Here is a 223,981-nt window from a genome sequence, read left to right as displayed (position 1 = left end):
CGCACATTGTCATGCTGGTGTGCGCCCAATGCGGCGGCACCACCGAGTGCAGCGACCCGCGCGTGGCCCAGGCGCTGGACGAAGCCCTGCACGACACCGGCTTTGCCGCGCAAAGCGTGGAAGTCAAGGGCCAGTGCGCCGCCTGCCGCGCGAAAAGCGGCGCCCAGCCGCCCGCCTGACGCAACCGGCCCGGCGCGGCCGTCCGGTTCATCCGGCAAGCGCTTCAGAAGCGCCCCGCGCGCGAACGCCCAGGGAGCAAGGCGGCGCCAGAGGCGGAATCAGCCGGTTTTTAGCTCCTTCATTCATAGCATGAGGTCTTAGTGGAATCTGCGCAAAGCGCCATTTCAGCACCTTGGATTCGCTCCTGTTTCTGATGCAGCCCGGCAGCCCGGGCAAGCCCTGCGGCAGCCGTCAGCCGCACCGGCTCACGAACTGGCCGCAAGCGCGGGGTTCACGGCCAACACGAAAGCCGCGCATCAGCACACAAAAACAGGAGCGAATTCAGGGGCCATCAAAAAGGCTCCTGCGCTTTCTGCACCAGGACATCACGCTATCTTTTCAGAAGCGGAAAACGAGGCCGCTTCGCTCATGCGCCACGGCGGAAAATTTCCGGCTGCGGCATGGGTTTTTCCCGCGCGGGCGTTGGGTCTGGGTGAGAATGGCTCTGTTTTGGAGCCGGTTCAGCGTCTGGCCGTGAAAGGCTGCGGACCGGGGCAGGCCGCAAGGCGCGGACAGGTTTTGTGCGGTGTGGCTCGCCGGAGATAGGCAAGCCCCGCGAGCGCCCAAGGCCGCACTTGCGCGCCTGCGGAACGGACTTTGAGCTGGCTCTTGCGGCGGCATCGGCCCGTGGCCGGCCGCCGCCTGCTGCTGGAAGGAGACATGCAAGCAATGGAACCAAACCGAGCACCCATATCTGCGCCTTCATCTGCGCCTCTATCTGCGCCTTCAGCCCCGCCCGCCGCCGCGCGGGCGGCTGCGCCCAATTCCTCATCCGCTCCCCCGCCTGCCGCGCCGGACAACCCCTGGCGCATCATGGACCCCGTGCGCGGCCGCATCCGCTTTGCGATGGGGCTGGCTTGCGCCTCGGCGGCGCTGTCGGTGCTGTCGCTGGCGCTGCTGGCGCAGGTGCTGCATGCGCTGCTGGCCGCGCCGGGGCAGTGGCCCTGGCCGCCCATGCTGGCGCTGCTGGGCAGCACGGTGGCGGCCTATGTGCTGCGGCAGGCGGCGTTCAACCAGTCGCACTACGCCGCCTTCCGGCTGGAAGTGCTGCTGCGCTCGCAACTGGCCGCGCATGTGGCCCGTCTGCCGCTGGGGCGCGTGCAGGCGCTGGGCGCGGGGCCGCTGGCCAAGGTGATGTTTGACGACGTGAAGGCGCTGCATGTGTTCGTGGCCGATTCCACGCCGCTTTACGCGCGCGCCTACGCCGCGCCGCTCATCACGCTGGCGGCGCTGCTGTGGCTGGACTGGCGGCTGGCGCTGGCGGCGCTGGCCGTGCCCGCGCTGGGCTTTGCCGTCATGGGCCTGCTCATGCGCAAAAGCAGCGAGCTGAACATGAACGAGCGCTACAACGCCGCGCGCGAGCAGGTGGCCGCCAGCATTGTTGAATTCGTGCAGGCCATGCCTGTGGTGCGCACGTTTGACAGCGGCAGCGCCAGCTTCGGGCGCTACCAGGCCGCGCTGGCGGCGTATCTGGCCGTGCTCAAGGAGTGGTACGCGCGGCTGGGCTTTTCGGCGCGCTTTTCCATGACGGTGCTCTCGGCCCTGCCCACGCTGGCGGCGCTGCTGTGGCTGGGCGGCTGGTGGCTGGCAGCCGGCAAGCTGGCTTTCAGCGTGTGGGTGGCCGCGCTGCTCATTGGCGCGGGCATGGCCGAGGCCATGATGCCCTTCATGGTGCTCTACCACCTGATCGATGCCGCCAAGCTCAGCATCCACCGCATCCAGCAAGTGCTCGGCGAGCCGCCCCTGCCCGAGCCGCCCGCGCCTGGCGAGCAGCCGCAAGACGCCAGCGTGGCCTTTGAAAACGTCAGCTTCAGCTACGGCGCAAGCGAGGGCGATGCGGGCAGCACGGGCGGTGAAGGCAAAGACGCCGCCCCCGCCCTGCAAGGCGTCAGCTTCACCGCCCCGGCAGGCAGCGTCACGGCGCTGGTCGGCCCCTCCGGCGCGGGCAAAAGCACCGTCGCGCGGCTCATTCCGCGCTTTTGGGACGCATCGCAAGGCTGCGTGCGCGTGGGCGGGGCCGACGTGCGCCGCATCGCCAGCGACACCCTCATGCAGCAAGTGGCCTTCGTCTTTCAGGACACCTTCCTCTTTGCCGACACCATTGCCAACAACATCCGCCTGGGCTGCCCCGAAGCGACGCAGCAAGACGTGGAAAACGCCGCCCGCGCCGCACAAGCGCACGAATTCATCAGCGAACTGCCCCAGGGCTACGACACGCTGGCCGGTGAGCGCGGCGTGTTCCTCTCGGGCGGGCAGCGCCAGCGCATCACCATTGCCCGCGCCATCTTGCAAAACCGGCCCATCCTGGTGCTGGACGAAGCCACGGCCTTTGCCGACCCCGAAAACGAAGCCGCGCTGGTGGCTGCCCTCTCAGAGCTGATGAAAGGCAAAACCGTGCTGCTGGTGGCGCACCGGCTTTCCACCGTGGAAGATGCCGACCAAATCCTCGTGTTCGAGCAAGGCCGGCTGGCCGAACAAGGCCGACATGAGGCGCTGCTGGCGCAAGGCGGCGTCTATGCGCGCCTGTGGCAAAGCTGGCAGCAGGCCCGGCAATGGAGCCTGCCCGCGCATGAAAACGCCGCTCGCCCCGCGCCGCAGCCATGAACCACACGCCTGATTTGCTGAACCATCCCGTGCTGCGGCCCTACAAGGACAGCATCTGCGCCACGGCCCGGCCCTGCGCGGAAATCACCCTGCTGCCTGCTGCAAATTTGACGATTTGGCAAAGCAAGCTGGGCGGACAGCCCTATTGGCCGAAAGACATGGAATACCCGCGCAATGCGAAAGGCCGCCCGCTGCATTTGCTGGCGCAAATCAATTTTGCCGAAACGCCGCCCCTGCCGGATTTCCCGGAAAACGGGATTTTGCAGTTTTTCATCTCGCGCAATGACGGGATTGAAAAGATGTGGGGCATGAATGCGGAAAATCCGGCTGATCAGCAAGGCTTTCGCGTGGTGTATCACGCAGATATTGAGCATGAACAGGATAGGCTGTTGCAGGATTTCCGGTTTCTGGCGCAAGCGCGGCAAACGCCAAGATCAAACCATATTCTGCAAAGGCTGGCGGCTTTCTGGCATTCGCAACGGCCTGGATTGCCTTTTGAACACGCATGCGCCATGCGGTTTGAGCGGCAACAAAAATATGCTTCGCTTGAAGAAGCGAATGGCGTTTTTCTTGCGCCCGGATGGCTGCCAATGGACGCGGAAAATATCACTAGTGAATTTTTGGAAGCATTTTACCGTCTGGACTGGTCAGGCCATCGCCTGGGCGGGTATGCCAATATTCTGCAAGAAAAATGGCGCCTGGGCGGCCCGTATCAGGATCATGTTTTGCTGCTTCAGATAGATTGTGATGCGCCCAATGGCGTGATGCGGCATGGCAGCGGCATTTGCCATTTTTATATTCACCCGCATGATTTGCGCCAGCGCGATTTTTCAAAAGTGCTGTATGCGTGGGAATTTTTTTGAAACCATGAAAATAAACCACCACGGCCCGTTTTTACCGGATGGATGGTTTTGCCACGACGTACCCAGCCGCAGCCATGAACCACACGCCTGATTTGCTGAACCACCCCGCGCTGCGGCCCTACAAGGACAGCATTTGCGCCACGGCCCGGCCCTGCGCGGAAATCACTCTGCTGCCTGCCGCAAATTTGACTCTTTGGCAAAGCAAGCTGGGCGGACAGCCCTATTGGCCGAAAGACATGGAATACCCGCGCAATGCAAAAGGCCGCCCGTTGCATTTGCTGGCGCAAATCAATTTTGCCGAAACGCCGCCCCTGCCGGATTTTCCGGAAGAGGGAATTTTGCAGTTTTATATTGCCTGCAACACTGGAATACAGGATATGTGGGGCATGAACCTTGACGATCCGGCCCGGCCGGACGGGTTTCGCGTCATCTATCACCCGGCTCCTTTGCTGGAAGCCGCCGGGCTGAATCATGATTTCGGTTTTTTGAATGACCAACCCAAACCTGAATCGAAAAGCTGGTTCAGGAGATTGTTTGCGCCTTCTGAAATACAGTTTCAAATGCCATTCACAAGCCCTTGCGCCATGCGCTTTGATTTGCAGCAGAAATTTGCTTCGCTGGATGAACCCGGCCTGAAATTCACTGGACAGGGCGTGCCGGATATAGACAATTCGATTGGTCCGAATACTGCCATTGCCGTTTTGCGCGAAGAATTTTCCGAGACTTTTAACGAAACGCTGGATTGGAGCGGCCACCGGCTGGGCGGTTATTGTAATAGCGTGCAGGAAGACATGCGCGGAGACAAATATAGGGATTACGCGCTGCTTTTGCAAATCGACAGTGACAGGGAAAATGGCGTGATGTGGGGCGATTTGGGAGTCTGCCGTTTCTTCATTCGCCCGCATGATTTGCGCCGGCGCGATTTTTCAAAAGTGTTCTATGAATGGCAATGCGGTTGAATAAAGCCTGGAGCCAAAAAATATTTGATATGGGGAAAACGCCATGAACGTCACTGAATCCGTGGACACGGCCGCCGAATCCGTCACGCCCCTGCGCCAGACCTGGCAGCGGCTCATGCGCAGCGCCGGGCCGCATGCGGCGGCCTTGCGGCGCAGCATTGCCGGGCTGGGGCTGGCGGCTGCGCTTCAGGGGCTGGCGCTGGCGTGCATGGCGCCGCTGTTTGTGGCGCTGCTGCCGGAAGCGGGCGATATGCCAAGTAGTGTGGCCAGCAGCGCGGCAGGCAGTGCGGCAGATGCCCGCTGGCGGCAGGCGCTGCCCTGGCTGTGGGCGCTGACGGCGCTGGGGCTGGCCGCGCATGTGCTGCGCTGGCGCGCGCAAGGCTTTGACTACACGGGGCAAATGGCCGAAGTGGGCCACCGCCTGCGCCTGCGCCTGGGCGAGCAGCTGCGGCGCATGCCCCTGTTGCAGTTGCAGGACAAGCGCACGGGCGAAGTCAATGCCGTGGTGCTGGGCAATGTGGACGAGCACCTGAACCACGCGCTCATCGTGTTCAACCTGCTGGCGCAGGCCGTCATCACGCCGCTGGCGGCGGGGCTGGCGCTGCTGGCCTGGGACTGGCGGCTGGGGCTGGCCATGCTGCTGGTGTTTCCGGCGCTGGCGCCGCTGTACCGCTGGCGCAGGCGGGCCTACGCGCGCGGCATGCGGGCGCTGGCCCAGGCCAATGCCCGTTGCAGCGGCGACGTGCTGGAGTACACGCAGGGCCTGCCCGTGCTGCGCGCCGCGCGCAGCGCCGGTGCGCGCGCGGCGCATTTGCAGCAAAGCTTCGCGCGGCTGGAGCAATTGCAAGCCGAAAGCCAGCGCAAGGGCAGCCAGCCCAATGTGCTGATTGCCAGCGTGGTGGAAGTGGGCCTGCTGCTGGTCATGGCCGCTGGCGTGAGCTGGGCCGTGCAGGGCAGCCTGAACGTGGCCGTGCTGGCCGCCGTGGCCGTGATGCTGGCGCGCTTTGCCGAGCCGCTTTCCAGCTTCATCAGCTTCACGTCCACGCTGGACTTGATGGAAACCGCGCTGGAGCGCATCGAAGCCCTGCTGGCCGTGCCGCCGCTGCCCCAGCTTTCGCCCGGGCAAACGCCGTTGCGCTTTGACATCGCCCTTGAAGGCATTGACTTTGCCTACGCCAGCGGCGGCCCCAAGGTGCTTTCCGGCTTTAGCGCCACGCTGCCCGCGCACAGCATGACCGCCTTCGTCGGCCCCTCGGGCGGGGGCAAAACCACCGTCACCCGCCTGCTCATGCGCCACGCCGACGCGCAGGCGGGCAGCGTGCGCATTGGCGGCGTGGACGTGCGCCACATCGCGCCCGAAACGCTCAACCGCCTGATCTCCGTCGTCTTTCAGGACGTTTACCTGTTTGACGACACCGTGCTGGCCAACATCCGCATGGCCCGCCCCGAAGCCAGCGACGAAGAAGTCAGGCAGGCCGCCCGCGCCGCCCAGTGCCTGGACTTCATCGAACGCCTGCCGCAAGGCTGGCACACGCGCATCGGCGAAGCGGGCGGGCGCTTGTCGGGCGGCGAGCGCCAGCGCATCAGCATCGCACGCGCCCTGCTCAAAAACGCGCCCATCGTCGTGCTCGACGAGCCGACGGCGGCGCTGGACACCGAAAGCGAATGCGCCGTGCAGCGCGCCATTGAAACCCTGGTGCAAGAGCGCACCGTCATCGTCATCGCGCACCGCTTGTCCACCATCGTGGGCGCGCGGCAAATCATCGTGATCGACCAGGGCCGCGCGCTGGAGGCGGGCACGCACGAAGAGCTGCTGCAAAAAAACGGCCGCTACGCCGCCCTGTGGCGCGCCCAGCAGCAAGCCAAGCAGTGGCGGGCGTAGCCCTCTGGGCGGTCTATATTCGCTCCTGTATCCATAGCATGAGGTCCTAGTGGAATGTGCGCAAGACAGGTTTAAAGCCTGCCTGAATTCGCTCCTGTTCTTAATTAAAAACGCGCCATTGCAATCCGGCCCGCCCGGCAGGCTTGCAGGACTTTCTGGCTGGCGAAGTGCACGGCCTGACCGGGCAAGGCCTGCTGATTGGGCGCGGCGGCGGCGCACTCCAGCGCCAGCTGCCTTGCCGCCGGTGCTCCGGAAAATTTCGCTTTCCGCAGGCTTTCACCTCACGCCCGAGCGGGCACACGGCTTGGGGGCAACGGCACATGACCGCCGGGCAAACAAGGCCCGGGAGACTTTGGACAGACGCCGAGAGGGCAGAAAGCGCCCTGCCGGGTTCAGGCGGCGGCTTCGGGGCTGGCGATGTAGCCGCCCTGGCGCCAGAGGGTTTGGCCGCCGCTGGCTTTGTCGATGCCGGCGAGCATGTTGGCGTGGGCGGCGCGTTCGCTTTCGGTGGCGGCGATGACGGGCAGTTCGATGGCGGAGAGGTCTTCGCCGTCCAGCTCCAGGGTTTGGGCGGCGGCGCTTTCGTGGGCGTCGTCGGCCTGCATGAGCAGGGTTTCCTGGCCGCGCGTGAGGTTGATGTAGACGCTGGCGAGCAGTTCGGCGTCAAGCAGGGCGCCGTGCAGGGTGCGGCTGGAGCGGTCCACGTCGAGGCGGTCGCACAGGGCGTCGAGGCTGTTGCGCTTGCCGGGGTAGATCTGCTTGGCCAGAGCGAGGGTGTCGGTGATGTCGCCGGTGTGTTCGGACAAGGGCGGCAGGCCCAGGCGTTCGAGTTCCTTGTTGAGAAAGCCGACGTCAAAGGGCGCGTTGTGGATGATGATTTCCGCGCCTTGCACGTAGTCGAGGAACTGGCGGGCGATTTCGGCGAATTTGGGTTTGTCGCTCAAAAAGGCGGTGCTCAGGCCGTGCACGCGTTCGGCGTCGGGGTGGCTGTCGCGCTCGGGGTTGATGTACAGGTGCAGGTTGTGGCCGGTGAGTTTGCGGTCGATGAGTTCGACGCAGCCGATTTCCACGATGCGGTCGCCGCTGGCGGCGTCCAGCCCGGTGGTTTCGGTGTCCAGAACGATTTGGCGGGCCATCAGTGGTTTTCGCGGGCGTGGTTGATGGAGTAGCGCGGGATTTCGACGGTGAGGTCTTCTTGCCCGACGATGGCTTGGCATGACAGGCGCGATTGCGGGGTGAGGCCCCAGGCGCGGTCGAGCAGGTCTTCTTCGGTGTCGTCGGGTTCGTTGAGGCTGTCCAGCCCTTTGCGCACGATGCAGTGGCAGGTGGTGCAGGCGGCGCTCATTTCGCAGGCGTGTTCGATTTCCACGCCGTGGTCCAGCAGTTCTTCGCAGATGGATTTGCCGGGGGTGGCGTCAAATTCGGTGCCGTTGGGCGCGAGTTCGGGGTGGGGCAGGACGGTGATTTTGGGCATCGTGGGCTTGGTGTGTTTGTGTCAGATGGAGTCAAGCGATTGGCCGGCCAGCGCTTTTTGGATGCCCGCGTTCATGCGGGCGGCGGCAAAGGCTTCGGTGCCCTGGGAGAGGGCGTGGGCGGCGGCGTCGATGGCGGCGGCGTCTTCGCTGTTGGCGGCGATGGCGCGCAGCGAGAGGATGAGGGCGTCGATGTCGGCGCGCTCCTGGGGCCCCAGCAGGTGGCCGTCGGCTTGCAGGGCGCTTTCGGTGGCGAGGATGAGGCGGTCGGCTTCCAGCCGGGCTTCGGCCAGGGCGCGGGCCTGTTTGTCGGCCTGGGCGGTGGCGAAGCTGTCTTGCAGCATGCGGGCAATTTGCTCGTCAGAGAGGCCGTAGCTGGGCTTGACGTTGATTTGCGCCTGCACGCCGCTGGTTTGCTCGCGTGCGCTGACGGTGAGCAGCCCATCGGCATCCACGGTGAAGGTGACGCGGATGCGGGCCGCGCCCGCGCTCATGGGCGGTATGCCGCGCAGCTCGAAGCGGGCCAGGCTGCGGCAGTCTTGCACCAGGTCGCGCTCGCCTTGCACCACGTGCAGGGCCAGGGCTGTCTGGCCGTCTTTGTAGGTGGTGAAGTCTTGCGCCATGGCCGTGGGAATGGTCTGGTTGCGCGGGACGATGCGCTCGACCAGCCCGCCCATCGTTTCGATGCCCAGCGAAAGGGGGATGACGTCGAGCAGCAGCAAGTCTTGCCCGCCTTCGGCGCTGTGGTTGCCCACGAGCTGGTTGGCCTGCACGGCCGCGCCCAGGGCCACGACTTCGTCGGGGTTGAGGTTGGTGAGCGGCTCGCGGCCAAACAGGGCGGCCACGGCCTGGCGCACTTGCGGCATGCGCGTGGAGCCGCCGACCATGACGATGCCTTGCACGTCTTGCGGGGCCAGGTGTGCGTCGGCCAGCGCGCGGCGCACGGCGGCCAGGCTGCGGGCGGTGAGATCGGCGGTGGCGGCTTCAAAGTCGCTGCGGCGCACGGTGACTTCTGCCTTGGCATGGGCGGTGGCGAGCTTGATGGAGACGCTGTCTGCGCCAGAGAGTTTTTCTTTCACGGCGCGGGCGGCGTGCAGCACTTGCGCCTTGTCGGCGGGGCCGTCCAGCGTCAGGCCGGTTTGCGCGAGGATCCAATCGGCCAGGGCGCGGTCGTAGTCGTCGCCGCCCAGGGCCGAATCGCCGCCGGTGGCGATGACTTCAAACACGCCCTGCGCCAGACGCAATACGGAGATGTCGAATGTGCCGCCGCCCAGGTCATAGACGGCGTAGATGCCTTCGGCGGCGTTGTCCAGCCCGTAGGCGATGGCGGCGGCCGTGGGTTCGTTGATGAGGCGCAGCACGTGCAGGCCCGCCAGCTGGGCGGCGTCTTTGGTGGCCTGGCGCTGGGCGTCGTCAAAGTAGGCGGGCACAGTGATGACGGCGCCGTCCAGCGCGCCGCCGAGCGTGTCTTCCGCGCGCTGGCGCAAGGTGGCAAGGATTTCGGCGCTGACTTCCACGGGCGATTTGTCGCCTTGCGCCGTGGCCACGGCCACCATGCCGGGCTGCTGCCTGAGGGCGTAGGGCAGTTTGTCCTGGTGGTCAATGTCGGCCAGGCCCCGGCCCATGAGGCGCTTGGCGGAGGCCACGGTGTTGGCCGCATCCAGCACCGCGCCTTCTTGTGCGGCCCAGCCAATGCGGCGCTCGCCCTGCGCGGGGTAGTGCACCACGGAGGGCAGCAGCACGCGGCCTTGCGCGTCGGGCAGGCATTCCGGCACGCCGTGGCGCACGGCGGCCACGAGAGAGTGGGTAGTGCCCAGATCAATGCCCACGGCCAGGCGGCGCTGGTGGGGGTTGGGCGATTGGCCGGGTTCCGAAATTTGCATCAAAGCCATGAGGTGGACGTGGGAGAAGGAGGATGGAAGAAATGGGGAACGGGCCGGCAAAAGCGGGCGGGCGCTCAGGCCGAGAGGGCCTCGCGCTTGCGGGCCAAATCAAGATTGAAGCGGTCAAAGAACATGAGCGCGCGCACGGACTGCACGGCGGCGGGCCAGTCCTGCTGCTGGTCAATCTGGCGGGCCAGATCGGCCAGGATGCCCTGGCGCATCTGCGCGGCCTGCTGTTCCACGCCTTGCAGGCTGGCCAGGCTGCCGGCATCGTCGATTTGCTCGCGCAGCTCCATTTGCAGCATCAAGAAGGCGGGCGGCATGGCCGTGTTGTCTTCGGCGCGGATGGGCGCGCCGTGCAGCTCGCACAGGTAGGCGGCGCGCCGGTGCGGGTCTTTCAGGCGGCGGTAGGCTTCATTGACGCGGGCTGACCACTGCGCTGCCACGCGCTGGGCGGCTGCGCCCTGGGCGGCGAAGCGGTCGGGGTGAACTTGCCGCTGCAACTCTTTCCAGCGCTCTTCCAGCGCGGCGGCGTTTTGCTCAAAGCGCGCGGGCAGGCCAAACAGTTCAAAGTCGGTGGATTGCAGGTCCATGAAAAGCTCGACAAACAAGGCTTGACAAAGGACAACGGCCCGGATGCGGGCCGCTGCCAGAAGAAAGAGGCGTGAGAAGCGAGCGGGAAAGCAGAAGGCAGAACAGGCGCGTGGCGCCCGCATAGCCCGGATGTCTCAAAAATGATAGCTGCCCGCGCTGATTCCACTAGGACAAACGGCCGATTTGCCCCTGAAATCCGGCCTTGTATCCGGCCCCGGAGCCGGAAGCCGCAAATAGGGCGCGCAGGCCGCGCCTTGCCTTCTTCACACCCGGAAGCTTTCGCCGCAGCCGCAGCGGTCGCGTTCGTTGGGGTTCTTGAAGCGAAAGCCTTCGTTCAGCCCTTCGCGCACGTAGTCCAGCTCGGTGCCGTCCATGTAGGCCAGGCTTTTCGGATCGATCATGAGCTTGATGCCGTGGGCCTCGAACAAGGCGTCGCCGGGGGCGATTTCATCCACGTATTCAAGCTTGTAGGCCATGCCTGAGCAGCCCGTGGTTTTCACGCCCAGGCGCACGCCCACGCCCTTGCCGCGCCGGGCGAGGTAGCGCGCCACGTGCTGCGCGGCGGCTTCGGTGATGGTGATGGACATGAGTGTTTCCTTTTGGTGCCGGTCAATAACGAACCGCTTAACGAACCGCTGCCGGGCGGCTTACTGCGCTGCCGCAGCCTGTTTTTGGCGATAGTCGTTCACGGCGGCCTTGATGGCGTCTTCAGCCAGGATGGAGCAGTGAATCTTCACGGGCGGCAGGGCCAGCTCTTCGGCGATCTGGCTGTTTTTGAGCGCGGCGGCTTCGTCCAGCGTTTTGCCCTTGACCCATTCGGTCACGAGCGAGGAGGAGGCGATGGCCGAGCCGCAGCCGTAGGTTTTAAAGCGCGCGTCTTCAATCACGCCGGTGGCGGGATTGACCTTGATTTGCAGCTTCATCACGTCGCCGCAGGCGGGCGCGCCCACCATGCCGGTGCCCACGCTGGCGTCGCCTTTGTCGAAGCTGCCAACGTTGCGGGGGTTTTCGTAGTGGTCGATGACCTTGTCGCTGTATGCCATGTTTGTGGCTCCTGAAAAAAATGTGGGATGAAAAAAGCGGGCGTTTTCAGAACCCCGGACAGGTTCTCAGTGCGCGGCCCACTGCACGCTTTGCAGATCAATGCCTTCCTTGTGCATTTCCCACAGCGGGGAAAGCTCGCGCAGCTTGGCCACGTTTTCACGGATGGCCTCGATGGCGTAGTCCACCTCGGCCTCGGTGGTGAAGCGTCCGACGGTCAGGCGCAGCGAAGAGTGCGCCAGCTCGTCACTGCGGCCCAGGGCGCGCAGCACGTAGCTGGGCTCCAGCGTGGCGGAGGTGCAGGCCGAGCCGCTGGAGACGGCCACGCCCTTGATGCCCATCATGAGCGACTCGCCTTCCACGTAGTTGAAGCTGATGTTCAGGTTCTGCGGCACGCGGTGCTCCAGGCTGCCATTGACGAAAGATTCGTCGATGCTGGTCAGCCCGTCCAGCAGGCGTTTTTGCAGGCGCGCGGCGTGCTCGTTGTCTTTTTGCATTTCAGCCTTGGCGATGCGGTAGGCCTCGCCCATGCCCACGATCTGGTGCGTGGGCAGCGTGCCCGAGCGCAGGCCGCGCTCATGACCGCCGCCGTGCATTTGCGCTTCCAGCCGCACGCGGGGCTTGCGGCGCACATAGAGCGCGCCGATGCCTTTGGGGCCATAGGTTTTGTGCGCGGTCAGGCTCATCAGGTCGATGGGGAGCTTTTTCACGTCGATTTCCACGCGGCCCGTGGCCTGCGCGGCATCCACATGCAGCAGCACGCCGTGCTCGCGGCAGATGGCGCCGATGGCGGCGATGTCCTGAATCACGCCGATTTCGTTGTTCACGAACAGGATGCTGGCCAGGATGGTGTCGGGCCGGATGGCGGCCTTGAAGGCTTCCAAATCGAGCAGGCCGTCGGGCTTGACGTCCATGTAGGTCACTTCAAAGCCCTGGCGCTCCAGCTCGCGCATGGTGTCCAGCGTGGCCTTGTGCTCGGTTTTCAGGGTGATGAGGTGCTTGCCCTTGCTCTGGTAGAAGTGCGCCGCGCCTTTGAGGGCAAGGTTGGTGGACTCGGTGGCGCCGGAAGTCCAGATGATTTCGCGCGGATCGGCGCCAATGAGGTCGGCCACATGGCCGCGCGCCTTTTCAATGGCGGCCTCGGCTTCCCAGCCCCAGGCGTGGCTGCGGCTGGCGGCGTTGCCAAAGTGTTCGTAGAGCCAGGGCACCATGGCGTCCACCACGCGCGGGTCGCAAGGCGTGGTGGCGCCGTAGTCAAGGTAAATGGGGTTTTTCTGTGGGGCGTTGCTCATGGTGTTTCTGGCTTGTCGTTCGGAATGGAAATCAATGTCTCGATGATCGCGGGTTTGCCTGACATTGTGGGCGTTATGGATTTGGCTTTTGCCAATGACGCTGATTGACGCGCTCTATTTGGCAGCCGCTCCGCCCAGTGCAAAGACGGAATTGGGCGCCGTCACGCGGATGGGTTTGACAACCGGCATGGCGGAAATGGGCCGCTTGACGGCCTGCCGGTCATCGATGGCAATGCCGTTGGCATGCTGGTCTTCCACCAGCTTTTGCAGCGTGACGGAAGCCAGAAATTCAAGCACATGGGCGTTCAGCGCCGTCCACAAATCGTGCGTCATGCACTGCGTGCCATTGGCGCCGCAGTTGGCCTTGCCGCCGCAGTGGGTGGCGTCGATGGGTTCGTCCACGGAGGTGATGATGTCGGCCACCGTGATGTCCACCGCCTTGCGTCCCAGCGAATAGCCGCCGCCGGGGCCGCGCGTGGACTCGACCAGGTAATTGCGGCGCAGCTTGCCAAAGAGCTGCTCCAGGTAAGAGAGCGAAATGCCCTGGCGCTGGCTGATGGCGGCGAGCGTGACGGGGCCGGTGTCCTGGCGCAACGCCAGATCAATCATGGCGGTAACGGCAAAGCGTCCTTTGGTGGTCAGGCGCATGGTGTTTTCCTTGAAGAGGCGGGGGAAGAGATCGTGGGCGGCTCATTCCCGAGTAATTTCCTCAAGTATATCTCATTCCTGACTGAAATGAAGGGGCAATTGCCGCGCGGGCCACGTCATCCGGTGTATTCACATAGGTGCTCCTTCCGGGCGGGCTGGAGAGCGTGGTTTGCCCCGCTCGTTTGCAGGTAAATTGGCATCAAAAAAATGAGCGAATTGATGGCAATGAAACTGGCGCTTGCGCCTGTTCCACTAGGACGTCTTGCTATTGAACAAGGAGCGAATTCGAGGCCCGCTCCGGCACTCCGTCACACCCTGCTGCGCTGCTGGCGGGCGCGCGCCAGGGCGCGGGCGGCTTCGCGCGGGTGCAGGCCATACATCTGCGCAAAGTCTGTTTCGCTTTGGGCGCTGGCTTCAAAAGCGCGCAGCAGCGCTTCGTCTTTGGCCATTTGCGCGGCGGCTTCTTCCAGCGCGGCTTGCAGCACGGCGTTGGCCTGTTCGTTTTTCTTGCTGTGCATGGCTTGCGCGTAGTCGTCGCGCGTGAGGCCGCTGGCCTGCCACGCCTGCGCGATGCGGCGGCGCAGCTTGGGGCCGAGGTCTTCGGCGCTGCGCTGCTGGCGGCGGCGGAACACTTCCAGCAGCGCCTGGTAAATGTGTTCGGGCGCGGGCGCTTCCACGGCCTGGCCTTGCAGGTCGCGGCGCGGCAGCCCTTGCGCCACGGCGCTGAGGTAGCGGGTGGAGCGGGTGTGAATGGCCAGCGCCTGCCCCAGCTCTTCGGCTTTCAGTTCGGCGGCGTGCAGCGCCAGCAGGTCGTCGTAGATGCCGCGCTTGAGCGGCTGGGGCGTTTGGCCAAACAGTCCGGGGTGCCACTGGGCCAGCTGGGCCAGCAGCGGATGGGTGCGGCGCGCGGCGGTTTTGCCGCCGGTCTGCGCTGCTTGGCTTGTCTGGCTCGTTTGGCCGGTGGCAGGTGTTTCGTTGGTCATGGTTTGAAAAACAGAAAACGCCCAAGGCGGGCGTTGCGGAGTGAAGGGCGGCTCAGGCTTGCCGCGAGCGCAAAAAGATGCGCGAGAGGGTGTGGCTGGTTTGTTCGCGTTGCTGGCTGTCGGCGCTGTGCAGTTCGGCCAGAGCGCCGTGCAGCATTTTTTGTGTCAGCCCGCGCGAGAGGGCTTCGAGCACGGCGTCGATGTCTTCGCCTTTGGCCAGCCGCTTGCGGGCGCGGGCCAGTTCGGCGGCGCGCCAGGCGTCGGCTTGTGCGTTGATTTGCTGGATGAGGGGCACTACGCCGCTTGTTGGGCTGCGCTGGTCCAGCCAGTGCACGAAGCTGCGCACGCCCGCGTCGATGATGGCTTCGGCCTGCGCTACGGCGGCCTGGCGGCTGGCGTGGGCGGTTTGCACGACCTGGGCCAAGTCGTCCACGGTGTAGAGGTAAACGTCATCGAGCTGCCGCACTTCGGGTTCGATGTCGCGCGGCACGGCCAGATCGACCATGAACAGCGGGCGGTGGCGGCGTTTTTTCAGCGCCCGCTCCACTGCGCCCAGGCCAATGATGGGCAGCTGGCTGGCGGTGCAGCTGACCACGGCGTCGAATTCGTGCAGGCGCTCGGGCAGCTCGGCCAGGCGCAGCCCTTCGGCGCCAAAGCGCGCGGCCAGTTTTTCGCCGCGCTCCAGCGTGCGGTTGGCAATGGCCAGGCTTTTTGGGCTGTGCGCGGCAAAGTGCGTGGCGCAAAGCTCGATCATTTCGCCCGCGCCCACGAACAGTACGCGGATTTGCGCCAGGTCTTCAAAGAGCTGCCCGGCCAGGCGCACGGCGGCGGCGGCCATGCTGATGCTGTGCGCGCCGATTTCGGTGCTGCTGCGCACTTGCTTGGCGACGGCAAAGCTGCGCTGGAAAAGCTGGTTGAGCGTGACGCCCAGCGCGCCTGCGCTGTCGGCGGCGCGCACGGCGTTTTTCATCTGGCCCAGAATTTGCGCTTCGCCCAGCACCATGCTGTCCAGCCCGCTGGCTACGCGAAAGGCGTGGCGCGCGGCCTGGTCGTCTTGCAGCACGTAGGCGTGCTGGCGCAGGGCGTCGGCGGGCACGTCGCCCGCGCTGGCCAGCCAGGAGAGGGTGCGGTCGATTTGCGGCGCGTCGCTGGCGCAATAGACCTCGGTGCGGTTGCAGGTGGAGAGAATGGCGGCTTCGGGCTGGCGCGCGTGGAACTGGCGCAGCGCGTCCAGCGTGGGCGCCAGGCGGTCCACGGCAAAAGCAAACCGCCCGCGCAAATCCAGCGGGGCGGTGTGGTGGTTCAGTCCCAAAGCCCAGACAGCCATAAGGCTGCGGATTATAGAAATCGGGCCTTTTTCACGTGGCGCTGGCCCCGGCAGCCAGGGGCCGGCTTGAAGCGCATCAAAAACGGTCTGGCCGGGGCGGCGGCTGGATGTGGGCTACGCCGCCGCACAGCATCAAAAAGAAGAGCAGATTCAAGGTACCGCAAAAGCCGTTTGCCGCAATGAATACGGGGACCTCATGCTATCGAACAAGAAGCGCCATCAGGAAGTGGCGCCGCCTTGCGCCGCACCGGGTTGCGCATCTGCCAGCGCCTGGCCGCGCGCCGGGCAGAACAGGTCCACGGCATCGCTCACGATGCCATCCGTGCCCAGGCTGATGAGGCGGCGGGCCTCAGCCTCGTCATTGACGGTGTAGCTCAGGCAGCGCAGGCCGAGCGCCTTGGCTTCGGCCACCAGCGCGGGCGTCCAGAGCTGGTGATTGCACACCAGCGCCACGCATTGCAGCGCCTGCGCGGCGGCCTGCCAGCCGGGCGGCAGCGTGTCCAGCAGCAGGCCGCGCGGCAGGCGGGGCGCGGCGCGCTGGGCTGCCTGCAAGGCCGGCACGCTGAAAGACGTGAGCAGCGGCGGCACGGGCGCGTCAGCCCAGAGGGCGGCAGCGCAGGCGGCCACGGTCTGGCCGGTGATTTCGTCCTGCCCCGGCGTGGGCTTGATTTCCAGATCGAGCAGAACGCCATTGGCCAGACACCAGCGCGCCACGTTTTCCAGCGTGGGCAGCGGCTCGCCTGCGTACTGGCGCGAGTGCCAGCCGCCGGCATCAAGCTGCGCCAGCTGGCCCCAGGGCCGCTCGCCTGCCGCGCCGTGGCCGCTGGTCGTGCGCTTCAGCGTGGCGTCATGCATCAGGAAGGGCACGCCGTCTTGCGACAGCTTCACGTCGCACTCGGCCATGCGCCAGCCGTGCGCCGCGCCCAGCCGGAAGGCGGCCAGGGTGTTTTCCGGCGCCAGCTTGCCTGCGCCGCGATGGGCAATCCAGAAAGGGTAGGGCCACATGGAAGAACTCAAAAGGATGTTGCTTCAAAAAAAAGAGCGCCCCGCGCTGATTCCACGGGGACTTGCGGGCAATTCGGGCCTGAAGCTGAAGCGGCTCGCAAAGAGCCGCCCAAAGCGCCCTCACTCCTGCACGCGCTTGCCCGTGGCTGCATCAAACCAGTGCAGCCGGTCTTCCAGCGGCGCCAGGCGGATGGCGTCGCCCACGGCGGGCGGCGCGTCGGTTTCATTCATGCGCAGAATCGTCCACTCGCCGCCCAGATGGCCGTAGATCAGGCGCTCGGCGCCCAGCATTTCCACGGTTTCTACCTTCATTTCCCAGCCATCGGGATGCAGGCGCAGGTGCTCCGGGCGGATGCCGAGAATGCGGCCCTCCGGAATGCCCTCTGCACTCTTGAGCAGATTCATGGGCGGCGAGCCGATGAAGCTGGCCACGAAGGTGCTGGCCGGATGGTGATACACCTCTTCGGGCGTGCCGAACTGCTCCATGCGGCCCGCGTTCATCACGATCATGCGTTGCGCCAGCGTCATGGCTTCCACCTGGTCATGGGTGACGAACAGGCTGGTGATGCCCAGCTCGCGGTGCAGTTTTTCGATTTCCAGCCGCGTTTGCGCGCGCAGCTTGGCATCCAGGTTCGACAGCGGCTCGTCAAACAGAAACACCTTGGGCTGGCGCACGATGGCGCGGCCCATGGCCACGCGCTGGCGCTGCCCGCCCGAGAGCTGGCGCGGCGTGCGCTCCAGCAAGTGCCCCAATTCGAGAATGGCGGCGGCCTTGTCCACGCGGGCGCGTATTTCCTCTTTCGGCACTTTGGCGATTTTCAGGCCATAGGCCATATTCTCGAAAACGCTCATGTGCGGATAAAGCGCGTAATTCTGGAAAACCATCGCAATATCGCGCTGCGCAGGCTCCAATTGATTGACCACGCGCCCGCCAATGGAAATCGTGCCCCCGCTGATTTCTTCCAGCCCCGCCACCATGCGCAGCAGCGTGGATTTGCCGCAGCCCGAAGGGCCGACGATGACGATGAATTCGCCATCGGCAATATCGGCATTCACGCCATGAATCACCTGATTGGCCTTGGGGCCTGCGCCGTAGCGCTTGATGACGTTTTTGAATTCGATGGATGCCATTTTCTGTTTTGCTTCGGGGCAGAGGTGTGGGTATTGAGGGCCAATGGCTGATTCATTCGCGCGCCGGGAGCGCAAATCATTTTTCGGAATCCACCAGCCCCTTGACGAACCAGCGTTGCATCAGAATGACCACCAGCGCGGGCGGCAGCATGGCAAGCATGGCCGTGGCCATGACGGCATTCCATTCGGTATAGGCATCGCCGCCGGTAATCATGCTTTTGATGCCCATCACCACGGGATACATGTCGCTGCTGGTGGTGACCAGTAGGGGCCACAAATATTGATTCCAGCCGTAAATGAACTGAATGACGAACAGCGCGGCAATGCTGGTTTTGGAAAGGGGCAGCAAAATATCCTTGAAAAAACGCATGGGGCCTGCGCCGTCAATGCGGGCGGCCTCAATTAATTCATCGGGCACCGTGAGAAAAAACTGGCGAAACAAGAATGTGGCCGTGGCCGAGGCGATCAGCGGCACCGTCAGCCCCGCATAACTGTTGAGCAGGCCCAGATCGGAAACCACCTTGTAGGTGGGCAATATGCGCACTTCCACCGGCAGCATGAGCGTGATGAAAATCGCCCAGAAAACCAGCCCGCGCAGCGGAAAGCGGAAATAGACGATGGCAAAGGCCGACAGCAGCGAAATGATGATCTTGCCAATGGCAATGATGAGCGCGCTGACCAGGCTCACCCACATCATGGGCCAGACAGGCTCGATTTTTGTGCCGTAGCCGCTGACGCCGCCAAACAGCGCCAGGCGGTAGCTTTCCAGCATGTTGCCGCCCGGCGCGAGCGACATGGGCACGTTTTGCACGATGGCCTCTGCCGTCTGGGTGGAGGCCACGAAGGTGATATAGACCGGCAGGGCGATGATGAGCACGCCCAGCACCAGCACAAGGTGCGACAGCAGCGTGGCAGCGGGACGGTTTTCAACCATTTTCTTTTTTCAGTTTTCTTGATGGTGTCTGGCGGCGGTTCATGTGGGCGGCCATTACGTTTTATTGATATTGCACGCGCTTTTCGATAAAACGGAACTGGAAAATGGTCAGCGCCACGACCATGATCATCAATACCACCGATTGCGCTGCCGATCCGCCCAGATCAAGCGCCTTGAAGCCATCGTGATAAACCTTGTAAACCAGAATGGATGTGTCTTGCCCCGGCCCGCCTTGCGTGGCGGCATCGACAATGCCGAAAGTGTCGAAAAAGGCATAAACCACGTTCATGACCAGCAAAAAGAAAGTGGTGGGCGAAAGCAGCGGAAATTGCACCGACCAGAAACGCCGCCACGGCCCCGCGCCGTCAATGGCCGCCGCCTCGATCAGGGATTTGGGAATGGATTGCAGGCCGGCCAGAAAAAACAGGAAGTTGTAGGAAATCTGTTTCCACACCGCCGCCATCACGATCAGCGCCATGGCGTGGCCGCTGTTCATCAGGTGATTCCAGTCCAGCCCGGCGGCCCGCAGCCAATAGCTGACCATGCCGATGGACGGCGCGAACATGAAGAGCCACAAAACCCCGGCCACGGCGGGCGCCACCGCGTAAGGCCAGATGAGCAGGGTTTTGTAGATGGCCGCGCCCTTGACCACCCGGTCGGCCATCACGGCCAGCATGAGCGAGAGCGCCAGCCCCAGCGCCGCCACGAGCGCTGAAAACAGCAGGGTGATTTTGAAAGAGGCCAGGTACGAGGCGTCTTGCCAGAGGTGGCGGAAGTTTTCCAGGCCCACGAATTCGACGCTGGCGCCGAAAGCGTCTTCCTGCTGCACGCTTTGCAAAAGCGCCTGTCCGGCGGGCCAGAAAAAGAAAATGATGACGATGGCCAGCTGCGGCGCAACCAGCAGCCAGGGCAGCCAGGTGGAGCGGAAAACAACGCGCTTTTCCATGTAAATGAAGCAGGTTTTTTTGTTGCCTGTGTAACTGGCTGGCGGCCAGCCCAAACCGCGCATTCTATGCGGGGCATGCTTGGCACGGGGCCGCCGCGCGGCCCGCGCAAAGAAGGCCAGGAAGGCACAGCGGCAGGCGGCGCAATCCTGGCGGGGCCGCTCTGGAGAAACGCAAAAAACGGGCGGCCCTGCGTTCAGGGCGGCCCCGCGTTCACTCCCGCCGGGGCGGCGCGCGGGGCGCTTCAGGCCCTCACTTGTGCGCTTTCTGGAAGCGCTCCAGCTGCTCGTTGCCGCGCTTGACGACGGCGTCCAGCGCCTGCTTCGGGCTTTGCTTGCCGCTCCACACGCCTTCCAGCTCCTCATCGACGATGGTGCGAATCTGCACGAAGTTGCCCAGGCGGATGCCGCGCGACTTGTCGGTGGTCTGGCGAATCATCTGCTGCACGGCCACATCGGTGCCGGGGTTTTCCTTGTAAAAGCCCGATTTCTCCGTCAGTTCATAGGCGGCGATGGTCACGGGCAGGTAGCCCGTGCGCTGGTGGCTCTTGGCCGCCACTTCAGGCTGCGCGAGGAAGGCGAAGAACTTGCCCACGCCCTTGTATTCGTCAGCCTTCTTGCCGCCCATCACCCACAGGCTGGCGCCGCCGATCACGGTGTTCTGCGGCGCGCCTTGCACGTCGGGGTAGTAGGGCAGGGTGCTGATGCCGCTGGCGAATTTGGCGTTGCGCTTGACGTTGGCGTACAGGCCCGAGGAGCCGGTGGTCATGGCGCATTCGCCCGAGACGAAGGTGGCGTCGGCCAGATTGCCCCGGCCCTTGTAGATCAGCAGGCCGTCCTTGGCCATGCCGGCCAGGTTTTCAATGTGGCGCAGGTGCACCGGCGAGTCCACGGCCATGCGTGCGCCCGTGCCGCCAAAGCCGTTGTTTTCCGTGGCGAAGAGCACGTTGTGCCAGGCCGAAAAGCTCTCCAGCTGCGTCCAGCTCACCCAGCTGGTGGTCAGGGGGCACTTGTGGCCGGCGGCCTTGAGCTTTTGCGCGGCCTCCTTCACTTCGGGCCAGGTTTTGGGCGGCTTGTCAGCGTCCAGTCCGGCGGCCTTGAAGGCGTCCTTGTTGTAGAAGAAAACGGTGGTGGAGCTGTTGAAGGGAAAGCTCAGCATCTGCCCATTGGGCGCGGTGTAGTAGCCGGCCACGGCGGGCACGTAGGCTTTGGGGTCGAAGGCCAGGCCCGCTTCTTTCATGACCTCGGCCACGGGCTTGATGGCGCCCTTGCTGGCCATCATGGTGGCCGTGCCCACTTCAAACACCTGAAGAATGTGCGGCGCGTTGCCCGAGCGGAAGGCGGCAATGGCGGCCGTCATCGACTCGCCGTACTGCCCCTTGTAGGTGGGCGTCACGCGGTATTCCTGCTGGCTTTCGTTGAACTCCTTGGCCAGGTCATTGACCCACTCGCCCAAAGCGCCTGACATGGAATGCCACCACTGGATTTCCGTCTGCGCATGGGCGGGCAGCGCGCAGGCAGCGCCCAGCGCCAGGGCGACGGCATGGAATTTGGCGCGGAAATGCAAGGACATGAACAAAGTCTCCGGTTGAAGTGAAAAAGCGCAACAGGGCAGGCCAAGCTGCCCGGAAACGGGTTCCAAAGCGGAAATATGTCACAGCCCGTTGCAGCAAAAGCACGGATTGTCACGCAATGCGCGAAGGCGCGGCACGCGCCGCGCGCCATCTCTGCGCGCCATTCCCGCGCATCTCTGCCCGCGCGCATGTTCCAAGCGGCTTTGCCGCGCTCCCGGGCGGGCTGCTGGCGCGGCCGGCGCATGGGTTGGCGCTTTCTGGCCGTCCCATTCCGTCAGGCGGCATCATCAAAAACAGAAGCGAATTCAAGGGGCAGGAAATACCGTTCAGCGCAATATCAACTAGGACATCATGCTACGAATAGAGTAGCGAAATAGGCGGCTGAAATAGCGCATTGCGCCAGCAACCGGCTCATCGCGGCCGCGTTGTTCGCGCCTTGCTGCACGCGTGCAGGCCATGAACGGGCTTCAGCCCGCCAGACGCGCCAGGCTGTCAGCCAGCTGGCGGGCGGCGCGGGCGTAGCCAGCGGGGGTGAAATGCACGCCGTCGGGGGCCATCAGGCCCTCGGCCTGCCAGCGGCGCGCCGTGCAGGGGCCGCCCATTGCGTCTTGCCAGGGCCACCAGGCGGCCTGGGCGGCCTGCGCCTGGCGGCGCTGCATGCGCTGCGCCAGGCCCAGCCACAGGGGGCGGCCGCAGTCGCTCTCTGTCTCTGCCTCTGTCTGGAGCGCGCCGGGGCGCAGCGCGTCAGGCGCGCCCAGCAGGAGCAGACCCGCGCGGGGGAGGGCGCGGCGGGCGGCGTCCAGCACGCGCGCCCAAGCGGCTTCAGCGCGGGCCGGGTCGGGGCGCGGATCAAAAGCCTCATTCGTGCCAAAGGCGAAGATGAGCAAATCAGCCCGCATGGCCAGCAAATCTTGCGGCCAGCCGCTCCGCCAGCGTTCGGCGTGGGTGATTTGCGCGCCGTTCAAACCCAGCGCCGAGACGGTGACGCCCGCGCCGCCGTTTTCAAAACCCATAGGGCCGAGTTCCCACACATCGCCCGCCTGGGCCGTGATGCGCAGCGGCGGCTCAGCCCGAAAGGCCATGGCGCGCCAGCCCTGGCCATGCGGCGCTTCAGGCGCTTCAGGCGCTTCGGCATGCGCCAGGCCCTGCGCATCCTCAAACTGCAGCGGGCCGCTGGCGCGCGCGGGCCGCGCCAGCGCCGTCACGCGCTGCGGCCCTGCGTAGCCTGCTGCGGGCGTGAGCAGCAGACGCCCCCCGCCAGGCTCCGAGCGCGCCAGCACGCCGCCCAGAGGAAAGCCGCTGCCTTCCTGCCGCGCCGTCAGCACGCGCCAGCCGCTAGCGGCGTATTGCATGACGGCGGCCCGCTGCCCCGCCACGGCAACGGGCCAGACCCAGCCCGCCCCCGCGTTGCCCCACCGCTCTTGCAGCGCGGCGCGCAGCCCGCCCGTGAAAAAGTCGCCCGCCGTATGCGAATCGCCAATTTGCACAATGCGAAAAACCTCGGCGCGCCCTTGGCGCAGGCTGCGCAGCTTGTCGATCCACGGCTGGCGCGCGGGGCCAAAGTTTTCCAGCCAGTTGCGTCGATCAGGCGCGGCGGAAGCGGCAGGCTGTGCAGCCACGGGCGGCAGGCACGCAAACGCAGCCCAGCTGATGACATGGCGGCGGTTCATGACCCGGCCCGCATCTCGCCCGAAACTGGCTGCCCAAGTGGATGAAACGCTTGCAAACCCTGTGTCATGAGCGCTGCTTTTGAAGCGGCTGGCTTTTGGAAATCCGGTGACAGCGCTTCACCAAGTTGCTGCGGCCTGAAGATCGGGCGCTTTCGAACCAAGCCCTATACGCTCAAAATTCATGGCAAGGCCGGGCGGTTCATTCAGGCGTTGCCCGGGCAATGGGCCTATGCGTGTCGCTATCGCGCTTCAGGCCGTCGCACTGATGAGCTGGCGTCGTGGATGCAGCCCTGCAACTTCCAGCGCCCTCACGCAGCTACCAAACACAAGCCTTCCCCGGCCCCGCTAACGCGAGGCGTGGTCTTCCACGGCGATGCCGCGCTCGCGCAACCAGCCCCGCACCTTCTCGCGCTGGGCCTTGGCGCTGGCCATCAGCAGGTTTTCAGGCGTGTTGAAAAACGCATGTTGGAATGTGTAGCCCCAGCGATCTGTGGCGCGCGGATCCACGCCCAGTTCAAGAAACCGCAGCACATCGCCATAACTGTTGATAGAAGCGGCCTTGTGTACCAGCGTTTCATCATTTTTATTGCGCACATGAATATTCGCGCCCGCATCGAGCAAAAGGCGCACATTGGCTTCGGTATTGGGGCCTAAAGCAGCAAACAGCGGCGTTTCTCCCAATTTGTTTTTCCCTTCGGTGGAAGCGCCGCGTTTGAGCATGGTTTTGAGCCAGTAACTGTCTTCCAGTATGGCTGCCATATGCATGGGCGTATCACGCGCCTGCCCCAGATGGCTGGGGGAAGCGCCCAGCTCCAGCAAATTGTCAAAGGCCGTCCGGTTGCCTTCTTTCATGGCCACGCCCAGCAAAGACATTTCGCGTGCATTGAGGCTATCGGGATCGGCGCCATCGGCAATCAGCTCACGCGCGCGGGCCATATCGCCACCGGCCGCCGCCGCATAAAGAGCCGCAGCCTTGGGAGAGCCGAAATTTTCAGAGTTCATTTGAGTTCCTTGCTGGCCACAGGCGGCTGTCGCCAGGATGATTGAAAAAAACAATGCCAGTAATGCTGGCAAACGCCTGGAAAAATGGATGAAAGGGGTTTGCGGCATAGGGGTGCCCCGTCACGTCAGCATTGAAGCGGCCATGGAGAGTCAACGCTCCGATAAAGACAAAAACGCCCGGCGTTTCCGGCGGGCGTTGATGATGACACAGGTGATCAAAAAACCGGCTTTTCTCTTTGAACGGATTGCTTACCACCAGTTTGCGGGGTTGAGCTTGCTGTCTGCAAGCCATTTTGCGCCTTCAGCCACTTTGCCAGCCGCCCAATTTGCGCCGTCTGCCACTTTGCCGGCAGCCCATCGCGCTCCATCCACGGCTTTTCCGGCCGCCCATTTGGCTCCATCAACGGCTTTCCCAGCAGCCCATTTGGCTCCATCAACGGCTTTGCCAGCCGCCCATAGAGTCGCATCGCGGGCCAATTGAATGCCATCACCCAATTTTCCAGTGGCCCATTGAATGCCGTCGCCCAGCTTGTCCAGCCCACGGCCTGCCAGGTCGCCCGCTTTATCCATCAGCGTGTTGATGCCTTGGCCAGCCGTTTCAACAAAAGAGGCCACCTTGTTGAAGCCTGATTCCAGGCCCACTTGCTTGCCCGTATTGCGTATGAACTTGCCAACGAGGGTGGAGCCTTCCATGACGACATCACCGGCAAAGTCGGCTCCTTGCCTGACTGCGCTGCCGGTGATGTCCAGGGCGGCATCGGCGGCTTGCCCCGTCAAACGCACGCTGCCTTCAATCAGCTGGCCTTTCGCCAGATCGTTTTTGACAACTGCCGACATCTCGCCGCGCGTTTCGTGCAATGCGCCAACAGCTTCAGAACCAAAGTCAAATCCATTCTTGCCCGCAGAGGCCAAGAGATTAACCTTTGCCTCGGAAAGATTTTCAAAGACATTCAGGATAGGCAGCGGATTTGATTTCTCATATGCAGCGTTTTCACGCAGGGCCTCCACATAGGACGTGTTGTCCTGGCCGCCGCCGTGCAGATTGACTGGCCCCATAAGGCCCGATTTATCCGTCGTTTGGGAGGGTTTCACATGCAATTCATGCCCCACCGCATCAGGCAAGGAGCCGCCCAGAATGCTGGTAATTCCAAATTGCTGCCAGCCTTTTGTGGCTTCGCTTTTTTGCTGCGCCGTTGTCAGCAAATCGCCATCGACGACATAGCGGCGAATTTGCCCGTTGTCTGCCATCGCCGCGCGAACTTCATTGGGGTTGCCTTGCAGGGCGCGAATGGTGTTGTCGCTCAAACCCGCCGCATTGAAAGTAACGCCGGGCGCGCCCGTTGCCAGCATGGCGGCGGAAGCCAGGCCGCCTCCCAGCGAATGCCCCGTGAAAACCACATTGCCTTTGCCGAATATTTTTTCGGCATTCTGGGCCAAGGCAACCGCTTGCTGATATTGCTCGGTTTTCAGGCCGGCGCCCTGCCCGGCATTGGTGGTGAGATCGCCGCCTGCGCCCGGACTCCAGTTGTCAGTGCCGCGATAGGCCACCACATATTGGCCTTGTGCATTTTGATAAATGGCCGCGTCAAATCCGGTCGTGGGGTCATGCAGGTCAGCGGCAGAGATGGGGATGCGATTGCCTTGCGCATCCACCAGGTGATCGCCTTCGGGCCTCAAACGCCGCCATCCGGCTTGCTCCAGTTCGCGTTCAGACTGGGTGCCTGTTGCGCCTGGAGCGTCGGATTTGTAGGCATCGTTGGACATCATGGCCAGCTGCAAATCCCGTTCGCGCTGCGGAGCCGTGCCCCTGACGCTGCTGGCAAAGGTTCCGTCGCCTACGGGATAGCCACGGCTGTGATCGACCTGGCGGGCGGATGAAGCGGCAGCGTCCATCGGGCGCGTGCTGACTGCGTGAAAGTTTGGACTGCTCGGACTGATTCGCATGGTTTGCGCTCCCATTCACGATGAGTGGTTGAAACGGCAGACATGGTAAGGACAATGTGCATGGTTGCCTAGCTAGGGTGGTTACCGGGGGTAGGCGCCTTTCCAGGCAGGATTGTCTGCCGGGGTAGATTAAAAACAGGAGCAAATTAAATGGGGTTGAAATGACATTCTGCGCAGTTTTCACTAGGACCTCATGCTATTGATACAGGAGCGAAATTGAGTGCCCTCCTCGATATGGTCTTTTCGCCTCCTTTCAGGCGGACCGTAAACCGGTTTCCGGGGCTGGGTTGCGGGTTCACCCCAGACTTGAAGCGTGCAGAAAAAAGCCGCCGGAGCTTCGCGCTGCGGCGGCTTTGCGCATGGCATGAGGTGCGGCGCTTGGCCGAAGGGCCGCGCGCCGGGGCAGGTTTAGAACCGCCAGTTCACGCTCAGGCGCCAGTCGCGGCCCGGCTCCAGGATGGAGCTGCGCTGGGTGCGGTAGAGGCGGTTGGCCACGTTGTGCACGCTCAGGTTCACGTTGAAGCGGTCGTGGCCCAGCGGCTGCCAGTTGGCGTAGAGGCTGTGCAGGATGACCGAGCGCAGCGTTTGGCTGCCGGTTTGCACGCCCGCGCGGTTGACGACGGGCACGGTGAGGCTTTCGGTGAACTGGCCGCGCCAGCCGATTTCAAGGCGCGGCTGGGCGAAGCGGTAGCTCAGCTGCGTATGCCACTGGCGGCCTGTGGGCGTGTAGTTGAGCGTGGAGGACAAGCCGCCCAGGCTGCCTTCCAGACGGGGCTTGCTGTGCGTCATGGCCGCGCGCGCCTGCCAGGGGCCGTCGCGCCAGCCCGCTTCCAGCTCGTAGCCCCGGTTGATGAGCTTGCCCACGTTGTCTTGCTCGTTGCGGGCGTTGTTGCCCAGGTAGTCGTGCGTGACCTGGCGGAACACCGCGCCCGAGGCAGTGAAGGGGCCGCTTTGCCACTGCGCGCCGATTTCGGTATTGACGGCGCGCTCGGCCTTGACGCCGTCGGCCACGCCGCGCGAGAGGTTGAGGAGCATGGCCTCTTGCAGGCGCGGACTGCGGCTGGCTTGCGCCACGCCGGCATGCAGGCTCCATTGCGGGCTGATGTCCCAAATGGCGTTGATGCTGGGGTTGAGCTGGCCTTTGCTGGCGCTCTTGCCCCGGGCCGTGGTCAGGCTGAAGTGGTCATAGCGCAGGCCGGTGGTGATGGTGAACGGCTCGAAGGCCCAGATGCCTTCGCCATACAGGCCCCAGTCGGTTTTTTTCTCGCCAGTGCGGCTGACCAGGTTGTTGACTTCCTCGCGGCGCACGTTCACGCCGTATTTGATGCGGTGGTCTTGCCAAGCCGTGACAAAGCCCGCGTTGGCGCCCGTGCTCTTGACGTTGGAGTGGTTGTAGGGCGAAGTGGCGCGGCAGCCGCCCAAAGGCCCTAGCGCGCGCTTGGAGTCATCCATCTTGGTGTGATAGATGTTGGCGTCGGCCTTTTGCGCAAAGCCCAGGTTGCGGCCCTTGTATTCGAGGTTGGTGGTGTCGTATTTCAGGTCGCCGTCATACAGCGGGCAGCCCGCCAGGCCGGCCACGTTCAGGCGCAAGGTGCGGTTGCCGCTTTGGCCTTCATGGCGCTGGCTGATGGAGAGGCGGTGATCAGGCGCGAGATTCCAGCCCAGCTTGAGCAGGTACGAGCGCTGGTCCACGGCGGAGTGCTCAACCTTTTTGCCGTCGCCGTCTTTGTAGTCTTTCTGGTTCACGCCGTTGAGCATGAGCAGGCCGTCAAAGCGCTCGCCAAAGCGGCCATAGCCGGCAAGCGAAGCGCCTGCGCCCTTATTGCTTTGCGCGCTGGCGCTCACGCGCGCGCCGAAGTTCTGGCCGGGGGCGAGCAAATCGGGCGCATCCACGGTGGTCATGCGGATGGCGCCGGCTGTCACGCCGATGCCCGCGCTGGCCGCGCCCGCGCCTTTTTCCACTTCAATGCTCTTGAGCAGCGCAGGGTCGAACATGAAGCGGCCCTGGTGGTGAAAGACTTGCGAGCTTTGCCCGGCGTTGTCCACGGTGAAAGTGAGGTGGTTTTCACCCAGGCCGCGAATGCTGAACATCTGCGAAGCGCCGTTGCCGCCGCTGACGTGCACGCCGGGCTGCTGCGAGAGCACGTCTTTCATGTCCACCACGGTGTTTTTATCGACCGTCTGGCGGCCCTTGACGCCGCCAGCGGCGCTGCTGGCCGTGACCTGCACGGTATCGAGCGTGTAGCCGGTGGCGCTGTCGTCCGCATCGGCCTTGGCCTTGGCCTTGGCCTTGTGGGTTGTTTGCGCCGTGTGCGCGGTTTGGGCCGCCTGGCCTGCGCCCTGGGCCAGCGCCACGCTGACGGGCAGCGCCAGCAGGGCAAGGGAAATGGCGCTCAGGCGCGCCGGAATGCCAATGGACATGAAATTCACCTTTCAAAAGAACATGTTCAAGAAACAGTCGCATTCTATGTAAAAAGATATTTGTTTGCGTTAAGTTAAACATTGCGGCGTTTCTTTTCTGCCGCCACCTTGCATGCCGCTTGCTCACGCCGTTTGCTCATGCCGACCGCTTTCCGTTCACGTCCGTCCGGCCTCCGCACGGCCCGCCGCCAGCGCCAGCGGCTGGCCGCGAAGGCGCTGTGGGCCTGCGGTGCGGCGCTGGCGGCGGGTCATGCGGCGCTGGCTGTCTGGCGCATGGCTGAACTGGCGCAGGGGCCTCAGCCTTCATCGGCGCGGGTATGGGCCACGCTGGGCCTGACGCTGGCTTCCTGCTTCTGGCCGCTCTCCTGCTTTCACCGGGCGGTGCGCAAGGCGCGCTCCGTCAATGGCTGCCGGTGGACATCGGCCTCTACATTCAGGCGCGGCCAGACCAGCCCATCTGCCTGGCTTGGCATGCCGGGGCGCTGGGCGCACGCTGGCTCATGACTGCGCCCGCCAGCGCCTGCCAGCCGGGCATTACGGAGCAAGCAGAAGAAAACCCGCCGCCAGCCTATGGCCCTAACCGTGGCATGGGCGCGCCTTCCGGCGCGGCGCGCGGGCTACCATCAGCCGCTGCCCATGACTGAATCCATCTCTTCCGCACTTTCCCCTTCCCCGGCGCAGGCGCGGCGTTTGCCTGGCGATCAGTTCGTCTGGTACGTCGTCTTGCTGGAGGCGCTGACCTTTTGCGTGCTGTTTGGCGCTTTCGCTTTCGCGCGCGTGGCGCATCTGGAGCTGTTCAACGCTTCGCAACAGCGGCTGAATGTCAGCGCGGGAGCCATCAACACGGCGCTGCTGCTGACGGCCAGCTGGTGCGTAGCGCGCGCCGTGCTGGCCGTGCGCGAGGGCGGCAAAACCGCCGGGCTGCTATGGCTGGCGGCTGGCTGGGCCTTGGGCGCAGGCTTTGTCGTTTTCAAGCTGCATGAATACGCTGACAAGGCGGCCGAAGGCATCGGGCTGTCCACCAATCTGTTTTTCGACTTCTATTTCATCCTCACCGGCTTTCACCTGCTGCATGTGCTGGCAGGGCTGCTGGCACTGCTGCTGGTGGGGGCGGGTCTGGCGCGGCAGCCGAAAAACGCGCCCAGCGGCTACGCGCTGGAAACGGCGGCGGCCTTCTGGCACCTGGTTGATCTGCTGTGGCTGGTGCTGTTCCCGCTGGTTTACGTGATGCACTGAAAGGGCCTGGCCATGAAACTGCGCCTGATTGATCTCGTGTGGCTGCTGCTTCTGGCGGCCACGGCCACAACCTGGTGGCTGGACGCCAGCGGCAAGCTGGACACGCCAGCTCACACGCCCGTGGTGTGGCTCATCTTTGGCTTGGCCTGGCTCAAGGGGCTGGGGGTGATTCTGGAATTCATGGAACTGCGCCACGCCCCCGCCCTGTGGCGCAACGCGCTGCTGGCCCTGTTCACACTGATGGTGGCGCTGATTCTGCTGGCCTGGGCCGTAGCCTGAGAATCTGTTCACAATCTTTTAAGCAGCGCGCCTGGCTGGGCGGATAGCCGAAGTGGCGAGTGAAGGCCTGGCTGAAATTGCCTGGCTGGCCGTAGCCCACGCGCCAGGCGGTTTCAGTCACGCGGCAGCCGGCTTGCAGGTGGCGCAGGGCCAGCGCCATGCGCGCGCGGGTGTGAAAGTCTTGCGGACTGCCGCCCCAGGCTTGGCGGAAGCTGCGGCGCAGGCGGCTTTCGCTCATGTGCAGCTCGTCGGCCAGGTGGCGGATGGAAACGCTTTCATGCGCGTGCGCCAGCAGCCAGCGGCGGGCCTGCTCCATGCGGGCGGCCTCCTGCGGACGCAGCAAGCGAGGGCTTTCGGCTGGGGGCGCGGCGGACAGGGGCGTGGGGCCGCTGGCGGGCAGCAGGCGCAGTTGCTCGTGCAACAGGGCCAGCGCGCCAGCGTGCAGGGCCAGCAGCCTGCCCGGCGTGTCTGGCGCCGGATGGACGGCCTGCCAGGCCAGGGCGCGGGCATGGGCCAGGGCGGCGGCGCTGGCGGGGCGGCAGGCCAGCAGGCGCACGCCGCTGGCATGGCGCAAAAGCTGGCGGGCGGCGGCCTCGCCCAAGTAGGCGGTGAGCAGATCTTCGTCCAGTTGCAGGCGCAGTTGCTCGACGTGTTGCTCGGCGCTGCCGCTGTAGCGGCGCTCGCCCTGGGCGTCGATGAAGCTGGAGACGGTGACGCTGCCGCAGTCAAAGCGAAGCTGCTGGCCGCGCCGCTCTTCAAAAGACGAGTGGCCTTGCAGCCCGAAGGTCAGGCTCAGCAGCGGGCGCGGCAGGCAGCGGCGGCTTTCTTCCACCAGGTCGCGCTCGGGCCGGTAGCGGGTGGCAATCAGGGTCAGGCCCGGGGCCAGGCTCACACTGTCGCTGTGGCAGTCGCCCAGCGCGGGCGGCAGGCGGGTGCGGCTCCAGGGGCCGCGCCGCTCGGCGTGTGCGTCTGCTGGGGTGAGGCGGCATGTGGGCAGGGGCATGTCGGTTTTACATATGAATCTGGCTGGTTTGCATATTTTCATGAATGCGAACATTTCCCAGAATGCGGGCATCGTCTTGTCCTGGAATGTTGTATGCGTTTGGCCTGTTTTGCCTTGTCTTTTCTTGCAGCTTCTGCGCGCCTGGCGGCGCAGGCGCTGCCGGATTCGTCCGGTTTGCCTGACGCGCCCGAAGCTGACCCGACGCTGCCCGCTGTGACTGTGACGGTGAATAAGCAAAGTCAGTCGCTGGACGCGGTAGCGGCAAGCGTGACGGCCTTCGCAGGCGAGGAGCTGGCCAGCGAAGGCGTGCGCGATTTGCAGGGCGTGGCGCAGATGACGCCCGGTCTGACTTTTCAGCCTGTGGGGCAAAGCAGCATCACACCACCGGTGATGCGCGGCATGACGGCCAACATCGTCGGCTTTTCGTCCGCCGTTGCGCTGCTGGTGGATGGCGTGCCCACGCTGCGCGGGCAGGGTTTTGGCGACAGCCTGCTGGGCGCGCAAAGCGTGGAGGTGCTGCGCGGCCCGCAGTCCACTCTTTACGGGCGCAACGCGCAGGCGGGGGTGATCAGCGTCGTCACGCGCCAGCCGGGCGATGCGCCCTATGCCCTGCTGTCAGCTGAAGGCGGCAGCCGCCGGCGCGCCGTGCTGCGCGCCGATGCCAGCCGCGCTTTGAAGCCGGGCCGCGCGTATCTGGGCGTTGCGGGCGAATTCATGCGGCAAGACGGCTTCATTCGCAACCTGCACACGGGCCGCCGCGAAGACGGCCGCCAGCAGTACAACGGCCGCCTCACACTGCGCCTGACACCCTCGGCGCGCACTGAAATCAACCTGCGCGCCAGCGCCCGCCGCGATGACGATGGCGCCAGCGCCTGGGGCGCTGTGGCCGCGCCGCGCGCCACCGTGCGCTCGGGCTGGCTGGGCAGCAATACCTCGCGCGGGCATACGCTGTCGGCTGATGTGACGCACGACTTCGGCGGCGGGCTGCGCCTGCGCTCCATCACCGCCAGCAATGTGTTTGAAGACCGTTTGCAGCAAGACACCGACTTCATGCCCGCCGACTTGATGCACGTGCAGCGCCAGCACCGTTTCAACACACTCTCGCAGGAGTTGCGCCTGCAAGGGCGCAGCGGACGCGGCGGCGACTGGCTGCTGGGCCTGTATGCCGATCGCGACCGCGACCGCCTTGGCTTCGTGCAGAAAACGCCCCTGGCCCTTACGCCCACCCGCGCCTGGCAGCGCGGGCATACGCTGGCAGCCTTTACGCACTGGAACATTCCGCTGACGGGGCCGTGGACGCTCACGCTGGGCGCGCGCATCGAGCGAAGCCGCCTGCGCTTTGGTTTCGAGAACGCGCCTGCGGCGCAAACCCTGTCGCAAAGCGGCACGCGGATGTCGCCCAAAGTGGCCGTGCAATACGCCGCCCGCGACGCCTTGCTGTGGGCCAGCGTGGCGGACGGTCTCCGCGCCGCCGGTTTCAACGCCTTTGCTCCAGTCCGGTGGCGCAGCTACGGGCCTGAGCGCGCACGCTCCTTCGAGCTGGGCGTCAAGGGCCAGCCAGGGCGCCGCCTGCGCTACACCGCTGCCCTGTACTACACGCGGCTGCACAACATGCAGGTGCAGCAAATGGGCGCGCCGGGGCAGGTGTTCATCACCAATGCGGCCAGCGCCACCTCGCGCGGAGCCGAGCTGGAGGCCGAATGGCTGCCCGCCCGCTCCTGGCTGGTGCAGGCGGGCGTGGCGCTCAACCGCACGCGCTTCGGGCATTTTTCTGACGGGGCCAATCGTTATGACGGCCATCGCAACCCCATGACGCCCGCCGCCACCGCCCACCTGGGCCTGCGCTATGACCCCGGCCCTTGGTACGCGCAAATGCGCCTGAGCGCCAGCCGCCGCATCTGGCTGGATGCGGCCAACCTGCACTATCAGAGCGGCCATGCCCTGCTGGACCTGAGCGCGGGCTGGCGCATGGGCCGCACCGAAATCAGCGCCTGGGTGCGCAACGCAGGCAACCGGCGCTATGACGCGCGGGGCTTTCCCTTTGCCAACATCGTCATCTACAGCCCGCCGCGCGAGCTGGGGTTGCGGGTGATATGGCGGCTGTGAGGCGGCATCCAGGCTGCTGCAAAGCCCATGAAAACGTGCGCCGGCAGCCATCAAACCAATAGCAAAGCGCCTTCTGACCGCCCAGCCATGCCTTTGTCATCTTCACGCGTGCGAGCGTCCTTTTTCTGGCCGCAATTCGTCTTCGGCCTGCTGCACCTGGCTTTGAGCAGCCCCATGATCTATCTGGCGCTGGGTTTGCCGCTGCTCATGCGCCAGCACTGCTGGAGCGGGCTGGAAATCGGCCTGTTCCAGCTTGCGGGCGTGCCAGCGGTCTTCAAGCTGCTGCTGGCCGCGCCGATCGAGCGTGCGCCTGATGAGCGTGCAACGCCTGCTCATCAGGCGCGGCGCTACCGGGCCTGGAGCCTGGCGCTGGGCGCGGGCTACGGCGCGGCGCTGCTGGCGCTGGCCTTCGCGTCCATCCATAGCGCCCGCCCGGTGCTGTTCGCCTTGTTGCTGGCTTGCGTGCTGCTGGCGACTTGGGCTGATGTGCCCGTCAGCGCCTTGCAAATTCGCGTATTGCCGCCCGCCGAGCGCGCGCGGGCTGGCGGCGTGCGCTCGGCCGCCATGTTCGGCGCGGCCGTGCTGGGCGGCGGGGTGATGCTGGTGCTCTCGCAGCGCCTGGGCTGGAGCGCGCCGTTTTACGGCATGGCGGGCCTGCTCGCGCTGGCATTGGCGTTGCTGCCCACGTTGCGCATGGACGGGGCGGGCGAGGACGATGGCGGCGCGCGGCCTTCGGCAGTAACAGGGGTGCAGGCATCGCCCGCCACGTGGCCTGCGCTGCTGCGCGGCTTTCTGGCGCAGCCGGGCGCCTGGCGCTGGCTGGCGTTGCTGTCGGGGTGTTTTCCTCTTGTCGGTGCAGCTTGGGTTTACCTGAAGCCCATGCTGCTGGGCCAGGGCTTTGCTGCCGAACAGGTGGCCTGGATTGTGGGCGTGGGCGGCGGCGCGTTGGGTGCGGCGGCCAGCTTGCTCACCGGCTTGCTTGCGCCAGCGGCGCGGCTGCCCGCCTTGCTACCGCGCGCTACCTGGTTTGGCGCGGCTGCGCTGGCAGCGCTGGCCGCCTGCCTGGCCTGCCAGGCCAGTGCTGCGTGGCTCATTGCCGCCAGCGGCTGGCTGGCTTGCGCCACGGGCATTTCGGCCAGTGTGGCTTTCGGCTTGATGATGGAACGCGCGCGCCCCGCCTGCCAGGCGGCGGACTACGGCCTGCAAGCCAGCTTCTTCGCTTTGGGGCGCTTGGCGCTCATGCCGCTGGCCGGCTGGCTGCTTGACGGCGCGGGCAGCGCTGCGCTGGTGGCCGCGCTGGCTGTCGCTTCCGCTGGCATGGCTGCGCTGGCAGGGCGCTGGATGGATGCGCTCGCACGAGGGCTGGCGCATCGAAATAAGGAGCGAATTCAGGCCCTATGAAAACGGCCTTGGCGCACATTCATCTAGGACCTCATGCTATGGATAAAGGAGCTAAAAAAGGTCCACCCAGAACAACTCCTGTACCGCTTTCGGGCCGCCCGCTTTCGCGGGGCCGGGGCGAATTGCCAGCGGCTTTCCCAGCTTTTTTCTTTTCACACCCTTCCATTCCTTTGCCATGACACAGCCATTGCCCGATCCGCGCTCCAGCCTCTCGCACTTCACTGCGCAGGAAGTGCAGCATTACGACGGCCGCATTCCCTCTCTTGTGCCTGGCTATGCCGTGCTGCACCACGGCGGCGCGGCCCTGCTGGGGCAGTGGCTGCCTGATGGCGCGCGCGTGCTGGCCGTGGGCGCGGGCACCGGCGCGGACTTGCTGGCGCTGCACCAGATGGCGCGGCAGGTGGGCAAATCGTGGCGCTACACCGCCGTGGAGCCGATGCCCGAGATGCTGGCGCTGGCGCGGCAGAAGTGCCTGGCGGCGGGCGTGCCGCAGATCGACTGGCACGGCGGCTTTCTGGACAGCGCCCCGCAAGAGCCGCACGACGGCGCTGTCTGCCACCTGGTCATGCACTTCATTGAAGGCCTGGAGGGCAAGCGCCAGTTGCTCGAAGGCATTGCCCGGCGCCTGAAGCCCGGCGCGCCGCTGCTGCTCAGCGATTTGATTGCCGCCCAGCCTGATGAGCGCGAGGCGCTGATTGAGTGCGTGACGGCCCTGGGCCTGCCCGCCGAGAAGGCGCAAGTCATGCGTTCCCGCCTGCAACAAGACTTTTTTCCGCTCACGCCTGAAGCGTTCGCCGCACTGGCCGGGGGCTGCGGCTTCACGCCGCCCAGCCTGTTTTTCCGCGTGCCTGATTTCGCTGGCTGGGCGCTGCGGCGGGCGTGAAGGGGGGCTGCACAGGCTCTTGACGGCGGGCTGCCAGCGGGGCTTAGGCCTGCGGCTTTGCCTGCCGCTGCGCCCATTCGGCGGGCGTGAGGGTTTTCATGGAAAGGGCGTGCAGGGCTTCGCTTTTCAGGCTTTCGCCCAGGGCGGCATAAACCTGCTGGTGGCGCTGGATGGGGCGCTTGCCCTCAAAGGCGGGCGAGACGATGAGGGCGAACCAGTGCCGGCCATCGCCTTGCACTTGCAGGTGCTCGCAGGGCAAAGCGGCGGCAATCAGGGTTTGGATTTCTTCTGCGTCCATGTGGGCGTTCCTTTGTGAAAGTGGGAGCGGGAGGTGTGAAAGAAGGCGCTTCAGCTGCGCAGCTTGTAGCCGCTTTTGAGCAGGGCCAGCGCCAGCAGGGAGCAGGCGGCGCTGGCGGCGGCCGTCACGCCCAGGGCCAGCCAGGGCGAGACGTCGCTTATGCCGAAAAAGCCGTAGCGAAAGCCGTCAATCACGTAGAAAAACGGGTTCAGGCGGCTGGCGCTTTGCCAGAAAGCGGGCAGCGAGTGAACGGAATAGAACACGCCCGAGAGCATGGTCAGCGGCATGACGAGAAAGTTCTGGAAGGCGGCCATCTGGTCGAACTTTTCGGCCCACAGCCCGGCAATCAGCCCCAGCGCGCCCATCAGCGCCGCGCCGCACAGCGCAAAAGCCAGCGCCCACAGCGGCTGCGCAAGCGAAAAGCGCGCGAACAGCCAGGCCGCCGCGCCCACGCCCAGGCCCACGGCCAGCGCGCGCACGATGGACGAGCCGACGTAAGCGGCAAACCAGGCGCGGTGCGACAGCGGCGCAAGCTGCACAAAGACCAGGCTGCCCGTGATCTTGCTCTGGATGAGGCTGGAGGAGCTGTTGGCGAAGGCGTTTTGCAGCACGCTCATCATCACCAGCCCCGGCGCGAGAAAGGCGGTGTAGCTCACACCTTCATACACCTGCACGTGCGCGTCGAGCACGTGGCTGAAGATGAGCAGATACAGCAGCGCCGAGAAAACGGGCGCGCCAATGGTTTGCAGGCCCACTTTCCAAAAGCGCAGCACTTCTTTGTAGAACAGGGTTTGCCAGCCGGTCATCAGAGGGAACCTTTGGTTTTTTCAGCGCGCGGCCATCACGTTCAGGAACACGTCTTCCAGATCGGTGTGGCGCACTTCCACGTTTTCGGCCAGCAGGCCGGCCTGGCGCACGGCGGCCAGTGCCTGCTCCACGTCGTCGGCGCTTTGCACGTTCAGCTGTACCACGCGCCCTGTCACGCGCGCCTGCGGCAGCAAGGCGGCGGGCAGGCGCTCCAGAACGCCGGCCTGCCCCGCATCACCCGCCGCGCCCGCCACGGTGAAGCTGAGCTGGCTGGCGCGGGTGCTGGCCAGCAGTGCGGCGGTGTCGTCCAGCGCCACCAGGCGGCCCTTGCGCAGCATGGCAATGCGGCCCGCCAGCGCCTGGGCTTCTTCCAGATAGTGCGTGGTCAGCATGATGGTGTGGCCCTCGCGGTTCAGGCGCGCGATGAACTGCCACAGGCTCTGGCGCAAGTCCACATCCACGCCCGCCGTCGGCTCGTCCAGCACGATGACGGGCGGGCGGTGCACCAGCGCCTGCGCCACCATCAGCCGCCGCTTCATGCCGCCGGAAAGATGGCGCGGCTGGGCGTCGGCCTTGTCGGCCAGGCCCAGATGGGCCAGCAGCTCGTCAATCCACGCCTCATTGCGCCGGATGCCGAAATAGCCCGATTGCAGGCGCAGCGCCTCGCGCACGCTGAAAAAGGGGTCGCTCGCCAGCTCTTGCGGCACCACGCCCAGCAGGCGGCGCGCGCGCAGCGGCTCGCGCTGCGCGTCCACCCCCAGCACCAGCGCCCGCCCGCTGCTGGCGCGCGCCAGCCCGGCCAGAATGCTGATGAGCGTGGTTTTGCCCGCGCCGTTAGGCCCCAGCAGGCCCAGAATGCCGCCTTCGGCCACGTCAAACGACACCTCATCCAGCGCCATAAAGGCAGGCGCGCCGCCGCGCAGGGGCGCGTAACGCTTGCTGACGGACTGAAAGGAGAGGGCGGCGGGCATGGGGCGCGGGATTGTAGGAGCTGCCGCCCGCCCGCGCAGGAGCAGGAAATCAGGGCTGCTTCCGTCCGCCCGTGGGCGCAAAAAGCCCATCCCGATCAGGGCCTGAACAGGCGTTGAGAGCGGGTTTCAGGCCTTGGCTCCGTAAAATCACGCATTCTGCGCGGACGGTCCGCGCGCCCCACGTGACTCCACGTCAAAAACTCCAAAAAAGAAAGCGCCTGCGGCCTCTCCGGCGGGCGCGCGTTGCCGCCATGAATCGAAGCCAGACCATCGTCTTCATTGATCTGGTCGGGAGCGCCAGCGCATTTGAAACACTGGGCAATGAGCAGGTCGCCGGCGCCATGGCTAGGCTCACCCGCTGGATCAGCCGCGTGTGCGAGAGCTGCGGCGGAGAAATCATCAAACGGCTGGGCGATGGCGTGCTGGCCGCCTTTGACAGCCCGGCTGCCGCCATCCGCGCCAGCATGGCCGTGCAAAGCAGGCATGCCCGTCATCTGAACCGCTGGCCGCCGCCCATGCGCAGGGGCCTGCGCGTGGGCATGGCCGCTGGCGAAGTGGTGCGCCTGAGCGATGACGTCTACGGCGAGGCGCTGAACCTGGCCGCGCGCCTGTGCGAAATGGCCGGCGGCGGCCGCATTCTGGCTGCGCGCGAAGTCATGGAAGGCATTGGCCCGCAAGCGCGGCCGCCGCGCAGCCGCCCGCTGGGCAGCCTGGCCATACGCGGCCTCAGGCAGCCGCGCGCGGTGTTCCAGATTGAGTGGGACGACAGCGCCAGCACCGACTTTCTCACCATCTCCGGCGCCATCGACGCTGGCAGCGCAAGCGGCATGCCGCCGCTTCCCAAATACGCCATCACGCTTGTGAGGGAAGGCGCGTCGGCCACTTTCCGCTCCGGCGAAATGCCCGTTCTGCTGGGGCGCGCGCCGCAGTGCCACTTCGTCATCGCCGACCCGCGCGCCTCGCGCCAGCATGCCCGGCTGGAATACAGCAACGGCAATATTTCCCTGGCCGACACCAGCACCTACGGCACCTGGGTGTGCTTTGACGACGGCCAGCACACCGAGCTGGCCCTGCGCCGCAGCAGCTGCGTTCTGCACGCCAGGGGCCACATCTCGCTGGGCATGCCGTGCTTTGAAGCGGGCGCGCTTGTCATTGGCTATCAGCTCCGCCAGGAAGCGGCCTGAAATCCCGCAGGGGCCGGAGGCGGGAGTGTGTTTGAGTGGCATTTTTAGCTCCTTTTTACATAGCGTGATGTCCTAGTGGAATGTGCGCGAGGGCCGTTTTGGGCACCTTGAATCAGCTCCTGTTTTTGATGTTCCGGGCGCTTTTCCCTTGCGCGATCCGCCGGGCGGAGCAGGCCGCGCGCGTTGCCTCGCCCGGGTTTGCCGCGAAGCGCAGCCTTCCAGCCTGAAAATCCTGGCCCGCGCAACGCTATTTCAGGACGTTTCATGAGCTTTCCCCTTCCTCCCATCGTTTTTGTCGGCGGCGGCAACATGGCCAGCGCCATTGCGGGCGGGCTGCTGCGCCAGGGCGCGCCTGCGGCGGACATCACCGTGATTGAGCCGCAGGCGGCCCAGGCGCAAGCTCTGCGCGAGCGGCTGGGCGTGGCTGCGCTGCCAGACGCCGAAGCGGCGCGGGCCGCGCTGGCGCAGGCCGCGCTGGTGGTCTGGGCCGTCAAGCCCCAGGTGCTGGCGCAGGCGGCCGCGCCGGTGGCTCCGCATGCGCGGCAGGCGCTGCATCTTTCAGTGGCGGCGGGCATCGGCACGGACAGCCTGGCCCGCTGGCTGGGCACGCCGCGCGTGATTCGCGCCATGCCCAACACGCCCGCGCTGGCGGGGCGGGGCATGACGGGGCTGTATGCCCGGCCCGAAACCAGCGAGGCCGACCGCGCGCTGGCCTGCCGCGTGATCGACGCCACGGGCGAGCATTTGTGGGTGAGCGAGGAGCCGCTGCTGGACGCCGTGACGGCGCTGTCAGGCTCCGGCCCCGCCTACGTTTTCTACTTTCTGGAGGCCATGCAGCAAGCGGGCGGGCAGATGGGGCTGCCCGCCGCCGACGCGCTGCGCCTGGCCATTGCCACGTTCAGCGGCGCCAGCGCGCTGGCCGCCCATTCTGGCGAGCCGCCCGCCGCGCTGCGCGAGCGCGTGACGAGCAAGGGCGGCACCACTTTCGCCGCCCTTTCGGCCATGCAGGCGGCGAGCGTGGATGCGGCTTTCATCGCTGCCATGCACGCGGCGCGCCAGCGCGCGCAGGAGCTGGGGCGCGAGTTCGGCGGCTGAAAGACGGTTTTTTTGAAGGGCGCGCCGCCGCCCTTCGCTTTTTTGTGTTTTCGCCATGACTGCCTACGTTTTTCCTCCGCCTGCGCGGCCCGCCGTGGCCGTGCGCGGCGCTTCGTCGCTTTACGCCGTCTCGCGCATCTTCTGTGTGGGGCGCAATTACGCGGGGCATGCGCGCGAAATGGGGTCTGACCCCGCGCGCGAGCCGCCGTTTTACTTTTGCAAATCGCCCGCTGCGCTTGCGCCCAGCGGCGCGGCCGTGCCTTACCCGCCGGGCACGGACGAGCTGCACCACGAGGTGGAGCTGGTCGTGGCCATCGGGCAAAGCGCCTTGCGCATTGCGCCTGAGCAGGCGCTGGACTGCGTGTGGGGCTACGCCTGCGGGCTGGACATGACGCGGCGCGATTTGCAGGCTGCCGCCAAGGCGAAAGGCCGCCCCTGGAGCCTGGCGAAAGACTTTGAAAACGCCGCCGTCATCTCGCCGCTGGCGCCAGCCAGCGCCATCGGCCATCCGCAAGCGGGGCGCATTCATCTGAGCGTGAACGGCCAGCTGCGCCAGCAGGGCGATCTGGCCGACATGATCTGGAGCGTGCCCGAGGTGATTGCCAATCTCTCGCAGTACTACCGCTTGCAGCCGGGCGACCTGATCTACACCGGCACGCCCGAGGGCGTGGGCGCGGTGCGCGCGGGAGACGCGCTGGCCGGCGGCATCGAAGGCGTGGGCGAGGTGGCGCTGACCATCGCCTGACTGCGGGAGTCCGGCATAGAACAGGTTTCCGGCGCACATGCCCCTGCTGACGTGTCGCCTTTGGCCGCCGGGCCGGGGCGGCAGCCATGAGAATCGGCGGTTTTCATTTGCAAGGGTTTCGCAACATGCACACCGAAGACCTCTCGCGCTGGACGCATACGCACGACTTCAACCCACACGGCCAGGAGCAGAAAAAGGCCGAGCGCGGCACGCGCCTGGTGCTGGCGCTGACGGTGGCGGCCATGCTGCTGGAAATCGGCGCGGGCTGGTGGACTGGCTCGATGGCGCTGCTGGCCGATGGCTGGCACATGAGTTCGCACGTGCTGGCCATTGGCCTGTCGGCCTTTGCCTACGCGGCCGCGCGCCGTCTGGCCAAAGACACGCGCTTTGCCTTCGGCACCTGGAAGATTGAAGTGCTGGCGGGCTTTGCCAGCGCCATCTTGCTGGCGGGCGTGGCAGCGCTGATGGTGGCCGGCTCGCTGGAGCGGCTGCTGGCGCCGCAGCCCATCCGCTACGCGGAGGCCATCGCCGTGGCGCTGCTGGGGCTGGCGGTGAACGTGGCCAGCGCCTTCATTCTGGGCGGCGCGCACGATCACGGGCACGGCCATTCGCACGGGCACGGCCATCCACATTCACACGCGCACGGGCACGATCACGATCACGGCCATTCGCACGATCACGGCCATGAAGACCTGAACCTGAAGGCCGCCTACATCCACGTGATAGCCGATGCGGCCACGTCGGTGCTCGCCATTGCCGCGCTGGCCTGCGGCTGGGCCTGGGGCTGGAACTGGATGGACCCCGTGATGGGCATCGTGGGCGCAGTGCTGGTGGGCGTGTGGGCCAAGGGCCTGATCGTGGAAACGGGCAAGGTGCTGCTCGACCGCGAGATGGACGCGCCCGTGGTGGCCGAAATCCGCGAAGCCATTGAAAACCCGCCCGACGCGGGCTGCACCCGCGTGAGCGACTTGCACGTGTGGCGCGTGTCCAAAGACGTTTACGCCTGCGCGCTGACGGTGGTCACGCACGACCGCACGCTCACCGCCGACGCCTTGCGCCAGCGCATCGCCATTCACGAAGAAGTGGCGCACAGCACCATCGAGATTCAGCACTGCCCGGGCGGCGCGCGCTGCTGAACCGCTTTTCTTGCCGCCCGAATTGACGGGGCCGGCGCCGATGGTGAATTGCGCGCGCCCTGTCCGCTTGCAGGCGCTTCCCAATTGAAAAGCTTGCTCACATAATCGGGGCCTTTTTCCGTTTCGCCACGCCGCAAGCCGCCTTTCGCTTCTCCGGCGCGCGCCCAGTTCTGCCAAGGGCTACGCATGACACACGCACTGCGCCTTTATTTCCCTCCTGCCGCCGTGCAGCGCGGCAAGCGCATGGATTCCGCTTTTGCCGGGGCCTGGACGGGCGCTTTGCCCAAGGTGGTTTTGCAGTTCAGCTTTCCGGCTTTTGCGCCGCTGCCCATTTCCCCTTACGCCCCGCTTGCCTTGCCTGACGCGGCGCAGCGCTTCATGCAGAGCGTCTTGCGCGCCCTGCGCACGCAGCGCCTGCTTTGGCAGGCGTGGCATCTCTACTTCCGCCAGATCAGCCAGATTCAGGAGAACATCATGGCAACCGCCAAAACACCATCCAAAAAACCGGCCGCCAAGGCCGAGGCCGCCGATGCGCCAGCGCCCGCCTCCAAAGCCGTAGCAGCGCCCAAGGCTCCCGCCGCAAAAAAGAGTGTCGCCAGCGCCGCCGTCAAAGCGGAAAAGCCCGCCGTCAAGACCGCTGCGGCCAAGAAAGAAGCTGCGCCCAAGGCCCCGGCGGCGGAATCCGGCGTGAAAACGGCTGAAAAACCCGCTGTGAAAACAGCTGAAAAACCCGCTGTGAAAACAGCTGCAAAAACAACGGCCAAGCCCGCAACGGCCAAGCCCGCCGCGAGCGCGGCCGCTGAAGCGGAAAAGCCCGCAAAGAAAGCCGCTCCTGCCAAGCCCGCAGCGGCGGCCCAGCCTGCGCCCGAAGCCCAGGCCGCCGCTCCGGCTGCCAAGCCGGCAGCCAAGAAGCCTGCGTCCCGCTCCAAGGCTGGCAGCGCCAAGAAAGCCGCCCGGCCGGCTCCCAAGACCACGCTGGCGCCTCATGCGCCTTGGCCGCACCACTTTCCCACAGGGGCCAAGCCCTGAGAACCGGTTCAGTGACCGTGGGTGCGAAAAGCGCGGACTTGGGCGCAGCCCCGGCGTTTTGCGGTGTTGCAAGTCCTCGCCGGGTTGCAAGGCGCGGGAGGCGGGCAAGAAGGCGTTTTTCGCTCCTTAATCAATAGCAAGACCTCCCCGCTAAATAAGCGCAAGGCCCCTTTTCAGCTTCCTGAATTCGCTCCTTTTTTTGATGTGCCCAGCCGCCCGCCGCCTTTGCGCGGCGGGCGTTTCGTTTCTGGCTCCGGCCCGCTTTGCTTCCGCCCGCTTCAATCCGCCTGGCCCCGCTCTTTTTCTGCCCACCGTTCGCTTTCATGACCACCCCTGCGCGCCTTGAGCTGCAAGGCATCACCAAGCAATACCCCGGCGTTCTGGCCAATGACCGCGTCTCGCTCACCGTGCAGCCGGGCGAAATTCATGCCGTGCTGGGCGAAAACGGCGCGGGCAAAAGCACGCTGATGAAGATCATCTACGGCGCCGTCCAGCCCGATGCGGGCGAAATGCGCTTTGACGGCCAGCGCGTGCGCATTCACAGCCCGCAGCAGGCGCGCCAGCTGGGCGTGGCCATGGTGTTTCAGCACTTCAGCCTGTTTGACTCGCTCACCGTGGCCGAAAACGTGTGGCTGGGGCTGGACAAGGCCATGCCGCTGGCGCAAGTGCAGCACCGCATTGGCGAAGTGGCCGCCGCCTACGGCCTGCCGCTTGACGCGCGCCGCCCCGTGCACTCGCTCAGCGTGGGCGAAATGCAGCGCGTGGAAATCATCCGCGCCCTGCTGGCCAGCCCGCGCCTGCTCATCCTGGACGAACCCACTTCCGTGCTCACCCCGCAGGCCGTTGAAAAGCTCTTTGCCACGCTGCGCCAGCTGGCCGCGCAAGGGTGCAGCATCCTCTACATCAGCCACAAGCTGCACGAAATCCGTGCGCTGTGCAGCGCCTGCACCGTCATGCGCGGCGGCAAAGTGGCGGGCGTGTGCGACCCCCGGCAGGAAAGCAACGCCTCGCTGAGCCGCATGATGATTGGCGCCGAGCCGCCCGCGCTGGAGCAGCGCCCGCACGCCATTGGCCAGCCCGTGCTGCAAGTGCGCGGCCTGTCGCTGCCCGCCGCAGCGGCCTTTGGCGTTGATCTGCAAGACATCACGCTGGACGTGCATGCGGGCGAAGTCGTCGGCATCGCCGGCATTTCCGGCAACGGGCAAAGCGAGCTGCTGGCCGCTCTTTCCGGCGAAGACACGCGCGCGCCGCAGGCGGCCATCCGCATTGAGGGCCAGCCCGCCGGGCATCTGGCGCCTGGCAAGCGCCGCGCGCTGGGCCTGCACTTCGTGCCCGAAGAGCGGCTGGGGCGCGGCGCCGTGCCCGAGCTGGGCCTGGCGCACAACCTGCTGCTCACGCGCCGCGAAGCCGCCGGCCCGCTGGGCTGGCTGCGCATGGGCCAGCTGACGGCGCAGGCGCAAGCCATCATGAACCGCTTTGGCGTCAAGGCCGCCAGCCCGCACACGCCTGCGCGCGCCCTCTCGGGCGGCAACCTGCAAAAGTTCATCATGGGCCGCGAAATGGACGCCCGCCCCCGGCTCTTCATCGCCGCCCAGCCCACCTGGGGCGTAGACGTGGGCGCGGCCGCGCAAATTCACGACGCCCTGCTGACGCTGGCCGCCAGCGGCTGCGCCGTGCTCGTGTTCAGCGAAGAGCTGGACGAGCTGCTTGCCCTGTGCAACCGCCTGCACGTCATTGCCCGTGGCCGCCTCTCGCCCTCGCTGCCCCGCAGCCAGGCCAGCGTGGAACGCGTGGGCGCATGGATGAGCGGCCTGTGGGAGGCCGAAGCCAGCCCCGCAGCGGCCTGACTGCGCCCCTGGCCCCTCCAGCCACCCTCGCCTGCATCAGAAACAGGAGCAAATCCATGGGCATGAAAACGGCTTCTGCGCAGTATCCACTAGGACATCACGCTATGAATAAAGGAGCGAAAAAAGCGCCTGCGCATCCGCCTTGTCTCCGCGACCGCAGCCAGGCCAGGAGCAGCCCTGCCGCGCGCTACAGCGGCATGGGCGCGCTTTCCAGCGCCACGCGCTGGGTGTCTGACAGTTGCAGTAGCTCGTGCGTACGGTCGGCCAGGTACCAGCTGGCGCGCAGCAGGGCTTCTTGCGTGGCGCAGGCCATGTTGGGGGTGATGCGCAGGCGCGGCACGTTGCGCAAAGGGGAATCGGCGGCGATTTGATCGGGTTCGCTCAGGTCCAGCACGCAGGCGCCCAGGTGGTTGCTGCGCAGGGCCTGGGCCAGCGCGGGCAAATCGAACAGGGCGGGCGCGCTGATGCTGGTCCAGAACTGGCCGGTGCGGCAGACGGCCAGGGCGCTTTCGCTGACCATGCCGCGATGGCGCGAGGCAAAGGCCATTTGCACGGCCACCGCGTCGGCGGTGGCCAGCAGCTCGGTGAATGTGACGGGCTGCACGCCCAGGCGCTGCCACAAATCGGCCGTGCGGTGCAAGGCGGGGTCAAAGCCGATCACGCGCGCGCCCAGGGCGGTGAGCAGGGTGGCCAGCAGGTGCGCGGTGGGCGTCATGCCCAGCAGGCCGATGACGCTGTCATTGATTTCGCGGCCCCGCAGGGGCACGCCGTCCAGGGGCATGACGGGCTGGGGCGCGCCATTGCGCATCATCATCATCAGGTTGCCCAGCTGGAATTCGGCGTTGGCGCGCACGTTGGCGTTGATGGCGCGCAGCACGCGCACGCGGCGGCGGCGGCAGGCTTCGTCGTCTATGTTTTCGGTGTCGCCGTGCAGGCAGGCCACCACGGCCAGGCAGGGCGCGAAGTCCAGCAGCGCGCTATCCACCCGCACTTCGGGCGTGACGAAAAGGGCGCGCGTTTTGTACAGCCGCCGGTGCAGCTCGGCGCGGTCGTGCGCGAGCATGGGCTGGTAGCTGACCTGGTGCCTGTCAGATAGCCACAGCTGCGCATCGGGCGCCAATTCATCCAGCAGCAAAATCTCCATGTTTTGGCTCCTTGCCTTTTTCCGTCTGGTTACGTCCCTGTGTTGAAGACTGTAACTTTATCATTCACGATTTTTCCACGCACGCGCTTTTACTCATGCCTTTTTCTACTGTGCAAACCGCCGTTTTCCCTGTTGCCGGCCTGGGCACGCGCTTTCTGCCGGCCACCAAGGCCAGCCCCAAGGAAATGCTGCCCATCGTGGACAAGCCCCTAATCCAGTACGCCGTGGAAGAGGCCTGGGCGGCGGGCGTGCGGCACATGGTGTTCGTCACGGGCCGCAGCAAGCGCGCCATTGAAGACCACTTCGACACCGCCTACGAGCTGGAAAGCGAGCTGGAAGCGGCGGGCAAGGCCGAGCTGCTGGCGCTGGTGCGCGCCGTGCAGCCCGAAGGCATGCTGTGCAGCTACGTGCGCCAGCCGCGCTCGCTGGGCCTGGGGCACGCCGTGCTGTGCGCGGCGCACATCGTGGGCAACCATCCTTTCGCCGTGCTGCTGGCCGATGACCTGATGGTGGGGCCGCCCGGCGGCGCGCCCGTGCTGGCGCAAATGACGCAAGCCTTCACCCGGCTGGGCCGCTGCCTGCTGGCGGTGCAGGAGGTGCCGCCCGAGCAGGTGCGCCGCTACGGCATCGTGGCCGGGCAGCCGGCGGGCGAGCGCCTGCTGGCCATTGACCGCATCGTGGAAAAGCCCAGCCCCGAAGAGGCGCCCTCGCGCATGGGCGTGGCGGGCCGCTACATCCTCACCCCGCGCATCTTTGACGAAATCCGCAAGCAGCCGCGCGGCGTGGGCGGCGAAATCCAGCTCACCGACGCCATTGCCCGCCTCATGCAAAGCGAGCGCGTGTATGCCTACCAATACGAAGGCGCGCGCTACGACTGCGGCAGCAAGGAAGGTTTTTTGCAGGCCACCGTGGAGCTGGCCCTGCAACACCCGAAGATGGGCGAGGGCTTTCGCCGTTATCTGAAGGGCCTCACGCTCTGACGGGCCTTGCCTTGCGCCAAGGGCGGGCCAGACAATCGGAAAGAAGCTTTTCTTGCTCCTTGCGATTTGCTCTTCTTTTTGCTTCCTGGCAGCCTTGCCTGCCGTGCCCTGCCTGATTTCTTTCCAACCTTGCTGCCCGCTTTGGCGGGCATTTTTTGTTTCTGGAGCCAAGTCATGAAAGTCGGCATCCTCACTGGCGGCGGCGACTGCCCCGGGCTGAACGCCGTCATCCGCGCCACCGCCAAATCCCTGCTGCGCCACGGACGGGCTGAAGTCATCGGCATCGCCGACGGCTTTGCGGGCCTGATCGAAGGGCACACCCGGGCGCTGGACTGGGCCGCCGTCAGCGGCATCCTCTTTTCGGGCGGCACCATTTTGGGCACCAGCAACCGGGCCGATCCGCTGGCCTCGTCCGCCAGCGCCGCGCACGCCTGCGCCACGGCGCGCGCGCTGGGGCTGGATGCCATCGTCGCCATCGGCGGCAACGGCACCATGACCATTGCCAACGGGCTGGCCGCGCACGGGCTGAAATTCGTGGGCGTGCCCAAAACCATCGACAACGACATTGAAGGCTGCGCCCGGAGCTTTGGCTTTGACACCGCCGTGGCCACCGCCACCCGCGCGCTGGAGCAGGTGCAAACCACCGGCCAGAGCCACGGCCGCGTGATGATTGTGGAAACGATGGGCCGCTACGCAGGCTGGATTGCGCTGGAAGCGGGCATCGCCGGCGCGGCCGATGCCATCTTGCTGCCCGAAATCGACTTCAACCCCGCCGCCCTCGTGCGCCTGTGCCAGCGGCGCGAGCGCTGCCGCGCGCACACCGTCATCTGCATCGCCGAAGGCGCCAAGCCGGCGGGCGGCGCGCTCACCATCGAGCGCGTCATCCAGGGCAGCCCCGACCCCGTGCGCCTGGGCGGCGTGGCCCACACCCTGCGCGCCCTGCTGGAGCCGCACCTCAAAAGCGAAGTGCGCGCCACCGTTTTGGGCCACGTGCAGCGCGGCGGCCCGCCCACGCCGTATGACCGCATCCTGGCCACCCAATTCGGCCACCAGGCCGCCAGCCTGGTGCTGCAAGGGCGCTTCAACCGCATGGTCACGCTCGCCAGCGACACGCCCGGCAGCGCGCTGGGCGACATCGCCCTGTCGGAAGTGGCCGACCGCACCCGCTGCGTGCCGCTGAATCACCCGCTGGTCATCACCGCCCGCGAAATCGGCGTGAGCTTTGGCGACGAGGCAGACTGAAGCGGCGGGCGGAAAAACTGCGAACGGCCAGCGCAAGGCCACGCTCCTGACAGCGGCCAAGCCCGTCAAACCGTGCGGCAAAGGCGTTTTCTGGCCCCCTGAATTGGCTCCTGCTCCGTGGTGAAACCGGAAGCGCAGCCTGCCCCTACGAACCGGCTTTGAACAGGCTCTGAACATGCTTTTGCCGCCACCGCCCGCGCCCGTTTACGCCGATGAACACCTGCTGGCCTTTGACAAGCCCGCCGGCTTGCTGGCCGTGCCGGGCCGGGGGCCGGACAAGGCCGATTGCCTCAGCGCCCGCGTGCAGGCCGTCTGGCCCGGGGCGCTCATCGTCCACCGGCTAGACGAAACCACCAGCGGCCTCATCCTCATGGCCCGCAGCCCGCGCGTGCAGCGCCTGCTGGGCGAAGCCTTTGCGCAGCGCCGTGTGCGCAAGCGCTACGAAGCCGTGGTTGGCGCCAGCGCCGCCGCCGTGGCTGCCGCTTTTGCCGCCGCTTTCACCGCCAGCCAGCCTGGGGCAGACGAGCAGGCGGATGAATGGGCGGACGAATGGGCGCAAGAGCAGGAGGCGGAAAAAGACGAAACCGCCGCCTTGTCTGCCGCCCTGTCTGCCACTTTGTCAGCCGTTTCCGCCCCGCCCGGATGGGCCGCCATCGGCCTGCCCCTGCTGCCTGACTGGCCGCGCCGCCCGCGCAGCAAGGTCGATCACGCCCACGGCAAACCCAGCCTCACCCTCTGGCGCCCCGCAGGCGGCGGCCCGCTGCCTGGCACGGCGCGCGTGGCGCTGCGGCCCATCACGGGCCGCTCCCACCAGCTGCGCGTGCACCTGGCCGCCATCGGCCTGCCGATTGCGGGCGACGCGCTCTACGCCCCGCCCGCCGCGCAGGCGCTGGCTCCGCGCCTGCTGCTGCACGCCAGCGCCCTGCAACTGACGCACCCGGTCACCGGCAAGCCGCTGCGCCTGGCCAGCCGGACGCAGCATTTCGACGCCCTGTTTCCCCAGGCATGACGGTCCGCCAGCATCAAAAGCCATGAGCGCCGCTCCAGCGCCTCTGCGCAAAAACATCAGAAAAAGGAGCGAATAAAAAGGGCCGAAATGCCGCCCTGCGCAATATCCACTAGGACATCATGCTATGGATAAAGGAGCGAAATAAGGCCGGGTATTCAACATCCAGGCCTGCCCGCCCCAGCCTGCCCTCTGCCGCGCGCGGGTTTCCCCGCTTCACAGCGCCACAAAGCGCGGCGCGCCGCGCTCCAGGGCCAGATCGTGCTGGGCCAGCAGCGGCACGCGGGCCATGTTGGCAATGCTGCGCGAGCCGCCCAGGCTGGGGTGGAGCCTGAAGCCATACATCTCCTCCGCCTGCAAGGGGCCAAGCCGGTACGTCAGGCGGGCGAACAGGGGGCGCTGCGCGTCATCTTCCTGCTCGAAGGTTTCGGGGCGCAGCCCGCCCCAGAAGCGGCGCATCTGCGCATCGGCCTCCGCGCCGGGGGCCTGTGCGGGGGCGCGGTCGGCGCTGGCGTAGTGAAAGACGATGCCTTCCAGCGGGCTGATGAGCGCCACCTGCCCCTTGCCGCTGGCCCAAACCAGCAGCTCGCCAAAGGCCGTGCGGGCAATGACGGCCAGATCACGCCGCTGGCGCAGCAGCGTGCCTTGCAGCCAGCGCGCCAGCAGCAACTCGAACTCCTGCGGATTGGTCATCCACATCAGGCCATCGCCAAAACCGCAAACGCCCACCTCGCGCCAGTAAGTGAAAAGCTGCCGGGGCAGCAGGCCCGCGCAGGCGTCAAAAGCCGCCTCCGGCATTGGCTGGGCGTGCACGGGCGAGCCAAACAAGGCCAGAAAGCGCCCGAAGTCTTCATCCAGTGATTGCGGCGTCATGCGTCAGCTCCTTTGCAAAAAGGAAAAAATCAGGCGGCCAGCAGCACCTGCACGAGGCCGCCCGCGCCCACCAGCCACGCGAAAACCAGCAGCCCCAGCAGCAAAGGCCTGATTCCCGCTTGCCGTATGGCGGAAAAATGCGTGGAAAGCCCCAGCGCCGCCATCGCCATGGCCAGCAGCCAGGTATCGGCCTGCACCAGCGCCGCCACCCAGGCGGCAGGCAGCAGGTTCAGCGAATTGAACAGCATCACGCCAATGAAAACGAAGGCAAACCAGGGAATGACGATGCGGCCTTCCCCCTCCTTCCCGCCCTGGCCCGTTTGCCCTTGCGGCGCAGGCGCGCCGCGCCGCCCCAGCCACAGCGACAGCAGCAGCAAAAAAGGCGCCAGCATCATCACGCGGATCATCTTGGTCGTCACCGCAATATCGGCCACCGCCGCATTGATGGCCTTGCCCGCCGCCACCACCTGCGCCACCTCGTGCACGCTGGAGCCGATGTACACGCCAAACTGCCCGTCCGACAGCGGCCACCAGTGCCAGGCGTGCATCTGCGGATACAGAAAAATGCCCGCCGTGCCGTAAATCACCACCGTCGCCACCGCCACCGCCACGCGGTCAGCGCCCGCGCGCAGCACCGGCGCCGTGGCAATCACCGCCGCCGCGCCGCAAATGCTGCTGCCCGCGCCCATCAGCAGCACCGTCTGCCGCTCCATCTTCAGCCAGCGCAGGCCCAGCCAGCAAGTCAGCAAAAAAGTGGAAGCGAGCATCAGCGCATCCGCCGCGAAACTGGCCAGCCCCACATCCAGCACCTGCCCCAGCGTCAGCCGGAAGCCGTACAGCATGATCCCCAGCCGCAGCAACGGCCCCTTGCAAAACAGCATGCCCGCATGGCAGCGCACCGCCACGCGCGGATAAACCGTGTTGCCCGCCAGCATGCCGATGACGATGGCCAGCGTCAGCAGGCTGAACCCCGCCTGTGCCGCCCACGCGCTGCGCCCTGCCAGCCAAGCCGCCGCAACCACCGCGCCCACCGCCAGCAGCCCCGCCGCCTTGGCCAGCGGCCCCGTTCCTTCAGATCGCATCGCCCGTTTCTCCTGCCGCCATTATCTGGCGGGGGCGGCGGTGGCCTTCTTGCGCCAGGGCAAAACAAGGCGCGGCGGCGCGGCTGGCGGGCGGGCGAATAGGCGCTATCCGTTCATCCACACCCCTGCCAGCAGCAGGGCGCAAACCAGCAGAAAAGCCAGCCATTGGGGCTGCGCCTGGAAATAATCCGCCCAGCCAGCGCGCGAGAAAAAAAGCGTTCCCAGCCAAAAAAGCGCGTAAAACGCATGCAGCAGGGCGATGAACAAAATCAGCCAGAAATGAAAGCCCATGATTTTCGCCCCCATCAGCAGGCAGAAAACCGCGCCCAGCAGCAAATCGGCGCTGACCATGTGAAACACGCCATGCCCCGTCAGCCAGTAATCAAAAGCCTTGCCCGCATCCGCCCGCGCCGGGCCGGGGCGAAGCCGCCGAAACTCCGCGCCACCCGCGAAAAAATGAATGCCGCATAAAACAAGCTGAACCACGCCCGCTGAAAGAACCCAGTAATTCATGAAACCATCGCCATTTGCTATTGAAACCTGCGCAGAGCCTGGCTGGAAGAAACCGCAGGCCGCCCGAGTCCACGCTTTTCACACCCATTCTCCGAATTTGAACAAGCTCTCTGCGCAGCCCATTCTTCCGGAAACAACCCGTCCGGAATCAAAAGCGGCATTCTAAATACAGCAAGCTGGTGACCTGACGCTATTTCTTGATGCCCCGCAAAGTCATGACTCTGAACTTTTTGGGAGGGAACGGCTTATTCCATTTGCTTGATATTTCTGTTCCACAGGGCCATGGCGGTATCGATGCCTTTCTTGCGGTCGCCCGAATCGAAGGCGGCGAACATTTCCTCAATCTGGGCGTCGATGGCGGGAATGAGGGCGGTATCGCGCTTGAGCTGGCCTTTGGCTTCGGACCAGTAGCGCAGCAGGTTTGCCTTGTTTTGTTCGTAGCTCATTGGCATCAGGTAGCGGTCATGCGCGAACATGGCGCAAAAGGCGACTTCAGTGGAGAAATCGGCGAGGGTTTCTTTGAGAGACATAATGCAGATACGTCAGAGGGATTCAGGAGAATACTGCCATTGGCATCCACCCAAATGCGCCAGCTACTCGAAAATAGCAATGGCGGCATTTACCGGAATTTTTCAAACTAGCTGACCCATAGAGACATAGCAATGTCTATTCCTTTGTCTCTTCTGCCAGATTCAAAAGCAGCGAACGCCTCGCTGAGCATGGCTTCAATGGGTGCGATACGATCCGTGTCGCGTTTGAGCTTCAATTTGATTTCGGCCCAGTATCGCTGAATATTGGATTTCTGTTCCTCATAGGATCCGTAGTGCATTGATTTCGGATTCATAGAAGCTACACAGAGAAGCAGGCTGCCAAAAAAGCAATCCAGTAATTCTCTCAAATTCATGGTGCCGGTCATTTTGGAGAAAGAGGAAACTTGTTGATATATCGCCCAGGAATGGCATACGAGCCTCCCAGCGCGGCGGGGCGATGGGCGGACGGATTTGCGCGGCGGCTCATCTCATGGATAAAAAGACGCCAGAAATGGACGTTATTGCGTCGTCATTTGCATCATGGGCGCGGGCCGCCATGAAGGGCCAGGAGGCGCAGAGGCGGCGCGGCAGGCAGGCTTGCGCTGCCCGCGCCTGCGGGGCTGGCGGCATGGGCAGCCCAAAAAGAGGAGCGAATTCAAGGGGCTGAAAACAGCTTTCGCGCTCTTTTCACTAGGACGTCATGCTATGAAACAAGGAGCGAAATCAGGCTTTGCTGAAGCGGCTTTCCGTTCGCTTCGCATGCCATTCAGCCGGCCAGCGCGGCGGCGGCGGTGCGGTGTGTGGCGGCGTCCACAAGGATGAGCGCGCCCAGCGCGCGGCTGGTGGCAAAGGGCGCGGCGGGGATGGCTTCTTGCAAGGCCAGCTCGACTTGGCCGATGGCGTTGGCTTCCAGGCGGTCGGCGTTTTGGGGCTGGAGGGTGTGGATGTCCAGCCGGTGGAGCACGCGGCGGGCTTTGGCCTTGAGCCAGCGGTGGCCGTGCAGCGCCCAGTAAACGCGCCCCGGGGTGAGCGGCTCGTCGTCAAGCCAGCAGAGGGTGGCTTGCAGCTCGCGTGTGACGGGCCAGGCGGGCTGGGCGGCGGGGGTGTCGAATTCGTCGAATTCGCCGGCTTGGCTGCCGCCGGTGGGCTGGGCGGCGGCGGTGATCCAGTCGCCGCGCGAGAGGTCGAGTTCGCGGTCGAGCACGAGGCCGGCGCTGTGTCCGGCGTTGATGCCGGGCTGCGGCTGGCGCGCGTGGTCCAGCACCTGGGCGATGCGGGCCGTGTGGCCGCTGGGCAGCAGTTGAACGGTGTCGCCCGCGCGGGCTTGCCCCGCGGCCACGCGGCCCCAGAAGATGCGGCGGCCCTGGCGGGTGTCGCTGGAGGAGGCGTTTTTTTCCACCCATTGCACGGGAAAGGCCAGGGGCAGGGCGCTTTCGCTGGGCGTGGCGGGCAGTTTTTCAAGCAGCGGCAGCAGCGCGGGGCCTTGGTAGCCGCACCAGCCCGGTTCGTCAGGGTTGGGCGCGGCCACGTTCCAGCCCATGAGGGCGGAGATGGGCACGATGGCGGCGGGCTGTATGCCCGCTTCTTGCGCGAAGGCTTGCAGCGCATCGCGGATGTGGGCAAAGGCGGCGGCCGGTTGCGCCACGGCGTCGAGCTTGTTGATGGCAAAGACGATGGAGGGCACGCGCAGCAGGTGCGCGAGCAGGGCGTGGCGGCGCGTTTGCGGCAGCAGCGCGGGCAGGGGGGCTTGCCAGTCGATTTTGGTGGCGTCTACCAGCACCACGGCGGCGTCGGCCTGGCTGGCGGCGGTGACCATGTTGCGCGTGTATTGCTCGTGGCCGGGGGCGTCGCCGATGATGAATTTGCGCGCTTCGGTGGCGAAGTAGCGCCAGGCCACGTCGATGGTGATGCCTTGCTCGCGCTCGGCTTGCAGGCCGTCGGTGAGCAAGGCCAGGTCGGTCTGGCCGCTGCGGGTGACGCCGGCCAGGTGGTCTTGCAGCACGGCGCGGCTGTCCAGCAGCAGGCGGCCAATGAGGGTGCTTTTGCCGTCGTCCACGCTGCCGCAGGTGATAAAGCGCAGGGCAGGGCGGGTGGCGCTGGCGTCAGCGGGCGTGGGTGCGGCGGGGGCGGATTGCGGATGGGTTTGTGGAGCGGTTGGCAAGGCGGCGGTCATGGCGGGCAGGGTGGAAGAAGGCGGGAAGGTGCGGGAAGGCGCTGGCGGATGCGGGCCGGTTTTGCTTCAATAAAAGGAGCAAATTCAGCCCCCTAGAAAACGCCTCTATCGCACGGTTTCAGGTACTTGGCTGCTATCAATCAAGGAGCGGAATAAAGCGTGTGGCCGGAGCGCGGGGCGGTTCAGAAGTAGCCGTCGCGCTTGCGCTTTTCCATGCTGGCGTCGCTGGTCTGGTCGTCCATGCGGGTGGCGCCGCGTTCGCTGACGCTGGCGACCAGGGTTTCCACAATGATGTCGGCGGGCGTGGCGGCGGTGCTGGGCACGGGGCAGGTGCAGGTGATGTCGCCCACGGTGCGAAAGCGCACGCTGCGTTTTTGCACGGTTTCGCCCGGCCGGGGCGGCGTCAGGGGCGTGACGGGCACGAGCAGGCCCCGGCGTTCGATCACGTCGCGCTCGTGGGCGTAGTAGAGGCTGGGCAGCTCGATGTTTTCGCGGCCGATGTATTGCCACACGTCCAGCTCCGTCCAGTTGCTGATGGGAAAGACGCGGAAGTGCTCGCCGGGGGCCAGGCGGGTGTTGAACAGCGTCCAGAGTTCGGGCCGCTGGGCTTTGGGCTGCCATTGGCCGAAGCTGTCGCGGTGGCTGAAGATGCGCTCTTTGGCGCGGGCTTTTTCTTCGTCGCGCCGCGCGCCGCCCATGAGGGCGTCGAAGCGGAATTCTTCAATGGCTTCGAGCAGGGTGACGGACTGGTGGGCGTTGCGGCTTTCGTCGGGGCGGGCCAGGCGCACGGTGCCGCGCGCGATGCTGTCTTCCACGCTGCGCACGATGAGTTCGGCCCCCAGTTCGGCGGCGCGTTTGTCGCGCAAGGCGGTGACTTCGAGGAAGTTGTGGCCCGTGTCAATCATGAGCAGCGGGTAGGGGATGCGGCCCGCGCCAAAGGCTTTTTCGGCGCAGCGCAGCATGACGAGCGAGTCTTTGCCGCCGGAAAAAAGCAGCGCCGGGCGGTCAAAAGCGGCGGCGGCTTCGCGCAGGATGAAGATGGTTTCTTCTTCCAGCGCGTCCAGATGGGCGGCCGAGAGGTGGCGGGCAGGTGCGTTCATGGGCGTGGGAGGCGTGAGTGGCGGTGTTGGGGGAAGGCCGGGCGGCGGGCGTTTGGCGCGCGGGGTTCCGTGCGGGATTCAGTGCGCCAGGTGCAGGCCGCATTCGCGGCGCTCTTCGGCTTTGGTGGGGTCGAAGTAGTCAAAGTTGTTGGGCAGGCCGTGGGTCTGGCAGTAGGCGTGCAGGTCTTTGGCGCTCCAGTGCAGCAGGGGGGCGACTTTGATGAGGCCGTCGGGGTTGAGGCTGACGGGCTGCATGCGGGCGCGCTCGTCGCTGTCGCTGGCGCGCAAGGCGGTGAGCCAGATGCGGGGGGCCATTTCGCGCAGCGCGCGCGCAAAAGGCTCCAGCTTCACTTCTTCGGTGAAGGCGGCGTGGCGAGGGTCGTCCAGCGCGGGGGCGGGGCCTTCCAGCGCTTCGCGGTGGGCGCGGGTGCGGCGCGGCAGGTAGGCGTGCAAATTCAGGCCCAGCTGGCGCGTGAGCGCGTCGGCGAACTGGTAGGTGGCGGCGGTGTTGTAGCCGCTGTCCATCCACACCACGGGCACATCGGGCTGCACGCGGCAGGCCATGTGCAGGATGACGGCCTCGAAGGGCCGGAAGTTGGTGGTGACGATGGCGCGCAGCCCCAGGCGCTGGCCCAGGCCCAGCGCCCAGGCGGTGAGGGCAGGGGCGTCATGGCCCAGCTCTGCGCTCACGCGGGCCAGCTCTTCGGCATCGGGCATGGCTGTTGCGGCGGCGCGGTTCATTCGGCCTCCCGTGCGAAGTGGGGGCGGGGCTGCTGCGCGTCGCCCTGGTAGAACTCGTCAAACACCACGAACTGGCGCGGGGCGGCTTCGGCGTTCACGCCTGCGGCCAGCACGGCGCTGGTAAAGCCGCTGCGCTGCATGAGCAAAAGCTGGTCGATGAGCACGTCGCCCGTGGCGCGCAGCTCGCCGGTAAAGCCCAGGCGGCGGCGCAGCAGCACGGCCTGGCTGTAGGCGCGGCCATCGGTGAATTTGGGAAAGTTCAGCTCGATGCAGGTGACGCCCTGCAAAGCGCCTTCGGCGGCCAGCGCGAGCACGTCGGCGTCGTTGGCGATTTGCAAAACGCCGGGCGCGGGCGCGGCGCTGGCGGAAGCAGCGCTTTCAGAGGCGTTTTCAGCAGTGTTTTCTGCGGGGTTTTCAGCGGCGCTGCCCGCCGGGGCTTCGCTTTCGGCGGGGGCAACGATGCGGATGGTTTCTTTCATCGCGGCGCTTTCTTTGTTGTGCCGGGCCGCTCGCTCAGGCCACGGCGGCGGGCTGGGCCGCAGCGGGGGCGGCGGCAGGCTTGGCGGGCTTGTCTTCGGGCCGCGCGTGGCGGGCGGCGTTGGCGGCGGCCTTGAAAGGGTCATGGCCCAGGCGGCGCACGGTGTCGATGAAGTGCTCTTTGCCGTCGCGCAGTTCGCGGTAGGTGTTCAGGATGGCCTGCACCACGTCGGGCACTTCGGCGGCGGAGAAGGCCGGGCCGATGATCTTGCCCGGCCCCTCGCGGCCCGACAGGTGCGAGCCGTCGCTGCCGCCCAGGGTGATCTGGTACCACTCCTTGCCGTCTTTGTCCACGCCCAGAATGCCGATGTGGCCGCTGTGGTGGTGGCCGCAGGAGTTGATGCAGCCGCTCATGTTCAGGTCAATCGGCCCTAGGTCTTCGGCCTCGTCGATGTCTTCATACAGGGCCATGAGCGCGGCGGCAATGGGAATGGAGCGCGCATTGGCCAGGGCGCAGAAGTCGCCGCCGGGGCAGGAAATCATGTCGGTAATCAGCCCGATGTTGGGCTGCGCCAGCCGCAGCGCGCGCGCCGCTTCGTAAAGAGCGGGCAGATCGGCGCGGCGCACCCAGGGCAGCAGCAGGTTTTGCTCGTGCGTGAGGCGCACTTCGCCCGCCGAAAAGCGGTCGGCCAAATCGGCCACGGCGTCCATCGTGGCGGCGTCGGCGTCGCCCGGGGCCATGCCCAGGCGCTTGAAGGAAAGATGCACCACGGCCAGGCGCGGGTCGCGGTGGGCCTGCACATTGCGCGCCAGCCAGCGCTGGTAGGGCAGGGCGTTCACATCAACCGGCTGCTGCGGCGCCACGGCGGGCGCGTCTTCGCCCGCCAGCGCGGGCGGCGCAAAGCACGCGGACACGCGCTCCAGCTCGGCTTGCGGAATGGTGTGCGGCGCGCCGTCGTGCTCGACGATGGCGCGGTATTCGGCCTCCACCGCGTCAATGAAGCTCTGCCCTTCGGCCTTGACCAGTATCTTGATGCGCGCCTTCCACACGTTGTCGCGGCGGCCATAGCGGTTGTAGACGCGGATGATGGCTTCCAGGTAGTTCAGGATCTGATCCCAGGGCAAAAACTCGCGCAGCACCGCGCTGATGACCGGCGTGCGCCCCATGCCGCCGCCAGCGCGCACCTTGAAGCCCAGCGCGCCCGCATCGTCTTTCACCAGTTGCAGGCCCACGTCGTACCAGCCCAGCGCCGCGCGGTCCTCGGCCGCGCCGTTCAGGCTCACCTTGAACTTGCGCGGCAGAAAAGCGAATTCGGGATGCAGCGTGCTCCACTGCCGCAGGATTTCGGCGAAGGGGCGCGGATCGGCCAGCTCATCGGGCGCAATGCCCGCCAGCGCGTCGGTGCAGATATTGCGGATGCAGTTGCCGCTGGTCTGAATGCCGTGCAGCCCCACGGTGGCCAGCAAGTCCATCACGTCGGCGCTCTTGGCCAGCGGAATCCAGTTGTATTGCACGTTGGTGCGCGTGGTGAAGTGGCCGTAGCCGTAGCGCAGCGGCGGCGCATCCAGCGTCAGCCCCGGCTGGCGGGCCTGCAAGGCGTCTTGCTGGGCCTGCGCCTCGGCAAACAGGCCTGGCTCCGGCTGATCGAACTCGCGCGCCACCCGCGCCAGCACCCGCATCTGCGCGCTGCTGATTTCGCCATAAGGCACCGCCACGCGCAGCATGGGCGCGTAGCGCTGCACATACCAGCCGTTTTGCAGCCGCAGCGGCTTGAACTGGTCTTCCGACAGTTCCCCGCGCTGCCAGCGCGAGAGCTGATCGCGAAACTGCGCCGCCCGCTGGCGGATGAGTTGCAAATCGAATTCGGTTTTGACGTACATGGTGGGCTTTATGGGAAGCAAGCCCGCCCACGGCCTGGCCGCGAGCGGTTTTGCGAAAAAACAAGCCCCGCACTGTAGGCACGCGCCGCGCCAAAGGGAACGATTTTTTGGTTAGTGCCTTATGCGCCAAACGGCATAAAGCGCCGCCGCCAGCCAACACGGCCCCAGGGTTGGCGGACGTGGCCGCAGGCAAGGCCGGGCCGGGCGGCGGGTGCATGAGAGCCGGGCCTGAATCGCAGGCGCTGCCCGTCTGGAAGCACCAAAAAGAGGAGCTGATTCAGGGGGCAAAAAATGCCGGTTCCCGCAGTTTCCACCAGGACATCATGCTATGAATGAAGGAGCGAAAGTAGCGGCCAGCGTTCCGGTCATGCCTTGCCTGGTCAGTCTTCTTTCAGCCCGGTCAGCGGCTGGCGCTGGCGCCAGAGGACGGTGACGGGCGGATGGCGGCCCTGGCCGCGCTGCACGGCGGCGGTTTCCTGCAAGGCCACGTCATCCAGCCGCAGGCGGCCCTGCACTTCAAAGAAGCTGGAGCGCACGTCGCACCACTGGGCGGGGCATTCGCGCACGGGCTGCTGTGCGCTGCCGGCGGCCTGGGCGGCGTCGGCAATGCTTTTGAACGGCCTGGCGGCGCGCGCGGCGGCCATGCGCTGGGCGCTGGCCAGGTCGATGCCGGTGACGGCGTGGATGACTTCGGCGCTGGCGGTGTTCAGATTGACGGGCGTGCGCTGCGGCAGCAAGGTGATGTGCGGCAGCAGCGCCGCGAGCGTGGCGGGCGGCACGCCCAGCCAGCCGAGCTGATCGGCGCGCAAGGGCATGGGCGCGGCCAGCGCGGCCTGGCCTTGCTGGGCGGGCTGGGCCAGGGCGCTGGCGGCTTTGTTCAGGTGTTCGGCGAGGGCGTCCAGCTCATGCGCGGGCAGGCCCAGCAGGGCGAACAGGCGCTCGAAGCGCTGGCGGCTTTGCTGCGCCTCTTGCGGCGGGGCGCCGGCCTGGGGCACCAGGTGCAGCACGTTCATGCGGGCCTGCAAGTCGGCTATGCCGCCGGAGAGAAAGGCATCGCGCCCCAGGTCGCTGGTGTCGGCGCCTGCGGTGAGGAAGGTGGAGATGCGCGCTTCGGCCAGCGGCACGGCCCAAGGCTCGCCCAGGTGGTCGGCCTGGCGGTCGTCGTCCACGCGCAGGATGAGCCGCCCCCAGTCGAGCGCACCGCCCAGCAGCCAGGCCGATTGCACGCGTGCGCGCTCGGCCGCTTCCACTTCCACGCCGCGCCACTGTTGCCACATGGCGGCGGCGGCCAGCGTGGCCACCAGCGCGACGGTGAGCATGGCCGCCAGCAGCGCCGCGCCGCGCTGCGCCGCGCCTGGCCGGGAGACGGCGGCTTCGCTGGCTGTGAAAGGGCGTTTTTTCATGGGCGGACGGGTTTTTTTGCTGTTGATGGCAGGCGGGTTTCAGGATTTTTTCAAGGCGGGCGCTATTGGACTATTGGAAGCAGGGCGGGAAAACGGGGCGATTTGAAAAAAGCATTTTGAAAAGGGCGTTTTGCGCGAGGGTTGCCGCCTTTGTTGCGATTTTTCTTTCCGGGTGTTTCAAGGGGCTGGATTCAATATTCACATGCCCGCCGTGGGCGTGAAAGTGGGCGAAAGCCAGTCCAGCATCACGGGGCCGGTCAGCGCCTGCCCTTCGGCCAGGGTGAGATTCAGGCGGATGGCTTCGGGCACGCGCGCCAGCTGCGCTTCGCCCTGGGCGGAGCTGGACAGGGGGTTGAACCAGGCGTTGTCCAGAAAGTAGTAGAGCTGCCAGTCTTGCAGCGCGGCAATGGCCACGGCCTGCCCGGCGCTGACGGGGCGCTCGGGCGTCTGGCTCCAGCCTTGCGCGGCCTGCCAGGCGCTGGCCCATTCGTTCCAGGTGCGCACGGGGTGCGATTGCCAGCGCCACCACTGGCCGCTTGTGGCGCTGCGCGTCCAGGCCACCACGCGCAAGGCGCTGGGCGCGGGCGGGCGGGCCGTGGCGGGCGGGCCGCCGGGCGCGCCGGAAAGGGGAGCAGGCAGGGGCAGGGGGGCGCTGCGGGTGATGCGCAGCACGCGCCCGTCCCACGCCAGGCTGCGGGCGGCCAGCGGTTCGGCGTTGCCGGAGGGGTTGCCGGAAGGGCTGCCGGATGGGTTGCCGGAAGGGCTGCCGGATGGGTTGCCGGATGGGTTGCCGGATGGGTTGCCCGGGGGCGTTTGCGGGCTGGCCGGCGGGGCTGCGGCGGCGGCCAGTTGCTGGGGCCAGACCATCATGGCGTCCAGATCGGCGTGCCACTGCGCGAAGGCCGCTTGCAGTGCCAGCGTGCCGTCGGCATGCGCGCGCGCCCTTTCTTGCGCGCGCGTCATGCCGTCGATGGCCTGCCAGCTCATGACGGCCATGACGGCCATGATGGCCAGCGCCACCAGCACTTCGATCAGGGTGAACCCCCGGCAGGGTTGCATGCGGGCCGCCATCGCTTGCCTCAGTAACGCCCGATGAGCGTGGAAACCTGCACCACCGTGAGCTGCTGCTGGCGCACGATGGCCTCGACGCGGCGGAAGTTGGGGTTGGGCGTGGCGCGCACGGCCAGCGTGACTTCAAACGCCTGCCCGGCCTGCTCGCAAGCCAGCGTGCTGTCGCCCGCGCCGGGAAACTGGCGCGTGAGCTTGAGTTCGATCAGCGCGTTTTCGGCGCAGATTTGCCCCAGCATCACGCGGCTTTGCCGCGCCGCGTTGTCAGCGAGCGCGCCGGCGGCCTTCAGCCCCGCCACCAGCGCGATGGCGGTGATGGACAGGGCCACCATCACCTCCACCAGCGTGAAGCCGCCGCAGACCGCTCTTTTGCCGCGAGTGAGGGCGAATGCAGGCATGGCCGGGCCTTGGTTCAGGGCTGGCGCGCATCGGCCGGGTCGGCTGGGCCGCCCGGGGCGCTCACGGCAAAGGGGCGCAGCCCGTCGGTGGCCACTTGCAGCGTGGCCGGGCTGCCCGCGCGGTGCAGCGCCACGGCCTGCGGGCCGATGATGGGGTCAGGCCCCAGCAGCAGCGCCGCGTTGCCCTGCGCGGCGGTGGCGGCGTCCAGCCACTGTGTGGGCCAGGGGCTGCCGCCGGGCGGCACGCCTTCAAACACAAAGCCTTGCGCGGCGGGCCGCCAGGTCACCGCCACCCCCGTGGTGCGCGAGAGGGCGCGGGCCGATTCCAGCAGCGCCGCCAGCCGCGCTGCGTCGCGCTCCAGCGCCGAAGCCGCGCTGTCGCGCAGCGCAATGGCCGCCAGCGAAACGCCCAGCGCGATCACGGCGACGGTGACCACCAGCTCAATGAGGGTAAAGCCCCGGCTGCGGCAGTGCGCGTGTTCGGCGGGCATGCGGTTGGGCATCAAGATTGGGCGTCAAAAAGAGGAGCGAATTCAGGCCGCTGAAAAGGCCGCTTGCGCAGATTCCTCTAGGACATCATGCTATGGAACCAGGAGCAAAAATATGCCCTTCTCACTGCCAGCTGCCAATGTCGGCGTCGCGCCCCTCGCCGCCGCTTTTGCCGTCGGCGCCAAAGCTCATCACGTCCACCTCGCCCTTGACGCCCGGGTTCAGGTACTGATACGGGTTGCCCCACGGGTCATTGGGCAGCTTTTCCAGGTAAACGCGCCAGTTGCGCGGCTCGGGCGGCGCGCTGGGGCGGGCGATGAGCGCCTGCAAGCCCTGCTCGGCGGTGGGGTAGCGCAGGTTGTCCAGCTTGTAGAGCTTGAGCGCCTGCACGATGTTGTTCACGTCCGTGCGGGCGGCGGTGGCGCGCGCGTCGTCCGTGCGGTCCAGCAAATTGGGCACGATCAGCGCGCCCAGCACGCCAATGATGACCAGCACCACCATCAGCTCGATCAGGGTGAAGCCAGCCCCGCGCTGGCGGGCGCGGGAACGGGCGCTGAGATGGGCGCGGGAACAGGTGCGGGAAAGGGCGGAAAAGGCAGTATTCATAAGCGGAAAAGCGCCGCAGCGCACGCCTGGAGCAGGGCGGAAGTGCCCCCAAAGCGGGCCGGGAAGCAGCCGGAAACGGATCAGAAAAGAAGGCCGCGAACAGACGGCGGACGGGCCGCCATCAAGAGTGCGCTCAATGATAATCGGCGCATGTCTTTGCCCCTGTTCAGGAGCGCCGCCCGCCGGTCTCCGCATTTTTCCTGATGGCACGCCCGGCGCTGAACCGATTCGCCCCCGCCCTGGCCGCGCTGCTGCTGTGGGCGCTGGCCGCTGGCAGCGCGCTGTACTGGGCGCTGCACGCTGCCAGCAGCGCCCCGCCCGCTGCGGCCGCCACAGCCGCGCCCGGCCTGCCCCCGCTTGACGCGCAGGCCGTGGCCCGTGGCCTGGGCGCGGCAGATGACGCCCCGCCAACGGCTCAGGCCGCGCCGCCTGACGCCCGCTACGCGCTGGCGGGCGTGGTCGCTCACGGCAGCGAACGCGGCGCGGCGCTCATTGCCGAACAGGGCCAGCCCCCCAAGCCCTACCGCGTGGGCGCGAAGCTGCCCGGCGGCTGGACGCTGCAGGCCGTCTTGCGCCGCAGCGCGGTTCTGGACGCGGGCGATGGCCGCCAGATGCGCCTGCAAATGCCCGAACCCGCCCCGCCCGCGCGCCGCGCGCCCTGACGCCCCTCACGGTCGGATCATGAACAGGCGCCTGGCCCGCAGGCCCTGGTGAAATGGGCGCAGGCTGCTATTGATTCAAGAGCGAAACGCATCTGCCGGGCCGGGCGCAGGGGCGCGGCGGCCTGGGGGAAAGCGGCGGCCGGGCGCGCCTGATAATCCGCCGCCATGCGAGTGCGCTTTACCAAAATGCAAGGGGCGGGCAACGATTTCGTGGTGCTTGACGAAACGGCCGCGCCGCTGAACCTGACGGCGGATCAATACCGTTTTCTGGCCGACCGCCACTTTGGTGTGGGGGCCGACCAGATTCTGAGCGTGCGGCCCGCGCCCGCGCCGGATGTGGATTTTGAATACGTCATCCACAACGCCGATGGCGGCGAGGTGGAGCACTGCGGCAACGGCGCGCGCTGCTTTGTGCGCTACGTGCGCGGGCAGGGGCTGACGGCCCGCAACCCTGTGCGCGTGAAAGTGAAAAACGGCGTGATCGAACTGGCCGAGCAGCCTGATGGCCGCGTGCGCGTGAACATGGGCGCGCCGGTGTTTGATCTGCCCCGCGTGCCTTTCGATTCCGCAGGACTGACGCCGCTGGCCGAGGGCGGCTGGCAGGTGTGGCCGCTGGCGCTGGAGCAGGCGGGCGGGCGCGGCGCGGCGCGCATGGTTTCTGTCGCCGTGCTGTCCATGGGCAATCCGCACGCCGTGCAGGTGGTGGCGCAGGCAGATACCGCCCCCGTGGCCGAGCAAGGCCCGCTGATTGAAACGCACCCGGCCTTTCCGCGCCGCGTCAATGCAGGGTTCATGCAGGTGCTGGATCGCCGCCAGATCCGTCTGCGCGTGTGGGAGCGCGGCGCTGGCGAAACGCTGGCCTGCGGCACCGGCGCTTGCGCCGCCGTGGTGGCGGGCCGCCGCCTGGGCCTGCTGGATGAGCGGGTGGATGTGCACGCGCGCGGCGGCCTGCTGACCATTGAATGGGCAGGCGGCGAGCGCGATGCCGTGTTCTTGACCGGCCCGGCGCAAACCGTGTTTCACGGCGAAATCGATCTTCCCGGCGCGCCGCAGCCGCCCGCGCGCTGACGGGAAAAAAGGAAAACCCGAGATGACCGAAAACCACAACCCCCATCCTGAAGTGCATGACGGCGTGGACGAAAACGCCATCGCCCAGTACCTGCTGGCCGAACCCGGCTTCTTCGAGCGCCATGCCGAGCTGCTCACTCGCGTGCAGCTGGCCAGCCCCAACGGCGGGCGCACCATCAGCCTGCAAGAGCGCCAGGCCGAGGCCCTGCGCGAAAAAATCGCCCTGCTGGAGCGCCGCCTGATGGAGATGGTGCGCTACGGCAACGAAAACATGCTGATTGCCGACAAGCTCCAGCGCTGGGCGCGGCAGCTGTTTCTCGCGCACCGGCCCATTGATCTGCCCGCCGTCATGGTCAGCGAGCTTCAGGCGCAGTTCGGCGTGCCCCAGGTCGCCCTCAAGGCGTGGGAGGTGGCCAGCGTCTATGCGGGCGAGCCTTTCGCGCAGGGCGTCAGCGATGACGTGAAGAGCCTGGCCGCCTCGCTGGCCGCGCCTTATTGCGGCGTGAACACCGGCTTTGATGCCGTGCAGTGGCTGCCCGCGCCGCAGGAAGCGGCCTCGCTGGCGCTGCTGCCGTTGCGCAAGCCAGGCGCGAGCCAGGGCGCTTTTGGCTTGCTCATCCTCGCCTCGCCCGACAGCCACCGCTATGAAGCGGGCATGGCCACGGATTTTCTGGAGCGCATCAGCGAAATTGCCAGCGCAGCGCTCTCGCGGCTGCGCGATGAGGACTGACGGGCGCGTGCGCCAGGCAGCGGCCCGGCGCGTGAACCCGCCCGCCCGAAGGCCTGCCCGTGCGGCAGGCGGTCTCTGGGCGGCATCAGAAACAGGAGCGAATTTGTAGGGGTCAAAAGGCCACTCCGCGCTGCATCCACCAGGACATCTTGCTACGAATAGCGAAGCGGAAATGGCACGGCGCGTTCAGCTCCGCGCGCATGCCGCCTTGTTGTGAAGGGATGCGGGCCGGGGGCGCACTTTCGCGCCATGGACAAACTGTGAACAGGTTCTCAAGTCTTTGCTCCCAAATGTGACAATCGCCGCTTTTCACTGCAACCGATGAAAGGGAAATGCCTATGACGACTCTGACGTTCAACGCGTACTACACGCTGATTGCGGCAGTGCTGGTGCTGCTGCTGGGCAGCTGGCTGGTGCGCAAGATCAAGTTCTTGCAGGATTTCAACATTCCGGAGCCGGTGGCCGGCGGCCTGGTGGCCGCGCTGGTGCTGTTTGGCGTGCATACCGTGCAGGGCGTGAATTTCCAGTTTGAAAAGCCCTTGCAGGATGCCTTCATGCTGGTGTTTTTCTCGTCCATTGGCCTGTCCGCCGATTTCGCGCGGCTGCGCCAGGGCGGCAGGCCGCTGGTGATTTTCATCATCGTGGTGTCGGCTTTCATCATCGTGCAGAACGTGGTGGGAACGGTCATGGCTTCGATGCTGGGGCTGGATCCGCGCATCGGCCTGGTGGCCGGCTCCATCACGCTCACGGGCGGCCACGGCACGGCGGGCGCCTGGGGCAAAGACCTGGAAGCCGCTGGCGTGCAAGGCGCCATCACGCTGGGCATGGCCTGCGCCACGTTTGGCCTGGTGATGGGCGGCCTGCTGGGCGGCCCTGTGGCACGGCGTTTGATTCGCGGCAAGCCCACGCCGGGCCTGGCGGGCATTGATGACAGCAAGCCTGCCGTCGGCGATCAGGAAGTGGTGTTCGAGCGCCCGCACCAGCAGCGCCTCATCACGGCGGAGTCGGGCCTGCAAACGCTGGCCATGTTCGCCGCCTGCCTGGCGTTTTCCGACATCATGTTCAAAGTGGCGCAAGGCACGTCCTTCCAGCTGCCGCAATTCGTGTGGGCGCTGGCCGGCGGCGTGCTGGTGCGCAATGGCCTGGTGCTGATTTTTGGCGTGAACATGTTTGATCGCGCCATTGACGTGTTCGGCAACATCGCGCTGTCGCTGTTTCTGGCAATGGCCCTGCTTTCGCTAAAGCTTTGGGAGCTGGCCGGGCTGGCCGTGCCGGTGATGTTCATTTTGGCCGTGCAGACGGTGGTGATGGCGCTGTACGCCACGTATGTGACCTACCGCGCCATGGGCAGCGACTACGACGCCGCCGTGCTGGCTGCCGGCCACTGCGGCTTCGGCCTGGGCGCCACGCCCACGGCGGTGGCCAACATGCAGGCGCTGACCGACCGCTTCGGCCCCTCGCACAAAGCCTTCCTGATCGTGCCGATGGTGGGCGCGTTTTTTGTGGATATCGTCAATGCGCTGCTGCTGCAAGGCGCTCTCAAAGTCATTGCCTGGGTGAGCTGAACGCCCCGCAAGCGGCATCAGCCGCTGAAACAAAAACGGCGCGCCATCTGGCGCGCCGTTTTTGTTTGCCGTGGATGAGGCCGGGGCGCCTTCAGCCCGCCTTGCGGCGCAGCGCCAGCGCCAGCAGCAGCACTGTGCAGAAGGCAAACCACATGAAGGACCAATTGGCGATGCTGCCGCCCAGCAGCGTCCAGTCCACGGCGGCGCAGTCGCCGCTGCCTTTGAAGATGGATGGCAGCAGACGGCCAATGGGCATGGATTCGATCATGCCGTAGAGGTCGCCCCGCCCGCATGCGGAAAACGCGGGCGGATTCCATTGCAGCCAGCTTTGCCGTCCGCCCGTGAAAGCGCCCAGCACGGCAAACAGCAGCGCCAGCACGCCAAAGCCGCGCTGCCAGCCGCCCGGCTTGCAAGCCGCCGCCAGGGCGCTGAACACCGCCACGGCAATCAGCGCCTCGCGCTGCACGATGCACATGGGGCACGGTTGCAGGCCCACCATGCCCTGGAGGTAGAGCACGCCAAAGGCCAGCATGCCCAGGCAGGTGGCGCTGATGGCCAGGTAAAGGCGGCGCGGAGCGGCGAGGATTTGTCGGATGAGGTTCATGGTCATTCAAAGCAAGTGAGAGGCGTGGCGTTTGGAGCGGGGGCCTGGCAGCGGGTTCCGCCAGCCTGGCTGGTGCGGCGCTTGCGTTTGCCCATCGCAGCCTTCTGCTCGGCCCTCCGCCATCTCAAGCTTGCGCGCACCAGACAAGGCAAACCGAACTTGTCGAAAAGAGGCGTCTTTTTGCTCTTTTAATCACGCATAAAAGAACGGAATCAGGCGTGTAAACAGAACGGGAACGCAAGCTCAAGGAGCGCAGGAGGTTTTCTGAACAGGCGCTCACGCCCCTTCGCGGCTGGCGCGCTTGCGTTCGTGCTCTTTGAGGTGGCGCTTGCGCAGGCGGATGCTTTTGGGGGTGATTTCGACGAGTTCGTCGTCTTCGATGAATTCCACGCCGTATTCCAGCGTCAGCTCGATGGGGGGCGTGACTTTGATGGCGTCTTCCTTGCCGCTGACGCGGAAGTTTGTGAGCTGCTTGGTGCGCGTGGCGTTGACGACGATGTCGTTGTCGCGGTTGTGAATGCCCACGATCATGCCTTCATAGACCGGGTCGCCCGCTTTCACGAACATGCGGCCCCGGTCATCGAGCTTGCCCAGGGCGTAGGTGAAGATTTCGCCGTCGTCCATGCTGATGAGCACGCCGTTTTTGCGGCCGCCCACGTCGCCCTTGAAGGGTTCGTAGCCGTCGAAGATGTTGGAAATCAGCCCGCTGCCGCGCGTGAGGTTGAGAAATTCGTTGGAAAAGCCAATGAGGCCGCGCGCCGGTATGCGGTATTCCAGCCGCACGCGGCCGCGCCCGTCCGGCTCCATGTTCACCAGCTCGCCCTTGCGTTCGCCCAGCGCCTGCATCACGCCGCCCTGGTGGCCTTCTTCAATGTCGGCTGTTACCAATTCGATCGGTTCGCACTTCTGTCCATCAATCTCGCGAAAAACCACGCGCGGTTTGCTTACGGCCAGCTCGTAACCTTCGCGGCGCATGTTTTCCAGCAGGATGGTCAGGTGCAGCTCGCCCCGGCCCGAGACTTCAAACACGCCGTCTTCGGCCGTTTCCCGCACGCGCAGGGCCACGTTGCTTTGCAGCTCTTTTTGCAGGCGGTCCCAGATTTGGCGGCTGGTGACGTATTTGCCCTCGCGCCCGGCCAGCGGGCTGGTGTTGACGCAAAAGTTCATGGTCAGCGTCGGCTCGTCAATCTTGAGCATGGGCAGCGGCTGCGGGCTGGCCGGGTCGGTGACGGTGGCGCCAATGTTGATGTCTTCAATGCCGTTGATGAGCACGATGTCGCCCGGGTAGGCCTCTTTCACCTGCACGCGGTCCAGCCCCTCGAAGGTGAGCACCTGGTTCACGCGGCCCTTGGTTTGCCTGCCTTCCGGGCCTTCCATGACCAGCACGTCCATGCCCGCCCGGATGGTGCCCGCGTTCACGCGGCCCACGCCAATGCGGCCCACGAAGGTGGAATAGTCCAGCGCCGAAATTTGCAGTTGCAGCGGCGCATTGCGGTCGCCCTCGTGCGGGGGCACGTGCTTGAGAATGGTCTCGAACAGCGCCGTCATGTCCGGCCCCCACTGCTCGCCGGGCGCGCCTTCTTCCAGCGAAGACCAGCCGTTGATGCCGCTGGCATACACCACGGGAAAGTCCAGCTGCTCGTCCGTGGCGCCCAGCTTGTCGAACAGGTCGAATGCGGCGTTGATCACCTTGTCCGGGTCGGCTCCGGGCTTGTCCACCTTGTTGACCACCACGATGGGTTTCAGCCCCAGCGCCAGCGCCTTTTTGGTGACAAAGCGCGTTTGCGGCATGGGGCCTTCCTGCGCGTCGATGAGCAGCAGCACGCCATCGACCATGCTCAAGGCGCGCTCCACCTCGCCGCCAAAGTCCGCGTGGCCGGGCGTATCGACGATGTTGATGTGCGTGCCCCGCCAGGAAACGGCGCAGTTCTTGGCCAGGATGGTGATGCCCCGCTCGCGCTCGATGGCGTTGCTGTCCATCACGGTATCCACCACTTTTTCGTGGTCGGCAAAGGTGCCCGACTGGCGCAGCAATTGATCAACCATGGTGGTTTTGCCGTGGTCCACGTGGGCGATGATGGCGATATTGCGAATTTGGGAAGACATGAATCAGAACTCAATCAAAAGAAAATAAAGCGGCGATGGGACGCAAAAATGAATCAGAAATCAGGCGCGCCCCGCCGGAATGAAAAAAAACAGATCCATCATGCCCGCGCTTGCCGCGATCCACATGAAGAAAATAGGCGATATGGCGAATGATGCGAAGCATGAAAATCTCTTCAGAAAAATCAAATCAGCCGCTGGTAAATCGCCAAATCGGCCGGGCTGAAACAGCAGAACATGATTTCGTCCAATTGCTCCAGCGCCGGATGGACGCGGACGGCCTGAAGGGCGATTTCGGCGGCCGCTTCTTTTGGATAGCCATAAACGCCGGTGCTGATGCACGGAAAAGCCAGGGTTTTGAGGCCGTGCTGCGCGGCCAAATCAAGGCAGTGCGTGTAGCAGCTGCGCAGTTTTTGCGCCTCGCCCGCATGGCCGCCATGCCAGACCGGCCCCACGGTGTGAATGACGTGGCGGCACGGCAGGCCGTAAGCGCCGGTGATGCGGGCCTGCCCCGTGGGGCAGCCGCCCAGCTGGCGGCACTCTTGCAGCAATTCAGGCCCGGCGGCGCGGTGAATGGCCCCATCCACCCCGCCGCCGCCCAGCAGCGACGAATTGGCGGCATTCACAATGGCATCCACGGCCAGCGTGGTGATATCGGCCTGGAGGGCAAAAAGTCGGGTCATGGCTCAACCTTTAACACGACATGTCCGAAGCGTTACCAGCCACCACTGCACCATTGCGACTCGCAAGGAACGCCATCATTGTCACTGTCCATCTTTGTGCCCGGGCAATGATTGATAAAAAACTTGGCTTCTTCACACGAAGTCATCTGCGAACAATGTGTGCGGCCATCACACCGATAGACGGACGAAGTGGCTTGCACAGGGACTACGGGAGTGCTGCTCGACATCTGGCGCAGTTCTTGCCGATGCTGCCTTTCGCTCCATTCTCTCTTCATATACTGGTAAGCCACGGCAGTGCCAATCACCAGCAGCACAACCCAAAACACGCTTCCAGGCCAAGACGTTGATTCCCTGGCTTTCGAGTGTCTTCTTCGCGCATGAAGCTGCTTGTCCGCTTTGTCAGATCGAGCCTTGGGTCTATCCGGACAAAACAGGTTTTTGGCCTTCTTCTTGCCTTTTTCGCCAGTCACCACCTCAAACGACACACGCTCGCCCACCGTCGGCCGCCGCCCGTCCTTAGGGAACTCGGAGATATGCACAAAAACTTCTGCATCATCGTTGCCAAAAGCTTTGAGAAAGCCAAAGCCTCGATCATCGTTCCAGCGGGAAACAACACCTTCAAATCGCATCACGTTCTCCTTGTTGCGCCAGCATCTGCTTTACTTCCATCGGGCTGAGCAAACGCACCGCAATCAACTCCCCTGTCTTGACTTGTGCCGTGCCCAGCAGGGCGCGGGGTTGCTTGCCGAACACGGCCACTTGCGGCGCATCGGGCCAGGGGCCGCGGCGGCGCAGGCCGGTCAAGAAGCGGGCGGCGTCGTCATGGCCGAGGGTGATGGCGGCAAAGCCGGGCAGCAGGGCCTGCACGGGCAGCAGGGCAGCGAGGCGCTGGTCTTCGGGCAGGGCTTGCAGCGCTTCCAGCGTGATGCACTGCGCGAGCGTGAACGGGCCGGTGGCAGTGCGGCGCAGGGCCGTCAGGTGGCCGCCGCAGCCCAGGGCGGCGCCGATGTCTTCGCCCAGGGTGCGGATGTAGGCGCCTTTGCTGCATGTCACTTCCATTTCAATGGCGGCCCGGCCTTGTTCATCCAGCGACAGGGCCAGGTTCAAGGCATGCACTTGCACTTCGCGCGCGGCGCGCTCCACTTGCACGCCCGCGCGGGCGTATTCGTAAAGCGGCTTGCCGTCTTTTTTCAGCGCGCTGTGCATGGGGGGCACTTGGGCGATGCGGCCCAGAAAGCGCTGGCGCACGGCTTCGAGCTGCGCTGGCGTGATGGCGGGCACGGGGCGGCGGGCGGTGATTTCGCCTTCGGCGTCGCCCGTGGTGGTGGTGAGGCCCAGGCGCAGCGTGGCGGCGTAGGACTTGTCGGCGTCCAGGTGCCCGGCGCTGAATTTGGTGGCTGCGCCAAAGCACAGGGGCAGCACGCCGCTGGCCAGAGGATCCAGCGTGCCGGTGTGGCCGGCTTTTTCGGCGCGCAGCAGCCATTTGGCTTTTTGCAGCGCCTGGTTGCTGGACAGGCCCAGCGGTTTGTCAAGCAGCAGCACCCCGTGCACGGGACGCCGCTGCACCCGTGCGCGTGGGGCGGCGGTCATGGCGTGTCGTCTTCCTTGGAACGCGAGGCCACCGCCTTGGCGATGAGGGCGTTCAGGTCGGCCGCGTGTTCGGTGGTGCGGTCAAAAATGAAATGCAGCGTGGGCACGGTGTGGATGTGCAGGCGCTTGAAGAGCAGGTTGCGCAGGTGGCCGGCGGCGTGGTTGAGGGCGTCTTGCGTTTGCTGGGCGTCGCCGGTGAGCAGGCTGAAATAGACCTTGGCGTGGGCGTAGTCGGGCGTGATTTCGACGGCGTTGAGCGTGAGCATGCCAATGCGCGGGTCTTTGACTTCGCGCGCGATCAGCTCGGCCAAGTCGCGCTGAATCTGGTCGGCGATGCGAAAACTGCGGTTGGGTGTGGAGTGTTTCCGGTGCATGGCTGGATGCGCGTGGCGGGCGCGTTAAAAGTCAAAGGACAAGAAAGCAAGCGCCTCAGCCTGTTTGCGGCCTGGCTGCGGGTTGATTATTTGAGAGTGGGTGCCGTACGTTCTCTGATCGCTGCCGCCGTGCATTTTCAAAGGCTGGCGCCGGTTTCCAGCCTGCTTCAGGGCGGACAGATTCCGGCCTGGAATCCCTTCAGGGTCTGTCCGTGGGCGCAAAAGCGCAAACCGGATACGGCCTTGCGCGCAGCACTCTGTTTTTGAGAGCAAATTCAGGGCCTTGAAAATGCCTCCATCGCGCAGTTTTATAGGACTTGCCACTATCAAACTGGTAGCGAAATAAACGATGGTTTCCAGGGCAAGGGCAGCTGCAAGAACCGGTGCACGGACGGATTCTGAGCAGGTTCTTACAGCGTGCGCGCGATTTCCTTGATTTCAAAGAATTCGAGCTGGTCGCCTTCGCGGATGTCGTTGTAGTTCTTGAGCTTGATGCCGCACTCGAAGCCTTCCTTGACTTCGCGCACGTCGTCTTTCATGCGCTTGAGCGATTCAAGCTCGCCGGTGTAGATCACCACGTGGTCGCGCAGCAGGCGGAAGTGGGCGTCGCGCCGCACCACGCCGCTGGTGACGTAGGAGCCGGCCACGGTGCCGATCTTGGAGGCCACGAACACGGTGCGGATTTCGGCAGAGCCGATGACTTCTTCCTTCTGCTCGGGCGCGAGCATGCCGCTCATGGCGGCTTTCAGGTCGTCCACCGCGTCGTAGATGATGTTGTAGTAGCGGATTTCGACGTCGTTGGCCTCGGCCAGCTTGCGCGCGCCCGCTTCGGCGCGGACGTTGAAGCCCAGCACGATGGCATTGGAGGCAATGGCCAGGTTCACATCGCTTTCGCTGATGCCGCCCACGGCGGCATAGACCACCTGCACTTTGACTTCATCCGTGCTGAGCTTGAGCAGCGAGGCGGACAGCGCTTCCTGCGAGCCTTGCACGTCGGCCTTGATGATGATGGGCAGCTGCTTGACTTCATCAGCCGACATGTCGGCGAACACGTTTTCCAGCTTGGCCGCCTGCTGCCGCGCGAGCTTGGTGTTGCGGAACTTGCCGGCGCGGTAGGTAGCGATTTCACGGGCGCGGCGCTCATCGGCCAGCACCATGAATTCGTCGCCGGCCTGCGGCACGTCGGCCAGGCCCTGGATTTCGACCGGGATGGAGGGCCCCGCTTCTTTGACGGGCTTGCCGTCTTCATTCAGCATGGCGCGCACGCGGCCGGAGGTTTGGCCGGCCAGCACCACGTCGCCCACTTTCAGCGTGCCGGACTGCACGAGGACCGAGGCCACGGGGCCACGGCCTTTGTCAAGCCGCGCTTCGATCACCAGGCCCTTGGCGGCGGCTTCCACCGGGGCCTTGAGTTCCAGTACGTCGGCTTGCAGCAGCACGTTTTCGAGCAGGTCGTCAATGCCCATGCCGGTTTTGCTGGACACGGCAATGAAGGGCGAGTCACCGCCGTAGCTTTCGGGCACGACTTCTTCGGCCACGAGTTCGCTGGTCACGCGCTCCACATTGGCTTCGGGCTTGTCGGCCTTGGTCAGCGCCACGACGATGGGCACGCCCGCCGCCTTGGCGTGCTTGATGGCTTCGCGCGTTTGCGGCATCACGCCGTCGTCGGCGGCCACCACCAGGATCACGATGTCGGTGGCCTGCGCGCCGCGTGCGCGCATGGCCGTGAAGGCTTCGTGGCCGGGCGTGTCCAGGAAAGTGACGATGCCGCGCGGCGTCTTGACGTGGTAGGCGCCAATGTGCTGGGTGATGCCGCCCGCTTCGCTGGCGGCCACCTTGGCGCGGCGGATGTAGTCAAGCAGCGAGGTCTTGCCGTGGTCCACGTGGCCCATGACGGTGACCACGGGCGCGCGCGGCAGGGCCTCGGCGGACTGGGCCTGCACTTCTTCGTCGGTGAAGGCCTCGGGGTCGTCCAGCGCGGCCACCACGGCGGTGTGGCCCATTTCTTCGACGACGATCATGGCCGTGTCCTGGTCGAGCGGCTGGTTGATGGTGACCATCTGGCCCATCTTCATCAGCGTCTTGATGACTTCGGATGCCTTGACGGCCATCTTGTGCGCCAGCTCGGCCACGGAGATGGTTTCCGGCACATGCACTTCCAGCACGCGATGCTCTGCGGGCGCTGCTTGGGCGGCCTGCTGGCTGTCGCGTTCGCTGCGGCGGCTTTTTGGGCCGCTGCGCCAGTTGTTGCGACCCACGCCGCCGGAAGCATCGCCGCGCGTGGGAATGCCTTTTTTCTTGCCAGGCTCGCCCGCCCAGCTGGAGGACAGCTTGGCGGATTTGACTTCCTTGCTGCCGCCTGCGGGCGCGCTGCCCTGACGGGCCGAGCTGGCGCCGCCTGTCTTGGCAGGCTTGCCGCCGTCTTTGGACGCTTCAGCCGCTTTCTTGGCGCTTTCGGGCTTCTTGGCCACCAGCACTTTGCGCGGCTTGTTCATCATGCTGCGAATGGCTTCGGCTTCAGCCATGGCCTTGCGACGGCGCTCTTCCTGCTCGCGCCGGCGGGCGGCTTCTTCTTCCGGGCTGGGCTTGGCGGGTTCTGCCACTGCGGCGGGCGCAGCATCGGGCGAAGCTGCGGATGAGGAAGCTGCCGATGAAGAGGCAAGCTTGGCCGCGCCGCCCGTTGCAGCTTTCCGGGCCGCAGGAGCGGCGGTTTCCTTGGCCGGAGCAGACCCGGAAGCGGGTGCAGCGGAGGAGACGGCTTCGAGAGCAGACTCGGAAACGGTCTCGGGTTCAGCCGTCTTGGACGGCTTGGTCTGGGTTGCGGCAGGCGCGGGAAGCAGTCCGGAATCCGCAGCCGGCGCTTGTGGCGCAGGTGTTTGCGGGGCGGCCGGCGTTTCCTGCGGCTTGGCTTCTTCCGGGCCAGGCTGGGCGGCTTCAGCCTGGCGGCGCGCATCCTGCTCTTCGCGCAAACGGCGTTTTTCGGCGGCTTCGGCTTCCTGGCGGCGCAGCAGCTCGGCGTGGCGGCGCGCTTCTTCCTCGCGGCGGGCAGCTTCAGCCGCGCCAATCACTGGCGACGCGGGAGCAGCGGCCGCAGCAGGTCTTGCAGCCTCGGCAGCGGGGGAGGGTGAAGGTGTTTGGGGCGCGGCGGCCGGCTCGTCATCGCGCTTGATGAAGGTGCGTTTTTTGCGCACTTCCACCTGAATGGTGCGGGCTTTGCCGGTGGCGTCAGCCTGCTTGATTTCGCTGGTGGTTTTTTTGGTCAGCGTGATTTTCTTGCGGGCGGGCGCGACGGTGCCGTGGCTGCTTTGCAGATGGTCCAGCAGCTTTTTCTTGTCCGCTTCGGTCAGGACGTCGCCGCCCGAGGATTTTTTGACTCCGGCCGCCTGCAACTGCTCCAGCAGCTTGCCCACGGAGCGTTTGAGTTCATTCGCCAATTCAGCGACTGTGATGTTCGACATATTCTGTGACTGCCTCCATGCCCGTTACGCTTCATCGCTGAACCAGTGCTCACGCGCCTTCATGATGAGGGCGCGGGCTTCGTCCTCCGTCTGGCCGGTGATGTCGGTGAGTTCGTCTACGGCCAGATCGGCCAGATCGTCGCGCGTGCGCACGCCCGCTTCGGCCAGCGCGGCCAGCAGCTCGGCGTTCATGCCTTCCAGCCCGCGCAGGTCTTCGGCCACGGCCTCCACCTTTTCCTCGCGCGCGATTTCAAGGGTCAGCAGCGCGTCTTTGGCGCGGGCGCGCAGCTCATTGACGGTGTCTTCATCGAAGGCTTCAATATCCAGCATCTCCTGCAAGGGCACGTAGGCCACTTCTTCCAGGTTGGTGAAGCCTTCCTCGATCAGGATGTCGGCGATTTCCTCGTCCACATCCAGCTTTTCCATGAACAGCTGGCGGATGGAGCCGGTTTCGGCCGCCTGTTTTTCGGCGGATTCGGCGGCGTCCATGATGTTGATTTTCCAGCCCGTGAGTTCGGAAGCCAGGCGCACGTTCTGGCCGCCCCGGCCAATGGCGATAGCCAGGTTTTCCTCGTCCACCACCACGTCCATCGCGTGCTTTTCCTCGTCCACCACGATGGAAGAAACATTGGCCGGAGCCAGCGCGCCGATGACGAACTGCGCCGGGTCTTCGCTCCACAGCACGATGTCCACGCGCTCGCCGGCCAGCTCGTTGGTCACGGCCGTCACGCGCGAGCCGCGCACGCCCACGCAGGTGCCGATGGGGTCAATGCGCTTGTCGTGGCTCACCACGGCAATCTTGGCGCGGCTTCCGGGGTCGCGCGCGCAGCTCTTGATTTCCAGCAGCCCCTGTTCGATTTCGGGCACTTCCTGGCGGAACAGCTCCACCATGAATTCAGGCGCGGCGCGGGAAAGCAGAATGGGCGCGCCGCGCAGCGTCAGGTCCACTTCCATGATCATGGCGCGCACGCGGTCACCATTGCGCAGGTTTTCCTTCGGAATCATCTCGCTGCGGCGAAGACGCCCTTCCACCCGGCCGGATTCGACCAGGATGTCGCCCTTGTCCATGCGCTTGACGGTGCCGGAAAAAATCTTCTCGCCCCGGCTCATGAAGTCGTTGAGCAGCATCTCGCGCTCGGCGTCGCGGATTTTTTGCAGGATGACCTGCTTGGCCGCCATCGCGCCAATGCGGCCGATGGAGACGGACTCCACAGGCTCCTCGATGTATTCGCCAACCTCGATGTCAGGAATCTGCTCGCGCGCCTCGAATTGCAGGATTTCCTGGTCAGGCAATTGCAAGCCCGCTTCATCCGGCACCACGTGCCAGCGGCGGAAGGTTTCGTAGTCGCCCGTTTCGCGGTTGATGGCCACGCGCATGTCCACATCGCCCTCGTACAGCTTTTTGGCGGCTTGCGCCAGCGCGGCTTCCACCGCGCCAAACACCACGTCGCGATCCACGTTTTTCTCGCGCGAGATGGCTTCCACCAGCATCAACAGTTCACGGTTCATGATTCATCCCCAGTCCTTGGGCGCTTGCCCTTGAAATCCACCACCGGAGCCAGCCGCGCCTCGCGCAGCTCCTCCAGCGCAAAACCCATCACGTTCAACGGCAGCGCCGCCAGTTTCCTGGCGCTCACGCGCTGGCCCGGCTTGGCGGGCGCCGGTTCGTCGCGCCACGCAATTTGCCAGCCGCCGCTTTCGGCGCGTTGCAGCTGGCCGCGAAAGCGCTTGCGATTGGCGCTGATCTGCCCTGTAGCGGCTGCGCCGATGGGCGCTTTCAGCGTCAGATCCACCATTTCGCCCTCAAACCGCTCGAAATCCGCCGCATTGCGCAGCAGTCGGTCGATGCCGGGCGAAGACACTTCCAGCCGCCTGTAATCCACGCCTTCCACTTCCAGCGTGAATTGCAGCTGGCGCGTCACGCGCTCGCAGTCATCCACCGTCACGGGCGGCGCAGGCGGCTGCCCTGGCGCCCAGGGAAAGTCGATCGTCACCCGCAGCAGTCCGCCTGCGGAGCGCTCCAGCTCCACCAGCTCATAGCCGAGGCCGCTGACGGTGTCTTCAATGGTCTGATGCAGTGTCACGCCTGAGAACGAAAAAGCAAAAAAAATGGGCGGTTGGTGCAACCGCCCTTTTTTGGTCGTTGTAAGAGCGCGGATTATAGCGCAAAGCTTTGTAAAAACCGCGCTGCGGCTTGCGCGATTTCAGGTGCTGATCGCCCGCAAATCCTGATGAAACGGGCGCTGGCAGCTATCTTTTCAGGAGCTAAAGCGGCTGGGTTGCAAACGGCTCCGAACTTGCTCAGAGTCTTTTGAGAGGCATGGCCAAGAAAGAAAGGGATGGTCTGCAAAACCCAGGCTAACGCGGCCGTTGTCGATTGATATTCCAGATGACGAGATTTTTCGGCCTTCAAAGGGTGAATCCGGGCCAGATTCAGTTTCTCTTGTGTCCCGCTGCTCTGGCAGGCCCTGCGATAATTTCGCCCGACCCGCGCCCGCCGTGTTTTTACTTGGCGGGCGCTTTTCCATCCGCTCAACACACAAGGAACCGCCATGGCCGAGCAGCAACAAGAACCCGTTTTCCAGATTCAGCGCGTCTATCTGAAAGAAGCCTCGCTGGAGCAGCCCAACTCCCCCGCCATCTTGCTGGAGCAGGAAGCGCCCACGGTGGATATCCAGCTGCAAATCAGCTCCGAAAACGTGGCCGATGGCATTTATGAAACCGCCGTCACCGCCACCGTGCAGACCAAGATCAAGGACAAAACCGTGTTTCTGGCCGAGTGCCGCCAGGCCGCCATCTTTGAAATCCGCAACCTGCCCGAAGACCAGATGGGGCCTGTGCTCGGCATCGCCTGCCCGCAAATCGTCTATCCCTACCTGCGCGGCAACCTGGCCGACCTGATCACCCGCGCGGGCTTTCCGCCCGTGCATCTGGCAGAAATCAACTTCCAGGCCATGTACGAGCAGCAGCAGGCCCAGCAGCAGCAAGAAGGCGGCGATGCCTCCGCCGCGCCTGCCGCGCAGTAATCAAGGCCGCCGCCCCGGCAAAAGCCGCGCCGCATGCTGCCCGTGCCGCGCGGCTTTTTCATGCCCTGGCGCAAGGCGCTCGAAATGCACAATCCGCCCGCTCCGCCCGCTCCGCCTGGCTGCCAACGCCAGCGGCGGCCAACGCCGTTTCCGCCCCTCAAATCCGCCCCTTTTTCTGATGCCACCTCGTTCGCCCGCCCCGGCCATCGCCCGCCCGCGCCCTGAGCTGTTTGCACTGTGCGGCCTGCTGCACAACCTGCCGGGCCGCGCGTCATGAACATCGTCATCTACGGCGCAGGCGCATGGGGCACGGCCCTGGCCATCAGCGCCAGCCGCAGCGGCCACGCTGTGCAGCTGTGGGCGCGCAGCAGCGGGCAGGCGAGCGCCATGCAAGCCGCACGCGAAAACGTCCGCTACCTGCCCGGCTGCGCGCTGCCGCCCGCGCTGCAAGTGCGCGCGGGCGATGCCACCTGTCTGGCTGAACATCTGGCGGCCTGTCTCGCCGCGCGCTCCGCCCTAGCCGCGCCGGAGCCGGAAATCGCGCCTGATCTGCTGGTCATCGCCACCCCCACCGCCGCCCTGCGCGGCACGCTGGCCGCCTTGCGCCACAGCCCTGCGCCCGTAGCCTGGCTTTGCAAAGGCTTTGAAGCGCCGCGAGCGCCTGATGCCTGCGGCCTGCTGCCGCATGAAGTGCAGCGCCAGGCCGCCCCCGCCTTGCGGGCCGGCGCCCTGAGCGGCCCCAGCTTCGCGCAAGAAGTGGCGCGCGGCCTGCCTGCCGCCCTCGTGGCCGCCAGCGCCCATGCCAGCGTGCGGCAGGCGCTGGTGCAAGCCTTTCACGGCCCCGCCCTGCGCGTGTATGCCAATGACGATTTGCCCGGCGTGGAAGTGGGCGGCGCGGTCAAAAACGTGCTCGCCATCGCCACCGGCCTGGCCGACGGCCTGCAACTGGGCCTGAATGCGCGCGCCGCGCTCATCACGCGCGGGCTGGCCGAAATCACGCGCCTGGGCCTGGCGCTGGGCGCGCGCGCCGACACTTTCATGGGCCTGTCGGGCCTGGGCGATCTGGTGCTCACCGCCACGGGCGATTTGAGCCGCAACCGCCAAATCGGCCTGCGGCTGGCGGCAGGCCAGTCCCTGCCCGAAGCCGTGCAGTCCCTGGGCCACGTGGCCGAAGGCGTCTATAGCGCCCGCACCGTCTGGCAGCGCGCCCAGTCGCTGGGCGTGCCCATGCCCATCACCGAGTGCGTGGTGGCCCTGCTCGATGGCCGCCTGCGCCCGGCCGATGCGGTGGCCGCCCTCATGAGCCGCCTGCCGCGCAGCGAGCCGGTGTGAGCGTCTGCCCCAAAGTCTGTCTGTGCTTTCGCGCTTGCGCACAGGCATTGGTGGCTTCTATTTAGCTCCTCTATCCATAGCATGAGGTCCTAGTGGAATATGCGCAAGAGCGGTATTCCGGCCCCCTGAATTTGCTCCTGTTTCTGATGTTTTCCGGCCTGCGCTGGAGCCTGTCTGCGGGCTGGCTGCAAGGCGCTGGCGAAGCTCACGCCGCGAAGTGGTCAAAGCCGCGCGCTTCGGCGGGCAAGGGGCGCAGTGCGCCGCTGGCCGCGCGCAGGAAGATGGATGCGGGCGCGGCGGCTTCGGCCCGTGTGACGCGGCCTGCGCGCGCCACGGGCGTTTGCGCCGCTGCGGCGGCGGCCAGCACGGCCTGGCGGGCGCCGGGCGCGGCGGTAAATAGCAGCTCGTAGTCATCGCCGCCCGCCAGCGCGGCTTGCAGGCGGGCCGCCGCGTCCAGCGCGCTTTTGCCGCATGCGGGCTGCGCTTCTTGCTCCTCCTGTGCCTCTTGCGCCCAGGGCGCCGTCAGGCCGATGAGCGCTTGCTCGTCCAGCTCTGCGCCCAGCGGCTGGCCTGCCGCCTGGCTGCTGGCTTGCAGAACGTGGGGCAAATCGCCCGCCAGGCCGTCGCTGAGGTCGATGGCGCTGCGGGCCACGCCGCGCAGCGCCAGGCCCAGCGCCACGCGCGGCGCGGGGCGCTCCAGCCGCTGGCGCGCGGCGGCCAGCGTGGCGGGCGGCAGGGTGATCCGGCCTTGCAGGGCGTGCAGCGCCAGGCGGGCTGCGCCCAGGCTGCCGCTGATCCAGATGTCGTCTCCGGCTCTTGCGCCCGCGCGCGTGAGCGCCTGCCCGCGCGGCGTTTGCCCGAAGATGGTGATGCACACGTTGAGCGGCCCGCGCGTGGTGTCGCCGCCCACCAGCGGGCAGCCGTGCCCGCCCGCCAGCGCCAGCAGCCCCTGGCTGAAGGCGGCCAGCCAGGCGTGATCGGCCTGCGGCAGCGCCAGCGCGAGCGTGAAGGCCAGCGGCTGCGCGCCCATGGCCGCCAGGTCTGACAGGTTCACGGCCAGCGCCTTGTGGCCCAGCGCGGCAGGGTCGGCGTCTTCAAAAAAATGGCGGCCCGCCACCAGCATGTCGCTGGAGACGGCCAGCAGCATGCCCGGCTGCGGCGCGAGCAGGGCCGCGTCGTCGCCAATGCCCAGCTCTACGCCGCCGCCAGACGGTGCAGGCGGCGCAGGCGGCAGGAAGTAGCGGCGGATCAGGTCGAATTCGCCGCAGGGGCGCGGGGCATGGGCGGCAGGCGCGGCGGCGGACGTGGCGGCAGGCATGGCGGCAAGGGGCGTGAATGGGCGCAGGCGGCTTTCAGCGCGCGGCGGCGAAGCCTTCGGCCAGCGTCTGCGTGATGTGTGCTGCGGGGGCGCTGCGGCAGGCGCTGGCGTTTTCGCCGCACCAGAAGAACGAGAAATCGGCGCGGCCCTGCTTTTCAGCAGCGGCGCGCAGCCAGGCAGCGGCGGGCGCGGCCAGTGGAAAGGCGGGCGCGGCGGGGTTCAGCGGCCCCAGCTCGCGCGTCAGGCGGTTGGGCAGGCCGCGCGCGGGGCGGCCCGTCATCAGCGTGGTCAGTGCGGTGTGCGCCTGCCCGCTGGCGGCGGCGGCCAGCAAGGCGGCGCGGTACAGGGGCGAAGTGGCGGCCTCATCTGCGCACAGGTAGGCCGTGCCCGCCTGCACGCCCGCCGCGCCCAGCGCCACGGCGGCGCGCACGCCCGCCGCCGTGGCAATACCGCCCGCAGCAATCACCGGCACGCGCACGGCGGCTACCACTTGCGGCAGCAGGGCGAAAAGGCCGGCCTGCCGCGTCAGATCGTCAGACAGAAAGTGCCCCCGGTGGCCGCCCGCTTCCAGCCCCTGGGCGATGATGGCGTCGGCCCCGTGCGCTTGCAGCCACAGCGCTTCTTCAACCGTGGTGGCGCTGGAGAGCACGAAAGCGCCCGCGCGCTTGATGCGCTCCAGCGCCTGCGGCGCAGGCAGGCCGAAGTGAAAGCTCACCACCGGCGGCCTGAATTCGGCCACCAGCGCGGCGGCTTCGTCGTCAAACGGCTGGCGGCCCGGGCCGGATGGAATGTGCGCCGCATCCAGCCCCAGCTCGTCGAAATACGGCTTGAGCAGCGCGTGCCAGGCGGCCTGCCTTGGGGCGTCAGGCTGCGGCGCGGCGTGGCAGAAGAAGTTGGCGTTCCACGGCAGGCCGCTGCCCCGCATGGCCTGCATTTCTTCACGCAGCCTGGCTGGCGGCAGGGCCGCCGCCGGCAGCGAACCCAGCCCGCCCGCGCGGCTGACGGCCAGCGCCAGCGCGCTGCCTTGCGCGCCCGCCAGCGGGGCCTGAATGAGGGGGTAGCGGGTGTTCAGCCGGGTGTTCAGCGGTGTGGCGGGCATGGCTTTTTCTTCTCCAGTCAATGGGGCGCAAGCGGAGCTAAGCGAAGGGCGGCATTGTGGCGGAAGGGCGCAGCGGGCGCGCCGCATCAGAAGAAGGAGCAAAAACAGGGCATGCGAAAAGCCGTTTCGCGCTGTATTCACTAAGACATGATGCTATTGATAGAGTAGCGAAACTGAAGGCTCCGGCGCTTTGCCCCTTCATCCGCTCGCCCGGCCCGGCGGGCGGAGGCCGTCTCTATCATCCTTGGCCTTTTTGCGTAGGAGAGATGTGACATGACCGCCCCGGAAATCGTGCTGCCCGTGCTGTTCACGGATGAGGATGGGCGCGCCCGCTGGAGAGAGCAGGCCGTCAGCCTGCGGGCGGACTCGCCGCAGGTCTGGCTTTCGGCGCTGGCGGCGGCCAGCGGCGTGCAGTGGCGCGAAAGCCCGGTGGGCTTTGCCAGCGGCTTTCACTGCACCACGCAGCCGCAGTGGCTGGTGGTGCTGCAAGGCGTGATGGAGATTGGCCTGCGCGACGGCTCATGGCGGCGCTTCGGGCCAGGCGAGTGCTTTTATTCCGGCGACACGCTGCCGCCCGGCGCCGCGTTTGACGAAACGCTGCACGGCCACCGCAGCCGCCAAAGCGGCAGCGAGCCGCTGCGCACGCTGTTCGTGCGCGGGCCGCTGGCGTGATGAGGGCTTTTTTCGCTCCTTGATTGATAGCGCAAGGTCCTGGTGGAACGGGCGCGAAAGCCGTTTTTCACCCTTTGAATTCGCTCTCTTTTTGATGTGGGCTGCGCCTTTGTTTCCGCCCTTGTTTCAGCTTGCGGGCAGCGCGCCCCTCATGGCAGAAAAAGCTGCTGCAAGTCGCTCAGGAAATCAAAGCCTTTGGGGGTGGGGCGGATGTGGCTGCCCCGGCGCTCGATCCAGCCTTTTTGCGCGGCCTGCTCCAAAAGCGCGGCGATGGCGCTGATGGGCTGGCCGGTGCGGGCGGTGTAGTCGGCCAGATCAAAGCCTTCGCGCAGGCGCAAGGCGCCCAGCATGTATTCAAAGGGCAGGTCGGCGCGGGGCACGTCGTTTTCTTCGGCCACGGCGTAGCCGGCCAGGGCGCGCTCCATGTAGAGCTGGGGGTTTTTGGGGCGGCTTTGGCGCACCACGCGCTGCGGGAAGCTGATCTTGGCGTGCGCGCCCGCGCCGATGCCCAGGTAGTCGCCAAACTGCCAGTAGTTGAGGTTGTGCACGCACTGGTGGGCGGGGCTGCGGGCGTAGGCCGAGACTTCGTAGCGCGGCAAGCCCGCTTCGGCCGTGAGGCGCGTGAGGGCGTCGAGCATGTCCCAGGCGGTATCTTCGTCGGGCAGCGCGGGGGGGCGCTTGGCGAAGTGCGTGCCCGCTTCGATGCTGAGGTGGTAGATGGACAGGTGCGGCGGCGCCCAGGCCAGGGCGGCGCGCACGTCGGCCTCCAGCTCGTCCAGGGTTTGGCCGGGCAGGGCGTACATGAGGTCGAGGTTGAAGGTCTCGAAAACGCGGGCGGCTTCTTCCAGCGCGGCGCGGGCCTGCTGGCTGCTATGCACGCGGCCGATGGCTTGCAGGTGGCGGTCGTTGAAGCTTTGCACGCCGACGGAAAGGCGCGTGACGCCCGCTGCGCGGTAGGCGGCAAAGCGCTCGCGCTCGAAAGTGCCGGGGTTGGCCTCCAGCGTGATTTCGGCAGCGGGCGCCAGCGGCAGCAGCGCGCGCACGCCGCCCAGCAGGCGGTCAATGGCTTCGGGCGAAAACAGGCTGGGCGTGCCGCCGCCCATGAACACGCTGATGACCTGCCGGCCCCACACCAGCGGCAGGCAGGTTTGCAAATCGGCCAGCAGGGCGTCCACATAGCGGCCTTCGGGCAGGCCCTGGCGGCTGTGCTCGTGCGAGTTGAAGTCGCAATAAGGGCATTTTTTGAGGCACCAGGGAATGTGGATGTACAGCGCCAGCGGCGGCAGCGCGGCCAGTTGCAGCAGGCCGGGCCGCATGTAGTGGCGAATGTCGGCGGGCGCGAGCGGATCGAGCGGGTTGCGCGCCTGCGGCTCGCTGGCGGGCTGATGAGGGCGGATGGGTATCACAGCCAGCGCTCGCGCATGAGCGCCAGCATGGCCTGCGCGGCGCGGCCCCGGTGGCTGTGGGCGTTTTTCACTTCGGCGGGCAGCTGGGCGAAGGTTTGGCCGAATTCGGGCAGGAACATGACGGGGTCGAAGCCAAAGCCGCCATCGCCCACTGGCTCGCGCGTGATTTCGCCCGCCACGCGGCCCGTGGCGATGAGCGGCTCCGGGTCGTCTGCCGAGCGCAGGGCGACGAGGGTGCTGACCATCGCGGCGCGGCGGTCTTGCACGCCCTGCATTTGCTCCAGCAGGGCGCGCACATTGTTGGCGTCGCTTTTTTCGTAGCCGAAGCGGGTGGCGTAGTAGGCGGTGTCCACGCCGGGCTGGCCGCCAAAGGCGTGCACGCACAGGCCCGCGTCGTCAGCCAGGGCGGGCAGGCCGCTGGCGGCGGCGGCGTGGCGGGCCTTGGCCAGGGCGTTTTCCACAAAGGTGCGGTGCGGCTCCGGGGCCTGCCCGATGCCCAGCTCGGAAAGCGGCAGCAGCGTCATTTGCAAAGGCGCCAGCAGCGCCTGCAATTCAAAAAGCTTGCCGGGATTGCCGGAGGCGAGAACGATTTTCTGCATGGTTGGATTTCAAATCATGAAAATCAGCGGAGAAATGAATGGGCGGACAGGAACGGAAATGTCCTTTAAATACGGCAAAACGCATAGGCGCGATTGAATGGCCGGAGTGTGTGAGCGGAGAAACAAAAAACCCACGGGCCAGCCGTGGGCATTTTGTTTTCAGGCGCTGATGCCGCCTGGATGGCGGCTGCCTCATTGCAGCCGCCTTATTGCAAGCGCACCTCCACGCGGCGGGCGGCGGCGTCGCTGCCGCTGGCATTGGCCTCGGCGGCTTCGGGTTTTTGCAGCGTCACCTTGTCTTCGCCCACGCCCAGCTCCAGCAAGGCGGCGCGCACGGCCTCGGCGCGCTTTTTGGCCAGCTCGGCATTGAAGGCGGCGTTGCCCGTGGCATCGTGAAAGCCGCTGACCACGGCGGTCTGGCCGGCGGCCACGCCGCGCACGATGTCGGCCAGCGCCTCTTTCGCGCCCTCGGCCAGGTCGGCCTTGCCGGTGGCGAAATAAAACTTCACCACGCCTTCTTGCACCTGCACGGCGGGGCCGTCGCCGATCACAACCGTCTCTTGCACCACGGCGGCCGCAGGTTCGGCCTGGGGTTCAACCGGCCGGGGCGCCGCGCCCGCGCCATCCACGCGCGCCTGCAAAACGGGGCGCCCCAGGGCGGCCGCATCGGCCTTGCCGCGCTGCCAGGCGCGAGAGGCCAGCACGCCGGCCGTCATGAGCACGGCCAGCGCCAAAGCGCCAAAAATGACGATCCAGGCCACGATGCGGTCCTGCCGGTCGCTGGAGCGGCTGTCTGCAAAGCCAGGCTGGCGCGTTGGCCGTATGGGTATCGGCAAAATGGGTTTTTCCCGCTCGTCTGGTGTGCTCATGAAATCGGTACTCCGTCAAATGAATGCCAAAAGAGCGCAAATTGTAGACTTTGCCCTCTTTGCCCCGCGATGGAGGTTTTGCATTCATGAACCAGGATATTGCCAGCCTGCGCAAAAGCTATGAGCGCGCCGAGCTGAATGAATCGGCCAGTGAAGCCGATCCCTTGCGCCAATTTGCCCGCTGGTTTGACGAAGCCCGCAAAAGCAGCGTGCCCGAGGCCAACGCCATGACGCTGGCCACCGTGGGCAGCGACTTGCGCCCCAGCACGCGCGTGGTGCTCATCAAGGATTTCGACGAGCGCGGCATCGTCTGGTACACCAACCGCCAAAGCCGCAAGGGCCGCGAGCTGGCGGGCAACCCTTGGGCGGCCCTGCAATTTCACTGGGTGGAGCTGGAGCGCGTGGTGCGCATCGAAGGCCGCGTGCGCGAAGTGGGCGACGCCGAAAGCGACGCCTACTTTGCCAGCCGCCCGCTGGACCACCGCATCGGCGCCTGGGCCAGCCCGCAAAGCCAGCCCATCCCGGGCCGCGCCTGGCTCGTGGCCGAAGCCGCCAAATACGCCGCGCGCTTCATGCTGGACCCGCCCCGCCCGCCGCACTGGGGCGGCTACCGCCTGGAGCCAGACTGCTGGGAGTTCTGGCAAGGCCGCAAAAGCCGCCTGCACGACCGCCTGCGCTACCGGCTCGAAAGCGGCCAGTGGATCCGCGAGCGGCTCTCGCCTTGAGAACCGGTTCAAAGTGCCAGGCATGGGCGGCTGAATTTTGCTCCTTTACCAATAGCATGAGGTCCTAGTGAAATGGGCGCAGAAGCCCTTTTCAGGCCTCCATATTTGCTTCTCTTTTTGATGTTTTCCCGGCCGCCGCTGAACCTGCTCATGGCCTGCGCGGCGCAAAAAATCAGGATTCGCCGCAAGAGACTGGGCGGAGCCTTTCATTTTTTTGACGCCGCCCGCTGCACGCCATCAATCGAAAGCAGCGCCAGCGCAAAGCCCAGCAGCGATTTGCCATCCATGCCTTGCCCCAGAAACAGCCAGCCCAGCGCGAACGCGCATACCGGGCTGAGCAGCCCCAGCGACGACACCACGGCAGGCGGCAATCGGGCAAGCCCGCTGAAAAACAGCACATAAGCCAGCACTGCGCCAAATAGACAGAGATAGAGGTAGCCGCCAATGTTGGCCAGCGTCAATGCCGGCAGGGGCGGCTCCGCCAAAAGCGCGGCGGGCAGCAGGCACAGGCCGCCAATCAGCAATTGCCAGCCAGCGAATGCCAGCACCGGCAGGCTGGTTTTGCGGTGTTTTGACAAATACACGCCCAGGCTCATGGAGGCCGCGCCCGACAGGGCAGCAGCGATTCCCCAGGCGTCATAACGGGCTTGCGGCGAAAGCACCATGAGCGCAATGCCCGCAACGCCTGCCGCCGCCCATAACCAGGCCGCTTTGGGCGGCATGGTTTTGCCAATCAGCCACGTCAGCAATAAAACCATCAGGGTTTGCGTGGAACTGAGCACAGCCGCCAGACCGCCCGGCAGCCGGTAAGCGGCCACAAACAGCATGGCCTGGAAAAAGCCGATATTGAGAATGCCCAGCAAAATCACCGTGCCCCATTCGCTGCGCCTGGGCAGCACGCGTGCGTACATCAGCAGCAACAGGCCCGCAGGCAGCACGCGCAGCAGCGCTGCGGTCAATGGCCGGTCCGGCGGCAGAAATTCGGTGGTGACCAGGTAGGTGCTGCCCCATATCAGGGGAGCGCAGGCGGTGGTGAAAATGGCTGCGGTGCGGGAATGGGCCATGAGAATCTGTTCAGAGAATAGGCGGAAGCGGCGTTTTTCAGCGGGGATTCAGCCCGAAAGCCGGTTTCCAAAAGTGAAAACCAAATGCGATTCGCCGGAATATATCCACTGCCATCGCGAAACGCTGCGCTGGTACAAAACCATGAATGAATATCCGGTGAAAATGCAATGAACGCGCAATAAACGTGCAGCGCGCGCTGAATCAATCTCTTTTTCCCGTGCCCGGCCATGCGGAAAAACCTGCGCGGGCCGCCGCATAATTTGCGCCTTCTTTTTTTCTCGCACGACGCTGGCTGCCATGTCTTCCGCCGCATTCAATCCTGCTTTTGTCCCGTGGTTTCGCGCCGTGGCGCCCTACATTCACATGCACCGGGGCAAGACGTTTGTGGTGGGCGTGGAGGGCGAGGCCATTGCGGCGGGCAAGCTGGGCGGCATCGTGACCGATTTGGCGCTGATTCAGAGCATGGGCGTGCGCATCGTGCTGGTGCATGGCTTTCGCCCGCAATTGACCGAGCAGCTGGCAGCCAAGGGGCATGAGGCGCAGTTTTCGCACGGCATGCGCGTGACCGATCCGGTGGCGCTCGATTGCGCGCAGGAGGCGGCGGGGCAGCTGCGCTACGAAATCGAGGCCGCTTTCAGCCAGGGGCTGCCCAACACGCCCATGGCGGGCGCCACGGTGCGCGTGATTTCGGGCAACTTCATCACGGCGCGGCCCGTGGGCATCATCGACGGGGTGGATTTCAGGCACACCGGCCTGGTGCGCAAGGTGGACGTGGCGGGCATCACCCGCTCGCTGGACGCGGGCGCGCTGGTGCTGCTCTCGCCCTTTGGCTTTTCGCCCACGGGCGAGGCGTTCAACCTGACCATGGAAGAAGTGGCCACGCGCGTGGCCACCAGTTTGCAGGCTGACAAGCTCATTTTTCTGACGCAAAAACCCGGCGTGGCCATACGCCCCGAGGAGCCGGTGAGCGAGGGCAACCCGGTGGATACCGAAATTCCGCTGGCCGAAGCGCGCCGCATCGTCGCGCGCCTGCCCCGGCCTGAAACGCCGCTGGACACGGGCTACTACCTCAGCCGCTGCATCACCGCCTGCGAGCACGGCGTCGAGCGCAGCCACATCCTGCCCTTTGCCGTGGACGGCGCGCTGCTGCTGGAAATTTACGTGCACGACGGCATCGGCACGATGGTGGTCGATGAAAAGCTGGAAAGCCTGCGCGAGGCCACGGCCGATGACGTGGCAGGCATCCTGCGGCTGATCGAGCCTTTCGAGCAGGACGGCACGCTCGTCAAGCGCAGCCGCACCGAAATCGAGCGCGACATTGGCAACTATTCCATCGTCGAGCACGACGGCGTGATCTTCGCCTGCGCGGCGCTCTACCCCTACCCCGAGGCGAAAACGGGCGAAATGGCCGCTGTCACTGTCTCGCCGCAAAGCCAGGGCCAGGGCGACGGCGAAAAGCTGCTGCGCCGCATCGAGCAGCGGGCCAGGGAAATCGGGCTGGGCAGCATTTTTGTGCTGACCACGCGCACCATGCACTGGTTCATCAAGCGCGGTTTCCGGCAGGTGCCGCCCGACTGGCTGCCCGAAGCGCGCATCCGCAAATACAACTGGGACCGCAAAAGCCAGGTGCTGGTCAAGCAACTATGAAAACCATAGCGGCCTGCGCTGATTCCACGGGGGCTTGCGGCCCATCTGGCTGGTAAACGCCCCGCAAACGTCCCGCCTTTTCATGTCCGCCCCGCCGCCTGCCATGCCGCACGCCTTCGCCCCGCCCGCCGCCATCGCGCAACTCGCGGCCCCGCCCGCGTGGCAGGCCGTGGACTTCATTGCCGATCTGCACCTGAACCCTGCTGAACCCGCCACCGTGGCCGCCTGGCAGCGCTACATGCTGGGCACGGCAGCCAGCGCCGTCTTCATTCTGGGCGACCTGTTTGAAGCCTGGGTGGGCGACGACGCCGCCCGCCAGCCCGGCCTTGAAGCCCAGTGCGCCGCCACACTGCGCGCCGCCGCTGCCCGCCGCCCCGTGCACTTCATGCGCGGCAACCGCGACTTTCTCGTCGGCCCCGCCTTTCTGGCCGCCTGCGGCGTACAGGATTTGCCCGACCCCCTCACGCTCATTTTTGGCGGCCAGCGCTGGCTCCTCTCGCACGGCGACGCCCTGTGCCTGGATGACGCGCCCTACCAGCAGTTTCGCCAGCAAGTGCGCCAGCCCGCCTGGCAGCGGCAGTTTCTGGCCCGCCCCCTGGCCGAGCGGCAGGCCATCGCGCGCCACATGCGCGGCCAAAGCAGCGCCCGCCAGCAGGCAATGAATCAGTGGGCTGATGTCGATGCCGACGCCGCCCGCGCCCTGCTCGCCGCCGCGCGCGCGCCCGTGCTCATTCACGGCCACACGCACCGCCCGGCCAGCCACACGCTGGGCGCGGGGCTGAGCCGCGTCGTCCTCTCTGACTGGTGTCTGGACGCCCCCGCGCCGCGTGCCGAAGTTCTGCGCCTGCGGCCCGGCCAGCCCCCCGCCCGCATCAGCCCGCAAGCCGCCCTGACGCCCGAGGCCTGAAAACCAGCCCCGCGCCTTCCAGCCCCTCTCTTTCCGCCAGCCCGCTGCTTCTTTGGCTGCACAGGGCCTTATTCATCAAAAGCAATAGCAAATTGAAAGGCCAATAAAACGGCATTTGCGCACGTTTCACTAGGACATCATGCTCTATTTTCAGGAGCGAGAAACGGCCTCGCAGGCAGTTCTTTCGCCTGGCCGGGCCCGTTGCGCAGAGGCGATTCAGTGGTTATGAATTCACGCCAGCTTTGACTGAAGCGTTCCCCAGGACTGCCCGCATCCGGCGCGTAGGCAAGGCGCTGGCTTGAGCCTGGCGGCAGATAGGGCGCTTGCCGGGCCTCGCGCCCTACACTGCCCGTCCATGCGAAGCAATCCTTTTTTGGCGCCGCAAGCGCCTTGGACTGACCGGTGGAAGCGCTTGCTGGGCCAAGAGCGCCTGGCGGCCATTGCGCCGCTGGCGGCGGTGCTGCTGTTTTTGGCCACGATTGCGGCGGCGTTTTGGTATCTGAGCGCGCAAGACGCTCAGCGCGAGCTGGCGGCGGCGCGGCATGACCTGGAGTTCAGCCAGCAGCAGTTGCGTTTGCACTTGCAGGAGCAGGCGGGGGAGCTGGAGCGGCTGGCACGCGCCGTAAGCGGCGGCAACATGGGCGCGGCGCAGTTCGCGCAAAGCGCGCGGGCGCTGGCTGGGCGCTGGCCGGAAATGCGCGATATGCGCTGGCTTGATGCGCAGGGGCGAACCGTGGCGCGCCTGCCGCCCGAAGGCAGCGCGGCCGGGTTTGCCGGGCTGCAAAGCGAAGGCGCTGACGATTCCGAAGACGCCAATGAACTGGGCCAGGCAGGCCAGATGCATGGCGCGCCGTATGCCGTGCCCCTGCCAGCGGGGGCTGGCAAGGCGGGCAGCCTGCGGGTTTATGTGCCGTTGATGAACGAAGGGCGGCTGGAAGGGGCCTTGCTGATCGTGTATGACGCCAGCCAGCTCCTGCACCACGGCCTGCCGCAGCGGCTACAGGAGAAATACGCCTTCAGCCTGCTGGATGAAACAGGCGGCGTGCTGGCGGGGCTGGCATCCGCCGGCGGCCGCCCGCAGGCGGATGAAGGCTGGCCCTGGGCGGCCCGCCGCTCACAGGCGCGGAGCCTGCCGCTGGCGCTGCCCTGGGCCGGGGGGGCGCTGACGCTGCAAGCGCAGGTGTGGCGTGCGCCCGAGGGCGTGGTGGGGCGGGCGCTGTTCTGGCTGGCAGCGGCGCTGTCGGCCATGACGGTGTGGATGCTGGTGGTGAACTGGCGTTTCGTGCGCTGGCGGCAGCAGGCGCAGGCGGCGCTGACGGCGGAAACAAGCTTTCGCCGCGCCATGGAAAACTCCATGCGCACCGGCATGCGCGCGCTGGATTTGCACGGGCGCATCACGTATGTGAATCCGGCCTTTTGCCGGATGACGGGCTGGAGCGAGGCCGAGCTGGTGGGCCAGATGCCGCCTTATTCCTACTGGCCCGAGCAGGAGCATCAAACGCTGATGCGCGTGCTGGCTGACGAGCTGGCGGGCCGCGCACAGGCGGCGAGCCGCCAGATTCGCGTGCGGCGCAAGAGCGGCGAGCTGTTTGATGCGCGGCTGTACATCGCGCCGCTGATGGACGGGCATGGGCAGCACAGCGGCTGGGTGGCGTCGATGACCGATATTTCGGAACCCAACCGCGTGCGCGCCGAGCTGGCGGCGGCGCGCGAGCGCTTCACGCTGGTGCTGGAGTCGCTGGAGGCTTCCGTCTCGGTGGCGCCGCTGGGCAGCAAGGAGCTTTTGTTCGCCAACAAGCGCTACCGCCGGTGGTTTGGCGACACCACGCAGGGCCACCTGGGCATGGTGATCAGCGCCAGCTCGCTGCGCACGGCCCCTGGCGATAGCGGCGAAAAAATGCGCCCCGACAACGCCGAAATCTATTTGCCCCCGCTGGACAAATGGCTGGATGTGCGCTCGCGCTATCTGACCTGGGCCGATGGCCGCCTGGCGCAAATGGTGATTGCCACCGACGTGACGGCCCGCCGCGCAGCCGAGGCCCGGGCCGAAGAGCAGGCCCGCCTGGCCGAAGACGCCAGCCGCCTGATCACCATGGGCGAAATGGCCTCCAGCGTGGCGCACGAACTCAACCAGCCGCTCACGGCCATCAGCAACTACTGCACCGGCATCATCTCCCGCGTGCAAGCGGGCGGCCTGGCGCAAGAAGACTTGCTGGGCGCGCTGCGCAAGACGGCGCGGCAGGCGCAGCGGGCGGGGCAGGTCATTCAACACATCCGCAACTTCGTCAAGCGCAGCGACCCGAAGATGCAGTTGGGCACGGTGGCCGCCATCATCGAGCCGGTGCTGGAGCTGGCCGAGGTGGAAGCGCGCCGCCGCCAGGTGCGCCTGGGCAGCAACGTGGCCCCGAATCTGCCGCAAGTGCTGGCCGACCCCATCCTCATCGGGCAGGTGCTGCTGAACCTCATCCGCAACGCCGCCGAATCCATAGAGGCCGCGCAGCGCCCGCCCGATGAGCGGCGCATCACCTTGCTGGCCAGCCTCATCCTGATTGAAGACCAAAGCGCCGTGCAATTTGCCGTGGAAGACACCGGCTGCGGGCTGCCGCCGGGCGTGCAAGAGCGCCTTTATGAAGCCTTCTTTTCCACCAAGCGCGAAGGCATGGGCATCGGGCTGAACCTGTGCCGCTCCATCATCGAGGCGCACCAGGGCCGTTTGCGTGCGGTCAATCTCTACAATGGCGGACAAACCGTGGGATGCCGTTTTTCCTTCTGGATACCGGCCGCTGCGGCCGCCGCGCCAGCGCAGGCGCGACCCCTCAACCCTGAAGAAACCTGATCCCATGAGCCTGATTCCCCCCAAAGGCGTCGTTTATGTGGTGGATGACGATGACGCCGTGCGCGACTCCGTTCAATGGCTGCTGGAAGGCAAGGGCTACCGCGCCCGCTGCTTTGAATCAGCCGAAGCCTTTCTCAAACGTTACGACCCCCGCGAAGTAGCCTGCCTGCTGGCTGACGTGCGCATGGACGGCATGAGCGGCCTGGAATTGCAGGACAAACTGGCCGAAAGCCACTCGCCCCTGCCCGTGGCCATCATCACCGGCCACGCCGACATCGCCCTGGCCGTGGACGCCATGAAAAAAGGCGCGCTGGACTTCGTGCAAAAGCCCTTTTCCGAAGAGCAGCTGCTGCCCCTGGTCGAACGCCTGCTGGAACAGGCCCGCGCCTCCTTCGCCCAGCACGCCCAGGCCGCCAACCGCGAAGCCATGCTGGCGCGGCTCACGGGCCGCGAGGCGCAAGTGCTCGAACGCATCGTCGCGGGCCGCCTGAACAAGCAAATAGCCGACGATTTGGGCATCAGCATCAAAACCGTGGAAGCGCACCGCGCCAACATCATGGAAAAACTGCACGCCAACACCGTGGCCGACCTGCTCAAAGTGGCGCTGGGCGCCGACGCCCCCAGCCAGGAGCGCTGAGAACCCGCCTGCACCCTCCTTCGCAACCCTTCCCCCCGCCTTCCCATGACCGCCCAACTCATCGACGGCAATGCCCTTGCCGCCCAAATCCGCGCCGAAGTCGCCGGCCGCACCGCCGCCCTCAAGGCGCGCGGCATCCAGCCGCACCTGGCCATCATCCTCGTAGGCGACAACCCTGCCAGCCAGGTCTATGTGAAAAGCAAAGCGGCCGACAGCGAGCAAACCGGCCTGAAAGCCACGCTCGAGCGCTACCCGGCCAGCCTGCCCGAAAGCGCGCTGCTGGAGCGCATCGCCGCGCTCAATGCCGATGCCGGCGTGCACGGCATCCTGGTGCAGCTGCCCCTGCCCGCGCACCTGAACGCCAGCCGCGTCATCGAAGCCATCGCCCCGGAAAAAGACGTGGACGGCTTTCACATCGCCAGCGCCGGCGCGCTCATGACCGGCCAGCCCGGCTTTCGCCCCTGCACCCCTTATGGCTGCATGAAGATGCTGCAAAGCATCGGCATGAATGACATGCGCGGCAAAAACGCCGTCGTCATAGGCCGCAGCAACATCGTCGGCAAGCCCATGGCCCTCATGCTGCTGGCCGCCAACGCCACCGTCACCGTCTGCCACAGCGGCACGGCCAGCCTGGCCGCCTTCACCCGCCAGGCCGATGTGATCGTGGCCGCCGCCGGCCAGCGCAAGGTGCTCACCGCCGACATGGTCAAGCCCGGCGCCGTCGTCATCGACGTCGGCATGAACCGCGACGAAAACGGCAAGCTCTGCGGCGATGTGGACTTTGAAGGCGTCCGGCAAGTCGCCAGCTGGATCACCCCCGTGCCCGGCGGCGTCGGCCCCATGACGCGCGCCATGCTGCTGGTCAACACCATCGAAGCGGCGGAGCGCGCCAGCCAGAGCGCCAGCCGCTGAACCGCCCCAGGCCGGGCAAAAGACCGCTGCAAACGGAAGGAGCAGGCTGTACTGTCTTGCTCCTCAATCAATAGCAATATGTCTTAGTGGAATGGGCGCCGAGCCGCATTTCTGGCCATTCAATTTGCTCCTGTTTTTTGAGATTCCAGGGCCAGTCCAGCCCCCACAGGCTCGCCGGTTTCATGCGCATCTGCCGCGTCCGCCTTCGGGCCTGCGGGGCGGGCTGGCTCCGCTTTCGCGGCCCGCCAGCGCCCACGCGCCGCCTGCGCACAGCAAGGCCGCGCTGGCCAGGCACGCGCCGTAGCCCATGCGCTGGGCCAGCCAGCCGGCAGCCAGGCCGCCGGTGGCGGCAATCAGTGCGTCGGCGCTCTGAAACAGGGTGAAATCCACACCCGGCTGCAAGGGCGAGGCAGCCTCCATCAGCGCCGAATACAGCGCCACCCACAGGCACCCGGCAGTGGCAAAGAGCAGCCCCGTGAAGACGGTCAGCGCCGTCACGGCCAGGCTGGCGGGTAAAGCAGCGGGCACGGCAGCAGGCATGGCAGATGGCACGGCGGCCACGGCCGTGGCGGTCAGCCCCGCCAGCACGGCGGCCAGTGCCGCCAGCGCCAGTTGCGCTGCGCGCCAGCCGGGAGCCAGACGCGTGAGCCAGCCGCCCGCCAGCGCGCCCGCCAGCCCCGCCAGCAGGCTGAATGCGCCCAGCACCCAGCCCAGCCGCTCCAGCTTCATGCCCGCATCCAGCAGCAGGGGGCCGGGCAGGCCCATGGCCAGCCGCAGCCCGGCCATGCACAGCGCCACGCGCCACAGGCCCTGCTGCACGGCGGGCCTGCGCAGCGCGTGCAGCAGGCCGGGCCGGTGGGCGGCTGGCCCGCCGTCTGTTTTCGCTGAAGGGCCTGCCGCCGCATCTGCCGCATTCGCTGCGCATGCCGCCTCTGGCCTGGGCGGCTCGCGCACGGCCAGCAGGGGCAGCGAAAGCAGCGCCATCACGCCCGCCGCGCCCGCCAGCGCCAGCGGCCATCCCACGGCTTGCGCCGCCAGCAGAAAGCCGCCGCCGCCCAGCATGGCGCCCACGTAGCCGCCGCCCACTTGCGCCACGTTGCCCCAGCCGCGCTGGCGGCTAGCGAGCTGGTCGATGGCAAAGCCGTCACAGGCCACGTCGCCTGCCGATGACACCAGCGCTGCCAGCATGAGAAGCGCCAGCGCCCATGCGCCGCCTGCCAGCGTGAGCGCGCGGCCTTCGCTGGCCAGGCCCGCTGCGCCCATCGCCAGCAAAAGCAGCGCCAGCGCCCATTGCGTGCCCAGCAGCAGCGGGCGGGAGCGCCGCTCGCGCCGCCCCGGCGGCAGCCGCAGGCGCTCCACCCACGGCGCCCAGACGAATTTCAGCCCCCAGGGCAGCCACCACAGCGCCGCCAGGCCCACGGCTTGCAGGGAGGCGCCCGCTTCGCGCAGCAGTGCGGGCAGCGCCTGCGTGGTCATGGCCGTCAGCAGCGTCTGGCTGATGTAGATGCCCGCAATGGCAGGCAGCAGCAGATGCAATGGAATGTGTGTGGGCATGGTCTTGGCTTGCACTTTCAAAAAAGGATTCGGAGCGCCGCTTGCGCGCCCCGGCCGGGCGCTGGATGCATCAAAAACAGGAGCTAATCCGGCGGGCGCAAAAAGCCGTCTGCCGCAGTTTCCACGGGGAGTGCGCGCTATTGGAAAAGGAGCAAATCTGGCGCGCCCCGTGACCCGCTGGCCCGCTGTTGAGCGCATGAGTTCCGCCGCCTTCGCCGTGCGGCTGGCAGCGGGCCGCCCGCTCAGTACATGAATTCCACCGACACCCCCGCCGCGCGGCCGGCGGCCAGCTGCGCCAGCGGCAAGCCGCCAAAGGTGAAGCCGTAGTTGCGCACGGTTTTGCCCGTGAGGTTGCTGACCCAGGCGCGCACTTGCACGGCGGGCGCGGCCTGCCAGGCCAGGGAGGCGTCCAGCAGCGTGTAGCCGCCCTGGCGCAGGGTGTTGGCGTCGTCAAACCAGTGCGCGCCCACGTAGCGCGCGGCAATTTGCGGGCGCAGCACATGGCGGCCCGCCTGGAAGCGGCCCGTGAGGGTGGCGTTCAGCCCCGCGCGGGGCGTGTGGGGCACGCGCTTGCCCGCGCAAGCGGTGCAGCCTGCGGCGTAGTAGGCGGTGTAGGTGGCGCGATTGACGAAGCCGCCCGCGCCCAGCTGCCAGCGTGGCGACAGCGCCCATTGCGCCTGCGCTTCCACGCCGCTGGAGCGGGCGTGGCCCACGTTGCGCAGCACCTGCTGGCCGATTTCGCTGGTGTACAGCTGCACGTCGCGCGTGCGGATGCGGTAGATGGCAAAGCTGGCCTGCACGCGCGGCGTGCTCAGGCGCACGCCGGCTTCGTAGCTGAGGGCGCGCTCGCGCCTGAAGCCTTGCGTATCCAGCGGGTTGGACGGAGCGAGGTTGTAGCCGGCCGGTTTGTAGCCCTGCGCCACATTCACGTAGCCGCGCCACTGCGGGCTGAACTGCCAGCCGGCGGCCAGGCGGGCCTGCCAGGTGTTTTGCGCCTGCCGCGCCGCGCCCGCGAAGGCCGATGCGCCTGCGCCGCCTGCAAAGCGCGTGCGGCTTTCGTCGCGCGAGAGGCGCACGCCCGCGCCTGCGTCCAGCCGGGGCGTGAGGCGCCATGAGACATCGCCATAGGCGGCCAGCGACTGGCGGTCGTTGCCCGAGCGCGTGGCGGGCATGGAAGCGGGCACCGTGGCCATCGTGAACTGGCTGGCGCGCTGCTGCTGCGCGCGCTGGCGGAACAGGCCGAAAACGGCGTCCCACGGGCGCGTGCGCCCCGCTCCATCGCCCGCTTCGCCGCCCAGCGTGGACAGGCGCACTTCCTGCGTGTTCTGCTGCCATTGCTCCGGCTGGCTGGAGTGATAGGGGCCAATGGGAAAGCCCCGCTCGAAATGCAGGCGCTGGCTGCTGGCGGTGGCCGTCAGCCGCCAGCCGTTGCCTGGGTTGCCCCAATCGCGCTGGCCCTGTGCAGCCACGCTGTTGGCGCAGCGGCGCATGTGAAAAAAGCGCCAGGGCGCGGCCACGCGCGCGTCGGCATAGGCCTGGCGGGGGCGGATGTCGGCAAAGGGCACATACACATCTTGCGGGCCGCTCGTGCATTCGCGCGCGGCCCACGCGCTGGCCTCCCAGGGCTGGCCTTGCGGGGCCAGGCGCAGACGAAAGCGCCCCAAGCCGTCTCGCGCGCCGCCCAAGTGGCTTTGCGCCAGCGCGGCGCTGCTCACATCGCCCGGCGCGCTGCGCTTGCTGACCATGGCCGAGCCATACAGCAGCCCCGGCGACAGCGGCCCCGCCGCCTCGGCTTGCGCCACATGCCCGCCACGGCTGGACAGGCCCGCCAGCAGCGAAAAATAGGGCGCATCGCCCGGCGTGCGCGTGCTCACGTTCAGCACGCCGCCCAGCGCGCTCTGGCCATACAGCGTGCCTTGCGGCCCCTTGAGCAGCTCCACGCGCGCCGCGCCCGCCAGCGACTGCGCCGCCATCACGGGCAGCTGCGGCACGCCATCCACATACACCGTCAGCGCGGGGTTGTAGAAGTCTTGCGCCGAAGTCATGCCCCGCACGGTGAAGATGGGAAACATCACATTGGCCCCGTACCCCGTGTAAAGCCCCGGCAGCGCCTTGTCCAGCGCCAGCGTGCCGCCCGCGCCCGCATCGCGCAAAGCCTGCTCACTCGCCACCGCCGCCCCGCCATTGAAGCGCGCCAGCGGCTGCGCCCGCTTGGACGATGTAATCACCACTTCCGGCAAGGCGTTTTCGCTGGCGGCATGGCCGCCGCTGGCCAAAGCGCCATCCGGATTGCTATCCGGGTTGCGATCCGGGCGGTGATACGCGCCGCTTTCCGCGCCGCCAGCTGGCGCGCCAGCCAGCAGCAGGCACGCCGCCGCGCAAGCTGAAACAAGAAAAGGGGCGGCCCCGCCGCGCCGCCAGATGCAGGGTGCTTGTGCGCGCATCCGAAGTCTCCTTGGCAAATGAAATTTTGTTGAGAGTTCCTGTCAATCAAAATCATTGGCCAGCGCCCCTGCGAAAACCGGCGGTTTTCAGCCGCCGCACGCGGTTCCGGGAATTTTTTGCAGGGCGAGACGGCAAGCTGATGGGGCTCCTGAATCCATCGCGTGATGTCCTGATGGAACGGGCGCAAACGCCGTTTTTTTGTTGGTTGAATTCGCTCCCTTTTCTCAATACCGAGGCCTTGCCCATGACGACGACGCGCCCTGTTTTGCGGATGGAATCGCTGCTGCGCCAGCCTGGCTTGCACCTGCCTGAAGAGTGGGCCTGCGGCATGCGGCTGTACGCGCCAGGCGCGGGGCTGCGGCTGGCCTGCCTGGATGTGCGCGCCAGCCGCCCCTGGGAGTGCGAGGCGGAAGGCCCGCCTGCCACCAGCCTGTGCGTGTTGCTGGAGGGCCGGATGGAAACCGCCTTGCGCGGCGGCCCCATGCTGCGCGCAAGCGGCGGCATGTGCGTTTTCATGCACGGCAGCGGCGCGCGCAATGCAGGCTTTCACTGCATGCACGCGCAGCAGCGCCTGCGGCTGGTGGAGATTCGCCTGACGCCACAGGCGGCGCGGGCGCTCAGGCCCGCACTGGCCGCGCATTTACCCGTGCATCCGTCTGCGCAAGAGGGCGAGGGCGGCGGCGCTGGCTCCAGCCTGGCGGCAGCGCATGCTCCGGCGGCGCTGCTGCGCGCGGCGCGCGACATCCTGGCCTGTCCGCTGCCAGACGGCGCAGCGCGCGCGCTGTGGCTGCGCGCCAAGGCGCTGGAAGCGCTGGCCGTGTTCGCCAGCCAGCCGCCCAGCCCTGCCGCGCAGGCGCCCTGCCAAGCGCCGGTCCACGCGGCCGATCTGCCCCGCCTGCGCCGCGCCCATGCCTTGCTGCAACAGCACTGCGGCCAGCCGTGGACGGCCGCCGCGCTGGCGCACGAGGTGGGCCTGAATGAAAAACGGCTGCAAGCGGGCTTTCAGCATCTGTATGGCCAGAGCGTGCACACGCGCCTGACGCATTGGCGCATGCAAACCGCCCGCGCCCTGCTGGCGGCGGGCCGCCCCGTGGCTGAAGTGGCCTGCGCCGTGGGGTTTGCCAGCGCCAGCCATTTCGGCAAAACCTTCCGCCAGCACGCGGGCGCCGCGCCCAAGGCCTGGGCGCTGGCCAGCGCCCAGCAGGATGAGCGCGAGGCAAGCCGCATAGGCCATTTGCCCGCATGAGCGCTTTGGGTGAGGCCGGGCGCGGCATTGGCCGGGCGGCCTTGACCGAGCCGTTTCACTGATGGTTTCTGATGACGCCCGCTCCAGCGCGAAGGCGCGCCTGCGGCTTGCGGCAAGGGGCGCTTCCGGAACCGGTTCAGAGTCCGTTTGAGCCAATCCTCGCCGGGCGGCAAACAGCAAGCCCGTCTGCGCCTTGCAGGTCGTCCCGATCCGCGCTTTTGCCCCTTGCGGCCAGACGCTGAGCTGATGCTTGAGCGCTTTGCGGCGTTGCTGCGCCAGCTTTCTTGCACGCCCTCACGCCCGCTTGCAGGCAGGAGCATGCCGCTTGGCCCAGCCGCCAGCGCTCTGCGGCGGCAAGGCATGGGCGCGGCTTCGGGCGCAGGCGGCTTTCTAGAATCCGCCCCCTTTGCCTGTTTCCCCGGACCGCTTCCGGCTTCCTTTCTTGCGCCCGCCATGAACCTGCCCGCCTACACCCGCGCCCAAGACTTGCCTGCCACTTTGAGCAAGCGCCTGGTCATTCTGGATGGGGCCATGGGCACCATGATTCAGCGCTTCAAGCTGGACGAGGCGCAGTACCGGGGCGAGCGCTTCAAAGACTTCGCGCGCGATGTCAAGGGCAACAACGAGCTGCTCTCGCTCACCCGCCCGGATGTGATTGCCGACATTCACGACAAATACCTGGCCGCCGGCGCCGATCTGATTGAAACCAACACCTTCGGCGCCACCAGCATTGCGCAGGAGGACTACGGCATGGCCGATCTGGCCCGCGAGATGAACCTGGCCTCCGCCCGGCTGGCGCGCGCCGCGTGCGATCGCCACGCCACGCCCGAACGCCCTCGCTACGTGGCCGGGGCGCTAGGCCCCACGCCGCGCACCGCCAGCATCAGCCCCGACGTGAACGACCCGGGCGCGCGCAACATCACGTTCGAGCAGCTGCGCGCTGCCTATCTGGAGCAGGCGCTGGCGCTGATTGAAGGCGGCGCGGACGTGCTGCTGGTGGAAACCATCTTCGACACGCTCAACGCCAAGGCTGCGCTCTTTGCCATCGAGCAAGCGTTTGACGCCACGGGCGAGCGCCTGCCCGTCATCATCAGCGGCACCGTCACCGACGCCTCGGGCCGCGTGCTCTCGGGGCAGACCGTCACGGCTTTCTGGCACAGCGTGCGCCACGCCCGCCCGCTGGCCGTGGGCCTGAACTGCGCGCTGGGCGCGGCGCTCATGCGCCCCTACATCCAGGAGCTGGCCAAGGCTGCGGCCGACACCTTCATCAGCTGCTATCCCAATGCGGGCCTGCCCAACCCGATGAGCGAAACCGGCTTTGACGAAACGCCGGAAGTCACCAGCCGCCTCGTGCACGAATTTGCCGCCGAAGGGCTGGTGAACATTGTGGGCGGCTGCTGCGGCACCACGCCCGATCACATCAACGCCATTGCCCGCGCCGTCATGCCGCTGGCGCCGCGCGGCGTGCAGGCGGCGCGCTTTTACGCGGCGCAGGCGTGAGAGCCTGCTCTCGGGCAGCGTGGTGAACAGGCTCCAGGCAGGCGTCCGCAGGGGCGCGGCCTCAATCAGCCCATGCGTGAATGGCGGCCCACAAGAAGAAGCCGCCTTTCAGGCGCGCGGCCTCCGGCTTCTGTCTTGCAGCAAAAACAGGAGCGAATTCAAGGCATTGAAAAGTAGCTTCTGCGCAGATTCCACTAGGACGTATTGCTATGCAAAAAGGAGCTGAACAAGGCGGTCTTGCCTTTTGCTTTCATTCCGTCTTTGTTCTGCCTTTGCGGCGCAGAAAAGCGGCGCCCAAGCCGCGCGGCGCTTCAGCTGCACCTATCTGCCTGGCGCATTGGGCCGTGCCTGTTTTCCATTCCGCCCGTCCGTTTGCCGCCGGGGGCCTGCCCGTGGCCAGATGGCGGCTACTTGATCAGGGCCTGCCAGTCGCGGAAATGCGGGTGTTCGGCGCTGCGCAGCCATTCAAAGCCGACCATTTCGGTCGTTGCCAGTTCCGCGCCTGCGGCGGCCAGGCGGTCGTAGGCGGCGTCGCGGTTGCGCTCGGTGCGCGAGGCGCAGGCGTCGGTCACGACCCAGACGTCCCATTCCTCATCCAGCAGCGTCAGGGCTGTTTGCAGCAGGCACACGTGCGCCTCGCAGCCAGCGATGACGATGGAGCTGCGCTGCGGCGCGGACGGCTCGGCGGGCTTTTGCAGGTGGCGGGGCAGGCTGCGGGCGTTGCCGCCGCGCGCGGCGGGCTGGGGCGGGCGCGGCGGGTTGAGCAGGGGCGCGAGTTCGGATGCGCCGCCAAAGGCGGTTTTGGGTACGGCGCGGTCCAGCAGGCCAGCCAGCTCGGGGGCGCTGCCGCCGAGCTTGGCAGGGCATTGCTCGGTGGCCCAGACGGGCACGCCCAGCAGACGGGCGAGCTTGGCCAGGCGCACGGCGTTGGCCAGGGCGGCGTCACCCTCGAAAAGCGCGGCCATCAGGCGCGGCTGATAGTCGATGAGCGCCAGTTGGGAGTCAGTGGCTTCAAGCAGCATGGCGGTGGTTCCTCATGGGAAGAAGGGAAAGCGTGTTCAGATGCCGGGTTGCAGCGGGGCTGGGCTTTTGCATCAGAAAGAGGAGCAAATTCAAGCCATCGGAAAATGGCTTTTGCGCTCATTCCACTAGGACATCATGCTATTGATACAGGAGCATGCAAGGGGTGAGTGCGGGTTGCGTGCATCGGGGGCTTGTCATGGCTCAAGCCAGCTCGCGGAAGGCGGCGCGGGCGGCTTGCAAGGTGGCGGCAATGTCGTCTTCGCTGTGGGCGGCGCTGACGAAGCTGGCCTCGTACAGCGCCGGGGCCACGTAAACGCCGCGCGAGAGCAGGCCGTGGAAAAAGCGGTTGAAGCGCGCGGCGTCGCTTTGCATGACTTCGCGGTAGTTTTGCGGCAGGCGGGGCAGCAGGAAAAAGCCGAACAGGCCGCCTTCGCTGTCGGCGCAAAAGGGCACGCCTTGTTCTTGCGCGGCGGCCCGAAGGCCATCCACCAGCGCGCGGGTGCGGGCCGAGAGGGCTTCGAAAAAGCCGGGCTTGCGGATTTCGCGCAGGGTGGCCAGGCCGCAGGCGGTGGCGACGGGATTGCCCGAGAGCGTGCCGGCCTGATAGACGGGGCCGAGAGGGGCGAGCTGCTCCATGACATCACGCTTGCCGCCAAAGGCGGCCAGGGGCATGCCGCCGCCTATGACTTTGCCCATGACGGTGATGTCGGGCGCGAAGCCCGCAATGGCCTTGGCGTGCAGGCTTTGCACGCCGCCCAGCGCGGTGCGAAAGCCGGTCATCACTTCGTCATAGATGAGCAGCGCGCCGTATTGGGTGCACAGCTCGCGGCAGCGGCGCACGAAATCAAGGCTGGCGCGCACGAAGTTCATGTTGCCCGCGATGGGTTCGATGATGAGGCAGGCCAGCTCGCGCCCGTGCAGGGCGAAGGCTTCTTCCAGCTGGGTGAGGTTGTTGTATTCGAGCACCAGCGTGTGCTGCACCACTTCGGGCGGCACGCCCGCGCTGGTGGGGTTGCCGAAGGTGGCCAGGCCGGAACCGGCCTTGACCAGCAGGGCGTCGGCATGGCCGTGGTAGCAGCCTTCAAATTTGATGATCTTGCTGCGGCCCGTGGCGCCGCGCGCCAGGCGGATGGCGCTCATGCCCGCTTCAGTGCCCGAGGAGACGAGGCGCACCATGTCCATGCTGGGCATGAGCGAGAGGATTTCTTCGGCCAGCTCCACTTCGCGCTCGGTGGGCGCGCCAAAAGACAGGCCGTCTTGCGCGGCGCGGCGCACGGCTTCCAGCACGGCCGGATGGCCGTGGCCGAGGATCATGGGGCCCCAGGAGCCGATGTAGTCGATGTAGCGCTGGTCATTGGCGTCCCACAGATAGGCGCCCTGCGCGCGCTGGATGAAGCGTGGCGTGCCGCCAACAGCGCGGAAGGCGCGCACCGGGGAATTGACACCCCCCGGAATGACGCGGCGCGCGCGCTCCATCAGGGCATCATTACGATCGTTTACAGAATTTGTCATGAGAGGCTGGGCAAATGTTCACGCTGGAAAGTTGTGACAAGGCTGCCTGTGTGTTGCAAGTCTGTCACGGCGGCATTGACTTTCCCTCCCAATTTTGCCAGAGCGCCCTTGGGCGGCTGCGGCCCGCCCGGGCCATTGGTTTTTGAGATGGCTCAGGTAGATGTGCGTATAACTTATAGATACAATCGTTGCACTCCATGCGACATTGGCATAAGCTTGCACCGTCTCTATGCCCTTTGTTTCATGGGGCGGCGTGGCTGGCTGCCGCATTGAATGGCGGCGGGCAAGCCGCGCGGAGAGCTTTGCTTGTGGGCGGCGCGCCCGCAGGCAGGAGAGAAAACAGACTTTCCGGGTTTGCTTCCCGGCTTGAAAACAGTTTCGAGAAAATCATCCATGAAAGTACTGATCATTGACGATAGCAACACCATCCGCCGCAGCGCCGAGATTTTTCTCAAGCAGGGCGGCCATGAGGTCATGCTGGCCGAAGATGGTTTCGACGCGCTCGCGAAAATCAGCGATTTCCATCCGGATCTGATTTTCTGCGACATTTTGATGCCGCGGCTGGACGGTTACCAGACCTGCGCCATCATCAAGCGCAATGAAAAATTCTCGACCACGCCCGTGATCATGCTGTCTTCCAAGGACGGCGTTTTCGACAAGGCGAGGGGCCGCATGGTGGGGTCGCAGGAGTACCTCACAAAGCCCTTCACAAAAGACCAACTGCTGCAAACCGTGCGGGATTTCACTGGACAAGCCAATTAAGGAGAACATGATGGCCATCCGTAACGTGCTGATCGTGGATGATTCCAAGACCGAACTGATGTTTCTCAGCGAATTGCTGAAGAAAAATGGATTTTCCGTGACAACGGCTGAAAATGCGGAAGATACCTATAAACGCCTGGCCGAGGCCATTCCAGACCTGATTCTGATGGACGTGGTCATGCCCGGACAAAATGGTTTTCAGCTGACGCGCGCCATTACGCGCGATCCGAAGTACGCCAACGTGCCCGTGATCATGTGCACGAGCAAGAACCAGGAAACGGACCGCGTGTGGGGCATGCGCCAGGGCGCGCGCGACTACATCACCAAGCCGGTCAATCAGGCCGAGCTGCTGGCCAAGATCAAGGCGCTGGGATAAGCGGTCATGTCCGACAAACAAGCTTTGCGCGACTTCCAGGGGCGCCTGGCTGAGCGTTTGCAGGCGGCGACTCAGGCCAGCGGCGCAGAAGCCTCGTGGCTGGCCGTGGAAGCTGGTACGGCCCGGCTGCTGTTTCCCCTGGATCACGCGGGGCAGATTTTTCCGTGGTCGGCCATGCAGCCGGTGCCTTACGTGCGCGCGTGGTTTATGGGGGTGACCAACCTGCGCGGCAATCTGTGCGGCGTGGTGGACTTGGCTGCATTCATGGGTACGGCTCCCGCCAAGCCGCGCAGTGAAATGGCGCTGGCCCAGTGCTGGCTGGTGGCCTTCAATCCTTTGCTGGAAACCAATTGCGCCTTGCTGGCGGATCGTCTTTCCGGGCTGCGGACGATGGAAATGTTTACCGAATCAGCGCCCGCGCCCGACGGCGCGCCTGCGTATTTTGGGCATCTTTATACCGACAACCAGGGCGTGCAATGGCAGGAAATCAATTTGCAGGCTCTCTCGCTTGATGCGTCGTTTCTGAGCATCGGCACGACATCTTCTGAAAGCTGAACATCATGGCCTTTTCCGACTTGTTGAAGAAGAAAAATACGGACGCGGACGCATCCGGCGGAAATTCAACCCAAAGCCCCAGCGGCTTTGGCCTTTCGACGACGACCGCCATCATGGAAGGCGAGGGCGCTGCCGCAGGCGCTTCTTCTCCAAAAGATGGCGCTGCGCTGTATCTGTCTGACTCATTCCGGATGCCGGTGCTTGGGCAAGGCACGGCGGAGCGCCATCAGCGCGTGCTGTTCGTTCTGCTGGGGCTTTGCGTGGCCGTGTTGGCCGGCATGGTGGCCTGGACGGTTTTGAGCACGGACAAGGTGGCCAAGCAGGTGTCCGCCACGGGTAATGCGCTGATGCAGTCGCAGCGGCTGGCCAAGTCGGTTTCGCAGGCCGCCGTGGGCAATGCTTCCGCGTTCGCCGAAGTAAAGGAAAGTGCAGACGAGCTGGATGCCTCGGTTGCCGGTTTGCAGAAAGGCAGTGAAACCGTGCCCCGGCTTGGCGCGGACTATGCAGAAAGCATGAGCCAGATCGTGCCTCTGGTGGAGCGCGCCCACAAGAACACGCAGATCGTGCTGGGCCAGGAAAAAACGCTAACGCAGGTGGGCGTTTCCCTGCGCAAGATGAGCAGCAACTCCACGGAGCTGCTGTCCATTGCGGAAAATATTTCTTCTCTCAAATTGCAGGCCAATGCCCCAGCGGCAGAGATGTCGGCCACGGGCCAGCTGGTGATGCTGACGCAGCGCATCAGTAAATCCGCCAATGAGTCGCTCACGCTGGACGGCATCAACCCCGAAGCCGTGTTTCTGCTGGGCAAGGATTTGAATACCTTCAAGGAAATTGCCGAGGGCTTGCTGAACGGCAACGCGGATCTGCGCCTGGCGCCCGCGCGTGATGACCGCGTGCGCGAGAACCTGCAATCGCTGCTGAAGGTTTATGAGCAGACCCGCGCGGATGCCAGCGGCATTCTGGGCAATCTGCAAGGCCTGGTGGCCGCCCGCGAGGCGCAAAACAGCATCGTGGCTGACAGCGAACCCCTGCGCAAGAGCTTGCAGGCACTGGAAAGCAAACTTTCGTCCACCTCGGGCCTGCGTCCCGAGCACTTGCTGGGAATGATCATTCCAGGTCTGCTGGCCCTGCTGGCTGCGGCCGGGCTGGGCTACGTGCTGCTGCATGAAAGCCGCCAGCGCCAGTCGCTCGCTGAAGAGCAGCGTCATCTGGCCGAACTCCAGCAGCAGGAATCCAAGCGCGTCAATGACGCCAACCAGGCGGCCATCTTGCGGCTGATGAATGAACTGCAAACGGTGGCCGAGGGCGATTTGACGCAGGAAGCCACGGTGACGGAAGACATCACCGGCGCAATTGCCGACTCGGTGAACTACACGGTGGAAGAGCTGCGCTCGCTGGTGGGCAACGTGCAAAGCACGGCCACGCGCGTGGCGCAGACGACGAGCAAGGTGGAAAGCACCTCCAACGAGCTGCTTAACGCCTCCACGCAGCAGCTGCACGAAATCCGTGAAACCGGCCAGTCCGTGCTGGACATGGCGGCCCGCATCAACCACGTTTCAACGCAGGCGCAGGAATCGGCGGCCGTGGCGCGCCAGTCGCTGGTTGCTGCGGAATCGGGCCTGACGGCCGTGCAAAACACAATCGGCGGCATGAACGCCATTCGCGACCAGATTCAGGAAACGTCCAAGCGCATCAAGCGGCTGGGCGAGTCTTCACAGGAAATTGGCGAAATCACCGAGCTGATCGCCGACATTACCGAACAGACCAACGTGCTGGCGCTGAACGCCGCCATTCAGGCCGCTTCCGCTGGCGAAGCAGGCCGGGGCTTTTCCGTGGTGGCTGAAGAAGTGCAGCGGCTGGCGGAGCGCTCGGCCGATGCCACGCGCCAGATCGCTTCGCTGGTGAAAGCCATTCAGACCGACACGCAGGACGCGGTGGCCGCCATGGAGCGCTCCACGCAGGGCGTGGTCGAAGGCGCGCGCCTGTCCGACAACGCCGGAACGGCCCTGTCGGAGATCGATAGCGTGTCGCGCCGCCTGGCCGAGCTGATTGAGCGCATTTCCGCCTCGGCTTCCAAAGAGGCGCAGCAGGCCAATGAAGTGGCGCGCAACATCCAGCATATCTTTGCCGTGACGGAGCAAACAGGCGAAGGCACTCGCTCCACAGTGGCGCAGGTGCGTGATTTGACCCGCATGGCGGATGAACTGCGCCAGTCCGTGGCGCGCTTCAAGATTGCCTGATCGCCGGGCCAGAGGAGTCGTCAATTCATTTCCCGGTTGCGGCGGACACGATCCGGCAGCCGGGGCCGCGTCTGATAAGGGCGCGGCCCTCAAAACAGAACAATCTTGGGAGTTCACATCGTCATGGCACTGAACCCGGCTGAGGCCAGCGCAGGGACCCACATCAATACTGGCGACCTTGGGCCGCTGGCATGGGTTCTTGACGAAACCAGAAAATCGCTCGAAGCAGTTACCAAGGCGCTCAGGCGCTTCGTCAGCGATGCGGAAACCGCGCGCGGGGTTGATTTGTCCACCATCGACAGCGGCCCGCTGCGCCTGGTGCGCCAGCAGCTGCACCAGGTGGTTGGCGCGCTCGAAATGGTGGGGCAGGACGTGGCGGCGCACATGGTGCGCGGCATGGAGGGCGTTGCCCAGCAGTTTGTCCAGCATCCCGAAAAATGCACGGAAAAGGCTGTATCCGTTGTCGAAAACGCCGGATTCGCCCTGGTTGAGTATCTGGAAGGGCAGCTGGGAGAAAACCCGCGCCCGGCGTTGGGACTGTTCCCGCAGTTTCAGGAAGTGCAGCAGCTGGCGGGCGCTGACCGCATTCACCCGGCGGATTTGTGGCCCGTCAGTTGGCGCTGGGTCAATCCGGCGACTCCGGCAGCCTTGCAAAAACTGCATTACGACACGGCGGTGCGCCAGCGCGTGGATCACGGCACGCTCAAGATCATGAAGACGGCCGATGCCAACGCCGCAGAGGAGCTGTGCGTGGTCAGCCTGGGGCTGGCTGACGGTGAAACGGCGCTGCATCCCAGCATTTTCTGGAAGCTGTCATCGGGCTTTTTCGAGGCATTGGGGCATGGCCTGCTCAAGCCGGACGTGTATATCAAGCGCGCGGCCTCGCGCATTCTGGTTCAGTACACCGCGCTGGCGCGAGGCGAGCATTCCGTTTCCGAAAGGCTCGCGCAAGATCTGCTGTTTTTCTGCTCGCAAGCCCAGCCGAAGGGCGAAGAAACCCCGGTGCTGAAAGCCGTTCGCGCGGCATGGGGCTTGCAGGACAGCGAGCCTGTCGATTACCAGACGGCCGTCTTCGGCTTGTTTGACCCTTCGGTGCTGGCGCAGGCGCGCCGCCGCATTGACACGCTCAAGGAAGCATGGTCTGGCCTGGCGGGCGGCGATCTGGCGCGGCTCAAGAGCAGCGTGGACCAGTTCGGCCTTGTGGCCGATTCACTGCGCCGCCTGCACGCGCATGGCAAGCCCCTGGCAGACGCCTTTGTTCATGTGGCCCGTCACGTGGCCAAGTCCGCCGCCGTTCCGTCCCCCGACCTGGCGATGGAAGCGGCCACGGCCGTGCTGTTTCTGGAAGCGTCCTTCGTGGATTTCCGCCCTGGCGATACGGTGTTCGCCGCGCGGACGCGGCAGCTTGCTGACCGTCTTGAGGCCATCTTGCATGGCGGTGTGCAGCAGCCTCTGGACTCCTGGATGGAAGAGCTTTACCGCCGCATCAGCGACCGTCAGACGCTGGGCACCGTGGTCAGCGAGCTGCGCGTGACGCTGGGCGAAGTTGAGCAGCAGCTCGATCAGTTCTTCCGCAACGTAGCCGACCGCGCGCCATTGAGCACGGCGCTGACGCAGATGGTGCAGATGCGCGGCGTGCTGCTGGTGCTGGGGCTGGATCAGGCAGCTCAGGCCGTGGCGCGCATGCGCGATGTCGTCGAAAACATCACGCAATACGATGGCGAAGACATCCAGCAGGCGCACGCGCAAGACTTCGAACGGCTGGGCAACAGCCTGGGGGCGCTGGGTTTTCTGATCGACATGCTCAGCTACCAGCCCGTGCTGGCGAAAAAGCTGTTCACCCTGGACGAGGAGACGGGCGAGCTGCGCCCTATCATGGGCCGTACTGCGCCGGCCCACCTGCTGCAAAGCGCAGACGAAGCGCCATCGCTGCCAGCTTCGGGCGATGACGGCGCGCAGCCCGCCATTGCCGACCTGATCGACGACGTGCGGGCTTCTTCCGAAAGCACCCCGCACACATTGCCGGGCCAGCTGGAGCAAATTGCCCTCTCGGCGGCGCTGGATGACAAGACGGCGCTGGCCAACGCCGCCAAGGAGGCCGCGCGCGCCGCGCGCGCCAACGACGCCGAGGGCCTCAAGGGCGCAATGGACAAGCTCACCACCTTGGCCAGCCCCACACCGGCTCCCGTGGCGGTGCCAGCTGCCGCCGAGCCGCAGGTGGATGACGACCTGCTCGACATCTTTCTGGAAGAAGCGCGTGAAGTGATCCAGAACGGCCAGCAGGCCATTCAGGCGCTGGAGCAGCGCTCTGACGACATGGAGCAGCAAACCACGCTGCGCCGCGCCTACCACACGCTCAAGGGCAGCTCCCGCATGGTGGGGCTGAACGAGTTCGGTGAAGCGGCCTGGGCCATGGAGCAGCTCATGAACGCCTGGCTGGCCGAGCAAAAGCCCGCCAGCGCCGAGCTGCGCGCCTTGGCTGCCGAGTCCATGCTGGCTTTCGGCAACTGGGTGGAGGCCATTGCCGCCAAGCAGTCTGGCCATTGGCAGGCCGGGCCTTTCCGCATCAGCGCCGAAGCCATGCGCACCGGGCAGGAGCGTGTTCCGCTGCCTGCCATGCCAGTGGCAGCCGAAGAACCTGCGGCGCAAACGGCAGCTCCCGCAGAAGAAATCATTGACGTTGCTGAAGCGGAGCTGCCTGCCCAGACGGATGCGCCGCCTGAAACTGCGGCCGAGTCTGCGCCTGAACCGGAGGCTGACGCCGTTCCGGCAGATGAACCAGCCACGGCGGAGCCTGCGGCCGCTCTGGGCCTGGCGGATCTCGACCTGCCCGACCTTGCCCTGCCAGAGCTGGGCAATGACGAGGCCGTGCCGCCGGTCATTGAAGCGGAGGCAACCGAAGAACCGCAGACAGCCGAGCCTGAACAAGCCCAGACGGTTGAAACCAGCGAGGGCGCTTCCGCAGATGATTTGGCGCTGTTTGAGCCGCCCCTGGAAGAATCGCCCGCGCCTGAAATCATCGAAATCGACAGCCTGCTGCCTGATCTGGAACTGGGCGGCCAGGGGCAAGAAGCGGGAACGCCAGAAACGGAGCTGCCGCCCGTTGAAGACTTCGCCCCCGACACGCTGATTGCCATTGAAGAAGCGGATGACGTGGATTGGTCTGATTTCGGCTTCGTGCAAGAAGAGCAGCAGCCGCAGTCAGTGGAATCTGGTGCAGACGCCGCAGCGGCGCAGGAACAAGTGGCCGAGCCGCTTCAGGAACCGGCCGGGCAGCCCGCTGCCGCAGGCGAAGGCCAGGCGGCCCCGCAAGAAGAGGCCAGCGCCGAAGACCTGCCCGTGGTCATTGGCCCCCTGAGCATCAGCCGGCCGCTGTACAACGTGTATTTGAGCGAGGCCGATCCGTGGTCACGCAGCCTGGTGGAAGAGTTGGACACTTGGGCCAGCCATCCCAACCAGACGGTGCCTGAACGCGCCATTGCCTGCGCGCACTCTTTGGCAGGCGCGTCGGCCACAGTGGGTTTCGAAAGCCTCTCCGTCTTTGCGCGTGCTGCCGAACACGCCATGCAGCGCCTGCATGGCCAGTTGCAGGGTTCGGCCCATCAGGTTCGCACCTTGCAGGCTGCCGCCGCTGAAATTTCGCGTGTACTGCACCAGTTCGCTGCGGGCGCGCTGCAAGAACCCGGCTCGGCCTTGCTGGCGGACATCAATGGTCTGGAGCCTGAAGGCCAGACGATCATTGCGCTGCCGCCCGAAACAATGCCCGCCACACTGCCGGCTCCGGTTGAAGAAGCGCCTGCGCCCGTTGCCCAGCCAGTCCAGCCAGCCGCTTTGGCTTCGCCTGCGGCTGCCTCCGCCAGCCCGGCCGCGCCTTCGCACGCGCATGCGCCTGCCGTGTTTTCCTATGTGGCCGAGCCTTCCGTTCCGGCTGCAGCTGCCGCTTCGCGCACCACGGTCCAGATTACCGATGCGCCCACGCACCCCGTGGCCGACGGCATTGACGTGCAGGACGCCATCGACGAAGACCTCTTTCCCATCTTTGAAGAAGAAGCCGAGGAGCTGCTGCCCCGCCTGGGCGAAGCCCTGCGTGAATGGACGGAAAACCCCACGGATGCCAGCGTGCGCGCCCGCGTGCAGCGCGGCCTGCACACGCTCAAGGGCAGCGCCCGCCTGGCTGGCGCGCTGGTGCTGGGCGAAATGGCGCACCGCACCGAATCGGCCATTGAGCAGCTGGGCGCCGTCGAAAACCTGAAGAAGGCGGATGTGGAGCCGCTGCTCGAATACCTGGACGAGCTGGAAAACACCTTCATCCGCTTGCAGGCGCAGGCGGCTGGCGAGGCCTACGAGCCGCAGGCGCACCAGCAGCCAAGGCCCGCTCCCACTCCCGCTGCCGCGCCTGCGGCCATGCCTCCGGCTCAGGTATCCGTGGCTCCGGCGGCGGCGCCCGCCTCAGCCGCGCCTGCCCCAAGCGCTGCACGGGCTGCTGCGGCGCCCGCGCCGCAGGCCAAGGCGCCCGCTCAGCCAGCCGCGCCGGCCCAGCGCCCCGCCAGCGGCAAGGTGGCGCCGCCCGCGCCGCTTTCGCTGACGGCTTCGCGCGCGGCGGCCAATCAGGCAGTGCGCGTGCGCTCGCAATTGCTGGACCGTCTGGTCAATCAGGCCGGCGAGGTGATGACTTCCCGCGTGCGGCTGGAAGCGGCGCTGGGCCTGCTGCGCAACTCGCTGGGCGACCTCACCGGCAACCTCGACCGCCTGCGCCAGCAGCTGCGCGACGTGGAGCTGCAAGCCGAAACCCAGATGCAGTCGCGCCTGGCGCTCACCAAGGACGCCCAGCAGAACTTCGACCCGCTGGAGTTCGACCGTTTCACCCGCATGCAGGAACTCACCCGCATGATGGCCGAGTCCGTGAACGACGTGGCCACCGTGCAGCGCACCTTGCAGCGCGCGCTCGACTCCAGCGAAGACGATCTTGTGGCGCAGGCGCGCCAGTCGCGCGAACTCCAGCGCGATCTGCTGCGCACGCGCATGGTGGAGTTCGAAGGCATCTCCGAGCGCCTGTACCGCGTGGTGCGCCAGGCCGCCAAGGAAACCGGCAAGTCCGTCAAGCTCGAAATCACCGGCGGCTCCATTGAAATGGACCGAGGCATTCTGGATCGCATGACGCCCGCCTTCGAGCACCTCTTGCGCAACTGCGTGGTGCACGGCATCGAGCAGGCCGCCGTGCGCGCCAGCCGGGGCAAGGAAGCCACCGGCACCATCTCCATTGACGTGAGCCAGTCCGGCAACGACGTGTCCGTGGCCTTCCACGACGACGGCGGCGGGCTGGATGCCGCGCGCATCTGCGCCCGCGCCGTCGAGCGCGGCCTCATCAAGGCCGGCCAGCAGCTCAGCAATGAGGAAATCGCCAGCCTCATCTTCGCGCCCGGCTTTACCACCATGTCGCAGGTCACGGAGCTGGCGGGCCGTGGCGTGGGCATGGACGTGGTCCGCACCGAAATCCAGGCGCTGGGCGGCCGCATCGAAACCACCTTCACCGAAGGCAAAGGCTCCACCTTCCGCCTCGTCATGCCGCTGACCACCGCCGTCACCCACGTGGTGATGGTGCGCGCGGGAGCGCTGTCCATTGGCGTGCCTTCCAACCAGGTGGACATCATTCACCGCGCCGGCCCCGAAGTGCTCCAGCAGGCCTACGAAAACGGCACCTTCATGCACGAAGGCCAGGCGCTGCACTTCTATTGGGCAGGCGCGCTGCTGCAAAACTCTCCGCGCAGCACCGAGCCGCCTTCGCGCAGCACGCCCGTGGTCATCTTCCGAAGCGCCGACCAGCGCATTGCCGTGCACGTGGACGAAGTGCTGGGCAACCAGGAGGTGGTTGTGAAGGGCCTGGGGCGCCAGCTCTCGCGCCTGCCCGGCCTGGTGGCCGTTACCGCGCTGGCTTCCGGCGCCGTGGCGCTCATCTACAACCTCGTGGCGCTGGCCACGGTGTACGGCGCGCAGGCCAAGGCTTTCAGTGCAAAGGGCGCAAAGGGCAGCGAAGACAAGAAGGCGGCCGCCGCGCAGTCCGGCATTCCGCTCGTGCTGGTGGTGGACGACTCCATCACCGTGCGCCGCGTCACCCAGCGCCTGCTCCAGCGCGAGGGCTACCGCGTCGCCCTCGCGGCCGACGGCCTGCAAGGGCTGGAGCGCCTGCGCGAAGAACGCCCGGCCGTGGTGCTCTCCGACATCGAGATGCCGCGCATGGACGGCTTTGACTTCGTGCGCAACATCCGCGCCGACGCCAGCCTGAAAGACCTGCCGGTCATCATGATCACCTCGCGCATCGCCGAAAAGCACCGCGACCACGCCGAAGAGCTGGGCGTGAACCACTACCTGGGCAAACCCTATTCGGAAGACGACCTGCTGCACCTCATCAAGGAATACGCCTTGGTGACAACGCCCGCCGAGGGCGCTTGACTGCGGGCCGCCCGCAGCCTGCGCGAAGACAGGCCCATCCGTGCGATGGGCCTGTTTTTTTATGGCCTTGCAAGGGCATGCCTCTGGCTCCGGGGCCTGTCTGCGGCCAGCCCCGTGGGGCAGGAAGGCGGCTTTGGGCGGCTGGCGGGGCAGGGTAGGGCGCAGGGCGGGACAAAAAATGAAGCGCACTTCAAAGCCGCCTTGCGCTTCCTCCTGAATTGCCGCGCCCGCGTCTTGAGGCGCGGGCGCGGTTGATGTGGGCGGAGCGGGCCTCCAGACGGATCCATTTCGCCGGGTTGGATCAAAAACAGGAGCGAATAAAAGGGGCAGGAATGCCGTCCTGCGCAATATCCACTAGGACGTCATGCTATTGATAAAGGAGCTAAAAAAGGCTTTGCCAGCCAGGGCTGAAGCCGCGCGGGCGCGGAGCCTGAGAACCGGTTCAGAGACGGCTGCCCCCAAGGCCGGGTTTTCATGCTTTGCCTCCGGGAGCGGAGCCGTTTTTCGCGGCTTGCGTCCGGCGCTTTTTTGGGGAGCATCCGGCGTTTGCGTTCGCGCTGACGCGTCTGGCAATTCCGCTATCCTTTGCCTTCTGTTTCAACTGCTGCATGACCCACCGTGCCTGACCCACATTCAGCGCCTCACGCGGCCCGCGCGCATGAGCGCCCAGGGCGTTCTGAAGACAAGCGGAGTTTTTTCCGCCGGCTCATTGAATTTCTGAACCCGGGCGTGGATTCGACGCATGAGCTGATTGACGCGCTGGCCGAGGCCGAGGACAAGCAGCTGATTGACGCTGACAGCCGCGTGATGCTCGAAGGCGTGCTGCGCCTGGCGGAGATGACGGCCAAGGAGGTGATGGTGCCCACGCCGCGCATGGACATGCTCGACATTGACGCGCCTTACGAAGCGCTGCTGCGCACGGTGATTGACACGGCGCATTCGCGCTTTCCCGTCTATCAGGGCGAGCGCGAGAACGTCACCGGCATCCTGATGGCCAAGGACTTGCTCAAATTGCAGCGCGCGCCCGAGCTGAGCGTGCGCACGCTGGTGCGTCCGGCCATGTTCGTGCCCGAGAGCAAGGGGCTGAACGATCTGCTGCGCGCTTTTCGCATCAACCGCAATCACATGGCCATCGTGGTGGACGAGTTTGGCCGCATGGCGGGGCTGATCACGATTGAAGACGTGCTGGAGCAGATCGTGGGCGAAATCGAAGACGAGTTCGACGGCGAGGCTGAAACGGGCGACATCTTCGCGCTGGCCGATGGCACTTGGCGCGTGGCCGGGCACACGCCGCTGGAGAAGGTGAACGAGGCCTTTGGCGTGCATCTGGGCACGGTGGCGGACGCAGACTTGCCCGTGGCCTTTGACACCATCGGCGGCCTGGTGGCGCATGAAATGGGCCGCGTGCCCGTGCGCGGCGAGCAGTGCACGCTGGGCGGGCTGCAATTGCGCGTGCTGCTGACCAAGGGCGGCGCAGTGCGCTGGTTTCGCGTGCTGCCGCCGGCGCGCCCTGCATTGAAGGATGAGGCGTCATGAGTGCTTTTTCTCCCCGCGCGTGGGCGCTTTCTGGCGGTCTGGCCGTGCTGGCCGGGCTGACGCAAGCCGTGGCGCTGGCCGATCCGCTGGGCGGCCAGCCCCACTGGTGGCTGCAAATGCTGGGCCTGGGGGCGCTGGCGGCGCTGCTGGCGCGCGTGGCGCTGCGCCTGGCCGTGCAGGCCCCGCGGCAGGCCACCAACCGCATGACGGCGCGCATGGCGCAGCCGCCCGCTGGCGCCCGCCCGGCCGTGCGCTTTGGCGCGGGCTTTGCGCTGGGCTGGCTGTTCGCGCTGGGCTGGCTGACGGGCACGTTCTGGTGGCTGTTCATTTCCATGCACACCTACGGCGGGCTGGCCGCGCCGCTGGCGGTGCTGGCGGTGCTGGCGCTGGCGGGTTTTCTGGCGCTGTATTACGCCGTGGCGGCGGGCCTGTTCGTGGCCTGCATGCCCCTTGCGCACGAGAAAGAGCGCGAGAAAGAGGATGACAACGCGCCAGGCGCGCCGCCGCGCATCAAGGCGCTGCGCGCGGCGCTGCTGTTTGCCGCGCTGTGGACGCTGGCGGAGCTGGCGCGCGGCACGCTGCTGACGGGCTTTCCGTGGGGCGCGGGCGGCTATGCGCATGTGGACGGGCCTTTTGCGCCGCTGGCGCGCTGGGTGGGCGTGTATGGCATTGGCTTCGTGGCCGCCTGGCTCATGGCCTTCATCGCCCTGTATGCCATGCAAAAGCACGACGGCGAAGAAGCCACGCAAGTGGCCCTGCTGGTGCTGGGGCTGGTGTCGTGGACGTGGTGGCTCAACCAGGAATCGCAAACCGCCACGGCCAACCCCCTGCCGCCCATGCAGGTGGCGCTGCTGCAAGGCAACATTCCGCAAGATGAAAAGTTCGTGCCCGGCACGGGCGTGATTGACGCGCTGCGCTGGTACGGGCAAGAGCTGCGCGAGGCCCGCGCCACCCTGGTCATCGCGCCCGAAACCGCCATTCCCGTGCTGCCGCAGCAGCTGCCCGACGGCTACTGGCAGGGCCTGCTGCGGCGCTACGGCGCAGCGCGCGAAGGCCAGAGCGCGCAAGCCGCCCTCATCGGCGTGCCGCTGGGCAACGCCAGCGAGGGCTACACCAACTCCGTCATGGGCCTGGCGCCCGGCCAAAGCGCGGCCTACCGCTATGACAAGCACCACCTGGTGCCCTTTGGCGAATTCATTCCGCCGCTGTTCAAGTGGTTCGTGCAGCTGATGAACATTCCGCTGGGCGACTTCAACCGGGGCGCGCTGGCGCAGCCCTCTTTCGCCTGGCAAGCGCAGCGCCTGGCGCCCAACATCTGCTACGAAGACTTGTTTGGCGAAGAGCTGGCCGCCCGCTTTGGCGACCCGGCAGCCGCGCCCACCGCCTTTGTGAACCTGAGCAACATCGGCTGGTTTGGCGACGGCGTGGCCATCGACCAGCACCTGGCCATCAGCCGCATGCGCGCGCGCGAATTCGAGCGCCCCATGCTGCGCGCCACCAACACGGGCGCCACCGCCATCATCAACGCGCACGGCCAGGTCACGCACCTGCAGCCGCGCACCACGCGCGGCGTGCTCACGGGCGAATTCGAGGGCCACACCCACCTCACCCCTTACGCCGTCTGGACGGCCCGGTGGCGCTTGTGGCCCCTGTGGGCCGCCTGCGCGGCGCTGGCGCTGCTGTGCGCCAGCTGGCGCAAGCGGCATGGGCGCTGATTCGCTCCTGAATTCATAGCGTGATGTCCTAGTGGAAAGTGCGCAAGGCACACTTTCATGCCCCCTGAATTTGCTCCTTTTTTGGATTGAAAAGAGCCTGCTTCCGGCCAGGGCGTAGCGCCCGGCCCCTGCGCGAAAACCATGTTCACCACTGAATTTCTGGATGTCCCCGCCCTGCGCGCCGTGCAGGGGCGGGTGCGGCTGCCTGGCTCCAAGAGCATTTCCAACCGCGTGCTGCTGCTGGCGGCCTTGAGCGAGGGCGCGACGCGGGTGCGCGGCCTGCTCGATAGCGACGATACGCGGGTGATGTTGCAGGCGCTGGCGCAGATGGGCTGCGGCGTGCGCCGCGCCGATGACCGGGCTGATGAGGTGCTGATTGAGGGGCTGGGCGGGCGCGCGCCGGCGTCGCCTACGCGGCTTTTTCTGGGGAACGCGGGCACGGCGATGCGGCCGCTGACGGCGGCGCTGGCGCTGCTGGGCGGCGAGCATGAGCTGTCGGGCGTGGCGCGCATGCACGAGCGGCCCATTGGCGATTTGGTGGCGGCGCTGCGGCGGCTGGGCTGCCGCATTGAGGAGCTGGGGCAGCCGGGTTTTCCGCCGCTGCGCATTGCCGAAGCGGCGGGCGTGCCGCCGCTGGCGCTGGATGCGCCGGTGCGGGTGCGCGGCGATGTTTCCAGCCAGTTTCTGACGGCGCTGCTGTTGGCGCTGCCGCTGGCCGCGCGTGAGCGCGAGGTGACGGTGCAGGTGGAGGGCGAGCTGATTTCGCGGCCTTACATCCACATCACGCTGGCGCTGCTGGAGCGCTTTGGCGTGGCGGTGCAGCGGCAGGGGTGGGAGCGTTTTGTCATTCCCAAGGGCAGCCGCTATCAGTCGCCGGGCGAGGTGTGGGTGGAGGCAGATGCGTCTTCGGCCAGTTATTTCATTGCGGCGGGGGCGCTGTCGGCGCCGGAGGGCGGCGAGGGCCTTGTGATTGAAGGGCTGGGGCTGGATGCGGTGCAGGGCGACATTCGCTTTGTGGAGGCGGCCCGCCTGATGGGCGCGGATGTGCAGGGCGGCAGCGGCTGGCTGCGCGCACGGCGCGGGGCCTGGCCGCTGAAGGCGGTTGATCTGGACTGCAACCACATTCCCGATGCGGCGATGACGCTGGCCATGATGGCGCTGTATGCCGATGGCCCCAGCACGCTGCGCAACATTGCGAGCTGGCGCGTGAAGGAAACCGACCGCATTGCCGCCATGACGGCCCAGCTGCGCAAGCTGGGCGCGGCGGTGGAGGAGGGGGCCGATTTCATCCGCATCACGCCCCCGGCGCTGGCGGGCGGCTGGCGCGCGGCGAGCATTTGCACTTACGACGATCACCGCATGGCCATGTGCGCGAGCCTGGCGGCTTTCAACCCGGCCGCGCTGCCCGTGCGCGTGCAAGACCCGAAGTGCGTGGCCAAGACGTTTCCGGACTATTTCGAAACGCTGTTTGCCGCCGCGCGGCCCGCACGCGCCGTGCCCGTGATTTGCATAGACGGCCCCACGGCTTCCGGCAAGGGCACGCTGGCGGCGGCGCTGGCGGCGCGGCTGGGCTGGCATTACCTGGACTCTGGCGCGCTGTATCGCGCCACGGCGCTGGCCGCGCGCCAGGCCGGCGTGGCGCTGGATGACGAGGCGGCGCTGGCCCGCCTGGCCGCTGCGCTGCCTTTGCGCTTTGAAGCGGGCCGCGTTTGGCTGGACGGGCGCGATGTGAGCGAAGCCCTGCGCAGCGAGCAAACGGGCATGGATGCCTCGGCCCTGGCGCCGCTGCCTGCCGTGCGCGCCGCCTTGCTTAACTTGCAGCGCGGCATGGCCCGCTTGCCGGGGCTGGTGGCCGACGGGCGCGACATGGGCACGGTGGTGTTTGCCGATGCGCCGCTGAAAGTTTTTCTCACGGCCAGCACCGAAACGCGGGCCGAGCGCCGCTACAAGCAATTGGCCGCAAAGGGAATTTCGGCTAACATCGCCCGCCTTCGCGACGACCTTCAGGCGCGCGACGCGCGGGATGCTTCCCGCGCCGCCGCGCCGCTCAAAGCCGCGCAAGACGCCCTGGCGCTGGACAACTCCTGCTTGAGCATTGAGCAATCGGTGCAGCAGGTGCTGGACTGGTGGCAGGACAGGCAGCCTTTCTAGCCCCGCAAGGCCGGCAAGGCCGCCGCAAGCTCCGCTGGCGCTGCAAGGCGCTGGCGGTTTTTTTCAACCTCAACCTCTTGCGGGCCAGCCCGCAAACCCGGACGCAGCGCGCTTTTTTCCAGCGCTGCCGCGTCCAAGAAAGCATCTTTAATGTCTGAATCTTTTGCCGCCCTGTTTGAAGAGTCGCTCCAGCGCACCGAAATGCGCTCTGGCGAAGTCATCACCGCCGAAGTCGTGCGCGTGGAGCACAACTTCGTGGTCGTGAACGCCGGTTTGAAGTCAGAGGCCTACGTGCCCATTGACGAATTCAAGAACGACCAGGGCGAAGTTGAAGTGCAGCCGGGCGATTTCGTCTCGGTAGCCATCGGTTCCATCGAAAACGGCTATGGCGACACCATCCTCAGCCGCGACACCGCCAAGCGCCTGGCCTCCTGGCTGGCGCTGGAACAGGCGCTTGAATCGGGCGACTTCGTCACCGGCACCACCACGGGCAAGGTCAAGGGCGGCCTTACCGTCATGGTCAATGGCATCCGCGCCTTCCTGCCCGGCTCGCTGATTGACACGCGCCCCACCAAGGACCTCACTCCGTATGAAAACAAGACGATGGAGTTCAAGGTCATCAAGCTCGACCGCAAACGCAACAACGTGGTGCTCAGCCGCCGCGCCGTGGTGGAAGCCAGCATGGGCGAAGACCGTGCCAAGCTGCTCGAAACCCTGAAGGAAGGCGCCATCGTGCAAGGCGTGGTCAAGAACATCACCGAATACGGCGCGTTCGTTGACCTGGGCGGCATTGACGGCCTGCTGCACATCACCGACATGGCCTGGCGCCGCGTGCGCCACCCCAGCGAAGTGGTGCAGGCCGGCCAGGAAATCACCGCCAAGATTCTCAAGTTCGACACCGAGAAAAACCGCGTCTCGCTGGGCATCAAGCAAATGGGCGACGACCCGTGGCTGGGCGTGGCGCGCCGCTACCCCGCCGGCACCCGCATGTTTGGCCGCGTGACCAACATTGCCGACTACGGCGCGTTCGTGGAGCTGGAGCCGGGCATCGAGGGCCTGGTTCACGTCTCCGAAATGGACTGGACCAACAAGAACGTGGCGCCCGGCAAGGTGGTCAGCCTGGGCGAAGAAGCCGAAGTCATGGTGCTTGAAATCGACGAAGACAAGCGCCGCATCAGCCTGGGCATGAAGCAGTGCAAGCCCAACCCCTGGCAGGAATTCGCGCAGAACACCAAGCGCGGCGACCGTGTCAAAGGCCCTGTCAAGTCCATCACCGACTTTGGCGTGTTCGTTGGCTTGTCTTCCGGCATTGATGGTCTTGTGCACCTGTCCGACCTTTCCTGGAACGAGCCGGGCGAAACCGCCGTGCGCAACTACAAGAAAGGCCAGGAAGTGGAAGCCATCGTGCTGGCCGTGGACGTGGAGCGCGAGCGCATCTCCCTGGGCATCAAGCAGCTTGACCAGGACCCCTTCACCACCTTCGTTTCCGTGAACGAAAAAGGCCAGACCGTCACCGGCAAGGTCAAGAGCGTGGACGCCAAGGGCGCTGAAATCGAACTGGGCGAAGACGTGACCGGCTACTTGCGCGCCAGCGAAATCAGCCGCGACCGCGTGGACGACGCCACCACCGTGCTGAAAGTGGGCGACGAAGTCACCGCCGTGGTGACCAACATCGACCGCAAGAATCGCAGCATCCAGCTGTCCGTCAAGGCCAAGGACGCGGCCGACCAGCAGGAAGCCCTGGCCAGCCTGAACCAGGACGCAGGCCACGCCGGCACCACCAGCCTGGGCGCCCTGCTGCGCGCCAAGCTCGACAGCGACAAGTCCTGACCAGCCCGGACCGCTGCCCCGCCGCCGCCTGCTGGCGCCGCCGTGCCCTCCGGGCGTGGCAGCTGCCCAGGCGGCGGTTTTCCATTCAGACATGCCGCCAACAACAACCAGAAAAACGCCACCATGACCCGCTCCGATCTTGTTGAACTGCTGGCCGAGCGCTTTCCCCGGCTCACCCAGAAAGACGCGGATGCCGCCGCTCGCGCCTTGCTGCAAGCCATGAGCGATGCCCTGGAACAGGGCCAGCGCATCGAAATCCGCGGCTTTGGCAGCTTTGGCGTGACGCGCCGCAACCCGCGCCTGGGCCGCAACCCCCGCACTGGTCAGAGCGTTGCCATTCCCGAACGCCGGGTGCCCCACTTCAAGCCCGGCAAAGCTCTGCGCGACGCAGTGGATGCCAGCCGCTCCTGATTGCCGGGTTTTCAAAACCCGCCTTCAAATCAAGCCAAGCACTTAACCAAGCGCCGAATGCAGGCAATCTTGACGGCTGCATTCAGCTGGGTGTCACACGCTGACCTCATCTGCCTCTGCCCAGTTGGGCAGTTGGGCCAAAGTCCTCTTCTCCAGCGCTTGTTAGTACCCTGGAGCCATGCGCCGCTCATGGCGTTTGATCACGTGCGTTCCAGTTGAACATTGCCATACCCGCACGCATCGCCGCCATTGGCAAGATGGCCCGCAAGCGTTCAAGGCGCATGAACAGATTGGTCTGCAACGCCCTGACTTCCCCTGTTTTTGGATGCGGGCTGAATGCACCATGTCGCGCTAACGTCGGCGGTAGAAATAGCTTAGTTTTTAATGGTAATAACCAATGATACAGCGGCCTTGTTTAAATGACGAAGAAAGATTTCCGGAAGCCTGGAAATAATTTCGCCCAAATCCTTGTCTAAACTCGCCGTCATTGATGGCTTTGATTTTATACAGGCAAGAAAAATAGAAAATCGCACTGCAAAGCACTGGTTCGCAATGGCGATCAGCAATACCAACGCCTAATCAGCAAATAAACAACAACGCTCTCGTATCTCATCAGCCTTGCCGACTTTGCCCGCCAAAATCTCGCGCGCAGCCGACGGCGTAATGACATCATAAGACACCCGCTCCACCTTCATCTCCGGCCGTGTAAAACAGGCGTGATCGCCCTAAATGTGTAGGCGAGTTTGGTTGATTTGGTTCTCCTTTTTGTACACACGCCCCTTCACAAAGAAGGGGCGGATTAGCTGACTAATCTAACCACTTTAGTTTCAATCCACGCACGGTTAAGTGTAAAAAGCCTTCAGACGATATTGGTTAATTTAATCAATAACTTCAATTTTAAACATCTCTTCTTGCAGCCCATTGTGTATGCTCACGGCTAAAAGCATTTTCGGCATCTCCTACAAATTTGGAAAAATCATCTTCACTATCTATTGTTGCTAATTGCTCATTAATAAATCCTATTTCATGAGCAGCAAGAGCATATGAAGCAGATAGTTCGGTAAATCGTTTCGCTTGCATCCAGCTTAAAATACTTGCCGCTAGTGCAATAAACACATCTACGGGTAAATAGATAGGGTTGATTTCAACAGCTTTTAGTATCGCAAGTACCACTCCAATGGAATTGGCAACAATTAAGCCACAGAAAAAATAATTTGCCCTTTTCTTATTAAAAAAAGCTTTTTTGGCATACCAATCCCTCTGATCTCTTATTCTCTTCTCACAGTAATTGTTTTTACGATTATCTAGAGACGAAGATCGCATTTCTTGCATCATACTTGTGAATTGCTCTTGATTAGAATAATCTGTCAATTTACTACAAACATCATGATTTTGGTCAAGAATTGTTTTTAATGATTGTTTAAAATTATTCTTAGCTATCGCATCTTCAGTTTGGAAAGGTTCTGCTCTACAAACATAGCGCCAAGTAATGGTTTTTACTGACTCGACAACCGCCCGACCTGCATACCAATAACGATCTGGTCTAACTCCGCATAGATAAACAGAACAACCTAATGCAGCTATAAGAACCAATAACTGCAAAACATATACCCATTTATCAGTAATGTTAATAGCCGACAAAACAGCCGCCGCGACAAGTACAACTAAATGAACCTTCAATATGCGAAAAAAATGCTTTTGTGAATCCAACGATAACTTATCCGCCGAACGGTACAAAGCAGGAAAATCTTGTTCTTTCATTGATACTTCCTAAATTTCATAGCCTAACTCTTGATATACAAAATCCTTGTAGCATCAATTTCCATTATCATGTATTTGATAATTATCTAAAGCATAAGCGATAATTTGGGGTGAAAATAGTGCAAAGATAGCACCAACATCCTGAATGATTTTAGGATAAGTATTTGGATTCATATAACGAGAGCCGTCAAGATTGACGCCGATGATCCGGCAGCTTTTCCCAAGGCTACTTCTAATTCCCAACGTACATACTTATATTAGGTTTGCATCTTGCCCAATTAAAGAAATAAAAGTTCCGGCCATATTGATGCGATCTCTATATTTCTTTTTAGGGGCTTAGGAAGCAAGCATGTGTTCAACGCACGCCAACTTCCCGAAATGCCAAGCAAAAACAGGTCCAGCCGTCATTCAAAAATCAGTGAAGCCAGGTTTCGATATCTTTTGCGCCTGTTTGCCATGGACTTGACCGCTACGGATGCCGCGCAGCTATGTGGCTTGTCCGTGCGCTCGGTCAATGCGCTGTACACCAGCGTATGCGTGTCCGCTTGGCTCGGCAGTGCGCCGCTCAGTCTCCTTTCTCAGGCGAGCTTGAGGCCGATGAGTCCTCTTTCGGCCCCCAGCGTATCCGGGGCAAACGTGGGCGTGGCGCGGGTGGCAAAACCATCGTCTTTGGTCTGCTCAAGCAAGGCGACTGTGTCTTACCGAGATCATTGCCGATGCCTCCAAAGCCACGCTGCAAGCCATTATTCGGGGCAAAGTTGGATCCCAACAGCATCATCCACACCGACGGTTGGTGAGGCTGCGACAGGTTGGTTGATTTGGGTTTGGACAAGCACTTTCGGGTCAATCACGGCAGCAACGAATTCGTCAAGGGCTGTAGACACACGTTAACGGCATCGAGTCTTTTTGGAGCCATGCCAAACATCGGCTGGCGCAGTTTCATGGCGTGCGACGTGACAAGTTCGCGTTGCATCTCAAGGAGTCTGAGTTGCGTTTCAATCACCGTCATCTTGATCTCTACAAGACACTGCTTGAATTGCTCAGGAATGAGCCTCTGTGAAGCGTTTGCTTTCTAAGCCCCCTTTTTAATATATGCTTCATCTTCAGAACTAATCTCCCGAGATAACTGGCAATTAACAAAATTAAAATCTATATTTTCATGCTCTTTCCAGGCACACATAAGCCGATAATAATGAATATCTTTGCTACCGAAACCAACAAATGTTCTAGGTAAACCCATTTGTTACTCCTGCCATTTAGCGTAATTGCGAATGGCTTGAATAATTGATTCAGTATTCCAATGAATATCTTCAATTGAATTATCAGAAACAACCTTAGAAATTCGTTCTTGTCCACGAGGAATGATTCCCACAATAGGGATGCCTAACTCTTTTGCCGTTTCTATTTCCCAACTCATCCATTCACTATGGCTTGCATAGATCCCGGCAAGAGCAAGAAGAATATTTGAATTTCTTATTAACTCTCTCAATCGTCGCTTAATATAAATTTCATTCTTAGAATTTATAGGGTTATCTTTAGTAACCTCTTGTGAATCATGGTAAAAATACCCTCGTTTATTTAACAGGCTATGAAGATTAATAAGGTCATCCGAATGATCCCAAGAATGACTAACAAAAACACTATACACCTTGACCATAATCATTTTCTCCATTAATTATCTATTGCTGTTTAGCTACCATCTATCCAAGCAACTCTAATAACTTTGCCGATACATTAATCTCGCACCTATCAAAATCAACTTCTAAAGAAGTTAAATTAAGAACTGACCTCAAAACACCAAACTCTCTCTTCAAAATTCCGTATCCTCCCAACTCACCCCCGCCACTCCATCATACAAATCCAACCCAATCAGCATATAAAACTTCTTGCCAAAGTTTTTTCGTTAATCGGTTCAATACGCCCTGCTTTATACAAAGCGGCGAGAGCTTTTTCGAGGATTTGGACGGTGTAGGGATGCAGTTCGCGTAGCAGCCCGCCAATGTGGTCGGCGTGGCGCGGAATGTCGATGAAGCGTCCAGCCTCATCATGGAACGGAATGATGAGCTGCCGCGTATGCCCCTCGATTATACAGAAATTATCGGCGATGGTTTGGAATGGGAAATCTAGGTTTCGTCCGGCGTTGCGGTACATTTGCAGGATTTGTTGTGATCCAGTTCTTCGCCTTCTAGGTCGTAAAGCTCTTTAAAAGGGGCGGCGGCTTGGGTGGCGAGTTCGGGCGGAGCTTTCCATTTATCTTCGGGCGCGAATATCCATACCAAAGCTGTTTTCAGACGGCCTTTTGCCTTCGCGGTTGCAACGTCCGACGGCTTGAGCGACGCTATCCAAGCCTGCTTCGACGCACATCATCAGCGGAAAATCCACATCAACACTGGCTTCGATGAGAGAGGTGACGATAACACGGCAGGGTTCGCCGTTTTTCAAACGGCTATCGGATGTCGTCGAACTGCTGACTGCGGTGTTTGGCGCGCATTAAGGCAGTCAGGTGGAACGTGCCGTCAAGGTGTTTGGCTTGGTCGTACAGGCTGCGGGCATGGCAGCGGTTGTGACGATGGCGAGCATTTGCGGGTGTTCGCCGAGTTGGGCGAGCAGGTCGGCATCGGTTTGCGTGCCGATGTGTTGCTCGGTGGTGCGGCGCAGTTTGTCGAAAAGTGCGGTCGGTTTTAGGGCTATTTTGCGAACATTTTCAAAGCCTCGATAGAAGCCGTTTTCGGCTTGCACGGCAGGCTGGGTGGCGGTGCACATGACGACAGAACAGCGGTAGTTCTGCGCCAATTCTTTGATGGCTTGCATGAGGGGCAGCGCAAAATTGAGCGGCAGCATTTGCGCTTCGTCGAAAATAATGACGGGGCCTGCGATGTTGTGCAGTTTGCGGCAGCGCGGGAAGATGCTGGCAAAAAAGGGTTCAAAGAATTGCACGGCGGTGGTAACGACGATCGGCGCGTTCCAGTTTTCCGAAGCAAGGCGCAGTTTGTCTTTGGTGGCTTCGCCTTGCAGTTTGCCGTCGTCGAAGGCTCTGTGGTGTTCCAACACGGCTTGTTCACCCAATTCGCCAAAAGCTTTACGGAACTTGGCGGCGTTTTATTCGATGATGCCGGTGAACGAAATGACGTAAATCACGCGTCGCATATCGTGCCGTTTAGCGTGTTCCAGCGCGAACGCCATGGAAGTGAAGGTTTTGCCGCTGCAGGCAAGGACGGTGAGCGTAAACAGTCCTTGCGGTTGTGCGGCTTGATTGACGGCAATGATCGGGAATTTCGCTACACAGGCGGTTTAAGACGGCGTTGCGTTTTTCGGCTTCGGTTTGTTGCGGGGCTTGGGCGATACGTCGTCCGAAAGCGTTGATGAATTGATTGAAATTTTGTTGTAGGGCGTTTAGATCAGGATGGTCACCGCGTTCAACTGCCTTGTTTTCTAGACTTGAGTAAAAGGCTTTTGTGGCGAGGTAATCGGCATCAGCCGAGCAAAAATAGAGTATTCGGGTAAAAAATGCGTAGGAAAATAAGGATGGTGGGCATCGGCTTTAAGTGGCGGTGCGCGCAAGGTTTCAGGCAAGCTGATTTCCTGCCGCCAGCTTGCTGATGGCGTTTTTTCCCCAGCGTTCGAAAGCGATTTTTGCACCGGCGGCGGCGTGATCGATTGGTTGGGCGCCATCATGCAGCCGCTCATCAAATTCAGGCGTGTATTTACCCAGGTCACGCAGTTGCCCCGTGCAAGAGGCTATTTCTCTTGCCCCGAAAATTTCGGCAAATTTCCCGTCATTTCGCCAACACGGAGTACGTGGCTTTGCATGGTTTGCCGGTTGGCCGTGGGCTGCTGAATGAACGGAATAGAGGCGCCGCGCTGTATCAGAGATGCCTGTGTGCTGACATGGCCTGCATGATGAATTTCCCTATGCGCGGCAGTGGCTGACAGCGCTTGAGCGCTATTTATTAGCTCTCTTATTCATAGCATGACGTCCTAGTGAAACGGGCGCAAATGCCGTTTTGTGCCTATTAGATTTGCTCTTCTTTTTGGTTCGCCCCGGCGAGGGACGCCTGCTTGCTGGCGTTCACTCGACCAGCGCCTGTTGCTGGAGTGCGGTGAGTTCGGCGACGCCTTGGGCGGCGAGAGCGAGGAGGGCGTCCATTTCGGATCGTGTGAAGGGGGCGCCTTCGGCGGCGCCCTGGATTTCGACGTAGCGGCCGTCGGCGGTCATGATGACGTTCATGTCGGTGTCGCAGGCGGAGTCTTCAGCGTAGTCGAGATCCAGTCTGGGCTGGCCGCCGACGATGCCCACGGAGACAGCGGCCACTGATTGGCGGATGGGGCTGGCGGCGATGAGGCCGCGTTCCAGCAGCCAGGCGGCAGCGTCGTGCGCGGCGATGAAGGCGCCGGTGATGCTGGCGCAGCGGGTGCCGCCGTCGGCCTGGAGCACGTCGCAGTCCAGGCGCAAGGTGCGCTCGCCCAGCGCTTTGAGGTCGAAGACGGCGCGCAGGGCGCGGCCGATGAGGCGCTGGATTTCCTGGGTGCGGCCGCTTTGCTTGCCCTTAGCAGCTTCGCGCTCACCCCGGGTGTGGGTGGCGCGGGGGAGCATGCCGTATTCGGCGGTGACCCAGCCTTCGCCGCTGCCGCGTTTGTGGACGGGAATTTTTTCTTCAATGGAGGCGGTGCACAGAACCTGGGTGTGCCCCATTTCAATCAGGACGGAGCCTTCGGCGTAGCGGGTGTAGCGGCGGGTGATGCGCACGGGGCGCAGGGCGTTGAGGGGGCGGTTCTGACGGATGGGCGGGGTGTTCATGGCAGGAAGGTCTGCGAAGGTGGATGGAGCTGCGCGAGGGGCGGCTTTTTCAGCCGTTTTGCCTGTTTTGCATTAGGGAGATAAGGGCATCAGGGACGCTGAAATGAAGAAGGTGAAAAGGAGTTTTGCGCCTTTTCTCATCAGGCCGCCATGCGGCTGCTGCCTGCACCGGTGCCGCCTGGCGTTGCGGCTTGTTGTTCAGCCGCGTTTCTGAATGCGTGTTTTCAGCGCATGAGCCTATGAGTTGATGCCCTGTTTTCAAGTACGGATGCTTTTACTTTGCCGCTGCCGCTGCCTGGAGAGCGGCCAAGGCTTGAAGCAACGCGGCTTCATCTTCCACAGGCTCTAGCGAAGCATGCAGTGAAGGCAGTGCGGCCGCGCCTTCGGTTTGCAGGCGGCGCACGGCTTGCCCTGCTTTGCGGGGCGCGATGAAGCTGCGGCTTTGCAGCAGCACGCGGCCGCCTGCGCCAGTGAGCTTGAAATAAAACAGTCCGTCTGCTTCACGGTACTGCTTGAATTGCGGCAGGGCGGTTGCGGCGGGAGCCGGCTTGTCGGGCAGCGTGGACACAGTCATGTCTAGCGAGGCCAGGCCCACGGCGCGGCGCAGGGTGTGCATGAAGGGGGTGGCCTGCGCGCGGGCTTTGGCGGCCCCTGCTTGCAAGGCGGCTTCTACTTCTTCAGGGTGCGCCATCAGGTGCTGGTAGCGCGCGCGCATGGGGGCGATTTCGGCATTGATGCGTTCGAATAGCTGCTGCTTGGCGTCGCCCCAGGCAATGCCGCTGGCGAAAGCCTTGGCGAAAGCCTTGGTTTCGGCGGGTGTGGCAAAGGCGCGGTAGAGCGCGAAGATGGCTGAATCTTCTGTGGACTTGGCCTGGCCGGGCGCGCGCGAGTCGGTGACGATGCCCATGATGGCCTTGCGCAGTTCTTCCTGCGGGGCAAAGAGGGGGATGGTGTTGTTGTAGCTCTTGCTCATCTTGCGGCCATCCAGACCGGGCAGCAGGGCCACGTGCTCATCAACCATGGCTTCAGGCGCGGTGAGGTGCTCGCCGTAGAGGTGATTGAAGCTGGCGGCAATGTCGCGCGCCATTTCAATGTGCTGGATCTGATCGCGCCCCACGGGCACCTTGCGGGCGCTGAACATAAGGATGTCGGCAGCCATCAGCACGGGGTACATGAACAGGCCCGCCGTTACGCCGTCGTCCAGCTCGCGGCCTGCGGCCTCGTTCTGGTCTTGCGCGGCCTTGTAGGCATGAGCGCGGTTGAGCAGGCCTTTGCCCGTCACACAGGTCAGCAGCCAGCACAGCTCCGGGATTTCAGGGATATCGCTTTGGCGATAGAAAGTCACTTGCTCCGCGTCCAGCCCGGCGGCCAGCCAGCAGGCGGCAATTTCCAGCGTACTGCGCTGAATGCGCGCAGGCTCATCGCATTTGATGAGCGCGTGGTAGTCGGCCAGAAAGTAAAAGCTTTGCGTATCCGCCTGGCGGCTGGCATGGATGGCGGGGCGGATGGCGCCCACGTAGTTGCCCAGGTGCGGCGTGCCCGTGGTGGTAATGCCAGTGAGAATGCGGGTGGGAGTGTGTGAGGCGGGAGTCATGATTCGACAGGTGTTCGGTTCAGCGGAAAAAAGGCGATAGCAGCATCTCAATCAACCAGTAAGTTGCGCCCATGATGGGCCGCATCCAGAGCCAGTCGAGCACATCCATCAAGATCAGTCCCATCACGATGAAAAAGCCGAAAGGCTCCACACGCGCCAGCGTCAGTGCGGCCTGCGGTGGCAGCGCCCCGGCTAGCACGCGCCCGCCATCAAGCGGCGGTAGCGGAAACAAGTTCAGCGCCAGTAAAGCCACGTTGGTGGTCATGCCGATCTGGGCCATGAGCACAAGAAACGGCTCCATTACGCTCCCTGCACGCAAGCCCAACAGCATGGCGGCCCACAGCAACGCCATGACGAAATTGGACGCAGGCCCGGCCAGTGCAACCCAAGCCATGTCTGTTTTGGGATTGCGCAGATTGCGAGCGATGACCGGCACGGGCCTGGCATAGCCAAAAACGAAAGCGCCGCTGGTCGCGAAATACAACAGCAGCGGCATGAGCACAGTGCCAAAGAGGTCAATGTGCTTGAGCGGATTGAGCGTAAGCCGCCCCATCATGGCGGCCGTGTGGTCGCCAAAGTGGCGCGCCGCATAGCCATGTGCCGCCTCATGCACTGTAATGGCGAACAGCACGGGCAGCGCGCCAGCGGCAATAACTTGTATTAATTGGTTGATGTCCACAGCAAAGAATTGTCTCAAACAGATATAAAGAAAACAGGCTGCTCGTCCGCCACATCTGCGGTGCACCGCAGATGTGGCCCGCATCGCCTGCTTCAAGTTCGGGCGGCCGTTTTTTGTGCCGGACGGCTGAAACAGGCGCGCTTGAGTAAAACAGCCGAATTGCATGACACTGGCGGCTTCATCGCCAGCGTGTATGCGGCAGGGAAAGCTGCTGCCTTGGAACAGGCTGGTTTGGCATTACTGTTTTTATCGTTCAGCCCGTGTAGAAACTCTCGCCTAAATTCGTGTGTGGCTTATTTGTAGATGCTGAATTTCGCCGGGCGGCAGGCGCAGAGTTGCTCTTGGAAGAGGAGCGAGAATAGAGGAGTGAAAAAGAGTCTGCCGCCTAAGAAACAAGCGCAAGATGCTATTGAAACAAGGACGTGAATCTGCCCAGTTTGTGCTTTCAGAACCTGTTCGAAGTCTGTCCGTGTACACAAAAAGTGTGGGGTCTGGCGCGCAGCTTTCCTTGGAGCTGTTGCTTGCAATTGCAAAGAAAGCGGTAAACAGTGAATGGGTCATTCTCAATGCTTTTTGCTAAGGCTACGGCGCATCGTCATCATCCTTGTAGCGGTTTGTTCGCATTTCGATGCTTAAAGTTACATATACATAACAATCTCATGTGCTTCCTACGACCAACCGCTGTACCCTTGCAGCTTCACATTGCTTGACCGTTGCTATAACCGGCTTTTACGTCAATTAGTGCACGCACTGTCGTTTGAGAGAGGCTCGCCATGAGCGCTACCGCCACTACTTCCTCTGCCCAATCCGCATCTTGCTCCGCTTCCGCTTCCGCTGACGCTCGCAACTCTTGTGATGCCCAAAATGTTCATGATGTCCGCAGCGCCCATGCATCTAGCCGCGTCAGTCCCAAAATGCAGCGTGATTTTGATGAAGCCTTGTTGAGAGCACGACTGCATCCCGGCGTGGAAGATGAAGAGATAGGCTCTTCTGGTGCGCAGCTTTCTGATCAGCCGGCTCCTGCTCCCCTGCCTTGGGCTGAGAAGTTGCCTTCAACGCTGTCACAAGCTCCTTTATCAGGCTTGCAAACATTTCGAGGTGAAGTAACAGCTGTCTCCGCTGGAGAGGCTATGACAGGCGCGGGCGCGCCGGTGGTTGCCACGCAGCAGCAAGCCATTACGGCGCAGTCCATTACGCCGTCTTCTCCCGCGCTATTGCAGCAGCATCAGGGAGCGGTGCAGTCTATGGCTATTAATGGACAGGGACAGCAATGGCAGTTGCAGTTGCCTTTGGCTGGTGCCACTTCTGGTGCTCTGGGCTTGCGGCTGACTCAGTCGGGCGCAGGTGAATGGCAGGTGCGCCTGCATGCCAGCGCCAGCCTGCGCCAGCAGTTACAGCCGCATATTGGACGTCTGCGTCAGCAGCTGAGTCAGTGTGGCGGCCGCCTGGAGGAAGACTTGGGATCTGAAGAGGAAGCCTGATTTCCAATTCACGCATGACCTTGTCTGCCACCCGCCCCGCAACCCCTGCCCAGGCGGCCCGCTTGGGCCAGCAAGCCTGGCTGGTTTTTGAGGATGAGGCCGTTGCCCTTTTTACGGGCGAACCCGCTCGTTTGCAATGGTGCTCTCCGCTTTTCACGGATTGGCTGGCGCTCTCCCGGAAAGACAGGCGCCAAACGTTGAATGACGTGCTAGCACAGCTGCATGGCGCTCCGGTCGACAGCGAGCAAGCGCTGGCGGCAGGTGGCTGGCAAGGCACGGTGGCGCTGCTGCTCCCGACTGAACATCAGGGTGAAAAAGGCTGCGCTGCTGTCTTGCCTTCCTCCTCGCCGCGCTGGCTGGCCAGCTTGCGTCCGTTGCCATCACATGCTGGCGGGGCTGCGCTGCGCCTGACAAAACTGACATCTGAAACGGCGGACTTATCAGTTGTGGAAAGCAGCGATAGCGCCACACGCCGTCATTTAGAAGATCGCGAACGCCTGCTTTTCACTTCACGCAACGTGGCTGTAGGCGAAATGGCCACTACCTTGGCGCACGAGTTGAACCAACCTCTGGGTGCTGTCACCAACGTGCTGCGCGGCCTCAAGGCGCGCATGGCAGCTGTCGCAGTTCAACCGTCTAACGCTGCCTTGCTGTCGATGCTGGAGCAGGGCGTGCAGCTGGCGTTGGATCAAATGCAATACGCCTCCAGCATCATCAGCCGCGTGCGCGAATTCACCCAATCGCGCCAACCCCGGAACGAGCCTGTAAATCTGCACACCCTACTGGATGGAAGCCTGACTCTGCTGGATTGGGAACTCAAGCGCTACGCCATCGAACTGCGCATTCAGCTGCACCATCAAAATGCACAGGTGCAGGGTGATGGCGTCATGCTTCAGCAGGTGCTCGTCAACCTGCTGCGCAACGCCATTGATGCCATGCAGGAAACCCCTGCGGGTCAGCGCCGACTGCAAATCAGCAGCCGTATGGATGAAAGCGCTGGCAATGTGGAAATTGCCATCGCTGATACTGGCTGCGGTATGGGCGATGAAGCAGCTGCTCGTCTGTTCATGCCTTTTGCTTCCACCAAGCCCACAGGGCTGGGCATTGGCCTGAACATTTGCCGCAGCTTGATTGAGTTGCATCATGGCCGCCTATGGTTCAGCCGCAACGTTGAAGGCGGTTGCACTTTTCACGTTGCATTGCCCCTCAGTCGCACGGAAGATGAAGCGTCTGCACCGACCGCACTTTAGGAAGGTCTCTGATGTCTTCGCTTGTCTTTCCCACGCAGGCCGCCCCATATGCCATAGGCCGCACTATCTACGTGCTTGATGACTGCGCCGATTTTTGTGCGACGGCCAAATGGTGGCTCATCGGCTTGGGCTATCACGTACATGACTTCCAGGATGCAGAACCGGCTTTGCAAGCCCTTGCTTCGCTTGATGCTCCTGCGCGCGAACGGGCCTGCCTCCTGCTTGACGTTCGCATGCCCGTCATGAGTGGCCTGCAAGTGCACGACATCCTTATCGAACGCCAGATATCCGGTCCCTTGGCGCGGCCTTCCTTGCCCGTCATTTACATGACAGGCCACGGTGACGTTCCCCTGGCCGTGCAGGCCATGGAAAAAGGTGCCGTCACTTTTTTGGAAAAACCCTTCCAGGAAAACGCACTGGAAGTCGCTCTCGCGCGCGCCTTTAACCGCACCTCTTTGTCTCCTGCGGCTTCTGCTTCTGTGTCAGCTCCAGAACCTGCGCCTTGTCCGGAATTCGAGCGCCGCCTGGCATCGCTCACTCCGCGCGAGGCGGAAGTCATGCAAAACGTTCTGGAAGGCCAGACCAGCAAGCTTATTGCCCGCAAGCTGAATGTCAGCATCAAAACCATTGAGCAGCACCGCTCCCACATCATGAGCAAGATGCAAGCTACTTCCGTAGTTCATCTCACGCGCATGGTGCTGGCACGTCGCGCTCTCTGAAGCTCTATCAGGAGCCGATATACACAAACCCTGTTAGGGCTTGTCATCAATCATCAAGAGCCGAGCCTGAAGCCTGCGGGCGAGAGCCCAGAAGAGGGGCCATGACCAGAAGATACGCGTTGCGCGACGATCAGTGGGAGCGCATCAAGGATTGGCTGCCCGGCCGTGCCGGCCAGCCAGGAGCACAGGACAACCGCTTGTTTGTCGATGCCGTGCCGCTACCGGGCCGGTATCCCCTGGCGCGATCTGCCGGCACGTTTCGCAGACTTCCGGGTGGTGCACCTGAGCCACAGTCGCTGGAGCCATAGCGGTGTATGGCAACGGGTCTTCGAAGCCCTGGCGCAGCAGGCCGGCAACGAGTACACGATGATCGGCGCGGCCATCGTGCGAGTGCACCAGCACGGTGCTGTGGCAGAAAGGGAGGCACCGCAAGTCATCGGACGCAGCTGCGGCGGGCTGAGCGCCAAATGCCAAGGCAGGCGCACGGCCTCGAAGGAGCCGACGTGCTCTTGGCTCAAACAGCGGCCGAAACCGTGATCGCCGACAAGGGCTATGACGCCCAAGCTCTAGTGCTCGAGCTGCTGCCGGCCCAAGGCAAAGGCGTTGTCATTGCCTCATGCGGCTGCAAGAAGGCGACTCGGGACTACGACCTGCATCTTTACCAAGCACGCCATCTGATCGAAAACTTCTTTGCCAAGCTCAAACAGTGCCGGGCCATCGCCACGCGTTATGACAAGACGGCTCGCAACTTCCTGGGCGCCATCCGTATAGCTCGCCTGATTGATGACACGACCTATCAAAAACGCTTTTCGTGCAATAATCACTCTTTCCTTTACGGCCCACCAGTTTGCCGCAGGACAGCAGTCTGCTGAGGCTGCGGGCTGATCAGGAATGGCCCGCCTTTGCCTATTTGACCAACCAACCGGCTCTCAACTGGCCTGCCGTTCTCGTCAATACACATGATGGCCCGGCAGATTGGGCTGGTTCGTGATGCGCCCTTTTCAAAAAAGCGGGGCGCTCCGCTTTCAGAATGAACTTTGAAGATCTGAAACTGGCGCCGGCCATTGTGCAGGCCGTGCAAGAACAGGGCTACACCGCCCCTACTCCCATTCAGGAACAAGCCATTCCCGCCGTGCTGGCGGGGCACGATTTGCTCGCTGGCGCGCAAACCGGCACGGGCAAAACCGCAGGCTTTACGCTGCCCATGCTGCATCGCCTGTCCGAATCGGCCACCGCGCCAGCCAAAGGCGCGCCCCGGCCCATCCGCGCCCTGGTGCTGGCCCCCACGCGGGAGCTGGCCGCGCAGGTTGAGGAATCCGTGCGCGCTTACGGCAAGCATCTCAAGCTCAAATCCGCCGTCATTTTTGGCGGCGTGGGCATGAACCCGCAGATCGAGCGCATCAAAAAAGGCATCGACATTCTCGTGGCCACGCCGGGCCGCCTGCTGGATCTGGCGGGGCAAGGGCATGTCGATTTGTCCGCCGTTGAAATTCTGGTGCTGGACGAAGCCGACCGCATGCTGGACATGGGCTTCATTCACGACGTGAAAAAAGTCCTGGCCCTGCTGCCCGAGCAAAAACAGAGCTTGCTGTTTTCCGCCACCTTCAGCGATGACATCCGCGCCCTGGCGGCCAGCCTGCTCAAAAACCCGCTCAGCATCCAGGTCACCCCGCCCAACACCACGGTTGAACGCATCCGCCAGGTCATCTACCCTGTGGGCCGCGCGCGCAAAAAAGAAGTGCTGGCCCACCTCATCAGCCAAAACAACTGGAGCCAGGTGCTGGTATTCACCCGCACCAAATACGGTGCCAACCACGTGGCCGAATACCTGACGAAACACGGCATCAAGGCCATGGCCCTGCACGGCAACAAGAGTCAAAGCGCGCGCACCCAGGCGCTGGCCGATTTCAAAAGCGGCGAACTGCGCGCCCTGGTCGCCACCGACATTGCCGCGCGCGGCATTGATATTGACGAGCTGCCGCACGTCGTCAATTACGAAATCCCCAACGTGCCCGAAGACTACGTGCACCGCATAGGCCGCACGGGCCGCGCAGGCGCCAGCGGCGAAGCCGCCAGCCTGGTGTGCATGGACGAAGAAGGCTTCATGCACGAAATCGAGAAATTCACCCGCCAGCAGATTCCGGTGCAAATTCTTGAAGGCTTCGGCCCTGAAGAAGGCGAAAAAGCCGAACCCATTGCCATGGGCCGCCAAACCCTCTGGGGCGGCCTGGGCAAGCCCCCCGGCCGCGAAGTCATGCAAGCCGCCGCCCGCGCTGCGCGGCAAGAAATGATGCAGCGCATCCGTGACAACAAGGCCGCCCTGGCCCAGCGCAAATCTGCGGCCAAGCCGGCCCAATCCTTCGCTGCCAAAGCAGCCGAAGACGCCAGCCCAGCCGAGGGCGCGGAAAACTCCGGCGAACAGGCCGCAGCGCCAGCAGCCGCAGGCAAGCCTGCGCCTGGCAAAAGCCGCAACCGCTACCGCAATCGCAACCGCCGCAGCGGCGAAAGCCGCAGCGCCCAGCCGCGCCCCAAGGCGGATCGCCCCGCGCGCGACAGCGACGATGACGACGACCGCCTGCCGCGCCACATCAACCCCCTTCAGACCAATCTGCACGGCCGCCGCAACAACAATGGCCCCAGCCACGGTGCGCCCGGCCAGCCCGACCCCATGCGCACCAGTATCGACATGATGAGCCGTGGCAAAAAGCGCCGTGACGGCGGCGACGGCTTCAAGGGCTACCGCTGATAACGGTCCAGGCTGTGTACTGAGAAACTGCTCAAAATCTGTCCTTGGGTGCGAAAGAGTGGAATCGGGCAATCTGCGGCGCTGTAAATCTTCACCGGGCTGCAAGGCCAGTCTGTAGTTAGCTGCCTTGCCACCTATTTCGATTCGTTTCTCATTACTCACAGCCAAACATGCTCAGCGCCCAATTGATCAGACTTCCCTTTTAGCCGCCATCGGTAAAGATGATCTTCAGACACTCAAAGCGCAAGAACAGCCTCACCAGCAAAGCACTGGCTCTTACCCGGTCCTGAATGCCTACAGAAGGCGCCACCACGGCCAGCAGCAGTTCCATCATGCTACGTCTGTGTGGCGCTTGTGCCCCAAGATTTTTTTGCCTACGTCATATCCGCGCTGCCCCACCCTTTTGAGACGGTCTTGACCGATTGGGAGTCAATGATGACCGCGCTGGGTTTAGCCCGCCTGCCTTGGCGCGCACCCGCTGGCGCAACAGAGCCAGCAGCACATCCCACACGCCGCGCTGGCGCCAGCAGCGGGCAAAGGTGTTGTAGACCTGTTTCTAGGGCGGGTAGTCCTTGGGCAGAGCAAGTCACTGGCAACCTGTGGCTTGCACATGGAAGATGGCGTTGATTATGTCTCGGGCGCTGTGCGCCCGGGGTCTGCTTGCGCGTTTACCTGTCGGAAAGCGCTTTTGCACTCCACTGTTCATCGGTCATGTCACTTGGATACATGACGATAGTTTGCTGCAAATTCTCTCTTTGAGGAAAGCCAAAAGTTGTTGGACAAGGCTCTCCAATGCAGTCAATGCGCTGCAGCTACAGTGCAAAACGCATCGTACAGCCCCAATTCACTGCGTGGCACTGTTTTCTTGCAAGCGCTCTTCCTCTCCAAACCAATTACTATTTTTTTGATAGTAATGAAGGAGTGTGTTTCATCGCCAGAGATAGCGATTTGCCCATCTGACGCCTGCTGCTCACATGCCACAATCGCCTGCCATGTTTCTAACAATTCCCACCCTGCTGACTTGGGCGCGCATTTTTCTCATACCGCTCATCGTAGGTGTGTTTTATCTGCCGCTGCCGGAAGCTGTGTGCAACCTGCTGGCCACGGGTTTGTTCATGCTGTGCGCCTTCACCGACTGGCTGGACGGCTTTTTGGCCCGCAGGCTGGGGCAGACCTCGGCTTTTGGCGCTTTTCTCGATCCGGTCGCGGATAAATTCCTCGTATGCGCCTGCGTGTTAGTGCTGGTGCATTTGCAGCGCGCCGACATTTTCATTGCGCTCATCATCGTGGGCCGTGAAATTGCCATTTCCGCCTTGCGCGAGTGGATGGCGCAAATTGGCGCGAGCAAAAGCGTGGCTGTGCATATGGCAGGCAAGCTGAAAACGGCCGCGCAAATGGCCGCCATTGCGCTGCTGCTGTATGACGGCGCGCTCTGGAGCTTGAACGCCCGCTGGTGGGGCACACTGCTGCTATGGGCGGCAGCGGTGCTGACCATCTGGTCCATGGCCTACTACCTGCAACGCTCCGTGCCCGAAATCCGCAAGCGCGCGTTGCAAAACAGCCAACACAAGAACACATAAATATACATTCTGAAGCGAATAATTGAAGTTGCGTCATGCGGCCTGAAGCCTGCGTCTAGAATCAGTTTGACTGTCTGCCAGCCCCGCCACAGGGCCAGTGCAAGGGCAGGAAAACGCGATGGCGCGGCCCCTTTGCGGCCCCGCGCACCCACCAAACAAACCATGCCATCTGACCCAGAGGTCGTCCGTGAACAAGACAGAACTGATTGAGCACATCTCGCAGCATGCAGACATCTCCAAGGCCGCAGCCACCCGCGCCCTGGAAGCCACGGTAGATGCCGTGCGCGCCACCTTGCGCAAGGGCGGCACGGTTTCGATCGTGGGCTTTGGCACTTTCGCCGTGAGCAAGCGCGCCGCGCGCACGGGGCGTAACCCAAGAACCGGCTCCGCCATCAAGATCAAGCCGGCCCGCGTGCCCAAATTCCGTCCGGGCAAGGCGCTCAAGGACGCGCTCAATTAACGCGCGAAAAAAACGCGCACATTTCAGGCAGAATACGCCGTTTCCTTCCTGCAAGCGGGGGTGCTTAGCTCAGTTGGTAGAGCGGCGCCCTTACAAGGCGTAGGTCGGGGGTTCGAACCCCTCAGCACCCACCACCCGCATTCACACAAAGGCGAACACCCCCGTTCGCCTTTTTTGTTTCAGATCCAGCTCCAGGAATTTCCGGCCATGTTCGACTTTTTCAGGCATCACATGAAATTTTTCATGTGGCTGCTGTTCATCCTGATCATTCCTTCGTTCGTGCTGTTCGGCATTGAAGGCTACACGCGCTTCAATGAAAACGCGCGGGTGGTGGCCACGGTCGATGGGCACAACATCACCCAGCAGCAATGGGACCAGGCGCATCACCAGCAGGTGGACCGCATCACTTCAGCCAACCCCAGCGTAGATGTCAGCCTGCTGGACACGCCGCAGATGCGCCGCATCACGCTGGAGCAGATGCTGCGCGAGCGCGTCATGGCCGTGGCTGCGCAGAAAATGCGCCTGGTCACCACAGACAAGCGCTTAGCCAGGCAGCTTCGTGAAGACCCCTTCATCGCTTCCCTGCGCTCAGCGGATGGCCAGCTTGACATGGCCCGCTACCGTGAGGTGCTCGCGCGCCAGGGCATGACGCCAGAAATGTTCGAAAACAGCGTGCGCGCCGACCTTTCCGCCCGCCAGGTGCTGGCGGGCGTGACGCAAAGCGGCTTCGCGCTGCCCGCGCAGGTTGCTCCCGTGATGGATGCCTTCCTGGAGCAGCGCCAGGTGCAGATTCTCAGCCTGCCCGCTTCCGGTTATGCCAAGCAGTTTCAGCCCACGGACGCCGAGTTGCAGGCCTTCTACGACAGCCACCTGAGCGACTACCAGGCGCCCGAAGCGGTGGACATCGAATTCGTGGTGCTGGACGCAGACGCCATGAAAAAGCAGGCCAGCATCAGCGATGACGACCTGAAAGCCTATTACGACAACAACCAGGCCACACTGGGTTCGCCTGAAGAGCGCCGCGCCAGCCACATCCTTGTCGCCGCCGACAAGAGCGCGCCTGCCGCCGAGCGCGAAAAAGCCAAGGCCGAAGCCGAAAAGCTGCTGGATGAAGTGCGCAAGAACCCCGCCGCCTTCGCTGAAGTGGCCAAGCGCGCCTCGCAAGACGATGCCAGCGCCGCCCATGGAGGCGACCTGGGCTTCTTCCGCAAAGACAGGGGCATAGAACCCGCGATTGCCGAAGCCGCCTTCGCGCTGGCCCACAAAGGCGATATCAGCGGCGTGGTGGAAAGCGACTATGGCTACCACATCGTTCATCTCACCGATCTCAAACCCGCCGACGTGCCAGCCTTCGACAAGGTGAAAGACCAGCTCAAGGAGCAGCTGCTCGCCGAGCAGGCACAGAAACTGGCCGCCGAGCATGGCGAAGCCTTCCGCAACGACGTGTACGAGCAGCCCGACAGCCTGCAACCCGTGGCCGACAAGCTCAAACTGAACATCCAGACGGCCACCAACGTCACCCGCACCGTGCAGCCAGACGCCATCGTCAAGCCCCTGGCCAATGCCAAATTCCTCTCCGCCCTCTTCGCGCCTGATTCGCTGGAGCGCAAGAACAACACCGAAGCCATCGAATTCGCTCCTGGCCAGCTTGTGGCAGGCCGCGTCGTCAAGCACACGCCCGCCCATCCACGCCCGTTTGACGAAGTGAAAACCGCCGTGCGCGAGCGCCTGATTGCCGAACGCGCCGCTGAAGCCGCCCGCAAGGAAGGCACGGAAAAACTTGCCGGCTGGAAAGCCAAGCCCGAAGAAGCCAAGGGCCTGCCCGCCGCCATCACCCTCTCGCGCGAAGAAACGCACGATCTGCCCGCCGCCGTGGTTGAAGGCGTGCTGCGCGCTGATGCCAGCGCCTTGCCCGCCTTCATCGGCGTCGATCTGGGCGAGCAGGGCTACACCCTGGCGCGCATTGAAAAAATCGTGCCCCGCTCGGAAACCAAGACTGAAGTTGCCCAGCAGATGCGCCAGCAATACGACATAGCCTGGGGAGCGGCGGAAGCGCTGGCCTATTACGAGCTGCTCAAGCAGCGCTTCAAGGCCCGCATCCTGGTGGAAGAATCCAAGACCGCTGCGTCAGAAGAAGCCGGGCGTTGAAACCCCCGCTATAATTTGCCGTTTTACGTGGTGGCTGTAGCTCAGTTGGTAGAGTCCCAGATTGTGATTCTGGTCGTCGTGGGTTCGAGTCCCATCAGCCACCCCAGCCTTTCATGAAAACGCCGCCTTCGGGCGGCGTTTTTTTTGTCCAGGCCTAGGGCCTGTTGAAAATTGCCGCGACTGAATCACAGCCAAAGCCAGATAAACCGCAGCCTTGAAGCTGGCGTCGATCGGGTCTTTGCGAGATCACGATTGGCACGCCTTGCGCTTGTAATGGCTCTATCTGCCATTGGACACCAAACGTTTTGTCCGCCAGCAGCGCCCCAAACTTTTGGTTCCGGATCAGTTCTTGGGCACCTTTGCTGTCATGCCGCTGGCCTGGCATCAGCACGAACTTGAGCAGATTGCTGGCGCATCGCACAAGGCCCGTATCCTGGTTCTCACGCCCCCCGAGTGAGTGGCCTATGGCCTGGCTTTGAGTCCCGCGCCCGGGCCGTGACGGTGCACTTTCACGATCGTGGCGTCGGCCATGGCGCATTCCATATCCGGCTGGCCGCTGACCGCATCAAAGCGTTCTTGCCAGATACCGGCCTTGACCCCGTCGCGAAAGCGCTTGAAGACGGTGTTGCATTTGCCAAATTCTTCGAGCCAATCGCGCCAGGGGCTGTCTGTGCGCACGATCCACGGCACGGCCTCTGCAAACCAAGCGCCTGTTCGCGCCTCTTGGCCCTGCATCGCCAGGCTTGCCCAGGCAGTGCGGGGCCATCAGTGCCCACTGCTTGTCGCTCGATACTCATCTTTCCATGGCGGAATTGCTGCACAAGAGGAAGATTCTCAACAGGCCCTAGCGTCTGGCCACGGTCTGTCCATGCAATGAGTCCGGCACGGGCAAGACGCTGCCAACGAATGCGCAAGACTGAATGCCAGAGGACGAAAGCGCAAAGCCATTTTTGCTCTTTTATCCATAGCAATAGGTCCTAGTGGAAAATGCGCTGAATGGCATTTTTGCCGCTTCAATTAGCTCCTGTTTTTGATGCAGCCTGGCCCGTGAGGCATGCCAGGTTTGTGGCGCGGGCGGGCAGGAACCCGCCGCTTCATCCATTCCGCAAGCCAGTTGCGGACGGAGGCTCCCGGCCCCGGAGCCTTGGCGCAGGCTGGCTTTGCGGCTCCTTTCCTGAAGCGGTTTCCACGCGCCTTCGCGCCCTGGTCCAACGAAGGGGCTGAAACATAATTGCCGCCATGAGTGCGAACGCAACAGAAGAAATGCCCGTGAGGCCCATCAGGCGCATGCGAGGGCCGTGGAAACCCGCGCCTGCGCTGCAAGCCTCGGCCTGGCTGCATCTGCTGGGGCTGGGGGCCGTGGCGGCCCTGCCGCAGAGCTGGCCCGCCTGGCTGGGCGTGCTGCTGGCCAACCATGCGGCGCTGGCAGGCGTGGGGCTGTGGCCGCGCAGCCAGGGGCTGGGGCCGAACCTCACACGCTTGCCGTCGCAGGCCGCCGCGCGCGGCGAAGTGGCACTGACGTTTGACGACGGCCCCCATCCGGAAGTCACGCCCCGCGTGCTGGATTTGCTGGACGAAGCGCGCATGCGCGCCACTTTCTTTTGCGTGGGCGAGCGCGTGCGCCGCCATGCCGCCCTGGCGCGCGAGATGACGCGGCGCGGCCATGTCATTGAAAACCACACCGAAACGCACCCGCATGCTTTTTCCGTTTACGGCTGGCGGCGCATGTCGCGCCAGGTGGCGCAGGCGCAGGCCAGTATCGGCTCGGTGACGGGGCGTGCGCCGCAGTTCTTCCGCGCCGTGGCGGGGCTGCGCAATCCGCTGCTGGACCCCATCTTGCACCGGCAGGGCCTGTTGCTGGCTTCATGGACGCGCCGTGGCTACGACACGCGCTGCGCCGACGCTGGCGTGGTCACGGCGCGCCTGACGCGCGGTTTGGCTGCGGGCGACCTGCTGCTGCTGCATGACGGCAACTCCGCCCTTGCGCCCGACGGGCGGCCCGTGGTGCTGGCCGTGCTGCCGCGCCTGTTGCAGGCCCTGCGCGGCCAGCGCCTGCGCAGCGTGCCGCTGAACGAGGCTTTCAAGGGCGGCGAAGCCGTCTGCCCGCTGGACAAGGTGGCGGCATGAGCGGTCTGCATGATGCTTTCACGCCAGACGAGCGCGCCTTGCAGCGCGCGCTGGTGGATGCGGCCAGCCAGCGTTTTCGCGCAGGCGGGCGCTTTGCCTGGCATTTCGCACGCGGCAAGCTGGGCGGCGATCCCATGTTTCTGGCCTTGCTGCGCATGGGCGCGCTGCCGCCGCAGGCGCAAGACTTTCTGGATCTGGGCTGCGGCCAGGCCGTGCTGGCCGCGTGGCTGCTGGCCGCGCGCGACCGTTTTGAATCCGGCGCGTGGCCCGCAGGCTGGCCCGAGCCGCCGCGCGTGCGCCGCCTGCGCGCGCTGGAGCTGATGCCCGCCGACGTGGCGCGCGGGCAGGCCGCCTTCCGCGCATCAGGCGACGAGGAGCGCGTGAGCGTGGAGCAGGCCGATATCTGCCAGGCCGCTTTCGGCGAGGCCGCCGTGGACGTGGTGACCATTCTTGACGTGCTGCATTACATGCCCTTGCAGCAGCAAGACGATGTGCTGCGCCGCGCGCGCGCCGCCTTGCGCCCCGGCGGCACGCTGGCGCTGCGCGTGGGCGACGCGGCAGGCGGCCTGCGCTTCAAGCTCAGCTTGTGGGCCGACCAGCTGGTGACGCTGGCGCGCGGCCACGGCCTGGCGCGCCTGCACGCGCGGCCCCTGGACGAATGGGCGGCAGCGCTGCGCGCGCTCGGCCTTGCGGTGCAAACCGCGCCTACGCCGGGCGGGCTGCCTTTTGCCAACACCTTTCTTATCGCCCGCGCGCCAGCTTCTCCAGCATGACGCAAGCCCTTTCTCCCATTAAGCCGCTGGCCGTGAGCGCCATGACGGCCACCACCGCCCTGGGTGCGGGCTGCCAGCCGCTGCTGGCCGCCTTGCGGGCCGGGCGCAGCGGCCTGAAGCCGTGCGACTTTGAAACCGCCCGCCTGCCCACCTGGATAGGCGAAGCGCCGGGCATCGACAGCGCCACGCTGCCTGCCGCGCTGGCCGCCTACGACTGCCGCAACCAGCGCCTGGCCTGGCTGGGCCTGCAAGCCGATGGCTTTTTGCAAGCGGCGCGCGCGGCCATCGCCCGCTACGGCGCGGATCGCGTGGCGCTGGCGCTGGGCACCAGCACCTCCGGCATTCTTTCCACCGAGCTGGCCTACCGCGAGCGCGGGGCCGATGGCGCGCTGCCCGCCTGGTTCGACTACCGCGCCACGCACAACACGGGGTCGCTCACGGCCTTCGTGCGCGAGGCGCTGGGCCTGCGCGGCCCGGCACTCACCCTTTCCACGGCCTGCTCTTCTTCGGCCAAGGTGTTCGCCGCCGCCCAGCGGATGATGGCCGCCGGGCTGGCGGATGCGGCCATTGTGGGCGGCGTGGATTCCATGTGCCTGACCACGCTGTACGGCTTTGCCTCCTTGCAGCTGACGGCGCCCGAACCCTGCCGCCCGTGCGACGCGCAGCGGCAGGGCCTGTCCATCGGCGAGGCGGCGGCCTTCGCGCTGCTGGAGCGGCCCGGCGCGGCCAGCGGCGATGCGGATGGCGCGGGCGGCGTCATGCTCGCCGGCTGGGGCGAATCCAGCGATGCGCACCACATGTCATCGCCCCACCCCGAAGGCGCGGGCGCGCGCGCAGCCATGCGACAGGCGCTGGAGCGCGCGGGACTGCGGCCCGCCGACATCGGCTATATCAACCTGCACGGCACCGCCACGCAGGCCAACGACGCCGCCGAGGCCGCCGCCATCAGCGCGCTGTTCGGTCCCGGCCACGCGGGCAGCGGCGTGCCGTGCAGCTCCACCAAGGGCATGACGGGCCACACGCTGGGCGCGGCCGGCGCGGTGGAAGCCGTGATCTGCGCGCTGGCCCTGCGCCACGGCCTGCTGCCTGCCAGCGTGGGCACGCGCCAGCCTGATGCAGCGCTGGCGCTGAACGTGGTGATGCAGCCCGCGCCCGCGCCCGGGCTGCGCCACGCGCTATCCAACTCCTTCGGCTTTGGCGGCAGTAATGCCAGCCTGGTTTTTTCTCTTTCACGCCCTGACGGGGAGGCCGCATGCTGAATGCGTGGATTGAAGGCATCGGCCTGCTCGGCCCCGGTCTGGACGGCTGGCCGCAGGCGCTGGCCGTGCTGCGCGGCGAAGCGGGCTGGGCCAATGCGCCCGCCGCTCTGCCCGCGCCCGAGCTGCTGCCCGCCGCCGAGCGCCGCCGCGCCAGCCGCATCGTCAAGGCCACGCTGGCGGCGGGCCTGCAAGCCTGCCGCCAGGCCGGACGCGACCCCGCCAGCCTGCCCGGCGTGTTCGCCAGCTCCGGCGGCGACGGCCACAACTGCCACGCCATCTGCGAGCTGCTGGCGGGCGAAGACCGGCAGGTCTCGCCCACGCGCTTTCACAACTCGGTGCACAACGCTGCCGCTGGCTACTGGTCGATCGCCACCGGCGCCACGCCCGCTTCGCAAACGCTCAGCGCCCACGACGCCAGCTTTGCCGCCGGCCTGCTGGAAGCCATGGCGCAAGTGGCCACCGGCGGCCAGCCCGTACTGCTGCTGGCCAGCGACAGCGACCACCCCGAACCGCTGCGCGCCTGCCGCCCCGTGCCCGACGCCAGCGCGCTGGCGCTGGTGCTGGCCCCTGCGCCTGGCCCGTGCGCGCTGGCCCGCCTCAGCCTGCCCTGCCGGGGCGCGCTGGCCGAGGGCGTTGCCGACACCGTGCAATCCGTCACAGCCCGCACCGATGCCGCGCTGGCCGCCCGCCTGCAAGCCTTATCCAGCATGGCCGCCGCCCTGCCGCCCTGGCTGGGCCTGCCGCTGCTGGCGGCGCTGGCCGCGCCCGCTGCGGCAGGCCGCACCCGGCCCCACGTCCAACCCCAAGCCCAGCCCGTGGCGCTGACCTACCTGCCGCCGCAAGTGCTGCGCGTTGAGATCACGCCGCTGGCTGCCAGCCCCGCCGCGCCATGAACACTGACAGCACCGGCCGCTTTTTCAACGCCGCCGCAGGCCAGGGCCACGGCTGGATCGCCGCCCGCGTGCCCCACCAGGGCCGCATGTGCCTCTTGGACAGCGTGCTTCAAGCCAGCGAAAACGGCCTGCTGTGCGCCGCCGGCAGCCACCGCGACCCCGGCAACCCCTTGCGCCAGCAAGGCCGCCTGGGCGCAGCCTGCGGCATTGAATACGCCGGGCAGGCCATGGCCCTGCACGGCGCGCTGCTGGCCGAAGCCCAAGGCCATGCCGCGCCCGCTGGCGGCATGCTGGTGAGCGTGCGCGCCGTCACCTTCCACGCCGCGCGGCTGGACGGCGTGGCCGCCCGCCTGCTCGTGAGCGTGCTTTCTGACGCCGTCAGCGGCCCCACGCGCCTGTACCGCTTTACCCTCCATGCCGAAAACATTCACGCCGGGAACATTCAGGCCGAAAGCGGCCCGCTCCTGCTGCAAGGCCGCGCCGTGGTGCAGCTGACGCCGCCGTGCGCCCCCAGCGTTCCCTGACACCTCCATGACCGCCGCCCGCACTCCCGCCGCCGTTTCATCCACACCCCGCCGCGCCCTCGTCACCGGCGCCAGCGGCGCCATCGGCAGCGCCATCGCCCGCGCCCTGGCCGCACAGGGCCTGCACGTGCTGGCCCACGCCAACACGCGCCTGGACGCCGCCGAGGCGCTGGCCGCCAGCATCCGCGCCGCAGGCGGCAGCGCCGAAGCCCTGGCTTTTGACGTAACCGACGCCGCCGCCAGCGCCGCCGCGCTGCAACAGGCGCTGGCGAGCGGCCCCATTCAAGTGCTCATCAGCAACGCAGGCGCGCATGACGACGCTGTTTTTGCCGGCATGAGCGCCGCGCAGTGGCAGCGCGTGATCGACGTGAACCTCAACGGTTTTTTCAATGTGGCCCAGCCCCTCATGCTGCCCATGCTGCGCGCGCGCTGGGGCCGCATCATCGCCATCACCTCCGTGGCCGGACAGGCCGGCAACCGCGGCCAGACCAACTACGCCGCCGCCAAAGGCGCGCTGCACGCCGCCGTGAAAACCCTTGCCCTCGAATGCGCCAGCCGGGGCGTCACCGTCAATGCCGTTGCCCCCGGCATCATCGCCAGCGACATGTCCGCCCGTGCCTTTGACGAAGACGCCATCCGCCGCCTCGTGCCCATGCAGCGCGCGGGCCAGCCGCAGGAAGTGGCCGACCTCGTCGCCTTCCTCGCCAGCGACCGCGCCGCCTACATCAGCGGCCAGACCATCGGCATCAATGGCGCGCTGTATCAGTAGGGGCCTGTCCGTGGATGCAAAAGAAAAGCGCGGACTCGGGCGGTCTGCGGCGTTGCAAATTCGCCGGGCCGCAAGGCCTGTCTGCGGTTTGCGTCTTGCAGCCTGTCCCGATCTGCCGCCCTCACGGCCAGGCTCTGAACAGGCGCCAAGCCCGCCAGCGCACGCGTTCCGTTCACGAGCCAGCCTCTATTTCGCTCTTTAATTCATAGCGTAACGTCTTGGTGAAACGAGCGCGAAGCGGTATTTGAAGCCCTTCAATTTGCTCCTGTTTTTGATATATCCAGACAGGCCCAGCCCGCAGGCGTGCCGCACAAGCCGCTTTCGTTTAGGGCCTGTTGAGAATCTTCCTGTTGTGCAGCAATTCCGCCATGAAAAGATGAGTATTGAGCGACAAGCAGTGGGCACTGATGGTCCCGCACTGCCTGGCAAGCCTGGCAATGCGGGGTCAAGAGGCACGAATAAGCGCTTTTTTGCAGAGGCCGCGCTGTGAATCGTGCGCACAGGCAGCCCCTGGCGCGATTGGCTCGAAGAATTTGACAAATGCAACACCGTCTTCAAGCACTTTCGCGACGGGGTCAAGGCCGGCACATCTGGCAAAAACGCCTTGATGCGGTCAGTAGCCAGCCAAATATGGAATGCGCCATGGCCGACGCCACGATCGTGAAAGTGCACCGTCACGGCTCGGGCGCGGGACTCGAAGCCAGGCCATAGGCCACTCACTCGGGGGGCGTGAGCGCCAGGATACGGGCCTTGTGCGATGCGCCGGCAATCTGCTCAAGTCCGCTCTGATGACGGGCCAGCGGCACGCCAGCAAAGGGGGCCAGGAACTGATCCGGAACTGGCTTTGGCTGTGATTCAGTCTCGGTCACTCGGTCATTAGCAGGCCCTAGTCAAACGTGTACGGTCCGGAGCAAGGCGCGAACCGCTGCGAGCCTGCTCTCTCTGCGTGGCTTCTCCGCGTGCGTGGCTTCTCCGCGTGCCTGTTTGCTGCTGGCCTCAGAACCTGAGCTTGGCTGTGAAGGCAAAAGCTCAGGAGTCGGGATGGGTTGCAAGGCCCAAGAGCGCCCGAGACCAGGCCCCGTCCGCGCTTTCCGCCCCCACGGACAGACTTTGGACAAGTTCTCATGCGCCAGCGCGGCATGCCGGCTCCAAGTGCAGCGCTCGTAAACTGCCAAGCTGCGCGCGCGCTCTGGCCTTTCTGCCCTGCTTTTTCTCCGCCTTCTCCCCCGTCTTTTCGTCATGCCTTCCGCCACGTTTCCGGCCCAGTGCCATCAGCCCATCGGGGTGTTTGACAGCGGCGTGGGCGGCCTTTCGGTTTTGCGCGCCTTGCGCGCGCAGCTGCCGCATGAGCACTTCATTTATGTGGCCGACAGCGCTTACGCCCCGTATGGCGAAAAAGGCAGCGCCTTCGTGGCCGCGCGCTGCCTGGCCATTGCGCGCGAGCTGGTGGAAGACCACGGCGCCAAGGCGCTGGTGATTGCGTGCAACACGGCCACGGCGGCGGGCGCTGATGCACTGCGGGCGCGCTGGCCGCAGTGGCCCATCGTGGGCATTGAACCGGCGCTCAAACCGGCGGCGGCGCGCACGCGCACGCAGTGCGTGGGGGTGCTGGCCACGCGCGGCACGCTGCAAAGCGCGCGCTTTGCGCGCCTGCTGGCCGCGCAGCCGCCGCAAGTGCGCTTTGTTTTGCAGCCGTGCGACGGGCTGGCCGATGCCATCGAGCAAGAAGCCATCCTGCCTGATGGCGGGCTGCATGCAGGCCGCACGGATGCGCTGATCGCCCGCTACCTGGCCGCGCTGGGGCCGCTGGGGCCGCAGCCCGGCGCGATCGACACGCTGGTGCTGGGCTGCACGCATTACCCGCTGGCCGAGGCCGCCTGGCGGCGGCACGCGGGCCTGAAGGCAAAGGCGGATGAAGGCGAGAGCGAAAACGAAAGCGCGGATGCCGTGGTGCTGCTGGAGCCAGGCCCGCCCGTGGCCCGCCACGCGCGCCGCCTGCTGGCAGCGGCCGGCTTGCTCAACCCCGGCCCGGCCCCCGGCGCGGTGCGGCTGCTGGCCACGGGCAGCGCGGCGGCCTTGCTGGCGGCGGCGCGGCGGCTGAATCTGGCGGCGGCTGAATCAGCGCCGGGCACGGCTTGAGGCGCAGCATGGCCATTGCCCAGTCATTCATTCAGGAGCTGCTGGCCCGCGCCGACGTGGTGGAGGTGGTGGGCCGCTACGTGCAGCTGAAAAAAAGCGGCGCCAATTTCATGGGCCTGTGCCCGTTTCACGCCGAGAAAACGCCCTCTTTCAGCGTCAGCCCCGCCAAACAGTTCTATCACTGCTTCAGCTGCGGCAAGCATGGCGACGCCATCAACTTTCTGATGGAGCACACCGGCGCGAGCTTTACCGAGGCCGTGCACGACTTGGCCCAGCAGTGCGGCCTGTCCGTGCCCGAAGACACGCGCAGCCCGCAAGAAAAAGCGCGCGACGCGCAGCAAAGCCAGCGCCGCGCCACGCTCTCGCAAGTGCTGGCGCGCGCCAGCCAGGCCTACCGCCAGCGCTTGAAAGACGCGCCGCGCGCCATCGGCTACCTGAAAAAACGCGGCCTCACCGGCCAGATTGCCAGCCGTTTTGCCCTGGGCTACGCGCCCGAAGGCTGGCGCACGCTGGCGGGCGTTTTTCCTGACTACGCCGATCCGCTGCTGGTGGAAAGCGGCCTGGTCATCGCCGGTGAGGGCGAAGGCGGGCCAGAGCGCCGGTATGACCGCTTTCGCGACCGCATCATGTTCCCCATCCGCTCTGTCAAAGGCGAAGTCATCGGCTTTGGCGCGCGCGTGCTGGGCAACGAAAAGCCCAAATACCTCAACTCGCCCGAAACCCCCGTCTTTCACAAAGGCAGCGAGCTGTATGGCCTGTATGAAGCGCGCGCCGCCCTGCGCGAAAAAGGCTACGCGCTGGTGGTGGAAGGCTATATGGACGTGGTGGCGCTGGCCCAGCTGGGCTTTGCCAATGCCGTGGCCACGCTGGGCACCGCCTGCACGCCGCAGCACGTGCAAAAGCTCTTTCGCTTCACCGCCAGCGTGGTCTTCAGTTTTGACGGCGACGCCGCCGGCCAGCGCGCGGCCAGCAAGGCGCTGCAAGCGGCCTTGCCCTACGCCAGCGACACGCGCAGCGTGAAATTTCTCTTTCTGCCCGGCGGGCACGACCCCGACAGCTTCATCCGCACCGAAGGCGCCCAGGCCTTTGCCGCCGCCGTGGCCGCCGCCGAGCCGCTCTCGCGCTTTTTGCTGCAAACCGCCGCCCAGGACTGCGACATGGACAGCGCCGAAGGGCGCGCCCGCTTTGCCGCCCAGGCCCGCCCCTTGTGGCAGCAACTGCCCGCCGGGGCGCTGGCGCAGCAAATCCTGGCCGATATCGCCCAGCAAACGCACATCGACGCGCGCGAGCTGGCCCAGCTTTGGGGCCAGAGCCGCAGCGCATCAGGCGCATCAGGCACACACGCCCGCAGCGCCCCATCGCCTGGGCCGGGCCAGCGCCCCTGGCGCGGCAGCGCAGGCGGGCCGGATGAGCGCTGGCATGACCGCCGCCATGACCGCCGCCATGACGGCTGGCATGACGAAGGCTGGCCAAGCAGCGCCGCCCGCCTTCGCGCCGCCCCGGCCAGCCGCGCCAGCCGCGCCCTGCAAATCGTGCTCACCGACCCCGCCGCCTGGCCCGCCCTGGGCGAGCCAGACCAGCACCTGCTTTGCAGCCAGCCCGCCCCCCACGGCCCGCTTTTTGCCTGGCTCGACAGGCAATTTCACGAACACGGCCCCCAGCCCTGGGCCGCCCTGCGCCAGGCCCTGCGCGGCCACCCGCTGGAAGCGGCCGCCGTGCGCGAAGTGCAAACCCTGCTCGCGCTCGAAGGCATCGCCAGCGACCGCGACGACTTGCAAAGCGTGCTGCGCGGCGCGCGCGTGGAAGACATCAAACGCCGCATGGACGCCGCCCTGGCCGCTGGCGACACCAGCGCCTACCGCCAGCTCATGGCCGAACTGGGGCAGCTGCGCGGTGGGTGACAGCCCGCAATCCCATCCGGCCGCCACTTTGTGAACGGCCACTTTGAACAGGTTTTCAGAACTTTATGCTCTAGAACCAAGAGCAAAAACGCCCAAAAACGCCCAAAAACGCCTTCCCGCGCACACCATGACTTCATCACGCAAAACCAAGGCGGCGCTTCAGGCCGCGCCTGATTTGCATGCCCAGCTGGGCTTGCGCCCCGGCCAGTCCATCGAGCTGCTCAAGGAGCTGCACATCCTGACCCGCGATGGGCGGCTCAATCAGGACTCGCGGCGCAAGCTCAAGCAGGTCAATCACCTGCTGCAATTCATTGAAAAAGTGCGGCAAGAGCTGCCGCCGCGCGAAGGCGGCCTGCTGCTGGCCGACCACGGCGCGGGCAAGTCGTATCTGGGTTTCATGCTGTATGACCTGTGGCGCACAAGGCACGAGCCGGGGCGCGAACTGGGGCATCTGTATGGCATTGAAACCCGCGCTGACGTGGTGACGGCCCTGCACGCCTGCGATACCGCCACGGATGACGCCATTGCGTTTGCCCTGCGCAAGCAGGCCCGCGCCATCGTGCTGGCCCCTTGCTGCCAGGCCGAGGTGGCCGCGCGGCTGCGCATGAACAAGGCGCTGCAACTGGCGCGCACGCCGCTGGCCGAGCTGTGGCGCCACCCCTTGCATACGCGCGAGATGGGCAGCCAGCTCACCAACGTGCTGCGCTGCCTCTACCTTGAATCGCAGGGCTACGCCGTCACGGTGACCGAGCTGGTCGGCTGGGAGCACAGCATGAAAAACGAGCTGATCATCGCCATGTGGACGGGCCACAAAAAGCGCAGCGCCGCCGAGCGCCTGCAAGCGCTGCTGGCGCAGTTTGGCCTGGAGGCTTTGCTGGCCGAGCGCTTTCCCGCCTTGCGGGTTTGAGAACCTGTTCAAAGGAGAAGGCGGGCGGGTGTTACGCTTCAAAAAAAGAAGCAAATTTGAAGGCATTGAAAATGGCTTCTGCGCTCATTTCACTAGGACCTCATGCTACGAATAAAGGAGCTAAATTCGCGCCTGTCAAAGCGGTGTATTCCTGATGGCTGGGACGCAGGCCGGAAGGTGAAAAAGGCCCCGGCAGCAGCGCTGGCTCCGCGCATGCCAGCGCTGGGCGCTCTCTGAACTTTTTGAAGACACAGGCGCGCCCGGGTGCGGCGGAGGAACGTTCGCGGCGGCCTTTTGCGGCGCGCCAGCCCTCTTGAAGCCGCGCGCGGCGCTCGCACCTGCCGGGGTTTCCATTGCCGCGTTTTCCCGCGTTTTGCCGCTCATGCCCCATTGGCTTGCACGGCTGGCCGCCCGGCTTTGCAGGCTGGGGCAGCCAGCGCCCATTCCTGACGATCTTTGGCAGGCCACGCTGCTGGGCCACCGCTTTTTGGCGCGGCTGCTGCCGCATGAGCAGGCGCGGCTGCGGCGGCTGGCCGCGCATTTTCTGGCGCAAAAAGAGTTCACGGGCGCGCATGGCCTGCAAGTGACGGACGGCATGGCCGTGGCCGTGGCGGCGCAGGCCTGTTTGCCGCTGCTGCATCTGGGCGGCGCGCGGCGGCCAGAGCAGGCGCTGGCGCTGTATGACGACTTTGTGGGCATCGTGCTCCAGCCGGGGCCGGCCATTGCCCCGCGCCAGCGGCGGGACGAGGCCGGCGTAGTGCACCGCTACGCCGAGACGCTGCTGGGCGAGGCCATGCCAGGCGGCCCGGTGATGCTGAGCTGGCCCGACGTGGCCGCCGCTGACGCGCAGGCCCTGCGCGGCTCCAACGTCGTCATCCATGAATTCGCCCACAAGATCGACATGCACGCCGGCCCGGCTGATGGCTGCCCGCCCCTGCCCGCAGGCTTCATGGGCGCGCGTTCAGCGCGCGAAGGCCGCCTGCACTGGCATGCGGTGTGGCAAAGCGCCTATGAACGGTTTTGCGAGCGGCTGGCGCTGGCGGAGCGCTTTGGCGCGCCCGCGCCCTGGCTGGATACCTATGCGGCGCACTCGCCGCCAGAGTTTTTTGCGGTGGCCTGCGAGGCGCATTTCACCGCGCCGGAGCGCTTTGCGCTTGAGCATCCCGATCTCGCGGCCGCGCTCAAGGCGGCGTTTCGCCAGCCTTGAGCTGTTCGCAAGCCGTCTGCGGACGCGAAAAGCGCAGGACACAGGCGCTTTTTGGGCCTTGCGGCCCATCCCGATTTCCTGGCTTTTGCGCTTCACGGCCGGGCGGCAAACAGGCTCTCGCTCCTTGGAGCGCGCGGAGATGGTTGCGGGCCGGATCTGAGGCGCCAAGCGCGGCAGGGGCGGGTGACGGGTGCCGTGAAGCAGCGTGATTTATGCTCCTCGATCCATAGCGTTATGTCCTAGTGAAAAGGGCGCAAAAGCCATTTTCAGCCCCTTGAATTCGCTCCTTTTTCAGAAGCGAAAAGCCGCCTGCCCCAGCCTGGGTCAGCCTTGGGTCTGGTCCGCTTGCTGGTGGTAGCGCGTGACGCGCTCCACTTCGTTTTTGCTGCCGAGAATGACGCTCACGCGCTCGTGCAGCTTTTGCGGCTGCACGTCAAGAATGCGCTGGCGGCCATTGGTGGCCGCGCCGCCGGCCTGTTCGATGAGCCAGGCCATGGGGTTGGCCTCGTACATCAGGCGCAGCTTGCCGGGCTTGTCCGGCTCGCGCTGGTCCCACGGGTACATGAAGATGCCGCCGCGCGTCATGATGCGGTGCACGTCGGCCACCATGCTGGCAATCCAGCGCATGTTGAAGTCCTTGCCGCGCGGGCCGTCTTTGCCTTGCAGGCATTCGTCGATGTAGCGGCGCACGGGCGCGTCCCAGTGGCGCATGTTGCTCATGTTGATGGCGAATTCGTGCGTGTCTTCGGGAATGCGCAGGTTGTCTTGCGTGAGAACGAAGCTGCCTTGCTCGCGGTCCAGCGTGAAGGAGGCCACGCCGTCGCCCACGGTGAGCACCAGCGTGGTTTGCGGGCCGTAGATGCAGTAGCCCGCCGCCACCTGGCGGCTGCCGGACTGGAGAAAGTCTTTCTCTTGCACGCTGCGGCTTTCTTCGGGCATGTGCAGCACGCTGAAGATGGTGCCAATGCTCACGTTCACCTCGATGTTGCTGGAGCCGTCCAGCGGATCGAACAGCAGCAGGTATTCGCCCTGCGGGTAGCGGTTGGGCACCACGTGAATGCTCTCCATCTCTTCGCTGGCCATGGCGGCCAGGTGGCCGCCCCATTCGTTGGCCTCAATCAGCACTTCGTTGGCGATGATGTCGAGCTTTTTCTGCACTTCGCCCTGCACGTTCTCGCTGCCTGCGCTGCCCAGCACGCCGCCTACGGCGCCTTTGTTGATGGCCAGGCTGATGCGCTTGCACGCGCGCGCCACCACTTCAATCAGCAAGCGCAAATGCGCGGGAATGTGCCCGTCCACCCGCTGCTTTTCAACGAGATAGCGGGTCAGGGAGATGGTCTTGCTCATGGTTGGGATTCCTCAGGTTGTGCGGAGCGGGCCGCCAGGCAGCGCTCCAGTTCGTTCAAGCCGGTTTCGGTCTGGCGCTGCTGTGCCAGCACGCCCGGCTGAGACTAGGTCCAGCGCCAGCTCGCCCGCCCGCGCGCAACGCCTGCGCCTCAAAGCCGCCGCGCCGCTGCCGAGACGGCCAGCGGGCCAGCAAGGCAATGCTCCAGCGGGCAGCAGATAAGCAAGCATGGAAAAAAACAGGCAGCAGAAGACAGGCGAAAAGTCGGACGATTTTGCAACGGCCGCAGCGGCGGCCCCGCGCTGCCAGCAAAGAGCAAACGGCCCCAAAGTGCCTGCAGCCCTGGGCACTCCAGCGCAGGAGCTGCGTGCGCTACGCCCCGCCAGCGCGGCAAACGTGGTGAATGGGCCTGCCGCTCCATCAATCAAACAAGGCCAGCATATTGTTTGATGTGGACGGACTGTTTTAAAAGCGGCCTGAATTGAAAACGGTCTGAAAGGCGTTGCGCTCCATGCGGAAAAACAGTTTCCGATCTTCAGAAAACGCATATTCCAATGGCTTCCGCCTGTCAGCGCTAATGGCAATATATTCTTGCGGGCCGCAAATCACGAGAATGACAAGCTTTCTGGGTATTTATCTGCGAACACTGTGTTTCCAGATAAAGCATGACGGCGATCCTGAATGCCATTTCTGGCGCTTGCCAGCGGTGGAATTTTTTCCATTCAAATGTATGAGCATTACTAACACAACGGGCGTTGCAGAGAGCGGCGGCGAGTTTTGGGAACGGCACACTTGACTGATATTGCAAAGACAGCCATGCGCGGCTTACGATGGATTATGTTATTTGGGCGAGTTACCACTTGCGGAAAGGAGCGATGCAATGCAACTGGAACATTTGTCAATTGACGGGCGGCGCAAGCTGCCGTTTTGCAGCTTTCATGCGCTGCTGGGGCGCTGGCTCCGGTGGGCCTTGCTGGCCATGCTGGCGCTGGGCTGGCTGGCGGCGATGGCAACGCCGCCTGCGATGGAACCTATGGCTGAAATCGTGGTGGATGTTCCCAATCCACAGCCGGGCATACCGGTGGATGAATTCGAGATGAAGTTTTCATTCATCCGATTGGAAAAGGGCCTGCATGGCAAGGCCAGATTCCAGGTCGTCGATGCCAATCACGGAGATTTGACGGGTATTGAAGTGCCATCGGAGTTGCTGTTGGACAGTCCGGGGCCGACGGCTGAAGTCAAATTCAAACCCCGGTTTCTGAAAGAAGGGTGGTATGGCATCACCGTTGATTTTGAATCTAATGAATTCAATGGTGGTGTACGATTCAGTATTTTATTGTACCGCGAAAAAGTTTATTATAACTGGATTGGAAGCAACTTATTATCGTCTATGGCTAGTCATCGCCTGAAGGATAATCATGAATATCAGAAATTAGTTTCCAAAGTTAATCGAAAGCAAGCTCAGTGGGAAAAAATCACTCTGAAAGAAGTTATGACAACCCCTTTGAAAAATGGTTGACGAAAGAGGAGCTGGATCGTGTTACAGACATTTTCTCGCAAGAGAAGAAGAACCTGTATGAGGACATATACAGGAATTCCAATGCATGGAAAGAGAAAAAGAAAGAAAGCCAATCTTCAAAAACGTCAAAGGGTGACATAGTGACTATTCGGGCAAAATTTGCTATTGATCACAAATTTTCAAAATTTATGCCGCTGCATGGCGCTGTAGTTAGAGTGACATATAGAGAAAATCCCCCTCCTGGAGTCGGAGAATTGATAGCTTATGGCAGACTGGATGAGAAGGGTGAGTTTAAATTCACGTCCCCTATAGATGACTTGAAGTATCAGGTTCAACTATTAGGGAAACATGACAAATTCGGCGTTGATATTTTTGAAACTTCCGGAAAATTTATTCCATTGAAGACCAATTTCGATCAAGGGGCTGATATAAATATAAAGCCTGATGATACGCATAAAGACAACAAATTCCACATCAGCGAAGCCGAAGCCAACTCCTGGTCCGTTTTCCAGGCCCTGTATGAACTGACGGAGCACGTCAAACCCATCGCAGGCATTCCCGAAGCGCCCGTTTTCAAGAAAGTTGTCACCAACCGCCCCACGCCAAGAGAGGCTTTTTACAGGGCGGGCAGCGATGGAGGAAAAAAGGTGTCTGAAATGCACCTGGGTTCTCTCAAGTCTTTTGACTGGGACGTGATGGCGCACGAATACGGCCATGCCGTGGCTCACCTGCAAGGCGCAACCAGGGCGGAAGGCGGCTTTCATGACGGAAGCAACCCGTACGACATTGAAAAGAACCCGTCTGGCGAGGCCCTTAACACCTGCCGGAACAAGGAGCTGTCCAACGCGCTGGCGCTCAATGAAGCCTATGCCGCGTGGTTTGCGCTGAATTTTTGGAACGAGCGCCGGTATTCCAGTGAAATTGCGTGGCTGGGCGGCCACCGGCTTGATCAGACCTGCGAAGCGAATCAGATGGGCAATCCGATGGATCTGGAAAGCAACGCAAAACCTTATGGTGCGAGACCGTGCCATTTGCCAGCGTTTCGGCCAGCGCCTTTACCCTGGCGGCAAGCGCGGCATGGCGCCTCTGAGCGGGTTCTTGCAGCATCGTGCTGCGGCAAACCGTCACGCCGTCTGCGCCAGCGGGCCGGATCACTCGCGCCCTGCCTGCCGTGGCTCTGATATGGCGTTCGCGCGGGCGGCGCTTTTTGGGTGCTTTGAGGTGTTTTGGAATGGCGCTTTGAGACCAGCGTTCAGGGGCGCGCCATTAAACTCATCACCCTTTCGTTTGCACAGGAAAAAACCGTCATGTCCCTGCGTTCGCTGCTGCTGTTGCTGGTTGGTATTGCCATTTTGGCCTTTGTGGGGGCCAACTGGGGGGTGATGATGGAGCCGACGCATCTGTCTCTGATCGTCGCTGACGTGCAGGCTCCGCTGGGGCTGGTGATGCTGGGGCTGCTGGCGGGGGTGTCGTGCATGTTTGTGCTGATGATTGCCTACATTCAGGGCACGGTGCTGGTGGAAACGCGCCGCCACGCCAAGGAGCTGGCGGCGCAGCGCGAGCTGGCGGACAAGGCCGAGGCGTCGCGTTTTACCGATTTGCGCGCGCATCTGGATCAGGAAATGCAACGCTTGAACGAGACGCTGGAAAAGGTGAGCCAGGAAACGCTTTCGCGCGTGGATCGCGCCGAGATGGGGTTGCGCGAGCATTCCGCCCAGCCGGAGCTGAGCAAGCTGGCGCAGACGGTGGAAGGCTTCAACCGCGAGCTGCACATGCGCATTGACCGGCTGGAGATGGGGCTGGGCGAGCGCATTGCCCATCCGCCGCAGCCGCCTGCGCTGCAAGCGCCTGCTTCCGCGCCCGTGTACACGCACGCTGCGGGCGATGCTTACGTGGATGTGGACGACGCCACGCCGCGCTGATGCGGCGGCCAGCGCCGCAGCTTGCGGTGCGGCGGCCCGATTTTTCTGAAGAAAAGCCCTTGGCCTGCTGCGGCCAAGGGCTTTTTTTCAGAGCCTGTTCATGGCCTGGCCGTGAAGGGCGAAAGCTCGGGAAGCGGGATGGCCGGCAAGATGCAAACCGCAGGCGGGCCTTGCAGCCTAGCGAGGACTTGCAACGCCGCAAAGCGCCAATCCACGCTTTTTGCGCTCACAGACGCGCGGGTGAGCCGCCTCTCACATGAGCAGGCAGCGCCACAGCACGCGCGGCGCGTCGCGGCGGCGCAGCACGGGGCGCGTGGCCAGGGCGCGCGGGCCAAGGGCGCGGGTCTGCGCCAGCACGCTCAGGGCGGCTTGCACCACGGCGCGCAATTCCCAGCCCGCGCGGCCCGGCACGCTGGGCGGCCCAGTAAGCGGCCTGTTGGGCGGCTTGTTGTGCGGCGGCTTGCTGCGCGGCGCTCCATTGGTTCCAGTCGCCCTGCTGGGCGTTGTTCTGGAAGGTTTGCTGGGTGTTGTCGCGGTTAGGGCCTGTTGAGAATCCCCTCTTATGCAGCAATCCCGCCATGGCAAGAAGAGTATTGAGCGACAAGCAGTGGGCACTGATGGCTCCGCACTGCCTGGGCAAGCCTGGCGATGCAGGGCCAAGAGACACGGACAACCGTTTGTTTGTAGAGGCTGTGCTGTGGATCGTGCGCACAGGCAGCCCCTGGCGCGATTTGCCTGAAGAATTCGGCAAATGCAACACCGTTTTCAAACGCTTTCGTGACTGGGTCAAGGCCGGTATCTGGCAAAAACTCTTTGATGCTGTCAGCGGCCAGCCGGATATGCAATACGCCATGGTCGATGCCACGATCGTGAAAGTGCACCGTCACGGCCAGGGCGCGGGACTCGAAGCCAGGCCCTAAGCCGCTCGCACGAAGATCCACATGGCGGTGGATGGCCAGGGCCGCCCGGCGCGATTTATCCTCACTGGCGGCCAGCGTAACGACATCACGCAAGCGCCAGCGCTGCTGGCCGTGTTCAAGTCCAAGTGCGTCTTGGCCGACAAAGGCTATGACAGCCGGCAACTGGTGGCGCAGATCCACTCGCTCGGCGCCCAGCCGGTGATCCCGCCTCGCAGCTGCCAGCAACCGCGTGCCTGCGACAAGGCACTGTACCGGCTACGCAATCGCATCGAACGTTGCTTTGCCAGGCTCAAACCGTTTCGCCGCATCGCCACTCGCTTCGACCGCAAGCCCTCCCACTTCCTGGCTTTCCTCTACCTCGCATCGATTCCCTTGTGGGTGGGGGGAATGTCGAGGCGGCCTAGGACTCGCAGCTATCAATTAATGAGCGAAGCTCAGTCCCCGCCTTCCTTTATCGCCTCCTGGCTTGTGCCTTGCCTCTTCATTGCCGCTACCCTGCATCCGGCTGGAGGTCTCCGCGCGCCATTGTCAGAGCCTTTTCCGGTCCTTTCCATACGACTATTAATACGAATGATTCGTATCCAAAATGTAGAATTGCCATTTTTTGTTTCAAGCTCCGGCCGGCCATGCCGCTGCCCGCCTTGCAGGGCACACGCCAGCCGCTTTTCTGTTTCTTTGTACTGGCAACTGAAATGGCAACGAACGTTTTTTCTTCTCTTTTTGCCCGCCGTCTGCTGGCGCTGGGTGTTCAGGGCGCATGCCTGGTGATGGCGCAGCAGGCGAGCGCCATATCGGCGGGCGAGCAGGCGCAAAGGGCAGCGCAGAAGGCCGCTCAAAAGACAGCGCCGAAAACAGCCGGAGCGGCGGCGGATGCCCCGCGTGAAGCGCCCTCGCTGCCTGCCGTGCAGGTGAGCGCCTCTGCCGAGCTGGAGCCTGGCGCGGCGGCGCGCGTTCAGGGCCGCGCGCTGGAGCAGGCGGGCAGCATGGCCGATGTAATGCGCTATCAGCCGCTGGTGGAGGCGCCTTCGCTGGTTTCGGGCACGGCGCGCAGCGGCATGGACAACACGCGCTACAACCGGGGCGGCTCTTCGGGCTACAACGTGCGCGGTGTGGAGGGCAACCGCGTGGCCATCGATCTTGACGGCGTGGAGCTGCCCGATGCCGTGGACCGCATTGCCTGGTCAGGCCGGGCCGCCAGCACCGGCACTTTCAGCATGGGGCGCGATTTCATTGACCCGGAGGTGTATGGCGGCGTGGATATTCAGCTGGGCACGACGGGCAGCCGCCGATCGGCGGGCGGCATTGGCGGGGCCGTGAGTTTTCGCCCCAAATCGGCGCGCGACTATCTGCGCGAGGGCAAAAACAGCTATCTGGGCCTGAAAGCGGGCTACGCCAGCGCCAATCGCCTGTGGACCGAGGCCGTGACGGCCGCCGGGCGCAGCGGCGCTTTTGACGGCTTGCTCAGCTACGTGCGCCGCGATGGGCGCGAGGCCAAAAACAGCAGCCCTTTAGGCATGCGCAGCGAGCCGGAAGACATCGCCTCCAACGCTCTGCTTTTGAAGGGCGACTGGCGCGCCAGCGCCGGGCACACGCTCAGCCTCACTGCCGATTTGCTGCGCCGCCGGCACCGCTCGCAATACGAGTCTTCCTGGCTGGCCAGCAACTTGCGCGGCACCGAAAGCAGCTTTTCCTGGCAGAACGCCAAAACCGCGCGCGATACCTTGCAATTCACCCACTTGTGGACGCCTGCCAGTGGCTGGTTTGACCAGCTTGAAACCCGCGTTTACGGCCAATACGCCCTGATGGACGACACCACCAACACCCTCACCAACACCAGCCGCACTGCCTTTACCGAAAGGGCGCGCAACCGCAACCGCAGCTTTGGGCTGGCCAGCACGCTGGAAAAAAGCTGGGGCAGCCACCGCTTGCGCGCGGGCGTGAGCGCCTCGCGCAACGCCAACGAGCACCCGCTGGAGACCACCGAGGCCTACCACAACTCCCCTACCGACTTGCAGCGCCCCTTCCCAGACAACATCACCACCCGCCTGGGCGTGTTTGCCGAAGATGCCATCACCTTGCGTGCTGGCAGCCAGCGCCTGGTGTTCACCCCCGGCCTGCGCATCGAGCGCGTGCAAAGCCGCCTGCGCCATCTGGCCAACATGGTCAGCCCCTCCATGACCTTGGCGCAGCTGCAAAGGCTCTACGGCGCATCGACAGCCAGCACCACCCTCATCAGCCCCAGCCTGAGCCTGAGCTGGTATTTGCAGCCGCAATTTGCCGCCTACGTGCAATGGCGGCGCAGCGGCCGCGCGCCCACCAGCAGCGAACGCTACGGCCTGTGGCGCAGCGGCATCTACCGCTGTAACTGCATCGTCGTGGGCGACGCTGGCCTCAAGGCCGAAACCAGCAACACTTTCGATATCGGCGTCAAAGGCAGCCCCGCGCCCGGCGTGCGCCTGAACGGCTCGGTGTTCTACACGCAATACAAGAATTTCATCGGCGTCACCCGCTACCCGCGTGACCGCTACCCCGGCATGTTTGCCAACGCCCCCGCGCACCTGGTCACCATCTTCAAGGCTGGCAACCGCGACAAGGCCCGCATCTACGGCCTGGAGCTGGGCACGCGGCTGGAGCACGGCACGTGGACGCCCGCCCTCAAGGGCCTCTACAGCAGCCTGGCCTTCGGCTACAGCAAGGGCGAATCACGCTCCAGCTACGAAGGCGACAAATACGTGCCGCTGGACACCGTGCAGCCCGCCAAACTCATCGCCGGCATCGGCTACGACGCCCCCGGCAAAACCTGGGGCGTGAACCTGCTGGGCACCTTCGCGCGCGGCAAACAGGCCCAAAGCACCAACCGCGACAGCTACCGCAACACCGGCAGCGGCCTGACCGAATCCACCGTGGAATTCATCCGCGTGCCCGGCTTTGGCCGCCTGGACCTGTGGGCCTACTGGCAAATCACCCCCGCCCTGCGGCTGGATGCGGGCGTGCAAAACCTGGCCAACAAAAGCCACTGGCTCTACAGCAACGCCCGCAGCTACGACGCCAGCTCCGCCGCCGACTGGCGGCGCTTCCAGCTGGCCGCCCAGCCCGGCCGCAGCTTCAACATTTCTCTGACCGCCACGTTCTGAAAACCGGCCGCAAGGCGGGCCGCGCGCCAGCCTTGCAAACCGCCCGTTTATTTCGCCGCCGTTTTGATAGCAGTAAATCCAGTCGAACCGTGCGAGAAAGGCGTTTTCCGCGCCTGAAATTCGCTCTCGCAAACAGAGTGAAATGTGCGGCTTGCGGGGCGCATTCATTTCACCGGCCGCATGATCCAAACCGCCAGCCGTGCGTGTTTGCAGGTTGCAGCCCGGGGGCTTTTCATGTTTGTTTAAAAAACCGTTCAGCGTCTGGCCGTGCTGGTAAAATCATTTGCCCGTATCTGAAACCCGAGGTCTGCCCGAATGATCAAAAAGAAATGCCCCTTTTGTTCTTTCAACATTGAATTTCCGTTGCGCGTATGGCTTTTTTGGTCTTTGGATTATGAACCCGGATGGCCCTTGACCCCTCATTCGCGAGTGCCCCGCCGCATTATCTGCCCGTACTGCAAGAAAAGATCCTATTTCTCATCATTCCTCATTTGGTATTTGATGCTTCTCACAGGGACAATTGTCTGGTTCAAGGCACTCCTTTTTAGCGCCGAGACACTACATCTCGGTGGAACCGGAATGCTATGTGTACTTGCATCATACCCGGCGTTATACCTTTTAGTGAAAGTAATCCGTCTATACTGCGCCCAACTCATTCCGCACGATAAACCCTGATAGCCCGCATCAAAATAATCCCGCATGAGGAATCTTGTCATCAGGATAACGCCTCGGATTTTGAGGGATGAATTCGCATGCGTATCTTGCCGGAATACGGAATGTGGATTTTCGGTCAAGCACGAAAAAAGAACGGAGAGAAAAAGGGTTGGCCTGAAACTGGAGGGCTGTTCATGATCTGGCCGCGAGGGGCGAAAGCCTGGGAATCGAGATGGGCTGCAAAACACAAACCACAAACGGGCCTTGTGGCCCATCGGGGGTTTGCAACGCCGCAGAGCGTCCGGGGCCGCGCCCAAATCCACACCTTCTGCACTCGCGGACGGATTGCAAGCAGGTTCCAAAGCGTCACCCTCGCCCCTGTATATCAAAAAAGGAGCGAATTCGAGGGGGTTAAAGCGCCATTCGGCGCAGTTTCTACTAGGACGCTTTGCTATTGATGTAGGAGCGAAATAACTGTGGGGCGTTCGCTCATTCGCCCGTCTCGCGGCCAGCGGCGCTGGCGTGCAGGCAGATGGCGGCGGCGGCGGCCACGTTCAGCGATTCTTCGCCGCCGGGCTGGGTGATGCGGATGTGGGCGCTGGCCTGGCGGGCGAGTGCGGCGCTGACGCCCTGGCCTTCGTGGCCCATGAGCCAGGCGCAGGGCCAGGGCAGGGCGGTGCGGTGCAGCCACTGGCCCTGGTGCGAGCTGGTGGCCAGCAGGGGCACGGCCAGCTGTTCGATGTCTTCGGGCTGCAGGCCCTCGAACAGGTGCAGCGCGAAGTGCGCGCCCATGCCCGCGCGCACTACTTTCGGCCCCCAGAGGGCGGCGGTGCCTTGCAGGGCCAGCACTTGGGTGAAGCCGAAGGCGGCGGCGCTGCGGAGCATGGAGCCGGTGTTGCCTGCGTCTTGCACGCGGTCGAGCACGAGGGTGGGCGCGCCGGGCGCGAAGCGGGCGGGTTGCGCGGGCAGGGGCAGTTCGATGACGATGCCCATGCGGGCGGGCGATGGCAGGGCGCTCAGGGCGGCAAAGAGGGGGTCGGCCAGCACGATGTTCTGGCGCGCCAGGCCAGCCCATTCGTGCGCGCTTTGCTGCCAGCTGCTTTCGGCGAACACGGCCAGCGCCGGGCGCACTTGGCGCGCGCGGGCGGCGCGGGCCAGGTGGTCGCCTTCGAGCCAGGCGCGGCCTTGCTTGCGGCTGGCGGCGCTGTCTTGCGCCAGGCGGCGCAGGTCTTTGAAAAGAGGGTTGGCGGGCGAGTGGATGTGCTGCGCGGGGGCGGGCATGAGCAGGCGGCGGGGCGGCGCGAGAAGGTGGAAAGGGCGGATTGTCTTGCGCTGACGCGATTTTTCCGGCGCGCGCGGCGTTTGTCACGCCTGCGGGCGGCAATGACGCAGCAATGAAGCAGCGATGAAGCAGCGATGAAGCAGCAATGGGGGCGGTCATACTGCGCCGTCTTTGTCATCATTCACAGGAAAGGAACGACACCATGACGCCACAGGAAAACCTCGCCCGCCTGGGCATTGCCTTGCCCGCCGTCAGCGCGCCAGCCGCCGCTTACCTGCCTTTTGTGCGCACGGGAAATCTGGTTTATTTGTCTGGCCATATCGCCCGCCGCAACGGCGCGGTGTGGACGGGCCAGCTTGGCGCAGGCATCAGCACGCAAGAGGGCCAGGCCGCCGCGCGCGGCATTGGCATTGATCTGCTGGGCACGCTGCATGCGGCCGCTGGCGGGCTGGAGAAGGTGCGCCGCATTGTCAAGCTCGTCAGCTTCGTCAGCTCGGCCCCAGGCTTTGTGGAGCAGCACTTGGTCACCAACGGGGCCAGCGAGCTGATGATGGAAGTGTTTGGCGAGCGTGGCGCGCATGCCCGTAGCGCCGTTGGCGTGGCCCGGCTGCCGCTGGATGCCTGCGTGGAAATCGAGCTGATCGCCGAGGTGCAATGAGCCGCCGGAGCCAAGCCCGGCCGCCCGCCGCCTGCCCGCCTTGTTGCCGCCATGTCTGAAAACACGCCTGCTTCTTCCTCTGCCTCTGCCGCTTCAGCGGCGCCGCCTGCCAGCCTGGGCCTGGGCATGGCGCTGGCCGTGCTGGGCGCGTTTGCCTTCAGCGGCAAGGCCATCGTGGTCAAGCTCGCCTACCGGCACGGGGCGGATGCGGTCACGCTGCTGATGTACCGCATGCTGCTGGCGCTGCCCTTTTTTGCCGTCATGGCCTGGTGGGCCGGGCGCGGGCGGCCCGCGCTCAAGGGGCGCGACTGGCTGGGCGTGCTGGGGCTGGGGGTGTCGGGCTACTACCTGTCGAGCCTGCTGGACTTTCTGGGGCTGCAATACATCAGCGCCAGTCTGGAGCGGCTCATTCTGTATCTCACGCCCACGCTGGTGATGGCGCTGGCCTGGGCGCTGCGCGGCCAGCGGCCCACGCGCCGGCACTGGCTGGCGGTGGCGGTGAGCTACAGCGGCGCTTTGCTGGTGTTTGGGCGCGAGATGCAGCTGCCCCACACGGCGGGCACGGCGCTGGGCGCGGCGCTGGTGCTGGCGGGCACGGCCAGCTACGCCGCGTATCTGTTTTTCAGCGGCGAATTCGTGCGCCGCCTGGGCGCCATGCGCCTGGTGGGGCTGGCCACGGTGGTGGCCTGCCTGTGCTGCATCGGCCACTTTCTGATCACGCGCCCGCTGGCTGCGGCCGCCGTGCCCGCGCCGGTGCTGTGGCTCTCGGTTTTGAACGCCACGCTGTGCACTGCCGTGCCCGTGCTGCTGCAAATGATGGCCGTGGAGCGCCTGGGCGCCAGCCTGGCCGCGCAAATCGGCCTGATCGGCCCGCTGGCCACCATTGGCATGGGCGTGCTCATTCTGGACGAGCCTTTCACCCCCTGGCTGGCGGCGGGCACGGCGCTGGTGCTGGCGGGCATCGGCCTGTTCAGCCGGGCGCGGTGAGCGGCCAGGCGGCCTGGGCCAGCAGCCCGAGAGGGCGGCCAGGGAGGTCGGGCGGCTTTTGCCTCGCAAGAATTTCGCTCCTCAAACCATAGCGTGAGGTCCTAGTGGAATGAGCGCAAGAGCTATTTTCATGCCCCGAAATCAGCTCCTGTTTTTGATGCGGTCAGGCATTCTTCATGGACTGCCCCAAGGGGCGAAAAGACATGAAGGCAAAGCCGGGGGCAGGGCGCAACGCGGGCCAGCCGGTTTCCCCGAATCCGCCCTGCCATGAGAGCCTGCTCACGCCCGCCCGCAGGGCCAGCGCGCGGATGCGGGCGGAGTGCGGGCGGAGTGCGGGCGGGGGGCGGGCGGGGGGCGGCGGTTTGGGGCCTGGCTTTCCGTTTCCGGGTGAAAGCGGCTTTTCAGCCTTGCGCCGCCTTGCCGCAGGCGTAAAAAAACGCCGGGTGAGGCGGTTGTTTGCGCATTGCGCGGTTTGAAGAAGCGGCTGGCGGGCGGAGCCTGGGGCCGGGGTCAGATGGCCGCTTCATCCTCCTCGCCCGTGCGGATGCGCACCACGCGCTCCACGTTCGAGATGAAGATCTTGCCGTCGCCAATCTTGCCGGTGCGCGCGGACTTGAGGATGGCGTCCACGCAGCGGTCCACCAAATCGTCGGCCACCACCACGTCAATGCGCACTTTGGGCAGAAAGTCCACCACGTATTCAGCGCCCCGGTACAGCTCGGTATGGCCCTTCTGGCGGCCAAAGCCCTTGACTTCCGTGACCGTCAGGCCCGTCACGCCCACATCGGCCAGCTCTTCGCGCACTTCTTCCAGCTTGAAGGGCTTGATGATGGCGGTGATCTTCTTCATGTCGTTTTTTCCTTTTTGCGAGTTTTTGTCGGAACGCGGCGATTCTGATGCGTTGCAGCACGAAGGGAAAGTGGATGAAACCCTGAGAACTTGTTCACGGTTTGTCTGTGAAAGAGAAAAGCGTGGACTCAGGCGCCCTGCGGCCTGGCAAATGCCTCGCTGGGCCATGCAGATGGCATCAAAAACAGGAGCGAATTCAAGGGGGCCTGAATGCCTTCTTGCGCAATTTCCACTAGGACATCATGCTATGAATGAAGGAGCGAGAATAAGCGAGGCCCAACGCCTTGCCCGGCAGAAATCAGCTTCTTTTTCCCTTGCGCTGGCAGATGAGGCGCGAGCCTCTTGCATGCCTTGAAGCGGCGTTCGGCGGCTTGTGACCGTTTTGATCGCGCCTGGCGGCTGTGCCGTCTGGCGAGCCTGGTGTGCTAACTTGCCCGGCCATGACTGAATCCACACATGAATCTGGCCGCGAAGCGGATTGCGAACCCGCCCACGAACCCGCCCACAAACCCGGCCGCGAACCCGCCCGCAAACCCATTCTCTGGAGCATCGCCGGCAACGACAGCGGCGGCGGCGCGGGCCTGGCGGCCGACCAGCGCGCGGCGCTCGCTTTCGGCGTGCACCTGTGCCCGGTGGTGGCCGCCGTCACGGCGCAGAACTCGCAGGCCGTTACCCGCGTCACCCCCTTGCCTGCGCAAGAGCTGGAGGCCCAATTGGCCGCGCTGGCAGGCGACATGCCGCCCGCCGCCATCAAAACCGGCCTGCTGGGCAGCGTGGAAAACGTGCAAACCGTGGCCCGCTGGGTAGATGCCCTGCGCCAGCGCGCGCCCGTGGCCCTGGTGATCGACCCCGTGCTCGGCGCCAGCACCGGCGCGGCCTTTGCCAGTGACGCCGTGCTGCGCGCCTATTGCGAGCTGCTCGTGCCCCGCGCCACGCTCATCACCCCCAACGCCGCCGAAGCCGCCCGCCTGTGCGGCGAAGGCGGCCCAGACCGCCCGCGCAGCATGGCCGCCGCCGCGCGCCACGCCTGCCGCCTGCTCGACATGGGCGCACAAGCCGTCTGCGTGACCGGCGGCGACGCCCTGGCGGCCGATGAAAACGGCGGCCTGGCCGCATCCGCCGCGCCAGACGAATGGCCCGGCTGGGCGCTGGACTGGATGGATACCCCCCACGCCAGCGGCTGGCTGGCCCTGCCGCGCCTGCGCCAAGCCCGCCACACCCACGGCACCGGCTGCACCTTCGCCAGCAGCGCCGCCAGCGCCCTGGCGCTGGGCTTCGTGGCGGCCGATGCCCTCGTGCTCGCCAAGGCCGCCACTGCCCACGCCATCGCCCACGGCTACGCCGCCGGGCAAGGAGCAGGCCCCGCCGCCGCAGCCCCCGGCTTTGCCAGCGGGCCGCGCTACATGCCGCTGCTCACCTTCGGCCACGAAGACCCCGCCCGGGCCTTCAGCGCCGCCTTGCAAGCCGAAGCGGCCGCCAGCCTCTTTCAGCCCGCCAGCGGCCATCAACCCAACCCGCCGGACATCGGCCTTTACGCCATCGTGGACAACGCCCCCGCCCTGCAAGCAGCCCTGGCCGCTGGCGTGCCCACCCTGCAACTGCGCATCAAAACCCCGCCTGCGCCTGACGAAGCCTGGCGCGCCGCCCTGCGCGACACCCTCGCCCAAGGCATGGCCGCCTGCGCCCGGGCCGGCGCGCGCCTGTTCATCAACGACCACTGGCAACTGGCCCGCCAGCTCATCAGCGCACACCCCGAACACGCCGCCCGCACCGGCCTGCACCTGGGCCAGGAAGACCTTGCCGCCCTCACCACCGAACAGCGCCAGGGCCTGGCCGCCAGCGGCCTGCCCCTGGGCATCAGCAGCCACAGCCTGTGGGAGCTGGCCCGCGCCCGCAGCCTCGCCCCCGCCTACATCGCCTGCGGCCCCATCTGGCCCACCACCACCAAAAACATGCCCTGGCGCCCGCAAGGCCTGGGCAACCTCGCCTTCTGGGTGGCCGCCGCAGGCCGCCCCGTCACCGCCATCGGCGGCATCCTCACCCCCGAACAAGCCGCCGCCGCCGCCCAAACCGGCGCCAGCGGCATCTGCGTGGTCCGCGCACTGGGCCGCGATCCGCAAGCGGCGGCGCCCGCTTATCTGGAAGCGGTGAAGCAGGGGCGGTTAATGGAAAAGGCAGTGGCGCCGGATATGCCAAACAGCGCCTTGTGAACAGGATGAACAGGACAAAGCGCCTGCCCATATCCTCATGGCGCTTTGTCAAAAAGACATTTGACGGTTTTATTTGCGATATTCATGTTTCATGAATAAGCCGCAACCGGGCGATTCATTGCGCGCATCATTCAAGCAATAGCCGCCTCTTTCAGCGCAGGCGCATTGGATTACCCTAATTACCCTAATTCGCTGCGCCCCAAATGCGTTTCCAGCTTGCGCAGCCCCAAAGTCAGCACGAAAGTCATCAGCCAGTAAATCAGCGCCACGGCCAAATAAGGCTCCCAATAGCGGCCATAGGCTCCGGCCACGGTGCGGGCGGCGTAGGCCAGTTCGGCCAGGCCGATGGCTGAAACGAGCGAGGTGTCTTTCAGCAGGGCAATCATGTTGTTGCCCAGCGGCGGCAGCATGCGGCGAAAGGCTTGCGGCAGCACAACGTAGCGCATGACTTGCGCGGGCGTCATGCCCAGCGACATGCCGGCAAAGCGCTGGCCGCGCGTGATGGACTGAATGCCGGCGCGAAAAACTTCAGAAATGTAGGCGGCTGAATTGAGCGTGAGCGCGGCCACGCCGGAGAGCAGCGCGCCGTGGCTTTGCTTGAGTTCGCGGGCCAGCTCGCCGGAGATCAGCAGGCCGTCTGCCGGGTGAACCAGCAGCGGCATGACGGCAAAGTGCATCAGCAGAATCTGCACGAATAGCGGCGTGCCGCGAAAAAAGCTCACGTAAACCGTGGAAGGCCAGCGCAGCAGGTATTTGCAAAAGGATTTCCAGGGCTGATGCCGGGCATGGGCCAGGCGCGCCAGCGCAATCAACAGGCCCAGCGTGCAGCCCATGAGAATGCAGGCCACGGTCATGCCGACGGTGACCAGCATGCCTTCCCAGAACAGTTGCCGGTATTCAACCAGAATGTCCGGGCGGAACCACCCGAACCACATGACCGGTGCGTTTTCTTCCATGCGATGGCGCTTGTGCGCTTTTGATTAATTGATTCAAATAGGGGCCTGATGAAAGCGGCTGCCGTTTCCGCTGAATGGAAATTTCAGGCGACTGGCTGATCAGGCGAATGGCTTTGGCCAGGCAAAATGGGGCAAAACAAATGCGGGGCAAGATTCATCAAAAATCTTGCCCCGTTTTTGCTTTTGCCGCTTTATTTTCGGGCAGGCTTATTGCGGCGCATATTCCTGATGGAACCACTTTTTGTAAATGGCGCCGTAGCTGCCGTCTGCCTTGATGGCGGCCAGGCCGGCATTGACTTTGTCGCGCAATTCCTTGTCGCCCTTGCGAAGCACGATGCCGAAATATTCTTTCGGGAAATGAGGGTCTTCCACGGTTTTCAGGCCCTGGGTTTGCGAAACGCGGTAGGCAATCACGCCGTTGTCGCCAATGGCGGCATCCACGCCGCCCGATGCCAGCTCGGAGATGATGAGCGGCGTGCTTTCAAAGCGGCGGATGTTGGGGCTGGCCTTGCCGAATTCGCGGCTGCTCACATCGTCAGCCGTGGAGCCGCTCACAACGGCCACTTTCTTGCCCGCAATGTCTTTGAGCGAAGCGATGCTGCTGCCCTGGGCCACGGCGATGAGCTGCCGCGCGTCAAAGTAGGGGTCGGAAAAATCGTAGCTTTGCTTGCGCTTGTCGTTGATAGTGACGCCTGAAATTACCAAATCCACATCGCCATTGCCCAGCGAGGCGAAGATGCTGGAAAACGGCGTATTGACGATGCGCAGCGCCAGCCCTTGCTTTTTGGCAATGGCGTTGATGATGTCGATGTCAAAGCCGACGATCTGCTTGTCCTTGTTTTCAAAGGCAAAAGGCGCATACGTGGCGCTGGAGGCCACCACCAGGGTTTTGGCCTGCGCCAGCGCAGCGGCAGGAAGCAGAAATGCGCCAGCGACGGCGCCGAGCAAAACGCGGGAAAACGAACGCTTGTTCATGTTGCAAGAAGTGGTTTGAAAAACGGCGATTGTCGCAAGGCTGAACGCAAACTGGCTCCCGCTCAATCGTCGCAGTCTGCTTGTGCTGGCAATGTCATGCGTCACGCGCCAGATGGCCGCGCATTTCGCGGGTGATGCGCAGCCCGCTTTTTCAGCAGCGCATACGGCACTCAGCCCTATCGGCAGTCATGAAATCGCTGGCCAGTATGGCGCGCAGGGCTGCCACGTAGCCGCAGTGCGGCTATCGCTCATGACGCCGACGGATTGGAGCGGCAGGAAGACGGTGAGGGCATTGCTGGCGAGGCCGTAGCAGCTTTTGACGCTGTGGGGGGATGGCAAAGCGCAGCTTTTCAATGGAGATGGCGTCAGTTTGGTGCAGCAGGACGGCGTATTTGCGCACACCCAGGCCTAAGCTGGGAAAGAGGTGCGATAGGCCACGCCGAGGGGAAGCCCAAGGCCCCGCCCAATTCATGCACTTCATCCTTGAACAAATCGCGCGAATGGTTTGTCTGCGTGGATCGGACGCACCGGCCGTTTACTGGCCGCCTTGCCACCGCTGGCCCCGCTTGCGCTTGATGGCGTGATTACGCGCGAAATGCGTGATGCTGGCTTTTTAGCGCCCACACACGCCCCGCTGCTGGCGCAAGCCTTGCGCGCTGCACGCCAAGCCAGTGGCAACCCCATTACCTACCGCTTGGGCCTGCATACCCAAAAAGCCGCCAATTGAAGAGCAATTGCCCTGCTGAGGACGCTGTGGCCCGGCCCGCTCGTCTGCCGCTGGAATCTGCACCGCTGCCACGGCGCCTACGACGACGAAAGCGCTAAGGCGCAATACGCCCCATTTGATTGCCTGTAAGACATAGACTCCACTACTTGCGTCCATCTCACCAGCGTCACCACTGGCGCCTGCGGCGCGGAGCAGAACGTTGATGCGACCATTAATAACAAAGCGGAAAAGGTTGCACCTTTGCTAATGATGAGGGCGAGTAGAAATACGATGGATATTATTAATCTATCCAGATTATTGATCTTGTTGACGTTTTATTTATTTCAAAATTTTATTCCCTTTATGAAAGGTGTATTGCGTTCAGTATTGGGAAATTAAACTGAGATTAATCGGACGAGGCAATCCATTCGGAAATCGCCTCCGTAAATTTAAATTTATCAAGCGCCTTCAATGCCCGAATAGGAATATTGAGGTTGTTCGCTACTAGGTGCGCTTGCCTTAACTCCAGTTCTTGAAACTTTTCTATGATAACTGGATCTTGGGATATATTATTGTCTCTATCGCCCCATCTTTGATAAATGGCCAGTGGCGCATCATGAAGAACCACAATTCCTTGAAGATTTAATTCTCTAAACACATCAACCGGAATCTCTTGAAAATCATGATTTGCTCCCAATAAGCAAAAATGTCCATCAAGAAGAATTATCTTATTATGATTTTTGTAAAGTTTACGAATTCCTTGAATTAGCAACGATTGGTTTTCCATAACATCGGAAACCAATTTATCCGCGGCTAAAGCAGCCTCAGCCTTCTCAGAGCTTATCACTTTACTGGAGCTGAAATAATCGAGTCCCAGCAATTTCGCAGCATGATGGCATAAAGTGGTTTTGCCTACACCATGAACTCCGCCTACAAATATGATACGCATCAGCTATTCCACTCCAAAATAGAAATTCAATTTTTCAACCTCATCTAAACTGAGATAACGAAAAGATTGTGGGGGTCTAAAATTTTCTCCAAACACTTGAGATGGCTTCAGCGCCCCTTCGCTAAAGTTAGAGACCGTTGCAAGCTCAATAGCAGCCCCTTCACTTCTACCCTCTAGATATGCGAATAGCTTTCGACGACTAATTCCCCCCCCTTTCTTTTTGGCGAGTTCCCATAAATGATTTTTTGACCCCCAGTGAACTTTTTCGACATGAGTAGCGGCCACTATCCTTTGGACAGGCGACGTTACGTAAATAACCAAACAACTAACCTGTTTCGAAGTCCATCGTCTGCGAAATTCGAGCCTTTTTTCTCCAATTAGTATTTTTTTGGCATACTCTGGCCGAATTGAAATTAGCACAACGTCAGTTTTCATGAGATAAAACTCTTTCAAAACTTTGGTGACTAATTTTAGTAATGCTTTGTGGTGCCCCCTTGAGCACGCCTTGCCGCTCAAGCCACTCTTGCGGCAAAGGAGTCGAAAGATGTTTAACTAACCTGAACAGCATAACACGCGTAGGCTTTTCAGCCATTAATTTAATCTCAGGCATCGAATAAACAGTACGACGCTTAACTCTGGAAACGATATCCTCTGCTACACTTAATGTTTCATAACTCTCAACAATACCAATGCTAGTTATTGCCTGCTCGTCTCCTGATCGATAGAACAGCACTATATCGCCAGGGCGAATTTTCTTAGTTGGGGCGTGGCATAAATACGCCATTTTTATGGCATTCCCTACAGAACTCTGCGAAGAGAATATATTCATTTGCTGGCCTGGATAATCTATAAATAGTATCTGATGATACTCGGGTTTTATAGGAACAATGAACTTCTCCACGTTTTCATCGTGACGAAAATGTGGAAAATAAAAACGTAAATAATCAAAAGAAGGGAGTTCTTCTTGTGGCGGATTTACAGGATGCCTTTTAAGATAGACAGCATCACGCCCCTGACTTCCAGGATCAAAGCCTACCCTTTTAAACCCAAAGTCCTCAAGCATTTCAAAAAGAAAATGATGTCGATCGCTATCGCCATGAATAAAGATATTTTCCAATCTATTTTTTGTAGCATAGAGGAATGCGGCCTTTAAAAAAAGTTCTCCTATTTTTTTGCCCCGGCTATTTTCTCCAACTTTGAAGGTTGCTAATTTTAGTGCAGGTCCTTCAAGCATTATCTCGTCTGTAATTCTTTCATTATGTTGCTGATCATAAATGCAAATGCCTCCAAGAACTCCATTCGACTCCCAGTTTACCCAAGCATTCCGCCCTTCTTTCGCTTTTTCTCTAAACCAGTTGTCAAAATTTTCATATCCCTCTCTCAAGCTATTAAAAAATTGGCCTCCCAAGTGTGAATCTAAACTGAAAAGGGGAACATTTTCAATATTCGGCAACTGCACTGAAACTCGTCCGTGCAGGCGACGCAACAAATCTTCTGCCGTTTGAATGGTATAGACGCGTTCCAATAGTCCATGCTCTTTCGCTTTTTTATGGATGCCACGATCTTCCGTGACCAACCCATGGGCAGCATTAAGAAAAATCGCATGAAGAATTTCATTGTCTGCGGCATCATTTCGATCTGTATCGGCTGTATTCCATGGGCAAGTAGGCAACGACTCCAGTCTAGTATATTGACTCAGTCGAGAAAGTGTCTGAGTACGACGATCTGCATTATTGTCCTGCTTGATATCCTCTTCTGAAGCCGGGTGATAAAGCAAAACATGTCCATTTTCATTGGCCAATCTAACAAAGTTAGCGAGGCTCGGCTCGAGTGGGCGCTGCGAATCCTCAAGAGGAATTAGAATGTTTGTATCTAGAATGAAGCGCATCGCTTTTAATAAAATTAATTATCCAAGATGATTCTAGGGTTATCAGTCCATACAATAAATAAGCAGCAATTAAAATTTATATTTATCCGTAATCTAATGGAATAACATCTATCGCTGCTGTAGAAATAATGGCTCACTCCCACTCTATCATCAACAATCACAAAAACAACTTTAAAATCAAATAGTTATGGATTGCGTGACGATTGATGCCATGTTAAATACCACGTGCAGGTCATGAGAGTGAACATGGCTTGGCCTGGAGGCGGTTGACGGCCTCGGCCAACGTCTCGCCGGGCCGCCACCCAAACAACTCGCGGATGCTCGCCGTTCGCGCATGGCCCGGCATTTCGAACTCGTAACCGGCGGCGGTCAACTCCGCCTCCACGTCCTCAGTAATGAAGAACGGCTCAGCTTGATTGTCCTGGTGCAGTTTTGTCATCTCATGTCCTCCGGCGTGCGTCCTGGCTATCGGCCTTCATACCTTGTCAGCTAAAACAATGCGGGTTGCGGTTTCTGCCCATTGCCTGAGCTCCTGGCCGAGACGGTCTCGATTGGTTTGCCCAGCAGCAGGAAGTCCGGGATACCGAGAGGCGGCACGGTCTTCAGCATGCCATCCGTGTCGTCTTTAAGCTTCTCCCGCAACTCCATCAGAAGCCTGCCTAGGACGTTCTGCCCAATTAGGGTGTCACCGGCCTCATCCGCCAACTTGGCCCCCCAATAGTCGTCCTTGCGTGACTGCTCGACGATCGGCCGATCGCGCGTGGCCAGCAGAAGCCGACCGAACTCTGCGTAATTCTGCGCAAGCTTCACACGGAGACACCAACGCATAACCTTGTATCTGACCTCGTCCCAATCCGACCTTGAGTCCTTGCGATGCGGCTTGCTCTTCATCTTGGCGGTCATCGGGCTATGCTGCCCGATGATTTCCCGCTGGACTTCCGGCATGTGGGGAAAGCGGCATGCCTGATAAAGAGCCTCCGTCGTCAGGATACGGACGCCGTTGATCTGTAAGGGGTACCCCGAGGCCATGTTGGACAGGCCGCCGAAGTCCTCCTTCGTCTTGTAGACGACAACGACCTCGCTGCGGACATAGGTCCGCAGGAGGTTGTTCTCAGGTTGATCGGTGCTAGAGCGTGAGGTCATCGAAGATGTTCCTCGCGGAGGAATAGCCCTCACGCTGTAGCAGCGGATACCAGTGCAGGGCGCCCGAGGTCGCCTCCGGATCTCCCCACCACATTGCAAGCGGGCAGTTGTTCGGGCAGTTCCGGTAGGTGACGATCATCGAGCCAAAGCCCACGCCGAACGGGCTGAAGCCTAGAGGGCGCATGGACTGCTTCGGGTTCTCGCTCATCGCCCTGATCTTGGCGCCGGCGATAAGGAACTCACTCTCCAAGACCTGGCGGCCCGCTTCCGAGGAGAACGGTTGGATCGCTGCTGCGCTCGGCTGCCGAGGCTCGAAGGGAAACTTCGCCGGCAGGGCCATGTATGCCTGAACCTCGGCCACGTTTGGAGCCGCAGTGGGCCAGAGCACTCCCGAACTGTTCTTGTACAACTTGCGGTTCTCAATCTCGAGGGCACGCCAATACTTGACAGCGATCTTCTTCCTCGACTGCGCGATCACGGCCTTGAGCCTCTTATCGACTAGGTACGAGCCTCCCGAGTGAAGGGCAGCAACGATGACATGGACCGTGGCCGATTGAGGTGCATCGTTGACGATCCACGGCTCGAGGTCATTGCCCACGCGGTTGCCGCTGAACATGACGTCGTCGAGATAGATGAAGTCGCCGCCAGCCTCTCCGCAGTTATCCAGGTCGAGGCTACATTCATCTGCAAGGCACTTCGAGAAGAGCTTAAGCATCTCCTTCTGGCTCTGCCCGTTCTGCTGGATGTTCAGGAAGTTCGCTGACGACCAGTACGCCGAAGGGTCGTCCCCGGCCAATTTCTGGTTGGTAACGAGGGAGCGTAGGAAGTCCTTCACGTTCTTTCGCGTGAAGAAGGTCTGTTTGATGACGTGCTCGAACTCGCGTAGGAACGGCAACTGCTGAGCGGGCGTGAACTGATGAAGCCAACGATCGACGTGCTCCGGCGTCGGCTCGGGGAGGTCCCCTTTTCGGTAGGTCCTGATCTCGTTCGCGACGGAAGCGAGCAGGTCATCACGTTCGCTCATTTCTAGCCCCTGTTATCCACTGATTCTGTGCGGCGATTTTGGTCCGCCAAGCGATTCTGAATGAAACCTCATTTGGAGGCAGCAACCTGGACCGACACCTTGGCCACGCTGTATAGCTCAACGCAACCACCTACCGCTTGCTCAGGGTTAAATAAGGCGAGATTGATGCCGTCACTCACCGAACTTCGATAAACGACACCATCGAAGCCGCTCTTCTTGATGAACTCGCAGAGATACTGACTTGGAATATAGTCAATCGCTGCCCCTGCCGGCTGAACTGGACGCGTCAGCTCCTCACCTAAACGCTCAAGAAAAGGCAAATCGGCACGCAACTGGCCTATCTCGCTCGCGTCGGTCAAGATAAATGGAGACACGAGCTTACGTGGATTGCGTAAATCCACAGCTTTGACTTCTGGAACCCTGAAATCGGCGACACAAGCAAACTCGCCAGTATGTGGCCTAATCTCAGCCACAGCCGTATCTGGAAGCGACCCTAGGTAAAGGTAAGGAATACCGGCCGGATTGGCCCTACCATGTGAGGAACGCCGCTTCGGCGGTGCCCCCATTTGTTCGATTGGGAAAACATCGTCGTCGGTGCGAATTCGAGCGCGATACCACTGCTGCGGTAACTTCTGGCCAAGCAGCATGTCGAGCAGTTGGCGGAGACGATCTAAGTCAATAGCAACATCGAGAAACCAGCGGTTGCCATACATCATCTCGTCGCGCAACATATCCCATTGCGCGAGACCTTCACTGATATAGCTCGCCGACGGTACAAAGTTGCGCCGAACAATTTCACCATCGTCAAGTATCTCGCCGAGAAGCTCTTTCGCATGGGCGATGTCCATGCGCTGATGACTGAAAAGCTGCCAGTCATCTTTCATCCATTCGACCAGCAGCTTCCCATCTTCACTCGGTTCATAGACATTGACTAGTAGCTCGAAATAGTTGGCAAGCCTGCTTGGCTCAACGAGTTGGGTATCCGTGGTCCCACAGAAGTCGCATACCCCATGACCAGGATTAAGCGAAGGAAAAAGTTGATCACGCAAGGCGTGATCGTCGAAGCATTCCGGGCAACAAAAACGCTTTGCCATGCAACTGGCTCAGTCGACATAAGCAGCAAGCGTCTCGATGTGATGTTTCATCGAGAGCTTTTTGACGTAACCAAGACCAGGGAAATGACCTTTGGCGTGGAATTCCCGAAACTCCTTGATCGCTTCGGTCTCAAGAATGTGAGAGGTTCCACTGTCCAACTTTGCTATCAACTTCGCCAACGCCTGCGCGAACTTGCCGGCAGGGTCAGTCGGCGTGTCCCTCGTGTCCGAGACAAAGTGATAGACATACATGACATCGTCCTTGTCAGGATCAATGAAAGTCAGGTGAATTGCGACAGCATAGGCAGGACCTCCACCCTCGCTATAGACGTCGCCAACGATCAGGAAATCCCCAAAACCCACCATGCCGAGATCACCATAGGTAACGTGGAGATCAGAAAATTCCTCCATTGGAGGGTAATCGGCATTGCGCAGTCGTTTAAATCCGTCACGCACTAGAATGCAGGTGCTCTGGTCATAGTGTTTCCGGTAAAGAAGCTTGGCATGATCTTCGATGAAAACGTTAGTGAGACCGGGCATGCCGTCTTCCAGCTTTGCCGCCAAGGCCTTGGGATCGGTGAAGCCTGCGTGGATTAGAACAGGGTGATGATCAGCATGTTGGTGATAGCACGTCATGACTTCGTCAACTGTCATGTCACTACGCAGTAGGATGCCAGCTAAAATATTGCCACCGCTCTTGAAATCTTCTTGTAGGAGACCGGTGATGCTCGCCCCGTCCTCCTGATGATCGCCGTGGTAGGGATTCACGATAACAATTGCACGTCCACCAGCGTCGCATACCGTCTTTAACGTCTTCTTAAGCCCGCCGAGCGACTCGCGGACAGGTTCAATCACGGGCACGAAATTTTTCTTGGCGAGCAACTCGGCCATTTCGCGAATCGTGATGAGCTCGAATTGTTTTCCGCGAAAATAGGGATGGTACATACGTGGGTCAGCTCCAAGTCATGGCCACGCGCAACGGGGTGGCTGTAGCGTCAATCAGCCTCGAATGATCAGAACGAGGTACCGATACCGACAACGCCGCAGCCAGTAAGGATTTAGGCAATCGGTCGACAAAGCCGCCGAGTGGTGCAAGGTCACGCGTCCGCTTGAGCGTCCGCACCATCTCCGCATGTACCGCAATTGGGTCAAGCATGGCAAAGAGGTCACGCATCGCCGTATGCTTCCGTGTATTGGGAACCTCCGGTACCGCAACACCCATCGCCCGCAAAATTGAGATACCTTCGGCCATACGTAACGACTCGAACACAGTCACCGGACAGATTCGCTCCGGACGGTCTGCTGCTTCGCGCACTGATGTAATCCGGTAGCGCTTGGAAAGACACATCACTCCTACATCGTCAGGAATCGTATTCAGTACACCGTCGATATGGCTTTCGCTCGCGATTACATTCACTTTGGCGAAAACCCGCTTGTAGTTCTCGACCTGGTTGACAAGCCGCGCAAGAGAATCCCGCTCCGACTTGATCTCATAGACGGTCGCAGTACCGTTCAAGATGACGAGATCAGCTTTGCAGCTACCAACGCGAAACTCATTAAGCATTGAGGCAGTGCGGAGCGAATGTGTTCCCATCAGCACTTTCTGACTGATCGCTGCTCGATAGATATATTCGTCACGATGCCCCGCGATTTTCAGAATATTGAACGCGGAATCGAAAGTATCACCGACAGTCGCGCACGGCCCAACACGCTCGATCAAATCAGTTTGCCCGAGCAATCGACGGAACAAGCCGGACCGTCCCTTCTTCGCCATTTCACGGAAAACTGTGGCGGAGAACAGCCGAGTCAAGGCGGAAAGTTGTGCTGCGCTGTAGATACTCATTCCTCCACCAGTGCCGTGCAGGTTTCCATTGTAGGCATCCTGTGTCCTCATTACCTGGGAGCGACGACGCCCACGTGCTTATACAAGGTTGTTCGAGACACGCCATAACGACGAGCAACGTCGGCCACCTGAATGCCAGGGTCGCGCAACAACACCTTGATTTCACGCACCTGCTGTTCGTCCAGTTTCGGTCTCCGACCACCGGCCCGGCCTCTTGCGCGAGCGGCAGCAAGCCCGGCCTGCGTGCGCTCCCGAATCAAGCCGCGCTCGAACTCGGCCAATGCCGCGAACACGTGGAAAACCAACCTACCCGCCGCGCTGCCCGTCTCGATCCTCTCCGTCAAACTCTCAAAGCCCACGCCTTGCCGCTCAAGATCGGCCACGATCTGCACCAAGTCGGGCAAACTGCGGCCAAGCCGATCCAGCCGCCAGACGACAAGGGTGTCCCCAGCCCGCAGAGCCTTTCGGCACTGTTCAAGCTCCGGGCGGGCTGCGCTCTTACCGCTGGCCGCTTCCTCGTAGATCGCGCTGCACCCTGCCCGCGTGAGCGCGTCGCGCTGCAGGTCCAAATGCTGGTCATCGGTCGATACGCGGGCGTACCCTATACGTTGATTCATTGACGCAATCAGGACATTGAAAACTTGACGGGTATATTAACATTCATCGACGACTTTGGCGATCCGAAAACGGCACACTACTGAGTGTCTAGAAAACCACCATAGCCGCCAATCTGGGCGGCCTGCTGGCCGATATCGGCTACCGCGTTCTCCTCATTGACGCGGACGTTCAGCCGTCTCTATCCAGGTACTTTGCCCTTTCCCATCGGGCCGAGCACGGCCTGACGAGGATGGTCATGTCCGGCGCACTCACGCCGGACTGCATCAGTCACATTGAATTTCCCCCGGACAACTTTGCCGGCGACCACTCGCGCCTGAACGCGCAGGGTGGATTTCTGCACATCGTCACGTCTGACACACGCGACGGCAAGCTGCAGGACTGGCTGTCCAACCGGCTGGACCGCCTGGTGCGTATCCGCATTGCCATCAAGAACACCACGGTCGCCGAGCGCTACGACGTGGCCATCATCGACACCCAGGGTGCCGTGGGCCACTTGCAGGATGCGGCCGTCAATGCATCAGACCTGCTGATCACCCCGGCATCGCCAGACATCGTGTCTGCCCGCGAGTTCGTTGACGGCACACTCAAGCTGCTCGACCGTCACGAGTCCTCCGCGAACATGGGTTTCACGGTCCCGGGCATGCGGGCAGTCATCAACCGCGCCGAAAACACGGTGGACAGCCGCACGATGTCATCCCTGATCAGGGAGCAGTTCCTCACACTGCGGGGCCGGGTCAATGTGCTCAAGACCATGGTTCCCTCGGCAGTGGCGTACAAGAAAGCGGCAACAGCACAGGTTCCCGTGCATTGGATCGACCCCCACAAGGCGGGAGATGTCATGCATGCGCTGCTCTGGGAACTGATCCCCTCGCTGGAAAACAAGTTCGCAGCCAACCACCGGGGAGAGCTGCCAGAGTCGTTGCGGCCTCCCAAACCGGAAGGCGAAAGCGACGAAGCTGCCACCGAAGGCGCCACCAAATGAGCGGGAGGATGAGCCATGTCCTCCCGTACCCCGGAAACGCTCACCGCTGCCCAGCGGGCGCAGCGGCTGAATCTGCACGCCTCCAGCACGGCTGAGGCAGGAACCAACCCCATGAGCAAGCAGCAACAGCGTGCCGAGGCCCAGGCCCGGCGTTCACTCCTGGCCCTGGGCCAGCCTGGCGGGCAGCGCAATGCCACGGCCGACATTGATCCAGGCACGGATGCAGACATGTCTTTCGCGGTTCTGCCGATTGACCAGATCGAACCCTACCAGCACAACCCGCGAACCGGCACCAACCCGCGCTATGACGAGATCAAGGCCAGCATCATGGCCGACGGCATCACCAACATGCTGACCGTCACCCGGCGCAGCCAACACGACAAGTACACCACCTATGGCGGCGGCAACACCCGTCTGCGCATCGCCAAGGAGCTGCATGCCGCTGGAGACCAGCGCTTCGCCACGCTGCAGGTGGTCGTCAAGCAGTGGCCCGGTGATGCCCAGGTCATCACCGCCCACCTGGTCGAAAACGAGAACCGTGGCGACATCACGTTCTGGGAGAAGGCCCAGGGCATCCAGAAGTTCAAGGCGGAATACGAAAAGGAATCCGGCAAGCCACTCACCGCTGGCGAGTTGAACAAGGAGCTGAAACAGCGAGGACTGAGCTACAGCGTCAGAGTGCTCCAGAACTTCGCGTTCAGTGTGGAACACCTGACGCCCGTAGGCCCCTGGCTGATGGCCACGGAGGTCAACGCCGTGATCAGGCCGGCAGTTTCAGGGCTGATGGAGCTGGCCACCAAATTCAGCCAGTCCGCCCAGTTCCAGGCACGGATGCGCGATGTGCTGGAGCGGCACAGGCTGGACATGGTTCGCGAGGCCGAGCGGCTGGACCCCTCTGAGCAGGCGATGCCGGAGCTGGACATCCCAAAACTGATTGACGACCTGCAGGAGACGCTGGCCAGCCTGCTCGGGGTTGATCAGGCCAGGGTGCAGGCCATGGTCCACGCCATAGCCAGCCAGCCCAGGCTGACCACGCAGCAGCTGCTGTCCGTCCCTGCCGTCGAGGCGATGCCTGCGGATGCAGGCGCGTTGGCGGGGCGGCCGGCGACCACGCTGGCCAAGGCGCCTGCCGGAATGCCTGTCACCCATCGGCCAGAGCAGCCCCCACTGGGCGCCATGCTGGTGGCGGTGCCTCCAAAGCCAAGCACGGCTGGCCGCAAGCAGCAAGGCACCGAGGCTGCCGCCTCCAGTGCTGCCAGCCTTCTGGAGGCCATTCGGAACCTGCTGGGGGAGCTGAATGCAGTGGTGCCGCTGCACGACGTGCTGCTGGCGTCCGAGTCGCTGCCGTTTGGCTACATGACGGACCTGCCAGTGGACATCACGGCCGTGGACGGCGCACCTGTGCAGCAGCCAGCGCTGCGTGCCGCCCTGTGGAAGGTTCTGACCGCGCTGTCTGGCCAGTGCGATCAGCGTTTCAGCGAGGCGTTGACGCCCGAAACGAAGGCCGGCATTGACTGGTGTGGAACTGTTGAGCAGGGTGCAGAAGCGTTTGCGATGGAATGTGCCGCACGGGTCAGGACACAGACGGCCAGCGATGGCATGCCCCTGATGGGCCTGCATGAACTCTCGGTGGTGCTGTCCGACCCGCAGGTGGGTGACACCATAGTTTTGCTGCTCACAAAGATGGAGCAGATGCGTTTGCACCATCCGCAGCGGATGCGTGATGGCCACGTGCCACTTTTTGCGCCGCGTCGCCACGACCAGGAGTGAGGCCGCCGATGATCGCTCTCACGAATACCGTCATCAAGCGGCTGATCCTGGAACAGATCGTCGAAATGATCGACACCGGCGGCATCGACGAGCTGCTCCAGGCCGGGTTCTCGGCCGAGTTCCTGGATCTGGTCCGGCACCGGCCTGCACGGGATCTCATCAAGCTGGCGGAGTTTCCGCACCTCGACATTCGCATCCGCATCAACGAGCACACCATCACCTCGTTTCTGCACCAGCTCGACCAGATGCGGCGTGACGCGGTGCTCCGGGAGTATTTCGTTGTGCATGGCGCGTCCGTCCGGCTCATCTGCGACCTGTTCAAGGTCACAGCCGAGGAGGCACGCGCACTGCGTGCCCAGCTGTTGCCGCCCGAGGCATTGAGCGGGCGTGAGCGGATGCCACCGGACGACGTGCGCGATGCGATCTACCGGCGCTGGCGGGAGATCACCACGACGCTCCCGGTCGTCACGCCGCGCGAGCGGCTCTACCAGCTCCATCAGTCATTCCCCCAGCTGCGCATCGACACCCTGTGCCGCCTGCTGAACGAATTCGAATCGGAGTCGGCCTGGCTGGTCAGCGACCTGGGCGGGTTGCATTAACCAGCGTCGCGGCTCGCCTGCAGGAGAAGCTCTCATGAACCAGATCTCCATCCTCAAAAACCGCCAGCAGCGCCGGCGTAAGATCGCGCGTACCCATACGGCATTCACGCCGCAGGAGCCGGCGCAAGCGCAGGCCAGCCAGGTCAGACGACTGCCGAACTTCCTGGGCCAAGCGGCCCTTCTGGAATGGCTCGGCCAGTCGCCCATCGCATTCCACCGGGTCTACGTGGACATCGCCGGTGGCGTGCTGCCGGCGCTATGGCTATCCAGCGCCATGAGCCGGGTGGCCAGGGCGCACGCCAGTGCGTTCGAGGACAACGGCGACTTCGTGTTCGCCATGTCGGCAGCCGACTGCGAAATGGAGACGGGCATCACCCGGGCGCAGCAGGCCGGTTGCCGCCGGCACCTCATCGGGCGCGGGCTGCTGAGTGAGCAGGCCGAGCAGCGCAAGACCATCGTCTACCGGCTCCATCTGGATCGGATCGCTCGCGGGCTGCTCCAGCAGGCTGGACTGCTGGCACAGCAGCTGGAGCAGATCGACGCGGCCGCCGCCAACACCGGCCTGGCCAGACACATCGCGTAGACAAACCATGCGCCTGGCCCACCAACTGGCTGAATCCACTGCCGCCGCCTCATCCGTGGCCGCACGGCTGTCGCCTGAGATGGCGATAGAGCAGTTGGCGGCCTCGGGCTGGGTGCAGTTCCATCCTGCCCTGGCCGAGCGCCTGGGCAGCTTCAAGGCGGCCGTTTTTCTGGGTCATGCCCTGTACTGGACACGCCATCTGGCGCTGCGCTATCCGGATCGTGCGGGGTGGTGGTACATGACCGCCCAGCAATGCCAGCAGGCCACCGCCCTGACGGCCAGGGAGCAATCCTCGGTGCGCCAGCAGCTGGTGGCGCATGGCGTGTTGTCCGAATCCCTGGCGGGACGACCCGCCAAGCTGCATTACAAGCTCAACCTGCCCGTGCTGGCCGGGTGGATCGGCCTGCAGGCGGATGACGAAGGCGGCAGCCTCATCAGCTGGGAGGCCTTCGCGCCCTGGCTCCGGGGATGCGTCAGTTTCTATCGGCCCCTGGCGGATCTGGCCGGCTCCCTGGCCGCCGGTCTCTACCTCTCCCACCTGCTGCAATGCCAGCGCCAGGCCGTGCTGTCAGGGACGGCGGTAACAGGCGGGTTCTTCCGGATCACTCAGGACGACATCCGTATTGCCCTGTGCCTTGGCTCCAAGGTGCAGCGCAATGCGCGTGAGCGCCTGCGCAGCCTGGGTCTGGTGCAGGAGCGCGCCGGGTACGTACAGGTCAATCTGGCCGCCATCATGGCGCATCTGGGCCAGGGGGCACAACCGAAGGCCAGTCCGCCGCAGAAGCTGCGCCTGGTCCAGGACGGGCCGCAGAAAGCTCATGCGCAGGCGAACCCGGAGGCAGTCGCTTCAGGCGCTGACAGGACCGACGGCAGGCTTCAGATCAGCCGCTGGCTGGGTCCGACAGGGCCGAACGCCACGAAACGCCAGCAAAGCCTTTTTGGGCGCTGGCTGGCATCCAGTGATCCGGACGCAGCAACAGCCATCGCGCAGGTGCGGCGCATGTTCCTGGCACCGTCCGATGCTGGGGCGGGTCTTGTGCAAACCAGACAAGCATGGGCCGACGCTCCCTCTGGAGAGCCGTGTCAACCATTTGCCCTTTTGTCGAAACTGGAGTCTGCCCTTTCGTCAAAACCTGGCCCCCAGGTTGCCCAAAACGCAAAACTGGCTGGCCCTTTTGTCGAAACTAACTTGCCCTTTTGTCGAAACCAAATAAAAGAAGATAAAAACTATAAAAAAACGACAACTACCGCGCGCGCGAGCACGCAAGCGTCCAGTTTCAACGAAACGGCAGGTCGTCGTCGGAATCATGAAGATCCCCTCCCAACCCTTCGGCCGCAGGTGAATGCCGATGCCATGCAGCCGGCACCGGAGCGTGACGACCCGGCTGACCAGGACCCCCAGCTCAGCTCCCTCATCCTGCCTTACAGGCTGCCCCGGCAATGGCATGCCGGCGTGCTGCGCACGGTGTCTTGTGCTCCTGTGGCGGTCAGGCAGCGCCTGCTGGACGAGTTGGAGGGGCAGCTCGGCATGGAGGGCAAGACGATTGCGAACCCGGTGGGCTATCTGCATGCCCTGGTACGCCGCCACGCCAAGGGCGACCTGGCCCTGGCGCTCGCCGACAAGGTGTCCAGTGACCGGGTTCATCGCGAGCGTCTGGCCCAGGCCGTCAAGGCGGCCGAAGCAAGTGGCAGCACAACAGGACCAATGCCTGAACCCCGGGCTGAACCGAAAGAGTCCCCTCCGGCCGAGGTTCTGGAAAAGCTGCGCCAACTCCGACAGGAGTTCAGAGCGCGCACAAGTGGAGGAGTTGCGAAATGACAGCCACAGCAGGGAAGTGGCCCGTTTTGGTCTCCTTGCCCAATAAATGGGCAAGGAGACTCGGATGGCAATTCACCAAAGACACGGTAGAGCAAAACGCTCCACATGGCACGTCGTGCCGCGTAGAGCGTTTTGCACCACTGAACATAAGCGGAGGGGCTGAGCAATGACAGCCACAGCAGGGGGGTGGCCCGTTTTGAGTCAGTTTATGTTCATAAATACAGCAGGCGGGTGGGACAAATTGTCCCACACGGCACGGCGTGCCGCGTGGCCCGTTTTGTCCCAGTTGACTATTTTTTGAGCATGGAGATGGAATGGAAAGCCAATATCTTTTTATTGAGTTAATGCACCGTCTTCGAAATTACGTAGATGCATCGGTGCTCTATGTCGCGCTGCATCAGCATGCGGATGAGGTGGACTTCAAGACCACTGCCGCCAAGATTTCCCTTGACTACCTAGGTGGCAGAGTTGAGAAAAAACAGGTTCAGCGGTCATTGGATCGAATGGTGGATTGGGGTTTGTTGGAGGTTCAAGTTCACTCCAATTACCGCACCCACATCAAAGTGGACCGCGACGCAGTGATGGCTCTGCTGCGGCAGCCCGTCAGTCCCTTTCTGCCTGGGTTGCGCGCTGATGGGTTTCCATTCCTGGATCACGTCAACAGCAACGTGGCTGAGGAGCCGTGAGATGCGCCGCGCTGGCTACTTCTCTGTCTCGGTGCTATCCGTCTTGATAAGCGCCGCCACGACTGCGGCAGCAACGACAAGTCCACAGATGACCAGGGCGGAGCAGATGACTTCCGGGACGCTGATTGGCATGTGCAGTCCTTCTCAAACCCTGGATGTCATGGGGCTGGCATTGATGCTCATGGGTGTCCTGGTTTTCCTGACAGGCTTGGCAGGGTTGGCGGTGTTTGAGCTTCGCCATGCGATGCCGGGCCTGAAGCGTGGCGCAGGGACTGGGCTGAATATCCATCGCCACAAGGCAGCAGCCGTCGCGATGCAGGGCGGGCACCGGGCCGTCACCATGCTCGCTGTGCTGATGCTACCAGTCATCTGGCATGGCATTGGCGGGCAGGACCACACGGACACGGCGGCGCGGTTGGTGCTGGGAAGCTGCCAGTCCGGCGGCTTTCTCCTCCTCGATCAGCACGCCATCTGGCTGCTGAGCGGCATTTGCCTTGCCTCGGCTTTTGCCGCCGTCTGGATTCATTTTGTCCTCTGGCCCTGGGCTGACCGCAGGGTGAATGCCTGGCTGCTGGCCCGCTCTGCAGCCACCGGGCACGCGCAGCCCTGAGCCGGAAACGTTTCAACCGCTTTACGCAAGGATTACCAACATGGCTACCAGGAAAACAGGCGGCAGCAAGCCTGCCGCAGCAAAACCCGCCCAGGAGGATGCCGCAATGGTGCCTCCGGCATCAGGAACCGGCTTCGTGACGGAGCCGAACTCTCCGTTCCCCGACGGCTACAGCATTGCGGGAGAGGAAGCGGCGCTGGCCGGATTCATGGCAGGCGAGATGCCGGAAAGCGACCCGCTATACGACAGCTACATCGAGCTGGAAGACCGCAAGGAGCGCCTGGAAAACATGCGCAGGCAGTTCGATGCCCGCAAGGGTGCGGAGGCCATCGTGCCGACCGAGGAGGCACGCGGCATGGACCAGCTGGGCGCGCTGGTGGATGACGGCGTGGACCAGATGACGCTGCACACCAAGGAAGCGTTCCGCATGTTCATGGGCCGCATGCGGGAGCCGGGCAAGGAGGCCGCACCCATCGTGGGCGGCAAGCGGGTGGCGGCTGCGCTGCGCGGCCTGTGGCTGCTCACTGGCAATGACAACCCCTATGCCGACTGGGCACTGCTGCGTCACGAACAGACGATCAAGGAGATCGAGAAGCGGCTGGCCCGTGAAACCCGTGAAGCCACCGAGCTGCTGGCGGAGCAGCGCAAGAAGGGGCTGAACTATTCGCTGCTGCAATCGGCTGAGCCCAAGGTGCTGAACCTGGGATACCGCTCGCCGTATGGCTACGCCGTCTCCAGTCTCATCGTGGATTTCGACTACTACGTGCGCCTGCAAAAGACCCTGGCACGCAAGAACCTGCGCTCTGACGAGCAGGTCCGGCAGTCCATCACGGAGATGACGCGCTTCATCCGGCGCGTTTTCAACGAGACCACCCGTTTCGACCGCTGGCTCACCCGTGAGGAGGTAAGACGGCTATGCCGGGCCGATTTCGTGCCAGAGGCAGGCGAGGAGGCTGCAAAGCGCGTGGAGTTTGCATCAGGCGTATTCGGGACCGTGCCCAGCGAGGTGTTCACCGCGCGACTGCAGCCGCGTCATTCACGGCGTCGCCTGCAAATCTCTGTGGCCGAGCGGCAGCTGCTGCAAACGGTTGGTGCGCAACTGCAGGAGGCAGAACAAGGGCTGGATCAGGTCGTTCCGGCCGGGGAGACGCAGGAATCTGATGCAGGGCTGATCTGAGGTGCGTGTGCTGATTCAGCGGTATCTGTGCAGGCAGGAAGCTGCGGCAATGCAAGGCGTTCGTCAGGAAAGGGCGTTGTTTTGAAAGGGCAGGGTATCGAAAGGGCAGTGGGCACCAGGCTGCGGCAGGGCGAGACGGTCAATCGTGGGCGGCAGGCATCGGACCCGGAAAGCAGCATGAAGTGTCAAGAGCACGTTGACACAAAGGCCTTTACGGGTAGGGGCATCCGTCATGAGCTGCGTCAGGCCCACGCCAAGCTTGACACGGTGGAGCAGGACATGCGGGCCTTGGCTGCGGCCAGCAAGGCGGTGGCGGGCGCCCAGCTGTACCTGATGCTGCATCAGCGGCACGCCACCGGCTACGTGTTCCTGCGCTGGCGCGAGGTCAGCGGGCGCAAGCGTCACCTGTCATGGGACGAGGGCGCCACTCGTTACCAGTCCTATGCCGAACCGCTGCGCAGCTGGTATGCGCAACTGGCCCGGCAGGCGATGGAGGCCAATGCGAGGCATCTGCAGGTGCGCAAGGCTTGCCGGAGCCTGCAGGCACGCGCGAGCGCCAGCGAAATGCGGCTGTACGCGCGGCCGGTGCCGCCCTGACAGGGGAGCACGGCGCAGTCATGCGGATATGTCGGTCGTGGTGCAGCCGTCATGTCCTGGGAAACCGCACCGCAAGAAGGATGGCAAATGCAGAACCTCTTTATCGGCAAAGGCAATCTGGGCGACTCACCACATCTGAAGACTGTGGCCGGGCGCAATGGTGATTTCGTGGTGGCAACCATGCGCGTCATGTTTGCCCGCTTCGGCCAGAACGATGCGGGTGACGTGGAGCAGGTTGGCGGGTTCTGGCGCGAGGTCGAAATCTACGGCGCCAAGGCCGAGGCCTGTGCCAAGCTGCTGCGCAAGGGCGCGCGGGTACTGGTCATTGGCGAGGAACGGGAATTCCAGGCGCGCAATGAGGATGGCACGGAGGTGCAGGTCATCAAGGTGGTGGCCGAGGATGTTGCCCTGCAGCTGACCCGCATCGAGTCAATCACGTTTGCCACACCCAAGAGCCGGGAAAACAGCGAATAAAAGCAAAAAAATAGAGTGAATGGACTCCTTGGTCAAGGCATCGCCAGTTTCCAAAGCAAGGAGCCAAAATGTCCAATTCAATTCAACCGGTCAGCAGGGAAAATGAAAGCCCCCAGGCGAAAAAGGAAACGCTTTTCAAGCTAATTTCAATCGAGCCGGATACGCTGGATCGCCTGACAAAAGCCACGGGGTGGGGCAGGGAAACAACGCAGATGGCGTTGTTGCAGCTGGTGGCGGATGGCCGCGTCAAGTGCAGGAATGAAAACGGCCACAGGTTCTATGCGGCCAGAACGTGATTCATGGGAGAGAACGCCTCTGAGGGCATTGGGGGAAATGCCCTCGGGCAGCCTTTGCTTGGCTTTCTCTCCCGCCCTTTGTTGCCATCAGTAATCGTCATGCAACCCGGAACTCCATATGGCGCTCCGCGCCCTTATGTCCAGGCTCTGGCGGAAAACGTCATTGACTCTCGAATCAGGTGCTTGGTGGATTCACTGAACGTGGTCGGAGTTTGCTCCACGTTTGCCAGCTGCGAAGGGCACGGGTTCATATCATGTCTTGCCGCACCTTATGTGGTTTTTGAGTCGGGATTTGATTTTGCCCAGGTCTTGAGTATGTATCTGGAGCAGGATGCGGCGCGCGTTAAACCGCATCTGCACTACTACTGGATTATCGGTGGTTTTTTTGATCGACAGGGAGGCTTTAGATTTCGCCTGGCTCCAGGCCAGGAAATAAATGGATGGTGGCCAAGTGCCAGAAAGAAGCTGAAAAGGGATTTCAGGACACTATCTGATCTTGTGAAGGTATTGACTGAGCGTTGGCAGGCTGATCCAGCCAAATTTGAGAGCCAGGCCCAAGAGCAACATGATGAGACTGGCCAGAAGCAGTCCCCAGAGTTCCCGTTTCTTGGCTGCGCGTTTCCATCCAAATGGATCGCTGCTTCCGCAGGCGGGACAAAACTGAGCGCTTGTGCTGATGGAGTGATTGCATTCCTGGCAGTGACGAAGTGCCATCTGGACCTCCTGAATTGGGTTGGGGCCGGGAAAAAACCATTGTGAATCGCAAGTTGCCAGAATTATTTTCCCCCATTGCCCTGCGTCCCCCTGAGCTGCTCATCCACGCGGTCAGCGATGGTCGCCGGCTGGGCATGCAGCTGCACGCCGTGCCTGGCATGGGACGAGAGCTGGCGAGGGCAGGTGCCTGGTGGCATCCCGGCCGGCGGATGTGGACGGTGCATCTGGCGGAAGCGGGCCAGTGCCTGGCCTGGCTGCAACGGCTCTACGCGGGCCAGCATGTGGACCTGGATGGCGCGGACCGGCTGCTGACGGCGGCCCTGGCCGCGCCTGAGCCGGACTACTTCACCCAGCTGCTGGATGTGCAGGTCTTTCCCCTGGTTCACCCCGGCCAGGGCGAGCATGCGGTGAGCTTTGCCTATGACGTGCCCTGCGTGCAGGCCATGCGGGCGCTGGGTGGGCGTTTTCACAAGCCGGCCGCGGCTTGGCAGATCCAGGGCGGTGCTGAGAAGATCCTCGCATCGCTGCAACGCCTGGCGGGCGTGGCGCCCGAGTTCGTATTCGTGCATGAGCAGCCTGTGGTGCTGGAAAGCCTGGCAGCGGCCGGCTCAGGCAGCTCTCCCATCCAGGTTCCGGGCGCAACGCCAGAGCGGGGGGAGTCTGCACCGCAGGAACCTGTCGGCACGGGCTTTCTGTCGGCCGAGCTGGATGAGAGCGGGCTGCTGCCAGTCGATGAGGATCTGTTGGCAGAAGCAGGGCAAAGCGCGGGCCTGCGGGACTACCAGCTCGTCGGTGTGCGCCACCTGCTGGGCCAAAGCGGCGCCTGTCTGGGTGACGACATGGGTCTGGGCAAGAGCCGCCAGACCGTGGTGGCCACGCTGTATGGCTGTCAGTGGGTGATTGCGAATTATGAGCGCCTGGGTGGCCTGGTTCGCGAGACAGGCCTGAGGTTCGCGGTCATGGCGGTGGATGAGGCGCATTATCTGAAAGAGCATCAGGCCGGCCGCACGCGCAACGCCTTCGTGATGGCGACGCGCATTCCCCGCCGCTACGTCATCACTGGTACGCCGCTGCTCAACCGGGAGATCGAGCTGCATACCCTGCTGCGTCTGACGGGCCACCCGCTGGGACGCATGCTGCTCAAGGATTTCCGCAAGGCTTACACGGGTGATCGTGACAGACGTGCCGTGCTGGCGGCGGCACTCCAGGGCTGGATGCTGCGCCGGCGCAAGGACGTGCTCAAGGACCTGGGCGGCAAGTCACGACAGGTTCGGTGGATCTCGCCAGCCGAAGGGCTGGGCACGTATCGGCAGATCTACAGCGACATGAGCTTGCAGGCCATGCCCAAGATCACCCGGCTGAGGCAATGCCTGGAGGCGCTGAAGACGCCATTTCTGATCGAGACCGTTGAAAGCCTCGCGCAAGGCGACAAGATCATCATCTTCTGCGAGTACATGGCTACCGTGGAGGCCATGCAGTCGGCTTTGGTCGCCGCCGGCATTGCCTGTGTGACCCTGGTGGGTGCCGATTCCGGCGCCAAGCGCCAGAAAGCGATTGACGCGTTCCAGAACGATCCGGACGTGACGGTTTTCATCGGGACCACCTCGGCGGCGGGCGTAGGTATCACGCTGACAGCGGCGAACTATGTGGCTTTCGCCTCGCTGCCATGGACACCGGCACTGATGCGCCAGGCGGAGGATCGAGCCTATCGCTTGGGTCAGAAGCGGGACGTGCTTGTCATCGTGCCACTCGTTTCGGGCACGATCGATGAAGGCATCTGGCGCCTGCTGGAAAGCAAGCAGGAAACGGAACAGGATGTGGTGGAGGCGGTCAGGGCAGAACTGCCGTGAGATGCGTATTCGTGAGAGAGCTTTTTTGTTGCTACGCGAAACTGGCTAGTTATCATGCATTGGCAATGCCGGACTTAAAGCTGCTTGCGATCAGGAAAGAGTAGTAGTCACGAGATCTTTGTGGTCCGCAATTTTTGTAAGATTAAGTTGAGTGGCTCATGATCGCCTTTGTCAGCCATTCAACCGCTTTGGCAGCACGGGGAGGCTTGCAGTGCATCACGCGACATCATTGTTTCCGGGCATCAGGAAATGCTTGCCTGCTTGCTTCTTCCTGCTGATATGCCTGTTCACTGTTTTCAATGCCCGGGTGCAGGCGCAAACACCGGCCGATGCTGCATTGCAGCGCGGGGCTAGCTGGCTTCAGGCACAAGTCCAGAGCAATGGGCACTTGGCGTCCGAGCCAGCCTCTGCTGCGCTGCCACTGCAAGCCCGCTCTGAAGCGGCACGTACGCTCAAGGCACTGTCCATTCAGCCACTGCCCTCCACGCTGTTCAGCGCTATCGACAGCCTTTCTGCCGACACTACCGAATACTTGGCGCGCAGGGCCATGGCACGCCAACTGGCTGGCACAGCTGATGCCGCTGTGCTGGACGCACTGATCGCCCTGCAGAACACCGACGGCAGCTTCGGCGCTGCCGCAGGCTATCCTGGCAACCCGCAAGATACCGCCTGGGCATTGCATGCCCTAGCCGCCAGCCGGGCATCCAGCGCAGCCGCGTCCGAAGCCCTTGGCTGGCTGGCCGCCACACAGCAGGTCGATGGTGCATGGCCATTGATGCCCGATGGTGATGCTGTCGTGACCTCAGCATTGGCCGTTCAGGCCTTGACTTTGTATCGGCAACAGCCTGCTGTTCGCGCCGTGCTCACCAAAGCGCGCACTTGGCTGATGGATCAGCGAACTGCGCAGCATGCGTGGGGGGATGATTTGCGCACGGCTCAAGCGCTGCTGGCCGTGCTGCCAGGCTTGGACAACGCGACATCCGTGAGGCCGGCTCTGGATACCCTGCGCCAATCGCAACGAGCAGACGGCAGTTGGGCGAGTGAACCACACCTTACCGCCTTGGCGCTGCGCGCCCTCTGGCTGGCGGCTCAACCAGCCACTAACCCTGATCTGGCCAGTGTGACGGGGCAACTTGTCAACGAAGCGCGGCAACCCTTGGTCGGGGTCACGGTGCAATTGGCGCCTGCAGGAGCACAGGCCATCACTGATGCTCAAGGTCGGTTCAGTTTCACTCAACTCGCCGAGGGCTCTGCCCGAGTCTCGATTCAGGCCACAGGCTTTCTTGGCCTCGTGACGGATATTCAGCTGTCCAAGGGACAGGCATTGGACCTTGGCACCATCGTTTTACGTGCGATCAGCGGCGGCAACGCCAGCACGGTCACCATCACGGGGGTCGCTCAATATTCTGATGACGGTGTGGCATGGCGCAATGCGGCCAATGCCGTCATTACCGTCGGGGCACTGAGCACAACCACCAATGCGAATGGCGAATACACCTTGGCGAACGTACCGCCTGGTGCAGCGTCGTTGCGTGCCACCTATTCAAGCTATCAGCCTGTCACAGCATCTTTTACGGCGCAAGCAGGTCAGCAGGTGCGTTTCGATCCGAAGTTTGTTCGCGGAGCGACTGGCAGTACGCTGAAAGTGGTGGTTGCCAGCGAGCAAGCCGGCGCGCCCATTGCGGGTGCCAACGTGGTGCTCAATGGGATCCAGCGCCAAGCGAACGCCAATGGCGAGGCTTATTTTGCTACCGGAGTGAACGCTGGCGAAAACACCGTCACGGCTTCTGCATCGGGACACGGAACGAGGATCATCACTTTCAACGTTCAGGGTCGCCAGAACGTGATTCTGCCCATCACGCTGGCTGCGGCTTCGGCGTTGCCCCCGAATCAAACAGTTCTCGAAGGAGTGGTGACGGATGCCGATACGGCATTGCCGCTATCGGGCGCGACCGTCCGTGTTCAGAGTACTGGACTTCAAGCTCTGACCGATGCGCGGGGCCGCTATGCCGTCAGCGCCAGTTCCGGTTTGGCCGGAAGCCGGGAGATTCTGATCGAAAAACCCGGCTATCAAAGCCACGCACAGACCATCGCGTTGACGGCAGGAGCCAAGCATCAATTTGACGTCCCACTGAAAGCGGTGGCTCGCCCGGGTCAACCCATTGAGTTGCTGCTGCGGGTCAGTAACGAGGCCACACGTCAACCCATTCAGGGCGCACAGATCACCTTGAGCGGAAGCAACCCCCACAAGGTTCAAACCAGTGCATCCGGAGAGGCACAGGTTACGGGGGTGAATGCTGGCACCACGCAGTTCCGGGTGACAGCGCTAGGCTACGACGCGGTGGCGTTCTCAGTCGATCTGCAAGCCGGCCAGCGCTACGAAATTCCGATCGAACTCAAGCCGGCGGTAGTTGGCAGCCAAAGGGTTTACGGGACGGTGCTGGACGCACAAAGCCGCCGTCCGGTGGCGGGTGCCAAGGTGGTGTTCTCGGGTAGCGACAGCAGGGAAACAGTGGCGGATTCCCAAGGGCGTTACGAATTCGCCAGCATCACCGCCGGTCGCTGGAACCTGTCGGCGACGGCGACAGGCTACCGAGGCACCAGCCGTGGCTTTGATTTACAAGGCAGCACGCAATTCGATCTCCTGCTCACGCCAGAGCGCGGCAATCAGGGCGTTGATCAGACCTTGCGCACGATCGCCGTCGGACATCCGAACAACTCAGGCGGCGCAGTAGGTTACCTTTTCATCTTTGGAACCCCTGGCACCAGCGGGTTGGTGGTCAGCAACGATCGCCGTGTCAACCATGATTTCAGTATTGATGCCAGCGGCGTGGCCGAGATCATGGTGCCCAGCAGCCAGTTCCTCAGCCCATCGGGCGCGGTGCTGGACAAGGCGATGCTGGTTTATGCGAGCAAACCTATTAGCGCCTCATTCTTGAATCGGCAGCAGTTCACGACTGACATGAGCTACCTGCTGGACGTGCCAGCCCTGGGCACGAGCCACCGTGTCATGACCTGGGGAAATGGTATTGGTTACGTGCAGATGTCGCTTACGGCGGTAGCGGATGGGACTGTTGCGACCATTACGCCAGCCAAATCTTTCACCAGCGGCCAAGCTGCCGGCAAAGCCTTCGACATCACGCTGAACAAAGGACAGTCGGTTTATTACACCGCTGGCTCGGGTAGTGATCTAACGGGGACCCTGGTGCAATCTAGTAAACCACTGGCGGTATTTGGTGGCTTTCAGTGCTCCAATGTGCCAAGCGGGGTAGCTTACTGCGACCACTTGTTCTCGCAAATACCCCCCATCCAGCATTGGGCCAGTGAGTACATCGTCCCAGAGACGGCGAGAACTGATTCCGTCGGTAACCTGGTGCGCATTCTGGCGCACGCCGATGGTACGCAACTCACTATTAACGGCGCGGTGCCGATCATCCTCAACGCCGGTCAAATTCATGAAATCGAGACGGCTCGGGACTTGCACATCAGTGCCAGCCAGCCGATTCTGGTCGGGCAATACCTGAAAGGCCGAACGGCAGCGGGCACTGGCGATCCAGCGTTCAGCTTTATCGCTGGTATCCGGCAAACCCTGCGCGACTACGTGTTCACAGCCCCGGTCAATTTGGCGAAGTACGACGAGAACTTCCTTAATATCGCGATCCCCACAAAAGCTTTGGGTAGCCTGAAACTGAACGGCGCGTCTGTGGCTGCAGCGGATTTCCGCGTTGTGGCTGGCACGGTCTACAGCACGGGCAGGATTGCCATCGCTGCCGGGCCAGGCCGTATTAGTGCGGACGAGGCCTTCCTGGCGACGATTTCCGGCTTCTCGACCGACGACAGCTACCACACCATCATCGGTGTCGACTACTCGACAGGGGCCTCTTCCACTGATCCCGTGGTGACCAGTATCGTGGCCGCCACCGATCAACCCAGCTATCCGGCTCAAACAGCGGCCCGACTGCAAGCCACGGTGACCAACCAGGGCAGAAATGACGCCAATCTGCAAGTCGTGCTGCGCATCAACGATGCGCAAGGCTCCGAGGTAGTTCGCTTTGCGCGCCGTGCGCTCGGGAATGTGGCCCCAGGTGCCAGTGCCCAGCATGAGGAGCCCTGGAACACAGCGACCTACCCGGCAGGCAGCTACACCTTGATCGCCGATCTTTTGAACGTGCGGGGCGAGATCGTGGGCACCGCCAGTACGCTGTTTGCTATCATTTCGGGCAGCGGGGCCGCTGGTGCGCCCAAAGGTGCCTTGTCGGTAGCCACCGACAAAGCTGAATACCAGCCTGATGATCGGGTGCGCTTGAACACTCTTGCGCGCAACCTTACCGCTAATACCTTGATTGACGAAGCGCGCGTGATGATCCATGTGCAAGACCCGGCTGGCCGACAGGTGTTCACTCACGTCCACACGCTGGGCCAGTTGAACACCACCGCCATTCGAGCTTCAGATGTGACCCAGATGCTTCGAAATGCGCCTGGGGGCACCTACACCGTGAAGGCCAGGTTGCTGGGCAATGGCAACAACCTCAAGCGGCAGGCTTCGCGCTCCTTGTTCTGGCCCCCCTTTTCCAAGGCGTATGACGTTGATGTGGAGTTGGCCAGCGCTACCACCACATTCCGAGTCAACGGCCCGGCAGGCGCGGGCGATGGAATCACGGCAGTACCCGCCACCTCCCCAGGCGGCCTGGCGTTGCTGGCAGTGATGCTTGCCCTGGCTGCTGGGGCCGCCCGCAAAAGAAACCATAGGAGAGCAGATGTGGCCACCGGCCAGCGTTCGAGCCAGGAGGATGCCCAATGAAGCCGTTTCCCATGCCCCCCTCCGACGCGCGCCCTATGGCGCTGACCCACGGCGGCGTGAACCGCCCGCCCTTCATGGGCATGGGTCGGCGCTTCCTGCGTGGCGTTACCGCCATCGTCATAGCCGCCGTCGTCAACACCAGCTTGGCACCGCTGGTCAGCGCAGCCCAGCTCAAGCGCAGCCAAGCCGCCACGTTCAAGGCCAGCACTACTGACGAGCAAAGCTACGCCGATGCGCTGCGCAGCATCTACGACCAAGCCAGCCGGCCGATCAACCCCAACGCCCGCATGCCCGCGCCCGATCTGGGCAACCCCGACACCCTGCAAAGCTACGCCGACAACATCCAGGCCCAGTGGGACGCCCTTCGCGCCCAATGGAAAACCGCCGGCGTCAGCGCCGCCATCGTCGAGCGCCAGCAGCTCATCGAAAAAGAGTTCCGCACCCGCCACGAGCAGTTCATGACCTTGTTCCGCGCCGCCAAAACCGGCGGCGGCGCCGAACGCAAGGCTCTGGCCGACTTCCTGGGCAAGGAAATGCCCAAGCCCACGCACCTGCCCATCAACCTGAACAATATGCCTTGGCAGGTGCTCAAGCCGGTGAAGACCGAGCCGGCCGCCACGGAAGAAGCGCTGCAAAAGAAGCTGCGCCTGCCCGCGCCCAAGAAAGCCAGCGCAACTCAGAGCAACAAAACGACGGCCAACCAGCGCCCGTTCCCCAAGAACGCCACCGCGCCAACCGCTGATGACTTGGCCCCCACGCTCGACGCTCCCCACACCTCTACCATCAAGAAGCTGGCAGCCGACCTGGGCAAGAACCCGCACCGCATCTACCAGTGGGTGCACGACAACATCTACTGGCAGCCCACCCACGGCAGCGTGCAAGGCGCGCAAGACACCCTGGACAAGAAAGCCGGCAACGCCACCGACACTGCCAGCCTGCTCATAGCCCTGCTGCGCGCAGCTGGCATCCCGGCGCGCTACGTCTACGGCAGCGTCGAAGTGCCCGCCGAGCAGATGATGAACTGGGTCGGCGGCGCCAAGACCATTGATGCCGCCCAGCAGGTGCTGGGGCAAGGCGGTATCCCCAACGTCGCCCTCGTCTCCGGCGGCAAGATCAGCGCCGTGCGCATCGAGCACGTCTGGGTCGAAGCCCTCATCCAATACCATCCTGGCCGTGGCGCCCGGCACGTGCCCGGCCAAAGCCAGCCCGACACCTGGGTGCCCATGGACGGCAGCTACAAGCAATACAGCTTCAAGCCCGGCATGGATCTGGCCGCCGCAGTTCCGCTCGACGCCAACGCCCTCCTGAATGCCGCCCAACAGGGCGCCCAGACCAACCAGGCCGAAGGCTGGGTGCAAAACCTCAACACCGCCGCCCTGCAAAGCCAGCTCAACGCCTACCAGGCCCGCCTCAAAACCTACATCGACAGCCAGAACGCCGGCAACAGCACCGTCGGTGACGTGCTAGGCCAGCGCAACGCCCAGATCGACCCCTTGCCCTACCTGGCCGGTACCTTGCCCTACACCGTCAAGGCCCGCACCCAGCAATTCAGCGAAGTCCCCGACAGCCTGCGGGCCAAATTCAAGTACAGCATCCACATGGATCAAAGGAGCGCTGCCTGGGGCGACAGCCCGATCCTGAGCTTCACCGCCCCCACCGCCAGCCTGGCCGGCAAGAAACTCACCCTGGCGTGGGTAGCGGCCAGCGCGGCGGATCAAAGAGCCATCGAAGCGCTCATCCCCGCCAACGTTACTGATCCAAGCCAACTGCCTCGGATCATCCCCGCCAGCATCAGCCTCAAACCGCAGATACTGGTAGATGGCCAAGTCAAGGCCGAGGGCTATGGCCTACGCGCCGGCAGCGAGCCCGTGGCTGTCGGCGGTTTCACCAGATACGGTGCCAGCCAGTGGGACGAAACGCAGGATCAGCTCATTGCGGGGCAGCAAACCGCGCTGGGCCTGAGCATCCAGGGCATCAGCCAAGCCCAGCTGGACAGCCTCAAAAAACGCATGGAAGACACCAAGGCCATCCTGGAGCGGGCACAAGCAGCACCGGAGAGCCAGCGAGCAGCCATCCTCAAAGGCGTCACGGGGGATCAGCTCACCGGCGACCTGCTGACAGCCACCATCTGGGGCTACTTCGCCAGCCTGCAAAGCCACGGCGTCCTTGCCTCAGGTCAGGCGCAGATGTTCGATGCCCCAGCCTTGAGCTACGGCCTATTCCATGCGCAAGTGCGCCCCAACAAGCTGTACGGCATCGTGACCACAGGCATCACCTTCCAAGGCTTGAACATGGACGTGGGGCACCTGCGACACATGCGCTGGGTCAAGGATGACAACCCAAGCTCAGCCATCAACAACAAGCCTGAGCTAACCGCTAATGGCAAAAGTGCGGCGCAGAACCGCTGGATTGCCTACAACAAGATGAGGGGGCATTACAGCAGTGCCATGGAGCATGCGGTGCCGGAGCAGTTCTGGGTGGACAAGAACCAGTGCAAGCACACCGATGAAAACGGCATTATTAAGAATCCAGCGCTGCGACCGTGTGCGGAAGGAATATCGGCTGTCAAAGCCATTACCATAGCGCAGAGCCAAGGACAGAAGATTTACACGATCAACCGGAACAATGCGGCCATGGCTTTGCCGAAGCTCCCGGTGGGGGGAGACACAGGAGCAGAAATCCGAAACGCCATTCAGGCAGGTAAAGAGGTGACCGTACATCAAAGTCCAATCAACTCACATGGCTGGACGGGGTATGGGTATGTCGTCGTTGATCCGGATACGGGTGCCGGGGGCTACATCATCGAAGGCAAGGGAAATGGCGGGTGGATGGATTTGGCCGAGTGGATCAAAAACAACCCTGGTTGGTCGGCTATTGCTGCCCTGGTGCTTGGATTGCTGGCTGGTGTGGGCGGACTTTTAGGGGCTGTATTTTTATTGATGTCGCTCGCCATATCTGCCACATCATTATATTATGATATAATGAATATTACTTCTGAGGGATGTGGTGGACCAGCAATGGCAGGGCTATTTTCTTTGCTTGCTTTGGGTGTTTTTTTGGGGGGATTATTTTTTTCTGGTGTAGGGATAGCCGTTTCCTTTGCTGCAGCAGGATATCTGATCTCTGCATTTCATCAGGGCGTTACTGGCGGATTAAAGGGGAACAGGATATTCTGTCCATGAATAAATACAATCCCAGGCATTGGGTTCCTTTCTACTCATCTATAGATCAGTTTAAAAATGGGGACATTTCGGCTGCCGAACTCGCTGTCGCAATGATTCTCTCTGGCAGCTTATTTCTTGGATTCCTCTGGAATATTGATCAAAGATATGCTGCCGAAGTGGTTTTTTTGTGTGTTATGATGTCCTTGTCCGGGAACTTCATGAATGAAATATCAAACAATGTGAGCCGGAAGCGTATATTTTTTTCAGTCTTGGGTTTGCTTTTTTCCACTTTGCTCTTGAGGAGGTGGCTGAATGGGGGAGAAGTAGTACATTTGGTCTCCTTTGTTTCTGGGGTTGTATATTTTACGGCTCGTATTTTCATGGAAAGTTTAGGAAAATTATTTTTTGGAAAAAATAAGGCTTAAGGTTGAAATGGGTTTATCCCGGGTTGTTGATTGAAAATAAATTGATGGATATGGATGAAAATAAGTCCTCAAGAGTTTTAAATTGGACTGGCTGAGGGGCAAATGCATTTACTGCAAGCAGATTTCATGAATTGGCGGAGCGCAGGAGATGACTCCGTCTATGCAGATCAGTTGTCGATTTTTTGGCATCCCTCGGAATGTGTTGAGCGCCATTTTTCAAGCGAAAATCCTCGATCAGAATAAACGAGCGGTTTATCTTGAGGGTGCTGGGGTCAGATATTTAGTGGTGGCGATTGGGCAAGTGCCATCAATATTGGAAATTGGCTCCACTTGGAGGATCAGGGGCAAAGTTCGCGAGGACTGTTGGCCGCTAGGACCAGAAAGTAATCCTATAGGGATACCGATTAATTCAAGGGGCTCGCATTTGGTCTTTCAGACAAGGGGTGTTTCGGCAACTGCTTGCGATCTCTGCTTTCACGGCTCGATTTGCAAAAGGATTGCAAGGAAAGCGAGACCGTATGCAATGAAGATTCCTGATCGCGCAAGCATATGCCATCAAAATAAAGCGGCATGTCAAACAGCACAGTGAAAAATGCCAAGTAAGGCTGGTGTCACGCTGTAATGATGAAGCATTATTGCTTGATTTTTGCTCTCAATTCATCGTCGGTTTCGGCGATGATGTCAAGCACGCATTCATTATTTGAAAACGGGAGGCAGTGAAGAACGTGCTTGACAGGCGTTTAAGACTTGCGCTATCTTTGCTCTCGTGATCTGCCGAAAGGCAACACGAGGCGCCTCAACTCTTGAAAGGCGCACGATCCGGCTCCCAAGGCCGGCTCCAGAGTACCTTCATCTTTGCAACCCGGACAGGGATCGCGCATCCCTGTCCCCGGCCTCAAGGCTGGTGCTGGGCTGCGTGGTTTCCGAGTCCACTTTCTTGGAGACCATCATGAACGCTTCCGCACAAGCCCAATCCAGCCACTTCAACCTGCACGTCAACGGCGTGGGATACTTAAACCGTATCCGTTGGGTTGAATCCAGCAAGAAAGCTGGTCGCCGTGGCCAACCTTTCCTTGCCTGCAGCATCAACGCCCTGCGCGGCGATGCCAACGAGCCGAACACCACCTACTTCGACCTTCGGGTCAGCGGAAGCGAAGCCATCCAGATGGTCGAGCAACTGCAGGAGGCGGTCGAGGCACGACGCAAGGTCTTTGTCTCGTTTCGCGTGGGTGACATCTATCCCCACGTATACGAGCGTGATGAGCGCGATCAGGACGGTCGCCCGACCGGCCGCAAGGAAATGGCGTCTCTCATCAAGGGACGCCTGCTTCTGATCAACAGCATCACCGTTGACGGCGAGAGCGTGTACCGACGCGATCCCGACGCTACGCCGCCCGAAGCTGAAGCCATGCCTGAAGAGGCCGGCGACAGCGAATCCGATGCCGGCGTGCCCGGGGACGCAGCGCCAGCACCGCAGCGCCCGGCCACGACACGCATGCAGCCTAACGGCCAGCAGCAAGCGCGTCCACAAGCCATGACCCGCCAGGCACGCCCGCAGGGACGTGCCTATCAGCCAGCCAGCGCAGGCCACACCTTCCGGGGTGAACGCTATCGCGCAGCCGCCTGATACAGGTCAGTCCTCCAACCCCTCGTATTCGCTTGATGGCGGATCGAGGGGTTTTCTTATTTCCACCCCAAGGGGAGCCATCCCCAAGGGGGCGCTCTCCGTTTTACTGGAGACCATCATGCGCATCGGAAGTCTGCATGCCTATGGGCAAGAACTTGACATCCATACCGACTGCTACCGGAACAAGCGGCTGGCCCTGCATTTTCTTCAACCGGATGAAGGCGAGGCTTACGGTGTTCTGACCGTCAATATCCCGGAGGCCTCAATCGGGCCGGACGAGATTCTGGTCAAGACCTGGAGCGAAAACGAGCCGTTCAGGGAGCCGGCATTGGCGACAGGCCTGTTCAGGGACACCGGAAGACGCGTTCCCACGGGCTGCGTCATGGCCGAGGTATGGCAGCTGACCCCGCGAGCCTTGGCGCTTGTCGGGGGCAGGGCGGGTTGAAATCGAAAGATTTCACCCGATAATTCAGCCTCTTTGCGAGTGTTTGGCGGTATCACTGGAACAACCGCCACGGCCCTCGGGCCATGAGACACGTCAACCCCTGAAGCGTGTACGCGCCTTGTGCGCCGGGGTACACGTAGGCACGTTTCGCTGAACTGCACACACTCAACGAATCCCGTGCCAAACCTGACAGGCTCGCAAGCCTGCCAGACACTTCAAGCCCATGGGACGCCCTGACTGCTCCAAGCGGTCCGGGCGTTTCCTTTCATTCAACCCAGCCGGGACCCAGGCCGTCCCGAAAGGGGAGGCACGTGGTCCGGCTTGATCAGGAGACATGCCGCCATGATCACCGCAGAAAACGCCGTACTGCGCATCAAGCACATCCGGCAAAGCCGCAACGGCCCCTTTTGTGTCGCCGACCTGACCACCGACTTTGGCGAGTTCAAGGTCAAGGACGCCATCCTGGAGCAGTTCGAGGAAGGCGAATACGAGGCAACCGTGTGGATTAGCGAAATCTACCTGGGCCAGTACATCGCCTACGGCAAGGCCGTCACGGAAATCCGCGCACGTCTGCATGACCTGCAGGTACATACCGAGGACCAGCGTCAGCTGGCAGCGGAACCCGTGGAACTTGATCCGGTGGATGAACCAGCGCCCCCGCGCGCCACGGCTTCAGCGGCCGCGGCAGCGCAAGAAGCATCCGGGTCCAGACCGGCCAGTGCCCTGGCCAACCTCAAGAAGAAACTCGCGGGCGTTGCCAGCGCCAGTTCCTGCGCCGGCACGGCACAGGCCAGCGCCATCTATGACAGCGAGATGCTGCAAGCCATCGAGCAGGGCGAACCCATCAAGCTCGATCTCACCATCGACCGGACGATCCTTCGTGAGCAGACCGCAGACCTCAAGGCCCGTGGCTACCGCTTCGACTCCAAGCAGCAGACCTGGTTTGCACCATGACGCCAGAGTGGCTTGACGCTTGACGCCACTCTTTGCCCGGCCCGTGCGCACACGCGCGCAGGGCTGGCCTGTGGGTCGCTCGCCGCCTGGATGAGAGGCAGGGAACAACGCGGTCCACAGGCCAGCCCTGCGCCCTGAGCGGCGCGGGCGGCGTTCGAGCTGGGTGGCGGCGACCTCATGCGCCGCAGCTTTGCGAATGGGCCGTGCCCGGCGAAAGCCAAGCCGGAGCCGTTGACCCTCGCGCCATTCCTTGATCGCCTCGACCTCCGACTTCGGCGATCCGCATGCAGATCCTCCAGGGACACCGTTGTGCCTGGCCTGCAGCGAGGGGGTAGATGTTCAAACCGTTTTCCAAGCCTGGGAATCCCGATGGGTTCCCCAAGTCCTGCCCGGTGTCCTGCAGGATTTGGGGAAACCATCCATGCCAGACCAGGGACTGGTTTCAGGCGCGCTCAACCCTGAAAGCGCGTCATGCCGGCGAAAGCCGGCCGGGTACACGTCATTTCATCAACCCCGTGGGGATGCGCCATCCCCGCAGGGAAGGGCCGTCCCCGCACTTTCCATTGGAGACGACCATGAGTTTCAAGAGCAATCCCAGCGAGCAGGAAGTAAAGCTGCGCAAGCAGTTTCACGCCATCTTCAACGACTGGCTCTCTGCGGCCGGAGAGGACGAATACCAGCAGCTGGAGCAGGCCCGTGAGCAGTTCGCACCCCACCAGGTGTGTTCGGCAATCAGGCTGGTGCGTGGCTGTCTGGCCGATCCCGTGCTGGTGACCCAGTTGCCGGCGTCCCTGCACCAACTGCTGCGAGAGCGGCATTGGCCGCAGGCTTGCGCCGGCGCCCGAGCTGCCTGAGCAGCGGCAAGGCGTCCCTCAGGTCCATGTTCTCCAGCAGGTCGGTCAGATCGACCTGCCGGGGAGCATCACCACCATCAATCGTCGTCAGGCGTGGGCGTTCAGTCATGCCCGCAAGTGTCGCAGCAACAAAACACCTTCACAACCAGGAGAGCCGACCATGAATTCTTCAGAACAAGACCATCTGTTAAGCGCGCTGGAAGCAGCCCATGCACAAAGCCAGGCCAGACCGGAAATCGAGGCCCGTGGCGTCGAGTCGCTCAGGACGCTGTACGAGGCGGCGTGTGGCCATTCAGGGCAGTGCCGTGTCATCGCGGCCTTCCTGCTGGGCCTGTACAACGGTTCACGTTTTCCATTCAACCTGACGGATCTTCGGATGCTGGACAGCAGCCTCTTTGAGCACTGCATCAGGGTGCTGCACATGGATGCCCGTGTCTGCAGACAGGAAGTCCACGCCTACCTTGACGACGGTGGCCGCAAGTTCGAAGAGCTGGCCCGCCAGTGGCGAATCATCGACCACGAGCGGGTCATGGAAGACTGAACCCAGCCTGGCCCGTGTGGCCAGCCTTCTTTACCCACCCGGCAGGGCATGTCCCTGCGGGGACATCTCCTGCCTCCATTTGTGACAGGAGATACCCATGGCACTCATGTTCGCGCGCCTGGCGCGCAACTTCATCAAGAACGGCTACTTCCCCACGGACGCCGAAACCCTGCAGCGCATCCAGAATGCGCTGGAACCAGCTCAGATGCCCATGCGGCTGCTGGACCCGTGCTGCGGCGAAGGCACCGCGCTGGCCGATCTGGCCCACGGCCTGCGGCAGCAGGGCCAGGAGGAGGGCGCCGGCATTGAAACCCTGGGCATCGAGTTCGACCGCGAACGGGCCTGGCACGCAAAGACCCTGCTGGACCGGGTCATCCACGCCGACGTGCATGACGTGGTGGTCAAGCCCCGCAGCATCGGCCTGCTGTTTCTGAACCCGCCCTACGGCTACGGCCTCAAGGACAACGTGGGCAGCAGTCAGGCCAATGGCGACGCCGACCGTGCGGAACGGCTGGAGCGCACCTTTCTCAAGAAAACCGCGCCTTTGCTCATGCCAGGCGGCATCCTGGTCTTCATCGTGCCGTACTACGCACTCGATGACGAAATCCGGACCTACCTGGCCCGCCACTTCACGGCGCTGCGGTTTTTCATGGCGCCTGAGCAGCAGTTCCAGCAATGCGTCATCTTCGGCGTCAAGAGCCGGCCAGGACATCCCCGCAAGGACGTGCTGGACATGCTCTGCCAGGCGCAGGCTGGCGGGCTGCGCGAGCAGGTGCTGCCACCGCACTGGCACGAGCAGCCCTACCAGCTGCCGCACATTGCCGAAGGCAGCGAGTTCGACTTCCATGCCGTTCGCCTGGACGCAGGACAGCTGGCCGAGGAACTGAAGCGCTGGCAGCACAGTCTGCTGTGGCCCGGCTTTGGCAACTGCTTCAACCAGGCACGCTCGGCCCATCGCCGGCCGCTGCGCAACATGAGCCAGTGGCACCTGGCACTGGCCCTGGCGGCCGGTCAGGTCACGGGCCGCATCGAGTCCACCGACGGACGCACCTTTCTCATCAAGGGCGATACCTTCAAGAAAAAGGAACGCAGCGTCAGCTACGACACGGATGCCGAAGGCCAGGTGACGGAGACGATCACCATGATCGACAAGTTCGTACCCGTGATCAACGCCATCGAGTTGACGCCAGGCGAGCGCCTGGGCCAGATCGTCAGGATCAGTTGACCTGCCCACCTGCCTGCGGCCACAATGGACCGCATGTCGAACCCATCGCAGATGGGTTCCCCGAAGCCTCCGTCCACGTTCTGCCTTGGGCAGTGGCTTCCGGGAAACCTTCTGCACGCAACCGAAAGAACGGTTTCAGCCGCGCTCAACCCTGAAAGCGCGGCAGGCCAACGAAAGCCGGCCGGGTACGCATCGCACCTTCATCCACCCAGCGGGGCCACCATGTCCCGCCGGGGCCGGTGGTCCCTTTTTTGTTCAAGGAGAACCACCATGAAGAACTACACCCGTTCCGGTTACGTTCGTTCGCGCACGACCGGGCGCCTCACGGGCTATGCCCAATCCCAGACCGACAGCAAGGACGTGATTGTCCTGGAGACCAGCCGTGGCAATGACGGTGTGCTTCGCACCCTGATCACCGTCTCCGGCGATGGCTCTGGCGGCCTGCCTGCGGGCATGCGCATTGAAGCGCGCTGGCCGGCGCCCCGGTGGCGCAACCGGCTGCCGGACGCATTGGCCGTGCCACTGCATCACCTGGCGGCCATGGCCCGGCACCGTTTCTACCTCGAACCATTCGTCATGGTTGACCGCCGCTGGTATTTGCTGGTGACGGCCTGGCAGCAACTCAGGCAACACCTGGCCTGAGCGGCCTGCAACCAATCCACCAGGTTTCCGGACCTGAGCCACCTGCCTGGCAGGCAGGCATTTCATCGACCCCGCTGGGCAACCCTGTCCCGGCCGGGCGAGGTGCTCCAGCATTCTTCACAGGAGACCCGAAATGGGATGGCTATTCACCACCAAGTCACGCTCCGAGCTGATCCAGGCGCTGACACGCGCATCGGCCAGCGAAAAGGGCACCAGCACCACCCTGGCCTATGTCTTCAACGAAGCGGAGAGCGTTCTTTGGTCCGTGGTCGAGCTTCGGTTTGCACCTGATGCAGACAGCACAGACCAGGCACCCCGCAAGCACTGCATCATTTGCTGCAACCTCCTGGAATGCAGCGGTGGGCAGTGGGGCTACAAACCCATGGACGAGTCGATGCACCCGTACCGCTACAGCTGTCCGCTGGCATTTCTGACGCTCGCGCCCGTGGCATGCCAGGAATGGCGCGACAAGGTCAGGGAGTACCACAGCCATGGATGACCTGACCTACAACGAGTTCCTGACGGATCTAATGGAAATCAGACCAGGCAGTGCCGTAGTTCAACTCTTCATCATGGATGCGCCTGACAGCGGCTGGCTGGATGAGGACGATGACGTGCGCAGCCTGTCAGGCGCGGCCACACCAAAGGTCAGGGCCATGAAGCCAACGGCGCCAGCCCGCCCCGTCAAGGCGCCCACGCCTGCGGCAATGCCGAGGTCTCCAGAAGCTGTCGCAGCACGTACCGCCGTCGGAAGCGGCGAAACCCGCCAGGCCAGGACGAACCCCGAACGGAGCGCCGGGAAACCCGGAGCAAAAGCGCCGTTGCAAATCGAAGCAAAAACCCCGTCGGAAACCCGCCAAAGCGCAGCCGTTCGACCGCTGTTCCAGGCGCCAGGCCTGGCATCGAATGCCGGCGCGCACACGACTGCACGCGCAGCCGTCACAGCCCCTGTCGTGCTCACGCCCAGCTTGCCCGAGCTGCCGCAGGACACCGCCTCTCGCAAGGCGGAGCCGAGTGAGAAGGCCATCGCGTTCGTGCACTGGCTCCAGCAGGGCCTGGCTGCCCGCGTCATCAAGTACAACGAATCAGGCGCCCCCGTGCATTTCACCGAAGAAGGCATGGCACTGGTCTCGCCGCTGATTTTCAAGCTGTATGCCCGGGAAACCGGCCTGGAGTCCGAAGCGGAGGCCACCGGCCTTCAAGTGCAGCGCGAAGTCATCAAGGCCGGCTGGCACCGCATGGGCGCCGGCCAGGGCCGCAGCAAGGTCAACATCCTGCGCTACGAGGTACTCGGCCGAGGCGGAGCCAGCGTTGGCCGGCTCTCTGCCATCGTTCTGATGGCGCCGGATCGCTGGGTGCTGCCGGTGCCGCCCGCCAATCCGGTGCTCAGGTTGATGCAAGGAAACTGAGGCAGATTCGACATCCGCCATGCGCCAGACAAGCGCCGGGCATGCTATGGAAGTCAAAGCAGAAAAGTTGACACGGGCCGCTGGTGGTCGTAGAGTGGGCGCCGTGTGCAGTTCAGCGGGGCAATGGCTGCAGACTCGACCGATTGAAAAAACTGAAGTAAATCACGGGCTTATGAGCCTTTTTTGAAGTCTTTATGACTTTATACGATGTGTGTTCTAGGTTCGCCAATTAATACTTTGGTAGTTTCATAGTCAGTTTGCGTTCATTGCCTCGTTGGATTGTGGTTTTAAGCCACAGTTCAGCGAGGTTCAAATGTTTGTTTTCGGTGTTGTCGCCACAAAAGGCGGCGTCGGCAAAACCACCGTTTTATGAACAACGATCTGACGTCGATCAGAGCATGAAAGCCTTCTGGCTTTCCCATAGTCGCCGGTAGGCCATCTCATCGTCGGTCGGCTCACGGTTGAGCTGCTCCAGCAACCAGGCCGCGCCGGCGGCCATTGCCTCGTCGCGGTCGAGATACTGGCCGTCGAGCGCGAAACACATGCCGCCCATCCGGTAGTTCACCTCCCACGCTTGGCCGTCATGGGTGCGGCACACGGCATAGGCGAAATAATCTTCCTTGGCGTTCATCTCCTCACACGCTGCTTGCAGCTCGGGACGGAGCGGTGGCAAGGAGTAGTGTCCGTTTCTCATACCTTCGTACCCTCCTGATCGGCAGCCGCCATCGCGTCAGCCTCGGTCAATGCGTCCTCGCGGAAGGCCCCCATGCGCACCGCCTCGGCCTGGCTCACTTCGACTGCCCATATCCGTTTCACTTGGGATGGGCTGCACCCGGCCAGTTCGGCCGTCCGGGTGATGCTGTGGCCGGACTTGCGCAGTGCGACAACCTGGGCATGGCGCTTCGGGTCAGCGCGGCGGCCCCGATACTTGCCGGCGTCCTTCGCCAGCTCGATGCCTTGGCGCTGGCGTTCGCGCCTGTCTTCGTAGTCGTCACGGGCCATCTGGAGGGCCAGCTTCAAAAGCATGTCCTGGACGGCCTCCAGAACGATTTTGGCAACGCCCTTGGCCTCGGCCGCCAGGTCGGATAGATCGACCACGCCGGGGACGGCTAGGCGTGCGCCTTTGGCCCGGATCGAGGCCACCAGGCGCTCGGCCTCGGGCAGCGGCAGGCGGCTGATTCGGTCGATCTTCTCGGCAATGATCACCTCGCCCGATTGCAGATCGGCCACCATGCGCAGCAGCTCGGGCCGGTCGGCGCGCGCGCCGGATGCCTTCTCGCGGTAGATGCCGGCGACGTAGTACCCAGCAGCCTTCGCGACCGTGATGATCCCCTCTTGGCGCTCCAAATCCTGCGCGTCCGTGCTGACACGCAGATAGACCCGCGCCATCATTGGGCTGGCATTCATGTCAAAGCCCCTTCGGCTTGTAGACGGAGACAAAGTAGGTGAGCGCGGTCAGCGCGGCGAAGTGCAGCAGGAACGTCCAGCCGGCATGCACGCCCGGCGTGCGCCAGTGGTAAAACATCCGCAGGAGTTGGAACAGCACCTCAAGGGACACCATCCATCTGAAGATCGGCCAGACCAGTACCGTCGCCATCCATACGAACTTGACCAGGCCGGCCAGCAGCCCATGACCATCAACCTTCTGAACGCCAGGCACGGAAGCTGGGGCCGGCTTCACCGGCTCGGGCGCGGCGGGCTGCTCGACCTTCTTGGGGAACTTGATGACATTGGACATGGATAGGCGCGTTTGGGTATACCTAAGTGCGCCTACTATAGCCCGGCAGGCGCATTTAACAAAGTGCAATCTATATGCGCCCTAGCTCAATGTGACAGCTTCAATAAGCCGGGCAAGACAATCAGCGTGAGGTATGCGATGGGCAAGAAGGAAACCGAGGAAGCAATTGGAGAAGCCCGACGGGGCGGCTTGAAGCGGCTCGATTCCGTCGAAGCCCTGTTCGCCGACCTGAACGCCGACGACACGCCGGAAATTGATGAAGGCAGCACGAACGTCTATGCCGACCTGGGCCGCCCCGGCGCCGACGAAATGCAGGCCAAGACCACGCTCGTAACCAAGATCAGCCAGGCGATCACGGCGCGGCAGTTGTCGAACGACCAAGCGGCGGCGGCTCTTGGATTGACGCTGGCCGAGCTGGGCGAGCTGCTGGCCGGCCGCTTCCGTGGGTATTCGGTCGATGACCTGGAACGCTTGGCGGCGCTGCTCGATGAGGCCAGCCGATGATTGACCCGAAGAACCTGGCAACCTGGCTGCATGAGAAGGCCGGCCCGGCCCATGACGCGCTCAAAGCCGACCCGGCCCGCGCCGTCTCGGCCGACCGGGTGCGCTACACGCTTGATGAGCTGCTGGCCGAAGCCGAAGCATCCGGCCAGTATCCATTGCCGCCGGAGCAGCGCGAATGGGTGGATGCCCCGGCCGTTGGCCGTGAGCTGCTGCCCGAGGACTTGCAAACCGTCGAAGCCATAGCCGCGTTCCTGGCCGATGCCGAAGCCACGGCCGACCCGGCCTGTATCCAGCACGCCCGCGAAGTTGCGGCATGTGCGCGGGCCATGCACGGTATCAAATAGCGAAGCTGGCCAGCATCGCCATTTCTGGCGGTGCTGCAGGTGGATCTCATCGCCGGAAATGACGATGCGAGATCCACTCCAAGGGGAAGGCGCAGGGCGGCCGTCATCGCTCGATCTGACGATGCTCGAGCACGCCGGCGCGCATCGTCGCTTCCAGCGATGCAGGCCCGAAAACGACAAGGGCGGCCACCGGCCGCCCTTGCTGTTCCTGGTGCGCGAGCCTACGCGGCGAGTGACTGCCGCACCGCATCCAGGGCCTGGCGGAAATCGTCCCGCGTGGCTCGGCCCGTCTCGGCCTGGTAGTACAGCACCATGAACATATTGGCGACGGCCTCAGCCATCGGTGAGAGTTGCCGCGCCGCGTCCTGGTCGATCCAGTCCAGGGCGGCGAGTTGCGCGGCCGCATGATGAACTGCCTGGGTTGCGATTGCGTTGGTAGGATTCAGGGTTGCCATGATTCACCTCTCTATCAGGTGGGTTGTGGAAGTGTCGGCCGGCCCCACGCCGGCCGGCGCGCTTTACCGCTGGCCGCTGCTGTAGAAGCCGGCAGCTTCTGCTAGCGGCGTGTTCCTGTTGCTGCCGCTGTAGCTGTTGCTCGATGACCTGGCCGCCGGCCTGGTGGCCTCGATGGCAGACGGAGCAGAGCGATCAACAAAGGCCGAAACTTCCGCCGCTGCATCAAGCTCGGTTGATTGATCGCCAGGCTGCTCAAACTCCACTGCCAGCCGCTGCACCTGGTCGAGCGCCAAGCAGTCGAAAAAGCCACTACGTTTCATAGTCACGCCTCCGATTTACCGTGCTCGCGGTTGGCGAACGCGGCCACTTCATCATCAGGATCGGCAGCGGCCGAATCGGCCCCTGCCAGGTTGTTGCCACCGAATGTCGGCACCGCCTCGACAGCGCCGGCCTGGTCGCTCTCCGCGCTCGCCCTGATCGCCGCCGCGATCTTCCCGCCGGTGGTGTCGGCGATGCGCTCGGCGGCGGCGTCGCGGATGCTGACGGCCTTGGCCTTCGCAACCTCTCCGACGCCTTGCATCAGGTTCGCGCCGGCGTCGGCTGTCACGCGGCCCGCCGTGCCAAGCGCCGATGCGGCCGAGGCCAGCAAGCCGGGGCCGGTGCTGCCTGGTGCGGCCTGCTGGCCGCCTTGCTGGGCTTTCTTGCTGCCGGCTTCGTCGCCACCCTTCGAGCTGGAACCTCCACCCGATTTACCGGGCTGCTGCCCATTGCTTCCACCTGAGCCGCTGGCACCGCTGCCCGAGCTGCTGCCGAAACCGGCGGCCTGTGCAAGTGGTGTAGTGGTGCCCGCACCTGAGCTTGACCCGCCACCAAAGCCAGCAGCTTGCGCAAACGAGCCTGCATCGCTACCGGAGTCGGAGCCACCGCCGAGCATGGGCATTCCGCCCGATTCACCGCCTGCGCTAGACCCTGCTTTCTCGAACGCTGCCTTGATCGCCGACATGCCGCCGGCGGCCGAGGCCGCACCACCCATCACGGCCGCGCCGGCCACGCTTGCCGCACCGGCGGCCATGCTCGCCGCGCCCATAGCCGCACCAATGGCAGCACCTGCGCCGAAGTTGCCGATGCCACCCGCGCCGCCGATACCCGAGCCGGTGATGATGCCGACGACCAGAGGGGGCACACGATTGACCAGCATGAGCAGCGCCACGCAGAAAACCAGCATAACGCCCAGCTCTTCAAAGTTCAGCGTGCCGGTGTTCATCCTGGCGTAGAAGCTGGTAAGCAGATCATTCCCGATGCCGACCAGGAGCACCATCGTCATGATCTGCACGGCCACACCCAGCACGGTCTTGTAGTAGTTGATCGCCATGTCGGACGTCCAACGCGAGCCACCGAACCCCAGGAAAAAGATGCCCGCGTACATCAAAATCCAGCTCGACACGAGCAGCAGCAACATATTCACGGCAACGATGGTCAGCAGGATCAGGATGCCGAGGCTCAAGGCCACACCAATGACGCTATCGACAGGCGAGAAGGCCGACAGGTTGGCAAGGGCCTGTTTCAAGATCAGGAACCCCACATCCACGATGCCCGAGGGTGTCACCGAGGACACGCCAGAAGCCTGTTCCCCGAGCTGACGCAGTGATCGAATGATCGAGCCGGCAAAGGTCGGGCCGTAGCGCAGCAGCCAGAGGAAGAAGCCGAAGAACAGGATGAACCTGATGAACTCGGCGAAGAACTCGCCAATGTCGGCCTTGCGCAGCGCCATGAAGCCGAACGTGATGACCAGCGAGATTGTGCCCAGCGTCCAGAACAAGAACATGGCCGCATTCATCACGGCGACCTGCCAGGAACTCGCCGCTGAGGCGAAGTCCGTCACTACCTGGTCAAGCATCCCCTGGTTGGTGAGCTGGGCCGATGCGGCGGTGGAGTAGAGCGCGAGGGCGACGCCGATCAGCGCCGCCTTGTGCAGTGCTTTCATGGTTTTGCCTCCTGCCCCTTCGGGGTCGTCTGGTCGATCAGCTCCAGCCAGTTCTTCGGGTCTTTGGTCGGTGCAATGCCGCCGCCGGTGAGCGAGCGGCGTGCGCACTTCCCGGCAAAGGCTTCTCGCGTCGCCTTGTCCTTGATCTCCATGATCCTGGGAAGCTGACAGTTGGCGTCGCTCACTTCGGGCATGACCGGCGCGGGTGGCTGCTTCTCGCAGCCAGCCAGCAAGGCCGCCATGAGGGCGGCGATCAGCAGCGTTTTTTGCATGGTGTCTGCCCCCCGATCAGCGGATCAGCTCAAGCCAGTTTCTCGGGCTGGCTGTTTTGCCGATCCTGGATTCCGTCGCTGTCGCGTGCGCCGCCTGCTGCCGGGCCTCAAGATCAGCCTGGGCCTGCATCCTGGCGGTCGCGGCGTTCTGCTGCGCGATCAGCAGGCCGCGGATTTGCAGAAGCTGGTTTGCCTGGTTGGCGGCGAGCTGATTGGCGAAGCCGATGGCCTGCATCTGGCCGTTCGCACCCTGCGCGGCGGACTGGAGCCGTTCGAGCTGGCGAGCATCGGCGGTCAGGTTGCGCTGCTGTTGCTCCAGGCCCTTGAAAAGCGCGTCGTTCGCCTTCTTCTGGCTCTCGCTCGCCAGGCGGCGGTTTTGCTCCATCGCGGCGCGCTCGGCATCCGAGCACCCGGCAGCCGAGAAGCACGGCGAGCTGCGGTAATAGCTCACGTCCTGGAACTTGCCCAGGTAGGTGTCGAGACTGCCGAGCTGGTTCCTGTAGTAGTCCAGCGTGTTGACGGCATTCATCAACCCGTTGATGGTGGACTGCGCCTGATCCCAGATGTAGGCCGCCGGGGCCATCGTGTTTTGCAGCATGTTCTCGTACTGCTGCAATTGGGTCTGGTACTGCTCGATCTGCTTGAGCGTCTGCGCCACCGACTCGATGGCCGTCATGACGTTCTGCACCAGGTTGCCGCCGTCGATGACGGGGATGCCGGCCGAGGCCGGCGTGGTCACGATGACGCCAAGGAGGGAGGCGGCAAGCGCGGTTTTAGCCGCTAAAAAACGGACGTGTTTCATGGTCGAGTTCCTGGAATGTGATGAGCGGCTGCACTGCGCCTGCCGGCTGCCTGGTCGGCAACTGGCGGCGTTGGGCCATCACAGAGACAGCACGCCGTATCGCTGTCCCGGTACCCCGACCTGAGCGACACCGTAGCGCCCGGCCATTTCTGTTGAACATCGGTGTACGGGGGTGAAGCTCGCACTGCACCTCCCAGGTAGTGAAAGCGCTCGTCATCGACCACGCCCCTTGCCGTTCTCTTGGCGTTTGGCCCTCTTGGCCTCCATCTGCGCCCGCAGCCGCGCCTCGCGCTGCGCTAGTTCGGACGGTGCTGATGGTCGTACCTTGGCTGGCATCGGCGCTGGCCTCGGCGCTTGCGCCGGCCGCTGGGCTCCGCCCTCGATGTACAGACCGCCGAGCTGGCCCAGCGTGCGCAGGCCATGCCGACGATGCGGCGGTGGTTGCCGGCCGACAGGTGGCGCGCCGGGACGGACTCTGGCCTGAGCCTTCGCGGCCTCGACCAGCCGCCGACGCTTCAGGATCGGATCGGTGAAGACGATGGGCAGCCGCGCATCCACGGCCGCCCGGATCGCGGTGGCCTTGAACGCCACGCTACCGCTGACGGTGATGCGTTCGCCGTAACGCTCCATCGCCATGCGCAAGGCGGCTAACACGCCGGCGCGGTCGGCCTCACTGGACACGGCCAAGCGCTCGCCGTCATCACGCACGGCTGAGCTGCCGGCGCGGTAGATGATGGTGCCCTTCTTCGTGATGTTGTCGATCACCAAGGCACGACCGGCCTTCACCACACCCTCACCCTGAAGGGTGTCCCCCTTGAGGCCCTGAGCTGCCTCACGGGCGCGCAAGGCATCGATGGCCTGGCCGTCGCCGGCGATTGCCTGCTGCTTGAGCCAGTCGGCCCACGTGCGCCGGCTGTGCGCCAGATAGATAGCTGCCCGTTCCTGGTTGTGGCGCTCGTGGATCGCCGCCAGATCGGCGCGCAGTGCCGCGCTGGCCTGGCCGTACAGCAGTCGCTTGGTCAGCCGGCCATCGGTCAGGTGCTTGATCGCCGCCCGCCTCATCGCCGCCGCCTTCTTGGCGTTCTCCACGGCCTTGTCTTTCTGGCGCTTCGCCTCGGCCAGTGCGCCGGCCCTGGTCGCCGTGAGGCCCTGCTGTGCGTCCTTGTACCGGGCGTAAAGCTCAGTCGTGTCCAGCCCACCACGCAAGCGCATCGGCTGGCCCTTCTGATAGCCGCGCCGCGTCGGCGCGGCCTGATGCTCGGGCGAAGCCTCGAAGACCCCGAAACGCTTCTCCAGCGCCGACTTGGACAGGTCACGGGCGACGGTGCTGGCCTTGATCGTGGTGCCGTCGTCGGCTTCGATGACCAAGCCATTGCCTCGGGCGCGCAACGTCAGACCGTTCTCACGCATGACCTGGTGCAGTTCGGCCCAACTCGCCGCGCTCTTGATCTCGGCCAAGCATTCACGTTTGATCCAGCCGGACAGGCTTTCTTGGCCGGAATGCCGCTCCATGTCGGCGGCCCGCCCCTCCGCACCGCGCCGGCGCGGCTCGTGGTTGTCGCGCTCCAGGCCGTAGTCGCGCTCCAAGGTCATGCAGAGTTCCGCCAGCGCCCGGTGCGAGTAGTACGGCTCGTGCATCGTGTGCCGCGTCGGGTGAATCTTGTTGATGGCGATGTGGGTATGCAGGTTATCGGTGTCGTTGTGGACGGCACTGACGCGCTGATGCTCGCTATAGCCCAGCCCGACGCAAATGCGTTCCTCAATCGCGCGCAGCGTGTCGGCGCCGGGCTGCTCGCCGGCCCGGAAGCTGACGATCAGGTGATAGGTCTTGTCGCCCTTGGCCCGCGTGTTCGTGTGCTGGGTCGCCAGAACCTCGGTGATGGCGTCCTGCACGGACACGGCATCGCAGTTCGTGATCTGCACCTGGCCCAGCCGGTGATCCTTGCTCTGCGCGTCGGTGACGTAGTTCACTAGGCCGGCGAAGTCGGACTTGCCCAGCGAGCGCATCGGCACGTGTTTGGCGATCATGGCCGGCCCGCCAGCGTTTTAGCGGCTAAAAAAATCATGCCCCCGCCCTCGGCTGCACCACGGATTTCATGAGGCGGCTCATTTCGTCCTGTGTGGATTCGATCCGGCCCAGCAACGCCAGGATGGTGGCCTCGCCGAACTTGGCCGTGCGCGCGTCATCCGTCAGCCAGAGCTTGAGCAAACCGCCAAGACGGCCAAGGTCGCCGTTGACGCGCACCAGCTCGCGCACGTGCCGGTAGTCCATGACACCCTTGATCTGGTAGCCCTGGCCCACGTCGCGCAGATAGCGCGCCACGCTGACGCCCGCCCTCTTGGCGTTCGCCTCGATCTCGGCCCGCTCTTCGGGCAGGCAATAGACCTTGATGGGCGGGCTGCCCTTCCTCGTCACCTTGTTCTCGTTGACCTCCATCTTGGCGTCCTCATGTCGTTGCCGGCGGTCGCCGGATGCCTCGCAGAGCAGGATGCCCGTTGAGCGCCGTAGGCGCGAATAAGGGAAAGTGAAGAGGAACACTGCGCTTGCGCGGTGGGCCTACTTCACACATCCTGCCCGCCTTTCGGCGTTGTTTTTGCCTCGTATGCCTCATCGAATTTCGCGCTGTAACCGCACCATTGCTTCGCAACAGCGCGCCAGCAGCGGGAAAACCAACGGAAATTGCCAACGTCCGTGTGCTTGCAGCGATCCAAGAGGCCGGTAACAGCGTTTCAGCCATGCGCTTGCAGCGATAGAGCATGGGACTTTGCTTACTTCGTGCTCTGACCCGTGGAGCCAGGCGGTGCATTGGTGATGTGCTGGCGAACGTATTTCAGGAACGTCTCATAGCGGAAAGGGATTCGCCCGATCTCGCGCATGTGCTCCCAGATGATCTTGAGCGCGTAGCCAGCCTCAATCGCTGCCGACACGTCCGTGCGCGCCGCCATGAATGCAGCCAGGTAGTCCCTCCGCTTTATTTGCGAGGTCTGCTGCTGATGATCGAGCCGTGCGGCCAGCTCGTCGGGGTAGCTGCTTTCTGTCGTCACCATGTCCGTAAACCTCCGTTATCAACTGAACTACTCCGAAGGTTACGGAGTGCCGGCCTACACAACAGTCCAATAATTGGCCGAAATGGTTGACATGGAGTCGATGACACGGGCACGCCTATCGAAGACAGGGACGGGAGCTCATAGCACGGAAAGTTGAACGCCAAGAGGGAGTTGCCGGGAGAACCCCCGCCGCTCGGCCCCTCAAGTGTCAAAGAGCGGATCGCATCCTCAGAAGCGGCGATGCGAGCTCGAGCGCCGGCGGCCGTAATCTTCAGAACTAGCGATGGGGCCCCTCGGTGCATCGTCGGATGTGGCGATGGTCGACCGTGCCCCGATTGTGGCCAGCCTCGCCGGAAATAGCGATGCTGCAGCTCGACGTGCGCGCGAAAGAAGGGCCGGCCTCATGACGTGGCCGGGAATCGAATTGAACTGTTGTATGTTGTAGCGCGCTACAACATACAACGCCAGTCCATTGACACTTGAGGGGCGCTGCGTTTTAGCCGCTAAAAGGGTCGGCCGGAGCCAACCACCCTTCTGGCGTACAACCCAACGGCCGAAGGCCGACCGCCTGCAAGGGCTTGGCGTCGCCCTACAGGGCGGCGGCAAGTGCCGCGCCTAGTGGATGATCTTGGAAGATCATGGATGCAATTTGCGAACCAGCCCCAATCCCGCGCCGTTGCTGTATTTTCCGGCTTGAGGCGGGGAACGTTGCTACGGATGAAGGGGATCATTGCTACGGAGCTTGGGGAACGTTACTACGGGCTTTGGCCTGCCAATTTCCCACTTCCCTGTCGCATACTCGCTGACCTTCCAGCCCACGGAGCCAAGCTCGGCCAGAGCCTTGCGGGTCTTCTGGCGGCGCTTCTTCATGGCCTCGGCGTTCGCCTCGTCTGGCCAGACGTAGCCAGCAAGGGTATCGAGTTCTACGCGCCCGGCTTTGCCGGGATCGATCCAGCCGCATAGCCGTTGGTGAATCAGGCGGGCCGGGTCGGTTTGTAGCGCCCGTACTTCGACCATCTCGATGCGGGTATACGGGCGCCTCCCAAGAATCGCCTCCGCGATCTGTGGATTCAGTGCGACGAACAACCGCCCGTCTTCCTCGTCGAAGGCATAGCTCATCAGGTGAAAAGACCTTTGCCTGCCCCCCTTGGTGACTACCACGGTCACGTTTGCCATGCGCAGCAAGCACGCCTTGATGGCCTTGATGTTGTCGCCACCATCGGTCAAGCCGATTTCGGCTAGCAGGCTTGTCATGCTCTCTCGCACAACAAGCGCATCCTGCCCTACCGCGTCGAACTTCGGCTCAAGGAATAGACGCAGTTGCCTCGGCAACTCTGCTGTTGGCTCTGGCGTCAGGATGATGCCCTTCGGCCCTCCAAGAGCAACAAGACCTTGCAGCAGTCGCATGTCATCAGCACCAAGAGGCTCGAAGCCGACAAACCTCGCTTGTTCATTCTCGGCGTAGTGATACGTCACATCGAGCTTGAGCCTCTTCCGTTCGCCGCGTTTGAGACTGCGGAACAAGCCGGGGACCAAGCAGTGCATTGGATCGTGCCTGGCATGGGTGAGGTCAAAAGCCATCGCCTCGCCTCCGGCCATCACGTCCCTTTTCTTCATTCCTGCTGGCCTCATGCAGCTCCACCGGCACCAGAACGCCGCCCGCGTGCCGCATGTACCAGCGATCAAGCGGCGTAGTGTCGTAGTTCTGTTTGCTGACACCGAAACGCACGAAGTAGCCGCGGCGCTCATTGCCGATAGGCTGCCGGTCATGAGCGCGGTCGCTGAGACGCCTGGCCTCGTCCTCGGTCATACGGGCGACGTAGCCGCACCATCTGGCGTTGTCGATCAGCGCGGACGCGCCACGCGCGGCCTGCTGCTGGTCGGTCTGCCCTTCGCGGGCGCTGCCTTTGCTGACGTGGTGCAGGTAGAGCACGGATGCGCCCGTAGTAGCCGCGACCTGCTCCAGCACGGCGACGAGGTGGGCCATGTTGCCGTTGCTGTTCTCATCGAGGGCGTGAATGCGACTCAGGGTGTCCAGCACGATCAGCCGCGCCCCGGCGCTGTACTCGACAACGCGGCGCAAGTGGGCATCGTCCATGATGTTCAAGCGCTTGCCCATGATCGGCTCAACCGCAAGGTTCTCTGCGATGGCTTGGCGGGCTGTGTGTCCGAGGTGCTGGCCGATGGCGTGAATGCGCCGCACAAGCGCGGGCGGTGGGTCTTCCCCGGCCAGATAGACCACTCGCCCGGTACGCGCGGGGGCCAGGCCAACGAGATCGCCACCGGAAACGTTGCATGCGATGCTCATGGCCGCTTCGAGCGCCCAGAAGCTCTTACCCGTGGCTCCTGGAGCAACGAGCGCGCCGACTGTCCCCGCCAGGAAGCCCGGCCATATGAAATCCAGCACCGGCGGTTCGCACTCGAACGCCGCCAGGACATCAATCGCCACGACTCAGTTCCCCGTTCCGTACAGGGATTCGTCGCTCAGCACCTCGGCGATCTGCGAGGTTCGGAAGTAAACCCGCCGGCCGATCTTCAAGCGGGCCTTGTTGATTCGCTGCGTCCACTCGTTCGTCGCGCGCAAGCTGATCCGCAATCCATCAGGCGAACGATCCAGGACAGTGGCGAGCTGCGCGATGCTCAGCAGCGGGCCGAAGCGTTGCAGCAGCGTGTCTTCCATCGTCATTGCGTAAACCTCCGTTATCAACTGAAGTACAACGAAGGTTAGGCGTTGTTAGAGTTGCCAACACCCATTTAGTTGTCCACAATGGTTGACATGCGAAATGCGAAACCCACCATCATTTCCGAAGAATGCGATCCGACCGTCGCGGAAGCCATCAAGCAGTTCCATGATCGGTGGCTGCCCTACTCCGCATCGTCGAAGCAGCACCCAATCGTTCGGCTGGTAGAAGAGTTGATCGACCCCGCTGTGGCCAAGTACACGGAAAAGCTTCCACTGCGCTTCTTGGGCCACATCCCCGGAGCTGGGACAGGGGTGGGCCTGAGCGGCATCATTCGATTGATCGGATTTGATGCGATGGTTCCTCTGCAACGGGAACTGCTACGAAGGTTCATCCGTCAGGAGGACTGCACAAGCGCAAGGGACAAACGGTTTACAGCGACTCTCGAATCGCTGTTTGAGCTGATATGGGCCTGCGCCTGCAAACAGCCGGTGGACTCTCCAATACGAGGCTCCGACGGAAAGTCACGGGGCTTGAATGGAAGACGCAGGCAAGGATTTTGTCGGTTTTGCGGAGAGCTCACCGCGCTCGCTTCATTTGCAGGCGATGAGTCTCAACTGCGCGGGGCCGCTGACACACTTCGGTTGAGCAGCCTGTACTGCGTTGCTCATCAGCCGAAGTTGCTGAGCGGTGCAGGCAACCCTGCCTATAGACAAGCAAAACGATCCGTCGCGCAGTTCGATATCGAACTGGCAAGGCTCAAGCGGCAATGCGCGAAGCGAGCCACGCCCCATGCGGCGGCGTCCGGCGACAAGCTGGTTGATAACTACTTCTTTCACTACATGCTGGGTCAGACCTTGCAGCCAGCCGACATGGCTGAGCTTCGAGACCTGGCGCGATTGATGGTGGACTCGAAGCTGTCGGACGCCAAGAAGAAGATTCTTGTGCTCCAGTATTCCGGACTCAATCAGTCGGAGATTGCAGAACAGCTTTCGAGAAACGATCAACGGCCGCTGACGCGCCAAGCAGTGTCTAAGGCACTTAAAGCGCTGGCATCGATTCCCGAAAATTTTCATCTGAAAAAGCAATAGAAGCGCGCGTTCTCTGATCTCTTTCGATGTCAACCAAAGTGAACAACTATTCGGCCGACCTGATCCGCATTACCAAGCACCATCTGGCACATGTTCGCTAGTGACCGAAAGAGGCCAAGGGATGCAGGCAACGACAAGCAAGACACTCATCAACCGCAAGAAGCTGCTGGCGATGATCCCGCTGTCTGAGCGCACGATCTTCAACATGGAGCAACGCGGGGAGTTCCCACGCCGGATCGCACTCACCAGCCGAAACGTCGCTTGGGACTTGGCTGAGGTCGAGGAATGGATCGAGGCACGCAAGTCATCGGGCACGCAGGCCATGCGGCCCGGCTTCACCCCATCGGTCGCAGCCACCGCTTTTTAGCGGCTAAAACGCAGCGCCCCTCAAGTGTCAATGACTGCCGAGGCCAAGGTCGCTGTTCTGGAGGCGCTGCCTACCTGACCTCCTCTGACTTAAGCTTCGGCCGCTTGAGCGTCCATTCGTCGATCATGTCCGCCCAGTCCTGCAACATCGCCGTCCGCTGCTCGCGGTACTCGGCCTTGTTGTAGACGGCCCTGACGCCTCTCTGTTCGTGCGCCAGGCACTTCTCGATCCAGTCCGTGTTGTAGCCGGCCTCGTGCAACAACGTGCTGGCCGTGCGCCGCAAGTCATGCGGCCCGAACTTGGCGAGCGGCTTTCCTTCCTTCTGCGCCAGCCGATACGTCAGCGTCAGCACCTGGTTGAGCGTGGCGCTGCTCATGGGTAGGTCCGAGTCGTACCGGGACGGCAGCACGTAGTCCGATCCACCGGCGAAGGTTTTCAGGGCAATGAAGATGTCCAGCGCCTGGCGGGACAGAAACACCAGGTGCGGATTGCGCCGCTTCATCCGCTCCTTCGGGATCGTCCAAAGCGCGTCGCTGAAATTAATCTCGCTCCAAGTCGCGTTGGTCAGCTCGCTCTTGCGCACCATCGTCAACAGCAGCAGCTTGGCCGCCGCCCGAATGGATGGCGCTGTGCCAATGCGCTCCATGTACTGGTACATCAGGCCGATCTCGTCGGGCGTCAGCGCACGGTCGCGCGGCTCGAACTTGGCGATGGACGTTGGACGCACCAGCTCCGCCGGGTTCTCGACCTTCTGGCCACGCTCGATGGCCCAGCGATAGACCTGCATCACCACCTCGCGGACATGCACTGCCGTTGCCGGCGCGCCGCGCTCCACGATGGCATCAGTCAGTGCCCGCAAGTCCTCGTGGGTAATCTCCACCAGCTTCTGATTGCCGAATTTCGGCTTCAAGTCGCGCTCGTAGACTGAGCGCCGCATGTCGCGGGTGGAGTCGGCCATCTGGTAGCCGCGCAGCCACTTTTCCGCCCAGGCCCCGAATGTCTCCGCGTCCTTGACGCGGGCCTTATCCCGCGCCTTCTCCTTGGCCGGTGACTTCCCGGCCGCGACCATCTTCTTGGCCTCGCCCAACCGCTCGCGGGCTTCCGCCAGGGTGATGCCGCCGACACCGTAGCGGCCGAAGGTGATGGTCTCCTGCCTACCGTGGATCGAGTAGTTGTAGCGGAATGAGATCGCTCCGGCGGCCGTGACGGCTACATAGAGGCCGTCACGGTCATTCACCTTGTAGAGCTTGTCCTTCGGCTTGAGGTTGCGCAGCTTGGTATCGGTCAGCATGGTTCTCGCCCTGATTCAGCTCAAATACCATGATCCGAAAATCGGTCTATCCTGGCGTAAAACAACAACAAAATCATTGCGTTACGCCAATTCAATACCATGAACACCCACAAGGTGGTTGCATGGTATCGGCGACTTCTCATGGCATAGAAGCATTCAATGCCATCCATCATGCCATGAAAAAACGGTGCTTGGCGATGCCAAATGTTGCCAGGCGGTGCCGAATGAAATCAAAAAAAAGCCCGCATTTACGCGGGCTTAGGTGTGTTTTCGTGCCACTAGGTGCCAGCCAGTGCCAGACGCCGAATCACTCCCACTCAATCGTCGCCGGCGGCTTGGAGGAAACGTCATACGTCACCCGGTTAATCCCCCGCACTTCATTAATGATTCTTGAAGAAACTTTTTTCAGCAGCGCATACGGCAATTCCGCCCAATCGGCAGTCATGAAGTCGCTCGTTTGCACGGCGCGCAGGGCGACGACGTAGTCGTAAGTGCGGCCATCGCCCATAACACCAACGGACTTGACCGGCAGGAACACGGTGAAGGCCTGGCTGGTGAGGTCGTACCAGCTTTTGCCGCTGTTCGGCTCGATGGTGGAGCGCAGTTCTTCGATGAAGATGGCATCGGCCTGGCGCAGCAGGTCGGCGTATTCTTTTTTGATTTCGCCCAAGATGCGCACGCCCAGGCCGGGGCCGGGGAAGGGGTGGCGATAGACCATGTCGTGGGGCAGGCCCAGGGTCACGCCGAGTTCGCGCACTTCGTCTTTGAACAAATCGCGCAGCGGCTCCAGCAGTTTCAGGCCCAGTTGTTCGGGCAGGCCGCCGACGTTGTGGTGGCTTTTGATGACGACGGCTTTTTTGCTTTTGGCGCCGCCGCTTTCGATCACGTCGGGGTAAATGGTGCCTTGGGCCAGGAAGGCGGCGCCTTTGCGTGTGGCGTCGCTGGCTTTGAGTTTTTCGGCTTCGGCCTTGAAAACATCGACGAAGAGCTTGCCGATGATTTTTCGCTTCTGTTCGGGGTCGCTCACGCCTTTGAGGGCATCGAGAAAGAGCTGGCTGGCATCGACGCGCACCACTTTGGCGTGGAGCTTGCCCGCGAACATGTCCATGACCATGTCGCCTTCGTTCAGGCGCAGCAGGCCGTGATCGACGAACACGCAGGTGAGCTGGTCGCCAATGGCGCGGTGGATGAGCGCAGCGGCCACGGATGAATCGACGCCGCCTGAGAGGCCCAGGATGACTTCTTCGCTGCCCACTTGCTGGCGGATAGATTCCACAGCTTCGGCGATGTGGCCTTGCATCACCCAGTCGGGTTGGGCGCCGCAGATATCGAGCACGAAGCGCTCCAGCATGGCCCGGCCTTGCACGGTGTGCGTGACTTCGGGGTGGAATTGCACGCCGTAAAAGTGCCGCGCTTCGTCGGCCATGCCCGCAATGGGGCAGGTGGGCGTGCTGGCCA

210 protein-coding genes, 2 tRNA genes and 6 pseudogenes (2 of these 218 running past the window's edge) are annotated in these 223,981 nt (G+C 63.6%); 109 read left to right on the top strand and 109 right to left on the bottom strand.

Annotation, left to right across the window (positions count from 1 at the left end):
• The 5 genes from ADJ79_RS03610 to ADJ79_RS03590 form a co-directional block, all read left to right on the top strand.
• Positions 1-179 carry the final stretch of a Fur family transcriptional regulator gene (locus ADJ79_RS03610; RefSeq protein WP_050714827.1) on the top strand. Its footprint begins 337 nt before the window's first position, so 179 of the gene's 516 nt are visible here — the last part of the coding sequence; its start codon lies beyond the left edge, outside the window; its stop codon occupies positions 177-179.
• Between the two features lie 853 nt (positions 180-1,032).
• The gene (locus tag ADJ79_RS03605) at positions 1,033-2,823 is read left to right on the top strand and encodes an ABC transporter ATP-binding protein (RefSeq protein WP_050714826.1); all 1,791 of its coding nucleotides are present in this window, start codon (positions 1,033-1,035) and stop codon (positions 2,821-2,823) included.
• Positions 2,820-3,686 carry a YwqG family protein gene (locus tag ADJ79_RS03600; protein WP_050714825.1) on the top strand — a complete coding sequence of 289 codons (867 nt, stop codon included), beginning with the start codon at positions 2,820-2,822 and terminating at the stop codon, positions 3,684-3,686. Before ADJ79_RS03605 ends, ADJ79_RS03600 begins: the two co-directional genes overlap by 4 nt.
• A 74-nt stretch (positions 3,687-3,760) precedes the next feature.
• On the top strand, positions 3,761-4,645 hold the full coding sequence (locus ADJ79_RS03595) for a YwqG family protein (RefSeq protein ID WP_050714824.1): 885 nt from the start codon (positions 3,761-3,763) through the stop codon (positions 4,643-4,645).
• Positions 4,646-4,688: 43 nt separating this feature from the next.
• Positions 4,689-6,527, top strand: a complete 1,839-nt coding sequence (locus tag ADJ79_RS03590; RefSeq protein ID WP_050714823.1) for an ABC transporter ATP-binding protein — start codon at positions 4,689-4,691, stop codon at positions 6,525-6,527.
• Positions 6,528-6,919: 392 nt separating this feature from the next.
• On the opposite strand, the gene dnaQ is transcribed toward ADJ79_RS03590, so the two are convergent.
• The 20 genes and pseudogenes from dnaQ to ADJ79_RS03495 all read right to left on the bottom strand — a co-directional run bounded on the left by dnaQ (position 6,920) and on the right by ADJ79_RS03495 (position 28,391).
• Positions 6,920-7,663, bottom strand: coding sequence for a DNA polymerase III subunit epsilon (gene dnaQ, locus ADJ79_RS03585; protein WP_050714822.1), 744 nt, complete (start codon positions 7,661-7,663; stop codon positions 6,920-6,922).
• A complete protein-coding gene (fdx, locus tag ADJ79_RS03580) occupies positions 7,663-8,001 on the bottom strand; it encodes an ISC system 2Fe-2S type ferredoxin (protein WP_050714821.1) in 339 nt (112 codons plus the stop codon). Before fdx ends, dnaQ begins: the two co-directional genes overlap by 1 nt.
• A gap of 21 nt (positions 8,002-8,022) precedes the next feature.
• A complete protein-coding gene (gene hscA, locus ADJ79_RS03575; RefSeq protein WP_050714820.1) occupies positions 8,023-9,891 on the bottom strand; it encodes a Fe-S protein assembly chaperone HscA in 1,869 nt (622 codons plus the stop codon).
• A gap of 65 nt (positions 9,892-9,956) precedes the next feature.
• A complete protein-coding gene (gene hscB, locus ADJ79_RS03570; protein WP_050714819.1) occupies positions 9,957-10,475 on the bottom strand; it encodes a Fe-S protein assembly co-chaperone HscB in 519 nt (172 codons plus the stop codon).
• Positions 10,476-10,739: 264 nt separating this feature from the next.
• Complete coding sequence (iscA, locus tag ADJ79_RS03565) at positions 10,740-11,063, bottom strand: iron-sulfur cluster assembly protein IscA (RefSeq protein ID WP_050714818.1); 324 nt, start codon at positions 11,061-11,063, stop codon at positions 10,740-10,742.
• A 60-nt stretch (positions 11,064-11,123) separates the two neighbouring features.
• On the bottom strand, positions 11,124-11,519 hold the full coding sequence (gene iscU / locus ADJ79_RS03560) for a Fe-S cluster assembly scaffold IscU (protein WP_050714817.1): 396 nt from the start codon (positions 11,517-11,519) through the stop codon (positions 11,124-11,126).
• Positions 11,520-11,585: 66 nt separating this feature from the next.
• The gene (locus ADJ79_RS03555; RefSeq protein WP_050714816.1) at positions 11,586-12,809 is read right to left on the bottom strand and encodes an IscS subfamily cysteine desulfurase; all 1,224 of its coding nucleotides are present in this window, start codon (positions 12,807-12,809) and stop codon (positions 11,586-11,588) included.
• A 114-nt stretch (positions 12,810-12,923) separates the two neighbouring features.
• The gene (locus tag ADJ79_RS03550; protein ID WP_050714815.1) at positions 12,924-13,457 is read right to left on the bottom strand and encodes a Fe-S cluster assembly transcription factor; all 534 of its coding nucleotides are present in this window, start codon (positions 13,455-13,457) and stop codon (positions 12,924-12,926) included.
• A 308-nt stretch (positions 13,458-13,765) separates the two neighbouring features.
• Positions 13,766-14,440: a ProQ/FINO family protein gene (locus ADJ79_RS03545; protein WP_050714814.1), complete on the bottom strand. Its 675-nt coding sequence runs from the start codon at positions 14,438-14,440 to the stop codon at positions 13,766-13,768.
• Between the two features lie 52 nt (positions 14,441-14,492).
• The gene (gene hemA / locus ADJ79_RS03540) at positions 14,493-15,767 is read right to left on the bottom strand and encodes a glutamyl-tRNA reductase (protein ID WP_050714813.1); all 1,275 of its coding nucleotides are present in this window, start codon (positions 15,765-15,767) and stop codon (positions 14,493-14,495) included.
• Between the two features lie 219 nt (positions 15,768-15,986).
• Entirely contained in the window at positions 15,987-16,772 is a 786-nt protein-coding gene (ugpQ, locus tag ADJ79_RS03535) for a glycerophosphodiester phosphodiesterase (protein WP_050714812.1), read from the bottom strand.
• A gap of 120 nt (positions 16,773-16,892) precedes the next feature.
• Positions 16,893-17,903 (bottom strand): sn-glycerol-3-phosphate import ATP-binding protein UgpC, encoded by a 1,011-nt coding sequence (locus tag ADJ79_RS03530; protein WP_050714811.1) that lies wholly within the window; start codon positions 17,901-17,903, stop codon positions 16,893-16,895.
• Positions 17,904-17,979: 76 nt separating this feature from the next.
• Positions 17,980-18,837: a sn-glycerol-3-phosphate ABC transporter permease UgpE gene (gene ugpE, locus ADJ79_RS03525; RefSeq protein WP_050714810.1), complete on the bottom strand. Its 858-nt coding sequence runs from the start codon at positions 18,835-18,837 to the stop codon at positions 17,980-17,982.
• A gap of 61 nt (positions 18,838-18,898) precedes the next feature.
• Positions 18,899-19,783 (bottom strand): sn-glycerol-3-phosphate ABC transporter permease UgpA, encoded by an 885-nt coding sequence (ugpA, locus tag ADJ79_RS03520; protein WP_050716379.1) that lies wholly within the window; start codon positions 19,781-19,783, stop codon positions 18,899-18,901.
• Between the two features lie 250 nt (positions 19,784-20,033).
• A complete protein-coding gene (gene ugpB / locus ADJ79_RS03515; protein WP_050714809.1) occupies positions 20,034-21,353 on the bottom strand; it encodes a sn-glycerol-3-phosphate ABC transporter substrate-binding protein UgpB in 1,320 nt (439 codons plus the stop codon).
• A 468-nt stretch (positions 21,354-21,821) separates the two neighbouring features.
• A complete protein-coding gene (locus ADJ79_RS03510) occupies positions 21,822-23,024 on the bottom strand; it encodes a GDSL-type esterase/lipase family protein (protein ID WP_050714808.1) in 1,203 nt (400 codons plus the stop codon).
• 345 nt (positions 23,025-23,369) lie between these two features.
• Entirely contained in the window at positions 23,370-24,134 is a 765-nt protein-coding gene (locus tag ADJ79_RS03505) for an ankyrin repeat domain-containing protein (RefSeq protein ID WP_082202883.1), read from the bottom strand.
• Between the two features lie 141 nt (positions 24,135-24,275).
• Positions 24,276-25,331, bottom strand: a complete 1,056-nt coding sequence (locus ADJ79_RS15375) for a hypothetical protein (protein WP_253273861.1) — start codon at positions 25,329-25,331, stop codon at positions 24,276-24,278.
• Positions 25,332-25,433: 102 nt separating this feature from the next.
• A pseudogene (locus ADJ79_RS15680) lies at positions 25,434-25,790 on the bottom strand (hypothetical protein); the annotation flags it as partial.
• Positions 25,791-26,378: 588 nt separating this feature from the next.
• Positions 26,379-28,391 carry a TonB-dependent receptor gene (locus ADJ79_RS03495; RefSeq protein WP_050714805.1) on the bottom strand — a complete coding sequence of 671 codons (2,013 nt, stop codon included), beginning with the start codon at positions 28,389-28,391 and terminating at the stop codon, positions 26,379-26,381.
• Between the two features lie 138 nt (positions 28,392-28,529).
• Between ADJ79_RS03495 and ADJ79_RS13965 the strand changes: the two genes are divergently transcribed.
• From ADJ79_RS13965 to ADJ79_RS03480, 4 genes are read left to right on the top strand one after another with little or no spacing between them, the layout of a single operon-like run.
• Positions 28,530-28,895 carry a hypothetical protein gene (locus ADJ79_RS13965; RefSeq protein ID WP_156304004.1) on the top strand — a complete coding sequence of 122 codons (366 nt, stop codon included), beginning with the start codon at positions 28,530-28,532 and terminating at the stop codon, positions 28,893-28,895.
• A complete protein-coding gene (locus ADJ79_RS13960) occupies positions 28,892-29,035 on the top strand; it encodes a hypothetical protein (RefSeq protein WP_156304003.1) in 144 nt (47 codons plus the stop codon). Before ADJ79_RS13965 ends, ADJ79_RS13960 begins: the two co-directional genes overlap by 4 nt.
• Entirely contained in the window at positions 29,028-29,627 is a 600-nt protein-coding gene (locus tag ADJ79_RS03485; protein WP_050714803.1) for a cytochrome c oxidase subunit 3, read from the top strand. The genes ADJ79_RS13960 and ADJ79_RS03485 overlap by 8 nt, the downstream gene beginning before the upstream one ends.
• A gap of 12 nt (positions 29,628-29,639) precedes the next feature.
• Positions 29,640-29,906, top strand: coding sequence for a cytochrome C oxidase subunit IV family protein (locus tag ADJ79_RS03480; RefSeq protein ID WP_050714802.1), 267 nt, complete (start codon positions 29,640-29,642; stop codon positions 29,904-29,906).
• Here the strand turns inward: ADJ79_RS03480 and ADJ79_RS03475 are convergent.
• Positions 29,860-30,909, bottom strand: a complete 1,050-nt coding sequence (locus tag ADJ79_RS03475) for an AraC family transcriptional regulator (protein WP_050714801.1) — start codon at positions 30,907-30,909, stop codon at positions 29,860-29,862. The two genes, ADJ79_RS03480 and ADJ79_RS03475, sit on opposite strands and share 47 nt — an antisense overlap.
• Positions 30,910-31,023: 114 nt before the next feature.
• On the opposite strand from ADJ79_RS03475, the gene ADJ79_RS03470 reads away from it, so the two are divergent.
• Positions 31,024-33,015 (top strand): TonB-dependent receptor, encoded by a 1,992-nt coding sequence (locus ADJ79_RS03470; protein WP_253273859.1) that lies wholly within the window; start codon positions 31,024-31,026, stop codon positions 33,013-33,015.
• Positions 33,016-33,102: 87 nt separating this feature from the next.
• A complete protein-coding gene (locus ADJ79_RS03465; RefSeq protein ID WP_050716378.1) occupies positions 33,103-34,416 on the top strand; it encodes an MFS transporter in 1,314 nt (437 codons plus the stop codon).
• A 51-nt stretch (positions 34,417-34,467) separates the two neighbouring features.
• Here the strand turns inward: ADJ79_RS03465 and ADJ79_RS15555 are convergent, their stop codons facing one another.
• On the bottom strand, positions 34,468-34,593 hold the full coding sequence (locus ADJ79_RS15555) for a hypothetical protein (RefSeq protein WP_256381507.1): 126 nt from the start codon (positions 34,591-34,593) through the stop codon (positions 34,468-34,470).
• On the opposite strand from ADJ79_RS15555, the gene ADJ79_RS03460 reads away from it, so the two are divergent.
• Positions 34,592-35,299: a class I SAM-dependent methyltransferase gene (locus ADJ79_RS03460; protein ID WP_050714799.1), complete on the top strand. Its 708-nt coding sequence runs from the start codon at positions 34,592-34,594 to the stop codon at positions 35,297-35,299. The genes ADJ79_RS15555 and ADJ79_RS03460 overlap by 2 nt on opposite strands.
• A gap of 43 nt (positions 35,300-35,342) precedes the next feature.
• Here ADJ79_RS03460 and ADJ79_RS03455 read toward each other — a convergent pair whose 3' ends face one another.
• The 3 genes from ADJ79_RS03455 to ADJ79_RS03445 are packed head-to-tail and all read right to left on the bottom strand — an operon-like array spanning position 35,343 to position 37,375.
• Positions 35,343-35,597 (bottom strand): BolA family protein, encoded by a 255-nt coding sequence (locus ADJ79_RS03455; protein WP_050714798.1) that lies wholly within the window; start codon positions 35,595-35,597, stop codon positions 35,343-35,345.
• Positions 35,598-35,647: 50 nt separating this feature from the next.
• Complete coding sequence (locus ADJ79_RS03450) at positions 35,648-36,403, bottom strand: ABC transporter permease (protein WP_050714797.1); 756 nt, start codon at positions 36,401-36,403, stop codon at positions 35,648-35,650.
• A 21-nt stretch (positions 36,404-36,424) separates the two neighbouring features.
• Positions 36,425-37,375, bottom strand: a complete 951-nt coding sequence (locus tag ADJ79_RS03445) for an ABC transporter ATP-binding protein (RefSeq protein WP_050714796.1) — start codon at positions 37,373-37,375, stop codon at positions 36,425-36,427.
• A 251-nt stretch (positions 37,376-37,626) separates the two neighbouring features.
• On the opposite strand from ADJ79_RS03445, the gene ADJ79_RS03440 reads away from it, so the two are divergent.
• From ADJ79_RS03440 to ADJ79_RS03415, 6 genes are all read left to right on the top strand, one after another.
• Positions 37,627-38,559 carry an adenylate/guanylate cyclase domain-containing protein gene (locus tag ADJ79_RS03440; protein WP_050714795.1) on the top strand — a complete coding sequence of 311 codons (933 nt, stop codon included), beginning with the start codon at positions 37,627-37,629 and terminating at the stop codon, positions 38,557-38,559.
• A gap of 264 nt (positions 38,560-38,823) precedes the next feature.
• Entirely contained in the window at positions 38,824-39,654 is an 831-nt protein-coding gene (proC, locus tag ADJ79_RS03435) for a pyrroline-5-carboxylate reductase (RefSeq protein WP_050714794.1), read from the top strand.
• 55 nt (positions 39,655-39,709) lie between these two features.
• The gene (locus ADJ79_RS03430) at positions 39,710-40,399 is read left to right on the top strand and encodes a fumarylacetoacetate hydrolase family protein (protein WP_050714793.1); all 690 of its coding nucleotides are present in this window, start codon (positions 39,710-39,712) and stop codon (positions 40,397-40,399) included.
• Between the two features lie 125 nt (positions 40,400-40,524).
• On the top strand, positions 40,525-41,535 hold the full coding sequence (dmeF, locus tag ADJ79_RS03425) for a CDF family Co(II)/Ni(II) efflux transporter DmeF (RefSeq protein WP_050714792.1): 1,011 nt from the start codon (positions 40,525-40,527) through the stop codon (positions 41,533-41,535).
• Positions 41,536-41,721: 186 nt separating this feature from the next.
• Positions 41,722-42,564 carry a hypothetical protein gene (locus tag ADJ79_RS03420; protein WP_156304002.1) on the top strand — a complete coding sequence of 281 codons (843 nt, stop codon included), beginning with the start codon at positions 41,722-41,724 and terminating at the stop codon, positions 42,562-42,564.
• A 323-nt stretch (positions 42,565-42,887) separates the two neighbouring features.
• Complete coding sequence (locus tag ADJ79_RS03415; protein WP_050714791.1) at positions 42,888-44,411, top strand: ABC transporter ATP-binding protein; 1,524 nt, start codon at positions 42,888-42,890, stop codon at positions 44,409-44,411.
• Positions 44,412-44,598: 187 nt separating this feature from the next.
• Here the strand turns inward: ADJ79_RS03415 and ADJ79_RS03410 are convergent, their stop codons facing one another.
• Positions 44,599-45,555, bottom strand: a complete 957-nt coding sequence (locus ADJ79_RS03410; RefSeq protein WP_082202882.1) for a D-isomer specific 2-hydroxyacid dehydrogenase family protein — start codon at positions 45,553-45,555, stop codon at positions 44,599-44,601.
• A gap of 95 nt (positions 45,556-45,650) precedes the next feature.
• On the opposite strand from ADJ79_RS03410, the gene galU reads away from it, so the two are divergent.
• From galU to ADJ79_RS03395, 3 genes are all read left to right on the top strand, one after another.
• Positions 45,651-46,535, top strand: a complete 885-nt coding sequence (galU, locus tag ADJ79_RS03405; protein ID WP_050714789.1) for a UTP--glucose-1-phosphate uridylyltransferase GalU — start codon at positions 45,651-45,653, stop codon at positions 46,533-46,535.
• A 174-nt stretch (positions 46,536-46,709) separates the two neighbouring features.
• Positions 46,710-47,777 (top strand): 6-phosphofructokinase, encoded by a 1,068-nt coding sequence (locus ADJ79_RS03400; protein WP_050716376.1) that lies wholly within the window; start codon positions 46,710-46,712, stop codon positions 47,775-47,777.
• Positions 47,778-47,952: 175 nt separating this feature from the next.
• Positions 47,953-48,786: an RluA family pseudouridine synthase gene (locus tag ADJ79_RS03395; protein ID WP_050714788.1), complete on the top strand. Its 834-nt coding sequence runs from the start codon at positions 47,953-47,955 to the stop codon at positions 48,784-48,786.
• A gap of 213 nt (positions 48,787-48,999) precedes the next feature.
• Here the strand turns inward: ADJ79_RS03395 and ADJ79_RS03390 are convergent, their stop codons facing one another.
• From ADJ79_RS03390 to gspG, 15 genes are all read right to left on the bottom strand, one after another.
• Complete coding sequence (locus tag ADJ79_RS03390; protein ID WP_050714787.1) at positions 49,000-49,656, bottom strand: GAD-like domain-containing protein; 657 nt, start codon at positions 49,654-49,656, stop codon at positions 49,000-49,002.
• A 29-nt stretch (positions 49,657-49,685) separates the two neighbouring features.
• Positions 49,686-50,738 carry a YeiH family protein gene (locus tag ADJ79_RS03385; RefSeq protein ID WP_050714786.1) on the bottom strand — a complete coding sequence of 351 codons (1,053 nt, stop codon included), beginning with the start codon at positions 50,736-50,738 and terminating at the stop codon, positions 49,686-49,688.
• A 105-nt stretch (positions 50,739-50,843) separates the two neighbouring features.
• Positions 50,844-51,251 (bottom strand): hypothetical protein, encoded by a 408-nt coding sequence (locus tag ADJ79_RS03380; protein ID WP_050714785.1) that lies wholly within the window; start codon positions 51,249-51,251, stop codon positions 50,844-50,846.
• A gap of 245 nt (positions 51,252-51,496) precedes the next feature.
• The gene (locus tag ADJ79_RS03375) at positions 51,497-51,781 is read right to left on the bottom strand and encodes a hypothetical protein (RefSeq protein ID WP_050714784.1); all 285 of its coding nucleotides are present in this window, start codon (positions 51,779-51,781) and stop codon (positions 51,497-51,499) included.
• Between the two features lie 107 nt (positions 51,782-51,888).
• Positions 51,889-52,167 carry a hypothetical protein gene (locus tag ADJ79_RS03370; protein ID WP_156304001.1) on the bottom strand — a complete coding sequence of 93 codons (279 nt, stop codon included), beginning with the start codon at positions 52,165-52,167 and terminating at the stop codon, positions 51,889-51,891.
• A gap of 380 nt (positions 52,168-52,547) precedes the next feature.
• On the bottom strand, positions 52,548-53,954 hold the full coding sequence (locus ADJ79_RS03365) for a sulfate adenylyltransferase subunit 1 (protein WP_050714782.1): 1,407 nt from the start codon (positions 53,952-53,954) through the stop codon (positions 52,548-52,550).
• Between the two features lie 182 nt (positions 53,955-54,136).
• Positions 54,137-55,054, bottom strand: a complete 918-nt coding sequence (gene cysD / locus ADJ79_RS03360; RefSeq protein WP_050714781.1) for a sulfate adenylyltransferase subunit CysD — start codon at positions 55,052-55,054, stop codon at positions 54,137-54,139.
• 78 nt (positions 55,055-55,132) lie between these two features.
• Complete coding sequence (locus ADJ79_RS03355; RefSeq protein WP_156304000.1) at positions 55,133-55,795, bottom strand: phosphoadenosine phosphosulfate reductase family protein; 663 nt, start codon at positions 55,793-55,795, stop codon at positions 55,133-55,135.
• Entirely contained in the window at positions 55,792-56,274 is a 483-nt protein-coding gene (locus tag ADJ79_RS03350; RefSeq protein ID WP_082202880.1) for a DUF934 domain-containing protein, read from the bottom strand. The genes ADJ79_RS03355 and ADJ79_RS03350 overlap by 4 nt, the downstream gene beginning before the upstream one ends.
• Positions 56,275-56,308: 34 nt before the next feature.
• A complete protein-coding gene (locus tag ADJ79_RS03345; protein ID WP_050716373.1) occupies positions 56,309-58,153 on the bottom strand; it encodes a nitrite/sulfite reductase in 1,845 nt (614 codons plus the stop codon).
• 380 nt (positions 58,154-58,533) lie between these two features.
• Positions 58,534-59,556 (bottom strand): type II secretion system minor pseudopilin GspK, encoded by a 1,023-nt coding sequence (gene gspK / locus ADJ79_RS03340; RefSeq protein ID WP_050714780.1) that lies wholly within the window; start codon positions 59,554-59,556, stop codon positions 58,534-58,536.
• Positions 59,557-59,754: 198 nt separating this feature from the next.
• Positions 59,755-60,615: a prepilin-type N-terminal cleavage/methylation domain-containing protein gene (locus ADJ79_RS15140; RefSeq protein ID WP_253273858.1), complete on the bottom strand. Its 861-nt coding sequence runs from the start codon at positions 60,613-60,615 to the stop codon at positions 59,755-59,757.
• A 20-nt stretch (positions 60,616-60,635) separates the two neighbouring features.
• Positions 60,636-61,022: a type II secretion system minor pseudopilin GspI gene (gene gspI / locus ADJ79_RS03330; protein ID WP_050714778.1), complete on the bottom strand. Its 387-nt coding sequence runs from the start codon at positions 61,020-61,022 to the stop codon at positions 60,636-60,638.
• A gap of 14 nt (positions 61,023-61,036) precedes the next feature.
• The gene (locus ADJ79_RS03325; RefSeq protein WP_050714777.1) at positions 61,037-61,525 is read right to left on the bottom strand and encodes a prepilin-type N-terminal cleavage/methylation domain-containing protein; all 489 of its coding nucleotides are present in this window, start codon (positions 61,523-61,525) and stop codon (positions 61,037-61,039) included.
• Positions 61,526-61,634: 109 nt separating this feature from the next.
• Entirely contained in the window at positions 61,635-62,117 is a 483-nt protein-coding gene (gene gspG / locus ADJ79_RS03320; RefSeq protein ID WP_050714776.1) for a type II secretion system major pseudopilin GspG, read from the bottom strand.
• Positions 62,118-62,320: 203 nt separating this feature from the next.
• On the opposite strand from gspG, the gene ADJ79_RS03315 reads away from it, so the two are divergent.
• From ADJ79_RS03315 to gltS, 4 genes are all read left to right on the top strand, one after another.
• Positions 62,321-62,779, top strand: coding sequence for a type II secretion system protein N (locus ADJ79_RS03315; protein ID WP_050714775.1), 459 nt, complete (start codon positions 62,321-62,323; stop codon positions 62,777-62,779).
• A 165-nt stretch (positions 62,780-62,944) separates the two neighbouring features.
• Positions 62,945-63,847, top strand: a complete 903-nt coding sequence (gene dapF, locus ADJ79_RS03310) for a diaminopimelate epimerase (protein WP_050714774.1) — start codon at positions 62,945-62,947, stop codon at positions 63,845-63,847.
• A 22-nt stretch (positions 63,848-63,869) separates the two neighbouring features.
• Positions 63,870-64,577 carry a DUF484 family protein gene (locus ADJ79_RS03305; RefSeq protein ID WP_050714773.1) on the top strand — a complete coding sequence of 236 codons (708 nt, stop codon included), beginning with the start codon at positions 63,870-63,872 and terminating at the stop codon, positions 64,575-64,577.
• Positions 64,578-64,915: 338 nt separating this feature from the next.
• On the top strand, positions 64,916-66,142 hold the full coding sequence (gltS, locus tag ADJ79_RS03300; RefSeq protein ID WP_050714772.1) for a sodium/glutamate symporter: 1,227 nt from the start codon (positions 64,916-64,918) through the stop codon (positions 66,140-66,142).
• 91 nt (positions 66,143-66,233) lie between these two features.
• On the opposite strand, the gene ADJ79_RS03295 is transcribed toward gltS, so the two are convergent.
• The 7 genes from ADJ79_RS03295 to rbfA all read right to left on the bottom strand — a co-directional run bounded on the left by ADJ79_RS03295 (position 66,234) and on the right by rbfA (position 71,496).
• A complete protein-coding gene (locus ADJ79_RS03295; protein WP_233199877.1) occupies positions 66,234-66,746 on the bottom strand; it encodes a disulfide bond formation protein B in 513 nt (170 codons plus the stop codon).
• A gap of 276 nt (positions 66,747-67,022) precedes the next feature.
• Positions 67,023-68,852: a translational GTPase TypA gene (gene typA / locus ADJ79_RS03290; protein WP_050714770.1), complete on the bottom strand. Its 1,830-nt coding sequence runs from the start codon at positions 68,850-68,852 to the stop codon at positions 67,023-67,025.
• 10 nt (positions 68,853-68,862) lie between these two features.
• A complete protein-coding gene (locus ADJ79_RS13950; RefSeq protein ID WP_156303999.1) occupies positions 68,863-69,015 on the bottom strand; it encodes a hypothetical protein in 153 nt (50 codons plus the stop codon).
• Positions 69,016-69,034: 19 nt separating this feature from the next.
• Positions 69,035-69,532, bottom strand: coding sequence for an O-acetyl-ADP-ribose deacetylase (locus ADJ79_RS03285; protein WP_050714769.1), 498 nt, complete (start codon positions 69,530-69,532; stop codon positions 69,035-69,037).
• 32 nt (positions 69,533-69,564) lie between these two features.
• The gene (locus ADJ79_RS13015) at positions 69,565-70,161 is read right to left on the bottom strand and encodes a cold shock domain-containing protein (RefSeq protein ID WP_082202879.1); all 597 of its coding nucleotides are present in this window, start codon (positions 70,159-70,161) and stop codon (positions 69,565-69,567) included.
• On the bottom strand, positions 70,151-71,122 hold the full coding sequence (truB, locus tag ADJ79_RS03280) for a tRNA pseudouridine(55) synthase TruB (RefSeq protein WP_050714768.1): 972 nt from the start codon (positions 71,120-71,122) through the stop codon (positions 70,151-70,153). The genes ADJ79_RS13015 and truB overlap by 11 nt, the downstream gene beginning before the upstream one ends.
• The gene (gene rbfA / locus ADJ79_RS03275) at positions 71,119-71,496 is read right to left on the bottom strand and encodes a 30S ribosome-binding factor RbfA (RefSeq protein ID WP_050714767.1); all 378 of its coding nucleotides are present in this window, start codon (positions 71,494-71,496) and stop codon (positions 71,119-71,121) included. Before rbfA ends, truB begins: the two co-directional genes overlap by 4 nt.
• On the opposite strand from rbfA, the gene ADJ79_RS13945 reads away from it, so the two are divergent.
• Positions 71,491-71,763: a hypothetical protein gene (locus tag ADJ79_RS13945; protein ID WP_156303998.1), complete on the top strand. Its 273-nt coding sequence runs from the start codon at positions 71,491-71,493 to the stop codon at positions 71,761-71,763. The two genes, rbfA and ADJ79_RS13945, sit on opposite strands and share 6 nt — an antisense overlap.
• Before the next feature lie 143 nt (positions 71,764-71,906).
• Here the strand turns inward: ADJ79_RS13945 and infB are convergent, their stop codons facing one another.
• The 4 genes from infB to ADJ79_RS14935 form a co-directional block, all read right to left on the bottom strand.
• Positions 71,907-74,954, bottom strand: coding sequence for a translation initiation factor IF-2 (gene infB, locus ADJ79_RS03270; protein ID WP_050714766.1), 3,048 nt, complete (start codon positions 74,952-74,954; stop codon positions 71,907-71,909).
• Between the two features lie 24 nt (positions 74,955-74,978).
• On the bottom strand, positions 74,979-76,463 hold the full coding sequence (gene nusA / locus ADJ79_RS03265) for a transcription termination factor NusA (protein ID WP_050714765.1): 1,485 nt from the start codon (positions 76,461-76,463) through the stop codon (positions 74,979-74,981).
• Entirely contained in the window at positions 76,460-77,038 is a 579-nt protein-coding gene (gene rimP, locus ADJ79_RS03260) for a ribosome maturation factor RimP (protein WP_050716372.1), read from the bottom strand. Before rimP ends, nusA begins: the two co-directional genes overlap by 4 nt.
• A 74-nt stretch (positions 77,039-77,112) precedes the next feature.
• On the bottom strand, positions 77,113-77,367 hold the full coding sequence (locus tag ADJ79_RS14935; RefSeq protein WP_172674015.1) for a hypothetical protein: 255 nt from the start codon (positions 77,365-77,367) through the stop codon (positions 77,113-77,115).
• A 139-nt stretch (positions 77,368-77,506) separates the two neighbouring features.
• Between ADJ79_RS14935 and secB the strand changes: the two genes are divergently transcribed.
• Together secB and ADJ79_RS03245 are read left to right on the top strand one after the other, a co-directional pair.
• A complete protein-coding gene (gene secB / locus ADJ79_RS03255; protein ID WP_050714764.1) occupies positions 77,507-77,980 on the top strand; it encodes a protein-export chaperone SecB in 474 nt (157 codons plus the stop codon).
• 273 nt (positions 77,981-78,253) lie between these two features.
• Entirely contained in the window at positions 78,254-79,312 is a 1,059-nt protein-coding gene (locus ADJ79_RS03245; RefSeq protein WP_050714762.1) for an NAD(P)H-dependent glycerol-3-phosphate dehydrogenase, read from the top strand.
• Positions 79,313-79,517: 205 nt separating this feature from the next.
• On the opposite strand, the gene thiL is transcribed toward ADJ79_RS03245, so the two are convergent.
• Together thiL and ADJ79_RS03235 are read right to left on the bottom strand one after the other, a co-directional pair.
• The gene (gene thiL, locus ADJ79_RS03240; RefSeq protein ID WP_050714761.1) at positions 79,518-80,630 is read right to left on the bottom strand and encodes a thiamine-phosphate kinase; all 1,113 of its coding nucleotides are present in this window, start codon (positions 80,628-80,630) and stop codon (positions 79,518-79,520) included.
• Positions 80,631-80,664: 34 nt separating this feature from the next.
• Positions 80,665-81,729: a nitronate monooxygenase family protein gene (locus tag ADJ79_RS03235; protein ID WP_050716371.1), complete on the bottom strand. Its 1,065-nt coding sequence runs from the start codon at positions 81,727-81,729 to the stop codon at positions 80,665-80,667.
• 273 nt (positions 81,730-82,002) lie between these two features.
• On the opposite strand from ADJ79_RS03235, the gene ADJ79_RS03230 reads away from it, so the two are divergent.
• Positions 82,003-82,401 (top strand): cupin domain-containing protein, encoded by a 399-nt coding sequence (locus tag ADJ79_RS03230; protein ID WP_050714760.1) that lies wholly within the window; start codon positions 82,003-82,005, stop codon positions 82,399-82,401.
• 149 nt (positions 82,402-82,550) lie between these two features.
• Here ADJ79_RS03230 and hemW read toward each other — a convergent pair whose 3' ends face one another.
• The 3 genes from hemW to ADJ79_RS03215 form a co-directional block, all read right to left on the bottom strand.
• Complete coding sequence (hemW, locus tag ADJ79_RS03225; protein WP_082202877.1) at positions 82,551-83,807, bottom strand: radical SAM family heme chaperone HemW; 1,257 nt, start codon at positions 83,805-83,807, stop codon at positions 82,551-82,553.
• Entirely contained in the window at positions 83,804-84,406 is a 603-nt protein-coding gene (gene rdgB / locus ADJ79_RS03220; RefSeq protein ID WP_050714759.1) for an RdgB/HAM1 family non-canonical purine NTP pyrophosphatase, read from the bottom strand. The genes hemW and rdgB overlap by 4 nt, the downstream gene beginning before the upstream one ends.
• Before the next feature lie 206 nt (positions 84,407-84,612).
• A complete protein-coding gene (locus ADJ79_RS03215) occupies positions 84,613-85,122 on the bottom strand; it encodes an OmpA family protein (RefSeq protein ID WP_082203353.1) in 510 nt (169 codons plus the stop codon).
• Positions 85,123-85,361: 239 nt separating this feature from the next.
• Here ADJ79_RS03215 and pdxH point away from each other — a divergent pair, with 239 nt between their 5' ends.
• The gene (pdxH, locus tag ADJ79_RS03210; protein ID WP_050714758.1) at positions 85,362-86,000 is read left to right on the top strand and encodes a pyridoxamine 5'-phosphate oxidase; all 639 of its coding nucleotides are present in this window, start codon (positions 85,362-85,364) and stop codon (positions 85,998-86,000) included.
• A gap of 206 nt (positions 86,001-86,206) precedes the next feature.
• Here pdxH and ADJ79_RS03205 read toward each other — a convergent pair whose 3' ends face one another.
• Positions 86,207-87,064, bottom strand: a complete 858-nt coding sequence (locus ADJ79_RS03205; RefSeq protein WP_050714757.1) for an EamA family transporter — start codon at positions 87,062-87,064, stop codon at positions 86,207-86,209.
• Positions 87,065-87,112: 48 nt separating this feature from the next.
• A complete protein-coding gene (locus tag ADJ79_RS13940) occupies positions 87,113-87,364 on the bottom strand; it encodes a hypothetical protein (protein ID WP_156303997.1) in 252 nt (83 codons plus the stop codon).
• Here ADJ79_RS13940 and argA point away from each other — a divergent pair.
• The 5 genes from argA to ADJ79_RS03180 all read left to right on the top strand — a co-directional run bounded on the left by argA (position 87,363) and on the right by ADJ79_RS03180 (position 94,004).
• A complete protein-coding gene (gene argA, locus ADJ79_RS03200) occupies positions 87,363-88,712 on the top strand; it encodes an amino-acid N-acetyltransferase (RefSeq protein WP_050714756.1) in 1,350 nt (449 codons plus the stop codon). The two genes, ADJ79_RS13940 and argA, sit on opposite strands and share 2 nt — an antisense overlap.
• Positions 88,713-88,794: 82 nt before the next feature.
• Positions 88,795-89,619 carry a UDP-2,3-diacylglucosamine diphosphatase gene (locus ADJ79_RS03195; protein WP_253273856.1) on the top strand — a complete coding sequence of 275 codons (825 nt, stop codon included), beginning with the start codon at positions 88,795-88,797 and terminating at the stop codon, positions 89,617-89,619.
• 355 nt (positions 89,620-89,974) lie between these two features.
• Entirely contained in the window at positions 89,975-92,455 is a 2,481-nt protein-coding gene (locus ADJ79_RS03190; protein WP_082202875.1) for a PAS domain S-box protein, read from the top strand.
• A 4-nt stretch (positions 92,456-92,459) separates the two neighbouring features.
• On the top strand, positions 92,460-93,092 hold the full coding sequence (locus tag ADJ79_RS03185) for a response regulator transcription factor (protein WP_050714754.1): 633 nt from the start codon (positions 92,460-92,462) through the stop codon (positions 93,090-93,092).
• A gap of 45 nt (positions 93,093-93,137) precedes the next feature.
• Entirely contained in the window at positions 93,138-94,004 is an 867-nt protein-coding gene (locus tag ADJ79_RS03180) for a bifunctional 5,10-methylenetetrahydrofolate dehydrogenase/5,10-methenyltetrahydrofolate cyclohydrolase (RefSeq protein WP_050714753.1), read from the top strand.
• 180 nt (positions 94,005-94,184) lie between these two features.
• Here ADJ79_RS03180 and ADJ79_RS03175 read toward each other — a convergent pair whose 3' ends face one another.
• Positions 94,185-95,558 (bottom strand): MFS transporter, encoded by a 1,374-nt coding sequence (locus ADJ79_RS03175; RefSeq protein WP_156303996.1) that lies wholly within the window; start codon positions 95,556-95,558, stop codon positions 94,185-94,187.
• A 242-nt stretch (positions 95,559-95,800) separates the two neighbouring features.
• A complete protein-coding gene (locus ADJ79_RS03170; protein ID WP_082202862.1) occupies positions 95,801-98,002 on the bottom strand; it encodes a TonB-dependent receptor in 2,202 nt (733 codons plus the stop codon).
• A 245-nt stretch (positions 98,003-98,247) separates the two neighbouring features.
• On the opposite strand from ADJ79_RS03170, the gene ADJ79_RS03165 reads away from it, so the two are divergent.
• Both ADJ79_RS03165 and ADJ79_RS03160 read left to right on the top strand, forming a co-directional pair.
• Positions 98,248-99,249: an AraC family transcriptional regulator gene (locus tag ADJ79_RS03165; RefSeq protein WP_172674014.1), complete on the top strand. Its 1,002-nt coding sequence runs from the start codon at positions 98,248-98,250 to the stop codon at positions 99,247-99,249.
• Positions 99,250-99,702: 453 nt separating this feature from the next.
• Complete coding sequence (locus tag ADJ79_RS03160; protein WP_050716366.1) at positions 99,703-100,749, top strand: homocysteine S-methyltransferase family protein; 1,047 nt, start codon at positions 99,703-99,705, stop codon at positions 100,747-100,749.
• 407 nt (positions 100,750-101,156) lie between these two features.
• Here ADJ79_RS03160 and ADJ79_RS03155 read toward each other — a convergent pair whose 3' ends face one another.
• Positions 101,157-101,771 carry an isochorismatase family protein gene (locus ADJ79_RS03155; RefSeq protein ID WP_050714750.1) on the bottom strand — a complete coding sequence of 205 codons (615 nt, stop codon included), beginning with the start codon at positions 101,769-101,771 and terminating at the stop codon, positions 101,157-101,159.
• 202 nt (positions 101,772-101,973) lie between these two features.
• Positions 101,974-103,284, bottom strand: a complete 1,311-nt coding sequence (gene hemL, locus ADJ79_RS03150) for a glutamate-1-semialdehyde 2,1-aminomutase (RefSeq protein ID WP_050714749.1) — start codon at positions 103,282-103,284, stop codon at positions 101,974-101,976.
• A gap of 393 nt (positions 103,285-103,677) precedes the next feature.
• Here hemL and ADJ79_RS03145 point away from each other — a divergent pair, with 393 nt between their 5' ends.
• The 10 genes from ADJ79_RS03145 to ADJ79_RS03095 all read left to right on the top strand — a co-directional run bounded on the left by ADJ79_RS03145 (position 103,678) and on the right by ADJ79_RS03095 (position 121,310).
• On the top strand, positions 103,678-104,046 hold the full coding sequence (locus tag ADJ79_RS03145) for a PleD family two-component system response regulator (protein WP_050714748.1): 369 nt from the start codon (positions 103,678-103,680) through the stop codon (positions 104,044-104,046).
• Positions 104,047-104,056: 10 nt separating this feature from the next.
• Positions 104,057-104,422 (top strand): response regulator transcription factor, encoded by a 366-nt coding sequence (locus ADJ79_RS03140; protein ID WP_050716365.1) that lies wholly within the window; start codon positions 104,057-104,059, stop codon positions 104,420-104,422.
• A gap of 6 nt (positions 104,423-104,428) precedes the next feature.
• Positions 104,429-104,977 carry a chemotaxis protein CheW gene (locus ADJ79_RS03135; protein WP_050714747.1) on the top strand — a complete coding sequence of 183 codons (549 nt, stop codon included), beginning with the start codon at positions 104,429-104,431 and terminating at the stop codon, positions 104,975-104,977.
• Positions 104,978-104,982: 5 nt separating this feature from the next.
• The gene (locus ADJ79_RS03130; protein ID WP_082202859.1) at positions 104,983-107,217 is read left to right on the top strand and encodes a methyl-accepting chemotaxis protein; all 2,235 of its coding nucleotides are present in this window, start codon (positions 104,983-104,985) and stop codon (positions 107,215-107,217) included.
• 123 nt (positions 107,218-107,340) lie between these two features.
• Positions 107,341-113,667: an Hpt domain-containing protein gene (locus ADJ79_RS03125; protein ID WP_050714745.1), complete on the top strand. Its 6,327-nt coding sequence runs from the start codon at positions 107,341-107,343 to the stop codon at positions 113,665-113,667.
• Positions 113,668-114,285: 618 nt separating this feature from the next.
• Entirely contained in the window at positions 114,286-115,203 is a 918-nt protein-coding gene (locus tag ADJ79_RS03120) for an HlyC/CorC family transporter (protein ID WP_050714744.1), read from the top strand.
• Positions 115,200-116,918, top strand: a complete 1,719-nt coding sequence (lnt, locus tag ADJ79_RS03115; RefSeq protein ID WP_050714743.1) for an apolipoprotein N-acyltransferase — start codon at positions 115,200-115,202, stop codon at positions 116,916-116,918. Before ADJ79_RS03120 ends, lnt begins: the two co-directional genes overlap by 4 nt.
• A gap of 141 nt (positions 116,919-117,059) precedes the next feature.
• Positions 117,060-119,069, top strand: a complete 2,010-nt coding sequence (locus tag ADJ79_RS03110; protein ID WP_050714742.1) for a bifunctional 3-phosphoshikimate 1-carboxyvinyltransferase/cytidylate kinase — start codon at positions 117,060-117,062, stop codon at positions 119,067-119,069.
• Between the two features lie 150 nt (positions 119,070-119,219).
• On the top strand, positions 119,220-120,899 hold the full coding sequence (gene rpsA, locus ADJ79_RS03100) for a 30S ribosomal protein S1 (protein WP_050714740.1): 1,680 nt from the start codon (positions 119,220-119,222) through the stop codon (positions 120,897-120,899).
• A 42-nt stretch (positions 120,900-120,941) separates the two neighbouring features.
• Positions 120,942-121,310, top strand: coding sequence for an integration host factor subunit beta (locus tag ADJ79_RS03095; protein ID WP_256381506.1), 369 nt, complete (start codon positions 120,942-120,944; stop codon positions 121,308-121,310).
• A 632-nt stretch (positions 121,311-121,942) separates the two neighbouring features.
• Here ADJ79_RS03095 and cas5 read toward each other — a convergent pair.
• Together cas5 and ADJ79_RS13005 are read right to left on the bottom strand one after the other, a co-directional pair.
• Positions 121,943-122,062, bottom strand: a pseudogene (cas5, locus tag ADJ79_RS13010) (CRISPR-associated protein Cas5); the annotation flags it as partial.
• 145 nt (positions 122,063-122,207) lie between these two features.
• Positions 122,208-123,071 (bottom strand): DUF4231 domain-containing protein, encoded by an 864-nt coding sequence (locus tag ADJ79_RS13005; protein ID WP_082202858.1) that lies wholly within the window; start codon positions 123,069-123,071, stop codon positions 122,208-122,210.
• Between the two features lie 378 nt (positions 123,072-123,449).
• Between ADJ79_RS13005 and ADJ79_RS13000 the strand changes: the two are divergent.
• Positions 123,450-124,131: pseudogene (locus tag ADJ79_RS13000) on the top strand (IS1595 family transposase).
• 183 nt (positions 124,132-124,314) lie between these two features.
• On the opposite strand, the gene ADJ79_RS12995 reads toward ADJ79_RS13000, so the two are convergent.
• From ADJ79_RS12995 to ADJ79_RS15125, 4 genes are all read right to left on the bottom strand, one after another.
• Complete coding sequence (locus tag ADJ79_RS12995) at positions 124,315-124,743, bottom strand: TIR domain-containing protein (RefSeq protein ID WP_216597150.1); 429 nt, start codon at positions 124,741-124,743, stop codon at positions 124,315-124,317.
• A gap of 197 nt (positions 124,744-124,940) precedes the next feature.
• Positions 124,941-125,222: a hypothetical protein gene (locus tag ADJ79_RS15135; protein WP_216597149.1), complete on the bottom strand. Its 282-nt coding sequence runs from the start codon at positions 125,220-125,222 to the stop codon at positions 124,941-124,943.
• Positions 125,223-125,321: 99 nt separating this feature from the next.
• Entirely contained in the window at positions 125,322-125,513 is a 192-nt protein-coding gene (locus ADJ79_RS15130; protein WP_216597148.1) for a hypothetical protein, read from the bottom strand.
• A 57-nt stretch (positions 125,514-125,570) separates the two neighbouring features.
• Positions 125,571-126,137: a hypothetical protein gene (locus ADJ79_RS15125; RefSeq protein WP_216597147.1), complete on the bottom strand. Its 567-nt coding sequence runs from the start codon at positions 126,135-126,137 to the stop codon at positions 125,571-125,573.
• On the opposite strand from ADJ79_RS15125, the gene ADJ79_RS15120 reads away from it, so the two are divergent.
• The gene (locus ADJ79_RS15120) at positions 126,126-126,434 is read left to right on the top strand and encodes a hypothetical protein (RefSeq protein WP_216597146.1); all 309 of its coding nucleotides are present in this window, start codon (positions 126,126-126,128) and stop codon (positions 126,432-126,434) included. The genes ADJ79_RS15125 and ADJ79_RS15120 overlap by 12 nt on opposite strands.
• Positions 126,435-126,503: 69 nt before the next feature.
• On the opposite strand, the gene ADJ79_RS15115 is transcribed toward ADJ79_RS15120, so the two are convergent.
• The 4 genes from ADJ79_RS15115 to ADJ79_RS03075 form a co-directional block, all read right to left on the bottom strand.
• Complete coding sequence (locus ADJ79_RS15115) at positions 126,504-126,746, bottom strand: hypothetical protein (protein ID WP_156303995.1); 243 nt, start codon at positions 126,744-126,746, stop codon at positions 126,504-126,506.
• 394 nt (positions 126,747-127,140) lie between these two features.
• Entirely contained in the window at positions 127,141-127,869 is a 729-nt protein-coding gene (gene rph, locus ADJ79_RS03085) for a ribonuclease PH (protein ID WP_050714738.1), read from the bottom strand.
• A gap of 274 nt (positions 127,870-128,143) precedes the next feature.
• Positions 128,144-129,463 carry a tryptophan--tRNA ligase gene (locus ADJ79_RS03080; protein WP_050714737.1) on the bottom strand — a complete coding sequence of 440 codons (1,320 nt, stop codon included), beginning with the start codon at positions 129,461-129,463 and terminating at the stop codon, positions 128,144-128,146.
• Positions 129,464-129,482: 19 nt separating this feature from the next.
• Complete coding sequence (locus ADJ79_RS03075; protein WP_050714736.1) at positions 129,483-130,142, bottom strand: site-2 protease family protein; 660 nt, start codon at positions 130,140-130,142, stop codon at positions 129,483-129,485.
• Positions 130,143-130,915: 773 nt separating this feature from the next.
• On the opposite strand from ADJ79_RS03075, the gene ADJ79_RS13925 reads away from it, so the two are divergent.
• From ADJ79_RS13925 to ADJ79_RS03050, 6 genes and pseudogenes are all read left to right on the top strand, one after another.
• The gene (locus ADJ79_RS13925; RefSeq protein WP_156303994.1) at positions 130,916-131,623 is read left to right on the top strand and encodes a hypothetical protein; all 708 of its coding nucleotides are present in this window, start codon (positions 130,916-130,918) and stop codon (positions 131,621-131,623) included.
• Positions 131,624-131,637: 14 nt separating this feature from the next.
• Positions 131,638-132,873, top strand: coding sequence for a sensor histidine kinase (locus tag ADJ79_RS03065; RefSeq protein WP_050714734.1), 1,236 nt, complete (start codon positions 131,638-131,640; stop codon positions 132,871-132,873).
• A gap of 11 nt (positions 132,874-132,884) precedes the next feature.
• Positions 132,885-133,592: a response regulator transcription factor gene (locus ADJ79_RS03060; protein ID WP_050714733.1), complete on the top strand. Its 708-nt coding sequence runs from the start codon at positions 132,885-132,887 to the stop codon at positions 133,590-133,592.
• Positions 133,593-133,799: 207 nt separating this feature from the next.
• Positions 133,800-133,868, top strand: a pseudogene (locus ADJ79_RS15675) (hypothetical protein); the annotation flags it as partial.
• A gap of 38 nt (positions 133,869-133,906) precedes the next feature.
• On the top strand, positions 133,907-134,464 hold the full coding sequence (locus ADJ79_RS12985) for a transposase (RefSeq protein WP_371256899.1): 558 nt from the start codon (positions 133,907-133,909) through the stop codon (positions 134,462-134,464).
• A gap of 158 nt (positions 134,465-134,622) precedes the next feature.
• On the top strand, positions 134,623-136,338 hold the full coding sequence (locus ADJ79_RS03050) for a DEAD/DEAH box helicase (RefSeq protein WP_050714732.1): 1,716 nt from the start codon (positions 134,623-134,625) through the stop codon (positions 136,336-136,338).
• 202 nt (positions 136,339-136,540) lie between these two features.
• On the opposite strand, the gene ADJ79_RS15550 is transcribed toward ADJ79_RS03050, so the two are convergent.
• Entirely contained in the window at positions 136,541-136,669 is a 129-nt protein-coding gene (locus ADJ79_RS15550; protein ID WP_256381505.1) for a hypothetical protein, read from the bottom strand.
• A 661-nt stretch (positions 136,670-137,330) separates the two neighbouring features.
• On the opposite strand from ADJ79_RS15550, the gene pgsA reads away from it, so the two are divergent.
• From pgsA to ADJ79_RS13915, 6 genes are all read left to right on the top strand, one after another.
• Positions 137,331-137,918: a CDP-diacylglycerol--glycerol-3-phosphate 3-phosphatidyltransferase gene (gene pgsA / locus ADJ79_RS03045; protein WP_050716364.1), complete on the top strand. Its 588-nt coding sequence runs from the start codon at positions 137,331-137,333 to the stop codon at positions 137,916-137,918.
• A 118-nt stretch (positions 137,919-138,036) separates the two neighbouring features.
• Complete coding sequence (locus ADJ79_RS03040; RefSeq protein WP_172674013.1) at positions 138,037-138,378, top strand: HU family DNA-binding protein; 342 nt, start codon at positions 138,037-138,039, stop codon at positions 138,376-138,378.
• A 58-nt stretch (positions 138,379-138,436) separates the two neighbouring features.
• Positions 138,437-138,512 (top strand) — tRNA-Val (locus ADJ79_RS03035).
• 73 nt (positions 138,513-138,585) lie between these two features.
• A complete protein-coding gene (locus ADJ79_RS03030) occupies positions 138,586-140,526 on the top strand; it encodes a SurA N-terminal domain-containing protein (protein WP_050716363.1) in 1,941 nt (646 codons plus the stop codon).
• Positions 140,527-140,556: 30 nt separating this feature from the next.
• Positions 140,557-140,632, top strand: a tRNA-His gene (locus tag ADJ79_RS03025).
• A gap of 183 nt (positions 140,633-140,815) precedes the next feature.
• Positions 140,816-140,983 carry a hypothetical protein gene (locus ADJ79_RS13915; RefSeq protein ID WP_156303992.1) on the top strand — a complete coding sequence of 56 codons (168 nt, stop codon included), beginning with the start codon at positions 140,816-140,818 and terminating at the stop codon, positions 140,981-140,983.
• Positions 140,984-140,988: 5 nt separating this feature from the next.
• On the opposite strand, the gene ADJ79_RS03020 is transcribed toward ADJ79_RS13915, so the two are convergent.
• Positions 140,989-141,261, bottom strand: coding sequence for a transposase (locus tag ADJ79_RS03020; protein ID WP_082202856.1), 273 nt, complete (start codon positions 141,259-141,261; stop codon positions 140,989-140,991).
• Between the two features lie 504 nt (positions 141,262-141,765).
• On the opposite strand from ADJ79_RS03020, the gene ADJ79_RS03015 reads away from it, so the two are divergent.
• From ADJ79_RS03015 to ADJ79_RS02970, 10 genes are all read left to right on the top strand, one after another.
• Positions 141,766-142,653 (top strand): polysaccharide deacetylase family protein, encoded by an 888-nt coding sequence (locus ADJ79_RS03015; RefSeq protein WP_253273855.1) that lies wholly within the window; start codon positions 141,766-141,768, stop codon positions 142,651-142,653.
• A complete protein-coding gene (locus ADJ79_RS03010) occupies positions 142,650-143,426 on the top strand; it encodes a class I SAM-dependent methyltransferase (protein ID WP_050714730.1) in 777 nt (258 codons plus the stop codon). Before ADJ79_RS03015 ends, ADJ79_RS03010 begins: the two co-directional genes overlap by 4 nt.
• Positions 143,427-143,443: 17 nt before the next feature.
• On the top strand, positions 143,444-144,685 hold the full coding sequence (locus ADJ79_RS03005) for a beta-ketoacyl-[acyl-carrier-protein] synthase family protein (protein WP_371256943.1): 1,242 nt from the start codon (positions 143,444-143,446) through the stop codon (positions 144,683-144,685).
• A complete protein-coding gene (locus ADJ79_RS03000) occupies positions 144,679-145,578 on the top strand; it encodes a beta-ketoacyl synthase chain length factor (RefSeq protein WP_050714728.1) in 900 nt (299 codons plus the stop codon). Before ADJ79_RS03005 ends, ADJ79_RS03000 begins: the two co-directional genes overlap by 7 nt.
• Positions 145,575-146,102 (top strand): hypothetical protein, encoded by a 528-nt coding sequence (locus ADJ79_RS02995; RefSeq protein WP_050714727.1) that lies wholly within the window; start codon positions 145,575-145,577, stop codon positions 146,100-146,102. Before ADJ79_RS03000 ends, ADJ79_RS02995 begins: the two co-directional genes overlap by 4 nt.
• 7 nt (positions 146,103-146,109) lie before the next feature.
• Positions 146,110-146,871: a 3-oxoacyl-ACP reductase FabG gene (fabG, locus tag ADJ79_RS02990; RefSeq protein ID WP_050714726.1), complete on the top strand. Its 762-nt coding sequence runs from the start codon at positions 146,110-146,112 to the stop codon at positions 146,869-146,871.
• A gap of 1,239 nt (positions 146,872-148,110) precedes the next feature.
• Positions 148,111-149,010: a glutamate racemase gene (gene murI, locus ADJ79_RS02985; protein WP_050714725.1), complete on the top strand. Its 900-nt coding sequence runs from the start codon at positions 148,111-148,113 to the stop codon at positions 149,008-149,010.
• Between the two features lie 8 nt (positions 149,011-149,018).
• Entirely contained in the window at positions 149,019-150,911 is a 1,893-nt protein-coding gene (dnaG, locus tag ADJ79_RS02980; protein WP_050714724.1) for a DNA primase, read from the top strand.
• A 127-nt stretch (positions 150,912-151,038) separates the two neighbouring features.
• Positions 151,039-151,818, top strand: coding sequence for an SAM-dependent methyltransferase (locus ADJ79_RS02975; RefSeq protein ID WP_050714723.1), 780 nt, complete (start codon positions 151,039-151,041; stop codon positions 151,816-151,818).
• Between the two features lie 382 nt (positions 151,819-152,200).
• A complete protein-coding gene (locus ADJ79_RS02970) occupies positions 152,201-153,025 on the top strand; it encodes a zinc-dependent peptidase (protein ID WP_050716361.1) in 825 nt (274 codons plus the stop codon).
• A 324-nt stretch (positions 153,026-153,349) separates the two neighbouring features.
• Here ADJ79_RS02970 and ADJ79_RS02965 read toward each other — a convergent pair whose 3' ends face one another.
• A complete protein-coding gene (locus tag ADJ79_RS02965) occupies positions 153,350-154,372 on the bottom strand; it encodes a class 1 fructose-bisphosphatase (protein ID WP_050714722.1) in 1,023 nt (340 codons plus the stop codon).
• A gap of 878 nt (positions 154,373-155,250) precedes the next feature.
• Between ADJ79_RS02965 and ADJ79_RS02960 the strand changes: the two genes are divergently transcribed.
• From ADJ79_RS02960 to ADJ79_RS02950, 3 genes are all read left to right on the top strand, one after another.
• The gene (locus tag ADJ79_RS02960) at positions 155,251-155,889 is read left to right on the top strand and encodes a hypothetical protein (RefSeq protein ID WP_050714721.1); all 639 of its coding nucleotides are present in this window, start codon (positions 155,251-155,253) and stop codon (positions 155,887-155,889) included.
• Entirely contained in the window at positions 155,835-157,070 is a 1,236-nt protein-coding gene (locus tag ADJ79_RS13905; protein WP_156303991.1) for a hypothetical protein, read from the top strand. Before ADJ79_RS02960 ends, ADJ79_RS13905 begins: the two co-directional genes overlap by 55 nt.
• 126 nt (positions 157,071-157,196) lie before the next feature.
• Positions 157,197-157,811, top strand: coding sequence for a LapA family protein (locus ADJ79_RS02950; RefSeq protein ID WP_156303990.1), 615 nt, complete (start codon positions 157,197-157,199; stop codon positions 157,809-157,811).
• Between the two features lie 252 nt (positions 157,812-158,063).
• Here ADJ79_RS02950 and ADJ79_RS13900 read toward each other — a convergent pair whose 3' ends face one another.
• Positions 158,064-158,222 carry a hypothetical protein gene (locus ADJ79_RS13900; protein ID WP_156303989.1) on the bottom strand — a complete coding sequence of 53 codons (159 nt, stop codon included), beginning with the start codon at positions 158,220-158,222 and terminating at the stop codon, positions 158,064-158,066.
• 167 nt (positions 158,223-158,389) lie between these two features.
• On the opposite strand from ADJ79_RS13900, the pseudogene ADJ79_RS12980 reads away from it, so the two are divergent.
• Positions 158,390-159,499, top strand: a pseudogene (locus ADJ79_RS12980) (IS5 family transposase).
• Positions 159,424-161,865 carry a TonB-dependent receptor domain-containing protein gene (locus tag ADJ79_RS02940; RefSeq protein WP_082202855.1) on the top strand — a complete coding sequence of 814 codons (2,442 nt, stop codon included), beginning with the start codon at positions 159,424-159,426 and terminating at the stop codon, positions 161,863-161,865. Before ADJ79_RS12980 ends, ADJ79_RS02940 begins: the two are co-directional and overlap by 76 nt.
• Positions 161,866-163,008: 1,143 nt before the next feature.
• Here the strand turns inward: ADJ79_RS02940 and ADJ79_RS02935 are convergent.
• A complete protein-coding gene (locus tag ADJ79_RS02935; protein WP_050714716.1) occupies positions 163,009-163,800 on the bottom strand; it encodes an RNA methyltransferase in 792 nt (263 codons plus the stop codon).
• 203 nt (positions 163,801-164,003) lie between these two features.
• Here ADJ79_RS02935 and ADJ79_RS02930 point away from each other — a divergent pair, with 203 nt between their 5' ends.
• Together ADJ79_RS02930 and ADJ79_RS02925 are read left to right on the top strand one after the other, a co-directional pair.
• Positions 164,004-164,459: a RidA family protein gene (locus ADJ79_RS02930; RefSeq protein WP_050714715.1), complete on the top strand. Its 456-nt coding sequence runs from the start codon at positions 164,004-164,006 to the stop codon at positions 164,457-164,459.
• A 51-nt stretch (positions 164,460-164,510) separates the two neighbouring features.
• On the top strand, positions 164,511-165,446 hold the full coding sequence (locus tag ADJ79_RS02925) for a DMT family transporter (protein ID WP_050714714.1): 936 nt from the start codon (positions 164,511-164,513) through the stop codon (positions 165,444-165,446).
• A 510-nt stretch (positions 165,447-165,956) separates the two neighbouring features.
• Here ADJ79_RS02925 and glnK read toward each other — a convergent pair.
• Positions 165,957-166,295, bottom strand: coding sequence for a P-II family nitrogen regulator (glnK, locus tag ADJ79_RS02920; RefSeq protein WP_050714713.1), 339 nt, complete (start codon positions 166,293-166,295; stop codon positions 165,957-165,959).
• On the opposite strand from glnK, the gene ADJ79_RS13895 reads away from it, so the two are divergent.
• Together ADJ79_RS13895 and ADJ79_RS02915 are read left to right on the top strand one after the other, a co-directional pair.
• The gene (locus ADJ79_RS13895; protein WP_156303988.1) at positions 166,273-166,650 is read left to right on the top strand and encodes a hypothetical protein; all 378 of its coding nucleotides are present in this window, start codon (positions 166,273-166,275) and stop codon (positions 166,648-166,650) included. The genes glnK and ADJ79_RS13895 overlap by 23 nt on opposite strands.
• A gap of 85 nt (positions 166,651-166,735) precedes the next feature.
• A complete protein-coding gene (locus ADJ79_RS02915; RefSeq protein ID WP_050714712.1) occupies positions 166,736-168,505 on the top strand; it encodes a bifunctional hydroxymethylpyrimidine kinase/phosphomethylpyrimidine kinase in 1,770 nt (589 codons plus the stop codon).
• A gap of 179 nt (positions 168,506-168,684) precedes the next feature.
• Here the strand turns inward: ADJ79_RS02915 and ADJ79_RS02910 are convergent, their stop codons facing one another.
• The 3 genes and pseudogenes from ADJ79_RS02910 to ADJ79_RS15670 form a co-directional block, all read right to left on the bottom strand.
• Positions 168,685-169,461 carry an amino acid ABC transporter permease gene (locus ADJ79_RS02910; protein ID WP_050714711.1) on the bottom strand — a complete coding sequence of 259 codons (777 nt, stop codon included), beginning with the start codon at positions 169,459-169,461 and terminating at the stop codon, positions 168,685-168,687.
• A gap of 207 nt (positions 169,462-169,668) precedes the next feature.
• Positions 169,669-170,436, bottom strand: a complete 768-nt coding sequence (locus ADJ79_RS02905; protein WP_050714710.1) for a basic amino acid ABC transporter substrate-binding protein — start codon at positions 170,434-170,436, stop codon at positions 169,669-169,671.
• A gap of 84 nt (positions 170,437-170,520) precedes the next feature.
• A pseudogene (locus tag ADJ79_RS15670) lies at positions 170,521-170,933 on the bottom strand (GMP synthase (glutamine-hydrolyzing)); the annotation flags it as partial.
• An 8-nt stretch (positions 170,934-170,941) separates the two neighbouring features.
• Between ADJ79_RS15670 and ADJ79_RS02900 the strand changes: the two are divergent.
• Entirely contained in the window at positions 170,942-171,163 is a 222-nt protein-coding gene (locus ADJ79_RS02900) for a hypothetical protein (protein WP_156303987.1), read from the top strand.
• Positions 171,164-171,548: 385 nt separating this feature from the next.
• On the opposite strand, the gene ADJ79_RS12975 is transcribed toward ADJ79_RS02900, so the two are convergent.
• From ADJ79_RS12975 to ADJ79_RS02860, 10 genes are all read right to left on the bottom strand, one after another.
• Positions 171,549-172,091, bottom strand: coding sequence for an ATP-binding protein (locus tag ADJ79_RS12975; RefSeq protein WP_082202853.1), 543 nt, complete (start codon positions 172,089-172,091; stop codon positions 171,549-171,551).
• A gap of 3 nt (positions 172,092-172,094) precedes the next feature.
• Positions 172,095-172,526 (bottom strand): ASCH domain-containing protein, encoded by a 432-nt coding sequence (locus ADJ79_RS12970; protein ID WP_082202852.1) that lies wholly within the window; start codon positions 172,524-172,526, stop codon positions 172,095-172,097.
• Positions 172,516-173,892, bottom strand: a complete 1,377-nt coding sequence (locus ADJ79_RS12965; protein WP_253273854.1) for an EVE domain-containing protein — start codon at positions 173,890-173,892, stop codon at positions 172,516-172,518. The genes ADJ79_RS12970 and ADJ79_RS12965 overlap by 11 nt, the downstream gene beginning before the upstream one ends.
• 319 nt (positions 173,893-174,211) lie before the next feature.
• Positions 174,212-174,418 carry a hypothetical protein gene (locus tag ADJ79_RS02890; protein WP_050714707.1) on the bottom strand — a complete coding sequence of 69 codons (207 nt, stop codon included), beginning with the start codon at positions 174,416-174,418 and terminating at the stop codon, positions 174,212-174,214.
• Positions 174,419-174,468: 50 nt separating this feature from the next.
• A complete protein-coding gene (locus tag ADJ79_RS02885; RefSeq protein WP_050714706.1) occupies positions 174,469-175,122 on the bottom strand; it encodes an NADAR family protein in 654 nt (217 codons plus the stop codon).
• Positions 175,106-176,146 (bottom strand): hypothetical protein, encoded by a 1,041-nt coding sequence (locus tag ADJ79_RS02880; protein WP_050714705.1) that lies wholly within the window; start codon positions 176,144-176,146, stop codon positions 175,106-175,108. Before ADJ79_RS02880 ends, ADJ79_RS02885 begins: the two co-directional genes overlap by 17 nt.
• A 68-nt stretch (positions 176,147-176,214) precedes the next feature.
• On the bottom strand, positions 176,215-177,240 hold the full coding sequence (locus ADJ79_RS02875; protein WP_050714704.1) for an RES family NAD+ phosphorylase: 1,026 nt from the start codon (positions 177,238-177,240) through the stop codon (positions 176,215-176,217).
• Between the two features lie 9 nt (positions 177,241-177,249).
• Positions 177,250-178,185 carry a sce7725 family protein gene (locus tag ADJ79_RS02870; protein ID WP_050714703.1) on the bottom strand — a complete coding sequence of 312 codons (936 nt, stop codon included), beginning with the start codon at positions 178,183-178,185 and terminating at the stop codon, positions 177,250-177,252.
• A 7-nt stretch (positions 178,186-178,192) separates the two neighbouring features.
• Positions 178,193-179,083, bottom strand: coding sequence for a sce7726 family protein (locus ADJ79_RS02865; protein WP_050716360.1), 891 nt, complete (start codon positions 179,081-179,083; stop codon positions 178,193-178,195).
• Between the two features lie 50 nt (positions 179,084-179,133).
• Positions 179,134-179,700 (bottom strand): recombinase family protein, encoded by a 567-nt coding sequence (locus tag ADJ79_RS02860; protein ID WP_050714702.1) that lies wholly within the window; start codon positions 179,698-179,700, stop codon positions 179,134-179,136.
• Positions 179,701-179,801: 101 nt separating this feature from the next.
• Here ADJ79_RS02860 and ADJ79_RS02855 point away from each other — a divergent pair, with 101 nt between their 5' ends.
• From ADJ79_RS02855 to ADJ79_RS02805, 11 genes are all read left to right on the top strand, one after another.
• Complete coding sequence (locus tag ADJ79_RS02855) at positions 179,802-180,683, top strand: ParA family protein (protein ID WP_082202849.1); 882 nt, start codon at positions 179,802-179,804, stop codon at positions 180,681-180,683.
• Between the two features lie 15 nt (positions 180,684-180,698).
• The gene (locus tag ADJ79_RS02850) at positions 180,699-182,453 is read left to right on the top strand and encodes a ParB family protein (RefSeq protein ID WP_050714701.1); all 1,755 of its coding nucleotides are present in this window, start codon (positions 180,699-180,701) and stop codon (positions 182,451-182,453) included.
• Between the two features lie 8 nt (positions 182,454-182,461).
• Positions 182,462-183,052, top strand: a complete 591-nt coding sequence (locus tag ADJ79_RS02845; RefSeq protein ID WP_050714700.1) for an STY4526/YPO1902 family pathogenicity island replication protein — start codon at positions 182,462-182,464, stop codon at positions 183,050-183,052.
• A 34-nt stretch (positions 183,053-183,086) separates the two neighbouring features.
• A complete protein-coding gene (locus ADJ79_RS02840) occupies positions 183,087-183,635 on the top strand; it encodes a hypothetical protein (RefSeq protein WP_050714699.1) in 549 nt (182 codons plus the stop codon).
• Positions 183,636-183,642: 7 nt separating this feature from the next.
• Entirely contained in the window at positions 183,643-185,454 is a 1,812-nt protein-coding gene (locus ADJ79_RS02835; protein WP_050714698.1) for a hypothetical protein, read from the top strand.
• Between the two features lie 314 nt (positions 185,455-185,768).
• Complete coding sequence (locus ADJ79_RS02830; protein WP_050714697.1) at positions 185,769-186,140, top strand: hypothetical protein; 372 nt, start codon at positions 185,769-185,771, stop codon at positions 186,138-186,140.
• A 106-nt stretch (positions 186,141-186,246) separates the two neighbouring features.
• The gene (locus ADJ79_RS02825; protein WP_156303986.1) at positions 186,247-186,750 is read left to right on the top strand and encodes a hypothetical protein; all 504 of its coding nucleotides are present in this window, start codon (positions 186,247-186,249) and stop codon (positions 186,748-186,750) included.
• Positions 186,751-186,790: 40 nt separating this feature from the next.
• Positions 186,791-187,927, top strand: coding sequence for a PFL_4669 family integrating conjugative element protein (locus ADJ79_RS02820; RefSeq protein WP_050716359.1), 1,137 nt, complete (start codon positions 186,791-186,793; stop codon positions 187,925-187,927).
• Positions 187,928-188,194: 267 nt separating this feature from the next.
• Positions 188,195-188,524 carry a hypothetical protein gene (locus tag ADJ79_RS02815; RefSeq protein WP_156303985.1) on the top strand — a complete coding sequence of 110 codons (330 nt, stop codon included), beginning with the start codon at positions 188,195-188,197 and terminating at the stop codon, positions 188,522-188,524.
• A gap of 51 nt (positions 188,525-188,575) precedes the next feature.
• Positions 188,576-188,998 (top strand): single-stranded DNA-binding protein, encoded by a 423-nt coding sequence (locus tag ADJ79_RS02810; protein WP_253273853.1) that lies wholly within the window; start codon positions 188,576-188,578, stop codon positions 188,996-188,998.
• Positions 188,999-189,066: 68 nt separating this feature from the next.
• Positions 189,067-189,294 carry a hypothetical protein gene (locus ADJ79_RS02805; protein ID WP_050714694.1) on the top strand — a complete coding sequence of 76 codons (228 nt, stop codon included), beginning with the start codon at positions 189,067-189,069 and terminating at the stop codon, positions 189,292-189,294.
• 486 nt (positions 189,295-189,780) lie between these two features.
• Here ADJ79_RS02805 and ADJ79_RS15665 read toward each other — a convergent pair whose 3' ends face one another.
• Positions 189,781-190,008: a zinc-ribbon domain-containing protein gene (locus tag ADJ79_RS15665; protein WP_371256898.1), complete on the bottom strand. Its 228-nt coding sequence runs from the start codon at positions 190,006-190,008 to the stop codon at positions 189,781-189,783.
• A 41-nt stretch (positions 190,009-190,049) separates the two neighbouring features.
• On the opposite strand from ADJ79_RS15665, the gene ADJ79_RS02795 reads away from it, so the two are divergent.
• From ADJ79_RS02795 to ADJ79_RS12960, 13 genes are all read left to right on the top strand, one after another.
• The gene (locus ADJ79_RS02795; protein WP_253273852.1) at positions 190,050-191,858 is read left to right on the top strand and encodes a DEAD/DEAH box helicase; all 1,809 of its coding nucleotides are present in this window, start codon (positions 190,050-190,052) and stop codon (positions 191,856-191,858) included.
• A 211-nt stretch (positions 191,859-192,069) separates the two neighbouring features.
• The gene (locus tag ADJ79_RS02790; protein WP_156303983.1) at positions 192,070-196,659 is read left to right on the top strand and encodes a carboxypeptidase regulatory-like domain-containing protein; all 4,590 of its coding nucleotides are present in this window, start codon (positions 192,070-192,072) and stop codon (positions 196,657-196,659) included.
• Positions 196,656-199,841, top strand: a complete 3,186-nt coding sequence (locus ADJ79_RS02785; RefSeq protein WP_082202847.1) for a transglutaminase family protein — start codon at positions 196,656-196,658, stop codon at positions 199,839-199,841. Before ADJ79_RS02790 ends, ADJ79_RS02785 begins: the two co-directional genes overlap by 4 nt.
• Entirely contained in the window at positions 199,838-200,248 is a 411-nt protein-coding gene (locus ADJ79_RS13885) for a hypothetical protein (protein WP_156303982.1), read from the top strand. Before ADJ79_RS02785 ends, ADJ79_RS13885 begins: the two co-directional genes overlap by 4 nt.
• A gap of 949 nt (positions 200,249-201,197) precedes the next feature.
• Positions 201,198-201,875 (top strand): DUF3577 domain-containing protein, encoded by a 678-nt coding sequence (locus ADJ79_RS02780; RefSeq protein WP_082203348.1) that lies wholly within the window; start codon positions 201,198-201,200, stop codon positions 201,873-201,875.
• Between the two features lie 118 nt (positions 201,876-201,993).
• Positions 201,994-202,320 carry a hypothetical protein gene (locus tag ADJ79_RS02775; protein ID WP_050714688.1) on the top strand — a complete coding sequence of 109 codons (327 nt, stop codon included), beginning with the start codon at positions 201,994-201,996 and terminating at the stop codon, positions 202,318-202,320.
• 342 nt (positions 202,321-202,662) lie between these two features.
• A complete protein-coding gene (locus ADJ79_RS02770; protein WP_050714687.1) occupies positions 202,663-203,274 on the top strand; it encodes a DUF3275 family protein in 612 nt (203 codons plus the stop codon).
• A 575-nt stretch (positions 203,275-203,849) separates the two neighbouring features.
• The gene (locus tag ADJ79_RS02765; protein WP_050714686.1) at positions 203,850-204,128 is read left to right on the top strand and encodes a hypothetical protein; all 279 of its coding nucleotides are present in this window, start codon (positions 203,850-203,852) and stop codon (positions 204,126-204,128) included.
• A gap of 160 nt (positions 204,129-204,288) precedes the next feature.
• The gene (locus ADJ79_RS02760; protein WP_050714685.1) at positions 204,289-204,669 is read left to right on the top strand and encodes a hypothetical protein; all 381 of its coding nucleotides are present in this window, start codon (positions 204,289-204,291) and stop codon (positions 204,667-204,669) included.
• A gap of 97 nt (positions 204,670-204,766) precedes the next feature.
• A complete protein-coding gene (locus tag ADJ79_RS02755) occupies positions 204,767-205,894 on the top strand; it encodes a DUF6094 domain-containing protein (RefSeq protein WP_050714684.1) in 1,128 nt (375 codons plus the stop codon).
• A gap of 270 nt (positions 205,895-206,164) precedes the next feature.
• Positions 206,165-206,536, top strand: a complete 372-nt coding sequence (locus ADJ79_RS02750) for a hypothetical protein (RefSeq protein ID WP_050714683.1) — start codon at positions 206,165-206,167, stop codon at positions 206,534-206,536.
• 133 nt (positions 206,537-206,669) lie between these two features.
• A complete protein-coding gene (locus ADJ79_RS02745; protein WP_050714682.1) occupies positions 206,670-207,035 on the top strand; it encodes a hypothetical protein in 366 nt (121 codons plus the stop codon).
• A complete protein-coding gene (locus ADJ79_RS12960) occupies positions 207,028-207,945 on the top strand; it encodes a conjugal transfer nickase/helicase domain-containing protein (protein WP_082202846.1) in 918 nt (305 codons plus the stop codon). The genes ADJ79_RS02745 and ADJ79_RS12960 overlap by 8 nt, the downstream gene beginning before the upstream one ends.
• Before the next feature lie 391 nt (positions 207,946-208,336).
• Here the strand turns inward: ADJ79_RS12960 and ADJ79_RS02735 are convergent, their stop codons facing one another.
• From ADJ79_RS02735 to kleE, 3 genes are read right to left on the bottom strand one after another with little or no spacing between them, the layout of a single operon-like run.
• Entirely contained in the window at positions 208,337-208,576 is a 240-nt protein-coding gene (locus tag ADJ79_RS02735; protein ID WP_050716357.1) for a hypothetical protein, read from the bottom strand.
• A 59-nt stretch (positions 208,577-208,635) separates the two neighbouring features.
• Positions 208,636-209,352 carry a recombinase family protein gene (locus tag ADJ79_RS02730; protein ID WP_050714680.1) on the bottom strand — a complete coding sequence of 239 codons (717 nt, stop codon included), beginning with the start codon at positions 209,350-209,352 and terminating at the stop codon, positions 208,636-208,638.
• A gap of 1 nt (position 209,353) precedes the next feature.
• A complete protein-coding gene (gene kleE, locus ADJ79_RS02725; RefSeq protein ID WP_050714679.1) occupies positions 209,354-209,683 on the bottom strand; it encodes a KleE stable inheritance protein in 330 nt (109 codons plus the stop codon).
• Positions 209,684-209,821: 138 nt separating this feature from the next.
• On the opposite strand from kleE, the gene ADJ79_RS02720 reads away from it, so the two are divergent.
• On the top strand, positions 209,822-210,187 hold the full coding sequence (locus ADJ79_RS02720) for an XRE family transcriptional regulator (RefSeq protein WP_050714678.1): 366 nt from the start codon (positions 209,822-209,824) through the stop codon (positions 210,185-210,187).
• Positions 210,184-210,531, top strand: a complete 348-nt coding sequence (locus ADJ79_RS02715; protein ID WP_050714677.1) for a transcriptional regulator — start codon at positions 210,184-210,186, stop codon at positions 210,529-210,531. The genes ADJ79_RS02720 and ADJ79_RS02715 overlap by 4 nt, the downstream gene beginning before the upstream one ends.
• A 221-nt stretch (positions 210,532-210,752) precedes the next feature.
• Here the strand turns inward: ADJ79_RS02715 and ADJ79_RS02710 are convergent, their stop codons facing one another.
• The 11 genes from ADJ79_RS02710 to ADJ79_RS02660 form a co-directional block, all read right to left on the bottom strand.
• On the bottom strand, positions 210,753-210,986 hold the full coding sequence (locus tag ADJ79_RS02710) for a type I toxin-antitoxin system ptaRNA1 family toxin (RefSeq protein WP_050714676.1): 234 nt from the start codon (positions 210,984-210,986) through the stop codon (positions 210,753-210,755).
• A gap of 63 nt (positions 210,987-211,049) precedes the next feature.
• The gene (locus ADJ79_RS02705) at positions 211,050-211,307 is read right to left on the bottom strand and encodes a hypothetical protein (RefSeq protein WP_050714675.1); all 258 of its coding nucleotides are present in this window, start codon (positions 211,305-211,307) and stop codon (positions 211,050-211,052) included.
• Between the two features lie 2 nt (positions 211,308-211,309).
• The gene (gene trbL, locus ADJ79_RS02700; protein ID WP_050714674.1) at positions 211,310-212,971 is read right to left on the bottom strand and encodes a P-type conjugative transfer protein TrbL; all 1,662 of its coding nucleotides are present in this window, start codon (positions 212,969-212,971) and stop codon (positions 211,310-211,312) included.
• Positions 212,968-213,243, bottom strand: coding sequence for an entry exclusion lipoprotein TrbK (gene trbK / locus ADJ79_RS02695; protein WP_050714673.1), 276 nt, complete (start codon positions 213,241-213,243; stop codon positions 212,968-212,970). The genes trbL and trbK overlap by 4 nt, the downstream gene beginning before the upstream one ends.
• Positions 213,244-213,259: 16 nt before the next feature.
• Complete coding sequence (trbJ, locus tag ADJ79_RS02690) at positions 213,260-214,045, bottom strand: P-type conjugative transfer protein TrbJ (protein WP_017997821.1); 786 nt, start codon at positions 214,043-214,045, stop codon at positions 213,260-213,262.
• A 213-nt stretch (positions 214,046-214,258) separates the two neighbouring features.
• The gene (gene traI / locus ADJ79_RS02685) at positions 214,259-216,073 is read right to left on the bottom strand and encodes a TraI/MobA(P) family conjugative relaxase (RefSeq protein WP_050714672.1); all 1,815 of its coding nucleotides are present in this window, start codon (positions 216,071-216,073) and stop codon (positions 214,259-214,261) included.
• Between the two features lie 34 nt (positions 216,074-216,107).
• Complete coding sequence (traJ, locus tag ADJ79_RS02680; protein ID WP_017997823.1) at positions 216,108-216,482, bottom strand: conjugal transfer transcriptional regulator TraJ; 375 nt, start codon at positions 216,480-216,482, stop codon at positions 216,108-216,110.
• A gap of 332 nt (positions 216,483-216,814) precedes the next feature.
• The gene (locus ADJ79_RS02675; protein WP_050714671.1) at positions 216,815-217,093 is read right to left on the bottom strand and encodes a TraK family protein; all 279 of its coding nucleotides are present in this window, start codon (positions 217,091-217,093) and stop codon (positions 216,815-216,817) included.
• A gap of 711 nt (positions 217,094-217,804) precedes the next feature.
• Positions 217,805-218,674, bottom strand: a complete 870-nt coding sequence (gene repC, locus ADJ79_RS02670; RefSeq protein ID WP_050716356.1) for a replication protein C, IncQ-type — start codon at positions 218,672-218,674, stop codon at positions 217,805-217,807.
• The gene (locus ADJ79_RS02665; RefSeq protein WP_050714670.1) at positions 218,664-219,542 is read right to left on the bottom strand and encodes a helicase RepA family protein; all 879 of its coding nucleotides are present in this window, start codon (positions 219,540-219,542) and stop codon (positions 218,664-218,666) included. Before ADJ79_RS02665 ends, repC begins: the two co-directional genes overlap by 11 nt.
• Before the next feature lie 3 nt (positions 219,543-219,545).
• Positions 219,546-219,779, bottom strand: coding sequence for a Plasmid-related protein (locus ADJ79_RS02660; protein WP_015039729.1), 234 nt, complete (start codon positions 219,777-219,779; stop codon positions 219,546-219,548).
• A gap of 81 nt (positions 219,780-219,860) precedes the next feature.
• Here ADJ79_RS02660 and ADJ79_RS02655 point away from each other — a divergent pair, with 81 nt between their 5' ends.
• Together ADJ79_RS02655 and ADJ79_RS02650 are read left to right on the top strand one after the other, a co-directional pair.
• On the top strand, positions 219,861-220,865 hold the full coding sequence (locus ADJ79_RS02655) for a hypothetical protein (RefSeq protein WP_050714669.1): 1,005 nt from the start codon (positions 219,861-219,863) through the stop codon (positions 220,863-220,865).
• A 121-nt stretch (positions 220,866-220,986) separates the two neighbouring features.
• Positions 220,987-221,232 carry an AlpA family transcriptional regulator gene (locus ADJ79_RS02650; protein WP_050714668.1) on the top strand — a complete coding sequence of 82 codons (246 nt, stop codon included), beginning with the start codon at positions 220,987-220,989 and terminating at the stop codon, positions 221,230-221,232.
• Between the two features lie 70 nt (positions 221,233-221,302).
• Here the strand turns inward: ADJ79_RS02650 and ADJ79_RS02645 are convergent, their stop codons facing one another.
• Together ADJ79_RS02645 and guaA are read right to left on the bottom strand one after the other, a co-directional pair.
• The gene (locus ADJ79_RS02645; protein ID WP_050714667.1) at positions 221,303-222,523 is read right to left on the bottom strand and encodes a site-specific integrase; all 1,221 of its coding nucleotides are present in this window, start codon (positions 222,521-222,523) and stop codon (positions 221,303-221,305) included.
• A 307-nt stretch (positions 222,524-222,830) separates the two neighbouring features.
• On the bottom strand, positions 222,831-223,981 hold the 3' portion of the coding sequence (gene guaA, locus ADJ79_RS02635; RefSeq protein ID WP_050714666.1) for a glutamine-hydrolyzing GMP synthase. 469 nt of this gene lie beyond the right edge of the window; 1,151 of the gene's 1,620 nt are visible here — the last part of the coding sequence; its start codon lies beyond the right edge, outside the window; it ends in the stop codon at positions 222,831-222,833.

It is taken from the genome of Ottowia sp. oral taxon 894 (assembly GCF_001262075.1).
Taxonomy (GTDB): Bacteria; Pseudomonadota; Gammaproteobacteria; order Burkholderiales; family Burkholderiaceae_C; genus Ottowia; species Ottowia massiliensis.
The sequence above is the reverse complement of the archived record's forward strand: the minus strand, read 5'-3'. Positions and strand labels throughout refer to the sequence as shown.

What these genes read in the sequence shown, in the direction of transcription:
- murI (WP_050714725.1), top strand. Translation starts at nt 148,111, where the DNA reads ATGCCTTCCGCCACGTTTCCGGCCCAGTGCCATCAGCCCATCGGGGTG.
- ADJ79_RS02820 (WP_050716359.1), top strand. Translation starts at nt 186,791, where the DNA reads ATGGCTACCAGGAAAACAGGCGGCAGCAAGCCTGCCGCAGCAAAACCC.
- ADJ79_RS03195 (WP_253273856.1), top strand. Translation starts at nt 88,795, where the DNA reads ATGTCCGCCCCGCCGCCTGCCATGCCGCACGCCTTCGCCCCGCCCGCC.
- ADJ79_RS13015 (WP_082202879.1), bottom strand. Translation starts at nt 70,161, where the DNA reads ATGCGATTTGAAGGTGTTGTTTCCCGCTGGAACGATGATCGAGGCTTT.
- ADJ79_RS02915 (WP_050714712.1), top strand. Translation starts at nt 166,736, where the DNA reads ATGACTGAATCCACACATGAATCTGGCCGCGAAGCGGATTGCGAACCC.
- ADJ79_RS02925 (WP_050714714.1), top strand. Translation starts at nt 164,511, where the DNA reads ATGTCTGAAAACACGCCTGCTTCTTCCTCTGCCTCTGCCGCTTCAGCG.
- ADJ79_RS03040 (WP_172674013.1), top strand. Translation starts at nt 138,037, where the DNA reads ATGGCGCGGCCCCTTTGCGGCCCCGCGCACCCACCAAACAAACCATGC.
- ADJ79_RS02755 (WP_050714684.1), top strand. Translation starts at nt 204,767, where the DNA reads ATGGCACTCATGTTCGCGCGCCTGGCGCGCAACTTCATCAAGAACGGC.
- ADJ79_RS12985 (WP_371256899.1), top strand. Translation starts at nt 133,907, where the DNA reads ATGGCAACGGGTCTTCGAAGCCCTGGCGCAGCAGGCCGGCAACGAGTA.
- ADJ79_RS12970 (WP_082202852.1), bottom strand. Translation starts at nt 172,526, where the DNA reads ATGAAAACTGACGTTGTGCTAATTTCAATTCGGCCAGAGTATGCCAAA.
- ADJ79_RS03355 (WP_156304000.1), bottom strand. Translation starts at nt 55,795, where the DNA reads ATGAACCGCGCCGCCGCAACAGCCATGCCCGATGCCGAAGAGCTGGCC.
- proC (WP_050714794.1), top strand. Translation starts at nt 38,824, where the DNA reads ATGAGCTTTCCCCTTCCTCCCATCGTTTTTGTCGGCGGCGGCAACATG.
- ADJ79_RS03465 (WP_050716378.1), top strand. Translation starts at nt 33,103, where the DNA reads ATGCCTTTGTCATCTTCACGCGTGCGAGCGTCCTTTTTCTGGCCGCAA.
- thiL (WP_050714761.1), bottom strand. Translation starts at nt 80,630, where the DNA reads ATGCCTGCCGCCACGTCCGCCGCCGCGCCTGCCGCCCATGCCCCGCGC.
- ADJ79_RS03410 (WP_082202882.1), bottom strand. Translation starts at nt 45,555, where the DNA reads ATGGAGATTTTGCTGCTGGATGAATTGGCGCCCGATGCGCAGCTGTGG.
- ADJ79_RS12960 (WP_082202846.1), top strand. Translation starts at nt 207,028, where the DNA reads ATGGATGACCTGACCTACAACGAGTTCCTGACGGATCTAATGGAAATC.
- ADJ79_RS02705 (WP_050714675.1), bottom strand. Translation starts at nt 211,307, where the DNA reads ATGAAACGTAGTGGCTTTTTCGACTGCTTGGCGCTCGACCAGGTGCAG.
- ADJ79_RS02760 (WP_050714685.1), top strand. Translation starts at nt 204,289, where the DNA reads ATGAATTCTTCAGAACAAGACCATCTGTTAAGCGCGCTGGAAGCAGCC.
- ADJ79_RS03135 (WP_050714747.1), top strand. Translation starts at nt 104,429, where the DNA reads ATGTCCGACAAACAAGCTTTGCGCGACTTCCAGGGGCGCCTGGCTGAG.
- ADJ79_RS03545 (WP_050714814.1), bottom strand. Translation starts at nt 14,440, where the DNA reads ATGACCAACGAAACACCTGCCACCGGCCAAACGAGCCAGACAAGCCAA.
- ADJ79_RS02655 (WP_050714669.1), top strand. Translation starts at nt 219,861, where the DNA reads ATGGTTGACATGCGAAATGCGAAACCCACCATCATTTCCGAAGAATGC.
- ADJ79_RS03445 (WP_050714796.1), bottom strand. Translation starts at nt 37,375, where the DNA reads ATGCCCGCCGCCCTCTCCTTTCAGTCCGTCAGCAAGCGTTACGCGCCC.
- iscA (WP_050714818.1), bottom strand. Translation starts at nt 11,063, where the DNA reads ATGTCCATCACCATCACCGAAGCCGCCGCGCAGCACGTGGCGCGCTAC.
- ADJ79_RS02835 (WP_050714698.1), top strand. Translation starts at nt 183,643, where the DNA reads ATGCGCCTGGCCCACCAACTGGCTGAATCCACTGCCGCCGCCTCATCC.
- ADJ79_RS03480 (WP_050714802.1), top strand. Translation starts at nt 29,640, where the DNA reads ATGAAACTGCGCCTGATTGATCTCGTGTGGCTGCTGCTTCTGGCGGCC.
- galU (WP_050714789.1), top strand. Translation starts at nt 45,651, where the DNA reads ATGCCTTTTTCTACTGTGCAAACCGCCGTTTTCCCTGTTGCCGGCCTG.
- fabG (WP_050714726.1), top strand. Translation starts at nt 146,110, where the DNA reads ATGACCGCCGCCCGCACTCCCGCCGCCGTTTCATCCACACCCCGCCGC.
- ADJ79_RS03505 (WP_082202883.1), bottom strand. Translation starts at nt 24,134, where the DNA reads ATGCCGCAAACCCCTTTCATCCATTTTTCCAGGCGTTTGCCAGCATTA.
- ADJ79_RS03020 (WP_082202856.1), bottom strand. Translation starts at nt 141,261, where the DNA reads ATGCAGGGCCAAGAGGCGCGAACAGGCGCTTGGTTTGCAGAGGCCGTG.
- ADJ79_RS02935 (WP_050714716.1), bottom strand. Translation starts at nt 163,800, where the DNA reads ATGCCCGCCCCCGCGCAGCACATCCACTCGCCCGCCAACCCTCTTTTC.
- ADJ79_RS03460 (WP_050714799.1), top strand. Translation starts at nt 34,592, where the DNA reads ATGACACAGCCATTGCCCGATCCGCGCTCCAGCCTCTCGCACTTCACT.
- gspI (WP_050714778.1), bottom strand. Translation starts at nt 61,022, where the DNA reads ATGCCTGCATTCGCCCTCACTCGCGGCAAAAGAGCGGTCTGCGGCGGC.
- ADJ79_RS02785 (WP_082202847.1), top strand. Translation starts at nt 196,656, where the DNA reads ATGAAGCCGTTTCCCATGCCCCCCTCCGACGCGCGCCCTATGGCGCTG.
- ADJ79_RS03230 (WP_050714760.1), top strand. Translation starts at nt 82,003, where the DNA reads ATGACCGCCCCGGAAATCGTGCTGCCCGTGCTGTTCACGGATGAGGAT.
- ADJ79_RS13895 (WP_156303988.1), top strand. Translation starts at nt 166,273, where the DNA reads ATGATGGCGGTGATCTTCTTCATGTCGTTTTTTCCTTTTTGCGAGTTT.
- ADJ79_RS02780 (WP_082203348.1), top strand. Translation starts at nt 201,198, where the DNA reads ATGAACGCTTCCGCACAAGCCCAATCCAGCCACTTCAACCTGCACGTC.
- ADJ79_RS02965 (WP_050714722.1), bottom strand. Translation starts at nt 154,372, where the DNA reads ATGAGCAAGACCATCTCCCTGACCCGCTATCTCGTTGAAAAGCAGCGG.
- hemL (WP_050714749.1), bottom strand. Translation starts at nt 103,284, where the DNA reads ATGACAAATTCTGTAAACGATCGTAATGATGCCCTGATGGAGCGCGCG.
- traI (WP_050714672.1), bottom strand. Translation starts at nt 216,073, where the DNA reads ATGATCGCCAAACACGTGCCGATGCGCTCGCTGGGCAAGTCCGACTTC.
- ADJ79_RS03395 (WP_050714788.1), top strand. Translation starts at nt 47,953, where the DNA reads ATGCTTTTGCCGCCACCGCCCGCGCCCGTTTACGCCGATGAACACCTG.
- ADJ79_RS02865 (WP_050716360.1), bottom strand. Translation starts at nt 179,083, where the DNA reads ATGAGTATCTACAGCGCAGCACAACTTTCCGCCTTGACTCGGCTGTTC.
- ADJ79_RS03390 (WP_050714787.1), bottom strand. Translation starts at nt 49,656, where the DNA reads ATGACGCCGCAATCACTGGATGAAGACTTCGGGCGCTTTCTGGCCTTG.
- ADJ79_RS03430 (WP_050714793.1), top strand. Translation starts at nt 39,710, where the DNA reads ATGACTGCCTACGTTTTTCCTCCGCCTGCGCGGCCCGCCGTGGCCGTG.
- ADJ79_RS03420 (WP_156304002.1), top strand. Translation starts at nt 41,722, where the DNA reads ATGACACACGCACTGCGCCTTTATTTCCCTCCTGCCGCCGTGCAGCGC.
- iscU (WP_050714817.1), bottom strand. Translation starts at nt 11,519, where the DNA reads ATGGCATACAGCGACAAGGTCATCGACCACTACGAAAACCCCCGCAAC.
- ADJ79_RS03455 (WP_050714798.1), bottom strand. Translation starts at nt 35,597, where the DNA reads ATGGACGCAGAAGAAATCCAAACCCTGATTGCCGCCGCTTTGCCCTGC.
- ADJ79_RS02735 (WP_050716357.1), bottom strand. Translation starts at nt 208,576, where the DNA reads ATGAACGCCAAGGAAGATTATTTCGCCTATGCCGTGTGCCGCACCCAT.
- ADJ79_RS03110 (WP_050714742.1), top strand. Translation starts at nt 117,060, where the DNA reads ATGTTCACCACTGAATTTCTGGATGTCCCCGCCCTGCGCGCCGTGCAG.
- ADJ79_RS02860 (WP_050714702.1), bottom strand. Translation starts at nt 179,700, where the DNA reads ATGAATCAACGTATAGGGTACGCCCGCGTATCGACCGATGACCAGCAT.
- ADJ79_RS15115 (WP_156303995.1), bottom strand. Translation starts at nt 126,746, where the DNA reads ATGATGGCGCCCAACCAATCGATCACGCCGCCGCCGGTGCAAAAATCG.
- ADJ79_RS02645 (WP_050714667.1), bottom strand. Translation starts at nt 222,523, where the DNA reads ATGCTGACCGATACCAAGCTGCGCAACCTCAAGCCGAAGGACAAGCTC.
- dnaQ (WP_050714822.1), bottom strand. Translation starts at nt 7,663, where the DNA reads ATGGCCCGCCAAATCGTTCTGGACACCGAAACCACCGGGCTGGACGCC.
- typA (WP_050714770.1), bottom strand. Translation starts at nt 68,852, where the DNA reads ATGTCTTCCCAAATTCGCAATATCGCCATCATCGCCCACGTGGACCAC.
- ADJ79_RS03510 (WP_050714808.1), bottom strand. Translation starts at nt 23,024, where the DNA reads ATGAACCGCCGCCATGTCATCAGCTGGGCTGCGTTTGCGTGCCTGCCG.
- ADJ79_RS02875 (WP_050714704.1), bottom strand. Translation starts at nt 177,240, where the DNA reads ATGGCAAAGCGTTTTTGTTGCCCGGAATGCTTCGACGATCACGCCTTG.
- ADJ79_RS13965 (WP_156304004.1), top strand. Translation starts at nt 28,530, where the DNA reads ATGCCGACCGCTTTCCGTTCACGTCCGTCCGGCCTCCGCACGGCCCGC.
- ugpB (WP_050714809.1), bottom strand. Translation starts at nt 21,353, where the DNA reads ATGTCCTTGCATTTCCGCGCCAAATTCCATGCCGTCGCCCTGGCGCTG.
- ADJ79_RS03190 (WP_082202875.1), top strand. Translation starts at nt 89,975, where the DNA reads ATGCGAAGCAATCCTTTTTTGGCGCCGCAAGCGCCTTGGACTGACCGG.
- nusA (WP_050714765.1), bottom strand. Translation starts at nt 76,463, where the DNA reads ATGAACCGTGAACTGTTGATGCTGGTGGAAGCCATCTCGCGCGAGAAA.
- dapF (WP_050714774.1), top strand. Translation starts at nt 62,945, where the DNA reads ATGCGAGTGCGCTTTACCAAAATGCAAGGGGCGGGCAACGATTTCGTG.
- ADJ79_RS02970 (WP_050716361.1), top strand. Translation starts at nt 152,201, where the DNA reads ATGCCCCATTGGCTTGCACGGCTGGCCGCCCGGCTTTGCAGGCTGGGG.
- hscA (WP_050714820.1), bottom strand. Translation starts at nt 9,891, where the DNA reads ATGGCTTTGATGCAAATTTCGGAACCCGGCCAATCGCCCAACCCCCAC.
- ADJ79_RS03550 (WP_050714815.1), bottom strand. Translation starts at nt 13,457, where the DNA reads ATGCGCCTGACCACCAAAGGACGCTTTGCCGTTACCGCCATGATTGAT.
- ADJ79_RS02840 (WP_050714699.1), top strand. Translation starts at nt 183,087, where the DNA reads ATGAACCAGATCTCCATCCTCAAAAACCGCCAGCAGCGCCGGCGTAAG.
- ADJ79_RS03185 (WP_050714754.1), top strand. Translation starts at nt 92,460, where the DNA reads ATGAGCCTGATTCCCCCCAAAGGCGTCGTTTATGTGGTGGATGACGAT.
- ADJ79_RS03140 (WP_050716365.1), top strand. Translation starts at nt 104,057, where the DNA reads ATGGCCATCCGTAACGTGCTGATCGTGGATGATTCCAAGACCGAACTG.
- ADJ79_RS03475 (WP_050714801.1), bottom strand. Translation starts at nt 30,909, where the DNA reads ATGCCCCTGCCCACATGCCGCCTCACCCCAGCAGACGCACACGCCGAG.
- ADJ79_RS03450 (WP_050714797.1), bottom strand. Translation starts at nt 36,403, where the DNA reads ATGACCGGCTGGCAAACCCTGTTCTACAAAGAAGTGCTGCGCTTTTGG.
- rbfA (WP_050714767.1), bottom strand. Translation starts at nt 71,496, where the DNA reads ATGCACCGGAAACACTCCACACCCAACCGCAGTTTTCGCATCGCCGAC.
- ADJ79_RS03400 (WP_050716376.1), top strand. Translation starts at nt 46,710, where the DNA reads ATGAAAGTCGGCATCCTCACTGGCGGCGGCGACTGCCCCGGGCTGAAC.
- ADJ79_RS15135 (WP_216597149.1), bottom strand. Translation starts at nt 125,222, where the DNA reads ATGTACCGCAACGCCGGACGAAACCTAGATTTCCCATTCCAAACCATC.
- fdx (WP_050714821.1), bottom strand. Translation starts at nt 8,001, where the DNA reads ATGCCCAAAATCACCGTCCTGCCCCACCCCGAACTCGCGCCCAACGGC.
- gltS (WP_050714772.1), top strand. Translation starts at nt 64,916, where the DNA reads ATGACGACTCTGACGTTCAACGCGTACTACACGCTGATTGCGGCAGTG.
- ADJ79_RS02930 (WP_050714715.1), top strand. Translation starts at nt 164,004, where the DNA reads ATGACGCCACAGGAAAACCTCGCCCGCCTGGGCATTGCCTTGCCCGCC.
- ADJ79_RS02775 (WP_050714688.1), top strand. Translation starts at nt 201,994, where the DNA reads ATGCGCATCGGAAGTCTGCATGCCTATGGGCAAGAACTTGACATCCAT.
- ADJ79_RS02745 (WP_050714682.1), top strand. Translation starts at nt 206,670, where the DNA reads ATGGGATGGCTATTCACCACCAAGTCACGCTCCGAGCTGATCCAGGCG.
- cysD (WP_050714781.1), bottom strand. Translation starts at nt 55,054, where the DNA reads ATGAACGCACCTGCCCGCCACCTCTCGGCCGCCCATCTGGACGCGCTG.
- ADJ79_RS03125 (WP_050714745.1), top strand. Translation starts at nt 107,341, where the DNA reads ATGGCACTGAACCCGGCTGAGGCCAGCGCAGGGACCCACATCAATACT.
- ugpA (WP_050716379.1), bottom strand. Translation starts at nt 19,783, where the DNA reads ATGGAAAAGCGCGTTGTTTTCCGCTCCACCTGGCTGCCCTGGCTGCTG.
- ADJ79_RS03000 (WP_050714728.1), top strand. Translation starts at nt 144,679, where the DNA reads ATGCTGAATGCGTGGATTGAAGGCATCGGCCTGCTCGGCCCCGGTCTG.
- ADJ79_RS02825 (WP_156303986.1), top strand. Translation starts at nt 186,247, where the DNA reads ATGACTTCCGGGACGCTGATTGGCATGTGCAGTCCTTCTCAAACCCTG.
- ADJ79_RS03305 (WP_050714773.1), top strand. Translation starts at nt 63,870, where the DNA reads ATGACCGAAAACCACAACCCCCATCCTGAAGTGCATGACGGCGTGGAC.
- trbJ (WP_017997821.1), bottom strand. Translation starts at nt 214,045, where the DNA reads ATGAAACACGTCCGTTTTTTAGCGGCTAAAACCGCGCTTGCCGCCTCC.
- ADJ79_RS03595 (WP_050714824.1), top strand. Translation starts at nt 3,761, where the DNA reads ATGAACCACACGCCTGATTTGCTGAACCACCCCGCGCTGCGGCCCTAC.
- ADJ79_RS03010 (WP_050714730.1), top strand. Translation starts at nt 142,650, where the DNA reads ATGAGCGGTCTGCATGATGCTTTCACGCCAGACGAGCGCGCCTTGCAG.
- ADJ79_RS13940 (WP_156303997.1), bottom strand. Translation starts at nt 87,364, where the DNA reads ATGGCAGCCAGCGTCGTGCGAGAAAAAAAGAAGGCGCAAATTATGCGG.
- ADJ79_RS03160 (WP_050716366.1), top strand. Translation starts at nt 99,703, where the DNA reads ATGAACCTGCCCGCCTACACCCGCGCCCAAGACTTGCCTGCCACTTTG.
- ADJ79_RS02720 (WP_050714678.1), top strand. Translation starts at nt 209,822, where the DNA reads ATGGGCAAGAAGGAAACCGAGGAAGCAATTGGAGAAGCCCGACGGGGC.
- ADJ79_RS03145 (WP_050714748.1), top strand. Translation starts at nt 103,678, where the DNA reads ATGAAAGTACTGATCATTGACGATAGCAACACCATCCGCCGCAGCGCC.
- pgsA (WP_050716364.1), top strand. Translation starts at nt 137,331, where the DNA reads ATGTTTCTAACAATTCCCACCCTGCTGACTTGGGCGCGCATTTTTCTC.
- ADJ79_RS03345 (WP_050716373.1), bottom strand. Translation starts at nt 58,153, where the DNA reads ATGTACGTCAAAACCGAATTCGATTTGCAACTCATCCGCCAGCGGGCG.
- ADJ79_RS03605 (WP_050714826.1), top strand. Translation starts at nt 1,033, where the DNA reads ATGGACCCCGTGCGCGGCCGCATCCGCTTTGCGATGGGGCTGGCTTGC.
- ADJ79_RS15665 (WP_371256898.1), bottom strand. Translation starts at nt 190,008, where the DNA reads ATGGCACTTCGTCACTGCCAGGAATGCAATCACTCCATCAGCACAAGC.
- ADJ79_RS02715 (WP_050714677.1), top strand. Translation starts at nt 210,184, where the DNA reads ATGATTGACCCGAAGAACCTGGCAACCTGGCTGCATGAGAAGGCCGGC.
- ADJ79_RS03180 (WP_050714753.1), top strand. Translation starts at nt 93,138, where the DNA reads ATGACCGCCCAACTCATCGACGGCAATGCCCTTGCCGCCCAAATCCGC.
- ADJ79_RS13960 (WP_156304003.1), top strand. Translation starts at nt 28,892, where the DNA reads ATGACTGCGCCCGCCAGCGCCTGCCAGCCGGGCATTACGGAGCAAGCA.
- ADJ79_RS02975 (WP_050714723.1), top strand. Translation starts at nt 151,039, where the DNA reads ATGACTTCATCACGCAAAACCAAGGCGGCGCTTCAGGCCGCGCCTGAT.
- ADJ79_RS03370 (WP_156304001.1), bottom strand. Translation starts at nt 52,167, where the DNA reads ATGACCGGCACCATGAATTTGAGAGAATTACTGGATTGCTTTTTTGGC.
- traJ (WP_017997823.1), bottom strand. Translation starts at nt 216,482, where the DNA reads ATGGAGGTCAACGAGAACAAGGTGACGAGGAAGGGCAGCCCGCCCATC.
- ADJ79_RS03555 (WP_050714816.1), bottom strand. Translation starts at nt 12,809, where the DNA reads ATGAGCAACGCCCCACAGAAAAACCCCATTTACCTTGACTACGGCGCC.
- ADJ79_RS02750 (WP_050714683.1), top strand. Translation starts at nt 206,165, where the DNA reads ATGAAGAACTACACCCGTTCCGGTTACGTTCGTTCGCGCACGACCGGG.
- ADJ79_RS03165 (WP_172674014.1), top strand. Translation starts at nt 98,248, where the DNA reads ATGACGACGACGCGCCCTGTTTTGCGGATGGAATCGCTGCTGCGCCAG.
- ADJ79_RS03060 (WP_050714733.1), top strand. Translation starts at nt 132,885, where the DNA reads ATGTCTTCGCTTGTCTTTCCCACGCAGGCCGCCCCATATGCCATAGGC.
- ADJ79_RS03375 (WP_050714784.1), bottom strand. Translation starts at nt 51,781, where the DNA reads ATGTCTCTCAAAGAAACCCTCGCCGATTTCTCCACTGAAGTCGCCTTT.
- ADJ79_RS02870 (WP_050714703.1), bottom strand. Translation starts at nt 178,185, where the DNA reads ATGTACCATCCCTATTTTCGCGGAAAACAATTCGAGCTCATCACGATT.
- ADJ79_RS02810 (WP_253273853.1), top strand. Translation starts at nt 188,576, where the DNA reads ATGTCCTGGGAAACCGCACCGCAAGAAGGATGGCAAATGCAGAACCTC.
- ADJ79_RS02850 (WP_050714701.1), top strand. Translation starts at nt 180,699, where the DNA reads ATGTCCTCCCGTACCCCGGAAACGCTCACCGCTGCCCAGCGGGCGCAG.
- ADJ79_RS03495 (WP_050714805.1), bottom strand. Translation starts at nt 28,391, where the DNA reads ATGTCCATTGGCATTCCGGCGCGCCTGAGCGCCATTTCCCTTGCCCTG.
- dmeF (WP_050714792.1), top strand. Translation starts at nt 40,525, where the DNA reads ATGCACACCGAAGACCTCTCGCGCTGGACGCATACGCACGACTTCAAC.
- ADJ79_RS02805 (WP_050714694.1), top strand. Translation starts at nt 189,067, where the DNA reads ATGTCCAATTCAATTCAACCGGTCAGCAGGGAAAATGAAAGCCCCCAG.
- trbL (WP_050714674.1), bottom strand. Translation starts at nt 212,971, where the DNA reads ATGAAAGCACTGCACAAGGCGGCGCTGATCGGCGTCGCCCTCGCGCTC.
- ADJ79_RS03080 (WP_050714737.1), bottom strand. Translation starts at nt 129,463, where the DNA reads ATGACTCCCGCCTCACACACTCCCACCCGCATTCTCACTGGCATTACC.
- ADJ79_RS03315 (WP_050714775.1), top strand. Translation starts at nt 62,321, where the DNA reads ATGGCACGCCCGGCGCTGAACCGATTCGCCCCCGCCCTGGCCGCGCTG.
- ADJ79_RS02885 (WP_050714706.1), bottom strand. Translation starts at nt 175,122, where the DNA reads ATGACCTCACGCTCTAGCACCGATCAACCTGAGAACAACCTCCTGCGG.
- ADJ79_RS03350 (WP_082202880.1), bottom strand. Translation starts at nt 56,274, where the DNA reads ATGAAAGAAACCATCCGCATCGTTGCCCCCGCCGAAAGCGAAGCCCCG.
- ADJ79_RS03600 (WP_050714825.1), top strand. Translation starts at nt 2,820, where the DNA reads ATGAACCACACGCCTGATTTGCTGAACCATCCCGTGCTGCGGCCCTAC.
- ADJ79_RS02710 (WP_050714676.1), bottom strand. Translation starts at nt 210,986, where the DNA reads ATGGCAACCCTGAATCCTACCAACGCAATCGCAACCCAGGCAGTTCAT.
- ADJ79_RS02995 (WP_050714727.1), top strand. Translation starts at nt 145,575, where the DNA reads ATGAACACTGACAGCACCGGCCGCTTTTTCAACGCCGCCGCAGGCCAG.
- ADJ79_RS03205 (WP_050714757.1), bottom strand. Translation starts at nt 87,064, where the DNA reads ATGGCCCATTCCCGCACCGCAGCCATTTTCACCACCGCCTGCGCTCCC.
- ADJ79_RS03215 (WP_082203353.1), bottom strand. Translation starts at nt 85,122, where the DNA reads ATGACGGCCGGCGTGCTGGCCTCTCGCGCCTGGCAGCGCGGCAAGGCC.
- ADJ79_RS03365 (WP_050714782.1), bottom strand. Translation starts at nt 53,954, where the DNA reads ATGACCGCCGCCTTGCCAACCGCTCCACAAACCCATCCGCAATCCGCC.
- gspG (WP_050714776.1), bottom strand. Translation starts at nt 62,117, where the DNA reads ATGAATACTGCCTTTTCCGCCCTTTCCCGCACCTGTTCCCGCGCCCAT.
- ADJ79_RS15550 (WP_256381505.1), bottom strand. Translation starts at nt 136,669, where the DNA reads ATGGAACTGCTGCTGGCCGTGGTGGCGCCTTCTGTAGGCATTCAGGAC.
- ADJ79_RS03245 (WP_050714762.1), top strand. Translation starts at nt 78,254, where the DNA reads ATGAACATCGTCATCTACGGCGCAGGCGCATGGGGCACGGCCCTGGCC.
- ADJ79_RS02730 (WP_050714680.1), bottom strand. Translation starts at nt 209,352, where the DNA reads ATGAATGCCAGCCCAATGATGGCGCGGGTCTATCTGCGTGTCAGCACG.
- ADJ79_RS03385 (WP_050714786.1), bottom strand. Translation starts at nt 50,738, where the DNA reads ATGCGATCTGAAGGAACGGGGCCGCTGGCCAAGGCGGCGGGGCTGCTG.
- ADJ79_RS02830 (WP_050714697.1), top strand. Translation starts at nt 185,769, where the DNA reads ATGGAAAGCCAATATCTTTTTATTGAGTTAATGCACCGTCTTCGAAAT.
- repC (WP_050716356.1), bottom strand. Translation starts at nt 218,674, where the DNA reads ATGGCTTTTGACCTCACCCATGCCAGGCACGATCCAATGCACTGCTTG.
- ADJ79_RS02960 (WP_050714721.1), top strand. Translation starts at nt 155,251, where the DNA reads ATGCAACTGGAACATTTGTCAATTGACGGGCGGCGCAAGCTGCCGTTT.
- ADJ79_RS03325 (WP_050714777.1), bottom strand. Translation starts at nt 61,525, where the DNA reads ATGCCCAACCGCATGCCCGCCGAACACGCGCACTGCCGCAGCCGGGGC.
- kleE (WP_050714679.1), bottom strand. Translation starts at nt 209,683, where the DNA reads ATGTCCAATGTCATCAAGTTCCCCAAGAAGGTCGAGCAGCCCGCCGCG.
- pdxH (WP_050714758.1), top strand. Translation starts at nt 85,362, where the DNA reads ATGAACCAGGATATTGCCAGCCTGCGCAAAAGCTATGAGCGCGCCGAG.
- rph (WP_050714738.1), bottom strand. Translation starts at nt 127,869, where the DNA reads ATGAACACCCCGCCCATCCGTCAGAACCGCCCCCTCAACGCCCTGCGC.
- ADJ79_RS02950 (WP_156303990.1), top strand. Translation starts at nt 157,197, where the DNA reads ATGTCCCTGCGTTCGCTGCTGCTGTTGCTGGTTGGTATTGCCATTTTG.
- ADJ79_RS03295 (WP_233199877.1), bottom strand. Translation starts at nt 66,746, where the DNA reads ATGAACCTCATCCGACAAATCCTCGCCGCTCCGCGCCGCCTTTACCTG.
- ADJ79_RS13885 (WP_156303982.1), top strand. Translation starts at nt 199,838, where the DNA reads ATGAATAAATACAATCCCAGGCATTGGGTTCCTTTCTACTCATCTATA.
- glnK (WP_050714713.1), bottom strand. Translation starts at nt 166,295, where the DNA reads ATGAAGAAGATCACCGCCATCATCAAGCCCTTCAAGCTGGAAGAAGTG.
- ADJ79_RS03415 (WP_050714791.1), top strand. Translation starts at nt 42,888, where the DNA reads ATGACCACCCCTGCGCGCCTTGAGCTGCAAGGCATCACCAAGCAATAC.
- ADJ79_RS02905 (WP_050714710.1), bottom strand. Translation starts at nt 170,436, where the DNA reads ATGAACAAGCGTTCGTTTTCCCGCGTTTTGCTCGGCGCCGTCGCTGGC.
- ADJ79_RS13925 (WP_156303994.1), top strand. Translation starts at nt 130,916, where the DNA reads ATGAGCGCTACCGCCACTACTTCCTCTGCCCAATCCGCATCTTGCTCC.
- ugpQ (WP_050714812.1), bottom strand. Translation starts at nt 16,772, where the DNA reads ATGTGGCCCTACCCTTTCTGGATTGCCCATCGCGGCGCAGGCAAGCTG.
- lnt (WP_050714743.1), top strand. Translation starts at nt 115,200, where the DNA reads ATGAGTGCTTTTTCTCCCCGCGCGTGGGCGCTTTCTGGCGGTCTGGCC.
- ADJ79_RS02880 (WP_050714705.1), bottom strand. Translation starts at nt 176,146, where the DNA reads ATGAGCGAACGTGATGACCTGCTCGCTTCCGTCGCGAACGAGATCAGG.
- ADJ79_RS02770 (WP_050714687.1), top strand. Translation starts at nt 202,663, where the DNA reads ATGATCACCGCAGAAAACGCCGTACTGCGCATCAAGCACATCCGGCAA.
- ADJ79_RS12975 (WP_082202853.1), bottom strand. Translation starts at nt 172,091, where the DNA reads ATGCGTATCATATTTGTAGGCGGAGTTCATGGTGTAGGCAAAACCACT.
- truB (WP_050714768.1), bottom strand. Translation starts at nt 71,122, where the DNA reads ATGACCGCCGCCCCACGCGCACGGGTGCAGCGGCGTCCCGTGCACGGG.
- secB (WP_050714764.1), top strand. Translation starts at nt 77,507, where the DNA reads ATGGCCGAGCAGCAACAAGAACCCGTTTTCCAGATTCAGCGCGTCTAT.
- ADJ79_RS03155 (WP_050714750.1), bottom strand. Translation starts at nt 101,771, where the DNA reads ATGCTGCTTGAAGCCACTGACTCCCAACTGGCGCTCATCGACTATCAG.
- rdgB (WP_050714759.1), bottom strand. Translation starts at nt 84,406, where the DNA reads ATGCAGAAAATCGTTCTCGCCTCCGGCAATCCCGGCAAGCTTTTTGAA.
- argA (WP_050714756.1), top strand. Translation starts at nt 87,363, where the DNA reads ATGTCTTCCGCCGCATTCAATCCTGCTTTTGTCCCGTGGTTTCGCGCC.
- ADJ79_RS03485 (WP_050714803.1), top strand. Translation starts at nt 29,028, where the DNA reads ATGACTGAATCCATCTCTTCCGCACTTTCCCCTTCCCCGGCGCAGGCG.
- gspK (WP_050714780.1), bottom strand. Translation starts at nt 59,556, where the DNA reads ATGAAAAAACGCCCTTTCACAGCCAGCGAAGCCGCCGTCTCCCGGCCA.
- ADJ79_RS02890 (WP_050714707.1), bottom strand. Translation starts at nt 174,418, where the DNA reads ATGACAAAACTGCACCAGGACAATCAAGCTGAGCCGTTCTTCATTACT.
- ADJ79_RS03285 (WP_050714769.1), bottom strand. Translation starts at nt 69,532, where the DNA reads ATGACCCGACTTTTTGCCCTCCAGGCCGATATCACCACGCTGGCCGTG.
- ADJ79_RS02660 (WP_015039729.1), bottom strand. Translation starts at nt 219,779, where the DNA reads ATGACGATGGAAGACACGCTGCTGCAACGCTTCGGCCCGCTGCTGAGC.
- ADJ79_RS03530 (WP_050714811.1), bottom strand. Translation starts at nt 17,903, where the DNA reads ATGGCATCCATCGAATTCAAAAACGTCATCAAGCGCTACGGCGCAGGC.
- ADJ79_RS03170 (WP_082202862.1), bottom strand. Translation starts at nt 98,002, where the DNA reads ATGCGCGCACAAGCACCCTGCATCTGGCGGCGCGGCGGGGCCGCCCCT.
- ADJ79_RS15555 (WP_256381507.1), bottom strand. Translation starts at nt 34,593, where the DNA reads ATGGCAAAGGAATGGAAGGGTGTGAAAAGAAAAAAGCTGGGAAAGCCG.
- hemA (WP_050714813.1), bottom strand. Translation starts at nt 15,767, where the DNA reads ATGGCTGTCTGGGCTTTGGGACTGAACCACCACACCGCCCCGCTGGAT.
- ADJ79_RS12995 (WP_216597150.1), bottom strand. Translation starts at nt 124,743, where the DNA reads ATGGAGAAAATGATTATGGTCAAGGTGTATAGTGTTTTTGTTAGTCAT.
- ADJ79_RS02650 (WP_050714668.1), top strand. Translation starts at nt 220,987, where the DNA reads ATGCAGGCAACGACAAGCAAGACACTCATCAACCGCAAGAAGCTGCTG.
- ADJ79_RS13950 (WP_156303999.1), bottom strand. Translation starts at nt 69,015, where the DNA reads ATGCTTCGCATCATTCGCCATATCGCCTATTTTCTTCATGTGGATCGC.
- ADJ79_RS15140 (WP_253273858.1), bottom strand. Translation starts at nt 60,615, where the DNA reads ATGCAACCCTGCCGGGGGTTCACCCTGATCGAAGTGCTGGTGGCGCTG.
- ADJ79_RS13005 (WP_082202858.1), bottom strand. Translation starts at nt 123,071, where the DNA reads ATGAAAGAACAAGATTTTCCTGCTTTGTACCGTTCGGCGGATAAGTTA.
- ADJ79_RS02940 (WP_082202855.1), top strand. Translation starts at nt 159,424, where the DNA reads ATGGCAACGAACGTTTTTTCTTCTCTTTTTGCCCGCCGTCTGCTGGCG.
- ADJ79_RS03440 (WP_050714795.1), top strand. Translation starts at nt 37,627, where the DNA reads ATGAATCGAAGCCAGACCATCGTCTTCATTGATCTGGTCGGGAGCGCC.
- ADJ79_RS03065 (WP_050714734.1), top strand. Translation starts at nt 131,638, where the DNA reads ATGACCTTGTCTGCCACCCGCCCCGCAACCCCTGCCCAGGCGGCCCGC.
- ADJ79_RS02845 (WP_050714700.1), top strand. Translation starts at nt 182,462, where the DNA reads ATGATCGCTCTCACGAATACCGTCATCAAGCGGCTGATCCTGGAACAG.
- trbK (WP_050714673.1), bottom strand. Translation starts at nt 213,243, where the DNA reads ATGCAAAAAACGCTGCTGATCGCCGCCCTCATGGCGGCCTTGCTGGCT.
- dnaG (WP_050714724.1), top strand. Translation starts at nt 149,019, where the DNA reads ATGGCCATTGCCCAGTCATTCATTCAGGAGCTGCTGGCCCGCGCCGAC.
- ADJ79_RS02765 (WP_050714686.1), top strand. Translation starts at nt 203,850, where the DNA reads ATGAGTTTCAAGAGCAATCCCAGCGAGCAGGAAGTAAAGCTGCGCAAG.
- hscB (WP_050714819.1), bottom strand. Translation starts at nt 10,475, where the DNA reads ATGGACCTGCAATCCACCGACTTTGAACTGTTTGGCCTGCCCGCGCGC.
- ADJ79_RS03130 (WP_082202859.1), top strand. Translation starts at nt 104,983, where the DNA reads ATGGCCTTTTCCGACTTGTTGAAGAAGAAAAATACGGACGCGGACGCA.
- ADJ79_RS03015 (WP_253273855.1), top strand. Translation starts at nt 141,766, where the DNA reads ATGAGTGCGAACGCAACAGAAGAAATGCCCGTGAGGCCCATCAGGCGC.
- ADJ79_RS03590 (WP_050714823.1), top strand. Translation starts at nt 4,689, where the DNA reads ATGAACGTCACTGAATCCGTGGACACGGCCGCCGAATCCGTCACGCCC.
- ADJ79_RS03050 (WP_050714732.1), top strand. Translation starts at nt 134,623, where the DNA reads ATGAACTTTGAAGATCTGAAACTGGCGCCGGCCATTGTGCAGGCCGTG.
- infB (WP_050714766.1), bottom strand. Translation starts at nt 74,954, where the DNA reads ATGTCGAACATCACAGTCGCTGAATTGGCGAATGAACTCAAACGCTCC.
- ADJ79_RS02675 (WP_050714671.1), bottom strand. Translation starts at nt 217,093, where the DNA reads ATGGTGACGACAGAAAGCAGCTACCCCGACGAGCTGGCCGCACGGCTC.
- ADJ79_RS03380 (WP_050714785.1), bottom strand. Translation starts at nt 51,251, where the DNA reads ATGAATTACTGGGTTCTTTCAGCGGGCGTGGTTCAGCTTGTTTTATGC.
- rpsA (WP_050714740.1), top strand. Translation starts at nt 119,220, where the DNA reads ATGTCTGAATCTTTTGCCGCCCTGTTTGAAGAGTCGCTCCAGCGCACC.
- ADJ79_RS02910 (WP_050714711.1), bottom strand. Translation starts at nt 169,461, where the DNA reads ATGGAAGAAAACGCACCGGTCATGTGGTTCGGGTGGTTCCGCCCGGAC.
- ADJ79_RS03175 (WP_156303996.1), bottom strand. Translation starts at nt 95,558, where the DNA reads ATGCCCACACACATTCCATTGCATCTGCTGCTGCCTGCCATTGCGGGC.
- ADJ79_RS03235 (WP_050716371.1), bottom strand. Translation starts at nt 81,729, where the DNA reads ATGCCCGCCACACCGCTGAACACCCGGCTGAACACCCGCTACCCCCTC.
- ADJ79_RS03030 (WP_050716363.1), top strand. Translation starts at nt 138,586, where the DNA reads ATGTTCGACTTTTTCAGGCATCACATGAAATTTTTCATGTGGCTGCTG.
- ugpE (WP_050714810.1), bottom strand. Translation starts at nt 18,837, where the DNA reads ATGGTTGAAAACCGTCCCGCTGCCACGCTGCTGTCGCACCTTGTGCTG.